At 58.6% G+C, this 225,885-nt stretch carries 213 protein-coding genes, 3 tRNA genes, 2 rRNA genes and 4 pseudogenes (1 of these 222 only partly in view); 109 read left to right on the forward strand and 113 right to left on the reverse strand.

Features of this window, described 5'->3' with window-relative positions:
• A 23S ribosomal RNA gene (locus BMS17_RS26885) occupies nucleotides 1–407 on the forward strand; the annotation flags it as partial.
• 151 nt (nucleotides 408–558) lie between these two features.
• Nucleotides 559–674 (forward strand): 5S ribosomal RNA (rrf, locus tag BMS17_RS26890).
• Nucleotides 675–1,080: 406 nt separating this feature from the next.
• Here the strand turns inward: rrf and BMS17_RS26895 are convergent.
• Nucleotides 1,081–1,157 (reverse strand) — tRNA-Arg (locus BMS17_RS26895).
• 347 nt (nucleotides 1,158–1,504) lie between these two features.
• On the opposite strand from BMS17_RS26895, the gene gabD reads away from it, so the two are divergent.
• From gabD to BMS17_RS26910, 3 genes are all read left to right on the forward strand, one after another.
• Nucleotides 1,505–2,947, forward strand: a complete 1,443-nt coding sequence (gabD, locus tag BMS17_RS26900) for an NADP-dependent succinate-semialdehyde dehydrogenase (RefSeq protein ID WP_046031364.1) — start codon at nucleotides 1,505–1,507, stop codon at nucleotides 2,945–2,947.
• Between the two features lie 183 nt (nucleotides 2,948–3,130).
• Nucleotides 3,131–4,408, forward strand: a complete 1,278-nt coding sequence (gabT, locus tag BMS17_RS26905; RefSeq protein WP_046031363.1) for a 4-aminobutyrate--2-oxoglutarate transaminase — start codon at nucleotides 3,131–3,133, stop codon at nucleotides 4,406–4,408.
• Nucleotides 4,409–4,546: 138 nt separating this feature from the next.
• Nucleotides 4,547–5,761 carry a response regulator gene (locus BMS17_RS26910; protein ID WP_077432228.1) on the forward strand — a complete coding sequence of 405 codons (1,215 nt, stop codon included), beginning with the start codon at nucleotides 4,547–4,549 and terminating at the stop codon, nucleotides 5,759–5,761.
• 32 nt (nucleotides 5,762–5,793) lie between these two features.
• Here BMS17_RS26910 and BMS17_RS26915 read toward each other — a convergent pair whose 3' ends face one another.
• Entirely contained in the window at nucleotides 5,794–6,783 is a 990-nt protein-coding gene (locus tag BMS17_RS26915; RefSeq protein ID WP_077432229.1) for a sensor domain-containing diguanylate cyclase, read from the reverse strand.
• 148 nt (nucleotides 6,784–6,931) lie between these two features.
• Complete coding sequence (gene desA / locus BMS17_RS26920) at nucleotides 6,932–8,116, reverse strand: delta-9 fatty acid desaturase DesA (protein ID WP_046031360.1); 1,185 nt, start codon at nucleotides 8,114–8,116, stop codon at nucleotides 6,932–6,934.
• 147 nt (nucleotides 8,117–8,263) lie between these two features.
• Between desA and dibA the strand changes: the two genes are divergently transcribed.
• From dibA to BMS17_RS26950, 6 genes are all read left to right on the forward strand, one after another.
• On the forward strand, nucleotides 8,264–10,183 hold the full coding sequence (dibA, locus tag BMS17_RS26925; RefSeq protein ID WP_077432230.1) for a phosphodiesterase DibA: 1,920 nt from the start codon (nucleotides 8,264–8,266) through the stop codon (nucleotides 10,181–10,183).
• A gap of 276 nt (nucleotides 10,184–10,459) precedes the next feature.
• Nucleotides 10,460–10,639, forward strand: a complete 180-nt coding sequence (gene oscA / locus BMS17_RS26930) for a sulfur starvation response protein OscA (protein WP_046031358.1) — start codon at nucleotides 10,460–10,462, stop codon at nucleotides 10,637–10,639.
• A 69-nt stretch (nucleotides 10,640–10,708) separates the two neighbouring features.
• Complete coding sequence (locus BMS17_RS26935; RefSeq protein ID WP_077432231.1) at nucleotides 10,709–11,722, forward strand: sulfate ABC transporter substrate-binding protein; 1,014 nt, start codon at nucleotides 10,709–10,711, stop codon at nucleotides 11,720–11,722.
• 69 nt (nucleotides 11,723–11,791) lie between these two features.
• Complete coding sequence (gene cysT, locus BMS17_RS26940; RefSeq protein ID WP_033058556.1) at nucleotides 11,792–12,610, forward strand: sulfate ABC transporter permease subunit CysT; 819 nt, start codon at nucleotides 11,792–11,794, stop codon at nucleotides 12,608–12,610.
• A 13-nt stretch (nucleotides 12,611–12,623) separates the two neighbouring features.
• On the forward strand, nucleotides 12,624–13,496 hold the full coding sequence (gene cysW, locus BMS17_RS26945) for a sulfate ABC transporter permease subunit CysW (RefSeq protein WP_046031356.1): 873 nt from the start codon (nucleotides 12,624–12,626) through the stop codon (nucleotides 13,494–13,496).
• 3 nt (nucleotides 13,497–13,499) lie between these two features.
• Nucleotides 13,500–14,489, forward strand: a complete 990-nt coding sequence (locus BMS17_RS26950) for a sulfate/molybdate ABC transporter ATP-binding protein (RefSeq protein WP_046031355.1) — start codon at nucleotides 13,500–13,502, stop codon at nucleotides 14,487–14,489.
• A 104-nt stretch (nucleotides 14,490–14,593) separates the two neighbouring features.
• Here BMS17_RS26950 and BMS17_RS26955 read toward each other — a convergent pair whose 3' ends face one another.
• Nucleotides 14,594–15,112, reverse strand: a complete 519-nt coding sequence (locus BMS17_RS26955; RefSeq protein ID WP_046031354.1) for a DUF962 domain-containing protein — start codon at nucleotides 15,110–15,112, stop codon at nucleotides 14,594–14,596.
• Between the two features lie 81 nt (nucleotides 15,113–15,193).
• Here BMS17_RS26955 and BMS17_RS26960 point away from each other — a divergent pair, with 81 nt between their 5' ends.
• The 4 genes from BMS17_RS26960 to BMS17_RS26975 all read left to right on the forward strand — a co-directional run bounded on the left by BMS17_RS26960 (nucleotide 15,194) and on the right by BMS17_RS26975 (nucleotide 17,340).
• Nucleotides 15,194–15,880, forward strand: coding sequence for a Crp/Fnr family transcriptional regulator (locus tag BMS17_RS26960; protein WP_046031353.1), 687 nt, complete (start codon nucleotides 15,194–15,196; stop codon nucleotides 15,878–15,880).
• Nucleotides 15,881–15,950: 70 nt separating this feature from the next.
• Nucleotides 15,951–16,316, forward strand: a complete 366-nt coding sequence (locus BMS17_RS26965) for a response regulator (RefSeq protein WP_046031352.1) — start codon at nucleotides 15,951–15,953, stop codon at nucleotides 16,314–16,316.
• Between the two features lie 111 nt (nucleotides 16,317–16,427).
• Nucleotides 16,428–16,676, forward strand: coding sequence for a helix-turn-helix domain-containing protein (locus tag BMS17_RS26970; RefSeq protein ID WP_046031351.1), 249 nt, complete (start codon nucleotides 16,428–16,430; stop codon nucleotides 16,674–16,676).
• Nucleotides 16,669–17,340, forward strand: a complete 672-nt coding sequence (locus BMS17_RS26975; protein WP_046031350.1) for a HipA N-terminal domain-containing protein — start codon at nucleotides 16,669–16,671, stop codon at nucleotides 17,338–17,340. Before BMS17_RS26970 ends, BMS17_RS26975 begins: the two co-directional genes overlap by 8 nt.
• On the opposite strand, the gene BMS17_RS26980 is transcribed toward BMS17_RS26975, so the two are convergent.
• Nucleotides 17,341–18,345: an AraC family transcriptional regulator gene (locus BMS17_RS26980; protein WP_046031349.1), complete on the reverse strand. Its 1,005-nt coding sequence runs from the start codon at nucleotides 18,343–18,345 to the stop codon at nucleotides 17,341–17,343.
• A 100-nt stretch (nucleotides 18,346–18,445) separates the two neighbouring features.
• Here BMS17_RS26980 and BMS17_RS26985 point away from each other — a divergent pair, with 100 nt between their 5' ends.
• The 8 genes from BMS17_RS26985 to BMS17_RS27020 all read left to right on the forward strand — a co-directional run bounded on the left by BMS17_RS26985 (nucleotide 18,446) and on the right by BMS17_RS27020 (nucleotide 25,935).
• Nucleotides 18,446–19,519: a fatty acid desaturase gene (locus BMS17_RS26985; RefSeq protein WP_077432232.1), complete on the forward strand. Its 1,074-nt coding sequence runs from the start codon at nucleotides 18,446–18,448 to the stop codon at nucleotides 19,517–19,519.
• Nucleotides 19,520–19,913: 394 nt separating this feature from the next.
• Nucleotides 19,914–20,495, forward strand: coding sequence for an alpha/beta hydrolase (locus BMS17_RS26990; protein ID WP_046031347.1), 582 nt, complete (start codon nucleotides 19,914–19,916; stop codon nucleotides 20,493–20,495).
• 58 nt (nucleotides 20,496–20,553) lie between these two features.
• Nucleotides 20,554–21,498 carry a sigma 54-interacting transcriptional regulator gene (locus tag BMS17_RS26995; RefSeq protein WP_077432233.1) on the forward strand — a complete coding sequence of 315 codons (945 nt, stop codon included), beginning with the start codon at nucleotides 20,554–20,556 and terminating at the stop codon, nucleotides 21,496–21,498.
• Between the two features lie 147 nt (nucleotides 21,499–21,645).
• Nucleotides 21,646–22,428, forward strand: a complete 783-nt coding sequence (locus BMS17_RS27000) for a MetQ/NlpA family ABC transporter substrate-binding protein (RefSeq protein ID WP_077432234.1) — start codon at nucleotides 21,646–21,648, stop codon at nucleotides 22,426–22,428.
• Between the two features lie 559 nt (nucleotides 22,429–22,987).
• The gene (locus BMS17_RS27005) at nucleotides 22,988–23,653 is read left to right on the forward strand and encodes an amino acid ABC transporter permease (RefSeq protein WP_046031344.1); all 666 of its coding nucleotides are present in this window, start codon (nucleotides 22,988–22,990) and stop codon (nucleotides 23,651–23,653) included.
• Complete coding sequence (locus BMS17_RS27010; RefSeq protein ID WP_046031343.1) at nucleotides 23,634–24,293, forward strand: amino acid ABC transporter permease; 660 nt, start codon at nucleotides 23,634–23,636, stop codon at nucleotides 24,291–24,293. Before BMS17_RS27005 ends, BMS17_RS27010 begins: the two co-directional genes overlap by 20 nt.
• The gene (locus tag BMS17_RS27015; protein ID WP_077432235.1) at nucleotides 24,290–25,072 is read left to right on the forward strand and encodes an amino acid ABC transporter ATP-binding protein; all 783 of its coding nucleotides are present in this window, start codon (nucleotides 24,290–24,292) and stop codon (nucleotides 25,070–25,072) included. The genes BMS17_RS27010 and BMS17_RS27015 overlap by 4 nt, the downstream gene beginning before the upstream one ends.
• A complete protein-coding gene (locus BMS17_RS27020; protein ID WP_046031341.1) occupies nucleotides 25,069–25,935 on the forward strand; it encodes a transporter substrate-binding domain-containing protein in 867 nt (288 codons plus the stop codon). The genes BMS17_RS27015 and BMS17_RS27020 overlap by 4 nt, the downstream gene beginning before the upstream one ends.
• A 97-nt stretch (nucleotides 25,936–26,032) precedes the next feature.
• Here BMS17_RS27020 and BMS17_RS27025 read toward each other — a convergent pair whose 3' ends face one another.
• Nucleotides 26,033–27,229, reverse strand: a complete 1,197-nt coding sequence (locus BMS17_RS27025; RefSeq protein ID WP_077432236.1) for an AAA family ATPase — start codon at nucleotides 27,227–27,229, stop codon at nucleotides 26,033–26,035.
• 178 nt (nucleotides 27,230–27,407) lie between these two features.
• Between BMS17_RS27025 and BMS17_RS27030 the strand changes: the two genes are divergently transcribed.
• The 3 genes from BMS17_RS27030 to BMS17_RS27040 are packed head-to-tail and all read left to right on the forward strand — an operon-like array spanning nucleotide 27,408 to nucleotide 32,631.
• On the forward strand, nucleotides 27,408–28,511 hold the full coding sequence (locus BMS17_RS27030) for an efflux RND transporter periplasmic adaptor subunit (protein WP_077432237.1): 1,104 nt from the start codon (nucleotides 27,408–27,410) through the stop codon (nucleotides 28,509–28,511).
• A complete protein-coding gene (locus BMS17_RS27035; protein ID WP_077432238.1) occupies nucleotides 28,508–29,584 on the forward strand; it encodes an efflux RND transporter periplasmic adaptor subunit in 1,077 nt (358 codons plus the stop codon). Before BMS17_RS27030 ends, BMS17_RS27035 begins: the two co-directional genes overlap by 4 nt.
• Nucleotides 29,581–32,631: an efflux RND transporter permease subunit gene (locus BMS17_RS27040; protein WP_077432239.1), complete on the forward strand. Its 3,051-nt coding sequence runs from the start codon at nucleotides 29,581–29,583 to the stop codon at nucleotides 32,629–32,631. The genes BMS17_RS27035 and BMS17_RS27040 overlap by 4 nt, the downstream gene beginning before the upstream one ends.
• Nucleotides 32,632–32,743: 112 nt before the next feature.
• On the opposite strand, the gene BMS17_RS27045 is transcribed toward BMS17_RS27040, so the two are convergent.
• From BMS17_RS27045 to BMS17_RS27105, 13 genes are all read right to left on the reverse strand, one after another.
• On the reverse strand, nucleotides 32,744–33,373 hold the full coding sequence (locus BMS17_RS27045) for a bifunctional 2-polyprenyl-6-hydroxyphenol methylase/3-demethylubiquinol 3-O-methyltransferase UbiG (protein ID WP_077432240.1): 630 nt from the start codon (nucleotides 33,371–33,373) through the stop codon (nucleotides 32,744–32,746).
• A gap of 168 nt (nucleotides 33,374–33,541) precedes the next feature.
• Entirely contained in the window at nucleotides 33,542–33,898 is a 357-nt protein-coding gene (locus tag BMS17_RS27050; RefSeq protein WP_046031335.1) for a DUF6124 family protein, read from the reverse strand.
• A gap of 520 nt (nucleotides 33,899–34,418) precedes the next feature.
• Nucleotides 34,419–35,063, reverse strand: a complete 645-nt coding sequence (locus tag BMS17_RS27055; RefSeq protein WP_046031334.1) for a methionine ABC transporter permease — start codon at nucleotides 35,061–35,063, stop codon at nucleotides 34,419–34,421.
• Nucleotides 35,053–36,174 (reverse strand): methionine ABC transporter ATP-binding protein, encoded by a 1,122-nt coding sequence (locus BMS17_RS27060; protein WP_077432241.1) that lies wholly within the window; start codon nucleotides 36,172–36,174, stop codon nucleotides 35,053–35,055. The genes BMS17_RS27055 and BMS17_RS27060 overlap by 11 nt, the downstream gene beginning before the upstream one ends.
• Nucleotides 36,175–36,176: 2 nt before the next feature.
• Nucleotides 36,177–36,986: a MetQ/NlpA family ABC transporter substrate-binding protein gene (locus tag BMS17_RS27065; protein WP_077432242.1), complete on the reverse strand. Its 810-nt coding sequence runs from the start codon at nucleotides 36,984–36,986 to the stop codon at nucleotides 36,177–36,179.
• Between the two features lie 127 nt (nucleotides 36,987–37,113).
• A complete protein-coding gene (locus BMS17_RS27070) occupies nucleotides 37,114–38,472 on the reverse strand; it encodes an LLM class flavin-dependent oxidoreductase (RefSeq protein WP_077432243.1) in 1,359 nt (452 codons plus the stop codon).
• Nucleotides 38,472–39,665: an SfnB family sulfur acquisition oxidoreductase gene (locus tag BMS17_RS27075; protein WP_046031330.1), complete on the reverse strand. Its 1,194-nt coding sequence runs from the start codon at nucleotides 39,663–39,665 to the stop codon at nucleotides 38,472–38,474. Before BMS17_RS27075 ends, BMS17_RS27070 begins: the two co-directional genes overlap by 1 nt.
• Before the next feature lie 40 nt (nucleotides 39,666–39,705).
• The gene (locus BMS17_RS27080) at nucleotides 39,706–40,947 is read right to left on the reverse strand and encodes an SfnB family sulfur acquisition oxidoreductase (RefSeq protein ID WP_077432244.1); all 1,242 of its coding nucleotides are present in this window, start codon (nucleotides 40,945–40,947) and stop codon (nucleotides 39,706–39,708) included.
• Nucleotides 40,948–41,372: 425 nt separating this feature from the next.
• A complete protein-coding gene (locus BMS17_RS27085) occupies nucleotides 41,373–42,137 on the reverse strand; it encodes a hypothetical protein (RefSeq protein WP_077432245.1) in 765 nt (254 codons plus the stop codon).
• Nucleotides 42,138–42,617: 480 nt separating this feature from the next.
• Nucleotides 42,618–43,373 carry an L-cystine ABC transporter ATP-binding protein TcyN gene (gene tcyN, locus BMS17_RS27090; protein WP_077432246.1) on the reverse strand — a complete coding sequence of 252 codons (756 nt, stop codon included), beginning with the start codon at nucleotides 43,371–43,373 and terminating at the stop codon, nucleotides 42,618–42,620.
• Nucleotides 43,374–43,377: 4 nt separating this feature from the next.
• Entirely contained in the window at nucleotides 43,378–44,043 is a 666-nt protein-coding gene (gene tcyL, locus BMS17_RS27095) for a cystine ABC transporter permease (protein WP_046031326.1), read from the reverse strand.
• Nucleotides 44,043–44,843, reverse strand: coding sequence for a cystine ABC transporter substrate-binding protein (gene tcyJ / locus BMS17_RS27100; RefSeq protein WP_046031325.1), 801 nt, complete (start codon nucleotides 44,841–44,843; stop codon nucleotides 44,043–44,045). The genes tcyL and tcyJ overlap by 1 nt, the downstream gene beginning before the upstream one ends.
• Nucleotides 44,844–45,158: 315 nt before the next feature.
• Complete coding sequence (locus BMS17_RS27105; RefSeq protein WP_046031324.1) at nucleotides 45,159–46,151, reverse strand: D-cysteine desulfhydrase; 993 nt, start codon at nucleotides 46,149–46,151, stop codon at nucleotides 45,159–45,161.
• Between the two features lie 192 nt (nucleotides 46,152–46,343).
• Between BMS17_RS27105 and epsC the strand changes: the two genes are divergently transcribed.
• Both epsC and betT read left to right on the forward strand, forming a co-directional pair.
• On the forward strand, nucleotides 46,344–47,270 hold the full coding sequence (epsC, locus tag BMS17_RS27110) for a serine O-acetyltransferase EpsC (protein WP_046031323.1): 927 nt from the start codon (nucleotides 46,344–46,346) through the stop codon (nucleotides 47,268–47,270).
• A 316-nt stretch (nucleotides 47,271–47,586) separates the two neighbouring features.
• Complete coding sequence (gene betT / locus BMS17_RS27115) at nucleotides 47,587–49,548, forward strand: choline transporter BetT (protein ID WP_175649050.1); 1,962 nt, start codon at nucleotides 47,587–47,589, stop codon at nucleotides 49,546–49,548.
• Nucleotides 49,549–49,575: 27 nt separating this feature from the next.
• Here the strand turns inward: betT and BMS17_RS27120 are convergent, their stop codons facing one another.
• Nucleotides 49,576–49,836 (reverse strand): hypothetical protein, encoded by a 261-nt coding sequence (locus tag BMS17_RS27120; protein WP_046031321.1) that lies wholly within the window; start codon nucleotides 49,834–49,836, stop codon nucleotides 49,576–49,578.
• Nucleotides 49,837–49,974: 138 nt separating this feature from the next.
• A complete protein-coding gene (locus BMS17_RS27125) occupies nucleotides 49,975–50,709 on the reverse strand; it encodes an SDR family oxidoreductase (protein WP_046031320.1) in 735 nt (244 codons plus the stop codon).
• A 122-nt stretch (nucleotides 50,710–50,831) separates the two neighbouring features.
• Between BMS17_RS27125 and BMS17_RS27130 the strand changes: the two genes are divergently transcribed.
• The 4 genes from BMS17_RS27130 (at nucleotide 50,832) to mgrA (ending at nucleotide 53,667) form a co-directional block, all read left to right on the forward strand.
• Nucleotides 50,832–51,722, forward strand: coding sequence for a LysR family transcriptional regulator (locus BMS17_RS27130; RefSeq protein WP_046031319.1), 891 nt, complete (start codon nucleotides 50,832–50,834; stop codon nucleotides 51,720–51,722).
• Between the two features lie 128 nt (nucleotides 51,723–51,850).
• Nucleotides 51,851–52,033, forward strand: a complete 183-nt coding sequence (locus tag BMS17_RS27135; protein WP_046031318.1) for a type II toxin-antitoxin system HicA family toxin — start codon at nucleotides 51,851–51,853, stop codon at nucleotides 52,031–52,033.
• Nucleotides 52,030–52,494 (forward strand): type II toxin-antitoxin system HicB family antitoxin, encoded by a 465-nt coding sequence (locus BMS17_RS27140; RefSeq protein ID WP_175649047.1) that lies wholly within the window; start codon nucleotides 52,030–52,032, stop codon nucleotides 52,492–52,494. The genes BMS17_RS27135 and BMS17_RS27140 overlap by 4 nt, the downstream gene beginning before the upstream one ends.
• 135 nt (nucleotides 52,495–52,629) lie before the next feature.
• A complete protein-coding gene (gene mgrA, locus BMS17_RS27145; protein WP_046031316.1) occupies nucleotides 52,630–53,667 on the forward strand; it encodes an L-glyceraldehyde 3-phosphate reductase in 1,038 nt (345 codons plus the stop codon).
• A 160-nt stretch (nucleotides 53,668–53,827) separates the two neighbouring features.
• Here the strand turns inward: mgrA and tauD are convergent, their stop codons facing one another.
• From tauD to BMS17_RS27180, 7 genes are all read right to left on the reverse strand, one after another.
• Nucleotides 53,828–54,670 (reverse strand): taurine dioxygenase, encoded by an 843-nt coding sequence (gene tauD, locus BMS17_RS27150; RefSeq protein ID WP_046031315.1) that lies wholly within the window; start codon nucleotides 54,668–54,670, stop codon nucleotides 53,828–53,830.
• 59 nt (nucleotides 54,671–54,729) lie between these two features.
• Nucleotides 54,730–55,563, reverse strand: a complete 834-nt coding sequence (tauC, locus tag BMS17_RS27155) for a taurine ABC transporter permease TauC (protein ID WP_077432247.1) — start codon at nucleotides 55,561–55,563, stop codon at nucleotides 54,730–54,732.
• Nucleotides 55,560–56,354, reverse strand: a complete 795-nt coding sequence (gene tauB, locus BMS17_RS27160) for a taurine ABC transporter ATP-binding subunit (protein WP_046031313.1) — start codon at nucleotides 56,352–56,354, stop codon at nucleotides 55,560–55,562. Before tauB ends, tauC begins: the two co-directional genes overlap by 4 nt.
• A gap of 16 nt (nucleotides 56,355–56,370) precedes the next feature.
• Nucleotides 56,371–57,348: a taurine ABC transporter substrate-binding protein gene (gene tauA, locus BMS17_RS27165; RefSeq protein WP_046031312.1), complete on the reverse strand. Its 978-nt coding sequence runs from the start codon at nucleotides 57,346–57,348 to the stop codon at nucleotides 56,371–56,373.
• A 181-nt stretch (nucleotides 57,349–57,529) separates the two neighbouring features.
• A complete protein-coding gene (gene gshA / locus BMS17_RS27170) occupies nucleotides 57,530–59,113 on the reverse strand; it encodes a glutamate--cysteine ligase (RefSeq protein ID WP_077432248.1) in 1,584 nt (527 codons plus the stop codon).
• Nucleotides 59,114–59,431: 318 nt separating this feature from the next.
• Nucleotides 59,432–59,815 carry a PaaI family thioesterase gene (locus BMS17_RS27175; RefSeq protein ID WP_046031310.1) on the reverse strand — a complete coding sequence of 128 codons (384 nt, stop codon included), beginning with the start codon at nucleotides 59,813–59,815 and terminating at the stop codon, nucleotides 59,432–59,434.
• Nucleotides 59,815–62,139 (reverse strand): Tex family protein, encoded by a 2,325-nt coding sequence (locus BMS17_RS27180; protein WP_077432249.1) that lies wholly within the window; start codon nucleotides 62,137–62,139, stop codon nucleotides 59,815–59,817. The genes BMS17_RS27175 and BMS17_RS27180 overlap by 1 nt, the downstream gene beginning before the upstream one ends.
• A gap of 361 nt (nucleotides 62,140–62,500) precedes the next feature.
• Here BMS17_RS27180 and ompR point away from each other — a divergent pair, with 361 nt between their 5' ends.
• Both ompR and BMS17_RS27190 read left to right on the forward strand, forming a co-directional pair.
• Nucleotides 62,501–63,241, forward strand: coding sequence for a two-component system response regulator OmpR (gene ompR / locus BMS17_RS27185; RefSeq protein ID WP_046031308.1), 741 nt, complete (start codon nucleotides 62,501–62,503; stop codon nucleotides 63,239–63,241).
• A gap of 103 nt (nucleotides 63,242–63,344) precedes the next feature.
• Nucleotides 63,345–64,658 carry an ATP-binding protein gene (locus BMS17_RS27190; RefSeq protein ID WP_046031307.1) on the forward strand — a complete coding sequence of 438 codons (1,314 nt, stop codon included), beginning with the start codon at nucleotides 63,345–63,347 and terminating at the stop codon, nucleotides 64,656–64,658.
• Between the two features lie 133 nt (nucleotides 64,659–64,791).
• Here BMS17_RS27190 and rimK read toward each other — a convergent pair whose 3' ends face one another.
• A complete protein-coding gene (gene rimK / locus BMS17_RS27195) occupies nucleotides 64,792–65,697 on the reverse strand; it encodes a 30S ribosomal protein S6--L-glutamate ligase (RefSeq protein WP_007949201.1) in 906 nt (301 codons plus the stop codon).
• A complete protein-coding gene (locus BMS17_RS27200) occupies nucleotides 65,694–66,155 on the reverse strand; it encodes an ATP-dependent zinc protease (protein ID WP_175649051.1) in 462 nt (153 codons plus the stop codon). Before BMS17_RS27200 ends, rimK begins: the two co-directional genes overlap by 4 nt.
• 234 nt (nucleotides 66,156–66,389) lie before the next feature.
• On the opposite strand from BMS17_RS27200, the gene BMS17_RS27205 reads away from it, so the two are divergent.
• From BMS17_RS27205 to BMS17_RS27215, 3 genes are all read left to right on the forward strand, one after another.
• On the forward strand, nucleotides 66,390–66,797 hold the full coding sequence (locus tag BMS17_RS27205) for an RNA-binding S4 domain-containing protein (protein WP_046031306.1): 408 nt from the start codon (nucleotides 66,390–66,392) through the stop codon (nucleotides 66,795–66,797).
• A gap of 204 nt (nucleotides 66,798–67,001) precedes the next feature.
• A complete protein-coding gene (gene hslO, locus BMS17_RS27210) occupies nucleotides 67,002–67,904 on the forward strand; it encodes an Hsp33 family molecular chaperone HslO (RefSeq protein WP_046031305.1) in 903 nt (300 codons plus the stop codon).
• A 180-nt stretch (nucleotides 67,905–68,084) separates the two neighbouring features.
• Nucleotides 68,085–69,626 carry a phosphoenolpyruvate carboxykinase gene (locus tag BMS17_RS27215; RefSeq protein ID WP_077432250.1) on the forward strand — a complete coding sequence of 514 codons (1,542 nt, stop codon included), beginning with the start codon at nucleotides 68,085–68,087 and terminating at the stop codon, nucleotides 69,624–69,626.
• A gap of 53 nt (nucleotides 69,627–69,679) precedes the next feature.
• Here the strand turns inward: BMS17_RS27215 and BMS17_RS27220 are convergent, their stop codons facing one another.
• The 8 genes and pseudogenes from BMS17_RS27220 to BMS17_RS27255 all read right to left on the reverse strand — a co-directional run bounded on the left by BMS17_RS27220 (nucleotide 69,680) and on the right by BMS17_RS27255 (nucleotide 75,780).
• Complete coding sequence (locus BMS17_RS27220; RefSeq protein ID WP_046031303.1) at nucleotides 69,680–71,488, reverse strand: ATP-binding protein; 1,809 nt, start codon at nucleotides 71,486–71,488, stop codon at nucleotides 69,680–69,682.
• Nucleotides 71,481–72,692: a hypothetical protein gene (locus BMS17_RS27225; protein ID WP_046031302.1), complete on the reverse strand. Its 1,212-nt coding sequence runs from the start codon at nucleotides 72,690–72,692 to the stop codon at nucleotides 71,481–71,483. The genes BMS17_RS27220 and BMS17_RS27225 overlap by 8 nt, the downstream gene beginning before the upstream one ends.
• Before the next feature lie 1,012 nt (nucleotides 72,693–73,704).
• Nucleotides 73,705–73,860, reverse strand: a pseudogene (locus tag BMS17_RS30825) (YhfG family protein); the annotation flags it as partial.
• A gap of 46 nt (nucleotides 73,861–73,906) precedes the next feature.
• A complete protein-coding gene (nadS, locus tag BMS17_RS27235; protein WP_046031301.1) occupies nucleotides 73,907–74,194 on the reverse strand; it encodes a NadS family protein in 288 nt (95 codons plus the stop codon).
• Nucleotides 74,195–74,196: 2 nt separating this feature from the next.
• Nucleotides 74,197–74,511 (reverse strand): type II toxin-antitoxin system RelE/ParE family toxin, encoded by a 315-nt coding sequence (locus BMS17_RS27240; RefSeq protein WP_046031300.1) that lies wholly within the window; start codon nucleotides 74,509–74,511, stop codon nucleotides 74,197–74,199.
• A gap of 129 nt (nucleotides 74,512–74,640) precedes the next feature.
• Nucleotides 74,641–74,940, reverse strand: coding sequence for a hypothetical protein (locus tag BMS17_RS27245; protein WP_046031299.1), 300 nt, complete (start codon nucleotides 74,938–74,940; stop codon nucleotides 74,641–74,643).
• A gap of 331 nt (nucleotides 74,941–75,271) precedes the next feature.
• Nucleotides 75,272–75,463 (reverse strand): hypothetical protein, encoded by a 192-nt coding sequence (locus BMS17_RS27250; protein ID WP_256577279.1) that lies wholly within the window; start codon nucleotides 75,461–75,463, stop codon nucleotides 75,272–75,274.
• 41 nt (nucleotides 75,464–75,504) lie between these two features.
• Nucleotides 75,505–75,780 carry a hypothetical protein gene (locus BMS17_RS27255; RefSeq protein WP_046031297.1) on the reverse strand — a complete coding sequence of 92 codons (276 nt, stop codon included), beginning with the start codon at nucleotides 75,778–75,780 and terminating at the stop codon, nucleotides 75,505–75,507.
• Between the two features lie 779 nt (nucleotides 75,781–76,559).
• Here BMS17_RS27255 and BMS17_RS27260 point away from each other — a divergent pair.
• The 3 genes from BMS17_RS27260 to BMS17_RS27270 all read left to right on the forward strand — a co-directional run bounded on the left by BMS17_RS27260 (nucleotide 76,560) and on the right by BMS17_RS27270 (nucleotide 80,382).
• Nucleotides 76,560–78,494, forward strand: coding sequence for an ATP-dependent DNA helicase RecQ (locus BMS17_RS27260; RefSeq protein ID WP_077432252.1), 1,935 nt, complete (start codon nucleotides 76,560–76,562; stop codon nucleotides 78,492–78,494).
• 103 nt (nucleotides 78,495–78,597) lie between these two features.
• The gene (locus BMS17_RS27265; RefSeq protein WP_077432253.1) at nucleotides 78,598–79,824 is read left to right on the forward strand and encodes a 3-hydroxyacyl-CoA dehydrogenase; all 1,227 of its coding nucleotides are present in this window, start codon (nucleotides 78,598–78,600) and stop codon (nucleotides 79,822–79,824) included.
• Between the two features lie 138 nt (nucleotides 79,825–79,962).
• Complete coding sequence (locus BMS17_RS27270) at nucleotides 79,963–80,382, forward strand: thioesterase family protein (protein ID WP_077432254.1); 420 nt, start codon at nucleotides 79,963–79,965, stop codon at nucleotides 80,380–80,382.
• Between the two features lie 71 nt (nucleotides 80,383–80,453).
• Here BMS17_RS27270 and BMS17_RS27275 read toward each other — a convergent pair whose 3' ends face one another.
• From BMS17_RS27275 to BMS17_RS27295, 4 genes are all read right to left on the reverse strand, one after another.
• Nucleotides 80,454–80,942: a glycine zipper domain-containing protein gene (locus BMS17_RS27275; protein WP_046031293.1), complete on the reverse strand. Its 489-nt coding sequence runs from the start codon at nucleotides 80,940–80,942 to the stop codon at nucleotides 80,454–80,456.
• 329 nt (nucleotides 80,943–81,271) lie between these two features.
• Nucleotides 81,272–83,620, reverse strand: a complete 2,349-nt coding sequence (locus BMS17_RS27285; RefSeq protein WP_077432256.1) for an FdhF/YdeP family oxidoreductase — start codon at nucleotides 83,618–83,620, stop codon at nucleotides 81,272–81,274.
• On the reverse strand, nucleotides 83,617–84,456 hold the full coding sequence (gene fdhD, locus BMS17_RS27290) for a formate dehydrogenase accessory sulfurtransferase FdhD (protein ID WP_046031291.1): 840 nt from the start codon (nucleotides 84,454–84,456) through the stop codon (nucleotides 83,617–83,619). The genes BMS17_RS27285 and fdhD overlap by 4 nt, the downstream gene beginning before the upstream one ends.
• A gap of 94 nt (nucleotides 84,457–84,550) precedes the next feature.
• On the reverse strand, nucleotides 84,551–85,438 hold the full coding sequence (locus BMS17_RS27295; RefSeq protein WP_077432257.1) for a LysR family transcriptional regulator: 888 nt from the start codon (nucleotides 85,436–85,438) through the stop codon (nucleotides 84,551–84,553).
• A gap of 136 nt (nucleotides 85,439–85,574) precedes the next feature.
• Between BMS17_RS27295 and lysM the strand changes: the two genes are divergently transcribed.
• Complete coding sequence (gene lysM / locus BMS17_RS27300) at nucleotides 85,575–86,015, forward strand: peptidoglycan-binding protein LysM (RefSeq protein ID WP_077432258.1); 441 nt, start codon at nucleotides 85,575–85,577, stop codon at nucleotides 86,013–86,015.
• A 127-nt stretch (nucleotides 86,016–86,142) separates the two neighbouring features.
• On the opposite strand, the gene yrfG is transcribed toward lysM, so the two are convergent.
• Entirely contained in the window at nucleotides 86,143–86,805 is a 663-nt protein-coding gene (yrfG, locus tag BMS17_RS27305) for a GMP/IMP nucleotidase (protein WP_046031288.1), read from the reverse strand.
• Between the two features lie 89 nt (nucleotides 86,806–86,894).
• Between yrfG and nudE the strand changes: the two genes are divergently transcribed.
• Together nudE and cysQ are read left to right on the forward strand one after the other, a co-directional pair.
• A complete protein-coding gene (gene nudE, locus BMS17_RS27310; RefSeq protein ID WP_046031287.1) occupies nucleotides 86,895–87,461 on the forward strand; it encodes an ADP compounds hydrolase NudE in 567 nt (188 codons plus the stop codon).
• Nucleotides 87,458–88,285: a 3'(2'),5'-bisphosphate nucleotidase CysQ gene (gene cysQ, locus BMS17_RS27315; protein WP_077432259.1), complete on the forward strand. Its 828-nt coding sequence runs from the start codon at nucleotides 87,458–87,460 to the stop codon at nucleotides 88,283–88,285. The genes nudE and cysQ overlap by 4 nt, the downstream gene beginning before the upstream one ends.
• Before the next feature lie 100 nt (nucleotides 88,286–88,385).
• On the opposite strand, the gene BMS17_RS27320 is transcribed toward cysQ, so the two are convergent.
• Genes BMS17_RS27320 through rfbB form a run of 7 tightly spaced genes read right to left on the reverse strand, consistent with a single transcriptional unit; the run spans nucleotide 88,386 to nucleotide 95,467 of the window.
• The gene (locus tag BMS17_RS27320) at nucleotides 88,386–88,841 is read right to left on the reverse strand and encodes a thioesterase domain-containing protein (RefSeq protein WP_046031285.1); all 456 of its coding nucleotides are present in this window, start codon (nucleotides 88,839–88,841) and stop codon (nucleotides 88,386–88,388) included.
• Between the two features lie 39 nt (nucleotides 88,842–88,880).
• Complete coding sequence (locus BMS17_RS27325; RefSeq protein ID WP_046031284.1) at nucleotides 88,881–90,263, reverse strand: sigma-54 dependent transcriptional regulator; 1,383 nt, start codon at nucleotides 90,261–90,263, stop codon at nucleotides 88,881–88,883.
• Nucleotides 90,260–92,068: an ATP-binding protein gene (locus tag BMS17_RS27330; RefSeq protein ID WP_046031373.1), complete on the reverse strand. Its 1,809-nt coding sequence runs from the start codon at nucleotides 92,066–92,068 to the stop codon at nucleotides 90,260–90,262. The genes BMS17_RS27325 and BMS17_RS27330 overlap by 4 nt, the downstream gene beginning before the upstream one ends.
• A 36-nt stretch (nucleotides 92,069–92,104) precedes the next feature.
• A complete protein-coding gene (gene rfbD, locus BMS17_RS27335; RefSeq protein WP_046031283.1) occupies nucleotides 92,105–92,974 on the reverse strand; it encodes a dTDP-4-dehydrorhamnose reductase in 870 nt (289 codons plus the stop codon).
• Nucleotides 92,971–93,516: a dTDP-4-dehydrorhamnose 3,5-epimerase gene (gene rfbC / locus BMS17_RS27340; RefSeq protein WP_046031282.1), complete on the reverse strand. Its 546-nt coding sequence runs from the start codon at nucleotides 93,514–93,516 to the stop codon at nucleotides 92,971–92,973. Before rfbC ends, rfbD begins: the two co-directional genes overlap by 4 nt.
• Nucleotides 93,513–94,388, reverse strand: a complete 876-nt coding sequence (gene rfbA / locus BMS17_RS27345; protein WP_077432260.1) for a glucose-1-phosphate thymidylyltransferase RfbA — start codon at nucleotides 94,386–94,388, stop codon at nucleotides 93,513–93,515. The genes rfbC and rfbA overlap by 4 nt, the downstream gene beginning before the upstream one ends.
• Nucleotides 94,385–95,467 (reverse strand): dTDP-glucose 4,6-dehydratase, encoded by a 1,083-nt coding sequence (rfbB, locus tag BMS17_RS27350; protein WP_077432261.1) that lies wholly within the window; start codon nucleotides 95,465–95,467, stop codon nucleotides 94,385–94,387. Before rfbB ends, rfbA begins: the two co-directional genes overlap by 4 nt.
• A gap of 175 nt (nucleotides 95,468–95,642) precedes the next feature.
• Between rfbB and BMS17_RS27355 the strand changes: the two genes are divergently transcribed.
• The 4 genes from BMS17_RS27355 (at nucleotide 95,643) to BMS17_RS27370 (ending at nucleotide 101,325) form a co-directional block, all read left to right on the forward strand.
• Entirely contained in the window at nucleotides 95,643–98,555 is a 2,913-nt protein-coding gene (locus tag BMS17_RS27355) for an aminotransferase (RefSeq protein ID WP_077432262.1), read from the forward strand.
• A 321-nt stretch (nucleotides 98,556–98,876) separates the two neighbouring features.
• Nucleotides 98,877–99,755, forward strand: a complete 879-nt coding sequence (gene aguB, locus BMS17_RS27360; protein ID WP_046031278.1) for an N-carbamoylputrescine amidase — start codon at nucleotides 98,877–98,879, stop codon at nucleotides 99,753–99,755.
• 5 nt (nucleotides 99,756–99,760) lie between these two features.
• The gene (aguA, locus tag BMS17_RS27365) at nucleotides 99,761–100,867 is read left to right on the forward strand and encodes an agmatine deiminase (protein WP_077432263.1); all 1,107 of its coding nucleotides are present in this window, start codon (nucleotides 99,761–99,763) and stop codon (nucleotides 100,865–100,867) included.
• 245 nt (nucleotides 100,868–101,112) lie between these two features.
• Nucleotides 101,113–101,325 (forward strand): hypothetical protein, encoded by a 213-nt coding sequence (locus BMS17_RS27370; protein WP_046031276.1) that lies wholly within the window; start codon nucleotides 101,113–101,115, stop codon nucleotides 101,323–101,325.
• A 232-nt stretch (nucleotides 101,326–101,557) separates the two neighbouring features.
• On the opposite strand, the gene BMS17_RS27375 is transcribed toward BMS17_RS27370, so the two are convergent.
• Nucleotides 101,558–103,651, reverse strand: coding sequence for a TonB-dependent siderophore receptor (locus BMS17_RS27375; protein WP_077432440.1), 2,094 nt, complete (start codon nucleotides 103,649–103,651; stop codon nucleotides 101,558–101,560).
• Nucleotides 103,652–103,907: 256 nt separating this feature from the next.
• On the opposite strand from BMS17_RS27375, the gene BMS17_RS27380 reads away from it, so the two are divergent.
• The 6 genes from BMS17_RS27380 (at nucleotide 103,908) to BMS17_RS27405 (ending at nucleotide 108,488) form a co-directional block, all read left to right on the forward strand.
• A complete protein-coding gene (locus tag BMS17_RS27380; protein WP_046031275.1) occupies nucleotides 103,908–104,522 on the forward strand; it encodes a DsbA family protein in 615 nt (204 codons plus the stop codon).
• Between the two features lie 228 nt (nucleotides 104,523–104,750).
• On the forward strand, nucleotides 104,751–106,037 hold the full coding sequence (locus tag BMS17_RS27385) for an OprD family porin (protein ID WP_077432264.1): 1,287 nt from the start codon (nucleotides 104,751–104,753) through the stop codon (nucleotides 106,035–106,037).
• Nucleotides 106,038–106,266: 229 nt separating this feature from the next.
• Nucleotides 106,267–107,016, forward strand: a complete 750-nt coding sequence (locus tag BMS17_RS27390; protein ID WP_046031273.1) for a 2OG-Fe dioxygenase family protein — start codon at nucleotides 106,267–106,269, stop codon at nucleotides 107,014–107,016.
• A 46-nt stretch (nucleotides 107,017–107,062) separates the two neighbouring features.
• Entirely contained in the window at nucleotides 107,063–107,476 is a 414-nt protein-coding gene (locus tag BMS17_RS27395) for a GNAT family N-acetyltransferase (protein WP_175649052.1), read from the forward strand.
• Nucleotides 107,473–108,192, forward strand: a complete 720-nt coding sequence (locus BMS17_RS27400) for an AzlC family ABC transporter permease (RefSeq protein WP_046031272.1) — start codon at nucleotides 107,473–107,475, stop codon at nucleotides 108,190–108,192. The genes BMS17_RS27395 and BMS17_RS27400 overlap by 4 nt, the downstream gene beginning before the upstream one ends.
• Complete coding sequence (locus tag BMS17_RS27405; RefSeq protein WP_077432265.1) at nucleotides 108,171–108,488, forward strand: AzlD domain-containing protein; 318 nt, start codon at nucleotides 108,171–108,173, stop codon at nucleotides 108,486–108,488. The genes BMS17_RS27400 and BMS17_RS27405 overlap by 22 nt, the downstream gene beginning before the upstream one ends.
• On the opposite strand, the gene BMS17_RS27410 is transcribed toward BMS17_RS27405, so the two are convergent.
• Together BMS17_RS27410 and BMS17_RS30225 are read right to left on the reverse strand one after the other, a co-directional pair.
• Complete coding sequence (locus BMS17_RS27410; protein ID WP_046031271.1) at nucleotides 108,405–109,331, reverse strand: LysR family transcriptional regulator; 927 nt, start codon at nucleotides 109,329–109,331, stop codon at nucleotides 108,405–108,407. The genes BMS17_RS27405 and BMS17_RS27410 overlap by 84 nt on opposite strands.
• 443 nt (nucleotides 109,332–109,774) lie before the next feature.
• Nucleotides 109,775–110,143 (reverse strand): hypothetical protein, encoded by a 369-nt coding sequence (locus BMS17_RS30225; protein WP_139348151.1) that lies wholly within the window; start codon nucleotides 110,141–110,143, stop codon nucleotides 109,775–109,777.
• Nucleotides 110,144–110,468: 325 nt separating this feature from the next.
• Between BMS17_RS30225 and BMS17_RS27420 the strand changes: the two genes are divergently transcribed.
• From BMS17_RS27420 to BMS17_RS27435, 4 genes are read left to right on the forward strand one after another with little or no spacing between them, the layout of a single operon-like run.
• Nucleotides 110,469–111,482 carry a 2-keto-3-deoxygluconate permease gene (locus BMS17_RS27420; RefSeq protein ID WP_077432267.1) on the forward strand — a complete coding sequence of 338 codons (1,014 nt, stop codon included), beginning with the start codon at nucleotides 110,469–110,471 and terminating at the stop codon, nucleotides 111,480–111,482.
• Nucleotides 111,479–112,759 carry a four-carbon acid sugar kinase family protein gene (locus BMS17_RS27425; RefSeq protein ID WP_077432268.1) on the forward strand — a complete coding sequence of 427 codons (1,281 nt, stop codon included), beginning with the start codon at nucleotides 111,479–111,481 and terminating at the stop codon, nucleotides 112,757–112,759. The genes BMS17_RS27420 and BMS17_RS27425 overlap by 4 nt, the downstream gene beginning before the upstream one ends.
• Nucleotides 112,760–112,764: 5 nt before the next feature.
• Entirely contained in the window at nucleotides 112,765–113,766 is a 1,002-nt protein-coding gene (gene pdxA / locus BMS17_RS27430; RefSeq protein WP_077432441.1) for a 4-hydroxythreonine-4-phosphate dehydrogenase PdxA, read from the forward strand.
• A 55-nt stretch (nucleotides 113,767–113,821) separates the two neighbouring features.
• A complete protein-coding gene (locus BMS17_RS27435; protein ID WP_046031267.1) occupies nucleotides 113,822–114,595 on the forward strand; it encodes a DeoR/GlpR family DNA-binding transcription regulator in 774 nt (257 codons plus the stop codon).
• 281 nt (nucleotides 114,596–114,876) lie between these two features.
• On the opposite strand, the gene BMS17_RS27440 is transcribed toward BMS17_RS27435, so the two are convergent.
• Complete coding sequence (locus BMS17_RS27440) at nucleotides 114,877–115,170, reverse strand: DUF3077 domain-containing protein (protein WP_046031266.1); 294 nt, start codon at nucleotides 115,168–115,170, stop codon at nucleotides 114,877–114,879.
• A 494-nt stretch (nucleotides 115,171–115,664) separates the two neighbouring features.
• Between BMS17_RS27440 and BMS17_RS30230 the strand changes: the two genes are divergently transcribed.
• Nucleotides 115,665–115,913, forward strand: a complete 249-nt coding sequence (locus BMS17_RS30230; RefSeq protein WP_139348152.1) for a hypothetical protein — start codon at nucleotides 115,665–115,667, stop codon at nucleotides 115,911–115,913.
• A gap of 68 nt (nucleotides 115,914–115,981) precedes the next feature.
• Nucleotides 115,982–116,329 carry a type II toxin-antitoxin system RelE/ParE family toxin gene (locus BMS17_RS27445; protein ID WP_077432269.1) on the forward strand — a complete coding sequence of 116 codons (348 nt, stop codon included), beginning with the start codon at nucleotides 115,982–115,984 and terminating at the stop codon, nucleotides 116,327–116,329.
• On the opposite strand, the gene BMS17_RS27450 is transcribed toward BMS17_RS27445, so the two are convergent.
• The gene (locus BMS17_RS27450; RefSeq protein ID WP_046031264.1) at nucleotides 116,326–116,649 is read right to left on the reverse strand and encodes a helix-turn-helix domain-containing protein; all 324 of its coding nucleotides are present in this window, start codon (nucleotides 116,647–116,649) and stop codon (nucleotides 116,326–116,328) included. The two genes, BMS17_RS27445 and BMS17_RS27450, sit on opposite strands and share 4 nt — an antisense overlap.
• A 225-nt stretch (nucleotides 116,650–116,874) precedes the next feature.
• Between BMS17_RS27450 and BMS17_RS27455 the strand changes: the two genes are divergently transcribed.
• From BMS17_RS27455 to BMS17_RS27465, 3 genes are read left to right on the forward strand one after another with little or no spacing between them, the layout of a single operon-like run.
• Nucleotides 116,875–117,096 (forward strand): 4-oxalocrotonate tautomerase family protein, encoded by a 222-nt coding sequence (locus BMS17_RS27455; RefSeq protein ID WP_046031263.1) that lies wholly within the window; start codon nucleotides 116,875–116,877, stop codon nucleotides 117,094–117,096.
• On the forward strand, nucleotides 117,093–117,749 hold the full coding sequence (locus tag BMS17_RS27460) for a DsbA family oxidoreductase (protein WP_077432270.1): 657 nt from the start codon (nucleotides 117,093–117,095) through the stop codon (nucleotides 117,747–117,749). The genes BMS17_RS27455 and BMS17_RS27460 overlap by 4 nt, the downstream gene beginning before the upstream one ends.
• Before the next feature lie 44 nt (nucleotides 117,750–117,793).
• Nucleotides 117,794–118,504, forward strand: coding sequence for an SDR family NAD(P)-dependent oxidoreductase (locus tag BMS17_RS27465; protein ID WP_046031261.1), 711 nt, complete (start codon nucleotides 117,794–117,796; stop codon nucleotides 118,502–118,504).
• Between the two features lie 72 nt (nucleotides 118,505–118,576).
• Here BMS17_RS27465 and BMS17_RS27470 read toward each other — a convergent pair whose 3' ends face one another.
• From BMS17_RS27470 to BMS17_RS27545, 16 genes and pseudogenes are all read right to left on the reverse strand, one after another.
• The gene (locus BMS17_RS27470) at nucleotides 118,577–119,566 is read right to left on the reverse strand and encodes an Abi family protein (protein WP_077432271.1); all 990 of its coding nucleotides are present in this window, start codon (nucleotides 119,564–119,566) and stop codon (nucleotides 118,577–118,579) included.
• Nucleotides 119,567–119,867: 301 nt separating this feature from the next.
• Entirely contained in the window at nucleotides 119,868–120,080 is a 213-nt protein-coding gene (locus BMS17_RS27475; RefSeq protein ID WP_046031369.1) for a hypothetical protein, read from the reverse strand.
• Between the two features lie 463 nt (nucleotides 120,081–120,543).
• Entirely contained in the window at nucleotides 120,544–121,008 is a 465-nt protein-coding gene (locus tag BMS17_RS27480; protein WP_077432272.1) for a hypothetical protein, read from the reverse strand.
• Nucleotides 121,001–121,627 (reverse strand): hypothetical protein, encoded by a 627-nt coding sequence (locus tag BMS17_RS30235; protein WP_139348153.1) that lies wholly within the window; start codon nucleotides 121,625–121,627, stop codon nucleotides 121,001–121,003. The genes BMS17_RS27480 and BMS17_RS30235 overlap by 8 nt, the downstream gene beginning before the upstream one ends.
• Nucleotides 121,628–121,924: 297 nt before the next feature.
• Nucleotides 121,925–122,587 carry a hypothetical protein gene (locus BMS17_RS27485; RefSeq protein WP_077432273.1) on the reverse strand — a complete coding sequence of 221 codons (663 nt, stop codon included), beginning with the start codon at nucleotides 122,585–122,587 and terminating at the stop codon, nucleotides 121,925–121,927.
• The gene (locus BMS17_RS27490) at nucleotides 122,587–123,462 is read right to left on the reverse strand and encodes a nucleotidyltransferase (RefSeq protein ID WP_077432274.1); all 876 of its coding nucleotides are present in this window, start codon (nucleotides 123,460–123,462) and stop codon (nucleotides 122,587–122,589) included. Before BMS17_RS27490 ends, BMS17_RS27485 begins: the two co-directional genes overlap by 1 nt.
• 176 nt (nucleotides 123,463–123,638) lie before the next feature.
• Complete coding sequence (locus BMS17_RS27495; RefSeq protein WP_077432275.1) at nucleotides 123,639–123,914, reverse strand: hypothetical protein; 276 nt, start codon at nucleotides 123,912–123,914, stop codon at nucleotides 123,639–123,641.
• Nucleotides 123,911–124,166 (reverse strand): annotated as a pseudogene (locus BMS17_RS30830) (integrase); the annotation flags it as partial. The pseudogene BMS17_RS30830 and the gene BMS17_RS27495, both read right to left, overlap by 4 nt.
• Before the next feature lie 877 nt (nucleotides 124,167–125,043).
• The gene (locus tag BMS17_RS27510) at nucleotides 125,044–126,366 is read right to left on the reverse strand and encodes an integrase arm-type DNA-binding domain-containing protein (RefSeq protein WP_077432277.1); all 1,323 of its coding nucleotides are present in this window, start codon (nucleotides 126,364–126,366) and stop codon (nucleotides 125,044–125,046) included.
• 172 nt (nucleotides 126,367–126,538) lie between these two features.
• Nucleotides 126,539–126,614, reverse strand: a tRNA-Thr gene (locus tag BMS17_RS27515).
• Between the two features lie 77 nt (nucleotides 126,615–126,691).
• Nucleotides 126,692–127,516, reverse strand: a complete 825-nt coding sequence (locus BMS17_RS27520) for an FkbM family methyltransferase (RefSeq protein ID WP_046031260.1) — start codon at nucleotides 127,514–127,516, stop codon at nucleotides 126,692–126,694.
• A gap of 345 nt (nucleotides 127,517–127,861) precedes the next feature.
• Nucleotides 127,862–129,094, reverse strand: coding sequence for a methyltransferase (locus BMS17_RS27525; RefSeq protein ID WP_077432278.1), 1,233 nt, complete (start codon nucleotides 129,092–129,094; stop codon nucleotides 127,862–127,864).
• A complete protein-coding gene (locus tag BMS17_RS27530; RefSeq protein ID WP_046031258.1) occupies nucleotides 129,075–129,764 on the reverse strand; it encodes an ABC transporter permease in 690 nt (229 codons plus the stop codon). The genes BMS17_RS27525 and BMS17_RS27530 overlap by 20 nt, the downstream gene beginning before the upstream one ends.
• Nucleotides 129,761–130,456 (reverse strand): ABC transporter permease, encoded by a 696-nt coding sequence (locus BMS17_RS27535; protein ID WP_046031257.1) that lies wholly within the window; start codon nucleotides 130,454–130,456, stop codon nucleotides 129,761–129,763. The genes BMS17_RS27530 and BMS17_RS27535 overlap by 4 nt, the downstream gene beginning before the upstream one ends.
• A gap of 78 nt (nucleotides 130,457–130,534) precedes the next feature.
• A complete protein-coding gene (locus BMS17_RS27540) occupies nucleotides 130,535–131,281 on the reverse strand; it encodes an ABC transporter substrate-binding protein (RefSeq protein WP_077432279.1) in 747 nt (248 codons plus the stop codon).
• A 13-nt stretch (nucleotides 131,282–131,294) separates the two neighbouring features.
• Nucleotides 131,295–132,068 (reverse strand): ABC transporter ATP-binding protein, encoded by a 774-nt coding sequence (locus tag BMS17_RS27545; protein WP_007897462.1) that lies wholly within the window; start codon nucleotides 132,066–132,068, stop codon nucleotides 131,295–131,297.
• Between the two features lie 562 nt (nucleotides 132,069–132,630).
• Between BMS17_RS27545 and gabP the strand changes: the two genes are divergently transcribed.
• Nucleotides 132,631–134,022, forward strand: coding sequence for a GABA permease (gene gabP, locus BMS17_RS27550; RefSeq protein ID WP_046031255.1), 1,392 nt, complete (start codon nucleotides 132,631–132,633; stop codon nucleotides 134,020–134,022).
• Nucleotides 134,023–134,403: 381 nt separating this feature from the next.
• Nucleotides 134,404–134,730 carry a hypothetical protein gene (locus BMS17_RS27555; RefSeq protein ID WP_046031254.1) on the forward strand — a complete coding sequence of 109 codons (327 nt, stop codon included), beginning with the start codon at nucleotides 134,404–134,406 and terminating at the stop codon, nucleotides 134,728–134,730.
• Between the two features lie 76 nt (nucleotides 134,731–134,806).
• On the opposite strand, the gene BMS17_RS27560 is transcribed toward BMS17_RS27555, so the two are convergent.
• The 4 genes from BMS17_RS27560 to BMS17_RS27575 form a co-directional block, all read right to left on the reverse strand.
• Nucleotides 134,807–135,250, reverse strand: a complete 444-nt coding sequence (locus BMS17_RS27560) for a hypothetical protein (protein ID WP_046031253.1) — start codon at nucleotides 135,248–135,250, stop codon at nucleotides 134,807–134,809.
• Nucleotides 135,251–135,256: 6 nt separating this feature from the next.
• Nucleotides 135,257–135,673, reverse strand: coding sequence for a hypothetical protein (locus BMS17_RS27565; protein WP_077432280.1), 417 nt, complete (start codon nucleotides 135,671–135,673; stop codon nucleotides 135,257–135,259).
• A 29-nt stretch (nucleotides 135,674–135,702) separates the two neighbouring features.
• Nucleotides 135,703–136,677 (reverse strand): alpha/beta fold hydrolase, encoded by a 975-nt coding sequence (locus BMS17_RS27570; RefSeq protein WP_077432281.1) that lies wholly within the window; start codon nucleotides 136,675–136,677, stop codon nucleotides 135,703–135,705.
• A gap of 68 nt (nucleotides 136,678–136,745) precedes the next feature.
• Nucleotides 136,746–137,804, reverse strand: coding sequence for a YhcG family protein (locus tag BMS17_RS27575; RefSeq protein WP_077432282.1), 1,059 nt, complete (start codon nucleotides 137,802–137,804; stop codon nucleotides 136,746–136,748).
• 263 nt (nucleotides 137,805–138,067) lie between these two features.
• Between BMS17_RS27575 and BMS17_RS27580 the strand changes: the two genes are divergently transcribed.
• The gene (locus tag BMS17_RS27580; protein WP_046031249.1) at nucleotides 138,068–138,511 is read left to right on the forward strand and encodes a hypothetical protein; all 444 of its coding nucleotides are present in this window, start codon (nucleotides 138,068–138,070) and stop codon (nucleotides 138,509–138,511) included.
• 79 nt (nucleotides 138,512–138,590) lie between these two features.
• Here BMS17_RS27580 and BMS17_RS27585 read toward each other — a convergent pair whose 3' ends face one another.
• From BMS17_RS27585 to BMS17_RS27610, 6 genes are all read right to left on the reverse strand, one after another.
• Nucleotides 138,591–139,052 (reverse strand): DUF4234 domain-containing protein, encoded by a 462-nt coding sequence (locus BMS17_RS27585; protein WP_046031248.1) that lies wholly within the window; start codon nucleotides 139,050–139,052, stop codon nucleotides 138,591–138,593.
• A 331-nt stretch (nucleotides 139,053–139,383) separates the two neighbouring features.
• A tRNA-Phe gene (locus BMS17_RS27590) sits at nucleotides 139,384–139,459 on the reverse strand.
• Between the two features lie 103 nt (nucleotides 139,460–139,562).
• Nucleotides 139,563–139,835 (reverse strand): oxidative damage protection protein, encoded by a 273-nt coding sequence (locus BMS17_RS27595; RefSeq protein WP_046031247.1) that lies wholly within the window; start codon nucleotides 139,833–139,835, stop codon nucleotides 139,563–139,565.
• On the reverse strand, nucleotides 139,832–140,899 hold the full coding sequence (mutY, locus tag BMS17_RS27600) for an A/G-specific adenine glycosylase (protein ID WP_077432283.1): 1,068 nt from the start codon (nucleotides 140,897–140,899) through the stop codon (nucleotides 139,832–139,834). The genes BMS17_RS27595 and mutY overlap by 4 nt, the downstream gene beginning before the upstream one ends.
• A complete protein-coding gene (locus BMS17_RS27605) occupies nucleotides 140,896–143,121 on the reverse strand; it encodes an AsmA family protein (protein WP_077432284.1) in 2,226 nt (741 codons plus the stop codon). Before BMS17_RS27605 ends, mutY begins: the two co-directional genes overlap by 4 nt.
• Nucleotides 143,122–143,200: 79 nt before the next feature.
• Nucleotides 143,201–143,605: an acetyl-CoA sensor PanZ family protein gene (locus BMS17_RS27610; RefSeq protein WP_046031244.1), complete on the reverse strand. Its 405-nt coding sequence runs from the start codon at nucleotides 143,603–143,605 to the stop codon at nucleotides 143,201–143,203.
• Between the two features lie 221 nt (nucleotides 143,606–143,826).
• Between BMS17_RS27610 and BMS17_RS27615 the strand changes: the two genes are divergently transcribed.
• From BMS17_RS27615 to BMS17_RS27645, 7 genes are all read left to right on the forward strand, one after another.
• Complete coding sequence (locus BMS17_RS27615) at nucleotides 143,827–145,491, forward strand: OFA family MFS transporter (RefSeq protein ID WP_077432285.1); 1,665 nt, start codon at nucleotides 143,827–143,829, stop codon at nucleotides 145,489–145,491.
• 269 nt (nucleotides 145,492–145,760) lie between these two features.
• The gene (gene hisB / locus BMS17_RS27620; protein ID WP_003218037.1) at nucleotides 145,761–146,354 is read left to right on the forward strand and encodes an imidazoleglycerol-phosphate dehydratase HisB; all 594 of its coding nucleotides are present in this window, start codon (nucleotides 145,761–145,763) and stop codon (nucleotides 146,352–146,354) included.
• Nucleotides 146,354–146,992 (forward strand): imidazole glycerol phosphate synthase subunit HisH, encoded by a 639-nt coding sequence (gene hisH, locus BMS17_RS27625; protein ID WP_077432286.1) that lies wholly within the window; start codon nucleotides 146,354–146,356, stop codon nucleotides 146,990–146,992. The genes hisB and hisH overlap by 1 nt, the downstream gene beginning before the upstream one ends.
• A complete protein-coding gene (locus tag BMS17_RS27630) occupies nucleotides 146,993–147,250 on the forward strand; it encodes a DUF2164 domain-containing protein (protein ID WP_077432287.1) in 258 nt (85 codons plus the stop codon).
• A 42-nt stretch (nucleotides 147,251–147,292) separates the two neighbouring features.
• The gene (hisA, locus tag BMS17_RS27635; protein ID WP_017336056.1) at nucleotides 147,293–148,030 is read left to right on the forward strand and encodes a 1-(5-phosphoribosyl)-5-[(5-phosphoribosylamino)methylideneamino]imidazole-4-carboxamide isomerase; all 738 of its coding nucleotides are present in this window, start codon (nucleotides 147,293–147,295) and stop codon (nucleotides 148,028–148,030) included.
• A 9-nt stretch (nucleotides 148,031–148,039) separates the two neighbouring features.
• Entirely contained in the window at nucleotides 148,040–148,810 is a 771-nt protein-coding gene (hisF, locus tag BMS17_RS27640; RefSeq protein ID WP_007897430.1) for an imidazole glycerol phosphate synthase subunit HisF, read from the forward strand.
• Nucleotides 148,811–148,978: 168 nt separating this feature from the next.
• Nucleotides 148,979–149,734 (forward strand): ABC transporter substrate-binding protein, encoded by a 756-nt coding sequence (locus BMS17_RS27645; RefSeq protein WP_046031240.1) that lies wholly within the window; start codon nucleotides 148,979–148,981, stop codon nucleotides 149,732–149,734.
• Nucleotides 149,735–149,778: 44 nt separating this feature from the next.
• Here BMS17_RS27645 and BMS17_RS27650 read toward each other — a convergent pair whose 3' ends face one another.
• The 4 genes from BMS17_RS27650 to gpmI form a co-directional block, all read right to left on the reverse strand.
• The gene (locus tag BMS17_RS27650) at nucleotides 149,779–150,555 is read right to left on the reverse strand and encodes a divergent polysaccharide deacetylase family protein (protein WP_046031239.1); all 777 of its coding nucleotides are present in this window, start codon (nucleotides 150,553–150,555) and stop codon (nucleotides 149,779–149,781) included.
• Nucleotide 150,556: 1 nt separating this feature from the next.
• Complete coding sequence (locus BMS17_RS27655; RefSeq protein WP_077432288.1) at nucleotides 150,557–151,876, reverse strand: S41 family peptidase; 1,320 nt, start codon at nucleotides 151,874–151,876, stop codon at nucleotides 150,557–150,559.
• 31 nt (nucleotides 151,877–151,907) lie between these two features.
• Nucleotides 151,908–153,206: a murein hydrolase activator EnvC gene (locus tag BMS17_RS27660; protein WP_077432289.1), complete on the reverse strand. Its 1,299-nt coding sequence runs from the start codon at nucleotides 153,204–153,206 to the stop codon at nucleotides 151,908–151,910.
• A gap of 250 nt (nucleotides 153,207–153,456) precedes the next feature.
• Complete coding sequence (gene gpmI / locus BMS17_RS27665; RefSeq protein WP_077432290.1) at nucleotides 153,457–154,986, reverse strand: 2,3-bisphosphoglycerate-independent phosphoglycerate mutase; 1,530 nt, start codon at nucleotides 154,984–154,986, stop codon at nucleotides 153,457–153,459.
• Between the two features lie 152 nt (nucleotides 154,987–155,138).
• Here gpmI and BMS17_RS27670 point away from each other — a divergent pair, with 152 nt between their 5' ends.
• From BMS17_RS27670 to secB, 3 genes are read left to right on the forward strand one after another with little or no spacing between them, the layout of a single operon-like run.
• Nucleotides 155,139–155,552: a rhodanese-like domain-containing protein gene (locus BMS17_RS27670; protein WP_077432291.1), complete on the forward strand. Its 414-nt coding sequence runs from the start codon at nucleotides 155,139–155,141 to the stop codon at nucleotides 155,550–155,552.
• Between the two features lies 1 nt (nucleotide 155,553).
• The gene (gene grxC / locus BMS17_RS27675; protein WP_008149430.1) at nucleotides 155,554–155,808 is read left to right on the forward strand and encodes a glutaredoxin 3; all 255 of its coding nucleotides are present in this window, start codon (nucleotides 155,554–155,556) and stop codon (nucleotides 155,806–155,808) included.
• 41 nt (nucleotides 155,809–155,849) lie between these two features.
• Nucleotides 155,850–156,341, forward strand: coding sequence for a protein-export chaperone SecB (secB, locus tag BMS17_RS27680; protein WP_077432292.1), 492 nt, complete (start codon nucleotides 155,850–155,852; stop codon nucleotides 156,339–156,341).
• A 108-nt stretch (nucleotides 156,342–156,449) separates the two neighbouring features.
• On the opposite strand, the gene trmL is transcribed toward secB, so the two are convergent.
• On the reverse strand, nucleotides 156,450–156,905 hold the full coding sequence (gene trmL / locus BMS17_RS27685) for a tRNA (uridine(34)/cytosine(34)/5-carboxymethylaminomethyluridine(34)-2'-O)-methyltransferase TrmL (RefSeq protein WP_046031233.1): 456 nt from the start codon (nucleotides 156,903–156,905) through the stop codon (nucleotides 156,450–156,452).
• Here trmL and BMS17_RS27690 point away from each other — a divergent pair.
• The gene (locus BMS17_RS27690; RefSeq protein WP_046031232.1) at nucleotides 156,904–157,344 is read left to right on the forward strand and encodes a hypothetical protein; all 441 of its coding nucleotides are present in this window, start codon (nucleotides 156,904–156,906) and stop codon (nucleotides 157,342–157,344) included. The two genes, trmL and BMS17_RS27690, sit on opposite strands and share 2 nt — an antisense overlap.
• A gap of 543 nt (nucleotides 157,345–157,887) precedes the next feature.
• On the opposite strand, the gene ntrC is transcribed toward BMS17_RS27690, so the two are convergent.
• From ntrC to glnA, 6 genes are all read right to left on the reverse strand, one after another.
• Nucleotides 157,888–159,324 (reverse strand): nitrogen regulation protein NR(I), encoded by a 1,437-nt coding sequence (ntrC, locus tag BMS17_RS27695; RefSeq protein WP_046031231.1) that lies wholly within the window; start codon nucleotides 159,322–159,324, stop codon nucleotides 157,888–157,890.
• The gene (gene glnL / locus BMS17_RS27700; RefSeq protein WP_046031230.1) at nucleotides 159,321–160,406 is read right to left on the reverse strand and encodes a nitrogen regulation protein NR(II); all 1,086 of its coding nucleotides are present in this window, start codon (nucleotides 160,404–160,406) and stop codon (nucleotides 159,321–159,323) included. The genes ntrC and glnL overlap by 4 nt, the downstream gene beginning before the upstream one ends.
• 230 nt (nucleotides 160,407–160,636) lie before the next feature.
• Nucleotides 160,637–161,257, reverse strand: a complete 621-nt coding sequence (locus tag BMS17_RS27705) for a DUF4124 domain-containing protein (RefSeq protein ID WP_046031229.1) — start codon at nucleotides 161,255–161,257, stop codon at nucleotides 160,637–160,639.
• Nucleotides 161,254–161,760 (reverse strand): DUF4124 domain-containing protein, encoded by a 507-nt coding sequence (locus BMS17_RS27710; RefSeq protein ID WP_046031228.1) that lies wholly within the window; start codon nucleotides 161,758–161,760, stop codon nucleotides 161,254–161,256. Before BMS17_RS27710 ends, BMS17_RS27705 begins: the two co-directional genes overlap by 4 nt.
• A 25-nt stretch (nucleotides 161,761–161,785) precedes the next feature.
• Nucleotides 161,786–162,208 carry a cupin domain-containing protein gene (locus BMS17_RS27715; RefSeq protein WP_046031227.1) on the reverse strand — a complete coding sequence of 141 codons (423 nt, stop codon included), beginning with the start codon at nucleotides 162,206–162,208 and terminating at the stop codon, nucleotides 161,786–161,788.
• Nucleotides 162,209–162,386: 178 nt separating this feature from the next.
• Nucleotides 162,387–163,793 carry a glutamate--ammonia ligase gene (gene glnA, locus BMS17_RS27720; protein WP_046031226.1) on the reverse strand — a complete coding sequence of 469 codons (1,407 nt, stop codon included), beginning with the start codon at nucleotides 163,791–163,793 and terminating at the stop codon, nucleotides 162,387–162,389.
• A gap of 330 nt (nucleotides 163,794–164,123) precedes the next feature.
• On the opposite strand from glnA, the gene thiI reads away from it, so the two are divergent.
• Both thiI and typA read left to right on the forward strand, forming a co-directional pair.
• The gene (gene thiI / locus BMS17_RS27730; protein ID WP_077432294.1) at nucleotides 164,124–165,578 is read left to right on the forward strand and encodes a tRNA uracil 4-sulfurtransferase ThiI; all 1,455 of its coding nucleotides are present in this window, start codon (nucleotides 164,124–164,126) and stop codon (nucleotides 165,576–165,578) included.
• A 139-nt stretch (nucleotides 165,579–165,717) separates the two neighbouring features.
• Nucleotides 165,718–167,538, forward strand: coding sequence for a translational GTPase TypA (gene typA, locus BMS17_RS27735; protein ID WP_007949013.1), 1,821 nt, complete (start codon nucleotides 165,718–165,720; stop codon nucleotides 167,536–167,538).
• A gap of 238 nt (nucleotides 167,539–167,776) precedes the next feature.
• Here typA and BMS17_RS27740 read toward each other — a convergent pair whose 3' ends face one another.
• Nucleotides 167,777–168,217, reverse strand: coding sequence for a YkgJ family cysteine cluster protein (locus BMS17_RS27740; RefSeq protein WP_090473876.1), 441 nt, complete (start codon nucleotides 168,215–168,217; stop codon nucleotides 167,777–167,779).
• Nucleotides 168,218–168,475: 258 nt separating this feature from the next.
• On the opposite strand from BMS17_RS27740, the gene BMS17_RS27745 reads away from it, so the two are divergent.
• The 5 genes from BMS17_RS27745 to BMS17_RS27765 all read left to right on the forward strand — a co-directional run bounded on the left by BMS17_RS27745 (nucleotide 168,476) and on the right by BMS17_RS27765 (nucleotide 178,008).
• Nucleotides 168,476–170,926, forward strand: a complete 2,451-nt coding sequence (locus tag BMS17_RS27745) for a glycogen/starch/alpha-glucan phosphorylase (protein ID WP_046031223.1) — start codon at nucleotides 168,476–168,478, stop codon at nucleotides 170,924–170,926.
• 201 nt (nucleotides 170,927–171,127) lie between these two features.
• Nucleotides 171,128–174,730 (forward strand): DUF2339 domain-containing protein, encoded by a 3,603-nt coding sequence (locus BMS17_RS27750; protein ID WP_077432295.1) that lies wholly within the window; start codon nucleotides 171,128–171,130, stop codon nucleotides 174,728–174,730.
• Entirely contained in the window at nucleotides 174,727–176,100 is a 1,374-nt protein-coding gene (locus BMS17_RS27755) for a DUF3999 domain-containing protein (protein WP_077432296.1), read from the forward strand. The genes BMS17_RS27750 and BMS17_RS27755 overlap by 4 nt, the downstream gene beginning before the upstream one ends.
• A 291-nt stretch (nucleotides 176,101–176,391) precedes the next feature.
• Entirely contained in the window at nucleotides 176,392–177,402 is a 1,011-nt protein-coding gene (locus tag BMS17_RS27760) for a class 1 fructose-bisphosphatase (protein ID WP_046031220.1), read from the forward strand.
• Nucleotides 177,403–177,405: 3 nt separating this feature from the next.
• A complete protein-coding gene (locus BMS17_RS27765; RefSeq protein ID WP_077432297.1) occupies nucleotides 177,406–178,008 on the forward strand; it encodes a DUF924 family protein in 603 nt (200 codons plus the stop codon).
• Between the two features lie 98 nt (nucleotides 178,009–178,106).
• Here BMS17_RS27765 and BMS17_RS31125 read toward each other — a convergent pair whose 3' ends face one another.
• The gene (locus BMS17_RS31125) at nucleotides 178,107–178,871 is read right to left on the reverse strand and encodes a methyl-accepting chemotaxis protein (protein ID WP_371916744.1); all 765 of its coding nucleotides are present in this window, start codon (nucleotides 178,869–178,871) and stop codon (nucleotides 178,107–178,109) included.
• Nucleotides 178,872–178,964: 93 nt separating this feature from the next.
• Nucleotides 178,965–180,008, reverse strand: a pseudogene (locus BMS17_RS31130) (cache domain-containing protein); the annotation flags it as partial.
• Nucleotides 180,009–180,282: 274 nt separating this feature from the next.
• Between BMS17_RS31130 and BMS17_RS27775 the strand changes: the two are divergent.
• Nucleotides 180,283–180,537: a lipoprotein gene (locus BMS17_RS27775; RefSeq protein ID WP_046031217.1), complete on the forward strand. Its 255-nt coding sequence runs from the start codon at nucleotides 180,283–180,285 to the stop codon at nucleotides 180,535–180,537.
• A gap of 31 nt (nucleotides 180,538–180,568) precedes the next feature.
• On the forward strand, nucleotides 180,569–181,138 hold the full coding sequence (locus BMS17_RS27780; protein WP_077432298.1) for a lipocalin family protein: 570 nt from the start codon (nucleotides 180,569–180,571) through the stop codon (nucleotides 181,136–181,138).
• Nucleotides 181,139–181,251: 113 nt separating this feature from the next.
• On the opposite strand, the gene BMS17_RS27785 is transcribed toward BMS17_RS27780, so the two are convergent.
• A complete protein-coding gene (locus BMS17_RS27785) occupies nucleotides 181,252–182,616 on the reverse strand; it encodes a formimidoylglutamate deiminase (RefSeq protein ID WP_077432299.1) in 1,365 nt (454 codons plus the stop codon).
• Between the two features lie 146 nt (nucleotides 182,617–182,762).
• Between BMS17_RS27785 and hutC the strand changes: the two genes are divergently transcribed.
• The 12 genes from hutC (at nucleotide 182,763) to hutG (ending at nucleotide 197,533) form a co-directional block, all read left to right on the forward strand.
• Nucleotides 182,763–183,473: a histidine utilization repressor gene (gene hutC, locus BMS17_RS27790; RefSeq protein ID WP_154505298.1), complete on the forward strand. Its 711-nt coding sequence runs from the start codon at nucleotides 182,763–182,765 to the stop codon at nucleotides 183,471–183,473.
• The gene (locus tag BMS17_RS27795) at nucleotides 183,470–184,039 is read left to right on the forward strand and encodes a HutD family protein (protein ID WP_077432300.1); all 570 of its coding nucleotides are present in this window, start codon (nucleotides 183,470–183,472) and stop codon (nucleotides 184,037–184,039) included. Before hutC ends, BMS17_RS27795 begins: the two co-directional genes overlap by 4 nt.
• Nucleotides 184,040–184,555: 516 nt before the next feature.
• Nucleotides 184,556–186,223, forward strand: a complete 1,668-nt coding sequence (gene hutU, locus BMS17_RS27800; RefSeq protein ID WP_046031213.1) for a urocanate hydratase — start codon at nucleotides 184,556–184,558, stop codon at nucleotides 186,221–186,223.
• Nucleotides 186,224–186,378: 155 nt separating this feature from the next.
• Nucleotides 186,379–187,848 (forward strand): cytosine permease, encoded by a 1,470-nt coding sequence (locus tag BMS17_RS27805; RefSeq protein WP_046031212.1) that lies wholly within the window; start codon nucleotides 186,379–186,381, stop codon nucleotides 187,846–187,848.
• Nucleotides 187,849–187,917: 69 nt separating this feature from the next.
• Nucleotides 187,918–188,886: an ABC transporter substrate-binding protein gene (locus BMS17_RS27810; protein ID WP_046031211.1), complete on the forward strand. Its 969-nt coding sequence runs from the start codon at nucleotides 187,918–187,920 to the stop codon at nucleotides 188,884–188,886.
• Between the two features lie 70 nt (nucleotides 188,887–188,956).
• Nucleotides 188,957–189,808 carry a proline/glycine betaine ABC transporter permease gene (locus tag BMS17_RS27815; RefSeq protein WP_046031210.1) on the forward strand — a complete coding sequence of 284 codons (852 nt, stop codon included), beginning with the start codon at nucleotides 188,957–188,959 and terminating at the stop codon, nucleotides 189,806–189,808.
• Entirely contained in the window at nucleotides 189,805–190,635 is an 831-nt protein-coding gene (locus tag BMS17_RS27820) for a glycine betaine/L-proline ABC transporter ATP-binding protein (protein WP_052961897.1), read from the forward strand. Before BMS17_RS27815 ends, BMS17_RS27820 begins: the two co-directional genes overlap by 4 nt.
• A gap of 153 nt (nucleotides 190,636–190,788) precedes the next feature.
• On the forward strand, nucleotides 190,789–192,312 hold the full coding sequence (gene hutH / locus BMS17_RS27825; protein ID WP_046031209.1) for a histidine ammonia-lyase: 1,524 nt from the start codon (nucleotides 190,789–190,791) through the stop codon (nucleotides 192,310–192,312).
• 131 nt (nucleotides 192,313–192,443) lie between these two features.
• Nucleotides 192,444–193,976, forward strand: coding sequence for a histidine ammonia-lyase (gene hutH, locus BMS17_RS27830; protein WP_077432301.1), 1,533 nt, complete (start codon nucleotides 192,444–192,446; stop codon nucleotides 193,974–193,976).
• Between the two features lie 110 nt (nucleotides 193,977–194,086).
• A complete protein-coding gene (locus BMS17_RS27835; protein ID WP_077432302.1) occupies nucleotides 194,087–195,496 on the forward strand; it encodes an amino acid permease in 1,410 nt (469 codons plus the stop codon).
• 17 nt (nucleotides 195,497–195,513) lie between these two features.
• Nucleotides 195,514–196,719, forward strand: coding sequence for an imidazolonepropionase (gene hutI / locus BMS17_RS27840; RefSeq protein WP_046031206.1), 1,206 nt, complete (start codon nucleotides 195,514–195,516; stop codon nucleotides 196,717–196,719).
• 10 nt (nucleotides 196,720–196,729) lie between these two features.
• Nucleotides 196,730–197,533, forward strand: coding sequence for an N-formylglutamate deformylase (gene hutG, locus BMS17_RS27845; RefSeq protein ID WP_046031205.1), 804 nt, complete (start codon nucleotides 196,730–196,732; stop codon nucleotides 197,531–197,533).
• A 109-nt stretch (nucleotides 197,534–197,642) separates the two neighbouring features.
• Here the strand turns inward: hutG and BMS17_RS27850 are convergent, their stop codons facing one another.
• Nucleotides 197,643–198,158: a hypothetical protein gene (locus tag BMS17_RS27850; RefSeq protein WP_046031204.1), complete on the reverse strand. Its 516-nt coding sequence runs from the start codon at nucleotides 198,156–198,158 to the stop codon at nucleotides 197,643–197,645.
• Between the two features lie 291 nt (nucleotides 198,159–198,449).
• On the opposite strand from BMS17_RS27850, the gene BMS17_RS27855 reads away from it, so the two are divergent.
• From BMS17_RS27855 to BMS17_RS27895, 9 genes are all read left to right on the forward strand, one after another.
• Nucleotides 198,450–199,406, forward strand: a complete 957-nt coding sequence (locus BMS17_RS27855; protein ID WP_077432303.1) for a choline ABC transporter substrate-binding protein — start codon at nucleotides 198,450–198,452, stop codon at nucleotides 199,404–199,406.
• 49 nt (nucleotides 199,407–199,455) lie between these two features.
• Nucleotides 199,456–200,373, forward strand: coding sequence for an alpha/beta hydrolase (locus BMS17_RS27860; protein WP_046031202.1), 918 nt, complete (start codon nucleotides 199,456–199,458; stop codon nucleotides 200,371–200,373).
• 105 nt (nucleotides 200,374–200,478) lie between these two features.
• Nucleotides 200,479–201,450 carry a prolyl aminopeptidase gene (gene pip / locus BMS17_RS27865; RefSeq protein WP_046031201.1) on the forward strand — a complete coding sequence of 324 codons (972 nt, stop codon included), beginning with the start codon at nucleotides 200,479–200,481 and terminating at the stop codon, nucleotides 201,448–201,450.
• The gene (gene dtd, locus BMS17_RS27870; RefSeq protein WP_034148582.1) at nucleotides 201,447–201,884 is read left to right on the forward strand and encodes a D-aminoacyl-tRNA deacylase; all 438 of its coding nucleotides are present in this window, start codon (nucleotides 201,447–201,449) and stop codon (nucleotides 201,882–201,884) included. The genes pip and dtd overlap by 4 nt, the downstream gene beginning before the upstream one ends.
• Before the next feature lie 321 nt (nucleotides 201,885–202,205).
• A complete protein-coding gene (locus tag BMS17_RS27875) occupies nucleotides 202,206–204,020 on the forward strand; it encodes a glucan biosynthesis protein G (RefSeq protein ID WP_077432304.1) in 1,815 nt (604 codons plus the stop codon).
• Nucleotides 204,013–206,583, forward strand: coding sequence for a glucans biosynthesis glucosyltransferase MdoH (gene mdoH, locus BMS17_RS27880; RefSeq protein WP_077432305.1), 2,571 nt, complete (start codon nucleotides 204,013–204,015; stop codon nucleotides 206,581–206,583). Before BMS17_RS27875 ends, mdoH begins: the two co-directional genes overlap by 8 nt.
• A 190-nt stretch (nucleotides 206,584–206,773) precedes the next feature.
• Nucleotides 206,774–207,571 (forward strand): transporter substrate-binding domain-containing protein, encoded by a 798-nt coding sequence (locus tag BMS17_RS27885; RefSeq protein ID WP_077432442.1) that lies wholly within the window; start codon nucleotides 206,774–206,776, stop codon nucleotides 207,569–207,571.
• Between the two features lie 139 nt (nucleotides 207,572–207,710).
• A complete protein-coding gene (locus BMS17_RS27890) occupies nucleotides 207,711–208,670 on the forward strand; it encodes an amino acid ABC transporter permease (protein ID WP_046031198.1) in 960 nt (319 codons plus the stop codon).
• A complete protein-coding gene (locus tag BMS17_RS27895) occupies nucleotides 208,663–209,397 on the forward strand; it encodes an amino acid ABC transporter ATP-binding protein (protein ID WP_046031197.1) in 735 nt (244 codons plus the stop codon). The genes BMS17_RS27890 and BMS17_RS27895 overlap by 8 nt, the downstream gene beginning before the upstream one ends.
• Before the next feature lie 157 nt (nucleotides 209,398–209,554).
• Here BMS17_RS27895 and BMS17_RS31135 read toward each other — a convergent pair whose 3' ends face one another.
• From BMS17_RS31135 to ubiE, 11 genes and pseudogenes are all read right to left on the reverse strand, one after another.
• The gene (locus tag BMS17_RS31135; protein ID WP_371916745.1) at nucleotides 209,555–210,427 is read right to left on the reverse strand and encodes a methyl-accepting chemotaxis protein; all 873 of its coding nucleotides are present in this window, start codon (nucleotides 210,425–210,427) and stop codon (nucleotides 209,555–209,557) included.
• Nucleotides 210,413–211,471: pseudogene (locus BMS17_RS31140) on the reverse strand (methyl-accepting chemotaxis protein); the annotation flags it as partial. The gene BMS17_RS31135 and the pseudogene BMS17_RS31140, both read right to left, overlap by 15 nt.
• Nucleotides 211,472–211,718: 247 nt before the next feature.
• The gene (locus tag BMS17_RS27905; protein ID WP_077432306.1) at nucleotides 211,719–212,426 is read right to left on the reverse strand and encodes a 16S rRNA (uracil(1498)-N(3))-methyltransferase; all 708 of its coding nucleotides are present in this window, start codon (nucleotides 212,424–212,426) and stop codon (nucleotides 211,719–211,721) included.
• The gene (tatC, locus tag BMS17_RS27910; protein WP_046031194.1) at nucleotides 212,423–213,223 is read right to left on the reverse strand and encodes a twin-arginine translocase subunit TatC; all 801 of its coding nucleotides are present in this window, start codon (nucleotides 213,221–213,223) and stop codon (nucleotides 212,423–212,425) included. Before tatC ends, BMS17_RS27905 begins: the two co-directional genes overlap by 4 nt.
• 256 nt (nucleotides 213,224–213,479) lie before the next feature.
• Nucleotides 213,480–213,932, reverse strand: coding sequence for a Sec-independent protein translocase protein TatB (gene tatB, locus BMS17_RS27915; RefSeq protein ID WP_046031193.1), 453 nt, complete (start codon nucleotides 213,930–213,932; stop codon nucleotides 213,480–213,482).
• Nucleotides 213,933–213,942: 10 nt separating this feature from the next.
• Nucleotides 213,943–214,215, reverse strand: a complete 273-nt coding sequence (locus BMS17_RS27920) for a twin-arginine translocase TatA/TatE family subunit (RefSeq protein WP_046031192.1) — start codon at nucleotides 214,213–214,215, stop codon at nucleotides 213,943–213,945.
• 25 nt (nucleotides 214,216–214,240) lie between these two features.
• Entirely contained in the window at nucleotides 214,241–214,573 is a 333-nt protein-coding gene (locus BMS17_RS27925; protein ID WP_003220849.1) for a phosphoribosyl-ATP diphosphatase, read from the reverse strand.
• Nucleotides 214,566–214,967, reverse strand: a complete 402-nt coding sequence (gene hisI / locus BMS17_RS27930) for a phosphoribosyl-AMP cyclohydrolase (RefSeq protein ID WP_046031191.1) — start codon at nucleotides 214,965–214,967, stop codon at nucleotides 214,566–214,568. Before hisI ends, BMS17_RS27925 begins: the two co-directional genes overlap by 8 nt.
• Before the next feature lie 81 nt (nucleotides 214,968–215,048).
• Nucleotides 215,049–216,653 (reverse strand): ubiquinone biosynthesis regulatory protein kinase UbiB, encoded by a 1,605-nt coding sequence (ubiB, locus tag BMS17_RS27935; RefSeq protein ID WP_077432307.1) that lies wholly within the window; start codon nucleotides 216,651–216,653, stop codon nucleotides 215,049–215,051.
• On the reverse strand, nucleotides 216,650–217,273 hold the full coding sequence (locus tag BMS17_RS27940) for an SCP2 domain-containing protein (RefSeq protein WP_077432308.1): 624 nt from the start codon (nucleotides 217,271–217,273) through the stop codon (nucleotides 216,650–216,652). The genes ubiB and BMS17_RS27940 overlap by 4 nt, the downstream gene beginning before the upstream one ends.
• On the reverse strand, nucleotides 217,273–218,043 hold the full coding sequence (gene ubiE, locus BMS17_RS27945) for a bifunctional demethylmenaquinone methyltransferase/2-methoxy-6-polyprenyl-1,4-benzoquinol methylase UbiE (protein WP_007948968.1): 771 nt from the start codon (nucleotides 218,041–218,043) through the stop codon (nucleotides 217,273–217,275). Before ubiE ends, BMS17_RS27940 begins: the two co-directional genes overlap by 1 nt.
• Nucleotides 218,044–218,198: 155 nt before the next feature.
• Between ubiE and BMS17_RS27950 the strand changes: the two genes are divergently transcribed.
• The 3 genes from BMS17_RS27950 (at nucleotide 218,199) to BMS17_RS27960 (ending at nucleotide 220,009) form a co-directional block, all read left to right on the forward strand.
• Nucleotides 218,199–218,474 carry a polyhydroxyalkanoic acid system family protein gene (locus BMS17_RS27950; protein WP_077432309.1) on the forward strand — a complete coding sequence of 92 codons (276 nt, stop codon included), beginning with the start codon at nucleotides 218,199–218,201 and terminating at the stop codon, nucleotides 218,472–218,474.
• 244 nt (nucleotides 218,475–218,718) lie between these two features.
• Nucleotides 218,719–219,141 carry a phasin family protein gene (locus BMS17_RS27955; protein ID WP_077432310.1) on the forward strand — a complete coding sequence of 141 codons (423 nt, stop codon included), beginning with the start codon at nucleotides 218,719–218,721 and terminating at the stop codon, nucleotides 219,139–219,141.
• 10 nt (nucleotides 219,142–219,151) lie between these two features.
• On the forward strand, nucleotides 219,152–220,009 hold the full coding sequence (locus BMS17_RS27960) for a phasin family protein (protein ID WP_077432311.1): 858 nt from the start codon (nucleotides 219,152–219,154) through the stop codon (nucleotides 220,007–220,009).
• Between the two features lie 178 nt (nucleotides 220,010–220,187).
• Here the strand turns inward: BMS17_RS27960 and BMS17_RS27965 are convergent, their stop codons facing one another.
• The 5 genes from BMS17_RS27965 to BMS17_RS27985 form a co-directional block, all read right to left on the reverse strand.
• Nucleotides 220,188–220,808 carry a TetR/AcrR family transcriptional regulator gene (locus BMS17_RS27965; protein WP_046031186.1) on the reverse strand — a complete coding sequence of 207 codons (621 nt, stop codon included), beginning with the start codon at nucleotides 220,806–220,808 and terminating at the stop codon, nucleotides 220,188–220,190.
• Nucleotides 220,809–220,867: 59 nt separating this feature from the next.
• Nucleotides 220,868–222,550, reverse strand: coding sequence for a class II poly(R)-hydroxyalkanoic acid synthase (gene phaC, locus BMS17_RS27970; protein WP_077432312.1), 1,683 nt, complete (start codon nucleotides 222,548–222,550; stop codon nucleotides 220,868–220,870).
• Nucleotides 222,551–222,675: 125 nt separating this feature from the next.
• Complete coding sequence (gene phaZ / locus BMS17_RS27975) at nucleotides 222,676–223,530, reverse strand: poly(3-hydroxyalkanoate) depolymerase (protein WP_046031184.1); 855 nt, start codon at nucleotides 223,528–223,530, stop codon at nucleotides 222,676–222,678.
• A 147-nt stretch (nucleotides 223,531–223,677) separates the two neighbouring features.
• A complete protein-coding gene (gene phaC / locus BMS17_RS27980) occupies nucleotides 223,678–225,357 on the reverse strand; it encodes a class II poly(R)-hydroxyalkanoic acid synthase (protein WP_077432313.1) in 1,680 nt (559 codons plus the stop codon).
• Nucleotides 225,358–225,615: 258 nt separating this feature from the next.
• Nucleotides 225,616–225,885, reverse strand: the 3' portion of a protein-coding gene (locus tag BMS17_RS27985) for a gamma-butyrobetaine hydroxylase-like domain-containing protein (RefSeq protein WP_046031182.1). It continues 102 nt past the right edge of the window; 270 of the gene's 372 nt are visible here — the last part of the coding sequence; its start codon lies off the right edge, out of view; it ends in the stop codon at nucleotides 225,616–225,618.

Genomic DNA, 225,885 nt, shown 5'->3' on the forward strand with positions numbered 1-225,885 from the left:
CCTCGATGTCGGCTCATCACATCCTGGGGCTGAAGCCGGTCCCAAGGGTATGGCTGTTCGCCATTTAAAGTGGTACGCGAGCTGGGTTTAGAACGTCGTGAGACAGTTCGGTCCCTATCTGCCGTGGACGTTTGAGATTTGAGAGGGGCTGCTCCTAGTACGAGAGGACCGGAGTGGACGAACCTCTGGTGTTCCGGTTGTCACGCCAGTGGCATTGCCGGGTAGCTATGTTCGGAATAGATAACCGCTGAAAGCATCTAAGCGGGAAACTAGCCTCAAGATGAGATCTCACTGGGACCTTGAGTCCCCTGAAGGGCCGTCGAAGACTACGACGTTGATAGGTTGGGTGTGTAAGCGCTGTGAGGCGTTGAGCTAACCAATACTAATTGCCCGTGAGGCTTGACCATATAACACCCAAGCAATTTGCGTCGAAAGGCCAGATTGCGGTGTGTGAAGACGAAACGAACCGAAAGTTCGAGATACTCACAAAACACCCAACTATCGCATACCCAATTTGCTGAAGCGCGGCCGACTGGCCACGATTCGGTACCCGAATTTCTTGACGACCATAGAGCATTGGAACCACCTGATCCCATCCCGAACTCAGCAGTGAAACGATGCATCGCCGATGGTAGTGTGGGGTTTCCCCATGTGAGAGTAGGTCATCGTCAAGATTAAATTCCGAAACCCCAATTGCGAAAGCAGTTGGGGTTTTGTTTTGTCTGCAGAAAAGTTCGTACCCAGGTGATCTGCTTCAAGCATGAAGACTCAGGCCTCATGCTCGATCAAGGCTTTACGAATAGCTTGCGCTAGTCCAAAACGCCGCTTGAGCGCGCCTTAGCGTGCCGTGTTATTGGGCGACGAACGAAGAGCCTGATTCGCCGAAGACCTGGCCATAACGCTTCTGGGGAGCTTACAGGCCGCCCGGTAGGCCTGGCAGGCTGATTTGCCTGTGCTTCAGGGCATGATCACATGCCTCAGGCATGCGCCGCCCAAGATGCCCAGGGATTAGGAATAGCAGACCATCACCCACAAAAAAGCCCCAGACCCTAAGGACTGAGGCTTTCTCGTTTCAACGTATGGTGCACCAGGCGGGATTCGAACCCACGACCCCTGCCTTCGGAGGGCAGTACTCTATCCAGCTGAGCTACTGGTGCAAGCGGGCGCCATGATACTCATATGTGTAGCGGGCGTCCATGCTGCTGAATCGCTTGCGGTTTTTGAAAGCGTAACGTGCGTTTGCTACGTTGATCCGAAAAATAACGCAAATGCGGCGTTTTCGTTCTTTTTTTCGAACAGGCTATTGTCCTTTACCCCCTTTGATCCTAGGATTCGTTTGAGATTTCAAACGCTCTTGTCTGGGTGCTGAACCGCACGATATCCATCGGTGCGCTATTTATGTGCTTCAGCCCAGTGAATGATTTCCCTGACGGCAGCCTAAGGGCGCCTTTCTACAATCATAATTTGCTCCGCGCCTGCCGCGGTGCTGTTAAGGAAAGCCGACATGCAGCTTAAAGACACCCAGTTGTTCCGCCAGCAAGCCTTTATCGATGGCGCTTGGGTCGACGCAGACAGTGGTCAGACGATCAAAGTGAACAACCCGGCAACGGGCGAAATTCTGGGCACTGTGCCGAAAATGGGTGCTGCCGAGACCCGTCGTGCAATCGAAGCCGCTGATAAAGCGCTGCCGGCCTGGCGTGCTCTGACCGCCAAGGACCGCGCGAACAAGCTGCGCCGCTGGTTCGAGCTGATTATCGAAAACCAGGACGACCTGGCTCGCCTGATGACCCTCGAGCAGGGCAAGCCATTGGCCGAAGCCAAGGGCGAAATCGTTTACGCTGCTTCCTTTATCGAGTGGTTCGCTGAAGAAGCCAAGCGCATCTACGGTGACGTGATTCCTGGCCACCAGCCAGACAAGCGCCTGATCGTGATCAAGCAGCCAATCGGCGTGACCGCTGCCATCACCCCGTGGAACTTCCCGGCCGCGATGATCACCCGTAAAGCCGGCCCAGCACTGGCTGCCGGTTGCACCATGGTGCTCAAGCCTGCTTCGCAAACCCCGTTCTCCGCATTCGCTCTGGCTGAACTGGCTCAGCGTGCCGGCATTCCAGCCGGTGTGTTCAGCGTTGTTTCCGGCAGCGCCGGCGACATCGGTAGCGAGCTGACCAGCAACCCGATCGTACGCAAACTGTCCTTCACCGGCTCGACCGAAATCGGTCGTCAGCTGATGGCTGAATGCGCCAAGGACATCAAGAAAGTGTCCCTGGAACTGGGCGGCAACGCGCCGTTCATCGTGTTTGACGACGCGGACCTGGATAAGGCCGTCGAAGGCGCGATCATTTCCAAATACCGCAACAACGGCCAGACCTGCGTCTGCGCCAACCGTCTGTACATCCAGGACTCGGTCTACGACGCATTCGCCGAGAAGCTGAAAGTGGCCGTGGCCAAACTCAAGATCGGCAACGGTCTGGAAGACGGCACCACCACTGGCCCGCTGATCGATGAAAAAGCCGTGGCCAAGGTACAAGAGCACATTGCTGACGCAATCAGCAAAGGCGCAACCGTTCTGGCGGGTGGCAAGGTCATGGAAGGCAACTTCTTCGAGCCGACCATCCTGACCAACGTGCCGAAAAACGCTGCAGTGGCCAAAGAAGAAACCTTCGGTCCATTGGCACCGCTGTTCCGCTTCAAAGACGAAGCCGAAGTGATCGCGATGTCCAACGACACCGAGTTCGGTCTGGCTTCGTACTTCTATGCTCGCGACCTGGGCCGTGTGTTCCGTGTGGCTGAAGCCCTGGAATACGGCATGGTCGGCGTCAACACCGGGTTGATCTCCAACGAAGTCGCGCCGTTCGGTGGCATCAAGGCCTCGGGCCTGGGCCGTGAAGGCTCCAAGTACGGCATCGAAGATTACCTGGAAATCAAATACCTCTGCCTGGGCATCTAAGCCCGGCAAGGCATTGCTTCAAGCACAAAGGGCACGAGAGCGCTGACCCTTTGTGCGTTTCAAATCGCATTATTCTCGGTGGCCGGGAACGTAGTGACAGTCGATCATCGCATGCTGTTGCCGTTGCTCCCCGCCACTTAATCCTTGAACCACGCCGCCCGATGAGCGGTGAATGAGGACTGTATGAGCAAGACTAACGCTTCTTTGATGGCCCGCCGTACCGCTGCTGTTCCACGTGGTGTAGGCCAGATTCACCCGATCTTCGCCGAGTCCGCGAAGAACGCTACCGTGACCGACGTCGAAGGTCGTGAGTTCATCGACTTCGCCGGCGGTATCGCTGTGTTGAACACCGGTCACGTGCACCCGAAAATCATCGCCGCCGTAACCGAGCAGCTGAACAAGCTGACCCACACTTGCTTCCAGGTTCTGGCCTACGAGCCGTACGTAGAAGTGTGCGAAAAAATCAACGCCAAGGTTCCAGGTGATTTCGACAAGAAAACCCTGCTGGTGACCACGGGTTCCGAAGCCGTAGAAAACGCCGTGAAAATCGCCCGTGCCGCCACTGGCCGTGCCGGCGTGATCGCCTTCACCGGCGCTTACCACGGTCGCACCATGATGACCCTGGGCCTGACCGGTAAAGTCGTGCCTTACTCCGCCGGCATGGGCCTGATGCCAGGCGGCGTGTTCCGCGCCCTGTACCCGAACGAACTGCACGGTGTGAGCATCGACGATTCGATCGCCAGCATCGAACGCATTTTCAAGAACGATGCTGAACCGCGTGACATCGCTGCAATCATCATCGAGCCAGTGCAGGGCGAAGGTGGTTTCTACGTTGCGCCTAAAGAATTCATGAAGCGTCTGCGTGCCCTGTGCGACCAGCACGGCATCCTGCTGATCGCTGACGAAGTACAGACTGGCGCTGGCCGTACCGGCACCTTCTTCGCCATGGAACAGATGGGCGTTGCTGCCGACCTGACCACGTTCGCCAAATCCATCGCAGGCGGCTTCCCGCTGGCGGGTGTATGCGGCAAGGCCGAATACATGGACGCCATCGCTCCAGGCGGCCTGGGTGGCACCTACGCCGGTAGCCCGATCGCTTGCGCTGCGGCCCTGGCCGTGATGGAAGTGTTCGAAGAAGAACACCTGCTGGACCGCTGCAAGGCTGTCGGCGAGCGTCTGGTCACTGGCTTGAAAGCCATCCAGGCCAAGTACCCGGTTATCGGTGAAGTCCGCGCCCTGGGTGCAATGATCGCTGTTGAGCTGTTTGAAAACGGCGACAGCCACAAGCCAAATGCTGCTGCGGTAGCGTCGGTTGTGGCCAAGGCTCGCGACAAGGGCCTGATCCTGCTGTCCTGCGGCACCTACGGCAACGTTCTGCGCGTCCTGGTACCGCTGACTTCGCCGGACGAGCAACTGGACAAAGGTCTGGCGATCATCGAAGAGTGCTTCTCCGAGCTGTAATCACCTTGTGTGACCTGATCGACAAAAAACCCGCTTAGGCGGGTTTTTTTACGCCTCTTGAAACACATTGAGTGCATTTGTTATGTATCGGGCCGTCAGTGTTGACTAAGGTTCATGCATTGCGAGGGAGCGTATTGCATGAGTGCCGTTGATTTGCCCGCCGTACCGAGAGTGTTGATTGCCGAGGCTGACCCTTGGTCTCTCGATTTGCTCAAACAGGTGTTGCTGAATGTGCGCTGCGACGCGCGGCTGGACCTGTGCGCCGATGGTCAGCAGGCGTTGGAACTGCTGGCGGACGTGCCGTATGACCTGGTCATCGTCGACTGGGAGTTACCCGGCGTCGATGGCCTGAATGTGTTGCGCAATGTGCGCCAGCGCAAGCGCAATCCATTGCTGCCCTTCATTCTGATGAGCAGCCGCAATGACAGCGCGAGTGTGCATGAAGCCTTGCCCCTGGCGCCCACCGCTTACTTGACCAAACCCCTGGACATGGAAAACCTGACCCACCGCCTGGAGGAGTTGCTGCTGAATGTCGGTGAGGAAGTGTCCTGCGCGATACCGGTGCTGGCACAAGGCATGACGTTGTCGGTGTACCTGGAGCGTCGTCGGGAGCTGGCGGATGGCGCACCGTTGATGACTGACGTACAAGTGGCGGTCAAGCGCAGCCTCACCCCCCAGCGACTGGACCTGACCCGACTCGAAGCTGAAATCCGTACCGACCCTCAGATCACCGCGGTATTGATCGCCGCCGCCAATAGCGCAGGCCATCATCTGGGGGCAGCGGTTCAAACCCTGTCTCAAGCGTTGCACCGATTGGGGACGGGGCAAAGCATGAACCTCATTCTGGGGCTGACCCTCAAGCGCAGTGCCCGACTGAGCGATCCGTTCCTGGCGGATTATGCCGAGCGCTATTGGGAGCTGTCGCTGCATACCGCCGAATACGCCCGGACGCTGGCGCGCTTGCTGGATCTGGATCAAGAGCGTTGTTATTGCGCAGGTTTGTTGCATCGACTTGGCGACCTGGCATTGCTCAAGTGTTTGCAGGAATGGAAGCAGGCCGGGGGTGAGTTGGATGAGTGGGAAGAGGTGGGTGATGCGCTCGCCGAGTTCGGTGCAGCCTACGGTTCGGCACTGCGCACTCGCTGGCGGCTGCCGCTGGAGTTGCGAGAACTGATTGCGGCGGTCTATCAGCTCGGTGGCGGGGTTTACTCTCGCGAAGCGCTAGTGATGAACATGGCGGCGCAATTGGCGCGTCTGACGGAGCACGAGGGCATTGAGGCGCTAGCCAGGAGCCGCACGGCGCGGTTGCTCAAGATTGGCTTGCCGGAGCTGATGCGTTTGCGCAAAAAGTAAGGCATACACTAAGGGGGTTGGTGATTGGCCTGCTAGCTGGAAACAATCCGGTTTTTGCCTTGTCGCTTGGCTTCATACATCGCCGCATCCGCCCGAGAGAACAGGCTGTCGAGGCTTTCGTCGGCTTCGGTGAGGCTGGTCAAGCCCTGGCTGACGGTGATGCCGAACGTCTGGTCGCCATGACTGAAGCTCAATTGTTGAATCTGCCGTTGCAGACGTTCGGCCACTTGCATGGCCGTGTCGGGCGCGCAGCCGGGGAACACCGCCGCGAATTCTTCGCCACCAATTCGCCCGAACACATCCCCACGGCGCAATGCCCCGCGCCCGCTTTCGGCGATCTGTTGCAGCACCGTGTCACCTTTCGGATGACCGTATGTGTCGTTGACTACTTTGAAATCATCGATGTCCAGCAACAGGAACGCCAGCGGCGTCCCTTGCTTGCGTGCGAGTGCAAACTCTCGTTGCGCGCATTCGAAGAAGTGCCGGCGGTTACTGCTTTGCGTCAGCACGTCGGTGGTGGCCAAACGTTGCAGCTCGGCGTCCATCCGCTTTTTTTCGGTGATGTCTTCGGCAATGCCCACGATGATGACCGGTTGCCCGGGTTCGGCCTGGCGGTTGATGAAGCATTTGTCGCTGAGCCAGCGAACCTGTCCGTCAGCATCGATGATGCGGTATTCGCGATCTTCAACGGCGCCTTTGACCAGTACTTCGGCCAGGCTTTGCTGCGCATAGTCCAGATCGTCGGGGTAAATGCTGTCGCGCCATTCGTTACAGTCGGACAACAATTTCCCGGCGCTGCGGCCGAAAATCCGCTCATAGGCCGGGCTGACATAGAGCACCTGACGGGTTTCCCAATTGAATGCCCAGAGCACCGCATTGACGCTCACCAGCAGCGAGCTGAACAGCTGTTCGCGCTCGCTCAGTCGCGCCACTTCGCTTTGGGCATGCATCAGCGCCATCAGGGTTTGAGCCGTGTCTGGCGATTGCGCAAAGGATGAGTCGTGCGGGTTTTTATGGACCATCGAGACAAATCTCAAAGTACTGCGCCGCTCCAGGTTCGAAAGCGGCTACAGCGAAGCTCGCCGGGGGGCGAAGTGTCTTTGAGATAGGGGATTTAGAGCTAAGTTCCGAAGGGTGCGCCCGCGAGCGGGGGCGCACCGATCAACGGCATCAGGCAGCGGAAGGGCGCAGGGAATAGGTTTTCAACTGGTCGGCAAAGTCGCGCAGCGATTGAATGCCGCTGGCCTCGGCTTCATGCACCCAGTCCTTGATGGCAGCGAGCATGTCATGACCATTTGAGCTGGTCTTGACCCAGATCTGCTGCAAGGCCAGGCGTTTCTCGTAAATTACCTTCAGCGCCTGGCTGTGCTCGAGCATGGTCTGGATGCGAACGTGGTGTTTTTCGTCCAGCAAGCTGGTTTCCCGCGAAAGCAGGCGCTTGGCGCGGTGGAATTGATGGCGGACCGAGTGATCAACCTTTTCCAGCTCTTGCTTGACCAGTGGCGCGATAACCAATTTGCGGTACTGGGCCATGATCTGGAAGCGGTTATTGAGGATCGCCATGGCGGTGTCCATGTCCAGGTTGCCTTTACCTTCAACCCGGTGGGCGATCGGTGCAACACGCTGGACTTTGGCCAGACGAAAGAAACTGAAGACCTGGATCCAGGCCCAACCAAGGTCGAACTCCCACTTCTTCACTGACAATTTTGCCGAGTTAGGGTAGGTGTGATGATTGTTATGCAGTTCTTCGCCGCCGATCAGGATGCCCCAAGGCACCAGGTTGGTCGCCGCATCGCGGCATTCGAAGTTGCGGTAGCCGATGGCATGACCAAGGCCGTTGACCACACCGGCGGCCCACACCGGGATCCACATCATCTGGATGGCCCAGATGGTGATGCCGATGGTGCCGAACAGCAGCAAGTCGATGACGCCCATGATCGCCACACCCAACAGCGGATAACGGCTGTAGAGGTTGCGTTCGATCCAGTCCTCGGGGCAGTTCTTGCCGTAGATGCGCAGGGTCTCGGGGTTTTCCGCTTCGGCGCGGTACAGCTCGGCACCTTTGCGCAGAACGGTGGAAAGCCCCTTGATGACCGGGCTGTGCGGGTCATCGACGGTTTCGCATTTGGCGTGGTGCTTGCGGTGGATGGCCGTCCACTCGCGGGTGTTCTGTGCAGTGGTCAGCCACAACCAGAAGCGGAAGAAATGTTTCAGGCCGGCATTGAGCTCAAGCGAGCGATGGGCTGAATAACGATGCAAATAGACCGTAACGCCAACAATCGTGACGTGGGTCATCAACAGAGTGACTGCGACCAGAGACCAAGGCGACAAGCCGAGAAAACCTTCGTACCACATAGGCTATAGGGCCCTCGATAAAGAAAAAAACAGCCGTTGCATTATCACTAAGCCCACGGATAAAACCAGTCGCCCTTTCAGATAAGAGTGGCTGGATGTGTCTTCAACCTATAATTCCAACCCTACTGTAGGGACATGGACGGCCCAATGTCTGCCACCTATCGCGATGCCCTGCGTACAGCGCTGCTTTATCTGTTGATTTCAGTCGCCTGGATGGCGTTCAGCGGCTATTTATTGAACAGTTTCTTCGATAGCTCTGCTGAGTTATTGCGATGGCAACTGATCAACGGCTATGTCTGGGTGGTGCTCAGCGCAGGGTTGATCTTCGTTGCCCGGGCCCGGCTGTTCCAGTGTCTGGGGATCGGCGCCAAACTGCGCGAGCGGCATGCCGACCGGGAGCGCTTGCGCCAGGCCGCCGCCGTGTTCGATTGCACGCGTGAGGGTGTTCTGGTCACCGATAGAAACGGACGGATTGTCCATGTAAATCGGGCCTTCATGGCGATCACCGGTTATCAGCAGAATGAAGTGCTGGGCCAACAACCCAGTCTGTTCAAATCGGGCCATCATCCACCGTCGTTTTACCGGTCGATGTTTGCAGCCCTCCACAGCACTGGCGAGTGGAGCGGGGAAATCTGGAACCGCCGCAAAAGCGGTGAAATCTACCCGCAATGGCAAACCATCCGCATCATTCATGACGATCAGGGGCGGCACAGTCATTACGTGGCGGTGTTTTCCGATATCAGTGCGATCAAAAACTCCGAGCATGAGCTCAAACACCTGGCTCACCACGACCCGCTGACCGATTTGCCCAATCGGCTGTTGTTCACCGACCGTGTCGAACAGGCACTGGCGTCGGCGCAAATCCACAAACGGAGTTGCGCGTTGCTGATGATCGACCTCGATCACTTCAAGATGATCAACGACAGTCTCGGGCACACCGTGGGTGATCAGTTGCTAAAAGCCGTGGCCGAGCACTTGAAAGCCCTGTTCGGCCCGGGAATCACGCTGGCGCGCCTGGGCGGTGACGAGTTTGCGGTGCTCGCCGAAAACTGTCCGCAAGTGGCGCAGGCGGCGACGTTGGCTCAGCGGGTCATCGATGGTCTGCGCGAGCCCTTCTATATCGACGGGCATCGACTTTTTATCAACACCAGTGTCGGCATCAGTCAGTTTCCCGGTGATGCCTTGGGTGCCGAGCAAATGTTGCGCAACGCCGACTCAGCGCTGTTCAAGGCCAAGAGTGCAGGGCGCGATGGTTACGCGCTTTACACCGAAGAATTGACGGCCCATGCCCAGCAGCGCGTGGAAATAGCGTTTGAATTGCGGCGCGCCCTGCAGCAGCAGGAGTTGCGCGTCCATTACCAACCCGTGCATGACCTCAAGACCAGCCGTCTGATAGGGGTGGAAGCGTTGGTGCGTTGGGAACATCCGCAGCGCGGGCTTGTGTCGCCGGCAGAATTTATCCCCGTCGCCGAGCGTATCGGGCTGATTGCCGAGATCGATGCCTGGGTCTTGAGGCAAGCCTGTGAGCAAATGTGCCAGTGGCAAGCGGCGGGTGTGGCGTTGTCGTTTGTCGCGGTGAATGTTTCATCGCGACTGTTTGCCCGGCGTGAGCTGTATCAGCAGGTGGCTCGGGTGCTTGATGCGACGGGCCTTGACCCGAAGTATCTGGAACTGGAAGTCACTGAAAGCGCAGTGATGGATGATCCGGAGGAGGCGCTGGAGCAGATGCATCGCCTGCGTGAGTTGGGCGTGCGGTTGGCCATCGACGATTTCGGCACTGGCTATTCGTCGCTGCTGCGCCTCAAGCGATTGCCAGTGCAGAAGCTCAAGATCGACCAGGGATTTGTTGCAGGTTTGCCCTGGGATGAGGATGACGTGGCCATTGTGCGGGTGATCATTGCCTTGGCGCAGAGCATGGGAATGCAGGTGCATGCCGAGGGGATCGAGCAGCTTGAGCAGGCCGGTTTCCTGCTGGAGCATGACTGCGATCTGGGGCAAGGCTACTGGTTTGGGCGCCCGGTGCCGGCTGAGCAACTGGATTGGATGTGTGCGCCGGTTATTCGATAAGCCCGCGATCGTTCCTACGCTCTGCGTGGGAATGCCGCCCGGGACGCTCCGCGTTGCCGCAAAACCATGACGCAGAGCGTCATCGAATGCATTCCTGCGCAGAGCATGGAAACGATCAACACGCCGTAACCCCCCGTCCCGCCAAATAATATTTTCTGGTTATATAAACATTCTTAAATAGTCTTTTTAAGAATAACCGCGCCTCTCTACTATTGGTCTCACGCCGCAAGCAGTGCCGCCACTGCCAGGCAACCTCTCAGTTGAAGGAGCAGCACCATGAGCGCATCCCTACGTAGTGTTGATGGCCAAGACGAAGCAACCATTTTGCGTGAGATCCAGAGCGCGTTGCGCGATCTGCGCTTTGGGGCGGTGGAGATCACCGTGCACAACGCCCAGGTCGTCCAGATCGAACGCAAAGAGAAATTCCGTTTGCAGAACCCGAGCAAGCCGAGCTGAGAAATCGGCGACCCGCTTCCAGCACTCCATAAAAAAGCCAACACAATCAGAATTCCAGGAGCTTTCACCATGTCGTCGATTCGTCATTTTGCTTTGGCCGCCCTGGCCAGTGCCCTTTTTGCGGGTTCCGCGGTCGCCAAGGATTACGAACTGCTGAACGTGTCGTACGACCCGACGCGTGAGCTGTACCAGGACTACAACGCCGAGTTCATCAAGTTCTGGCAGCAGGATCACGCAGGCGACAATGTGAAGATCCAGCAATCCCACGGTGGTTCGGGCAAACAGGGGCGCGCTGTCATTGACGGTCTGCGCGCTGACGTCGTGACCCTGGCCTTGGCCGGTGACATCGACGAAATTGCCAAACTCGGCAAGACCCTGCCGGCCGACTGGCAGAAGCGTCTGCCGGAAGCGAGCACGCCGTACACCTCGACCATTGTGTTCCTGGTGCGCAAGGGCAACCCGAAGGGCATCAAGGACTGGGGCGACCTGGTCAAGAATGACGTATCGGTCATCACCCCGAACCCGAAAACCTCCGGCGGTGCACGCTGGAACTTCCTCGCGGCGTGGGCTTATGGCCTGAAAGCCAATGGCGGTGACGAAGGTAAAGCCAAAGATTACATCCAGACCCTGTTCAAGCACGTTCCGGTGCTGGATACCGGTGCTCGTGGCTCGACCATCACCTTCGTCAACAACGGTCAGGGCGACGTGTTGCTGGCCTGGGAAAATGAAGCGTTCCTGGCCCTGAAGGAAGACGGTGGTGCCGACAAGTTCGAGATCGTCGTGCCTTCGCTGTCGATCCTCGCCGAGCCGCCAGTGGCCGTGGTCGACAAGAACGCCGAGAAAAAGGGTAACGAGCAGATCGCCGAGGCGTACCTCAAGCATCTGTACAGCCCGGCAGGCCAGGAAATCGCGGCGAAAAACTTCTATCGTCCTCGTGACAAAGACGTGGCCGCCAAATACGCCAAGCAGTTCCCGACCCTGGAGCTGGTATCCATCGACAAAGACTTCGGCGGCTGGAAAACCGCACAACCGAAGTTCTTCAACGATGGTGGCGTGTTCGACCAGATTTACCAGGCGCAGTAGTCTTAAATAGCCATCAACGAGCCCCGATTTAACCGTTGGGGCTTTGCGCGTTCTCAACCAAGGACTTTTATGTCGCGTCGTATCTCCCCCGTCATACCCGGCTTCGGGCTGACGCTGGGTTACACCTTGGTGTACCTCAGCCTGATTGTGCTCATTCCACTGGCGGCGATGTTCGTCCACGCTGCCCAACTCACCTGGGACCAGTTCTGGGCAATTATCTCTGCACCGCGAGTGCTGGCGGCGTTGAAGCTGAGCTTCGGCACCGCGCTCTATGCGGCGATCATCAACGGCATCATCGGCACGCTGCTCGCCTGGGTACTGGTGCGCTATACCTTCCCGGGGCGCAAAGTCATCGACGCAATGATCGACTTGCCCTTCGCTTTGCCGACTGCGGTGGCCGGTATCGCACTGACTGCGTTGTACACCCCCACCGGTTTGGTGGGTCAGTTTGCGGCGGATCTGGGTTTCAAGATCGCGTACACCCCCCTGGGCATCACCCTTGCCCTCACTTTTGTGACACTTCCATTCGTAGTACGTACCGTACAGCCGGTATTGGCCGATATTCCCCGTGAAGTGGAAGAAGCGGCGGCGTGCCTCGGTGCAAAACCGTTGCAGGTTTTCCGCCATATCCTGGTGCCCGCGTTGTTGCCTGCGTGGCTGACCGGTTTCGCTTTGGCCTTTGCCCGCGGGGTCGGCGAGTACGGCTCGGTGATTTTCATCGCCGGCAACATGCCGATGAAGACCGAGATCCTGCCGCTGCTGATCATGGTCAAGCTCGACCAGTACGATTACACCGGCGCCACGTCCATTGGTGTACTGATGCTGGTGGTTTCTTTCGTCCTGTTGCTGCTGATCAACCTGCTGCAACGTCGCATCGAAACCCCATAAGGAGGCGCGAACCATGTCCCAATCATCCATTGCTGCCGCCTCTTCGGCCAACGCTGCGCGCCGTGGCAGTGCCACCTCGCGAAGAATCCTGATCGGTCTTGGCTGGCTGATTTTTGCGCTGTTTCTGCTGTTACCGCTGTTCATCGTGGTGTCCCAGGGCCTGAAGCTTGGCCTCGGTGCGTTCTTCACCGCGATTTTTGAACCGGACGCGCTGTCGGCGCTGAAACTCACGGTGATCGCCGTGTTGATTTCCGTGCCGCTGAACCTGGTGTTCGGTGTCAGCGCCGCATGGTGCGTGAGCAAGTACTCGTTCCGCGGCAAGAGCATGCTGGTCACGTTGATCGACTTGCCGTTCTCGGTATCGCCGGTGATTGCCGGCCTGGTCTACGTGCTGATGTTCGGCGCCCAGGGCCTGTTCGGGCCGTGGCTGCAGGATCACGATATCCAGATCGTCTTCGCCTTGCCGGGCATCGTGCTGGCGACGATTTTCGTCACCGTGCCGTTCGTGGCGCGTGAGCTGATCCCGCTGATGCAGGAACAGGGCACGCAAGAGGAAGAGGCCGCGCGCCTGCTGGGCGCCAATGGCTGGCAGATGTTCTGGCACGTCACCGTTCCCAATATCAAATGGGGCCTGATCTACGGCGTGGTGCTGTGTACCGCGCGGGCGATGGGTGAGTTCGGTGCGGTGTCGGTGGTTTCCGGGCACATTCGCGGGGTGACCAACACCTTGCCGTTGCACGTCGAGATCCTCTACAACGAATACAACCACGTGGCCGCGTTCGCCGTGGCGAGCCTGTTGCTGATCCTGGCGCTCTTCATCCTGCTGCTCAAGCAGTGGAGCGAAAACCGTATTAACCGCCTGCGCGCCAGCGCCGCGGAGGAATAATTCATGTCGATCGAAGTGCGTAACGTCAGCAAGAATTTCAACGCGTTCAAGGCGCTGGACAACATCAGCCTGGACATTCAGAGCGGCGAACTCGTAGCGCTGCTCGGCCCGTCCGGCTGCGGCAAGACCACGTTGCTGCGGATCATCGCCGGGCTGGAAACCCCGGATCAGGGCAACATCGTGTTCCACGGTGAAGACGTGTCCGGCCATGACGTGCGTGATCGCAACGTCGGTTTTGTGTTCCAGCACTACGCCTTGTTCCGCCACATGACGGTGTTCGACAACGTCGCATTCGGCTTGCGCATGAAGCCGAAAAACCAGCGCCCGAGCGAAAGCCAGATCGCGGTGAAAGTCCACGAATTGCTGAACATGGTGCAACTGGATTGGCTGTCGGATCGTTATCCGGAACAGCTCTCCGGTGGCCAGCGCCAACGCATCGCCCTGGCCCGCGCCCTGGCGGTGGAACCGAAAGTCCTGCTGCTCGACGAACCGTTCGGTGCTCTCGACGCCAAGGTCCGCAAAGAGCTGCGCCGCTGGCTCGCGCGTCTGCACGAGGACATCAACCTGACCTCCGTTTTCGTGACCCACGACCAGGAAGAAGCGATGGAAGTGGCCGACCGCATCGTAGTGATGAACAAAGGGGTGATCGAGCAGATCGGCTCACCGGGCGACGTCTACGAAAACCCGGCCAGCGATTTCGTCTATCACTTCCTCGGCGACTCGAACCGGCTGCATCTGGGGGAGGACCATCACGTGCTGTTCCGTCCTCACGAGGTGTCGCTGTCACGTCATGAGCTGGAAGATCACCACGCGGCTGAAGTGCGCGACATTCGTCCGTTGGGCGCGACGACTCGGGTGACGTTGAAGGTCGAAGGCCAGGTCGAACTGATTGAAGCTGAAGTGGTGAAAGACCATGACAGCCTGACCGGGTTGGCGAAGGGCGAGACGCTGTTCTTCAAGCCCAAGGTCTGGCAAAAACTCGCCAACCTCTAAAGCAAAAGCATCGTCGGAGCGCCGCCCGGAGCAAGCTCGCTCCCACAGGAGTTCTATGTACGCCATAGATCCAATGTGGGAGCGAGCTTGCTCGCGATGGCGCCTTAGGCCGCAGCGCGATTCGGATTGATTCGTACACCCCCGGCCCGCGCCTCGATCTGCTCTTTGAGGTCATGCCGCAGCCCCAGCAAAAACGCCAGTTCCGCCACCACAAACAACGGCCCGACAATCAACCCGGTCACGTCGTCGACAAACGCCGGTTTACGCCCTTCATAGTGATGGCCGACAAACTGAATCGCCCAGCCGATCACAAACATGCCGATGCCGCTCACCAGCCAGACCAGCGTGCTTTGCTGCGCCAGCGTTTGCCCCGCCCAAACGGACAGTGCCAGCAACACAGTCATCAACACCCCGAGGCGCAACTCCAGGCGCAGGTAAAACCACGCCGACGCCAGCGATACCAGCACCGCGGGTGAAAGCCAGCCACCGGCCCATTGCGGCCGCGACAGCAGCACTGCGACTGCCACCACGATCAGCGGAATACCGATAAAGTGGCTGGCAATGTTGCGCGGGTCTCGGTGGTAGGCGGCGTATTGACTGAGGTGGTCGACGAGGCTTTTCATTATTGTTCTCCTGTAAGGTGATCGATCATGCCCCGGGGCCATTTTTCGCTCTGTCAGCCAGGCGACAGTCTAGGAGTTTTCATGGATATGCAGGACTGGCGTTCAACCCTCATGACGGGGCAGTGGTTCAGTCATCTACCCGTTTCTTTCCAGCATAGTCTGCTGGCGGTTGCCCGGGCGCGACGGCTGGGAGCGGGGCAACTGCTGTTCAAGCGTGGCGATCCGCCGTGCGGGCTGTACGCGGTCCTCGAAGGATCGGTGCGCATTGGCGCGGTGAGCGAGCAGGGCAAGGAGGCCTTGCTGAGCCTGGTGGAACCACCGCATTGGTTCGGCGAAATTTGCCTGTTCGACGGCCAGCCGCGCACTCACGATGCGTTCGGCGTGGGCCAGTGCGTGTTGCTGCACATCCCGCAAGCGGTACTGTTGAAGTTGCTCGATGAGCAACCGCAGTATTGGCGGCAACTGGCGTTGCTGATGAGCCAAAAACTGCGCATGACCTTCATCAACCTCGAACAATTGAGCCTGATGCCGGCACCGGCACGGCTGGCGCATCGCTTGCTGATGATCGCTGCCGGTTACGGCGAAATCACCCCGCCTCGCCGAGTGCTGCAACTGCCACAGGAGCAATTGGCGTCGATGTTGTCGCTGTCGCGCCAAACGACCAATCAGATTCTCAAGGAGTTGCAGGGGCAGGGGATTCTGGATCTGAGGTACGGCGAAATCGAGATTCTGGACGCTGAGCGGCTGCGGGCGCTGGCGATTGTTTGAAACCCGACGTTATCGGTGGGCTTTGTCTGCGAAGGCGCCTAGCCTGTGATGACGATTATCGAGGTGTGCCATGCGTGTACTGTTAGTGGAAGACGAACCCGAAACCGCCGCACTTCTGGCCAAAGGCCTGAGTGAGGCGAGTTATTCGGTTGATGTGGCGCTCAACGGAATGGACGGCCGGCGCTTTATCGAGTCTGGTGAGTACGAACTGATCATCCTCGACGTGATGCTGCCGGGACTCAACGGTTGGCAGTTGCTGCAACAGATCCGCAAGCTCGGCGAGACGCCCGTGTTGCTCCTCACCACAAAGGACGGCATCGAGGATCGTCTGCGCGGCCTGGAGTTGCATGAGGATGATTACTTGCTCAAGCCGTTCGCCATGAGTGAGCTGGTAGCGCGCGTGCGCAAGTTGTTGCGGCGCGATCGCGGGCGCTGATGGTTGTCGGTTGGTTAAAATTTGAGCTGAGCTTTGTGCCTGAACTGCACTAAATACAATGTATAAACACAAGTTAGTAGTTTTTGCACTGTATGGAATGCAGGTTGGCGTATGAAAAATCTTGGTGATCTAATCCGTTCGCTACGCAAAGAGCGAAAGCTCTCCCAGCAGGCGCTGGCAGAGCAGTACGGCATGAGCCGTTCTACGATCTCGGGCATAGAGAACAATACCGTCTCTGAAATTGGTTTGCGCAAGGTCGAAGCGATCCTCAACGGCTTAGGTTATGAACTGACCGCCGTGCCGCTGCAGTCGAAGCGCCCCACGCTCGACAGTCTCAAGAAGGTGAACTTCCATGGATGAACCGCAGGAAAGGGACAGGCTGCAAATCAATGTCAGCGATACCGCAGTCGGAAACCTCGGCCGAGGCCAGGTTCGCAGCGACACTGTGTTTGCTTATGCGATAGAGACGCAGGAAGAAAACGCCGTCTCGTTGACGATGCCGGTTCGCCTCGAAAGTTACTCGTGGGAGCGAGGCGTGCCGCCGCTTTTTGAAATGAATTTGCCTGAAGGCGCTTTGCGCGACGAGTTGACTCGTCGTTTCAGTAAGGCAGTTCGAGGATTTGACGATTTTTCTCTGCTGTCAATTGTCGGTCCCCACCCGCTTGGGCGAGTAGGCATTACACCGGAGCAGAATGCGCCCGACCGGCCTCCCGAAACCAGTCTTGCAGACCTGTTGATTCACGATGGCACGCAAGGCTTGTTCGACGACCTCATGGATACCTATGGCCAATATTCCGGTGTTTCCGGCGTGCAGCCCAAAATGCTGATGCGCTTTGGCCGCTCGGCCTGCAACTTGACCGAAGGGCGTTGCAACGAACTGCTGCAACAAGTCGTCCATGGGATGGATTTGGCGATGATCGAGATGCGCAATCACATCAAGGCAAACAGCGCATTTGCCGAGGTTGGCGCCGGGATGTTGGACCAGTGGGAAGTAGGCGTTGCGCGCAGTCTGGTCAAAGGCTGATCAGCGCAACCCATCCCGAAACTGCCCCGGCGTCATTCCAGTCCAACGCTTGAACGCGCGGCTGAAACTGCTGGTATCGGCAAAGCCCAACAGGTAACTGACTTCACTCAACGAACACTGCGGGTCGCGCAGGTGCAACAGCGCCAGGTTTTCGCGACTTTCATTGAGCAGCGTATCGAACCGGCAACCTTCGTCCGCCAGGTGCCGTTGCAGGCTGCGCAAGCTCAGGTGCAGGGCCTTGGCGATGTGTTCGGCGCTGGGTTCGCCTTCCGGTAATTGTTCTTCAATGGCATCGCGCACCTTGCGCTCCCAGGTCAGCGGCTTTAGCTGCGCCAGCGTTCGCTTGAGCACGGTTTCGTTGTGCTCGGCCAGCTCCGGGTTGGCGTCGTCCAGGTGACTGTCGAAGTCGACGAGGGCAAATTCCAGTCGGTCTTCATCGGCGCCGAAGTACACCGGCGAACGGAACACCTTGTGCCATTGATGTGAATCTGCCGGTTCCGGGCGGCGCAGGTACACCGCCAGTGGGGCGTAATCGCGGCCCAGACGATTGCGGCAGGTGCGCACATAAATCGCCGCGAAAGCGTCGATGGCTTCGAATGCGGGTGCGGGGTTGCCGGGCGGAATTTTCAGGCGAAAACGGTAGCAATCTTCGGCACGGGTCAGCTCCAGTTCCAGGGCATCGCTGACCACCTGGTGATAGCGCACGATGCGTTCGAACACCTCGCGCAAACTGCCGCTGGCCACCAGCGCATAACCGAGCGCATGAAACGTGGTGGGGCTGACGAAGCGCGACACGCGCAGGCCAATCGCCGGATCGCCACTGACCTGCACCGCGATTTCCCACAGGCGTGTGGTGCTGGACAACGGGTAACGAGCGTTCGGGTCGTCCATCAATTGCGGGTCGAGCCCCGCCTGGTGGCACAGGGCGGTGCTGTCGAGGCCCAGGGCATCGAGCTGCTTGCGCAGGGCGCGGGTCCAGCTGGCAAGGGAGGTCGGTTCAGTCATGCTGATTGGCGCTTCCGGTCAACAGGTTGGCGTTCACGGCTACCACCTTGTAAACAGTCACAAGGCAGGATGCGAACATCAATAACCAGAGGATGGAAGCATGCACGGTACTTCTGCAAGTCCCCAACGACTGAATGCAGCGCAGCGATCAGCACATATTCGTGAAGTGGTGCTGACCAAGGGCGTCGAATTGCGCCAGCGCTACCCGATACTCAATCACCAGGACGCCCTCGGCGCAGGCATTCTGGCATTCGCCCTGGCCGGGATGATCGGGTCGGCGGCCCTCTACATGACCGGGCACATGGCCTGGTGGGCCTGCCTGTTGCTCAACGCTTTTTTCGCTTCGTTGACCCACGAGCTGGAACACGACCTGATTCACAGCATGTACTTTCGCAAACAGCGGGTGCCGCACAACCTGATGATGGGGCTCGTGTGGCTGGCGCGGCCGAGCACCATCAATCCATGGATCCGTCGTCATCTGCACCTCAATCACCACAAGGTGTCCGGCACTGAAACCGACATGGAAGAACGTGCCATCACCAACGGCGAGCCTTGGGGTGTTGCGCGACTGTTGATGATCGGCGACAACATCATGTCGTCGTTTATCCGCATGCTACGGGCCAAGACCTGGGCGCAAAAATTCAGCATCGTCCAGCGTACTCTCAAGGTCTACGCACCGCTGGCGCTGCTGCATTGGGGCGCGTGGTACGTGTTTCTCGGCTTCCATGCGGCCAACGGAATCGCGTCTTTGATGGGCGCGCCTATCGAGTGGTCAGCGACCACGTTGTCGGTGATGCAGGTGATCGACATCGCAGCCGTGGTGATCATCGGTCCGAACGTGTTGCGCACGTTCTGCCTGCACTTCATCAGCTCGAACATGCACTACTACGGTGACGTGGAACCGGGGAACGTCATTCAGCAAACTCAAGTGCTGAACGCTGCATGGCTGTGGCCCTTGCAGGCGTTCTGCTTCAACTTCGGCAGCAGCCACGGCATCCATCACTTTGTCGTGAAAGAACCGTTTTACATCCGCCAGATGACCGTGCCAGTGGCGCATAAGGTGATGCGCGAGATGGGCGTGCGGTTCAATGATTTCGGCACATTCGCCCGGGCCAACCGGTTTACACGCAAAGAAGCTGTACAGCCGCAGGAGGTGCGTGCCGCTCAGGTGTGATGGCTGTGATCGGAAATTCAAACACGCAACAAGCGATGGCATTGGCGTTCGTCATCAATCTGACCCAAACGAGCGATACGTTAAGACACCAGCAGGGAGGCTGGGTGTTCCACGAATCGCTGAGCGCATATTCTTTATGGGTCTAATAAAGTAATTAAATATTCCTTTGTTAGATAACCGTTTCGAACAATCATCGCTTCACAGGTTTTTGAGTTTCCGGGGCCGTCTCCTTGGCAGGGTGCGGCCCTTTTTTTTGCCCAGGAAAAATGCCGACCCATTCTTGGTAACCTGCATATTCTATAAACGCATTAATAAATAGCTTCTTATTCCTTAACGAATATAACTCTCCTCCCTATACTCGACCACGAACAGACACGCTGCAGGAGAGTTCCCCATGCGCAACGAATCAATTCGCTACCTGATTGTGCCGGGCTGGCAAGGATCGCCGGAAGATCATTGGCAAAGCCACTGGCAGAACAGCCTGCCGAACAGCGCGCGGGTGGAGCAGGCCGACTGGCTGACGCCGCGTCGTGAAGACTGGGTCGCGGCGCTGGCCGAGGCGATAGTCGCCGACAGCACGCCGGTGATCCTGATCGCTCATAGCCTGGGTTGCATCACCGTCGCCCACTGGGCAGCGGCTGCACCCGTGCAATTTCTACGTCAGGTGCGCGGGGCCTTGCTGGTCGCGCCGGCCGATGTCGAACGCCCGGCGTGCGCGCCGGCCTTGCGCAACTTCGCGCCGATTCCCACTGACCTGTTGCCGTTTCCAAGCCAGGTCGTCAGCTCCGACAACGACAACGCCGTCAGTGCGTCGCGAGCCCTTGAGCTGGCGCGCAACTGGGGTGCCGAGGCGGGGATTTTATCGGGTGCCGGACATATCAATGTGAAGTCGGGTCACCAGCGCTGGGAGCAGGGGTTTGCGTACCTCTATCGCCTGCAAAACCGAATGGAACACCACGCCTTGCGCCGCGCTTGAACCTTTTATTTCTTTAAACGCCTACCCGTCTCCCGGCGGTCTTGGGCGGGAGTCTGCCATGAGTATTGAAGCCTTCGGTCAGCCGCTGCTGACCTTCCCCGATGCAGAAAAAAGTCCCCTGAGCATCCGCGCCAAAGCGCTGGTGTTCGTTGATCCGCGTTCGCGGCAATTGCGCCAGGAACTGGAAGCGCTGGCCCCGCGTTCGATCTCGGTATTGATCCGCGGTGAAACCGGCACCGGCAAGGAATTGCTGGCGCGTCATATCCATCGCGCCAGTGATCGCGGCGGCTTGTTCGTGTCGGTCAATTGCGGGGCGATCAGCCCGACTTACGCCGATGCCGAATTGTTCGGCTATGCCGCCGGCAGCTTCAGCGGTTCGGCCAGCAGTCGCGCCGGGTGGTTCGGCTCGGCCAATGGCGGCACGCTCTATCTGGATGAAATCGGCGATTTGCCGCTGCCGATTCAGATCAAATTGTTGTCCGCGCTTGAGAACCACGAAGTCATCCGCGTCGGCGCACATCAACCGAGCCCGGTGGACGTGCGCCTGGTCGCCGCGACCAGCATAGATCTGGCCCAGGCCGTAGCCGCCGGGAAATTCCACGAGCGGCTTTATCACTACCTCAGCGAAGGTCATCTGGAGCTACCGGCATTGCGTGACCGCGTGGGCGATATTCTGCCGCTGGCCGAGTATTTCCTAGGCATCTACAGCCAGCGCCTCGATCTGCCGGTGCCGTTGATCAGTGAAACCGCGCAGCGTGTGCTGGAGCGGCACAGTTGGCCGGGAAATACCCGAGAGCTGGAAAACATCATTCACTTTGCATTGTTGGTGAGCACCGGCGACGAGATTTTGCCGGAGCATTTGAATTTGCCGGAAGCGCCAGAATCGCTGGCGCAGATCGAACAGCAAGCGGCTCAACTGATTGAAAACGGCAGCGCAGCCGAGCGTTCCGGGCTTAAGCGTTTGCTGGAAAGCCTGACGCAGACGCTGCACGGATCTGTATGAGCAAAATGGAATATGAAAGTGAATAAAAGATATTATTCGGGAATAAAAAATCCCGGTATTGTCCGCGTCACGCCAGCGATAGCACTTCACTGGCACTTGTATTTAGCCGTCGTCGATGACGACCGTGATTTTCGATAAGGACACTGCATGAAAAAGGTTCTGTTGTTCACCGCTCTGGCGGCTGCCCTGACTGCGGGCCTGGCCCAGGCTGGCGAGAAACTGGTAGTTGCGGCTACCCCGGTTCCACACGCCGAGATTCTGGAGCTGATCAAGCCAACCCTCGCCAAAGAAGGCGTGGACCTGGAAATCAAAGTCTTCACCGACTACGTTCAGCCGAACGTACAGGTTGACCAGAAGCGTCTGGACGCCAACTACTTCCAGACACTGCCGTACCTGAAAAGCTTCAACGAAGGCAAAGGCACGAACCTTGTGACCGTGATCGGTGTTCACGTGGAACCGTTCGGCGGCTACTCGAAGAAAGTCAAAACCCTGGCTGAACTGAAAGACGGCGCAACCATTGCCATCCCGAACGAAGGCAGCAACAGCGGCCGTGCGCTGATCCTGCTGCAGAAGGCTGGCCTGATCGAGTTGAAAGACCCGAAAAACGCCTTGGCCACTCCGAAAGACATCGCCAAGAACCCGCACAACTTCAAGTTCAAGGAACTGGAATCGGCCATGCTCCCGCGTGTGCTGGATCAAGTCGACCTGGACATGATCAATACCAACTACGCGCTGGAAGCCGGTCTGAATCCGGCTAAAGATGCGCTGGTGATCGAAGGCTCGGATTCGCCTTACGTGAACTTCCTGGTGGCTCGTCCGGACAACAAGGACAGCGTTGCCATCCAGAAGCTGGCCAAGGCCTTGACCAGCCCTGAAGTGAAAGCCTTCATCGAGAAGAAGTACAGCGGCGCCGTTCTGCCAGCGTTCTGATTCGCGACGTAAACCCCTTCAAGGTTTCAAACGCCGACGGCTGATGCAGCGTCGGCGTGATCGTTCCCACGCTCCGCGTGGGAATGCCTCTAGGGACGCTCTGCGTCCAGTGACGCGGAGCGTCACGGGCTACATTCCCACGCAGAGCGTGGGAACGATCAACAACTGCCCACCTCTCGATCGTTCAGGCCACCCCGGCCTTCAACGCCCTGCGCAACGCTACCAACAACTTCACGATGTCCTGCGGATCCAGTCGCTGCGGCACTTTTACGTCAGCCATTTTCTCTTCCTTGTGATGGTTCGGCCGGGGGAGTCTGGCCAAAAGCTGTACGTCCTTGGAGGGGCAATGTGAAAAAAGATCCCTCCTACAGTGCAAAGGAAAATAGTCGTCTTCCGTTGCCACAGCAAATCCGCAGATAGTTTTTTGCGTGATATCAATATGCTTTATCGGTATTTAAATTATGGTTTTTATACCTTTAAAGTCGATATCCGCCGGGCAGTTATCCCCTGCCCATGGAGTGCATCACCGTCGCTTACCGAGCGGCGTACAGGACGTTCAATGACTTTCGATTACGCGTTTATCCTCAGCACCCTGCCGGCGTTTCTCAAGGCCGTGGGCGTGACGCTGCAGGTCGGCTTTATTGCCATCGGTACTTCGCTGTTGGTGGCGTTGGTCAACGCGACCATTCTGGTGTTCCGCACGCCTTACTTGCAGCGCCTCGTCGGCCTGTATGTCGAGCTTGCCCGCAACACGCCGCTGCTGATCCAACTGTTCTTCGTCTACTTTGCCTTGCCGGCGCTGGGCATCAAGGTGTCGGGCTTTGCCGCGGCGATCATCACCATGACCTTCCTTGGCGGTGCGTACCTCACCGAAGTGCTGCGCGCCGGCGTGGATGCCGTGCCCCAGGCGCAACTCGAATCCGGCCGATCCATCGGCCTGTCCCAAGGGCAACTGCTGCGCTATGTGATCCTGCCGCAAGCCGGAATCCTCAGCCTGCCGTCGCTGTTCGCCAATTTCATTTTCCTGCTCAAGGAAACCACCGTGGTCTCGGCGGTGGCCGTGCCAGAGATTCTCTACACCACCAAAAGCTACATCGCGCTGTATTACAAAACCTACGAAATGCTCACCGTGCTGACGCTGATTTGCGTGTTGCTGTTTCTGCCGCTGTCGCTGTTGCTCAGCCGTCTGGAAAGGAGGCTCCAGCATGGCCAGTTCGGGTCTTGAGTTGCTCTGGGTGTCGTTGCCGCAACTGGGCAAGGGCGCGGCGCAAACCTTGTCGATTTCCTTCCTGAGCATCGCCATCAGCACCGTCGGCGGCGTGCTCTATGGCGTGTTGCGTACGCTGAATTCGACATGGCTGAACGCGATCCTGCGGGTGTACCTGGAATTGTTCCGGGCGATCCCGGTGCTGGTCTGGCTGTATTTGCTGTTCTTTGGCTTGCCGATTTTCTTCGGCTTGAGCATTCCGAGCTTCTGGTGCGCGGTGCTGGTGTTGTCGTTGTGGGGCGCCAGTGAAGTCGGCGAAGTGGTGCGCGGCGCGTTGCATTCATTGCCACGCGGGCAGCGTGAAGCCGGGTTGTCGATTGGCTTGAACGGCGTGCAACTCTACGGCTACGTGCTGCTGCCGCAAGCGTTGAAACGCATGACACCGCCGACCATCAACGTCTACACGCGCATCATCAAAACCAGCTCCCTGGCGGTGCTGATCGGTGTGGTGGATGTGATCAAGGTCGGCCAGCAGATCATCGAACGCACTTACGAATCGGTGCTGATCTACGGCGCACTTTTCCTGTTTTTCTTTTTCATCTGCTACCCGCTCTCGGCCGCCTCGCGCGTGCTGGAGCGGCGCTGGACGCAAGCATGAACGCACTGATCGAGTTCAAGGGTTTCAACAAGTTCTTCGGCGCACAGCAGGTGCTCAATGGCATCGACTTGCAGGTGAAACCGGGCGAAGTCATCGTCATCCTGGGCCCCAGCGGTTGTGGCAAAAGCACCCTGCTGCGCTGTCTCAACGGACTGGAGGTCGCGCACAGTGGCAGCCTGCAACTGGCCGGCCGCGAACTGCTGGGCAAGGGCACCGACTGGCGCGAAGTACGCCAACAGATCGGCATGGTGTTCCAGAGCTATCACTTGTTCCCGCACATGAGCGTGCTCGACAACCTGTTGCTCGGCCCGCTGAAAGTGCAGAAGCGCGACCGCCGTGAAGCCCGTGACCAAGCCGAAGCCTTGCTGGCGCGCGTGGGCCTGGCGGACAAGCGCGACGCATTCCCGCGTCAGCTCTCCGGTGGCCAGCAGCAACGCATCGCCATCCTCCGTTCGCTGTGCATGAACCCTCAGGTCATGCTCTTCGACGAAGTCACCGCCGCCCTAGACCCGGAAATGGTCAAGGAGGTTCTGGACGTCATTCAAGGCCTGGCCCGCGAAGGCATGACGCTGTTGATCGTCACCCACGAAATGGCCTTCGCCCGCGCTGTGGCGGACCGCATCGTGTTCATGGATGCCGGGCGAATCCTTGAGCAAAACCCTCCCGAGATTTTCTTTACGAACCCGCAAACCGCACGAGCGCAGCAGTTCCTGGAGAAGTTCTCCTACGTCGCCGCACTACCCAAAACGACTCAAACAAAGGAACTGGAACTGCTATGAAAACTGCCAAGACTTCACGCTTGCTACTGTCATTGCTCGGCCTCGCTTTACTGGCCGGTTGCAACAAATCCGAGGAGCCCGCTAAACCGGTCGCCACCAGTGGCAGTTACCTGGAAAAAATCAAAGCCCGGGACAAACTGATCGTTGGCGTCTTCACCGATAAGCCGCCGTTCGGTTTCGTCAATGAGGCCGGGCGCTACGTGGGTTTCGATACGGACATCGGTCGTCAATTCGCCAAGGATTTGTTGGGCGATGAAAACAAAGTCGAGTTCGTCGCGGTGGAGCCGGCCAGCCGGATTCCGTTTCTGCAAAGTGACAAGGTCGATCTGATCCTGGCCAACATGACCGTCACCCCGGAGCGCAAGGAAGCAGTGGAATTCACCAACCCGAACCTGAAAGTCGCGGTACAGGCTTTGGTGCCACAAGCCAGCACGGTGAAAAACCTCGATGACCTGGCGACGCGCACCACCATCGTCACCACCGGTACGACGGCGGACATCTGGCTGACCAAGAATCACCCGGACTGGAAACTGCTGAAGTTCGAGAAGAACTCCGAATCCCTGCAAGCCCTGGCCAATGGTCGCGGTGATGCCTATGCGCAGGACAATCTGGTGCTGTTCAGCTGGGCCAAGCAAAACCCTGGCTACCGCGTATTGACCCAGACACTGGGCGCTGAGGCACCGATCGCGCCAGCGGTGAAGAAGGGCAATATCGAGCTGCGAGACTGGGTGAATACCGAGTTGGCGAAACTGGGTGAGGAGAAGTATTTGCTCAAGCTGTACGACCAGTACGTGCGCAAGGAACTGAGCGATGACACCAAGCCTGAGAGTGTGATTGTCGAGGGCGGGAAGTGGCAGGGCTGATGATCGTTTCTACGCAGGAGCACTGATCGTTCCCACGCAGAGCATGGGAACGATCAAGCGGGAGCGAGCTCCCACGCCGCAGGGCGGGGGGGCAGCCTCAATCCGGCCAGTTCCACGCCGGCTCATCGAGCATTCGCTGGCCGACAATGCCGGTCTGGCCGAGGTTTTTCTCCAGCACGATGCAATTGCATTCCGGGTCTTCCTGCAACGCTGAAATCAACCGCCGCGCATGAGACACCACCCACACCTGGCACTGCTCCGAGGCCCGGATAATCAAACGTGCCAAGGCCGGCAACAGATCCGGATGCAGACTGGTTTCTGGCTCGTTCAGCACCATCAACGTGGGTGGGCGTGGCGTCAGCAGCGCGGCGACGAGCAGCAAATAACGCAGCGTCCCGTCCGACAATTCGGCGGCCGATAACGGCCGCAACAACCCTTCCTGATAAAACTCGATGGAAAACCGTCCGCCTTGCAACGGCGCGATGTGCAGTCTCGCACCGGGAAAGGCGTCGCTGATCGCGGTTCGCAACGCCTCGGGGTCGCCGATTTCAATGATGGTCTGCAAGGCGGTCGCCAGGTCGCGCCCGTCGTGGTGCAACACGGGCGTGCGGGTGCCGAGTTGCGGCTGGCGCACGGGCGCGTCGGCGTCACTGCGAAAGTGATCGTAGAAGCGCCAGCGACGGATGAACTCGCGTAACTCCAGGACCTCCGGCGAAGCACGCAAGCTGCCGACCTGATCGAACAGGCTGTCGAAATTCGGCGTGTGTTGGGCCAGCACGTCCCAGCTGCGATTGGCTCTGGCGCGGATCATCGGGCCGTTGCGATCCACCAGCAGGCTGGCCGGACGATAGATTGGCCCGGCCCAGACGCATTCACGCTTGATTTGCGGGTCCAGGCTGAATCGCGACGGAATAGGCAGAGGGTGTTCGGGCAGCATGAAGTGGCCGTTGGAATCGGGCAGCCCGAGGCTGATCGAATAGCTGAAATCCTCACCGGCAAACCCCAGCCGCAGTCGTTTGACGCCGTGTCTCACCGTTGCCTCGACCGGGACTTCACCATTGCGCATGCGTCGGGTGATGTTTTCCGGCCCGGCCCAGAAGGTCGAGTCCAGCCCACCCTCACGGGCCAGCGCATTGACCACGCCACCCTGAGCGGTTTCCGCCAGCAGGCGCAGTGCGCGGTATAGATTGGATTTACCGCTGCCATTCGGACCGGTAATCAGGTTCAAGCGGCCCAGTGGGATGACCAATTTATTGATCGAGCGGTAATTGGCCACCGCGAGGGTGTTGAGCATGTGCCGGTTCCTTGGGCGGGTTCAATAGGCGGGCATTGTCGGGTGCGCGCAGGCGTCTATGGCAAGTGTTTTAGGGTCAATCATGACAACTTTTTTCTTCATAAGTCGGGCGTGCAAGGTCACGACATTGTTCTAAGCTCTCTGTCGTGTTGTTCATAAAAAAGGCCAAGGAGTTTGCATGGCGGTTCCCGGATTGAAAGTCATCATGGCCTTGAGTGTCACAATGCTGCTGACGGCATGCGACGAGAAAAAACCGATTCAGGAATACCTGCCAAGGGTATTCGTACAAGTGGTCAAACCGTCGGATTACGCGGCCTCGGTGACGCTGACGGGTGACATTCAGGCCCGTGTCCAGACTGAGCTGTCCTTCCGCGTCGGCGGCAAAATCATCCAGCGTACGGTGGATGTCGGTGATCGGGTGACCGCCAAGCAAGTGCTGGCGCGCCTCGATCCCAAGGACTTGCAGACCAATGTCGATTCGGCCCAGGCCCAAGTGGCCGCCCAACAGGCGCTGGTCAAGCAGAATGCGGCGGCGTTCGTGCGCCAGCAAAAACTCCTGCCCAAGGGCTACACCAGCCAGAGCGAATATGACTCGGCGCAGGCAGCGTTGCGCAGCAGTCAGAGCGCATTGAGCGCGGCCCAGGCGCAGCTGGCCAATGCCCGCGATCAACTGAGCTACACCGCACTGATCGCCGAAGCGCCCGGCATCATCACCGCACGTCAGGCTGAAGTCGGCCAGGTGGTGCAGGCGACAATGCCGGTTTTCAGCCTGGCTCGCGATGGCGATCGAGATGCGGTGTTCAATGTCTATGAATCGCTACTGGCCGAGAAGCCGACGGATCAAACCATTGTCCTCAGTCTGCTCGATAACCCCGAGATCAAAACCACCGGCACCGTGCGCGAAGTGACCCCGGCGGTGTCCGCCCAGTCCGGCACCGTGCAGGTCAAGGTTGGCCTCGACAGCCTGCCCGCCGGGATGCAATTGGGTTCGGTGGTGAGCGCCACGGCCAGAGGTTCGGGCAAGTCTGCGATTGAGTTGCCATGGTCGGCCCTGACCAAAAACATCAGTGAGCCTGCTGTCTGGTTGGTCGACGACAAAGGCCAGGCCCAATTGCACTCGGTCACCGTTTTACGCTACCTGACCGGCAGGGTCATTATCAGCAAAGGCCTCAACGAGGGCGATAAAGTCATCATCGCCGGAGGGCAGTTGTTGCACCCGGGCATGGAAGTCGAGATTGCCGAAAATACCTACAAGGATCTGAGTTGGGGAGCCAAGCCATGAAGCCTTTTTGGGCACTGCCCCTTGGATTGTCCCTTGGGCTGGTGCTGAGCGCCTGTTCCAAAAACGAACCGCCACCGCAGCCGGTACGTCCCGTGCTGTCCGTCAAGGTCAAGGCCTTGAACGAAGAAGATCTGGGCCGGTTTGCCGGTAGCATCCAGGCGCGCTACGAAAGCAATACCGGCTTCCGGGTGGGCGGGCGCATCGCCAGTCGTAACGTCGATGTCGGGGCCGAGGTCGAGAAGGGCACATTGCTCGCGACCCTTGATCCTTCGGATCAACAAAACCAGTTGCGTTCGGCTCAGGGCGACCTGGCGAAAATCTACGCGCAATTGATCAATGCCAAAGCCAGTGCGTCGCGCCAGCAGGCCCTGTTTGATCGCGGAGTGGGCGCGCAAGCGCAGCTGGACGCCGCCCTGACCGATCTGAAAACCACCCAGGCCTCCCTCGAGCAAGCTCAGGCGGCGGTCAGCCAGAGCCAGGATCAACTCGGCTACACCGAGTTGCGCTCCGACCATAAAGCCGTGGTCACCGCGTGGAACGCCGAGGCCGGCCAAGTGGTTTCTGCCGGCCAGCAAGTGGTGACCCTGGCGCAACCGGACATCAAGGAAGCGGTCATCGACCTGCCCGATACCCTGGTCGATCAACTGCCCGAGGATGTGGTGTTTCAGGTCGCCGCCCAACTCGACCCCAACACCAATACCACCGCGATCATCCGCGAAATCGAACCCCAGGCGCAGAGTGCCACGCGCACCCGTCGTGCGCGCCTGACCCTCGCTGAAACGCCGGAAGGCTTTCGCTTGGGCACTGCGATCAGCGTCACCCTGAGTTCGGCGATCAAGCCGCGCATCGAACTGCCTCTCACCTCGTTGCAGGAGGTCGACGGCAAACCCCGCATCTGGGTAATTGATACACAGAAAAAGACCGTGGCACCCAGGGACGTCAAGGTCATCAGCCGTACTGACAGCACCGTGGTGTTGGCCGGCGGCGTCAAGAACGGCGAGCGCGTCATCACGGCCGGCGTAAACAGCCTCAAACCGGGGCAACCAGTGAAATTTGACGAGGACAGTCAATGAAAGGGCCTTTCAACCTCTCCGAATGGGCCCTCAAGCATCAGTCGTTCGTCTGGTATCTGATGTTCGTCGCGTTGCTGATGGGGGTGTTCTCGTATTTCAACCTGGGGCGCGAAGAAGACCCTTCGTTCACCATCAAGACCATGGTGATCCAGAGCAAATGGCCGGGGGCGACCCAGGAGGAAACCCTCAAGCAGATCACTGACCGGATCGAGAAAAAACTCGAAGAACTCGATTCCCTCGACTATGTGAAAAGCTACACGCGCCCCGGCGAGTCCACGGTCTACGTGTACCTGCGCGACACCACCAGTGCCAAGGACATCCCGGAAATCTGGTACCAAGTGCGCAAGAAGATCAACGACATCAAGTACCAGTTCCCGCAAGGCATACAGGGACCGTCGTTCAACGACGAGTTTGGTGACGTCTTCGGATCGATCTATGCCTTTACTGCCGACGGCCTGACCTTGCGTCAGTTGCGCGATTACGTGGAACAGGCCCGCATGGAAATTCGCGGTGTGCCGGGTCTGGGCAAGATTGAAATGGTCGGCCAGCAGGATGAAGTGCTGTACCTGAACTTCTCCACACGCAAACTCGCAGCGCTGGGCATTGATGAGCGTCAGGTGGTGCAGAGCCTGCAAAGCCAGAACGCCGTGACCCCGGCGGGTGTCATCGAGGCCGGGCCGGAGCGGATTTCGGTGCGCACTTCAGGGAAGTTCGCCTCGGAGAAAGACCTGGCCGAGGTCAACCTCAAGCTCAACGACCGCTATTATCGTCTAGCCGACATTGCCGACATCAGCCGTGGCTACGTCGATCCGGCCTCGCCGGAATTTCGCTACAACGGCAAACCGGCCATCGGCCTGGCGATTGCCATGCAGAAGGGTGGCAACGTCCAGGCGTTCGGCAAGGCCTTGCATGAGCGTATCGAACAACTGACCGCCGACCTGCCGGTGGGTGTTGGCATCTACAACGTCTCGGATCAGGCCGTGGTGGTGGAAGAGGCCGTCGGCGGCTTTACCCGTGCGCTGTTCGAAGCGGTGATCATCGTGCTGGTGGTTAGCTTCATCAGCCTCGGTGTGCGTGCCGGGCTGGTGGTGGCGTGCTCGATCCCGTTGGTGCTGGCGTTGGTCTTCGTGTTCATGGAGTACAGCGGCATTACCATGCAGCGGATCTCCCTTGGCGCACTGATCATTTCCCTCGGCCTGATGGTGGACGACGCGATGATCACCGTGGAGATGATGGTCACGCGCCTTGAGTTGGGCGACACCAAGGAGCAAGCCGCCACGTTCGCCTACACCTCCACGGCGTTCCCGATGTTGACCGGTACGCTGGTAACGGTGGCGGGGTTCGTGCCGATCGGCTTGAACGCCAGTTCCGCGGGTGAGTACACCTACACGCTGTTTGCGGTGATTGCCTGCGCAATGCTGGTGTCGTGGGTGGTGGCGGTACTGTTTGCACCGGTGCTCGGCGTGCACATTCTCAGTGCCAACGTGAAACCCCATGAAGGCGAACCCGGGCGCATCGGCAAGGCGTTCAATGGCGGGCTGCTGTGGTGCATGCGCAATCGCTGGTGGGCCATCGGCATCACTGTGCTGTGTTTTGTGCTGGCGTTGTTTTGCATGCGTTTTGTGCAGAACCAGTTCTTCCCGTCTTCGGATCGCCCGGAAATCCTGGTCGACCTGAACCTGCCGCAAAACGCCTCGATCGACGAAACCCGCCGGGCCGTCGATCGTCTCGAAGCCACGCTCAAGGACGATCCGGACATCGTGCGCTGGAGCACCTACATCGGTCAGGGCGCGATCCGTTTCTATCTGCCTCTGGACCAACAACTGCAAAACCCGTTCTATGCGCAGTTGGTGATCGTCAGCAAAGGCAAGACCCGTGAGGCCATGATGCAGAAGCTTCGTGAGCGCTTGCGCAATGACTTCGTCGGCATCGGCGGTTATGTTCAGGCGCTGGAAATGGGCCCGCCGGTAGGGCGTCCGATCCAGTACCGGATCAGCGGCAAAGACATCGACCAGGTTCGCCGGCACGCTATCGACCTGGCCTCCGAACTGGACAAGAACCCGCACATTGGCGAGATCATCTACGACTGGAACGAACCGGGCAAAGTGCTGCGCATCGACATTGCCCAAGACAAGGCGCGGCAGTTGGGGCTGTCTTCCGAAGACGTGGCCAACCTGATGAACGGCATCGTCAGCGGCCAGGCGGTGACCCAGGTCGATGACGACATCTATCTGATCAATGTGGTCGGGCGTGCAGTGGATTCCGAACGTGGTACGCCGGAAACCCTGCAGAACTTGCAGATCGTCTCGCCGAACGGCACGTCGATTCCGCTGTTGGCGTTTGCCACCGTGCGCTACGAGCTGGAGCAGCCGCTGGTGTGGCGTCGCGATCGTCTGCCGACCATCACCATCAAGGCGGCGATACGCGACGAGATCCAGCCGACGGACCTGGTGAAGATCCTCAAGCCGTCCATCGACGCCTTCGCTGCCAAGTTGCCGGCGGGCTACAAAGTCGCCACCGGCGGTACGGTGGAGGAAAGCGGCAAGGCCCAGGGGCCGATTGCCAAGGTTGTGCCGCTGATGCTGTTCTTGATGGCGACCTTCCTGATGATCCAGTTGCACAGCGTGCAGAAGCTGTTCCTGGTGGCCAGCGTCGCGCCGCTGGGCTTGATCGGCGTGGTGATCGCGCTGGTGCCAACCGGTACGCCAATGGGCTTCGTGGCGATCCTCGGGATTCTGGCGCTGATCGGTATCATCATCCGTAACTCGGTGATTCTGGTGACCCAGATCGACGAATACGAGAAGAAGGGCTATGCGCCGTGGGACGCGGTGGTCGAGGCCACCGAGCATCGACGTCGGCCGATTCTGCTGACGGCGGCGGCGGCGAGCCTGGGGATGATTCCGATTGCCCGGGAAGTGTTCTGGGGGCCGATGGCCTACGCGATGATCGGCGGGATTGTCATCGCAACCTTGCTGACGCTGCTGTTTTTGCCGGCGCTTTATGTGGCCTGGTACAAAATTCGCGAGCCGAAGAAAGAGGTGGCTTAAAGGCGAGCGCTTCGCGCTCTAATCGCGGGCAAGTCGAATCGTCGCACCGCCGCCCCCACAGTGACCGCGTACCCTGTGGGAGCGGGCTTGCCCGCGAAGGCGTCCGAACTGACTACACAGGCTTACGCCAAACACTCGCCAACCAAGGCTGCCGCTCCCGCGGCAGCCCCGCTGGCCGGTAGTAATGCTCCATCTCCACAAACCCCGCCTCGGTCAGTAACTGCTGCCAAGCCGCAAGGTCGTGATACGACCCATAGCGCGGCCCGTTCCAGCCCTCCTGATTCTCCCCGCGAGGATTGGAACTGAACAACACCCCACCTGGTTTCAACGCCCCCCGCAGTTGCTTCAACACCCGTGGTAATTCCTGGCGCGGGATGTGAAACAGCACCGCATTGGCAAAAATTCCGTCGAAGCGTTCGGCCGGCAGATCAAGCTTCAGGAAGTCCTGCTGCCAGACCTCACAACCGCTGTCCTCGCGTGCCATCTGCGCCAGTTTTTCTGAGCCGTCGAGGCCGACGGCGCTATGGCCCATGCGTGTGAAGGTTTGCAGGTCACGGCCCGGGCCGCAGCCAAAATCAAGAATGTCGAACGGCGCCTCGCCTTGAATATGCCGCAACAGGGCATCGATGTTCTGGCTGACATCGTGATCGCGAGTGCCCTCGCGAAAGTCCTCGGCCACCGAGTTGTAATGGCCGAGGGTGGTGGCGGTGATCTGCTGGAGGTCGTCGGGGGTCTGTTTCATGAGGGGGCTGCGCAGGCAATTAGGGTTTGCCGAATATACGCCATCAAGACTGGGGCTGCTTCGCAGCCCATCGCGGGCAAGCCCGCTCCCACAGGGGATTTGTGAGCGACATAAATCACTGTGGGAGCGGGCTTGCCCGCGATGGCGGTATGTCTGGCAACCAATAACTCAGCCCTGCTTCATCCCCAGGCAATCAATCGAGCGATCCACCATGGCTTTGGCAATCTCCAGCAAATGCCAGACCGAAAACACCATGGCGCGGTCCGCCCCTTTGAGGTGATCGCCACATTGATACGCCGTCACCGAAGCACAGCGCAGCAGATCGGCAACATAGAGCTGGGTGTCTTCGAAACTCACGTCTTTGCTGACGTTGTAGAAGCGCAGCTCATCGGGCGGTGAAGGTTGGTCGCCAGTGAGGTAGAAATCAATGGCACGGTAGAGCGCTGATCGATCCCTGGGCGGGGCTTCAGTGGCGGTTTCGTGGGTAGAGGTTTCGGGAGGTGGATCGGGTACGGATTTCTTCATTGGTAAAACTCCTAGAGCTAATTGGAGCCAACCGTAATCGCGACTAAACGAGCAGGGGTGGCGGCTGCACGCAGGTTAGTCGACCGGCCTCCAGGCATACCGGCGCACCCGAAGGTGCCCTGCGCACAGCCACCATAGCTTTCAGGAAATGAGAACACCTGAAATGAGGTGGCGCTGTGCGCCTAGAGAGATCCGGGCGACTAAACCCGATCACTGATGAGCAGTGACGGACCGAGACTAGCCACCGAATCTGGCAGGCGCAAGCGAGCGGAATGATCTAGGAAATGTCCTGCAAAGGAAAGGGAACGGACCTTCGGAAGCTCTGATTTTCCTGTACGAAAACTTCCCCGATCAGCCAAGCCGCAATGCAACCTGTAGCAGCTGGCGAAGCCTGCGTTCGGCTGCGCAGCAGTCGTGAAATCAGTGTTCGCGGTGTTTCAGGAAGACTCTGCAAGCAGGGTTTACGACTGCTTCGCAGCCGAACGCAGGCTTCGCCAGCTGCTACAAAGTGTGTCGCGGCTTAACGCTTGTTGAGCCCCCGCGCCAACCGATCCCCGCCCAACTGAATCACCGCCACCAACACCACCAGCAACACAATCACCGTCAGCATGATCTGGCTATCAAAGCGCTGATAACCATAGCGATAGGCAATGTCGCCCAAACCGCCGGCACCAATCGCCCCGGCCATGGCCGACGAGTTGATCATCGTCACCAGCGTAATCGTGAAACCGCCGACAATCCCCGGCAGCGCCTCGGGCAGCAGTACATGCCAGACAATGTGCCAACGCCGGCAGCCCATTGCTTGCGCCGCTTCGATCAAGCCGAAATCGACCTCACGCAAACTGACTTCGGCGATGCGCGCAAAGAATGGCGTCGCGGCAATGGTCAGTGGAACCACCGCCGCCCAGACGCCATACGTCGTGCCGACAATGAGCCGGGTAAACGGAATCAGCGCTACCATCAAAATCAAAAACGGAATCGAGCGGAACAGGTTCACGAATGCGCCCAACGCGCGGTTCAGCGTCGGCGCTTCGTAGATGCCACCCTTGGAACTGGTGACCAGAAACACCGCCAGCGGAATGCCCACCAGCAGCGCGATCAATGACGACACGCCGACCATCAGGAAGGTGTCGATGAAACCTTGCAGCAAGCGATCAAACCACATAACCCAGCACCTCCACCTGTTGCGCCCATTGGCTGGCGCGCTGGCGCAGGTCTTCGGCATCGAACGGCGAACCGCTCACCGCCAACAACAACTGCCCCAGCGCATGGCCCTGAATCCGTTCCACGCCACCCTGCAGCAACTTCACCCGGCCACCGAGGGCGGCGAATAATGCCGCCAGATCCGGCTCATCGCTGGCGCTGCCGGTGAACTGAAAACGCAGCACCACAGCGGCATCCGGGCTCTGCGATTGCGCTCGCAAGCGACTGTGCAATTCCTCCGGCAAGGCGTGTTGCAGCGGCGCCAGCAGCGTTTTGCTGACCTCGTGCTGCGGATTGCCGAACACTTCCCACACCGGTCCCTGCTCGACGATCTTCCCGTGTTCGAGCACCACGACGCGGTCGCAAATATCGCGGATCACCGCCATTTCGTGAGTGATCAAAACGATGGTCAAACCCAGGCGCTGATTGATCTCGCGCAACAGGCCGAGGATCGATTGGGTGGTCTCCGGGTCCAGCGCCGAAGTGGCTTCGTCGCACAGCAAAATCGCCGGGTCATGCACCAGCGCACGGGCGATGCCGACGCGCTGTTTCTGCCCGCCGGACAGCTGCGCCGGGTAGGCGTGGTGCTTGCCTTGCAGGCCCACCAGTTCCAGCAGTTCACGAACCTTCTGCTCGCGTTTGTCCTTGGGCACACCGGCGACTTTCAGCGGCAACTCGACGTTCTGCCACACCGTTTTGGCTGACATCAGGTTGAAGTGCTGGAAGATCATGCCAATGCGCCGACGCAGCGCCACCAGACGGTCTTCATCGAACTCGCCGATGTCCACCTGATCGATCAATACGCGACCGCTGCTCGGTTGTTCCAGACGGTTGATGGTGCGGATCAACGACGATTTGCCGGCGCCGCTGCGGCCGATGATGCCAAACACTTCGCCGCGCTGTATCGCCAGGTCGATGCCGTGCAGTGCCGCCACCGGGCCTTGTTGGCCGTCGTAGGTTTTGCCCAGGCCAATGAAACGCACGTGGGCGCGGTTCAGGTCCGGGTGCAGTTCGGTTTGTATAGCGTTATGGGGCTCTGGAATCTCCAGTCGCCGTTGGGTGGCTGCCGTCATCCTCAGCTTTCCCAGCCAGCTTGGTAGAGCTTGCCGTGAGCCTTGTCCAGTGCGGCACGAACGGCCGGTGAATGCTGATAAATGTCGACGAATTTGATCAGGCGCGGGTCGGTTTTACTCTTGGGCTGGATCACGAACTGGATCACGTATTCCTTGTGGTCGAGGCCGTCGAACAGCAGCGCAGAGCCGGCATCGAACGTCTTCGCCAGACGGATGTAGGCCGGGTAGCCCTGGACCAGATCCGCATCGTCGTAGGCGCGCACCAGTTGCACGGCTTCGACTTGCAGGATTTTGATGTTCTTCGGATTGGCGATGATGTCGTCTTCGGTGGCCTTGTAGCCCGCGCCCGGTTTGAGCGTGATCAGCCCTGCCTTGGCCAGCAGTTGCAGACCGCGACCGCTGTTGATCGGGTCGTTGGCGATGGCGACGCTGGCGCCTTGCGGGAGCTCGTCGAAACTTTTGTATTTCTTCGAGTAGAGGCCGACGTTGTTGATGATCCCCGGTGCGAACGGCACCAGGTCAAAACCCGCGGCGGCCTTGGCGTTTTCCAGGAACGGGACGTGCTGGAAATAGTTCACGTCGATGTCGCCAGCCGCCAGGCTGACGTTGGGGGCGATCCAGTCGCTGAACTCGACGAGCTCGACTTTCAGGCCTTGTTTGGAGGCTTCCTCGACAGCGGCTTCCAGAGGGATGGCGAAGGCGGCGGTGGTGCCGATTTTCAGCGGCGCGTCGGCGGCGAATACCGCCGAACTGAAGAGGCCTAGGGCCAGGGCCAGTGCTTTGACTGGGTGAGTGAGGTAGGTCTTGGTCATGTTGTAGTTTCCAGTCAGTGCATAAATTTGGGGTGTTTGGTCGGGCCTCTTCGCGGGCAAGCCCGCTCCCACAGTGATCTCGGGTGTTCACGCAATCCCTGTGGGAGCGGGCTTGCCCGCGATGCTTTTAGCGGCGAAACGCCGAGCCAGTGTGTTGCTCAGGCAAAAGCGCCTCTGCGTGAAACAGTTTTTCGCGCAAGCTGCCCGCGTCATAAGCGGTCTTGTACGACCCGCGGCGTTGCAGCTCCGGGATCACCCACTCAATGAAATCCACATAGCTTTCCGGCGTGACAATCCGTGTCAGGTTGAAGCCGTCCAGGCCGGTTTCGGCGATCCACGATTCCAGTTCATCCGCCACTTGTTCAGGTGAACCCACCAGCGTGATGTAGCGGCCACCGAGCGCGTGTTGCTCCAGCAATTTGCGCCGGGTCCAATCGTTGTTTTGCAGGTTTTTGGTCGCTGACTGAATCGCGTTGCTCTTCACGTACTGGATCGGTTCGTCGATGGCGTACTCGGAAAAATCGATGCCGGTAGACGCCGAGAAATGCGCCACGCCAGCCTCGGCACTGGCGTAGCTCAGGTACTCGGCGTGCTTGGCCCAGGCGAGTTCCTCGGTGGCGCCGACAATCACGTTCAGCCCCATGAACACCTTGATGTCCTCGGGTTTGCGCCCGGCCTCGACGGCGCTGGCGCGCACCTTGTCCACCTGGATTTTGGTCGACGGTTTGTTCTGGCCACTGATGAACACGCACTCGGCATGCCGACCGGCGAACAGCAAACCGCGATCCGAACTGCCGGCCTGAAACAGTACCGGTGTACGTTGTGGCGACGGCTCGCACAGGTGATAACCCTCGACCTGATAGAACTCGCCCTTGTGCTCGACCTTGTGCACTTTGTCCGGTTGGGCATAGATCCGCTGCTCGCGGTCGTTGAGCACCGCGCCGTTTTCCCAACTGCCTTCCCAGAGTTTGTAGAGCACCTCCAGGTATTCATCGGCCTGGTCATAACGACGGTCGTGTTCCACCTGTTCGCTCAGGCCCATGGCCTTGGCGGCGCTGTCGAGGTAGCCAGTGACGATGTTCCAGCCGACCCGGCCGCGGCTCAGGTGATCGAGCGTCGACAGGCGCCGGGCGAACAGGTACGGCGGTTCGTAAGTGAGGTTGGCGGTCAGGCCGAAGCCGAGGTTTCTGGTTACCGCCGCCATGGCCGACACCAGCAGCAGCGGGTCGTTGACCGGCAGTTGGATCGACTCCTTGAGCGGCACCTCCACCGAGTTCTGGTAGACGTCGTACACGCCGACGATGTCGGCGATGAACAATCCGTCGAACAGCCCGCGCTCCAGCAGTTGCGCCAGTTCCGTCCAGTATTCGATGGTCTTGTACTGCGTGGAATTGTCCCGTGGGTGCGTCCACAGGCCATGGTTGATGTGCCCGATGCAGTTCATGTTGAACGCGTTGAGCAGGATTTTCTTTTTCGCGCTGGCCATCAAATGGTCCCCCGCAGTGGCGGGTTTTCATCGTTGAGGTAGTAGTTGCCCACCGCGTGGTACTTCCAGCGCACCGGGTCGTGCAAGGTGTGCACGCGCGCGTTGCGCCAGTGCCGATCCAGGCCATGTTCGATCAGGGTGGCCTGGCTGCCGGCCAGTTCGAACAACGTGCTGCCGGCGGCGAGGGAGATTTCAGTGCTGAGGGCCCGGGCTTCGGCAACGGCAATCGATGCGGCGGCGACGGTCTCGGCATTGGGTTCGGCTTGAGCGATATCGAGGAATTCACCGGAGCGTTCCAGCAGGGCTTCGGTGGCGTGCAGCCGAATGCTCAAGTGCCCGAAACTCTTGATGGTCAGCGGGTCGTCAGTGGCTTTTTCGTGGGTGGCGTCGATCCATGGCCGGGTTTTGGTGCGCACAAAATGCAGCGCATCTTCATACGCCGCGCGGGCAATACCGGTGTCGATGGCCGCGTGAAGAATCTGTGCCAACGGGCCGACGGTGGTCGGGCGCTCGAACGCGCTTTGAAACGGGATCACGTCTTCGGCCGCCACATGCACGTCTTCGAACACCACCGAGCCGCTGCCGGTGGTGCGTTGGCCAAAGCCGCTCCAGTCGTCGATGACCGTCAGGCCTTGGCTATCGCGTGGGACGAACGCCAGTTGCTGCACGCCGTTTTCATCCACCACCGAAGTGGGGATGCGTTGCGCGTAAATGGCGCCGGTCGCGTAGAACTTGCGACCGCTGATGCGATAACCGTCGCCGTCACGCTTGAGGCTGGTGATGCGCTCGTGCGCGGTTTTTGTGCCGAGCTCGGCGAGCGCATTGCCGAAGCGCTGGCCGGCCAATACCTCGGCGTACAAGCGTTTTTTCTGCGCATGGCTGCCGTTCACGCGCAGCACTTCGAGGGCATAAAAATGATTCTGCGGGATTTGCCCGAGCGAGCCGTCAGCCTGGGCAATCAAGGCGATCACCTTGGCCAGCGTCACGTTGGAAACCCCGGCGCCGCCGTACTCCTTTGGCACGCTGATGCCCCACAGGCCCGAGCGGGAAAACACTTCCAGTTCCGGGTGCGGCAGTCGGCGTTCGCGGTCGCGCAGGGCACTGTCGCGTTTGAAGTCTTCGGCCAGATCGCTGGCGACGACCAGGGCTTGCTCATCGCTGGTGATGACCGCGACGTGGTGAGAATAAGTCATGTGTTTCTCCAGAGATCTGGTCAAAAAAGGGTGCTGGTCGTCAGATCCAGGAATGCCGCGCCGGCAAGGTGCCGTTGAGGTGATAGGTGCCGACGGCGTGATATTTCCAGCGAACCGGGTCGTGCAGCGTGTGCACGCGGGCGTTGCGCCAGTGGCGGTCGAGGTTGAATTCGGCGAGGGTGGCGCGGCTGCCGGCCAGTTCGAAAAGCTTTTCGCTGGCCAGCAGCGAGATCTCGGTGGTCAGCACTTTGGCTTCGGCCACGGCAATCGAAGCGCGGGCGGCAGACTCGGCGGTGAGGGGGGCGGCGTTGACCTGGTCAAGCACTTGCCCGGCCTTGCGCAGCAACGCTTCGGCGGCGTGCAGCTCGATTTTCAACTTGCCGATGTCCGCGATCACATACAGGTCATCGCTGGCCCGTTCGACCTTGGCGTCGATCCACGGACGGGCGCGGGTTTTCACGAAGTCGATGGCATCATCGATGGCGCCCCGGGCAATCCCGGCGTCGATGGCGGCTTGAATCAGTTGCGACACGGCGCCCTGAATATTCGGCTTATCGTTGATCTTCCAGTTATCCACCACCAGCTCGGCATCGACCCGCACGTTGTTGAGCAAAATAGTGCCGCTGGCAGTGGTGCGCTGACCGAAGCCCGACCAGTCATCAACGATGCGCAGCCCCGGGGTGCCGCGACGGACGAAGGCCAGCACTTGTTTGCCGTCATCGTTCAGCGCCTTGACTGCGACCCAGTGGGCGAACAGCGCGCCCGTGGAGTAAAACTTCTGGCCATTGAGGACAAAGCCGTCGCCGTCGGCGGTAATGCGCGCCTTGAGCTCCAGGGTGTTTTTAGTGCCGCGTTCAGGCCCTGCATTGCCGATGCGCCAGCCGTCGAGCACGCTTTTGAACAGCTGCTTTTTCTGCGCTTCAGTGGCGCTGCCGAGCACCAGGTTGAGAATGCCGAACTGGTTTTGCGGGATCTGCCCCAGTGCCGGGTCTGCTGCGGAAATGATCGCGAAGACTTCGGCCAGGGTGACGAACGAAACCTGTGGGCCACCGTACTCACGCGGGATGGCAATGCTGCCCAATCCGCTGCGGGTGAACTGTTCGATTTCCGACCAGGGCAACTTGCGCTGCCGGTCACGTTTGGCCGCGTGCAGACGGGCGACTTGCGCCAGCTCATGGGCGGCTTCGATGGCTTGAGCATCGTTGCGCAGGACCTGTGCGGGCAACAACAACGGGGCGATGTCCAGATCACTCTGAACGTGGGCTTCTGCCAGACTGGACATCAGTGCCGCTCCTTGGCTGCACGCAATGCCCTGGCGATCTGCACTGGGGTGATTGTGTTCCGGACCATACCTACCTCACATCTCATGGGATCGCCGCGTGGTGGCGACGAATAAAAACAAGAATGTCCGGTGGTCCGGTTCATATACCCTAAGCGTGTATAAAAAATTAATAAACTAACTTTTAGGAATATACATAGAAGGGGTGGCATACACCCATTTGATGAGTGTGCGCATACCCCTGTAGCAGCTGGCGAAGCCTGCGTCGGCCGGTCCGCGCTCGGGCGCAGCAGTCGTAAATCTGAGTCCGCGATCAACCAGAATGACCGCATTGTTTGATTTAACGACTGCTACGCCCGAGCGCGGACCGGCCGACGCAGGCTTCGCCAGCTGCTACAGGATCGAGATCGCCCAGTGCCACAGAGAGATCAGCGTTTTCGGGGTTCAGCGGCCATCAACATGTCCTTGGGCGGCACCTTCAGATACGGATTCGCGCAGCCGATCTTCAGCCAGCGCGGTGGCGCCCAGCGTGAGTTATTGCCCACGTGGTCGAGGATGCAATACGTCACTTCCAGCCGCAGGTCTTCACCCGCTTCGAGAATGATCGCCGGTGGCACCCACACCTGAATCGGCTGGCCTACTTCGTCCGCCTTGAGCCGGGGCAGGTCCATGCGCACATCGCCCCAGCGCAGGGTGATTTCGTCGTCGATGGCCATGTTCAGGTAAGGCTCGATGGTCAACGGGACGCCGCGTTTGATCTGATTCGGATTGACTCCTTGGCGGCGGATAGTCTCGGGGATGCCGACGGGTGCAAGGTTTTGGTTTTCGTCGCCGCCCTGGGCGGAGTGCGGGCCGCCAGGGCCATCCAGTTTGATCTGGACGCGGGTGGCCGGTGACAACGCCGGGTCTTGCCCGACCTGCATGACCTTGTAGTGGATGCGTGCGCAGCCGTTGGCGATGAAACTTTGCGGCACTCGCAGGCTGATCACGTTGCCGCTGTCGTCGGCAGTCAGCACCCTGGAGGCGACGTAGCAGTTGTTCCAGAACAGTTCGATAAGGTCGCCTGCGTCCATGCGGGAGTAGGGTGCGATGTCGATCATGAGGTGAGCCGCCGAGATCATGTTGACGCCGGCCTTGTGCGATTGCGCCAGGGTCGGGGCCGCAAGTTCGGGTGTGTTCGAAGTGCTTGTCATGGGGTTTCTCCTTGAAGCCTTGCAGCGAAGTTCCGTTTCTGAAAGATCAAAAGGCGTGCATTACCCAGCAACATAACGGCTCATTATTGGGCCGTTAAATAATGATTGAGTGCGAAAGTTGGCGCCTGTTGGTGACTAGATAAGAGTGCGCTTGAATAGGTGTCAATAGAGCTGGCTAGTTAAGTGCTGGATAACTTGTTATTCAGAATAATCCTACGTGGTGAAGTTAATAAGCGTCAGCGCTTCGTCGAATATGACCACGGTTTGAAGGCGCGTGAGGGCGGGCAACGGTCAAAAGTCGCAGCGTCGATATAAACGAATTCCAGGCGGGAAAGATCTGTTGCAGGACATATATATGTACCGCACAAAGTGTTGGATGAATTATCTAAAGTGTGAGCTGGAAAAGTAGCTTAGAAGGGGGGTGTCGCTGGGGTAGTTGTTACTTCCATCCATGGAAGTTAACAAGTAGTTAAGCGCGACTCAGGAGTGGGCGTTGTTCAGAAACTTGCTGAGGAACTGTTTTGTCCGTTCTTCTTTCGGGTTGGCAAACAACGCTTTTGATTCGCCTTGCTCGACGATCACGCCCTTGTCGAAAAACACCACGCGATTGGCCACGTCCCGGGCAAAGCCCATTTCGTGAGTGACGATGACCATGGTGCGCTTCTCCTCGGCCAGGCCGCGGATGGTCGCCAACACTTCACCGACCAGTTCCGGATCGAGCGCCGAGGTCGGCTCATCGAACAGGATCACTTCCGGTTCCATCGCCAGCGCACGGGCAATCGCCACACGCTGTTGCTGACCCCCGGAAAGGCGTCGCGGGTAAGCATCTTCCTTGCCCGCCAGCCCCACCTTGGCCAAGAGCTTTTTGCCCAGGGCAATGGCTTCGGCCTGCGGGATCTTCTTGACGATGATCGGGCCTTCGATGACGTTTTCCAGCGCAGTGCGATGCGGGAACAGGTTGAAGTTCTGGAACACGAAACCCACGTGTTGACGCAAGCGTCGCACCAGGCCTTGCTGCTGGTTCAGTGGCCGGCTGCCATCGATCTCGATGTCACCGACCTTGATCCGGCCGCTGCTCGGCTCTTCCAGAAAATTCAGGCAACGCAGGAACGTGGTTTTACCCGAGCCACTGGGCCCGATGATCGCCACGACCTCGCCTTCCTTCACTTCCAGATCGATGCCATTGAGCACCACTTGACCCTTGAACTGCTTTGTCAGTTTTTCCACGACAATCATTGGGTCAGGACTCCTGGTCGTGCCGATTGACCCGTGCTTCCAACTGGTTTTGGAGGTGCGACAGCACCGTGGCCAGAACCCAGTAGATCAGCGCGGCGGCAAGATACATGGTGAAAATTTCAAAGGTGCGGGCGGTAATCAGCTGCGCCTGACGGAACAGTTCCGGCACCTGGATGGTAGCGGCCAGCGCCGTGTCCTTGACCAGCGAAATGAAGCTGTTGCCCAACGGCGGCAAGGCCGTGCGCATCGCCTGCGGCAGGATGGCCCGGCGCAGGGTTTGCGCACGGGTCATGCCGATACTCGCGGCGGCTTCCCATTGGCCGCGCTCGATGGAGCTGATCGCGGCACGCAGGATTTCGCAGGCATAGGCGGCCATGTTCAGCGAGAAGCCGATCAGGGCCGCTGGCAGCGGATCAAGTTCGATGCCCAATTGCGGCAAGCCGTAATAGATCACGAACAGTTGCACCAGCAACGGCGTGCCGCGAAAGAACGACACGTAGATGCGGGCAATCCAGCTCACCAGCTTGAAACGCGACAGGCGCATCAGTGCCAGGCCGAAACCCATCAGCAGGCCGAAAAACATTCCGCCCAGGCTGAGGATCACTGTGTAGTACGCGCCCTTGAGTAGAAAGGGCACGGAATCCAGTGCGAGTTGGAAAGCTTCTTCCATTATTGAGTGACGTCAGCGTTGAAGTATTTTTCCGAGAGCTTTTTCAGGGTGCCGTCGGCGCGCAGTTTGTCGATGGCCTTGTTCACAGCGGCCAGCAACTCAGGTTCGCCTTTGCGCAGGGCGATGCCGGCTTCCTGGCGAGAGAACGCGTCGCCGGCGGCGGAGGTGTCCTTGGCTTTCTTGGCGTATTCCAGAGCGGCCAGACGGTCGATCAGAATGACGTCGATGCGCCCGACACGCAGGTCCTGGAACTTGGTTGGGTCATCTTCGTAGGTGCGGATGTCAGCCTTTGGCACATTGGTTTTCACCCACTCTTCGTAGTTGGTGCCCAGGCCTACGCCGACTTTCTTGCCGGCCAGGTCGGCGGCGGACTTGATGTTCAGATCGGCGGCCTTCTTCGTCAGCACCAGCGCCTGAATCCCGGAAACGGTGTACGGCTCGGAGAAGTCGTACTTCTTCTTGCGCTCTTCAGAGATGGTCACCTGGTTGATGACGGCGTCCAGACGCTTGGATTCCAGCGCCGCGAGGATGCCGTCCCATTTGGTGGGTTGCAGCTTGACCTTCACGCCCAGCTCTTTGGCCAGGGCTTCGGAGAATTCGACTTCGAAGCCGGACAGTTTGCCGTCGGCGTCGACGAAGCTGAACGGTGGGTAAGTGCCTTCCAGGCCGACGTTGATAACGCCAGCGTCTTTGATTTTTTGCAGTTGCTCACCGGCAACTGCTTGCCCCAGCAGACCAGCGCTCAGCGCCAGACCCAGTGAACCTACCAGCAGGTTACGACGTAGTGCGGAAAAATTCATGACAAGCCCCTGTGTTTTCTTATGGAAGACGCATTAGGAAAGTTGGCAAATTCGGGAATTGAACGACTGCAATATCCTGCCCTAAAGCAGCATATGCGTCTTGCTACAAATTCGCCTGCGGCGTGACTATATGATGACGCCTATAGAATTGAAAATAATCAATGCTGTATTTTATATTCTTAAATTGCATATAAGATTGGATCGTTCCCACGCTCCGCGTGGGAACGCCTCAAGGGACGCTCCGCGTCCAGTGACGCAGAGCGTCACGGGCTGCACTCCCACGCAGGGCGAGGGAGCGATCAGTCAGCGTCTCGGTTAGAGAAAATCCTTGTAGGCAAACAACGCCGGAGCCCCACCGGTGTGCAAAAAGATAATCGGTCCTTCATCGAATCGCTGGCGACCGATGCCGTCCAGCAACCCGGCCATGGCCTTACCGGTATACACCGGGTCGAGCAGCAAACCTTCCTGACTGGCCAGTAGCTTCACCGCTGCCAGTGTCCCGGCATTCGGCTCGCCATAGCGCGGTGCGAAATACTCGTCCCACAACTCGACCTTGAAGCTCGCCGGCAACTTCACGCCCAACAACTCGGCGGTACGCTCGGCCAGGCCCTGCACCTTCGGGCGCTGGTCTTCATCGCTACGGGAAACCGTGACACCAATCACTGGCAAATCCGGCAGTGCTTCACTCAGCGCCAACGCCAAACCGCTGTGGGTGCCGGCGCTGCCGGAGGCCAGGACCACGGCAGCAAATTGTAGCCCGGTGTCCTTGATCTGCTCGGCCAGTTCCAGGCCGGCGCGCACGTAACCCAATGCGCCCAGCGCATTCGAGCCGCCTATCGGCACCAGATAAGGATTTTTGCCGTTATTGCGCAGTCGTGTGGCCAATGCCTCCAATTGCTCATCGGCGTTGTCGAGGTTTTCGACCAACTCGACCTTGGCATCGAACAGGTCCAGCAACAGACGATTGCCGTTACCGATGTAGTTGGCGTCGTCGGTGCCCAGCGGGTTTTCCAGCAGCGCAACGCAACCCAGGCCCAGTTTGGCGGCAATGGCGGCGGTCTGGCGCACATGGTTGGATTGCAGCGCCCCCGCGGTGATGAGCGTGTCGGCGCCTTGTGCCAGGGCATCGGCGGCGAGGTATTCGAGCTTGCGCAGCTTGTTGCCGCCCATGGCCAGTGGCGTCAGGTCATCGCGTTTGACGTACACATCGCGGCCCAGCCAGGTCGACAAGCGTTCAAGTTTTTCCAGGGCAGTGGGGTGGCCGAGTAAATCGAGACGGTTAAAGCGAGCGAGCTGTTGTTTGATCATGGGTCCGTACTGGCGCAGAAAGATTGTCAGGACTATAGGCACGCCCATTTGCCTGGGCAACCGCCAATCGCTTATAGCCAAAGATTCTGAGCTCTGCACAATTGGTTCTTAATTCGACCTCAAGACCTTGCCGTAAAGTAATCGCCGTTAATGCGGCCAGACTGTCCGGCCGCCTGTGAGGAGTTTTTTACCGTGAGCGAGCGTTCCAGTCATTGGCAACTGCAGACCATCGTCAGCCAACTGCGCGCGGCGCGTGATCAGTGGCGCGCACAAAATGGCCGCGCCAGCACAGAGCAGGGCGGTCGCGAATTGCCTTCGCGGGCGGCCATGGCGGACATTCTTGAGGCGCTGTGCGGGGCGTTGTTCCCGATGCGGTTGGGGCCGGTGGATTTGCGCGAAGAGAGTGAAGACTTCTACGTTGGCCACACCCTAGATGTGGCGTTGAACGCGCTGCTGGCTCAGGCTCGACTCGAATTGCGCTATGCCGCCCGCCACAGTCAGCAGGCCGACTCTGACATCGAAGCCAAGACCATTCAGATCATTCAGGACTTCGCGCTCGCCTTGCCGGGGCTGCGCAGTTTGCTGGATACCGATGTGCTGGCGGCCTATCACGGCGACCCGGCGGCGCGCAGTGTCGATGAAGTGTTGCTGTGCTATCCAGGCATTCTGGCGGTGATTCACCATCGCCTGGCCCACCATTTGTATCGCGCCGGTTTGCCGTTGCTGGCGCGGATCAGCTCGGAAATCGCCCACTCGGCCACCGGTATCGACATTCACCCTGGGGCGCAGATCGGTCGCAGCTTCTTTATCGATCACGGGACCGGCGTGGTGATCGGCGAAACCGCGATTATTGGTGAGCGCGTGCGGATTTATCAGGCAGTCACCCTGGGCGCCAAGCGCTTCCCGTCCGATGAGGACGGTCAATTGCAGAAGGGCCATCCACGGCACCCGATTGTTGAAGATGACGTGGTCATCTATGCCGGGGCGACGATTCTGGGGCGGATCACGATTGGCAAGGGCTCGACCATCGGTGGCAACGTCTGGCTGACCCGCAGCGTGCCGGCGGGCTGCAACCTGACACAGGCCAATCTTCAACACGATGACGGGACGCAGAAATAAACCTACAACGGATCGTTCCCACGCTCTGCGTGGGAATGCCTCAAGGGACGCTCCGCGTTCCAGTTCATCCTCAAAAACCCTCCTCTTACCCCTCCTTGAGCTAGCGTACGAACAGTACCGCCGAGCCTTGCGATTAGTCCTTAGCAGCCTATCCATGTTTAACTTGAACGTTCATTCAAGTTAAACCGGTAGCTCGCTGCCCGCTCACAACAGGAGGCTTGCCTTTGCTGAGTCCGATTTCTACAGCCATGTTCAATCCCTTCGCGGTGCACGTTTCATGAGTGCATCGTCCCTCCCTCCCAGCGGTTTGATCCGCATGAATCCGCCGGTTTTTTACTTCTCGGCGAGCTTCATTCTGTTGTTCGGCATCGTCGTCATCGCCATGCCCGAACAGGCCGGTGCCTGGTTGCTGGCGGCGCAAAACTGGGCGGCCAATACGGTCGGCTGGTACTACATGCTCGCGATGACCCTGTATCTGGTCTTCGTGGTGGTCACCGCCTTGTCCGGCTACGGCAAGATCAAGCTCGGTGCCGACCACGACGAACCCGAATTCAGTTACCTGTCCTGGGCCGGCATGTTGTTCGCCGCCGGGATCAGCATCACGCTGTTTTTCTTTTGCGTGTCCGAGCCGCTAACGCATTTGGCGCAACCGCCTCAAGGCACGGCCGGTACGCCGGAGGCTGCGCGTCAGGCGATGCAAATTCTGTTTCTGCACTGGGGCCTGCACGGCTGGGGTGTGTTTGCTTTCGTCGGCATGGCGCTGGCCTACTTCGCCTACCGGCACAACCTGCCGCTGGCCCTGCGTTCGGCGTTGTATCCGCTGATCGGCAAGCGCATCAACGGCCCCATCGGTTATGCGGTGGACGGCTTCGGCATCATCGCCACAGTGTTCGGTCTTGGCGCCGACATGGGCTTCGGCGTACTGCACCTCAACTCAGGGCTGGACTACCTGTTTGGCATTGCCCACACCCAGTGGATTCAGGTCGGCCTGATCACGCTGATGATGGGCGCCGCGATCATCGTTGCGGTCTCCGGCGTCGATAAAGGCGTGCGGGTGATGTCCGACATCAACATGCTGCTGGCCTGCGCGCTGCTGCTGTTCGTGTTGTTCGCCGGCCCCACGCAGCACTTGCTCAACACGCTGATCCAGAACCTGGGCGACTACCTCGGCGCCTTGCCGATGAAGAGTTTCGACCTGTACGCCTACGACAAACCGAGCGACTGGCTCGGCGGCTGGACGGTGTTCTACTGGGCCTGGTGGATTGCATGGTCGCCGTTCGTGGGCCTGTTCATCGCGCGGATTTCCCGTGGCCGCACCATCCGTGAATTTGTCTTCGGCGTGCTGCTGATTCCGCTTGGTTTCACCCTGGCGTGGATGTCGATCTTCGGCAACAGCGCCATCGATCAAGTGCTCAACCATGGCATGAGCGCGCTCGGCATGTCGGCCATCGACAACCCGTCGATGACCCTCTACTTGCTGCTGGAAACCTATCCGTGGAGCAAAACGGTGATCGCCGTGACGGTATTCATCAGCTTCGTGTTCTTCGTCACCTCGGCTGACTCCGGCACGGTGGTGTTGTCGACGTTGTCCGCCAAGGGCGGCAACCCGGATGAAGACGGGCCGAAATGGCTGCGGGTGTTCTGGGGCGCGATGACGGCATTGGTTACCAGCGCGCTGTTGTTCTCCGGCAGCATCGATGCGTTGAAGTCAGCAGTGGTGCTGACCTCGCTGCCGTTTTCGTTGATCTTGCTATTGATGATGTGGGGGCTGCACAAGGCGTTCTACCTGGAATCCCAGAAGCAGATCGCGCAACTGCATTCGCTGGCACCGGTTTCCGGGTCAAGGCGTGGCAAGGGTGGCTGGCGACAGCGTTTGAGCCAGGCGGTGCACTTCCCGTCGCGCGATGAGGTGTATCGTTTTCTGGATACGACGGTGCGGCCGGCGATCGAGGAAGTGTCGGCGGTGTTTGTCGAAAAGGGTTTGAACGTGATTACGCAACCGGACCCGGTCAACGACAGCGTCAGCCTGGAAATCGGTCACGGTGAACAGCATCCGTTTATCTATCAGGTGCAGATGCGCGGTTATTTCACGCCATCCTTTGCCCGAGGCGGCATGGGCTCCAAGCAAATCAACAACCGGCGTTATTACCGGGCCGAAGTGCATTTGAGCGAGGGCAGCCAGGACTACGATCTGGTGGGTTACACCAAGGACCAGATCATCAACGACATCCTCGATCAGTACGAACGGCACCTGCAATTCCTGCACTTGGTGCGTTGATCCAGACGGACAGGCGCCGGGGCTTTATCAGGCCTCGGCGCTCATCACCATGAACAGCACCAACGCCGCCACCGGCACACTGAACACCACCGTGCCGATCACCAGCTCTGAACTCAAGGGCTGGCCGGCCGTGACCACACCAACGGCACCGTTGATCACCGTCAGCGCCAGCCACAGGATCACAAAGCTGTAGATCAGTGTCTGGCGGCTGAAGCCGATTTTTTCGCCGATGAACAGCATCAGGGCGAGGAGGGCCAGGCCGAAGGTGATGATGATTGCTGTGTGCATGGTGAGCTCACCTGGTCGTTGTGTGTCGCCTGATAAACCGCTATCGCGAGCAGGCTCACTCCTACAAGGATCACCGCGATCCCTGTAGGAGCGAGCCTGCTCGCGATTAGCGTCGCTGCAGTGTCAGTGTGAGCTTAGTTAAACCAACCCACCATTGGCCCGCAAAATCTGCCCGTTGACCCAGCCCGAATCCGGCCCCGCCAGAAACGACACAACACGAGCAATGTCTTCAGGCTGACCCAAGCGCTCCAGCGGCGGCATCTTGGCGAAGTTCTGAATCTGCTCCTCACTCTTGCCCTGCAAAAACAACTCGGTGGCCACCGGCCCAGGTGCCACGGCATTGACGGTGATGCTGCGCCCGCGCATTTCCTTGGCGAACACTTGGGTCAGCGACTCCACCGCCGCTTTGCTGGCGATGTACACCGCATAACCCGGCAAGTTAAGGCCGACGGTGCTGCTGGAAAAATTGATGATCCGTCCGCCACCGTTCAAGCGCGTCGCCGCTTCGCGCAACGTGTTGAACGTGCCGCGCGCGTGGATGTTGAAGGTCTGCTCGAACAGTTCATCCGTGTGCTGCGCCAAGGGCATGACCTTGAGGATGCCAGCGTTGTTGATCAGCACATCGACCTTGCCCAATTGCGCCTCAGTCTCGTCGAACATCCGGCGCACGTCGTCGGCGCTGGCTACATCAGCCTTGATCGCTATGGCTTGATGACCGGCCTGACGCAATTCCACAACCAGCCTTGAGGCTTCAGTGGCGCTGCTGGCGTAATTGATGGCGACGGCAAAACCGTCGCTGGCCAGTTGTTTGGCGATCACTGCGCCGATGCCGCGCGAGGCGCCGGTGACGATGGCAACTTTTTGGTGAGTCATGGCGTTGAATCCTGATGAGGTGGGTTGCTGGGTGTGAGGCCAATTTCACATGTTTACTCAGGCCGATAAATGCACGAGAGTTGCCTTGACTGTTCAATAATCGCCAACAATCGGAGGCTCACGTGGATCAAGTCAAAGCGATGAAGGTGTTCGTGCGGATCTACGAGCGCAGCAGCTTCACCCTGGCGGCCGAAGACTTGAACCTGCCCCGCGCAACGTTGACTCACACCCTGAACCAGTTCGAAGCCTGGCTCGGCACACGGTTGCTGGAGCGCAGTACGCGCAAGGTGCGTGCGACCCTGGACGGCGAGGCGTACTACTTGCGCTGCGTGCAACTGTTGGCGGAGCTGGAAGAGGCCGAGCTGGCGTTTCGCGGTTGCGCGCCGAAAGGCCGATTACGGGTCGACCTGCACGGCACGCTGGCTAAAAATTTTGTGATCCCCGCCTTGCCGCAATTCATGGAGCGCTACCCGGACATCGACCTGTCCATCAGCGAATCCGACCGCTTTGTCGACTTGATCGCCGAAGGCGTCGACTGCGTGCTGCGCGCGGGTACGCTGACGGATTCGGCGCTGGTCGGTAAACGCATCGCCAACCTGCGCCAGATCACCTGCGCCAGCCCCGCGTACTTACGCAAATACGGCGAACCGAAAACCCTCGAAGACCTCAAGCATCACCGTGCGGTGAACTACGTTTCGCGCACCACGGGCAAGCTGTTTCCGTTCGAATTCAGAGTGGACGGCGAGATCAAGGAAGTCGCCATTGACGGCGCGCTTTCAGTGTTCGGCGCGGAAATCTACGCCGCCTCGGCGATTGCCGGACTGGGGTTGATCCAGTGTCCGCACTACCGAATGGAAACGCAGATTGCCCAAGGACTGGTGCAGGAAGTCCTCACCGATATACCGCCACCGCCGATGCCGGTCTCGGTGTTGTATCCGCACAACCGACACATGTCGCCACGGGTTCGGGTGTTTGTGGATTGGTTGGGGGAGGTGTTTGCGGGGGCGGGGTAGCCGGTGGTCTACGGCCACTCTGACCGGCTTGCATTCCGCTAATATTTATCAGAGTGTGTATCGTGTGTATAAGTCTTGCGGTCATCGCGTAATGTGCTCGGCAGATGCTGCCCACAAGGACGAAGGTGATGCGAAGTCGGGAAATGATCAGGATGATCGAGGAGGATGGTTGGTATCTGGTGGCCGTAAAAGGCAGCCACCATCAGTACAAGCATTTGTATAAGTCAGGCAGGGTAACGATCAAGCACCCTGATTCGGATCTTCCAAAAGGGACGATCAACAGCATATTGAAACAGGCGGGTCTGAAATGAGGCCCGACGTCGGAAACGCGAGCCTCGATGAGGCCACATCACAGGAAGGATTTACCGAAATGAAATTCCCGGTCGTTCTGCATAAGGATGCCGACTCAGAATACGGAGTGATTATCCCGGACGTACCGGGCTGCTTCTCCGCAGGCGGTACTGTGGCGCAGGCATTTGAAAACGTAAAAGAAGCGTTGTCTTTGCACTATGAAGGTCTGGTGGCCGATGGTGATCCGCTGCCGCAGGTGCGTGAAATCGATGCTCACCTCGATAACCCGGATTACGCGGGCGGTGTGTGGGGAGTGGTCGAGTTTGATATCACGCCTTATTTCGGCAAATCAGTGCGCTTCAATGCCACGTTGCCTGAACAGTTGCTTGAGCGTATCGACCAGACAGTCAGCCGCGACCGGCGATATAGCTCAAGATCGGGATTTTTGGCGGCTGCTGCGCTGAGAGAATTGTCGGCGTAAACGTTTATGAATCGAAATATGTGAAACGTTTCAGCATTTTCTCGAGTCCGAGGTTTATCGGCGCTTGTCCGGGCGTATGCTTGGCCGCTTGCGAAGCAGTCGATACCACATTCAAGACCGACAAGAGAGGATTCGATGACCTACACCGCTGCCGAAAACCGCTACGACTCCATCCCTTACCGCCGCGTGGGGCGCAGCGGTCTGGTATTGCCGGCGTTGTCGCTGGGCCTGTGGCACAACTTCGGCGACAGCACGCCGATCGACACCCAGCGTTCGTTGTTGCGCACGGCGTTCGATCTGGGCATCAATCACTTTGACCTGGCCAATAACTACGGCCCGCCGTACGGCAGCGCCGAGATCAACTTCGGCCGATTGCTGCGTGAAGACTTCAAGCAGTATCGCGATGAGCTGATCATCTCCAGCAAGGCTGGCTGGGACATGTGGCCCGGTCCTTACGGTCAGGGCGGCGGTTCGCGCAAATACGTGCTGGCCAGCCTGGATCAGAGCCTGCAACGGCTGGGCCTGGACTATGTGGACATTTTCTACTCGCACCGCTTTGACCCGGACACACCACTGGAAGAAACCGCCAGTGCACTGGCGACCGCTGTACAACAAGGCAAGGCGTTGTACATCGGCATCTCGTCCTATTCCGGGGTGAAAACCCGTGAGATGGCGGCGCTGTTGAAAGAGTGGAAAGTGCCGCTGCTGATTCATCAGCCGGCGTACAACCTGCTCAACCGTTGGGTGGAAAAGGACCTGCTTGAAGTCACCGACGAACTCGGCACCGGCGTGATTGCTTTCACCCCATTGGCGCAGGGCCTGTTGACCGACAAATACCTCAACGGCATTCCGAAGGATGCGCGGGTCAATCGTCCGGGGGGTGGTTCGTTGCAGTCGTCGCACCTGTCCGAAGCCAACATCGCCCATGTGCGTGGGCTCAATGAAATCGCCAGGCGTCGTGGGCAAAGTCTGGCGCAATTGGCGTTGGCCTGGACATTGCGCGACCCTCGGGTGACCTCGGCGTTGATCGGTGCTAGCCGGCCGGAGCAGATTATCGAGAACGTCGAGGCGTTGAAGAATTTGAGCTTCAGCGCGGAAGAACTGGCGGAGATTGATCGGTTCGCCCAAGAGGGAGGGATCAATCTTTGGGAAAAGCCTTCTACGGCTGAGTAACAAATTGGCGCCGGCTGATCCGGTGCCTGTTCGAACCCCATCGCGGGCAAGCCCGCTCCCACAGGTTTGACGGTGTTCACAGATTTTGTGTACGACATGGACACTGTGGGAGCGGGCTTGCCCGCGATGGGGCCATCAAAGTCAGTACAAAACTGCCTGATCACCGGAAAAACGGCACATCCCCCAACACCGTCGCCCGCTGCATCACCCGCCGCGCCGGGCGGTAGTCATCCACCGCGTAATGCTGGGTCACGCGGTTATCCCAGAACGCCACATCATCCTTCTGCCAGCGCCAGCGAATGGTAAATTCCGGCCGTGTGGCATGGGCGAACAAGAACTTCAGAACCGCTTCGCTCTCGGTGTCCGACAGTTCGTTGATCTTCGACGTGAATCCTTCATTGACGAACAGCGAGCGCCGCCCGCTCACCGGGTGTGTACGAATGACCGGGTGCGACAAGGGCGGATTCTTGCGTCGTGCCTCTTCCCACTGGGCCAGCGCTTCGGGCGTATTGCCATAACGCTCAAGCGGGAACGAACGGGTGAAATCGTGGGTGGCGGTCAGCCCTTCGAGCAAGGACTTCATCGGCGCGGACAATGCTTCATACGCCGCAATCCCACTGGCCCACAACGTGTCACCGCCAAACTCCGGCAGCAACTTGGCGCTGAGTACTGCGCCCATGGCCGGGGTCGGCAGGAAGGTCACATCGGTGTGCCAGATCGCGTTGTCGCGCACGTCGGTGACGGCAGTGTCGAGGATCAACACTTCCGGTTGTTCCGGTACGTTGGGGTAGATCGGGTGAATGTGCAGGTCGCCGAAATGGGCGGCGAATCGTGCCTGCTGCTGCGGCGTGATCGGCTGGTCGCGGAAGAACAGTACTTGATGCTTGAGCAGCGCTTGCTCGATGGCGTCGCGCTGTTCCAGGTTCAGTGGCTGGCTGATATCGACGCCGCTGATTTGCGCACCGAGGGCAGAACTGAGGGGGACGATGGTCAGGTAGCTCATGGTGGCTCTCTTCAATACGGGGCGCCGAATGTCGGCGTAGTCAGTGCGATCTCAATGCTCTAGTGAGCCTGGCCATGCCACGGCACCAGTTTGCGTTGCAGGGCGCGCAGGCCCATTTCCATGGCGAAGGCGATCAGGGCAATCACCAGAATCCCCAGCACCACCACATCGGTGACCAGGAACTGCGCGGCCGACTGCACCATGAAGCCCAAACCGCTGGTGGCGGCGATCAATTCGGCGGCGACCAGGGTCGACCAACCCACGCCCAGGCCAATGCGCACGCCGGTCAGAATATCCGGCAAGGCACTCGGCAGAATCACATGACGAATCAACTGCGCGCGGGTTGCACCCAGCGACTGCGCTGCACGCAACTTGGCTGGGTCGACAGTGCGCACACCGGTCGCGGTAGCGATGGCAATCGGGGCGAAAATCGCCAGGTAGATCAGCAAGACTTTCGACAACTCACCGATGCCGCACCAGATCACGATCAGCGGCAGATACGCCAACGGTGGAATCGGGCGGTAGAACTCGATCAGCGGATCGAGAATGCCGCGAGCGATGCGGTTGTGGCCGATGGCGATCCCCACTGGCACAGCGGTCAGCACGGCAAAGCCGAGGCCCAGGCCGATACGGCTCAGGCTCGCGCCCAAATGCTGCCATAACGTCGAATCCATGTAGCCGGAAGTCGCCAGCAGCCAGCCTTTTTGCAGTACCGCGGATGGTGGCGGCAGGAACAACGGTTCGATCATCCCCGTGGCCGTGACGGCCCACCAGAGGATCACGAGCGCCACCAGTGTCAGCACGCTGATCCAGCGGGTGCTCAAACTGCGACGAACCGGAATCACCGTCGAACTCGGTTTCACCGTCACGGCCGGAATTTCATAGCTGCTCATGCGCGCTCCTGCCGCTGGGCGGCGCTGCGTTGGGAGAACACTTTGGCGAGCACGTGTTCGCGGGTTTCGATAAAGCGTGGGTCGGATTTGATCGCCCGCGCCGACTCGCCGGCCGCATAACGTTGGCCGAAATCCAGGCTCAGGCGCTCGACGATTTGCCCAGGATTGGGGGCCAGCAGAATCAGGTCTGTCGCGAGGAAGACCGCTTCTTCAATGTCGTGGGTAATCAGGAACACCGGCTTGGCGGTACGTCGCCAGACTTGCAGCAACAGCTCCTGCATCTGTTCGCGGGTGAATGCGTCGAGAGCGCCGAAGGGCTCGTCCATGAGCAAGACGCGAGGGTCGGCGGCTAATGCGCGGGCAAGGCCGACACGCTGCTTCTGGCCGCCCGAGAGCTGCCAGATGCGACGGTTTTCGAAACCGGTAAGGTCGACCAGCGCGAGCATTTCCTTCGCGCGGGTTTCACGTTTGTCCCGAGGAACGCCCGCCAGCTCCAGACCGAAACCGACGTTGGCCAATACGTCCTGCCAAGGCAGTAACGCGTCGTCCTGAAACACCACGCCGCGTTCGGCACTCGGGCCCTTGACCGGCACGCCGTCGAGGGTAATGCGCCCGGCACTGGGCTCGACAAAACCGGCGATCAGGTTCAACAGCGAAGTCTTGCCACTGCCGGACGGGCCGAGGGCAACCAGCAACTGCTGGGGCCCCAGGCTCAGGGAAATATCCGCCAGTACCGGTTCCGGACTACCGGGGTACTGTGCGCTGATGCGCTCCAGCTGTAGCAAGGCCATTGCGGTTAACTCCCGATCAGTTGGTGATGAACTTGGCGTTGACGTACGGTGCGTAGTCCGGCAGCACGGCTTCGACCTTGCCTTGTTCCTTGAGGAACGCGGCGGTGTCGGTGATGGCTTTGGTGGTCGGTGCGCCGAGGGTGATCACCTGGTCAGCCGCCAGCGGGTAGACGTTGCCTTGCAGCAGCAATGGAATGTCGCTGGCCTTGGCGCCGGAGAGCTTCACCAGTTTGTCGACGTTGCTTTGGTTGGCGAGCCAGGCTTTCGGGTCTTTGCGGTAGTCGGCGTAGGCGTCCAGGGTCACTTTGGCGAACGCAGTGACGATTTCCGGGTGCTTCTCGGCGAAGTCTTTGCGCACGATCCAGGCATCGAAGGTTGGTGCGCCGAACTTGGCCAGTTCGCCGGAGGTGATCAATACTTTGCCGTTTTCCTTGGCGACACCCAGGGCTGGATCCCAGACGTAGGTGGCGTCGATGTCACCGCGTTTCCACGCAGCAATGATCGCGGGCGGGGCGAGGTTGAGCACGGTGACTTTCGACGGGTCGATGTTCCAGTGTTTAAGCGCGGCCAACAGGCTGTAGTGGCCGGTGGAAACGAATGGCACGGCGATTTTCTTGCCGATCAGATCCTGCGGTGTCTTGATTCCGGAACCGTCACGCGCGACGAGCGCTTCGGCAGCGCCGATCTGGGTGGCGATGAGGAAGGTTTCCACCGGCACTTTGCGGGTGATCGCCGCCGTCAGGGGGCTGGAACCGAGGTAGCCGATCTGCACGTCGCCCGAGGCGATGGCGGCAATGATGTCGGCACCGTTGTCGAATTTTCGCCAGCTGATATCGGCCTTGGTGGCTTTTTCGTAGGCCCCGTCGGCTTGGGCGACTTTCGCCGGGTCAACGGTGGTCTGGTAGGCAACGGTAACGTCAGCGGCTTGGGCAAACAGACTCGCTGCAGCCAGAGTGGCGGCCGCCAGCAAGCGAAGTGGGAAGGTCAGTTTCATTGCGAAGCTCCTTATCCGGCGACCGAGTGTCGGCGTGATAAAGAGACTAAATGATCTAAGAATTCAAAAATAAATAACTTTTTCGAATTAGCTTATGAGGGGAAAACGTTAAGGGCGTCGCTGCAAATCGCTTGATCGTTCCCACGCTTCCGCGTGGGAACGATCAAGCAGAAGTCAGCGTTTAGTTACTGATTGCCAAAATGCTCGCTTGATACGCGCCGACAAACACGTCGAAATCACCGACTTCGTTCTGTTCCAGCTCAACCTGCTGGGCCAGCGACGAACGCGCCAGTTCTTCAAACTTGGCCTGCTCATCCGCCGGCAATGGCTCGCTGCGGAAGAACTCGGCATGGGCCTGACTCTGACGCAAGGAGAACTGCGCGAAGCTTTCCTTATGCTCAGCCATCGACGCCAACACCTGGGCCGACGGTGTCAGGGACGGATCCTGGACCTTGGCCATTTGCGTATCCAGCGCCTTGCTGTGCGCATCGCCGCCATGGCTCTGATCGAGCAGTGCGGCCAGCGGAGCGATTTTTTCCAACAGCTCGCCCGCCCACTCTTTCAGGTCAACCGGCTGGCCATCCCGTTGCAGTTGCAGGCCCGGACGACGACCTTCCTTGACCACGCTGAGGAAGTTCGACGTCGCGTTGCCGCAACTGGTGTTGGTCAGCAGCGGGCTGTCGTTCAGCGCGCAATACAGCAGGAACGCATCGAGGAAACGCGACTCGGTGAGATCAATGCCCATTGGCAGGAACGGGTTGATGTCCAGGCAGCGCACTTCAACGTACTGAATGCCACGGGCCACCAGCGCCTGAATCGGCCGTTCGCCGGTGTAGGTCACGCGTTTCGGGCGGATGTTGGAGTAGTACTCGTTTTCGATCTGCAGGATGTTGGTGTTGAGCTGAACCCACTCACCGTCCTGATGCGTGCCGATCTCGACATACGGTGCATACGGTGTGGCGACCGCTTTGCGCAGACTATCGGTGTAGCTCGACAGATCGTTGTAGCACGGCGTCAAGCCGGCCTGGGCGTTGCTCTGGTAACCCAGGTCGCTCATGCGCAGGCTGGTGGCGTACGGCAGGTACAAGGTGTCCGGGTCCAGTTGTTCCAACTGGTGCGAGCGACCACGCAGGAAGCCGGCGTCCAGTGCGGGCGAGGCGCCAAACAGGTACATCAGCAGCCAGCTGTAGCGGCGGAAGTTGCGGATCAGGGCGATGTAGGCCGTTGACTGATAGTCGCGATCGTCGCCAACAAAATCTTCAACTTGCTTGAGCAGGGGCCAGAGCTTTTCCGGCAGGGAAAAGTTGTAGTGGATCCCGGCGATGCACTGCATGGTCTTGCCGTAACGCAGGGCCAGGCCCTTGCGATACACGTACTTGAGCTGCCCGATGTTGGACGTGCCGTAGTAGGCAATCGGGATGTCTTCCTCGGCCGGCAACGGGCACGGCATCGAAGGGCTCCACAGGTACTCGTTGCCGAGCTTGCTGTAGGCAAAACGGTGAATCTTGTCCAGGCTCGCCAACGTGTCCGCCGGGTCGGGCAGGGCCGGAGTGATGAACTCCAGCAGCGACTCGGAATAGTCGGTGGTGATCTGTTCGTTGGTCAGCGCGGAACCCAATTCTTCCGGGTGCGGCGTTTGCGCCAGGCGACCTTCGCCGGTCACGCGCAGGCATTCACGTTCGATGCCGTGAAGGCACTGTTCGAGCAGAGAGAGGTTAGCGCGCTCGCCAAGCAGGGCCAGGCGGCGGTTGAGAAGTTCGCTCAAGTTGGATTCCTTCACGCGTCAGTCGCCCCAATATGGGGGTGGGCAGGACGGTCTACAAGGGTGAAGTTAAAACTGGCGTTTTCGCCTGGTTTTTCGGGCTCTCAAAGCCCCTGTGGAGCCACCGGCTTCAATCCTTGAATCTGGCAGATGCACGCGAAGGAAACGCAATCCCTGTGGGAGCGGGCTTGCCCGCGAAGGCGGTGTGTCAGACGACTTGATGTTGACTGACACTCCCTTTTCGCGGGCAAGCCCGCTCCCACAGGAAACTCCGACGCTGCGGTCACAGCGCTGAAATTAACTCAAATTGATGACGACTAGCTACAGGACAGCGAACGTGCCTTGCGCTTTTGCGACCAGTTTGTCGCCCTGCATCACATCGGCTTCGACCACCAATGTGCGTCGGCCCGGGTGAATCACCCGTGCCGTGCACATCACTTCGCCGTCGGATACCGCGCGGATGTAGTTGATCTTGCACTCGATGGTCGCGCTCTGCTGGTCAAAGCCGTGGGCGCTGGAACAGGCCAGCCCCATGGCAATGTCCACCAGACTGAACAAGGCCCCGCCGTGCAGCTTGCCAGCGCGATTGCGCAACTCGGGCTCAAGCACCAGGGCGACATGCGCCACCCCGGTTTCCAGGCTGTGCAAGCGACAGCCCAGCAGCTTGAAAAAGGCACTTTCGGTGTACCCGGCGGGGATGTCCATCAGCGTTTCTTCAACTGCTTGGCGTTGGCGAACAGCGATGCCATGGCGTTGTTGCTCGGCGCGGCGGCTGTGGTTTCCTTACGCGGCGCGCTGTTCTGGGACTGGCGTGGCGCCGACCCCGGACGTGCACCGCGAGCACCGTCGATTTTCTCGCCCGGGGTGTCGCTCATGCGCATCGACAGGCCCACGCGTTTGCGCGGGATGTCGACTTCCATGACCTTCACCTTCACCACGTCACCGGCCTTCACCGCTTCGCGTGGGTCCTTGATGAACTTCTCCGAAAGCGCGGAGATGTGCACCAAGCCGTCCTGATGCACGCCGATGTCGACGAACGCACCGAAGTTGGTCACGTTGGTGACGACGCCTTCGAGGATCATCCCCAGTTGCAGGTCCTTGAGGTCTTCGACGCCTTCCTGGAACTCGGCGGTCTTGAACTCGGGACGCGGGTCGCGACCGGGTTTTTCCAGCTCTTGCAGGATGTCGGTGACCGTTGGCAGACCGAAGGTTTCGTCGGTGTACTTCTTCGGATCGAGACGTTTGAGGAAGCTGGCGTCGCCAATCAGCGAACGGATGTCACGGTCGGTTTCAGCGGCAATGCGCTGCACCAACGGATAGGCTTCCGGGTGAACGGCCGAGGAATCCAGCGGGTTGTCACCGTTCATCACGCGCAAGAAGCCGGCGGCCTGTTCGAAGGTTTTCTCGCCCAGACGCGCGACTTTCTTCAATGCCGCACGGGTTTTGAACGCGCCGTGTTCATCGCGATGGCTGACGATGTTCTGTGCCAGGGTCGCGTTGAGGCCGGAGATGCGGGCCAGCAGCGCCACGGAGGCGGTGTTGACGTCGACGCCCACGGCGTTCACACAGTCTTCGACAACCGCGTCCAGGCCACGCGCCAGTTTCAGTTGCGACACGTCGTGCTGGTACTGGCCGACACCGATGGATTTCGGATCGATCTTCACCAGCTCAGCCAGTGGATCCTGCAAGCGACGGGCAATCGACACCGCACCACGGATCGATACGTCCAGGTCCGGGAATTCTTTGGAAGCCAGTTCCGACGCCGAGTAAACCGATGCACCGGCCTCGGAGACCATGACTTTGGTCATCTTCATCGCTGGGTATTTCTTGATCAGCTCGGCGGCCAGCTTGTCGGTTTCACGGCTGGCGGTGCCGTTGCCGATGGCGATCAGATCGACCGAATGCTTGGCACACAGGGCGGCGAGAATCGCGAGGGTCTGATCCCACTTGTTGTGCGGCACGTGCGGGTAAACGGTGGCGTGGTCCAGCAGCTTACCGGTGGCATCGACCACGGCGACCTTGCAGCCGGTACGCAGGCCCGGGTCGAGGCCCAGTGTCGCGCGCGGGCCGGCCGGAGCCGACAGCAGCAAGTCGTGCAGGTTGTGCGCGAACACGTTGATCGCTTCGGTTTCCGCGCCGTCGCGCAGCTCGCCCAGCAGGTCAGTTTCCAGGTGAGTGTAAAGCTTGACCTTCCAGGTCCAGCGCACCACTTCGCCCAGCCATTTGTCGGCGGCGCGGTTCTGGTTCTGGATACCGAATTGCTGGCCGATCATGCCTTCACACGGGTGCATGGTGCCCGGCAGTTCGTCACCGACTTTCAGGGCCGAACTCAAAATGCCTTCGTTGCGGCCACGGAAAATTGCCAGCGCGCGGTGCGACGGCATGCTTTTCAGCGGTTCGTCGTGTTCGAAGTAGTCGCGGAACTTGGCGCCTTCCTCTTCCTTGCCAGCGATAACGCGGGCACTGAGGGTAGCCTCCTGCTTTAGGTAGCTGCGCAGTTTGTCCAGCAAACCGGCGTCTTCGGCGAAGCGCTCCATGAGGATGTACTTGGCGCCTTCGAGGGCGGCCTTCACATCGGCCACGCCTTTTTCGGCGTTGGTGAAGCGTGCGGCTTCAGTGTCTGGCGTCAGGGATGGATCGTTGAACAGGCCGTCAGCCAGTTCGCCGAGGCCGGCTTCCAGGGCAATCTGGCCCTTGGTGCGGCGCTTTTGCTTGTACGGCAGGTACAAGTCTTCGAGGCGGGTCTTGGTGTCGGCGAGTTTGATATCGCGCTCAAGTGCCGGGGTCAGCTTGCCTTGCTCTTCGATGCTGGCGAGGATGCTGATGCGCCGTTCGTCGAGTTCTCGCAGGTAGCGCAGACGCTCTTCCAGATGACGCAACTGGATGTCATCGAGGCTGCCGGTCACTTCTTTCCGGTAACGGGCGATGAAGGGAACGGTAGAGCCTTCATCGAGTAGCGCGACGGCCGCTTCGACCTGTTGTGGGCGTACACCGAGTTCCTCGGCGATGCGGCTGTTGATGCTGTCCATAAAACCACCTGACAAATTGTGAAAGCAGGCTCGCAGGCGCAGAGATAGAGGCTCTGCGAGTCTGGTTGAGCGGCCTGGCCTGCGCCGCTGCCTGGATCAAAGGGCACCCCATTGACCCGTGAAATCGAACAATTACTGCGGGCGGCAGGGAAATAAATAGCGCCTGCCTGTAGTACCTGTCTGATGTTGCCTGACACAAAACGCCGCGCATTATAACCAGCGTTCGCGCGTTCCGGGGCATCGCTGGCGGGAAGGGGAATGGCCGGTTTACTGGCGGTGGAGGAAAAATCTGCTAACAATGCACACGGTGCGTATAACGGCAGCTACGCCATAATGCGCGCCGAGATCAAAGGAGCATCTAATGAGCAGCACTGCAAACACTGCTGAAGGCGAAAAAATTCTTATTGTTGACGACGATCCGGGCCTCAGCAGCCTGCTGGAGCGTTTTTTCGTCAGCAAGGGCTACCGCGCCCGCGCCGTACCCAACACCGAGCAGATGGATCGTCTGCTGTCGCGTGAAGTGTTCAACCTGGTCGTCCTCGACCTGATGCTGCCCGGCGAAGACGGCTTGACCGCCTGCCGCCGCCTGCGCGCCGCGAACAATCAGATTCCTATCATCATGCTGACCGCCAAGGGCGATGAGCTGAGTCGTATCAAGGGCCTGGAACTGGGCGCCGACGATTACCTGGCCAAGCCGTTCAACCCGGATGAGCTGATGGCCCGCGTCAAAGCGGTTCTGCGTCGTCAGTCGACACCTGTGCCGGGAGCACCGGGCAGCGAAGACGAAAGCGTGACCTTCGGTGATTACGTACTGTCGCTGGCGACCCGCGAACTCAAGCGTGGCGACGAAGTACACATGCTCACCACCGGTGAGTTTGCGGTCCTCAAGGCATTGGTGATGAACGCGCGTCAGCCACTGACCCGCGACAAGTTGATGAACCTGGCCCGTGGCCGCGAGTGGGATGCCCTGGAGCGTTCCATCGACGTGCAGATCTCCCGTCTGCGCCGGATGATCGAACCCGATCCGTCCAAGCCGCGTTACATCCAGACAGTCTGGGGCGTGGGCTACGTGTTCGTTCCGGATGGCGCCGCCACCAAGTGATCGGCGATTTGTAGGAGCGGGTCCTGCGGACGACATTGTCCGCAGACTCGCGATCCGCAATATGCGAGCATCGCTCGCTCCTGCAAGTGTGTAGCGGTTATCCATGAAAACCCCCGTTTGGTTCCCCCAGAGTTTCTTCTCCCGCACCCTTTGGCTGGTGCTGATCGTCGTTCTGTTTTCCAAGGCGCTGACCCTGGTTTATCTGTTGATGAACGAAGACGTGCTGGTGGACCGGCAATACAGCCACGGTGTCGCCCTGACGCTGCGCGCCTATTGGGCCGCCGATGAAGAAAACCGCGCGAAGATCGCCGATGCCGCCACCCTGATTCGGGTGGTGGGTGCCGGTGTGCCTGAGGGTGAGCAGCACTGGCCATACAGCGAGATCTACCAGCGGCAGATGCAGGCTGAACTGGGCGCCGATACCGAAGTCCGGTTACGCATGCACTCGCCGCCGGCGCTGTGGGTCCGGGCGCCGAGCCTGGGTGATGGCTGGCTGAAAGTGCCGCTGTATCCGCATCCGTTGCGGGGGCAGAAAATCTGGAACGTGCTCGGCTGGTTCCTCGCCATTGGCTTGTTGTCCACGGCGTCGGCATGGATCTTCGTCAGTCAGCTCAACCAACCATTGAAACGTCTGGTGTATGCCGCAAGGCAACTCGGCCAGGGGCGCAGCGTGCGATTGCCCATCAGCGACACGCCCAGCGAAATGACCGAGGTGTATCGCGCCTTCAATCAGATGGCGGAGGACGTCGAGCAGGCAGGCCGGGAACGCGAGCTGATGCTGGCCGGTGTGTCCCATGACTTGCGTACGCCGTTGACCCGATTGCGCTTGTCCCTGGAGCTGATGGGTGATCGCACCGATCTGACCGACGACATGGTGCGCGACATCGAAGACATGGACGCAATCCTCGATCAGTTCCTGGCGTTTATCCGCGATGGTCGTGACGAGTCGGTGGAGGAAGTGGACCTCAGCGACCTGGTTCGCGAAGTCGCGGCACCGTACAACCAGAACGAAGAAAGAGTGCGTTTGCGCCTGGAGCCGATCCAGCCGTTTCCATTGCGCCGGGTGTCGATGAAACGCCTGTTGAACAACCTGATCGGCAATGCCTTGCATCACGCCGGCAGCGGCGTTGAGGTGGCGGCCTATGTGTCTGGCGATACTGCCGCGCCGTATGTGGTGCTGAGTGTCATGGACCGTGGGGCAGGGATTGATCCGTCGGAGCTGGAGGCGATCTTCAATCCATTCACTCGGGGGGATCGTGCCCGGGGTGGCAAAGGGACCGGCCTGGGCCTGGCGATCGTGAAGCGGATTGCTTCGATGCACGGTGGGAATGTTGAGTTGCGTAACCGTTCCGGTGGCGGGCTGGAAGCTCGGGTACGGTTGCCGCTGGGGTTGATGTTGCCGCGGGATGCTGTCTAAGCGCCGGTATTTTTACCTGATCGTTCCCACGCTCCGCGTGGGAATGCAGCCTGGGACGCTCCGCGTCCCATTTAAAGCCGAACGCGGAGCGTCCGTTGATGCATTCCCACGCAGAGCGTGGGAACGATCAGCCTCAGCCCTTTCCTTTGGTTCGGGTCATGTTCGGCCCGCCATTCTTTTCCAGATGTTCGATGATGATCCCCGCCACGTTTTTCCCGGTGGTGGTCTCGATCCCTTCCAGTCCCGGCGACGAATTGACTTCCATCACCAGCGGCCCGTGATTGGAGCGCAGGATGTCCACGCCCGCCACCGCCAGGCCCATCACCTTCGCTGCACGCAACGCGGTCATGCGTTCTTCGGGTGTGATCTTGATCAGGCTGGCACTGCCACCTCGATGCAGGTTGGAGCGGAACTCCCCGGGCTTGGCCTGACGCTTCATTGCTGCGATCACCTTGTCGCCGACCACGAAGCAACGAATGTCGGCACCGCCGGCTTCCTTGATGTATTCCTGAACCATGATGTTCTGCTTCAGGCCCATGAACGCTTCAATCACCGACTCCGCCGCCGTTGCCGTTTCACACAACACCACACCAATGCCCTGGGTCCCTTCCAGCACCTTGATCACGAGCGGGGCGCCGTTGACCATGTCGATCAGGTCGGGAATGTCATCCGGCGAGTGAGCGAACCCGGTCACCGGCAGGCCGATGCCGCGACGTGACAGCAATTGCAACGAACGCAGCTTGTCCCGCGAACGGGCAATGGCCACCGATTCATTGAGCGGAAACACGCCCATCATTTCAAACTGGCGCAACACCGCGCAGCCATAAAACGTGACCGACGCACCGATCCGGGGGATCACCGCGTCGAACCCTTCCAGCGGCTTGCCGCGGTAGTGGATCTGCGGCTTGTGGCTGGCAATGTTCATGTAGGCGCGCAGGGTGTCGATCACCACCATTTCATGGCCACGCTCGGTACCGGCTTCAACCAGACGACGAGTGGAATACAGACGCGGGTTCCGCGACAGCACAGCGATCTTCATGCAACACCTGTGGAGGAGGTAGATACCGGGAACACCGGCTTGTCTTGTACGTACTTGATGCCCGGATTGACCACCAGCTGGCCGTGAATCAGGGCTTTGGAACCGAGCAACAGGCGATAACGCATGGATTTGCGGCAGGCGAGCGTGAACTCGACCCGCCAGACCCGATCACCGAGGGCCAGGGTGGTGCTGACCACGTATCGCTTCTGCGCGTGACCGTTGGAGCTTTTAATGGTTTTCATCGTCACCAGCGGCGCTTCGCAGCGTCGATGGCGCAACTGCACCACCGTGCCCAAGTGCGCGGTGAAGCGAACCCACTGCTCGCCATCGCGCTCGAACGGCTCGATGTCGGTGGCATGCAGGCTGGAGGTACTGGCACCGGTGTCGATTTTTGCCCGCAGGCCCGCGACTCCCAAATCCGGGAGCGCCACCCACTCGCGCAGACCGACAACGGTCAAATGGTCAAATGTCTTCAAAGTGCTCAACCGGTAGAAACCGCACGGCCCGGCAAGCGGCCGAATTCGCGGTATTCACGCAGAATAATGGTTAAAAGGCGACAGATATCTACGGCCCGGATTTCCAGCCCCTGCGAGAGGTTCTGGAATGCGTGCATTGTAATCCGAGCCGGTGGAATTCTTGGTACGACTGAAACGGTAGTACAGTTCAGCAATATTTCAGAATGAGGAAATCCCATGGCACAAAAAAACGAAGAGGACGATAAAGTCCGTCTCGATAAATGGTTGTGGGCCGCGCGTTTTTACAAAACCCGTGCCTTGGCCAAGGCTGCCATTGAAAGCGGCAAGGTGCATTGCCGGGGCGAGCGTTGCAAGCCAGGCAAGGAACCGCGGGTCGGCGACGAGTTTGTGATTCGCGCCGGTTTCGACGAGCGCACGGTGGTGGTTCAGGCGCTTTCGATCGTTCGTCGGGGCGCGCCGGAGGCCCAGACGCTGTATGCCGAAACCGAAGCCAGCATCGCCAAGCGCGAAAACGCCGCCGCCCAGCGTAAGGCTGGCGCGCTGGGTGTGAGCACCGATGGCAAACCGAGCAAGAAACAGCGACGGGATTTGTTCAAGTTTCGTGGCAGTAGCAGCGGCGACTAGCCTGAAATCCGGCCCTTTGACCGCGGCGGACTTGCAATTGGCGGGATGAGTAACCATATCGGGTCATTCCCTGACGGTACTACGAGCTGATAAATAGCCACTCGTCGAAAATCACTACCGCATCCGACCCCATGGGCCATAAAGAGGGCCTATGGCGTCAGAGGCGTTGAAACTTCATTTTGATCAATTCAGATACCCAGACTTATGACCGACCTACCGGATAACGACTTCACCCAACGCTTCATCTTCGATGACAGCGACACCCGTGGCGAGCTGGTCTCGTTGGAGCTCAGCTACGCCGAAGTCCTGGCCAAACACGCCTATCCGGAACCGGTCGCACAATTGCTCGGCGAACTGATGGCGGCTGCATCGCTGCTGGTCGGCGCGCTGAAGTTCGATGGCTTGCTGATTCTCCAGGCCCGTTCCGATGGCCCGATCCCGCTGCTGATGATCGAGTGCTCCAGCGAGCGCGATATCCGCGGCCTGGCCCGTTACGAGGCCGATCAGATTGCCCCCGATGCGACACTCGCCGATTTGATGCCAAACGGCGTGTTGGCGCTGACAGTCGACCCGACCCAGGGTCAGCGTTACCAGGGCATCGTCGACCTCGACGGCGAGACCCTGTCCGAGTGCTTCACCAACTATTTCGTCATGTCCCAACAGGTCGGCACCCGTTTCTGGCTGTACGCCGATGGCCGCCGCGCCCGTGGCCTGCTGCTGCAACAACTGCCTGCCGATCGCTTGAAAGACGAAGAAGAACGCGCCGCCAACTGGCAGCACCTCACTGCGCTGGCCACCACCCTGACCGCCGATGAATTGCTGAGCCTGGACAACGAAACCGTGCTCCATCGTCTTTACCACGAAGAGCAAGTGCGCCTCTTCGACGTGCAGAAACTGCGCTTCCGTTGCAGCTGCTCGCGCGAACGTTCGGCCAATGCCCTGGTCAGTCTGGGGATGGACGATGCGCAAAATCTGGTGGTCGAACACGGTGGCAACATCGAAATCGACTGCCAATTCTGCAACCAGCGCTACCTGTTCGATGCCGCTGACGTCACTCAATTGTTCGCGGGCGCAGGGGTCGAGACGCCGTCAGATACCCGTCACTAAAACGGTTCAGCGCAGGTAAATTCACTGGTAAGTGCCGGAATAACGCCGTTACGACAGGAGGGGCCTACTCTTTTTGGGCTTTTCTGGCATAATCCGGCCCACTTTTTTCGCGGTAGTAGTGCACGACTTTCTACTACAAAAACGTTTGGAGCACTCGGCCACTGGCCGACGGGGAACCTCATGACGCAAGCCAATAACGCCGTGTACACCGATCTGAGTGTTGATGATCTGGTTAAAGAAGCCCTGAATCGCGGTGAAGGCGAGCTTGCCGATACCGGCGCGCTGGTTGTTCGCACCGGTCACCGTACCGGCCGCTCGCCAGTCGACCGTTTCATTGTTGAAGAGCCAACCACTCAGGCTGCCATCGCCTGGGGCCCGATCAACCGCAAGTTCCCGGCCGACAAGTTCGATGCCCTGTGGGACCGCGTTGAGGCGTTCAACAATGCACAAGAGCATTTCGTTTCCCACGTTCATGTAGGTGCGGCTGCCGATCACTACCTGGCCGTGAAAATGACCACCCAGACTGCCTGGCAGAACCTGTTCGGTCGTTGCCTGTTCATCAACCCGGCCCAGTACAACCCGGCTGGTCGTGAAGAGTGGCAGGTTCTGAACGTTGCCAACTTCGAATGCGATCCAGAGCGTGACTGCACCAACTCCGATGGTTGCGTGATCCTCAACTTCGCACAGAAAAAAGTGTTGATCGCCGGCATGCGCTACGCCGGTGAAATGAAGAAAGCGATGTTCTCGGTGCAGAACTTCCTGCTGCCGGCCGCCGACGTGCTGCCAATGCACTGTGCTGCCAACATCGGCGAAGAAGGCGACGTGACCCTGTTCTTCGGTTTGTCCGGCACCGGTAAAACCACCCTGTCCGCCGACGAAAGCCGTTACCTGATCGGTGACGACGAACACGGTTGGGGCGAGGGCGTAGTGTTCAACATCGAAGGCGGTTGCTATGCCAAGTGCATCGACCTGTCCGAGAAGAACGAGCCGGTCATCTGGAAAGCCATCAAGCACGGCGCAGTCCTGGAAAACGTCGTTATCGATGACGCGAAGCACGCCGACTATGCCGACGTCAGCCTGACCCAGAACAGCCGCGCGGCCTATCCGCTGGAGCACGTTGCCAAGCGTTCCGAGAAGAACCTCGGTGGCGAGCCAAACGCTGTGATCTTCCTGACCTGCGACCTGACCGGCGTGCTGCCGCCAGTGTCGATCCTCAGCGAAGAACAAGCGGCCTACCACTTCCTGTCCGGCTACACCGCTCTGGTGGGCTCGACTGAAATGGGTTCGGGCAGCGGCATCAAGTCGACCTTCTCCACCTGCTTCGGCGCACCGTTCTTCCCGCGTCCGGCTGGCGAATACGCAGAACTGCTGATCAAGCGCATCCGCGGCTTCGGCTCCAAGGTTTACCTGGTCAACACCGGCTGGACCGGCGGTGGCTACGGCGTCGGCAAACGCTTCAACATCCCGACCACCCGTGCGGTGATCGCAGCGATCCAGAGCGGCGCGTTGATCGGTGCTGAAACCGAACACCTCGACACTATCAACCTCGACGTGCCATTGGCCGTGCCGGGCGTTGAGACTGGCCTGTTGAACCCACGTAACACCTGGGCTGAAAAGGCTGCTTACGATGAAGCTGCCAAAGCACTGGCGGGTCTGTTTGTTGAGAACTTCAAGAAGTTCGAAGTGAGCGATGCGATCAAGGCTGCCGGGCCGAAGTTGTAAGAGTTGGTTTGATGGAATGAAAAAGCCGCCCTTTGGGGCGGCTTTTTTATAATTCACATAGCACTCGTGTCTTGTTTTCGCCATCGTTCTATAACGGTGTCGAAACTGACTTCTTGCCAGTTGGTATTCCACTCTGTAAATACATTCACGCTTGCAGATTTAGGTTCAGGACTCGGCTTCTCTAAACGAACCAGACTGGGCATTAAAACTGCATCACCCACGATTAAAGCCTCACCTTGGGCAAGACTTGGAAGAAGGTCAACTAAACCATTGGCGCTGTCTGGAAGAAGTGCTTTGATGTAGCCTTGATCGATGGTGTTAGTTAGCCTTAAAGAAATAAAATTACTACATTGAGAAAATATTGTATCTGATACTTCTGATGGGCGTTGACTGACTACCATCAAACTTAAGCCGTACTTGCGTCCTTCTTTGGCTATTCGTTCAATAGATTTTTTAGATGCTTTGAATTCTGCGTTATTAGAGCGAGGGATGTAATTATGGGCTTCTTCGCAAACTATCATGAATGGAACATTGTTAGTTTCCTCAAGCTTGTGTTTTAGTTTTGAGTAGTGAAATGCAAAATCGAAAACAAGTCTAGAAATGAGGCTTACCGTTATGCTAAGTACTTCAAACGGTACACCGCTTAGGTCAACAACCGTGACGTTTGATTTATCTAGGTAACCTAGGAATTGTTTAAGAATATCTTCGAAGTCTTTAGTTTCGTATTCACCGCCGGTAGTTTTCGTAGGTTTAAGTAAGAACTCTAGTCTTTTGTCATGAAGTTTGGTTTCCAATCTAGAAACGAATCTATCAAACTCGCCATTAAAACCTCCGTCTTTGGAAACTTTTTCTCCTATTACCGCATGTTTTCCATTTCCTGATGATTGTTCGAATGCAATGCTACCCCATAGACACTCTTCTGAGTATTCCTGTTTTGGCGTAGCAAGAGTTGCTAAGTAAGTATTGCCATCTTTTTCATATGTGGTGAGGTTGTTTTTATTGTTGATGTAGTTAAATACTTCTGTGATGCTGAAATATACAGGGGTGTCGTATGTGATCGATGTCAATGAGGCGTTGTACTTTTCTTTGTTTAATATTACCGCCTTTTTGAACTGCGAAATTTGGTTGTGAGCCCCCTGCTCACTACCTTCAATGAATAATGATTCAAGCTCCTCAGAGTTCATTAGCCAGTATGGGAGTTTAAGGCCATCTACGTTTAGTAAGTTAAGGTTGAATTTTTGAGATTCATGCATTGTGAATGCAGAAGCATACTCCGAATGCATGTCGAATATAATGATGTGTGAGTTTTTTTGGGCTTCTTGGTTTAAATTTTCATTGTTGTTAATTCCTACTGCATTATGAAGAATTCTAGCAACCGTGCATGATTTTCCGGAGCCTGTCGATCCTACAATACCAATATGCTTTCCAAAAAATTTATCGCCATCAACATGGAATTCAATGAGCTTGTTGTTTGATAGGGTGCCAACTTTGTAGTTAAAGTTACCTGTTTTAGAGAAAATTATATCAAGATCAGCGGCTTCAAATATATGAACTTTTTCAGTGGGTACTGGCAGTACTTGAGTGCCTCTGCTAAATGCATAAGTCCCATTATCGTCTTTCATCAGCGCGCCAGCTGGAGCAGACTCGATGACAAACTTCCATTCGAGCTTCCCATCTCTATCGACGTGTTGGCCGCTAATGTTTTTTATTGAGGCTACAGCAAAGTTGTGATTGCCATCTTCTATTTTTAGGAACTTTCCAACTTGAAGTTCGGACTTAAATCTTTCAAAATCTTCTAATCCATTTATTTCAATTATTATGGATGTCGGAGAGCTTGATACAACATAACCTAGACTACTCATAAGTTTCCCTCAGATGCATAATGAATTCGAGTTCGTGAAAGGTGTTCACACCTATTAAATGTACATTTGTATCGCTTATATCAATGCTGGCGGGGATTTCGTTGCAGATGAAGAAAAACTCATCCCCTTTTTTGTGACCCAATCCTTCTGGATAATCAGTAAATGCGAGTAGTCTTATGTGGAACTCTCTATCTTCGATCTTGTTGTTGGTTTTTTTTAAAATTGGTTCTTTATAAAACTCTTCAGGAATAAAGTTGTTTCCGATTAGCCCTGTATTTGACTTTATGCCTTTTGTGTACAGGCGGTACTGGATGTCTTGTAAAATATCTCTGGTGCAATCAATCGCGAATAAAGGAGGTTTTATATGCGCGGGTTTACAATGATAAATTGAAACGAAATTACTTATAAAGGTCACTATATTATTTGAGAAGTCGCTGACGCTGTTCGGTTCGAAATAGAAGTAGCGGTTTTGAGAGTTGGTGTTTAGATTTACTTTTAGTTGTTTGCGCGTTGTCTGAAGTATTTCTTTTTTGTTTTTTAGTGCTAGTGTCCATTTGGTTATTACTGTGTTGGTGATTCCGGATAAGTACTTTTGTAATTCTAGTTTTGTGATCTTTCTATCTGCTTCGACAGACAGACTGGATTTTTTTGCGATATTACTTAGCGCATTCGGGTAAAGTATGCAGGGTGTGTCTGACGATTTTATGTTGAGAAGGTCAAGTTTTGTTTTGACGATTTCTTCGATAGTGTCTAGAGAAGGGCCGAATTCTAAATCTACCATGGTAGCAAAATTTTCTGAAGAAAACGGTTCTACAATTCGCTGTGCAATTTTTATATGATTTACATCCTGAGTTGCTAGAGCGGCATCAATCTCCGCTTTTGTCACTTTTCTGATCGATTCTCCCTCGCTTGGGACGTGTATGAATATTTTGTATCTTATGCTTTTTGGTTCGCTTAGTTTTGAATAGGCCTCCGCCATTTGTAGTAAAGGTTTATATATTAAACTAGTAGTGAAATTTGCAACGGATTCGTGGTATTTACATTGAATGGCAGTTGTTTCTCCAGAGTCGGATCTTATGTCTATATCTTCGATTATCCCCTCTATTGTTATTTCTTTGTCCTGGTCAGCATCTAAAATTTCTATTAGGGTTTTGTTGAATTGATAGAGGAAGCCCTTAATCGTGCTATCGGCGACACGAGTCATTGATAAAATCTCTTGGTTTTTTTGGATGTAAGAGGATTGCAGCTGAAAGGTGTAATTGATGTCTGTTGAAACTGGGGTGAGTATTGTCTATAAGTTGACTGACTATTTGGCTGCGGAAATTTTTGTTTTTAGTGTTTTTTGATTCTGTTTGGATGCGGGTTAGTGCATTTATAGTAATACTGTTTTTTATGGTGGGTATTGCATTTGCGCTATAGCGGCTGCAATTAATTAAATTTATGTTTTTTCTCTCGTTACAAACACTCAGAACAAGGTTTTCCATATCCTTGGTTTTCATCGCATCTACCTTTTGGGGGGTTCTACCGCATCCAGTGGAGAAAATCCTATAGGAGTCATTCTGCCATCATACTTGTATCAGATGCCCTAAGACTTTGGTATGGAGGAATTTGTGACCTGAGTTTTGCAATTGCAAGGGATGCTAGGAAAGATCACTACAGAAACGTAGGCCATTTTTCGAGCATGTCCAGCCGAACCGAAAAAATTGGAAGAACAGAATATGGAAACCTTCCTCGAAATTTCAAAGAACACAGCATCCGCGTCAAATCAAAGAAAGCCAGACAGCTAGTAGCGATTGATGTGGTTTTGGAGCGATAAAGCCTTTCTGGACGCTGTGTACCCGCAGAATCCTGATCACCTTGTAGAGTATGGCCGATAGTCAGCGAAAGCTTGTTGTCGCGTCCCGGCGTTTTAGGCTGACATCGGGAACTTCCGGTTGAAGTAGAGATAGTCGATGACGAATCCTTCTTACAACGGATCTATCACTTGATGTGCATCAGCATCGTCGCGTCTATGTCGAAATTAATCGAATGGTGATGCTGATTGCTTTGTGTGCAGGCAGGCTGAGTTCTCGCGCGTTTGCATTAGCTGGTGACGTGGCCTTCACGAGGAAGTTTGGGGCAAGGTCCATCGCGGAGTGTCGGTTGGGCTTGGATGGATCTTATTGTCCGCCAGACTTGGGGGGAAGAGCGGGAGCAGATAGTGGCGGAAAGTCTTGTCGGTATTTGGCGAGCGCTTCTTCTCGTGTAGGAAGTGGTCTGTCGAGGTCCGCCAGTGAGGTGTCGAATCCTGAAAGATGCAGGCTGGCCAAGTAATTTGAACGACGGTCCTTTTCGTAGTGAGCTTGTTTATGTTTGAACGTTAATTCAGTCATCACAATTGTCTCGGGCTACGAATGCTTGAATGCTGGACGGAGCTGTTCAACCGGCTAGCGCGTTCAACACATGAACAGGGTCATTATGTATGGCTTTCAGCAGCGCTTTGGCGGGCCCTGTCGGCTCGCGACGACCCTGTTCCCAGTTGCGTAGAGTACCGAGTTGGACGTCGATCAACGCTGCGAATTTTGCCTGAGTCAGTCCAGTAGCCTTGCGAATTTCTTTGACTTGCAACGCATCAACATGGAATTCACGGGAAGGCCGACGCTCACCCCGTACGATCTCGTCCATCTGTTGCACGCTTTCCATTAGCTCATCAAAAAACTTGCTCACGGCTATCTCCAGTGTTCGATTACTGATTTCAACGCTTTGCGTTCATCGGAGGTCAGGTCGTGTTGTTCATTTTTAGGGTAGATCATCAACAACGCGATTTGCGACGCGGAGACGAAATGGTAGTAAATCACTCGGGCTCCGCCACGTTTGCCATGGCCCTTGGCCGCGATCCGCATTTTGCGAATTCCGCCTGTCCCTTCGATGATGTCGCCAACCGAGGGGTTCACCACTAATACCTTCTGTAAGGCGCTATAGGCATCGTCATCCATCAGCTCTTTGGCTCGACGGGTGAAGATCTGGGTCTCAACGAAAATCATCGGTAATGTACGCCATTGGCTTACTTTAGGGCAACGCCGATTTGCCTTGAAATGCCTTTCATTTGATCAGCTACGACTAGTGGTTGATCGTTCTCACGTCCAGCGTGAGAACGATCTATTCACGCAGCGTCAGGCAGGTGCTTTCCAGCCCATCATGCGTTGTTGGGCGACTTGCATCAGGTCGAAGCCGTCCTGAGTCAGCAGGTAAAGTGCGTGGGTGATGTGGGGGATGTCTTCGACGTCGCCGTGTTTGAAGCAGATGCAGTGCAGGGTTTTAAGGAGGTCGCTGGAGGCTCGGATGCGCTGCATGGCAGCTTCGAGGATGTCCTGGGGATTGGCCTCTGTGTCGATGATCAGGGGCGGGGAATCGGTGAGGTTGGTTTGCAGCGGGAGGTAGCGATCGGTTTTGGACGGGTTCCATGTATTCATTTTATGTATTCTCAAATGCATTAGATGAAGCCACCACCATCGTGACCAAGCGATGGAGGCGGACTGTGTTCGGGTTGGTCAACCGTTGGAACCCATAAAGGCCGGCACGCCTAAAGGCGTCCCAAACACAGCCACCATATAGCGTGCAGACACTTGAGTGTCGGCAGCATACAACGGACGCGTTTATGTATTCCATCGGGTGACCAAGCCCGAGCCGCTGATGCCAGCGACGGTCATGACTATAGGTGTGAGCCGCCGAGCAGCGAAAGGCGACAAGGGATCTGTAGTTGTAGGACCGGGATGAAGCTTTGATAGGGCGTTGCCTACAGATTTATCTCTTTCGCAATTTGTCTCGTTTGATTGCCATCAGGCGTTTGACTTCTTCATTTGGAATACTGAGGCGAGGGTCGTCGAGGCTGGCTTGTACTTGTGCTTTGAACCATGCGTCGTAGGCTGCCTTGTCGAGCGGTAGTTGAGTGTCGAGTGTTTTGTATTTCATCAGATGCACCGCGTTATCGTTCATCGCGGGCAAGCCCAGCTCCCACAGGGATTTTCATCCGGGCATCAACCAGCGGTAATTTTCGGCAGTCGTTGCCGGGCAATTTCGAGCAGTTCGTTGCCGTCCTGGGTCAGCAGGTACAACGCGTTGACGATGTTTGGGATGTCGCCTGTATCGGCGTGTTTGAAGCACAGGCAATAGAGGGTTTCGAGCAGGCCGCTGGCGGCGCGGATGCGTTGTCGCGCGGCGTCGAGTATTTCGTGAGGATCTGCGTCAGTGTCGATGACCAGCACGGGTGTTTCGCTGTAACTGGTTTTGAGTGGGCGATAGCGGTCTTGCATGGGGTCCGTCCTGTTTTCAGCGGCGCGGCAAACTATAGGGGCGCGCATCCAGGCGTCGCAATACCGCGCAAATGGACGGGGTTTGTAGGGGATTTACCGTCAATGTCGCTCTTTGCCTACATGATCCCCGAGTTTTTTCAGCAATACCCTTTGGGGGGCGAATTTCCTACGGGGTTGTCAGGCGCAACGCTTCCAGCCTCGGTAGGGTGCGCGTCAGAATCTGTAGGACGTTTCGAAAACGACTGTGCAACGCTTAAGGGCAATCAGCCCGGCTCATGCCGCATGGGTGAGCAAGAGCCGGGTGTTTCAGGAGCAGAGGTTGATCGAGCAACTACGGGTGGTCGTGTGAGCCACTTGACCCGCAGTTGTCAGGAAGTTCGACAGGCCTGCTGGGCGGAACATTCCAGGGTGTCGCACGTAGCGAGTATCGGTGGCTCTGCAGGAGGCCCGTCGCAAGCGCTCAGCAGCAGGGATGTCAGGATCAGTGCAATTGCAACAATCGGTTTGTTAAACATGGTCGTTCCTTGTTCAAACGCTGCGCCCATCAGGCGTCCTGCCGTGATGTGAAGTGCGCGGACGGTTGTTTTGCGAGAAAGACCTTACCGTCAGATTGAGCGGCACCGCGAGGAACAAAGTGTTTCGTTTGTTTCATCCTGTGGCAAAGCTCCATAGGGCGACGCGGTATCATCCCGTATCGTTTTGGTCCCCGACCTTTTCTCGACTCGCTGTGTTTGCCGGCTAGGCTTTGGGCTTCGCAGCGGTCAACGGAGTGACAGCTTATGCACAACACCCTGGAACAGGTTTTCGGTTATCCACAGTTTCGTCCTGGTCAGGAGGCGGCGGTCAACGCGGTGCTGGCCGGGCGCTCGGCGGCGGCGATTTTCCCGACCGGTTCGGGCAAATCCCTTTGCTACCAATTACCCGCCGTGCTGCTGCCACACCTGACGCTGGTGGTCTCGCCATTGCTGGCGCTGATGCAGGATCAACTGGCGTTCCTGCAACGCCACGGTATTGCCGCGGGCAGCATCGATTCGGCGCAGAGCCGTGATGACGCCAGTGATGTGATGGCGCGGGCCAAGTCTGGCGAGCTGAAGATCTTGATGATTTCAGTGGAGCGGCTGAAGAACGAGCGCTTCCGTAACTTTTTGCAGCAAGTGCCCATCTCGCTACTGGTGGTGGACGAGGCGCATTGTATTTCCGAGTGGGGCCACAACTTCCGCCCCGACTACCTCAAGCTCCCGGACTACCAGCGCCAGTTCAATATTCCACAGGCGCTGCTGCTGACCGCGACCGCGACGCCCAAGGTCATCGCCGACATGGAGGCCAAGTTTGCCATCGCACCGGAAGACGTAGTGACCACGGGTTTCTATCGACCCAACCTCAACTTATTGGTAGAGCCCGTGCGTGGTCAGGACAAACGCCGACGGCTGGTCGAATGGATGAACGAGCGCCCCAATCAGCCAAGCATCGTCTACGTCACCCTGCAAAAAACCGCTGAGCATATTGCTGAACATTTGAGCCGCAACGGCATTCAGGCCGAGGCGTATCACGCCGGTTTGCCCCACGAACAACGCGAAGCCATTCAAAAACGCTTCATGGGCGGGCAGTCCAATTGCATCGTCGCCACCATCGCGTTTGGCATGGGCATCGACAAGAGTGACATCCGCAATGTGGTGCATTTCGACCTGCCCAAATCCATCGAAAACTACAGCCAGGAAATCGGCCGTGCCGGACGTGACGGGCAGCCGTCCGATTGTCTGGTGCTAGCCAACCGCGACAGCCTCAACGTGCTGGAAAACTTCGTCTACGGCGATACGCCGGAGCTGGACGGCATTCGCTGCGTACTCGACGAGTTGCAAGCGTCCGCCCCCGAAGGTCAATGGGAGTTTTTAATCGGCCCGCTGGCGGACCAGAGCAACATCCGGCAATTACCGCTCAAGACCTTGCTGGTGCAACTGGAACTGCGCGGATTGATTGCCCCGCGTTACGCCTATTACGCCGAATACCGCTTCAAATACTTGCAGGAACCCGAGGCCCTGTTAGCCCGTTTTGAGGGTGAGCGAAGGGACTTTGTCGCGGCAATCATCCAGACCTCCAGTCGCGCACGGACTTGGGCGACGGTGAATTTCGATGCGCTGTACGAGCAGCACCAGGCCGAGCGCAATCGGGTGGTCAAGGCACTGGATTACTTCCAGGAAAAGGGTTGGGTCGAACTCGAAAGCAAGCAGATGACCGAGGTCTACAGCCTGCTGCAATCGGAAGTTGATTCTCAGGCCTTGAGTGTCGAGTTACATGCCTACTTCACTCAACACGAGCGAACCGAGATCGCTCGGATTCACGCCATGCTTGATCTGTTTGCCACTGACCAGTGCCTGGGTTATCGCCTGGCCGAGTATTTCGGTGATGAAAACGCGCCTCGGCAGTGCGGGCATTGTTCGGTCTGTCACGGGCACGTAGCCCGGCTGCCAGCACCGCCGGAGTTGCCGGCACTTGTGGATAAAAGTTTCGAAGCACTGTGCGGTGATTTTATCCACAGGCACGAGCAGCACACCGGCAATGCACCGTCGGCCGAGCGCGCCACGCGGTTTCTGTGCGGCATCAGCGTACCGCTGTTTACCAAGCTCAAGGTGCGGGCAATTGCGGGGTTCGCGGCGCTGGAGAATTATCCCTATGCCGACGTGCGGGAGTGGGCCGAGGCGCATCTCCCGGGGTAGATCCATCCGCTGAATGTTGCTCATCACAGGAATAAATTTCAAAAATGCAGGGCGTCTGACTATGGTGAGGGCTGTCTTTGGATCGCCAACAAGAGAGCAAATCATGAGCCAGACGCCATTCAATATTCAGCGTGCCGCCGTCATCGGTGCAGGCACCATGGGCCGTGGCATTGTCATGTGTCTGGCCAATGCCGGGGTGCCGGTGCAGTGGGTGGATAACAATCCGCAGATGCTTGAACAGGCGCTGGCCACCGTCGCGGACACCTACGCCCATAACGTGCGTCAGGGCCGCATCGATCAGGCGGAGGCGGATGCGCGCCTCGCACGGGTAACGGCGGCTGCCGATTACGCATCGATCCGCGATGTTGATCTGGTGATTGAAGCGGTCTACGAAAACCTGGAACTGAAGCAGAAAATTTTCCGGGAACTGGATGGCCTGCTCAAACCCGAAGCGATCCTGGCCAGCAACACCTCGGCCCTGGACATCGACGCCATTGCCGCCGCCACTCGCCGTCCGCAACAGGTCCTGGGGCTGCACTTCTTCAGCCCGGCGCACATCATGAAACTGCTGGAAATCGTCCGTGGCGCCCAGACTGCGCCGGCGGTACTCGATGCCGCGCTGGTGCTGGGCAAGCGCATGGGCAAGGTCAGCGTGGTGGCGGGCAATTGTGACGGATTCATTGGCAACCGCATGCTCAATACCTACGTGCTCGAAGCGCGCAAGATGCTGCTGGAGGGGGCCTATCCCTACCAGGTGGATGCGGCGCTGCAAGGTTTCGGTTTTGCCATGGGACCGTTCCGCATGTACGACGTGGTCGGGGTCGACCTGGGGTGGCGTGCGCGGGAATTGGCCGGCACCGGGCAGGATGCGCCAGAGGTTCAAGTGGATAACCGGCTGTGTGAACTCGGGCGTTTCGGTCAGAAAAGTGGCAACGGCTATTACCACTACGAACCGGGCAGTCGCCAGGCTGAGCACGATGTCGAGGTTGATGCGCTGGTCTTGAAGGTCAGCGAAGGCTTGGGCTTCCAGCGCCGCGAAATCAGCCCTGAAGAGGTTCTGGAGCGTTGCTTGCTGGCACTGGTCAACGAAGGCGCGAAGATCCTTGAGGAAGGCATTGCCGGGTCGGCACACGACATCGATCTGGTGTACCTCAACGGCTATGGTTTCCCGGCGGACAAGGGCGGGCCGATGGCCTGGGCGGATCAGCAAGGATTGGCGGACATCCACCAACGCTTGATGGCATTGGAAACCCGGCACGGCGATCACTGGCAGCCAGCGCGGCTGATTGGCGAGTTGGCGGCGGTGGGTAAAGGATTCGCGGATCGGTAGACTTCAATACCGGTGATCGTTCCCATGCTTTGCATGGGAACGCCTCCTTGGACGCTCTGCGTCCACTGTGACGCCAAGCGTCACGGGCTGGATTCCCACGCAGAGCGTGGGAACGATCTTTCAAGACGAGAGCCTCCCATGAGCCAACGCACCGACTACCCACACTTCCAGCCCATCACCACCCGCTGGCACGACAATGACGCCTACGGTCATGTCAACAACGTCACCTACTACAGCTTCTTCGACACGGCGGTGAACACTTACCTGATCGAAGTCGGCGGCCTGGATATCCATGACGGCGAGGTGGTGGGTTTTGTCGTAAGTTCGGCTTGCGACTACTTTGCTTCCATCGCGTTTCCGGACCGGATCGAGATCGGCCTGCGAGTCGGCAAGTTGGGCAACAGTTCGGTGCAATATGAATTGGCCGTGTTCAAGCAAGGGGAAGAGGAAGCCTGCGCGGCCGGGCGCTTCGTGCATGTGTTTGTAGATCGCCTGTCGAATCAGCCTGTGTCGATTCCGGCCGGATTGCGTGGGGCGCTGGAGCGTTTGGTGGTTTAGACCGGGCAAAAAAAATCGCAGCCCGAGGGCTGCGATTTTTTGACGTACCGGCTAGCGAGGCGACTGAAGTCTCAATCGCGGTCGCGGTAGTACTTGTGGTGCTTGCGATGACCGTAGTGGTGGCCACGATCGTGGTGACCGTCACGGTAGTAGCCACGATCACCGCGATAGGAGCGATTATCGTTGTCGCCCTCATCATCGTATTTGTTGCCCATGTAGTTACCCAGCGCGCCACCAGCGCCGCCGCCTGCTGCGGAGCCGATCAGGCTGCCGGTGGTGCCGCCCATGCTGCGGCCGACCACGTTACCGCCTGCTGCGCCCAGTGCGCCGCCGATAGCGGCTTCGCCACGGCTGTGTTTGTTTGCGCCAACTGCGCTACCACCCGCGCCGCCCAGGGCCGCGCCGATGGTGGAACCTGTATTGCCGCCTAACGATTGACCGACGACCGAGCCAAGAACCCCGCCCAATGCGCCGCCCACACCTGCTTCGGTGGTGCCGCCAGCAGAAGCAATGCCACTGACCAAGCCAAGGGACAACAAGAGAATCGAGGAGAACTTCATGGGGGAACCTCAAGGGGATGACGGCGCGATCCTGAGGCTGTGTCAGGGGTGTGACAATCGAAATCCGACGAGTAACACGACTTCAGCACATTTTGATAAGTTACTGTTTTATAGACGGAACTTAACGGTTTTTCGCCGGTCTTTAGTTACTTCGGACAGGCCGTTTCTATACAGAAACGGCCTTTTTTGTGGGCGATTGGAAAGTTGTTCGTCGCGAAGAGTGATCGTTCCCACGCTCTGCGTGGGAACGCCTCAATGGACGCATTGGGACGCGGAGCGTCCTGGGCTGCATCCCCACGCAGAGCGTGGGAACGATCAGGGGTGGGACGTCAGGCCGACCTGGCCATGATCAATCCGGTTTCACTCGCTGCTTCCAAACGGATCGCCACAAACTTCGACGTCGGCGTATGGCTGCCATCCCCGGTGCTTTCCAGTGGCACCAGCGGATTCACTTCCGGGTAGTAAGCCGCCGCTTGCCCCGCCGGGATATCAAACGCCAGCAGGGTGAAGCCCTTGACGCGGCGCTCACGTCCGTCATCCCAGATCGAAACGATATCGGCCTTCTGCCCCGGTTTGAAACCCAGGCGAATGATGTCGGCTTCGTTCACAAACAGCACATCGCGCTGACCTTTCACTCCACGGTAACGGTCGTTGAGACCATAAATCGTGGTGTTGTACTGATCATGTGAACGCATCGATTGCATGATCAAGTCAGGCAACACTCCCGTCGCGCGCGTACGTTCGTGCACCAGGTCTTTGGGCAGCGTATTGGGACGGAAATTGGCCCGGCCCGACGGGGTATTCCACTTGCGCGCGCCGGCGCTGTTGCCAAGGTAGAAACCGCCCGGGTTCTTGACCTTCTCATTGAAATCGCGAAAACCCGGAATGGTGTCGGCGATCAGGTCGCGAATGCGCCCGTAATCAGCCACCAGCCAGTTCCAGTCCACCGGTTTGCTGCCCAGGGTCGCGGCGGCGATACCGGCGATAATCGACGGCTCCGAACGCATCTGATCGGACAATCGCTGCAACTGGCCGTTGGAGGCGTGGACCATACTGAACGAGTCTTCCACGGTCACCGCTTGCGGGCCTTCAGTCTGGATGTCGATGTCGGTACGGCCCAGGCACGGCAGGATCAGCGCGTCTTTGCCGTGGGCCAAATGGCTGCGGTTGAGCTTGGTGCTGATTTGCACAGTCAGGTCGCAATTGCTCAGGGCCTTGAAGGTGCGTGGACTGTCCGGGGTGGCTTGGGCGAAATTGCCGCCCAGGCCAATGAATACTTTGGAGCGGCTTTCAGCCATGGCGTGAATCGCTTCGACCACGTTGTGGCCGTTGTGGCGTGGCACTTTGAACTGGAAGCGACGCTCCAGCGAGTCAAGGAACGCCACTGGCGGACGTTCGTTGATGCCCATGGTCCGGTCGCCCTGCACGTTGCTGTGACCACGTACCGGGCACAGGCCGGCGCCCGGTCGGCCGATGTTGCCACGCAGCAGCATCAGGTTGGCGATTTCCTGGATGGTCGCCACCGAATGGCGGTGCTGGGTGATGCCCATCGCCCAGCACATGATCACGTTCTTGCCTTTGGCGTACATGCGCGCCGCTTGCTCGATCTCCACCAGGGTCAGGCCGGACTGCTCGACGATCTGCTCCCATGACGTATCGTCGACGATGCCCAGGTACTCCAGCACGTTGGCGCTGTGTTCATTGAGGAAGTCGTGGTCGAACACGGCCGGCTCACCGGCCTTCTGTGCGTCGCGCTCCCATTGCAGCAGGAACTTCGCCATGCCGCGCATCAGCGCCATGTCGCCGCCAAGCGCTGGGCGCAAGTAGGCGGTGTTGGTGGGCTTGTCGCCGTTGGTGAGCATTTCGATCGGGTGCTGTGGATGCTGGAAGCGTTCCAGGCCACGCTCTTTGAGCGGGTTGATGCACACCACTTGAGCGCCGCGTTTCACCGCTTCACGCAGTGGTTCGAGCATCCGTGGATGGTTGGTGCCGGGGTTCTGGCCCCAGACGAAAATCGCGTCGGCGTGCTCGAAGTCATCGAAGGTCACGGTGCCTTTGCCGACGCCGACACTTTGCGCCAGCGCCACGCCGCTGGCCTCGTGGCACATGTTCGAGCAGTCCGGGAAGTTGTTGGTCCCGTAGGCGCGCACGAACAGCTGATACAAGTAAGCCGCTTCGTTGCTGGCCCGGCCCGAGGTGTAAAACTCGGCCTGATCCGGGCTCGACAGGCCCTTCAAATGTTTGGCGATCAGCGCAAAGGCGCCCTCCCAGCTGATCGGTTTGTAGCGATCGGTCTGGGCGTCATAAACCATAGGCTCAGTCAGACGACCCTGATATTCGAGCCAATAGTCGCTCTGCTCCAGCAAGGACGTAACGCTGTGCTTGGCGAAAAACGCACCGTCCACCCGGCGTTTGGTCGCTTCCCAGTTCACCGCTTTGGCGCCGTTCTCGCAGAACATCACCATGCCCTTTTCCGGAGAATCGCCCCAGGCGCAACCTGGGCAGTCGAAGCCACCGTTCTGGTTGGTCTTGAGCATGATGCGCAGGTTTTTCAGTGCGTTATCGCTGGTCAACCAGGCCTGGGCGACGCTGATCAGTGCGCCCCAGCCACCGGCTGGGCCCTTATAGGGCTTGTAGCGAGGGACGGGTGTCTGATCGGCTTGACGGTGTTGACTCACGCTTGGTTCTCCATCGCAGGGCTGTAAACCCGCGGCGCACTTTTTTGCGGCAGGTGGATGAGATTGAGGTGGTGACGACGGGCCCATTGCACGGCGAGGCCCGTGGGCGACGACAGGCTGACGAGGGTCTGGATACCGGCGCGCAATACTTTCTGGATCAGTTCGAGGCTGCACCGACTAGTGACAATCGCCAGGCCGCCGGTGGTCGGGATCTTCTGGCGGATCAACCCGCCAATCAGTTTGTCGAGGGCGTTGTGCCGACCGATGTCTTCACGGCCCATCAGCAATTCGCCCTGACCGTTCATGAACACCGCCGCGTGCACTGCGCCACAATGCTGGCCCAACGGCTGGAAGGCGCCGATGCGTTGGCGCAGGCCATCGAGCCATTCAGCAGGCGGCAGCGGTGCACCGGGTAACACCTTGAGATCCGGCAACGCCTGTTCCACGGCTTCCACGCCGCAGAGCCCGCAACCGCTGGTGCCGGCCAATTGCCGACGCTGTTGCTTGAGGTTCCAGAAGGCGCGGTTGGCAATGGTCACTTGCGCGTACTGCGCCGAGCCCGAGCCGCTGAGTTGCAGGTCGTAAATGTCGTTGGCGTCTTCGATGATGCCGCTGCCGAGGCTGAAGCCGACAATAAAGTCTTCAAGGTCCGTCGGTGTCACCAGCATTACGGCTTGGCTGATGCCGTTGTAGGCGATCGCCAACGCGACTTCTTCAGCCAGCGCGGTGCTGGCCGATTCGGTGTATTGAAGGTCGCAAAAACTGTACTTCTGGCTAGCGTCTGGCGCGGGCGTGTCGAGGGCAGGCGCCGCGCAAGTAGGGCGCTTGGCGTTCATGAGGTATCACCGACGTTTTAGTCAGCTTTAAGCCTAGGCGTGTCAACTTGTCGCGTCTAATCGCTATTACTGATCTGCCGATAGATGCCGTCGATCAAGAAGCTATTGGTGATTTCTGATAGAGCGCGAAACAGGCTTCCGCCAACGCCGAACGCGGCGCACTTCGACGCATGATCAGCCCCAGCCGGGCGAGGGTCTGCGCGTTTTCGATCGGTTGCAGGCGCAGGTGATCGGTGAGGTTCTCCAGCCCGCCGTCCAGCGGCATTACCGCGCAGCACATGCCACCGTGTACCGCTTGCAGCAATTGATGGACTGCATCGGTTTGCAGCAACGGCTGGGGCGTCAGGCCACGGCTGTGGAAGTTGTGGTCGATGGATTGGCGAAAGTGCATGCCGCTGGTGAGCATGCCCAGAGGCAGTTCGATCAACGATTCCCAGCTCAACGGCGCCTCGCCGAAATTGAAGAAGCGCTGGTCGTAGAGCAGACCCATACGGGTTTCGCTGAAGGCCAGCGAATCGAAGCGCTCGTTGTCCAGACGCTCCAGATAGGACACGCCGAGGTCGAGGCGGTTGTTCGCCAGCTGTTCGAGGATTTGCTCGGAACTCAACGCCGAGAGTTCGAAGCGCAGGTTCGGGTGTTCGGCGTGCAAGCGTTGCATCAAGGGCAACGGATCGAAACTCGACAACGGCACCACGCCCAACCGCAATGTGCCGACCAGGTTGCCACGACAGGCCGCGGCTTCAGCCTGCAAACCGTCGTAAGCCGCCAGCACTGTGCGCGCCCAGGCCAGCACGCGCTCGCCGGGGGCGGTAAACCCTTCGAAACGCTGACCGCGATTGACCAGCGGCAATTCAAGCTCTTCTTCGAGGCTGCGCAGGCGCATGGACAAGGTTGGCTGGGTGATGTGACAACGTGCGGCGGCCTGGCCGAAGTGCCGGGTTTCGTCTAGGGCGATGAGGAATTTCAGCTGCTTGATGTCCATCTTCGCTCCAGGGCGCGGTGAAGGCGCGATTCTAGCGCTTGCGCCGGATCGACGTCATTGGTCGGGTTGGAACCGGGGATGACAGGCTTGGGCTAGTCTTTTGCGTCTGGAACTTTAAACCCAAGGAGAGTGCACCATGAGTCTTTTGAGCTTTGTGAAGGAAGCAGGCGAAAAATTGCTGGATCTGCTGACCCCCGGCAACGCCAATGCCAGTGAGCAGTTGAAGGAGCACATCAGCAAAGTCGGTCTGGGTAACCCGAATGTGCAGGCGACGGTCGACGGCGACAAGGTGACCGTGACGGGTGAAGTTGGCAGTCAGGAAGAGAAGGAAAAGATTCTGCTGGCGGTGGGCAATATTGCCGGTGTCGGTAGTGTGGATGACCAGATCACGGTGACCGGGCCGGTGGTGGCCGCGGCGGTATTTGTCACGGTTGTGAAGGGCGACACCCTCAGCGCGATTTCCAAGCGCGTGTATGGCGACGCCAACAAGTACAACAAAATCTTCGATGCCAACAAACCGATGCTGTCGCACCCGGACAAGATTTATCCGGGGCAGTCGTTGCGGATTCCTGAGTAAGGTTCAAGACCGTGTGATGGCCATCGCAGGCAAGCCATGCTCCTACAGGTTTTGTGTTGTTCGCGTGGAGTGCATACGACGCAAAACCTGTAGGAGCATGGCTTGCCCGCGATGCAGGCGGCGCGGTCTAGAGCCCTGCAATCAAATCCCGATAATCCCCCAGCGCCGCAAACTCCGCCGTGTCCTTGGGCCCTTTTCGACTGTCCGGCTCACTCACCGCCAACAGATGTGCCACGCCAAAATGGCGCGCGCTGCGCAGGATAGGCAGCGTGTCATCGATAAACAGACTGCGCGCCGGATCAAAGCCGATGTCGGCCTGTAACGCCTCCCAGAACTGTGGGTTTTCCTTGGGAAAACCGTAATCGTGAGAACTGATCAAACGCTCGAAGTACGGCGCCAGTTCAATCCTTTCCAGCTTCAATGACAGCGAGTCGCGGTGCGCATTGGTGATCATCACCACGCGCTTGCCGGCCTGTTTGATCGCAGCCAGGAAGGTATCCGCGTCGGGGCGCAGGGCGATCAGGTGGGCGGTTTCCAGTTTCAGTTCGCGCACTGGCAACTTCAGTTCGGCGCTCCAGAAATCCAGGCAATACCACTGCAACTGACCGGCATTGCGCTCGAACAGCGGCTGCAACTCCAACTCGGCCATCGCTCGGCTCACTCCGTGCAATTCGGCGTAGCGCTGGGGCAAGTGCTCCATCCAGAAATGGTTGTCGTAGTGCAGGTCCAGCAGCGTACCGTCCATGTCCAGCAGAACGGTATCGATGTCGAGCCAGGGCAGCAGGGGCATTAAAAAATCTCCAGCGGTAAAAAAGATATCCGAGGTCAACAATCAGGATAGGCCGGGTATAGTAACGCGTTCACGCCAAGGAGCTTTTCATGCGCCAGAAACCCACCGTACTCGCCCGCGAGATCGTTGCCACCAGCCGTTTGTTCTGTGTCGAAGAGCTGAAACTGCGCTTTTCCAATGGCGTGGAGCGCACGTACGAGCGTTTGGTCGGCAAGGGCGCGGGGTATGGCGCGGTCATGATCGTGGCCATGCTCGATGCCGATCATGCGGTACTGGTCGAGGAATACTGCGGCGGTACGGATGAATATGAGCTGTCCTTGCCTAAAGGCCTGATCGAGCCGGGCGAAGACGTGCTGGCGGCGGCCGAGCGGGAACTCAAGGAAGAAGCCGGCTATGGCGCACGGCAGTTGGAGCACCTGACCGAGTTGTCGTTGTCACCCGGTTACATGAGCCAAAAAATTCAGGTGGTGCTGGCCACTGACTTGTACGAGGAAAGCCTTGAGGGCGACGAGCCTGAACCGATGGGCGTGGACAAGATCAATCTGCATGAACTGTCTGCCCTGGCGCAGAACCCGCGCTTCACCGAGGGCCGTGCCTTGGCGGCGCTGTATCTGGCCCGTGATCTGCTGACTCAGCGAGGGGTGTTTCTGCCATGAATTTTCCGCATCCATTGATGGCGCCGGTGGTTGAACTGGCCTTGAAGGCGGGCGAAGCGATTCTGCCGTTCTGGCGCACCGGAACAACCGTGACGGCCAAGGCTGACGATTCGCCAGTGACCGCTGCCGATCTGGCGGCTCATCATTTGATTCTGGCCGGGTTGACTGCGCTGGACCCCAGTATTCCTGTGCTGTCCGAAGAAGACGCCAACATCGCGCAAAGCGTGCGCGCCGGTTGGCAGCGCTGGTGGCTGGTGGACCCGTTGGACGGCACCAAGGAATTCATTTCCGGCAGTGAAGAGTTCACCGTCAACATCGCGCTGATCGAGCACGGGTGTGTGGTGTTTGGCGTGGTGTCGATGCCGACCAACGGACGTTTCTACGTCGGGGGAGCAGGTTTGGGGGCCTGGCGCGGCGACAAGGGCGGTGAGCCATTGCCGATCCAGGTCCGCGAAGTGCCCGCGGCGGGCGAGGCGTTTACCGTAGTCGCCAGCCGTCGGCATTCCAGCCCGGAACAAGAGCGCTTGCTGGCCGGGTTGAGCGAGAGTCTGGGTGAGTTGCAACTGGCCAATATCGGCAGTTCGCTGAAGTTCTGCCTGTTGGCGGAAGGGGCGGCAGATTGTTATCCGCGTCTGGCGCCGACGTCGCAGTGGGACACGGCAGCTGCGCAAGGCGTGTTGGAAGGCGCGGGCGGCGAGGTGCTGGATTTGAGCGGTGCGCCGTTTTGCTATCCGGCGCGCGAGTCGTTGTTGAATGAGTTCTTTTTGGCACTGCCGGCGAAGGCTGCCTGGCGCGAAAAACTGCTGGCGTTGGCGCGGGCATAAAGATCAAAAAACGCAGCCTCGTTTCACTCGACAGCTCCTACAAGGGGCGCGCGGTCTTCTGTAGGAGCTGTCGAGTGAAACGAGGCTGCGAATTTTTGCGTCAACGGTGAAGCACGTACTGCCCGGTAAACGTCACCGCATCGTCATCACTGTCGACATTCACAATCCGCGAATGCAACGTCAACCGCGCTCGCCCATAGCGCTGATACATCACCAAAAACTTCTTCCACACCGCCGCACTCGGTGCCTGACAAATCGCCGTCGCGTCCATGGTCACCGGCAGTGGATAGCTGATCTGCCCTTCGTGAATCACGATGTGCCCGTCTTTTATCCCCTCTTCACGCAAGCGCAAATGCAGCCAGCCCCAACCCGCCAGCACCGCCCCGCAATAGAGACTGCCGCCGAACATGGTGCTTTTGTGGTTGACGTTGGCTTCCAGCGGCAAGTACAGGCGCAATTGCTGGTCGTGCCAGTCGAGCACTTTGATACCCATGGCCTGCGTCAAGGGGATGTCGTGATGGAGAATGGATTCCAGGTGACGACTGTCGCGGTTCATGCATGGGCCTCTTGTCTGAAGGTGTTGATTAACGGTCGCTCAATCGAGATCGTCGGTCGGGCCGCTGGTGAAGATCAGCCCATGTTTGCGCAGCTTGTCGTGCAAGGTTTTACGCGGGATGCCCAGCGCTTCGGCAAGGCTGCGCACGGAGCTGTGTGAGCGCGCCAGTTCGGCGGCGATCAGGCTCTTTTCGAAGTTTTCCACTTGCTCGCTCAAGCCGCCGCTGACCACATCAACCATCGTGTTGGGGCCGCCGCCGGGCGTGTTGTTGTCCAGCGCCAGTTCGAGGCCCAAGGCAAAGCGTTCGGCGGCATTTTGCAGCTCGCGAACGTTGCCGGGCCAGGTGTGGCGCAGCAACAGGGCGCGATGCCCCGGTTGCAATTCATGGGAGGGTAAACCGTGGCGGGCGCTGGCTTCATCGGCGAAATGCTGGAACAACATCAACGCGTCTTCGCCACGTTCGCGCAGCGGCGGAATGCGCAGCGGTGCGACGTTCAGGCGGTAATACAAGTCGGCGCGAAAGCGTCCTTGATCGGCGGATTGGCGCAGGTCTTCCTTGGTCGCGGCGATGATGCGGATGTCCAGCGGGATCAATTGATTGCCACCCAAGCGCTCGACGACGCGCTCCTGTAGCAATCGCAGCAATTTCACCTGCACATCCAGGCTCATGCTTTCGATTTCATCGAGGAACAGCGTGCCGCCGTTGGCGAACTCGAACTTGCCGATGCGACGCTTTTGCGCGCCGGTGAACGCTCCGGGCTCGTGGCCGAACAACTCGCTTTCCACCACCGACTCGGCCAGCGCACCGGCATTGATCGCCACGAACGGGCCATTACGACGGTTCGACAAATCGTGCAGCGCCCGCGCCACGACTTCTTTGCCGGCACCGGTTTCACCCAGAATCAACACATCAGCCTTGGTCGCGGCCAGCGCGCCAATCTGTTCGCGCAGACGCAACATCGGCGCCGATTGCCCGACCAGCCGGGTGCTCAATTCATTGCGATCGCTCAAGGCCAGACGCAGGCTGCGGTTATCCAGCACCAACCGACGCAACGCCAAGGCGCGACGCACACTGTCGAGCAAGGCATCGCTGGCGAAGGGTTTTTCCAGGAAGTCATAAGCCCCGGCGCGCATGGCTTGCACCGCCAGCGGTACATCGCCGTGGCCGGTGATGAGCAGCACGGGCAGCTCCGGGTCCTGGGCATGCAGTTCGGTCAGCAGTTCGAGACCGTCCATGCCCGGCATGCGAATGTCACTGACCACCACGCCCGGCCAGTCGCGCTCCAATTGCACGGCCAGGCCCTTGGCCTCGGCCAGCGGCAGGATCTTCAGGCCGGCGAGGTCCAGGGTCTGGCTCAGGGCCTGACGCAGGTGGGGATCGTCGTCGATCAACACGACCTGGATGCGGTTGTCGATGGTCATGCACTTCGGTCCTCGGACGGTTGCAGGCTCACACCCGGTGCGCCAGCGCGTAGCTTCAAAGTAATCAGGGCGCCGCCTTCCTTGTGGTTGGCGAACGACAGTTCACCCCCGAAGGCACGCATCAGAGTTTCACAAATCGCCAGCCCCAGCCCAAGCCCTTGTGTGCGAGTCTTGGTGGTGTAGAAAGGCTCGCTGGCGCGACCCAGGGCTTCCATGCAAAAGCCGGGGCCGTTGTCGCGAATGTACAGATGGACGCCGTCGGCGGTGGATTGGGCACTCAACCAGAGTTTACGCGGTGGACCTTTTTCGGTCAGCGCGTCCAGAGCGTTGGCCAACAGGTTACCGAGCACCTGGCGCAGACGGGTTTCCCCGGCCTCGACCCACAGCGTGGCGGCCGGCAAATCGCGGATAAGCTCGACTTCCATGCTGCGGCGGCGCTTGGCCAGCAACGCCAGCGCATCATCCAGCGCCGGTTGCAGAGCGACACTTTCCGGCGCGTGACGATCACGCCGGGCAAAGGCGCGCAGGTGAGCGATGATCGAGGCCATGCGCCCGGTCAGTTCGCTGATCAGTTTGAGATTGCCGCGCGCATCGTCGGTGCGTTGATGATCGAGCAGCACTTCGGCGTTTTCCGCGTAGCTGCGAATCGCCGCCAGTGGCTGATTGAGTTCGTGGCTGATGCTCGCCGACATCGTTCCCAATGCCGACAATTTACCGGCCTGGACCAGATCATCCTGCGCGCGCACCAGTTCCTGCTGGGCGTGTTCGCGCTCCAGCACTTCCTGTTTCAAACGCCGGTTGAGACCTTCGAGGTCGCTGGTGCGTTCGGCGACCCGGCCTTCCAGTTCGCGACGGGCCTTGGCTTCGAAGGCGATCCGTTCGAGGTAATGGCGGCGGCGCTGCATCATCAGCCCAAGCAGCAGCATCAACACCAACAGCGTGGCGCCTCCGATGGCGACCACCGTACGCACCGGTCGGTCGATCAAGGTGCGCGGGGCGAGGATGCTGACGTTCCAGCCGGTTTCGGCGATCTGCTGGGTCTGAGTCAGCCAGGCGTTGGGGTTGAGCTTCAGCGGTTTGGGGTCACGGGTCGGGTAGGGCTGGATCGCGGTTATCGCTTTGCTTTCTTCGTCGCTCAACGGACGGGTCGAGCGGAAGCGCCACTCTGGCCGTGACGTGAGAATGACCACGCCGTTATGGTCGGTCAGCAACAGCTGTTCCGGGGTTTTGCCCCAGAGACTTTCGGTGTGGTCCAGATCAACCTTGACCACCAGCACGCCGATGACTTTTTCGCCATCGCGTACTGCGGCGGCGAAGAAGTAGCCGCGTTTGGCGGAGGTCGTGCCCAGGCCGAAAAACCGTCCGAGCCGCCCGGCCATGGCTTCGCTGAAATAGGGCCGAAAGGAAAAATTACGGCCGACAAAGCTGTCGTGTTTGTCCCAATTGGACGCCGCCAGCGTTTTGCCGCGGGTGTCCATCAAGTACATGACTTCGGCACCGGTCTGGGTGCTGATGTTTTTCAGCAAGCGGTTGGCATTGCCTTGGGTGACGCTATCGTCCGGCGCGCCGAGTACCGCGCGCAGGGCCGGCAAGTCGCCGAGGATTTGCGGCAACACTTCATAACGATGCAGCGTGCCCAGCAGGTTGGCGACGTACAGGTCGAGGGTTTGGCGATTTTGCCCGGCCAGTTCGCTGCGGTAATAGCGCTCGGCCAAGTGCTCCAGCGGCCACAGTAACGGCGCCAGGCATAGCGCCACCAGGGCGAGGCTGCGCCAGCGGGGTCTGCGAGGGAGGGTCGGAGTCATGAGCATCGGGCGCCTGGGGGTACAGGCGCATTATGCCTAGGCTTGCCCGGCAAGACACTCGCGCAACGCGGTTTGCCAGTCAGGCTGACTGACACCCCATTCACGCTGCAGTCGGCTGCAATCGAGGCGCGAGTTCAGTGGCCGGGCAGCCGGTGTCGGGTAGTCGCTGGACGGAATCGGCAGCAGGTTTGCGCACGGCTTGCCCTGTTCGCGAAGCGCATCGCCAATGGCCTGGGCGAAGCCGAACCATGACGTTTCACCCTGGGCTGTCAGGTGGTACGTGCCCCAAGCGCCGGCCTGTCCCGCTTTCCAGCGTTCAATCAGCGCGACGGTGCTGCTGGCAATCGTGCCGGCCCAGGTGGGCGCGCCGATCTGGTCAGCGACAATGCGCAATTCCGGTTTTTCTTGCAGCAGGCGTTGCATGGTCAGCAGGAAGTTGCGGCCGTGGGTCGAGTAAACCCAACTGGTGCGCAAAATCAGATGCTGGCCTTGAACAGCCGTGATCGCCTGTTCACCGGCCCGTTTGCTCTTGCCGTAGACGCCGAGCGGGTTGGGTGCATCGTCTTCGTTGTACGGTTCGGTCTTGCAGCCGTCGAACACGTAATCGGTCGAGTAATGAATCAGCGGGACGCCCAGTGCCTGCGCTTCTTCGGCCAACACGCCCGGGCCGATCGCATTGATGGCAAATGCCAGCTCCGGTTCGCTCTCGGCCTGATCGACAGCGGTGTGAGCCGCCGCATTGATAATCAGGTCGGGGCGAACCTGCTGTACGTGCTGGCGAATCTGTTCCGGTTGAGCCAGATCAAGCTGATCGCGCCCCAGCACAATCAATTCGTCGACATCACCCAGGCGCCGCTGCAGCTCACGCGAGACCTGACCGCTCTGACCACTGATGAGAATTCTCATGGAAACAGATCAGCCTCTAGAAAGTACTGACCGTTCTGATCCTTGGCCGACAACTGCGGGGGTTCTTCCAGTTGCCAGTCGATGGCGAGGGTCGGATCGTCCCAGCGGATGCTGCGTTCGGCGGACGGCGTGTAGTAATCCGTGGTCTTGTAGAGAAACTCGGCGAAGTCGCTGAGTACCACAAACCCATGGGCAAAGCCTTCGGGCACCCAGAGTTGCCGATGGTTTGCGGCGGACAATCGCACAGCCACCCACTGACCGAAATGTGTCGAGCTGCGACGGATATCCACCGCGACGTCGAGCACTTCCCCGGCGGTCACCCGCACCAGTTTCCCTTGGGTATTTTCCAGCTGATAGTGCAGACCGCGCAGCACACCTTTCTGCGAGCGTGAGTGGTTGTCCTGAACGAATTGCGTGTTCAGGCCGGTGGCCGCTTCGAACGCCTTGGCATTGAAGCTTTCGTAGAAAAAGCCGCGCTCGTCACCAAAGACTTTGGGTTCAATGATCAATACACCGGGCAAGCGGGTTTCAATCACATTCATTGTTCTTCCCCGGCCAGCATGAAGAGGTATTGGCCGTAACCGGTCTTGCCGAAATAACTGGCGCGCTCCAGCAGAAGCTCGCGGCTGATCCAGCCATTTTCGTAAGCGATTTCTTCCAGGCAGGCGACTTTCAGGCCCTGGCGGTGCTCGATGGTTTGCACGTACTGAGAGGCTTCTAGCAGGCTGTCGTGAGTGCCAGTGTCCAGCCAGGCGAAACCGCGCCCGAAACGCTCGACCTGCAGATCGCCGCGCTGGAGGTAGGCATTGTTGACGTCGGTGATTTCAAGCTCGCCGCGAGGCGAGGGTTTCACGGCCTTGGCGATGTCGATCACGTCGTTGTCGTAGAAATACAGCCCGGTCACCGCGTAGCTGGACTTTGGTTTTTTCGGTTTTTCTTCGATCGACAAGGCGCGGCCTTCACTGTCGAAATCAATCACCCCAAAGCGTTCCGGGTCTTTGACCCAATAGCCGAACACGGTAGCGCCGGAGGGGCGTTTTGCCGCGTTTTTCAATTGATCGCCGAAGTGCTGGCCATGGAAGATGTTGTCGCCCAGGATCAGGCAGACCGGATCATCGCCAATGAATTCTTCACCAATCAGAAATGCCTGCGCCAGACCGTCCGGTGACGGTTGTTCGGCATAACTGAAGTTCACCCCGAACTGACTGCCATCACCCAACAGGTTGCGGTACTGCGGCAAATCCTGAGGCGTGGAAATCAGCAAAATGTCCTTGATGCCGGCCAGCATCAGGACCGAGATCGGGTAGTAGATCATCGGTTTGTCGTAGACCGGCAACAGCTGCTTGGACACGCCCAGCGTGATCGGGTGCAGACGCGTGCCCGAGCCGCCTGCCAAAACAATGCCTTTCATCATGCGAGCAGCTCCTTGGTATTGATGGCGCCCAGGCGTTCACCCTGATAGCTGCCGTCCTGGACACGGTGGCACCACTCCAGGTTATCCAGATACCACTGAACGGTTTTGCGCAGGCCGGTTTCGAAGGTTTCTTCAGGTACCCAGCCCAGTTCGCGTTCGATCTTGCTGGCGTCGATGGCGTAACGCAGGTCGTGGCCGGGACGGTCCTGGACGAAGGTGATCAAATCGGCGAAGTGCGCCATGCCCTCAGGCTTTTGCGGCGCCAGTTCTTCGAGCAGGGCGCAGATGCCACGCACCACGTTGATGTTCTTTTGTTCGTTGTGACCGCCGATGTTGTACGTCTCGCCGACTACCCCTTCGGTGACCACTTTGAGCAGCGCGCGAGCGTGATCCTCAACAAACAACCAGTCACGCACTTGCAGACCGTTGCCGTACACAGGCAGTGGCTTGCCGGCCAGGGCGTTGAGAATCACCAGCGGGATCAGCTTCTCGGGGAAGTGGAATGGCCCGTAATTGTTCGAGCAATTGGTCAGCAATACCGGCAAGCCGTAGGTTCGGTGCCAGGCGCGGACCAAGTGGTCGGACGCGGCTTTACTGGCGGAATACGGCGAACTCGGCGCGTAAGGCGTGGTTTCGGTGAACAGGTCATCGACGCCGTGCAGGTCGCCGTACACCTCATCGGTGGAAATGTGATGGAAACGGAAGGCGGCTTTTTCAGGCTCGGCCAAGGTGTGCCAGTAGGCGCGGGTCGCTTCCAGCAGGCTGTAGGTACCGACAATGTTGGTCTGAATGAAATCCGAGGGGCCGTCGATGGAGCGGTCGACATGGGATTCGGCTGCCAGGTGCATGATTGCGTGCGGCTGGAAGCGCGTCAGCACCGCGCTGACGGTCGCTTGATCAACGATATCGGCTTGCACGAATTCATAGCGGGTGTCGGTGGCAATGCTAGTCAAGGATTCGAGATTGCCGGCGTAGGTCAGCTTGTCCAGGTTGAGCACTTCGTGCCCGGTGTGCCGGATCAGGTGACGAATCAGGGCAGAGCCAATGAAACCGGCACCGCCGGTGATGAGAATACGCATGTTGGCCAGCCTTTTTCCGAAAGACGATAAAGCGAATGAGCATAGCTTGTCGGCAGGAGCAGGGTGGTGCAAGAGGGTTGTTGGTCGTATTTGGGATTTACAGTGTCAACGGGGGTTGATTATCGATCGATGCAGTGGCGATATAAGCGCCTAATAAAATTTCAGAGGTCGTTGTATGCCGCTCGCCACGTTGATTCATCGCGCCAGTTTGCCCAGCCCGCAAGTGTCTGCGCAGCAAGCGCTTGAGCTGCTGGAGGGGCATTATGGGCTGAGCGGGAAGCTACAGGCCCTGGGCAGCCAGCAAGATCTCAATTTCCGCGTCGACAGCGACCAAGGGCGATTCGTCCTGAAAATCTGCCGTGGCGACTATTCAGCGTTGGAACTGCAAGCCCAGCACGCAGGGCTCAAGCATTTGCGCGAGCACAGCGGCGTGAAAGTGCCGCGAGTTATCCCGGCCAAAAACGCTGCGGATTTGCTCACGCTGGACGTCGCAGGCCAATCGGTGCACGTGCGCCTGCTCGACTACATCGAGGGCCAGTCGCTCACCCACCTCGATCATTTGCCAGGCGCCGTGGTCGCCGGTTTCGGTCAACTCTGCGGCGAAATGGACCTGGCCCTGGCCGCTTTCGACCATCCGGGACTTGAACGCACGTTGCAGTGGGACGCTCGTCACGCCAACGCATTGATCGGCCATTTGCTGCCGGTGATCAAGGATGACGCGCAACGCCGGTTGGTCGCCGAGGCCGCCGAACGCGCCGAGCGTCATTTGCAACCGCTGGTAGATAGGTTACCGGTGCAGGCCATTCACATGGACATCACTGACGACAACGTGGTCTGGCAGCGCGATGCGCAGCGCCAGTGGCAATTGCAGGGCGTGATCGATTTCGGCGACCTGGTCCGCACCTGGCGTATCACCGATCTTTCGGTGACCTGCGCGGCGTTGCTGCATCACGCCAATAGCGATCCGTTTTACATCTTGCCGGCGATTCAGGCCTATCACGCGATCAACCCGTTGCAGCGCGAAGAACTGCTGGCGCTCTGGCCGTTGATCGTCGCGCGGGCGGCGGTGCTGGTGCTCAGTGGCGAGCAGCAGGTCAGCATTGATCCGGGCAATCAATACAGCCGCGACAACCTCATTCATGAATGGGAAATTTTCCGCGTCGCCACCTCGGTGCCGCTGGAATTGATGGACGCGGCGATCCTGACGTGCGTTGGCCAAAGCCTGCCGAGCATCGGCAGCGAAGGGTTCGCGCCGTTGCTGCCGAGCCTGGTGGGGCGCGAGTTTGCGCTGATTGATCTGGGTGTGCTCAGCCCGCATTTCGAGGAGGGTAACTGGGAACAGGAAGGCATCGATCAGCGGCTGCTGACTGAAGCCGCTGCAGCTCACGGTCTGGCGGCCAGTCGATATGGGCAATATCGGTTGTCGCGCACGCGACCAGACAGTGCCGACGAGCCGGACACCTGCCCGTTGCACGTCGAGCTGCGAGTGCCACACGGCACGGCCGTCGAGTCGCCGTTTGCCGGGGTGGTTCATCAGCCGGCGACGGGTGTGCTGCAACTCGACGGCCCGCAACTCAGCGTACGGCTATGGGGCGTGACCCCGTCGCTGCACACTGGCGCGGCACTGGTCAAAGGCCAGGTGCTGGGTTCGGTCAGCGGGCCTCTGATCGTGCAGTTGTGCCGAGGCGCTGGCTTCACGGCGCCCCTGTTTTGCACGCCTTCTCGTGCCCTGGCCTGGCAAGCCTTGTGCCCGTCGCCGGCAGCGCTGTTGGGACTGGCCTGTGATGCGGAAGAGGAACTGGATTCGCAGACTCTGCTGGCGCGCCGCGACGCCAGTTTCGCCCGCACCCAGAAGCACTACTACGTCGACCCGCCGCGCATCGAACGCGGCTGGCGCAATCACCTGATCGACATGCAGGGCCGTTCCTACCTCGACATGCTCAACAATGTCGCGGTACTCGGCCATGGCCATCCACGCATGGCCGCGGTCGCCAGTCGACAGTGGTCGCTGCTCAACACCAATTCGCGCTTCAACTACGCCGCGGTCGCCGAGTTCTCCGAGCGCTTGCTGAAATTGTCGCCGGACTCCATGGACCGCGTGTTCCTGGTCAACAGCGGCAGCGAAGCCAACGACCTGGCGATTCGCCTGGCGTGGGCCTACAGCGGAGGTCGCGACATGCTCAGCGTGCTGGAGGCCTACCACGGCTGGACGGTGGGCGCGGACGCCGTCTCGACTTCGATCGCCGATAACCCCAAGGCCTTGAGCAGCCGTCCGGATTGGGTGCATCCGGTCATTGCGCCGAATACGTATCGCGGAGAGTTCCGAGGCCCGGACAGTGCGCCGGACTACGTACGCAGCGTCGAACACAACCTGGCGAAAATCGCCGCGCAAGGTCGCCCATTGGCCGGTTTCATTTGCGAGCCGGTGTACGGCAATGCGGGTGGGATTTCGTTGCCAGCGGGTTATCTGAAACAGGTTTATGGACTGGTTCGAGCCCAGGGTGGCGTGTGCATCGCCGACGAAGTGCAGGTCGGCTACGGGCGTATGGGGCACTTCTTCTGGGGCTTTGAGGAACAGGGCGTGGTGCCGGACATCATCACCATGGCCAAAGGCATGGGCAATGGGCAGCCGTTGGGCGCGGTGATCACGCGTCGGGAAATCGCCGAGGCGCTGGAAGCCGAAGGGTATTTTTTCTCCTCGGCAGGTGGCAGCCCGGTCAGTTGCCAGATCGGCATGGCGGTGCTGGATGTGATGGAAGAAGAAAATCTCTGGGAAAACGCCCAGGTGGTGGGCGGGTACTTCAAAGAGCGACTGGAAGCACTGATCGATATCCATCCGCTGGTGGGCGCGGTGCATGGTTCCGGTTTCTACCTGGGCGTCGAGCTGATCCGCAATCGCGAGACTTTGGAACCGGCAACCGAAGAAACCACGGCGCTGTGTGATCGCCTGCGTGAGCTGGGGATTTTCATGCAGCCGACCGGCGACTTCCTCAACGTGCTCAAAATAAAACCGCCGATGGTGACCTCGCGTCAAAGCGTGGATTTCTTCGTCGACATGCTCTCGAAGGTGCTCGCAGAGGGCCTGTAAATACCTTCTCACTGTGTGCATAAGGACAAATGTGGGAGCGGGCTTGCTCGCGAAGGCGGTGCGTCAGTCGGCAACAATATCGCCTGACACACCGCCTTCGCGAGCAAGCCCGCTCCCACTTTAGAGGTGTATTAATTCGATAGATATCGGCTTTTAGGCAAAAAAATATGACAAATGGTTTGTCGGTGGCTTCTAAAGCCGATATTTATCGGATATAAAGTCACCGCAGCCTCGGTGTGGACGAACCACGCCCGATGCTTCCCATTTCTGTCATGGGTCGAGGCCACACTCGACCCCACGCCTTTGCTCAGGAGCCGATTCATGAGCCGTATCGTTACCGTCGCCGCTACCCAGATGGCCTGTTCCTGGGACCTTGAAGCCAACATCGAAACCGCTGAGAAGCTGGTCCGTGAGGCTGCGGGCAAAGGCGCGCAGATCATCCTGATTCAGGAACTGTTCGAGAGCCCGTACTTCTGCCAGAAGCCGAACCCGGATTACCTGCAACTGGCCACGACCGTTGAAGACAACGTCGCCATCAAGCACTTCCAGAAAGTCGCCAAAGAGCTGCAAGTGGTGCTGCCGATCAGCTTCTACGAATTGGCCGGCCGTGCGCGTTTCAACAGCATCGCGATCATCGATGCCGACGGCTCCAACCTCGGGATTTATCGTAAAAGCCACATCCCGGACGGCCCTGGCTACCACGAGAAGTACTACTTCAATCCGGGCGATACCGGCTTCAAAGTGTGGAACACCCGTTACGCGAAAATCGGCGTGGGCATCTGCTGGGACCAGTGGTTCCCTGAGGCGGCGCGCAGCATGGCGTTGCAGGGCGCGGAAATCCTGTTCTACCCGACCGCCATCGGCAGCGAGCCGCACGACAAGACCATCTCTTCGCGTGATCACTGGCAGCGCGTGCAGCAGGGCCATGCCGGCGCCAACTTGATGCCGCTGATTGCCAGCAACCGTATCGGCAACGAAGAGCAGGACGGCTACGACATCACCTTCTATGGCTCATCGTTCATCGCCAACCAGTTCGGCGAAAAAGTTCAGGAGCTCAACAAAACCGAAGAAGGTATTCTGGTGCACACTTTCGACCTCGACGAGCTGGAACACATTCGCAGCGCGTGGGGTTCGTTCCGTGATCGCCGTCCTAACCTTTACGGCGCACTGAAAACTCTCGACGGTTCCCTGGAGTCCTGATTGTCATGACCACTTTGCACACCACGCCTCGCGCCGACGGTTTCTACATGCCGGCCGAATGGGCGCCACAAACCCAGACCTGGATGATTTGGCCCGAGCGCCCGGACAACTGGCGCCTGGGTGGCAAACCGGCGCAAGCCGCGCACGTGGCGGTGGCGAAAGCCATCGCGCGTTTCGAACCGGTGACCGTGGCGATTTCCGCAGGCCAGTACGAAAACGCTCGCGCCCGTCTCGACGTGCCGAATATTCGTGTGGTGGAAATGTCCAGCGATGACGCATGGGTACGCGACACCGGTCCGACATTTGTCATCAATAACCGTGGCGAAGTCCGTGGTGTGAACTGGGACTTCAACTCGTGGGGTGGTTTCGACGGTGGCCTGTATTCGCCGTGGAGCCGTGATTCGCAGGTGGGCGGCAAGATCCTCGAGATCGAACGTAGCCAGCGCTATCGCACCGAGGGCTTCGTGCTCGAAGGCGGTTCGATTCACGTTGATGGCGAAGGCACTCTGATCACCACCGAAGAGTGCCTGCTCAACCGTAATCGCAATCCGCACCTTGGGCGTGCAGATATCGAAGCGGTGCTCAGCGCCAACCTGGCTGTGGATAAAATCATCTGGCTGCCGGACGGTTTGTTCAACGACGAAACCGACGGCCATGTGGATAACTTCTGCTGCTACGTGCGCCCGGGCGAAGTCTTGCTGGCCTGGACCGATGACCCGCAAGACCCGAACTACCCGCGCTGCCAGGCAGCAATGAACGTGCTGCAAAGCAGCACCGACGCCAAGGGTCGCCCATTCACGGTGCACAAGATGCCGATTCCGGGGCCGCTGTACGCGACCGAAGAAGAGTGCGCGGGTGTCGACCCGGTGGACGGCACTCAGGAACGAAATCCTTCCGTTCGTCTGGCCGGTTCCTACGTGAACTTCCTGATCGTCAACGGCGGCATCATTGCGCCGAGCTTCGATGACCCGATGGACGGCCCGGCAAAAGAAATTTTGCAGACGCTGTTCCCGCAACATGAAGTGGTGATGGTGCCGGGCCGTGAACTGTTACTGGGGGGCGGTAACATCCACTGCCTTACCCAACAACAACCCGCTCCGCACAAGGAGTGAGTGAGGTCGTAACAGCCTGAGTCGATTGCGAAATCGATCAAAAAAAGCAACCCCCTATGCTGCTCGACGAAGAGCCCGCAATCCGTATGGACTGCGGGCTTCTTTGTATCCGCTTGTCGACAGATGCGAAACATTGGCACAGCTCTTGTATCTGTCATGGGTGAAACAGGGAGGGGGAGAACTGCGATGTTCTGTCATAAACCTTGGATAAGTTAGCCGCTCACAAACCAGGAGAGAGCGCTGAAATGAACGCCGAAGTGAACGTAGTGAGCGAGCGGGCGTCGCATCCCCTGGCAATTAATAGCGAATCGCTCCAGGTCCTTGCGCACTGGTTCAAGTCCAATGGAACGCGTCAGATCGGGGAACCTGATCCGCGCCGGATGATGATCGAGCGCTACCCCGCTGGTTTATTCAGCGAAGCGGAACTGGAAGCGTTGTGGGATGTGATGGAAGGATAAGAAGAATAAACAAAGGATTGATAAAGCGCTGCCGGGATGGCGGCGCTTTTTTTTTGCGTGAATTTTATGGGACGTAAACCGAACGTGTAGCAGCTGGCGAAGCCTGCGTCCGGCTGCGCAGCAGTCGTCAAACCGAACAGCGTGTTTTTTCAGAAAAACAGCGGTGTCCGGTTTACGAGGACTTCGTCCTCGAACGCAGCCTTCGGCAGCTGCTACAGGTTTTACTGCCTCCTTAGAAGCTGTAGGTTCCGGTCACCACCACGCTGCGCGGTTCGCCCGGCTGGATCTGCGCGGCACTCGTGGCGGAGGCGTAGTAGGTTTTATCGCTGATGTTGTTCAGCGCCGCGCGCAAGTCCCAGTCCTTGTGGCGGAACCCGGCCAGTGCATCCCAACGGCCATAACCGGGCAGCACAACCGTATTGAGGTTGTCGGCATAACGCTGGCCGACCAGGGTCAGGCCGGTTTCGGCGTACCAACCCATTTCCGGTTTCCACGTCAGGAACAGGCTGCCATTGTGCTTGGCCACATTGCTGATGCGTTTGCCTTCAAAGCCGTTGTTATCCTTCTCGACGGTGGCGTCCTGCACGCCCACACCACCGCGTACATACCAGTTGCCAGTGAGTTTGCCGGTGCCGGTCAGCTCGATTCCGCGCGAGCGTTGCAGGCCGCTCATCAAGGTCACGGTGGGGTCATTCGGGTCGCTGGTGCGACGGTTGTAGAGTTCCAGTTCGTAGATCGCCAGTGTGGTGCTCAGGCGATCATCGAGCCAATCGCTCTTCACCCCGATTTCTTTTTGCTTGGTCAGCTCCGGGCTCAAGTCATTGGCGTTACCGGGCGCACCCGGTGTGATGCCGATCAAACCGCCGCCCACCGGCGAAAAGGTTTTGGTCCAGGACGCGTAGAAGGAATGATTCTGCAGCGGCGTCCAGACCACCCCGACACGCGGGCTGGTGCTGTGGCTGTCACGGTCTTCGGAAATGTCCTTCAGCTTGTTGGTCGACTCAATGTCGAACGTGTCGTAACGCAGACCGGCCAGCAGTTGCCATTGATCGTTCAGGCGCAGTTGATCCTGCACGTACACCGCGCGGCTCTCGACTTCGGTGTGGCTGCTGCTGGACACCTGCATGCGTCCGGTATGGCGCAAATCGCGATTGGGGTTGTACAGGTCCAGGGCCGGCACGGGTGAACTGCCGCGTCCGGAAGTGGCGGCGTTGTACAAGGTCGGATCGCGGCGCTGGCTGCCCGTCTCGAGGCCGGTCAGCAGGCGATGCTCCAGTCCAAACGTGTGGAAACCGCCTTCCAGCTCAACGTTGTTGTACACGTTGCGGGTGGTCAGATCTTGCTGCCAGTGCTGGCGCGTCACCTTGTTGGTTGCCGGGGTGTAACCGGTCAGGTAAGTGTTGTCGAAATCGCTGTCGAGCTTGAACACGCCCAGGGTGTGGCGCAGTTGCCAGTTGTCGCTGAGTTCATAGCTGAGCCTGGAGCGTAGGGATTGCGACTTGTCGTCGATGAAATCGTGCTCGCTGCCGTAGGTCGTATCGCGTCCTACATCCGCCGGACGCCCATTCACACCGGGAACACCCCGATCCGGCGTACGGTTGTAGCGACTGTATTCGTATTGCACCAGCCAGTTCAGGTCCGGCGTCAGTTGCCAACTCATCGACGGCGCGAACAATTGCCGATTACCGCTGACGCCATCGCGAAAGCTGTTCTGATCCATGTTGCCCATGTTCAAACGCAGGCTGATGTTCTCGCTCGGGTCGGTGCTGAGGTCGGCATACAAGCTGCGCAGGTCATCGCTGCCACCCTGGGCTTCGAGGGTCGAGCGGCGACCGAACTCCGGCACCTTGCTGACCCGGTTGACGATGCCGCCCTGGCTGCCACGGCCATACAACACTGCTGCCGGGCCTTTGAGGACGTCGATGCGTTCGATGTTGTGCAAGTCGCGCACGTATTGGCTGTCATCGCGGATGCCGTCGAGGTAGAAGTCGTTGCTCGCGTCGAAGCCACGGATGCGCAGGCTGTCGAAGCGGGTATCGGCGCCACTGCTGATGTTGGGGAGGCCACTGAGCGCTGTGCCCAGGTCGTTGGTGCCGTAATCCATGACGTTCGAGGTTTTGATCGAGTCGATGGCCTGTGGCACGTAACGCACCGGGGTCTCTGTTCGGGTCGCGGTGTTGGTTTCTTTTACGCGAGGGTCATCAGCCTCCACATCGGCGCTGATCGCGGTCTCGGGTAAAACAGTGGTGGAAGCGCAGGCAAAACCGGTGGACAAAAAGGCAGACAGCCCAAGCGTAGCGGGCGTTAGACGGAACGGGGCAGGCATCAAGAAGCGCATCCGAAAGGGGTGGGAAATTTCAGGGTGCGAATGGTAATGCTTGTTATTTACTTTCGTTAATTGTTCTTGAAAATGGTGGCTGTTTGATTGTGTCGAGTTGTGTCGAAGTTGCTACAACGGCCACGCGGCGTCATTCGACCGATTCATGAAACAGACTGAAAGCCATTCCAGCGTTTTTCCGAAACCACCTGAGGATTAGTCTGCCGGCCATTGAATCTTCCTGACGTATTGCCGGAGCCTTGCAATGATCCTTCATTATATTTACGACCCATTGTGCGGCTGGTGTTACGGCGCCAAACCGTTGGTACAGGCTGCCCAAGGCGTGTTGCCCGTGATCGCCCACGGCGGCGGCATGATGACCGACGCCAACCGCCAGGCAGTTTCGCCACAACTGCGCAACTACGTGATGCCACACGACCGGCGCATCGCCGAGTTCACGGGCCAGCCCTTTGGTGAAGCCTATTTTGAAGGACTGCTGCGTGATGAAACGGCGGTGTTCGATTCCGCTCCACCGATCGCTGCGGTGCTGGCCGCTGAGCAGATAGCGGGGCGCGGTGTCGAGTTGTTGGGGCGTTTGCAGACCGCTCACTATGTGGAAGGTCGGCGCATTGCGGACGAATCGGTGCTGCTTGAATTGGCAATAGGCATCGATTTGGAGCCCGTGGCATTTGCGGCCGCCTTGAAAAGTGCCAATACCGATCAGCACATCAAAGACAGTCGCGCCTTACTGGCCCGCGTCGGCGGTCAGGGTTTTCCAACGCTGGCGCTTGAGCAAGATGGCCAATTCTCCCTGGTTGATGTCAGCCCATGGCTCGGCAAGCCGGAGGCATTTGCGACCTGGCTTGCGCAAAGCGCTTAGGCGTTTTTCGTCTATCCATAGTCAATTCGTCAAATTGACAGGCAGTTGTGGGCCCGACTAGGATCGCGCCCAACGCCTGTGGCTAACCGCCACGACTCAAAAATAATAAAAGGTCCGCCACGATTTTTTCGTGTGCGGGCCTTTTTGTTTTGGGGTGAAAAAAGAGTGCGATAGCGCCGTTTCAGCCGTTCGACACAGCGCGTTTCAACCCGAAATAAGGAAAACAAGATGTTGAACAAGCGAATCAGCCTGATCGCTCTGGGGATATTGAGTGCAACACCGGCCATGGCTAACGACCAGGCCCAATCCAAGGGTTTCGTAGAAGACAGCAGCCTCAACGTGCTGCTGCGCAACGCCTACATGAACCGTGACTACAAAGACGGCAACCCGGATAAATCCGAGTGGGGCCAGGCGGCCATCGGCACGTTCTCGTCCGGCTTCACCCAAGGCACCGTGGGTGTGGGTGTGGACGCTTTCGGTCTGTACGCCCTTAATCTGGAGCGCAGCGAAGACCGTAGCGGCGCGCAAGGCATCGACTTCTTCAAGAAGGGCGCCAGCGGCCAGCCTGCTGATGATCTGTCCAAGGGCGGCGCGGCCGTCAAATTCCGTCTGTCCAGCACCACGCTGACTTACGGCGACCAGATGCCGGCCCTGCCGGTGTTGAACTACGACAACTCGCGTCTACTGCCAGAAAGCTACACCGGTACCCTGATCACCTCCAAAGAGATCAAAGGCCTGCAACTGGACGCCGGCCGCTTCACCGCCGAGTCGCGTAAAAGCGCTGAAGGCCGTGACAGCGGTGGCTTGAAGTCGATCAACGTATTGGGCGGCAGCTACCAGTTCACCGAACAATTCAAAGGCGCGCTGTACGCTTCCGATGTCGAAGACGTGCTGAAGAAGCAATACGTGAACGCCAACTACCTGTTCCCGATCGACAAGGATCAGTCCCTGACCTTGGACTTCAACGGTTACCGCACCAAGCTGGACGATGCTTACGTCCGCGAAAACGGGATCACCGGCGACGACAACAAGATCTGGAGCCTGGCCGCAACATTCGTCACCGGCCCGCACTCGTTCACCCTCGCGCACCAACGCAGCACCGGTGACAGCAACCTGGGCTACGCCTACGGTGGTTATCAGAAAGACCAGGGGCGTATCGGCGACGGCGGCAACACCATCTACCTGGCAAACTCCTACTGGTCCGACTTCAACGCTGAAGACGAGCGCAGCTGGCAGTTGGGCTACGGTTTGGACTTCAGCACATTCGGCGTTCCGGGCCTGACCTACAACTTCGCTTATGTGCGCGGTGACAACATCACCACGTCCACCAGCGAAGGCGGTACCGAGCGCGAAATCTTCAACCAGTTCAAGTACGTCGTGCAAAATGGCCCGGCCAAAGACCTGAGTGTGAAGTTGCGCAGTTCGGTTCTGCGTGTGTCGCAAAAATCCAGCGAGTACAACGTCAGCGGTAACGAAGTGCGTGTGTTCGTGGATTACCCGATCAGCATCTTCTGATGATCGACTGAGCGTTAAAACTCGAAAAAAACCCCGATTGATTCGGGGTTTTTTTTGCCTTGTGACTGCAACAACGCACTAAAAACCGCTGTTTTCAGTCTTGAAAAGTGGAATTGAAGCGACTTCATACTCCGTTTCAAGCAGTGCTTGATATGCCTGAAATTCTTTCTCATGGACGCAAATCCTGTGCTCTCTAGATTAGGTAGCTAAATGCACGGAGATTTTGAAAATGCTCGTTTTGAATAAAGAAGTGGGCGAATCGCTACGGCGCGACAAATACGTCAACGTCAAAAGTAGTGACTTCAATCTATTCGGTCACTTCTCCGACTTCGTCAGATTGACCCGAAGTTGGGAAAACATGGAGCCCGACAGTTACTACGGTCAGGCTGACGCGGGCAATCGATACCGTCGCTACAGTGATTTCGAATACAACCCGGTGACCCGTGAACTGACGCAGCTGGAACACCGCGCCTACGTCCAGTCCAAGGCTAACAACGCCTACGTGGGCGGAATGGTTCGGCACTTCCAGGACTTCTCCGATGAAATCATTCATTCGCCGGTGATGCGCAGCCTGATCGACACGGATTTCGAGGTGTACAAAAACGTTCTGCCGCCGGAACTGCACGATGAAATCTGGCAATGCCAGATTCACCAGATCCGCATCGAGATCAAGCCAGGCAAGCAACTGGAGATCACCCCGGAAGGCATTCACTGCGACGGTTACCCGTTCAGCGGCGTGCATTTCTGGGGGCGCAATAACGTGGAGGGGGCGGAAAGCCGCTTGTACAGCGCCCATGAACAAGAACATCTGGCGTCGACGACTTACACCGACATTCTCGACACCACTTACTTCCTGGATCGGGACATGCGCCACTACGTCACGCCGGCGCGCAACACCCATTCCCACGCCATGGCTTATCGGCAAATTCTGGCGATTTCCTTCTCGCGGCCCGGGACCGCTTTCGACATTGTTCGCTGAACAGTACAACGCCGCGATCAGCCTCGCCGAGTGCCCTGCACCGGTAATGCTGAGGCGTACGACAGCCAAGGATGCCCAGCGCCTGGAGCGCTTCTTCCGGCAATTCGAAGAGGTGTCTTTCTGCGAATGGCAGGACGCCAAATGCCTGCGTGGTGTATTGGTGCAAAAGACCACCACCGCATTCATTGCGCTGGACGCCAGTGGCGAAATCGTCGGCGCGGTACTGGGCGGCATGCTCGGCAGTCGCGGCACGATCAACCATTTGGCCGTGAGCCCGATGTATCGCAGCCAGGGTGTCGGTCAACGCTTGGTTGAAGCGGCATCGGCGGACATGAAACGCGTGGGCGTGCTGCGCATGTTCCTGTTTGTCGACGATGCCAACCTCGCCGGCAAACGTTTTTGGAGTGCCCAGGGTTTTTGCGAACCGCGTGGCGAAAGAACATTTGAGAGGGATCTATGAATGAGACGTCCAGCAGCCGTCCGCTGATGGTCGGGCCACAACAACGCTCGCGCACCTTTGCAGAAGCCAGCCCGGTAGTGGCGGGCTATTTCACGGTGTCGTTCGTGTTCGGCCTGATGGCGGTCAATGCCGGGATGCCGGTGTGGTTACCGGTCGCGATGTGCCTGTTTGTCTACGCCGGTGCTTCGCAGTTCGCTGCGCTGGCGCTGATTACCAGCGGCGCGTCACTGACCACCATCGTCCTCACCACGTTTCTGATCAACGCGCGGCACATGCTGATGTCCGTTTACATGGCCAAGGCGTTGCAGGCGATGGGGCTCAGTCGACTTGAGCGTTGGTGTTATGCGGGTGGGTTGACCGATGAGTCGTTCGCCTTCCACAGCGTCAAACTGGGCAAGGGTGCGCCGGTCAATGTGCGCTACCTGATCGGCTTCAATCTGTTTTGCCACACCTCGTGGGTGCTCGGCGGATTGCTCGGGGCGATTTGCGCGCAGTACGCGGCGCACTTGATCAAGTATCAGCTCGACTACGCGCTGACGGCGATGATGCTCTACGTGCTGGTTTCGCTGTGCAATACGCGTAACAAACTCATCGCTGCACTGGCCGCCGTCGCCTGTATGGGCGCACTGAGCCTGGTCGGCAGCTCGCCGTTCAACGTATTCATCGCCACCTTTGTGGGCTGCGGGGTGGGTGTATGCCTGACCAAACGTTCCTGATTCTGGTCGTCGTCCTGATGATGGCTGTGACGTTCTTGCCGCGTGCGCTGCCGCTGCAAGTGAACACCGACCATTGGCCGCCCTTCGTCGCCCGGGCGCTGGAATTCCTGCCGGTGGCGATCGTCGCTGCCATCAGCGTCACACCGCTGTTGATCAAGGATCAACACGTGCAGCTCGATCGCCCGGAATTTTATGCCGCGATTCCGACGTTGTTATGTGCGTACTTCAGCAAAAACCTCTTTCTCTCCGTTGCGGTGGGAACGGCTGCGTACATTGCGCTCGGTTCGTTCATGTAGCGCCAGGTCGACCACATCGTGCAAAGCCTGGCCCGACAACTCTGGGTTATTGACCGCCAACCGAACTTCGAGGGCATCCTCGAAGCCAGGGAAAATGGTCAAGCCGTTACGTTGGGCGGCGTCACGGGACACCATGCCCAGGCCGTCCATTTGCGTGATCAAGGAGAGCGTCAGCGTCTCACTGCAGGAGTAAACCATCCGTTTGTTCGACTCGTAATTGCCAAGGCCGGCGTCGAGAAAGCGCAAGAAACTGTGGGAATACGGACAATCGTCGGCCGGACGCACCTGAAATTTGTTGCCAAGCATCACCAGCGGATCATGTTCCTGACCGCAATGGGCACCGACCACCTGCACCTGAACCTCGGGCAGGATAATGCTGGGCATCCCTGGCTGCTGCGGGCCGATCAACACGGCCAGGTCAAAGTCTTCGTTTTTGAGCTTGCTGAGGTTTTCCATCGACTCGGCGTAGCTGAATTCCAGCTGATAGTCGGGAAACACCTCAATCAGGCGTCCGATCATTCGTCGATTGAAGTCAGCCGAAAGCGTTGTGTTCAGCGCCACTTTGAGCGTGCGCTGCCCAGGCTCTTTCAGCGCAGCAACTTTTTCTTCCAGTTGCCGCGTGGCCACCAACACCTTGTCCATGAAAGGCGTGAGTTCCGAGCCCTGCGTGGTCAGGGTCAACCCCTTGTTGGAGCGACGAAACAACCGAAAACCAAACTGCTCTTCGACTTTGTTCAGCTGTGCAGCCAATGCCTGCACGGTCAAACAGGAATGCTCTGCCGCCGCTGACAATGAGCCAGTCTGCACAATGCGCATCAGGTTGCGTAGGGTTCTGCTATCCATTGGGTAATGCCCTCTGAAGTGGGCTGGCTATTGTTGTGTACCTGGCCGTCGGTTGGGCGATACGTGCTGGCTATAATCCTGCACCTGAACCCGCTTGTCCCGAGTTTAGTAGCGAATTGATGCTGGCGTCCGATGGTTGGAGGGTTGCGCAGGATCGCGGGTTTCTGGGGGAGGGTGGGTGATCGGGGTCAAAGAATGCTCGGACCGGGAGGTTTGGGCATTTTTTTGTCGTTTGTTTTCATATGGGCGCGCCATTTCGTACGTATAAGAAAGCCGCTACCTGCACGGCTATCGGACGTCTCCCAGTCAAAAAGAGGACCCGCCTGATTTCCATCCCTGACTTGTTTCGCTGAAATATCGACTCATCAATTCGAGATTTTTCTCCGAATTTGAGCCCATTGGATATCAAGGCATTTGCCCGCACCAACCAAGTGCAGTCGATCTCAATCACGCCTTGGACCAGGCACTAAACAAGCATCGGCATGGGATGTTGGTTTATCAACGATGTCTTCCCCACAAACAAAAAAAGCATCCTGATTAGGCTGCTTTTCTTGAAGAGGTTGCTTGATATTGTGCTCCCTCAAGCAGGGGAGAAGAGGTCTCACCCGAGCGCTGATCTCCAGGTCATCAACGGGGTTCCTAACGCCGACTATCGCCACCTGATGGCAGTCGGTTTCGCGCTCTTGGACCGATTCTCTGCCACTTGCGACGTCGGTATCAACTTGAAGATCTTGAGTCGACCATCCGGATTCATTTGACGATTTCGAAACGTTTTTATGCAAACAGGCAGTTTTATGATCGTTTTTATGCACGAAAACTCATTTTTATGCAGAGGGCCGAAATTACTAACGATGTCCTCAAGCTTAAAAGCCTCGAGCAATTCGGGGCTTTTAAGCGCGCGGTGGCTCGTCTCGATTAAGGTTTACACCTTGTTACCTCTTTCAACGAGGGCATAAATTCACCTGCCATAGCAAGCTCCTCCACCGCAAATGATCAAAACGATCATTTGAATGATTGATTTGCGCAATTTATGACGAGAGCCTAAGATAAATTTGACTGAATTAATCACTGCGTGATCGATTCAGTCAGTTTCGAGGTGATAAACGTCTTGCCAAACAATTATAAAAGGAGACCCTCGTGGCCCAAATTCCTATCAAGCGCACCATTGAACGCATCCCTGGCGGCATGATGATTGTCCCGCTGCTGATCGGTTCGCTGGTGGCTACCTTTCTTCCCGATACACCGAAGTTTTTCGGCTCTTTCACCAATGCGCTGTTCACCGGGGCTCTACCCATCCTCGCGGTGTTCTACGTTTGCATGGGCGCGAGCATCAACATCAAGGCCACGCCTTACCTGCTGAAGAAGGGCGGCACGCTGCTCATCACCAAAGTCGGCATCGCTGTCCTGATCGGCATTGTGCTGGGGCACTTTCTGGGTGAGCAGCCGGTTTCGTCAGGGCTGTTCGCCGGTATTTCCACGCTGGCGATCGTTGCTGCGATGAACGACACCAACGGCGGGTTGTACATGGCGCTGATGGGGCAATACGGTCGATCCGAAGACGTCGGTGCCTACTCGGTCATGTCCCTGGAGTCCGGGCCTTTTCTGACGATGGTCACCTTGGGTATCGCCGGCCTGTCGGCCTTCCCGTGGCCGACGCTGGTGGGCAGCATTCTGCCGCTGGCCCTGGGCATGTTGTTGGGCAATCTTGACCGTGACATGCGCGATTTTCTGGCCAAAGCCGTTCCGGTGATGATCCCGTTCTTCGCCCTGGCACTCGGCGCCAGCCTGGATTTGCATAACGTCTGGCAGGCCGGTTTGCTCGGTCTGGGAATGGGTGTTGCGGTTGTCGTGTTGACCGGTATCCCGCTGTTCTTCGCTGACCGTTTGACCGGTGGCACTGGCGTCGCCGGCGTCGCTGCGGCCACCACCGCCGGGAACGCCGCCGCCGTGCCAGCACTGATCGCGGCGGCCAATCCGGTGTACGCAGAAGCGGCCAAGAGTGCGACCATATTGGTCGCCGCTTGTGTCGTGGTCACAGCGATTCTCGCGCCGTTGCTCACCGCAGCCGTTGCCAAGCGCGTGCAACAGCGCAATCCCGTCGTTATCCCTGAACCGGAGATAGAGCCTCAAAAGCAGGAGGCCTTGCGATGAGGATTCTGATCATCGCGGACGATTTGTCGGGCGCGGCAGATTGCGCCATCGGTTTTGCGAGCGCGGGGCTACAAACGGTGGTCACGCTCGACCCTTTGAATGACAAGGCTGACGCTCAGGTGATTGCGGCCGATACGGACACTCGACGCCTCTCTCCGGAGCGGGCCGCCGAGCGCACCGTCGCTGCATTTAAAGCGCTGCATCAACCCGGGCAGCGACTGTATAAAAAAATCGATTCAACCTTGCGCGGCAACTGGGCGGCCGAAGTCGCTGCCCTGCAACCGTTGGCAGGCCTGGCCATCGTCGCCCCGGCGTTTCCCGCCACCGGGCGTACGTTGCGCGGCGGTCGGTTGTTCGTGAACGGCCAGCCGCTGGAAACCACCGACACCTGGAAACTCGAAAACGCCGACCGCCCGGCGGACGTCGAAGCGATGCTCATCGCCGCAGGCCTGAGCACCGCGAAGCTGGACCTCGACACCTTGCGCGGCAACGAAAATGCGCTCGCACAGCACATTATCGAAGTCGCCCGCAGCGGCACGCAGGCGTTGATCGTCGACGCACAAACCGAAGATGACCTGCTGACCCTCGCTCGCCTGACCGCGTCGATGGAACAGCCGGTGTTCTGGATCGGTTCGGGTGGTCTCGCTCGGGAAATAGCCGGTCTTCCTGACTTCAGCGAAACAGGTTTCACGACCATCGAACCGGATGCCGTCGAAAAAAGTCAGGCGCCTATCCTGATACTCGTCGGTAGCCTTTCCGGTGTCTGCGACCGGCAATGCGCACTGCTCAAGGAGCGTGGCGGCGTCAGCGAATTGGTCGTACCGCCCGAGGTCCTTCGCCAGGGCACAACGCATGTCGATTGGGCGACCTGGCAGGCGCGCATCGGCGAGCAACTGGACGGCTGGAGTGACCTGCTGCTGCGCATCGGCCGCGATGAGGCGTTCGATCCCCAGGAGGGCGCGCAACTTTCGACCCTGCTGGCCGTGTTGGTAGAGCCACACTTTGCCAAAATCGGCGGCTTGATCGCCACGGGTGGCGAGACGGCGCGGGCCATATTGACCACCGTCGGCATCGACAGCCTGCAACTGCTGACGGAAATCGAAGCCGGCGTCGCCTTCGCCCGCCCGACCGATTCCCGGCAGGGCCATCGTCCCGGCATCGTTACCAAGGCAGGCGCGTTCGGCACCGATCACGCCTTGTATGCGGCATGGCAACACTTGAGCGACAACGCCAATCGCTCCCCGTCCAAACGCACACGAATCCAAGGACTCCAATGAACACTATGAACAACTACCTCCCCATCATCGGCATCACCATGGGCGACGCCACGGGCGTCGGCCCGGAAATCATCGTCAAGAGCCTGACTCATGACATCGTCTACCAGCAATGCCGACCACTGGTGATCGGCGATGCCCGTCGCCTGGAGCAGGCCAACGTCATCGTCGGCGGCAGCGCCAAAGTGCGTCGCATCGAAGACGCCTCCCAAGCGTTGTACGAGGCCGGCACCATTGACTGCATCGACCTCGACCTGATCCCCGACGACCTGCCGTTCGGTGAACTGTCGCCCATCGCCGGTGACGCCGCTTATCAATACATCGCCCGCGCTGTGCAACTCGCCGAGGCCGGCCAGATTGATGCCATTTGCACCGCGCCATTGAATAAGGAAGCGCTGCACGCCGGCGGCCACAAATACCCGGGCCACACCGAAATGCTCGCGCACCTGACCAACGTCGACGAAGTCTCGATGATGCTGGTGGCGCCGCAGCTGCGGGTGATTCACGTCACCACCCACATCGGCATCATCGACGCGATCCGCAAGATCGAACCGGGCCTGGTCCAGCGCACCATCGAGCGCGGCAACGCGACGCTGATCAAGGCCGGCATTGCCAAGCCGCGAATCGGCGTGTGCGGGATCAATCCGCATGCCGGTGAAAACGGTTTGTTCGGTTATGGCGAAGAGGAAGAAAAGATCATCCCTGCGGTGAAGCTGTTGCAGGAACGCGGCCTCGACGTAACCGGCCCGCTGCCCGCCGACACACTGTTCTTCCGCGCCGGACGCGGCGACTTCGACCTGGTGGTGGCGATGTATCACGACCAGGGCCACGGCCCGGTCAAAGTGCTGGGGCTTGAAGCCGGTGTGAACGTGACCGTGGGCCTGGACGTGATCCGCACTTCGGTCGACCACGGCACTGCTTTCGATATCGCCGGCAAGGGCATCGCCGATGAACGCAGCCTGCTCGAAGCGCTGCGCCAGGGTGCGGAGCTTGCCACGCGACGGGGATGAGGCGCATGGGCGCTGTCGTGTAAGATCGACCACCGTCCACACAACGAGACCCGCCATGAAAGCCTCCGAACGCCACCGCGCCATCCTCGATCTCGTACGCATTGGCGATGCCAACGTCGAGCAATTGAGCGCGGCGCTCGGGGTCTCGGAAGCGACCGTGCGACGTGACCTGACCATGCTCGCCAAACAGCGGCACCTGGTGCGCACCTACGGCGGCGCGACTTCGGTGGTTGGCGTTCATGAGCCGGAAGCTTCCCTCGAAGAACGCAAAACCAGCCAGTGGGAACAGAAAGACGCCATCGCCCAAGCGGCGGCGGCTCACGTTCAGGATGGCGATACCGTATTGCTCGATGGCGGCACCACCTGCGCCGCGCTGGCTCACCATTTGTGTTCACGGCAAGACGTGCATGTGGTGACCAATAATCTGCTGGCGGTGATGACCCTGGCCAACGCGCCGGGCGTGCGCCTGACCCTGATCGGCGGCGATCTGCGCGGTTCGAGCATGAGCACATTGGGGCCGTTGGCGGAACTGACGTTGAGCCGGTTGAGCGTCGACAAGGCCTTTCTGGGTGCGGACGGTGTGGTCGCGGAGTTTGGTTTGTGTGAAGCGAGTGCGCAGCAGGCGTATCTCAAGGAATGCATCATCAAGCGTGCGGCGCAGATTGTTGTCCTCGCCGACACCGACAAGTTGGGCCGTGCCCGGCAGCAGCATTGGACGCCGATTGAGCGGGAGTGGCGGTTGATTACCGGCTCGACTGCGGATGAAGCAGCGCTTGCGCCGTTTTATGCGCTGAAGCAGATCACTGTGGAGACTGTAGACGTCGCTTGATTGCTCACCTCTGTGGCGAGGGAGCTTGCTCCCGCTGGGCTGCGAAGCGGCCCCAAAATGCTCACAAGCAACGCTTTTTTTTTGCACTCAAACGGTAGTTGTCTCCCTAGCGACAAAGCTCATGTCGCAAAAATCCAATTTCGGCGACGCGTGTCGCCAACATGTCGTCCGCGGCGACACGTTCCGAAGACGTGTCGCAAAAAGTGAAAAATTGCGACACGTTAATCAGTGCGACTCAAAACGCCCCGATAGGCTCGGGGCTTTTTTATGCGTGCAATTTTTTATGGTGCGACGTCACTGGATCGGTTGTTACACGGTGCGGCGAGCACCTTCACCACATCATCAATGATCGCCTTACTCATATCCTGCAAATAATGCGATGCCCAGGCATGCCGGTCGGTGTCGCGAACCATCGCGGCATCTGATGCGAGAAGTTTGGCGATGTGGAGCAGATCGGAAGCGTGGGAGAGGGCCTGGATCACCGGGACGCCAGCGTTGATGCGGAACAGTGCATCGTTTGCGTGGTAGGAGAAAGGGGTGAGGCCGATGGTTTTGAGGTCTTGAGGGTTGGTCATTGGGCACCTCCGCTTTTTGGGCGGTGGTGGGTGATGGCTGGTGGAGCGGTAGCGCAAATTTTGGACGGATCGATAGCGGGCATTAGCAAAAACTCCTGAATCAAAGTTTGAGCTACCACGTTCGTTCTCAGGCGAATGGGTGGCAGCTATGCGTGGGCTGAGAAACCGGAGATACAGGAACCCGGCAGACCCGAAGGTCTCCCACGCACAGCCGCCATTACACGGAAATGCAGGCACAAAAAAACGCCAACACTCGTGATTATGGGCGCTTGTGCGCCTGTATCTTACTCGGGTTCTCAGGCCCGGTCGCTGAATTGGCAGCGACGACCTGAAGGTAGCTTGAGAGGGGAGGATGCGCAATCGTGGCTAGGTGGTGGCGTGCCGAAATGTTTTGGTGATTTTTATGGCTGGGCAATAAATATTGCCCAGCAATAATTTTGATAATTTGAGAAGGCTTGTTGAGACCTTATCGACTGGCGAAATAGGCATCAGTATTGGATATCGAATTGGATCAGTTTCAAAAGGATTTGCTGGAATCTGTGCGCGAAATGAATGAGCACCGAGCGCTTCCAATCGCTGAGGGCAGGCCGTTAACGAAGGAACGCATCAACTCGCACATGTCGTTATCAGCGACACGTTCCAATAACGTGTCGCAGAAAGTGAAAAAAAGCGACACGTTACAAAGCGGACTACATCAAAAGGGGCTGAGTCCTACGGAAAAAGAAGCCTGCGATAACTACTAAACAGCATCCCTTCAATCGTCTACTGGACGTTGAGAAGGCATCGACTGTTTCAGGTAGGAATCCAGCATTTGAAGAGATTTGGTTTTGTAAGTGAAGCTGCAACACGGGAGTACAAGGCCTTGCCGGACTGGGTTCAGGATGAGTTTGGGAAAGACCTGATGCGTGTGCAGTACGGCGGGGATCCAGAGTTGGCAATAAAGCAGCTGAGTTCAATCGGGGCGGGGACGATTGAGATGATCATCAATGGTAGCCCGGCATACCGATGCATCTACATCACGAAGTATGCGGACACCATTTTCGTCCTTCATTCGTTCGTGAAGACGACGAATCGAACTGATCGTCACGCAATGGCAGTTGCGGAGGATCGGTTGAAGGAGCTCAAACGGGAGCTTCGGAATATGGAGTGGAACGTCTAGCAGGCGTGAGCTTGTGAAATGACTATCTGAGGCAACGCGCCAGCATCGTTGGATGGCAGAGTAAACGTGGTGCGAAAGCCGAGTTTATCCAGCATGTCCATCATTGCATCGATCGTAAACTTCTCGATTTTCCCAGTGGTGAGTTCAGAAACACGTGATTGGGTCACGTTCAACCTGGCTGCGGTCTCACTCTGTTTGAGGCCCAGTTTTTTGATGCACTCAGTGATGAAAATGGACAACTCCATTTTCAGAGCCATTTTGCTGGCGACTTCCTCGTCATGCGTGACATGGAACGGACTGTCGAAGAATTGGATTGCCATGAGCAATCTCCTTTTTTAAATGGTTATCTAAAATTTACGATAAATGGAGGTTAGCGATTGATCATTTTTGATGCAAACATTTTTTCGCCTGCCCCTAGCGCACTAATTACACCAAGTAACTAATGATGTTCCCGTCCCCACCTTTATCCCCTCCAGCTAACTCCCTACATTGAACTCCAACGCCTACCCATTCATTCCGAAGGGCAGGTCACTGGAGATTCCCTCATGCCTTTTGTCAGCGTTCGCATCACCCGCGATGGCGTTACCTCAGAGCAGAAAGCTCAGGTGATCGCCGAAATCACTGAAACCCTGGAGCGCGTCCTCAAAAAGGATCCGCACCTGACCCACATCGTGATCGAAGAAGTCGACACCGATAACTGGGGCTACGCCGGCATCACCACCACCCAATACCGCAAAAAACTGGCAGAGGCGGAGGGCAAGTCATGACCGCGCCCGTCTCCATCGACTTCATCTCCGACGTGGTGTGCCCGTGGTGCGCGTTGGGCGCGACGGCGCTGGAGCAGGCGATCGAGAACGTGGCCGGTGAAGTGTCGGTCGAGCTGACCTACAAGCCCTTCGAGTTGAACCCGGACATGCCGGCGGTCGGTGAAAAAGCGGTTGAACATTTAATGCGCAAGTATGGACGCACCGCCGAAGACGTCGCCGCCGGCAAAGCGATGCAGATCGAACGTGGCGCGGCCATCGGTTTCACGTTCGATCTGGAGAAGCGCACGCACTTCTACAACACGTTTGATGCGCACCGGTTGCTGTTGTGGGCGTTGCAGGAAGGGCGGCAGATCGAGTTGAAGAAGATCCTGTTGCGCGCTTACTTCACCGACGGCCAGAACCCGAGCAACCGCGAAACCCTGGCTCGTCTGGCCGGGGAAGCAGGACTGGATGAGGCAGCTGCGCAAGAGGTGTTGGCATCCGGTGCGTTCGCGAAAGAAGTGCGCGAGCTTGAGGCGTTCTACCGCCAGCACGGCATCAACTCGGTCCCGGCCATGATCCTCAACGGTCGTCACCTGGTGTCCGGATCGCAGTCGGTCGAGTACTACGAACAAATGCTGAGACAAATGGCCAAGGCCCCCGCCGAAGCCTGATTACTTAATTTTTTAAATCATCTTTTAATTAGCAGAGGTTCATCATGAGCAATTCGAAAAAAGTCATCGTCATTACCGGCGCATCCCAAGGCCTCGGCGCAGGCATGGTCAAAGCGTTCCGTGATCTGGATTACAAGGTTGTCGCCACTTCGCGTTCGATCAAGCCGTCTACCGACCCGGACATCCTCACTGTGGCGGGCGACATCGGCGACCCGGCTGTTGCGCAGCAAGTGATCCGTGAAGCGATCGCACGTTTTGGCCGCATCGACACTTTGGTCAACAACGCCGGGATCTTCATTGCCAAGCCTTTCACCGCCTACACCGCTGAAGACTACGCCAATGTGTTGTCGGTGAACCTCAATGGCTTCTTCTACATCACCCAACTCGCGATCAACGAGATGGAAAAACAAGGCAAAGGCCACGTGGTCAACATCACCACCAGTCTGACGGACCACGCGGTTGATGGTGTGCCATCGGTGTTGGCTTCGCTGACCAAAGGTGGTTTGAACGCGGCGACCAAATCCTTGGCGATTGAGTACGCCAAGCGCGGGATTCGGGTGAATGCGGTTTCGCCAGGCATCATCAAGACGCCGATGCATGGTGAGGAAACGCATGAAGCGCTGGGAAATCTGCACCCGGTTGGGCATATGGGCGAGATCAGCGACATTGCTCAGGCGGTTGTTTATCTGGATAGCGCGAACTTTGTTACTGGTGAGATTCTGCATGTGGATGGTGGGCAGAGCGCTGGTCACTAAGACTTGGTCTTTCAAATCCCAGAAACACAAAGCCCTCGTATCTCTACGAGGGCTTTTTTTTACTTCGGGTTTTTATTCCAGGTGCCATTGCGGTTGACGTTTCCAATCGCCAGGAAAGCCCATCAGGCTTAAATTCGTTGATTCCAGATGCTCCATGATTTCTGCGACACGAGGTTTCCACTGGCTGTCGGGACTGATCAAATCGGTTAGATACGCGAGGATCGTCAATACGATATAAAGCCGCTGTTTGGGCTGAGGTCTGCTGGCAGCTGCGTTTGGGATATTCCACTCTTTAGGTAGCGAGGGCCGAATTGAGAGTTCTCTGTTCCATAACCGCGAGTGGTGGGCGCAACAGTTTCGTATGAAGGTCAGGGTGTGGAGCCACGAAGCCAATACATCGAACGGCAGACAGAATCTGGCGGCAATAGCTTTCTTGTCGGCACTTCTGCCTATGGCATTGAATAGGGTGGATACCGTACCGAGACTGAGTTCTTCAAGAATCGCCCATGCGGGCGGCAGTTCGGGAAAGACATAGGTCGCGCCGTAGTATCGAAAATAATTATCACGCATGCGGTTTTCGATTCTCTGCTGCTGAAGGTCGTCGTCCTGTCGCCCTTTCTTGATACGGTCTGTTTCACGTTCGAATTTATTTCGCTCTTTGCTCAACTTGTCTCGAAGGGGGCGTAAGAGTTCGGTGTGCGAATAGGACGAGGAGAACACCGAGGCATTGGCGATCCAGTCAGCCCCATACTTGGGGCACATGTGGCTGCTGATGCTTGCTCGTATGGCGACCTCGACCCTCTCGATGGCGTCCATGGTTATGCGTCGCAACGAGCCATCGAATCGGTAGATGTCGACTACGGCTTTCAGAGTGCTACCGGGTTTGAAGGTATGTTCTGGCCCTTGCTCTTGGAAGGGGCGCATATAGGGGCTCAGGCGAAACAGCGTGACCACTTCGAGGAAACGCATGGCCCGGTCGTTGTTAGCGACTTGCAGGCCTCGTTGCTTTAGCAGTTCCAATTGCTGTTCTACGCTGAGGGCCGGTTTGTCGAAGGACCTCATGTAGCTTTTCTCCAGGCAAAAAAAACCCGCACGATTTGAGCTTGCTGACTGGGTCAACCTAGGCTTGGCGGGTGTGTTGGGGTGCATTATAGGTAGGTGTGAGACCCCGTCAACGTTGCACTGACGCGAATTTGTAACGATTAGGTGTGCGGGCAATGTTTGGTCTGGCGCTGGAGGTAAGGTTTTGTTGGCTTCTATAGAAGCCAATGTGTTGGCGTCCCGGGGACTGTCTCCAAACCCCAGAAACAACAAAGCCCTCGTATTTCTACGAGGGCTTTTTTTATGTTGCCCGCAACATTCGCTACAGACAAGAAAGCTCCACATCTTCGTCGTCGGGGACTTCGTCCGTAACAATCACTCGTGCGTGCGCGCTGTGCTCTTCCTCCATGCGCAACCCGAAGTAGCGGGTATCGTTGGCGTCCCAAAATGCCTCTATCTGCGCCATGGGTGCATGTTCCAGCAGCACCTCGGCGCTGTGCTCCAAGATGATCGAGTAACGTCGTTCGGTGTTCATTACAAAGGGGCTCGCAACGGCGGAGTGAAGTGGCAGATTGTGCATAAGCACTGCTGCCATTATGCCGCCTCACTGATTTTCGACCGTAACCGCTCATCGTTTCGGGGCGGTATGTAGATGCGCGGTACCAGAATGGGATGCGTCGACTCGCGTCTTTGATGAATATGACCATCCTTCAGCGAGACGGGCGAGCGTAAGACCCATAAACGAAAAAGGCCCACCTTTCGGTGAGCCTTTTTCGATATTGCGTATGGTGCGGCACCAGGAGTCGAAAAAAAACATAAATATCTAATTTATATAGTTATTTTTTGCGAAGACAATTCTTTATATCTCTAAAACTATCCCGCGACACCCATCCGATCCCTTAAAAATAGCCAAGGCAGGAACGTCAGGGCTACTTCATAGGCAATGCATGGCTGCTCCCGTTGATCTGGATCGAAAATTAAAATTCTAATCCAATCACTCAATCCTTAATATTATCCAAAGATGCCTGCAATGCGATAGCTCGCGTATCTATTGAGATGTCGAAATGAACCCCTGATCCTGCATGTAGTACATCTATAGTTTCTTGATTAAGAATTTTATAAACAAGGCTTTTTATAAGCATGGACAAAACAGCTGGTCCAAACGGAACGATATATACTTTGTTCCATGCCTCTGATTTCAGCTTGATAGCGACATTTATGAGGGCCTGTCTAAGTTCGCTTTCGGCACTTTCCCTGCTAGAAAAATCCATATTGCCTACGGAAGCAATAAAAACTTCGCCGCGCTTATGAAGCTCTTGGAGTGGATGAACTCCACCGTTTGCGATAATGGTCAAAGTGCGAGGCTTCGGATCTTCTGGCTGCGCTGAAAGTAAATCTATAAGCGCTGATTCGCCATTGCGAGACAAGTACTCGTCAATTTTCAGCTTTAGTTTGTTATTCATTTTTTGGCGCTCTAGAAATGCTGATGTTGCCACGAGAATCCCGTGCTAACTCCGTATAATAACGAGCTCGATACTCAGCATTAAAAGTGCTGCTAGAGCCTTCCAGTGTTAGCTCAGTTACGCCATAGTGAGTTAAAGGCACCGCATGCTCGTTAGCTCGATATGCAGCCAGGTATTCGTAACGTAGCTTAAAACAATCAGGGCTGACCATTACCAAGGATGCCATCTGAGAAACGCTTTCTGACTTTTCGGTGTTTAATCTTATTACTAGTCTGGTATAGCTTTGATGGATTTTAAGTTTTGCAGTTATTGGTGATTTTTCTGAGTTGGCTTGCCCACCGGGGTCTGCAACAACTTCAGCGAGCCAGTCTCCTTCTAAGTTTGGTATTTTTACCAATCCCCAGTCATACAAAAAAGAAGCTTTCCAAAGCCACAGGTCAAAAATCAGAAACACCAAAACAAAAACCGCTGCCCCTGACGGCGCCGCAATCGCTAATCCAGTTAATCCATTAAATGTAGATGCAAGAAAAATCAAAGCGCCACACAGTAGGCCTGAGATTACTGCTGCGATGTAATATATTTTCTTCCTGTCATGGTATGACACTACGTACTCATGCATCAATTATTTCCTTGTCCACTCTAACTCCATTGCCGTTTTTAAGCTGCGTCACATCGAACTTGGCAAGTGGCGTGCTAGGTTGCTCTTTAAGGTGATCAGGGTTGGCTGGATATAAGGCTACATTGAGATAGTAACTGGAAGCAGCTGGTGAGATCAATATGGCATCATGATTTTTTGAGTCCTGCTGCTTTCAGTCCCAGGCGGATGCGCGAGCAGAAAGATTGCTCTTGCTTGTCCGCTGTAATTTCTGGTCAAGTTAGTACTGTGTCTGAAATTGTTTTAACTTTCAGATCTTTGCTAACGTCTATTTTCATTTTCTGTCACGGGATGCTCGCCGAAATCGGCTGGAAGCTCTTCTAGGAGTTCGCTTGAGTGAAACTGAAGAACTATTTCACCTTTTGTTAGTCGTTCTGTCCAATATCTACCTACCAGCTTCTTTTTAGGGTTTTCTATAATTTTGAATACAGCAGCCCCATCATGGGGAATACTCCGCGCGTTTAAACTGAGTCTAGGCTTACTATTAAAAATGTACGAAAGGATCTTGATCTGCCGATCAGGATCAATAAGGAAGCCCTCAGAATATGAGGAGCTTTCCATTTCGCTTGTCCGCATCATGGTGCTAATATGAAAGAACGACTGGTTCACGGTTAGCATAACGGGTATTGGCTTCGGTTTTGCTCCCGTCTCTGGATTTATCCAATCCGAATAAATGAATCCTACCCAACTCCCATTTAAGTTTGGAAATGGAACAAGCCATCCTCTAAATATTTTATGTTTCCATCCCCACTTAACAAATATTGCTATGATCAATAGGTCAAAGCTCACGACTTTTGGTATAAGTCCAAAAAAGTCTTTGATTTTGGAGAGGTCTAACTCGCTAATGTAGGCAATTGCGAACCAGGCAATTGCTGACATTCCTACCAGCATGTATAGAGAGTTCTTAAGGGTTACGTTGCGCATTATTTTATCCCGAGATAGTTCCAAGCCGCCTTCGAAAACTCTCGACCGTCTTTACGGGTCCATTTCTGGTCTGAATGAAATAAGTAAAAGCATTCATTTACTTCTACCCAGCGCGCTGTCTTTGGTTCATCACCTTGAAGATTGGTCCAGATATATACGAGCATGTCTTTTATACACTCTGTCCATCTTGAATGAGCAAAGGCGGTATCGGGACAGTTGTAGGCTAGGCACTCCATAAAGAAAGACGGTAGTTCAGAAAAGTAACCATCTTCTGCCATCGCATTCTCTATTCGCTTTAGAATCCGCGCTCCTTTTTTGTAGGCGTAGCCAGTTCTGTTATTCTTGGCTATTCCATTTGTCATCTGTTGGGCTGGATAGTTTACAATGCTGCTGCCATCCGTTTTGAATATCTTAGTCCCATCTCTCGTTTCATTGATCATATGGTATTGAAAACTAAAACATGGGACGACATCAGCATCTACACGAGCCGAGCCGGAGTTTATCTGTATAGCTGTAGAGCCCGACGTGTCTATTTGGCCGGGGAACGTGGCTCTCATGGCGGAAATGAGCTCGGACCTAAATTTCGCTGGGGTCCAAATTCCTTTATAGGCAGTTCCTGGTGTATAAATACCCGTTTCAGACTCCTCCCAATAGAGGACATCTGTACACTCCACGGCTATGTCGACGTCGCTATCCGATCGAACATTAGTGTTATTGGCGTAAGACCCCTTTGCATAAATATTTAGAGAGCAATTGTTGAAGGGTTCGTGTGAATTTATCGCTTGGCGAATCATTCGCTCAGTCCTGTCCTGCTTTTCCTGCTCGGTGCTACTTGAAGGGCCAGTCCATCCAATCAATTTTTCTTCCAAGCTCATTTCTTATCATCCTTTGAAAGTGCCAGAAATGAAAGCCGACATGGTCTGATTTAAGATTACGAAGGTTTTTGTGATGTGTATATGGCGCCCGTCTTAAAATTTGTTTGTTGGGACAAGCGCCGTGCTTAATCGTCTTCAGCTCGTGCAGATCGACGGCCGATTGCTGCTGGTCGTGATCAAACCTTGAACACCCAAGTTTTTTCTAACCGCCTCGCGAGCAGTTGCACGGTCAGCACATAGTAATATCGCGTAGCTGCCCTGTGCCTGGCTAGGTGTTGATCGAGAAACCAAGCCAAATGCTTTCTCCGCCATTCCCAAGGTGTCTCTAGGTACCAGCGCTCTGCGATTTCAGCCTGAATTGTTTTCGCCTGACGCAAATGGCGTTGCCGAGTCGCGTGCGAGCCGGTCAGTACTCCAGACAGGAACAGCTCCATGTCGAAGCGCTTGCTCATAGCCGTCCTCCAATGTAAGCGGCGACCACGTCGATCCGACCGTGCTCCCAGCTCATAGCTGATTTGCCTGCGGGCCTAACGGTCAAGATTCCTATCTACTTGGCAACATTCGCCGCCGTTGATAGGCGCGCTGTGTTGGGTGATTTGCTTATAACGTTCACACCCGAACGCCGCCCGTAGCTCATGAAAGCCTTTGAGGTTTTGGGCATGCAGGATGGCCCGCGCAGGGCGGGTGATTTCTCGTAGAAAATTCCCCCCACGTCATCCCGCCAAGAATGCTGAGTGTTATCAGGGATCAAGGCCCCTGCGGCCTGTGAGGGTTGTCCACTAACGCGGGACTGGCGGCTCTTTACGACCGGGAGCTTGGGCATCTCATGATCTGGCCTCCTGAACACTTCCGAGGAAGTGGGCGGGTGGGGGCTGCATCGGCTGACGAAACCAACGCCGCGAGATCCTGAGTCAGGTAAAAGCAGTGATGCGATGACCGGGGCATGCCTGACTGTCAGTCAGGTGCAGTCCGTTCCTTGGGCTGCGGCACCATCATCTGCATCGCTGTTGCTGGTGATCTCGGTGTTTGTCACGCCGATTGTCACGAGGGGGAATGCCGCAAAGCCTTGTACGAGTTGGGCTGCAGCAGCGGTAGGAGCGCCCGTCTCTTTCCGGGAGAAAGAGACGGGCGCAGGTTGGCGCAAGGAAATGGCCAAGCGGATAGGTTGCTGCAGAGCAGCGATGAAAGGGAATGAGTTGCCGCAGTGGGCACACTGGTAAAAGTAGGCATCCATCACATCGTTGTGACCGTGCGAGCCGCCGGACGCTAATCGCACTTTGGGAGAACCACCACGGTGTGGCGTAGCCTTAAAGGTTCTGGCTACCTGGGGGTTGCTGTCAACGACAGCGCTTTGCCCGATCTTTTCTACGCCTGTGGATAATTCGGGTCAAGGCTCTAATTTTCGGGAGTTCTGCGGCTGTGGATGAAATTATCCACCGGTGGAAATCCGTGGTTTTCCACAGACAGTTGCGTGGGCTTTAGATTTTTTAAGTAAGGTCCATCCAAACAGGGCGGCTTTGCGGCCCTGTTTGGATGGACCCGCGTGGACAAGCGGATCACTGAGATATGAAGACCGAGCGCTTACTCAGTTGCGCCACGTTTTGCTTTTAAGCGAGTGACGTTCGGTCCGGTCTGGTTCGCGAATTCGTGTGGAGTGACATGCTCCTGCCGGTTGGCCTCCAGGTACCGGCTCCACCAGTTCATGATCAGCCTTCGCTCCTCGATGAACTCGGCCTTGTGGATGTAAGCGGCGCGGACGTTGTTGCGCTCCTTGTGGCTCATCTGCCGTTCAATGGCTGTCTCCGACCACAATCCTGACTCGATCAGTGCGCTACAGGCCATCGAACGAAATCCATGCCCGCAGATATCGGTTTTGGTGTCGTATCCCATCGTCCGAAGCGCGTTGTTTACGGTATTTTCAGACATGGGCTTCCAGGGTTTGGCATCCCCTGCGAAGACCAATGCGAATTTGCCTGTGAGTGCATGGATTTTTTCGAGTAGCGCCACTGCTTGCGGCGATAAGGGTACTAAATGGATATCCCCTGCCATCTTCGTACCCCTTGTGGAAAAGGGTACTCCTTCCAGCGCGGGGCGAGTGTCCGGTATCTCCCAGGTGCCGCGCTTGAGGTCGAACTCGCTCCAGCGTGCGAAACGCAGCTCGCTGGATCGTACAAACACATGCAGCGACAGCATCACCGTCAGACGGGTAAGTGCCCGGCCTTTATAAGTGTCGATCCGCTCCTGCAGTTCCGGCAGTCGCGATAAGGGTAGAGCGGGGCGATGCACCACCCGCGGGGCCTTGATCGAGCCTTCGAGGTCGTAAGCAGGGTTTATGGTGATAAGCCGGAGGCGCTTTGCCTCGCGCATGATGCTCTGCAGGTAGTTTTGTACCCTTAAAGCAACGTCTATCGTTCCGCGCTTCTTGATCGCTTCCAAGGGCTGCATAAGGTCATGGGTGTCGAGATCAACAATGGCGCGTGCGCCGATCAGCGGGAATACGTGGGTTTTGAGGCGGCTCATCACTGTCTTGGAATGGCCTGGTGCCCACTTGGCCGACATTTCCGTATGCCAGTCGAGCGCAACGCTTTCAAAGGTTCTGCCTTTGATTACGGCTTCCGCCTTAGCTTGGTGTTTGGTCTCTATAGGATCAACGCCATCCGCCAGCATTCGCTTGACTTCCAAGCGCTTGCGGCGCGCATCGGCGAGGCCAATGACGGGGTAGTTGCCGAACGAGGTCAGTCCTTCGCGTCCGTCAGGTTTGACGTAACGGAGCCGCCAGCCTTTGCGGCCATTGGGTTGGACTAGGAGATAGAGGCCATCGCCGTCGAAAAGCTTGTAGGCGCGGTCTGTAGGTTTTGCCAAGCGGCAAGCTGCGTCGGAGAGCGGAGCTGTGGTGCGCGACATAAGGGTACTCCCTTTTATCGAAGTGACCTGTATCCCAAACTCTACCCTTAAAACGACTGGAATCCACCAGATTTTGACGTAACCCGACAGAACCCCAAAACGAAAAAACCCGCCAGAAGGCGGGTTTTTCGGGGGTTCCAGAGATTTTGAAAGCCTTCTCTGGAACCTTGTGTGGTGCCGGCACCAGGAGTCGAACCCGGGACCTACTGATTACAAGTCAGTTGCTCTACCAACTGAGCTATACCGGCGTGTTGGGCGACGATTATAGCGATTGGATTGGTTCTGTAAACCCCTGAATTCAGACTATTTTTGCGCAGGTGTCAGGTCAGGCGCGCAGCAGGGTTTTCTTGAGTTTCTGGATGGCTTGCCAGGTGCGGCTGTTTTGCATTGCGCGCAGCTGTGCTTCGGCCTGTTCGGCGCGTTGCAGGGCGGCGGTGAGTTGTTGTTCGGCATCGCTGACGGGGTGGCTGAAGTTGTGGCCTTTGCAGAACTGGAATTCGTCCAGGTTGCAGGGCGGGATGTCGAAGGCGGGTTTGAGGTTCAGGTGTTCTTCGGCGAGGTAGTAGGTGTTGATGCCGTCGAACAGGAGGGACTGGTAGCCGGCGCCGGTGACGAGGCTTTCCCAGGCCTGGTCGCGGTCCCACGGGGTTTCGATGAGGATGACCCACGGCCGCCACTGGGTGAAGTCCATGCCGCGCAGGACGGTTTCTTCGTGGCCTTCGACGTCGATTTTCAGGAAGTGGATCGGGCGGCCCTGGGCGTGTTCTTCGCAGATGGAGGTCAGGGTGCGGGACTGGACGGTTTGGCTGCGCACGTCCATGCCGGCGTCTTTGTGCATTTGCGCCATGGCCGGGGCGGCGGTCGAGAGGCCGGTGCCGGCGATGCCGTAGAAGGTCAGGCTATCGGCGTTTTCGCCGGCCACGCATTGCAGGTTGGTGTCTTTGGGCCGTTGCTGGCACAGGGCTTCGTAGTAGTTGGGCATCGGTTCGACGTTGATGCCGGTCCAGCCATGGTCGTAGAACGCTTTGGTGACCGAGTCATGGGTGGGGTCGTTGGCCCCGACATCGATATAGAAGCCGTTCTCGACAGTCTTGAGGGCGCGCCACAGGCGGATGTCTTCGAAATTCTGTGCGTAAGAAATGAACGTCACTGTCGCATCCTGTCGGTCGAATTTTCTTGTGGGTGGTCGCGCTGTCGGCGTCCTTGCGTCTGTGTATAACAAGAGTCGCGAAGCGGTGCAATTTCCCCGGTCTGGCGTCCTGACTTCGGCGCTTATGTCCTTTGCATTGAATGCTTATGCACATCGGGCCGCACGCCTTGCCCCCTTCATTACTGTTTTTGCGGACCCGTTCTCATTTGTTCGCAAATGCCTGTTTTTCTGGTTTTTTTCGCAGGTGTACGAAAAGTGAACAGACTAGTTTCAGCTCTGAAACAGCCGTGTTTATTGGATCCACGATTATTTCATCAACAGAGTTATCCACAGGTCTGAATTGCTTTAAGGGCGTTCTGCCAGAAGCAGGAAATTACGCGGCGTGAGCGGAGTTTCGCAGAAGGTGCCCAGACGAACGGTATAGCCCTGCTCCCTGAGGAAAAGTGCCCGGTCGAGAACCAGCCATAGCTCCAACGGGCGTCGGAAAAGTCCGCGCAGCAGCTCCAGATTGCGTACATGCGCCAAGCGCTGCCAGCCAGCGGCTTCGAGTGCAGACCAATCTTGCGCGCCAACTGTGGATAACTCTTTCAGCGCGGCCAGATGATGGCAGTACTCGGTGAAGGGTTTGTCCAGCCAGGCGCTGGGCAGGGACGGAGTCGGCAGGTATTCATCAACGCCGCGCAGTTGCCGTTGCAGCAGGTCGAAACCCAGACGCCGGGCCATGGAGGTGTCACGCTGACGGCGCACGCGCGCACCGGCGGTGACGGTTTCGCTCATCGGGAGGGCGAGATCGTCGAGCGACAGCTGTAGGTCGGAGCGCAAAGCCGCAGAGGAAAGTGGCTGATAGGCCGCAAGACTGATCCGGTTATAACAGCACGGCGCGATGGCGAGTTGCTTGCAACCTGCCGCACTGGCGAGCTGGATCAGTCGCACATGCAAGTCACCGCATGCATGCAGCGCGACGGGTGTGTGTCCGTTGTGCAGTAGTGATGCAGCATCCGAGGCCAGTACATCCTGTTCGACGTGCAGTGCGTGCAAGTGATGACGCTGGCTGAGTGCCTGTCCGCTGGCCACCAGTGCCGGGTCGTATTCCAGACAGGTCAGTTGTTGCCCGGTTTGCAGCAAACGCCGGCCCAGGTGGCCCTTGCCCGAGCACCAGTCCAGCCAATGCCTCGGCGGCGCAGCAAACGACAGGCGACTGGCAAACGCCTCAATCTGCTGCCACTTACGCCCCGGCACATCGACGTTCAGGCGATGCCCGGCCGCTTGCAGTGCGTGCGCCGGCAATTCAGCCACCTGGCTCAGCTCAAGCGACAGCGCCGCCAACGAAGCAAATGGCTCCGGCGCACTCAACGAGCAAGGGTGGTTGTGGCTGCTTTCCGCGTCGTCCAGCGAGCGGTTGCGTAGCCACAAGGACAATTCAGGGTAGGACGCTTCCCAGGGAAGTTGCAGATGAGTAAACGGCCGTGGCTTCCACAGCGCTTGATGCTCGATCAGAAAAGCATCCAGCGCCGTGAAGCGGGCGAGCAGGGCCTCGCCCGTCAGTACGCAGGAGGAATCAACGCCCTTGGCAGGCATCGACGCGCAACCAGCGCTCCAGCAGCTTGAAGCCGCGAACCAGCACGTAAGCCATCAACAGATAGAACATGCCCGCGGCGAAGAAGATCTCCACCGGCAGGTAGGTTCGGGCAATGATGGTGCGGGCCATGCCGGTCAGTTCCAGCAGGGTCACGGTACTGGCCAGGGCGCTGGCCTTGAGCATCAGGATCACTTCGTTGCTGTAGGCCGGGAGGCCGATGCGCGCGGCGCGCGGCAGGATGATATAGAACAGCGCTTTGGCGCGAGACATGCCCAACGCGCGCGCCGCTTCGATTTCACCCGGCGGAATCGCCTGGATCGCGCCGCGCAGGATCTCGGCGATGTAGGCAGCGGTGTGCAGGGTCATGGTCGCGGTGGCGCACCAGAACGGATCGCGCAAGTACGGCCACATGGAGCTATTACGGATGACGTCGAACTGCGCCAGGCCGTAATAAACCAGGAACAACTGAACCAGTAACGGTGTGCCGCGGAAAAAGAAGATATAGCCGTAGGGAAATGCCCGTACGTACCAGAGTCGTGACGAACGCGCGATGCCCAGCGGAATCGCCAGCAGCAAACCGGCGATCACGGCGATGGCCACCAGTTCCAGGGTCAGCGTTGCGCCTTGGGCCAGTTTCGGCAGCCACTTGATGATGACTTCCCAGTTCATTGGGTGCTCCTCGCGAAGCCGCGAGCGGCACGTCGTTCCATTAAGTGCATGCCGCTCATGGCGAGCACGGTCAAGCCCAGGTACATGAACGCGGCCACCATATAGAAGGTGAACGGTTGCTTGGAGACGGTCACGCCGATTTGCGCGTGACGCATGATTTCTTCCAGACCGATGACCGATACCAGCGCGGTGTCTTTCATCAGGATCATGAACAGGTTGCCAAGGCCCGGCAGGGCGATGCGCCACATTTGCGGCATGATCAGTTTGGTGAAGATGCGAAACTTCGACAGACCCAATGCCACGCCGGCTTCACGGTGACCTTTGGGAATCGCCAGAATCGCGCCCCGAAACACTTCGGTGGCGTAGGCGCCAAAACACAGCCCCAGGGCAATCACACCGGCAGCGAAGGCATTGAGTTCGAGGTCGGGGTTACCGAAAAACTCGCCCATGGCACGCATCAGGTTGACCGTGCCGAAGTAGATCAACAGCACCCAGAGTAATTCCGGAATACCGCGAACCAGTGTCGAATAAGTGCCGCCAAGCCATTGCAACGGCTTGTACGGCGAAGTCTTGGCCAAGGCGCCGAGCAGACCGAGCACCAGTCCCAGGCACAGGGCCGAGAGCGCCAGTTTCACAGTCATCAGCGCGCCGGCGGCGAGCGCCGGGCCGAATCCGTAGAGATCGATAGTCATGGATTTCTTTTCAAATCGCGGCAGGCAATGCCGAGAACCGGCACCGCTATAAAGCGGCGCCGGTCAGGCAGGTCAGAATCAATAGATGCTGAACGGGAAGTACTTGTCGTTGATTTTCTTGTAGGTGCCGTCAGCGACGATTTCTTTCAGTGCGACGTTCAGCTTCTCGCGGATCGGGTCGTTTTTACGGACAGCGATACCGATCTTGTCGCTTTCTTCTACCGGGTCGCCTTTGAATTCATACGACTTGCCGGCGTCGCTTTTCAGCCACTCGTAGTTGACGTATTTGTCGGCGAGGATGCCGTCCAGACGACCAGAGGTCAGGTCCAGGTAAGCGTTTTCCTGAGTGTCGTAGAGTTTGACTTCGACGCCTTCCATGTTGTCTTCCAGCCAGGTACCGGCGAGGGTCGCACGTTGTGCGCCGATCACTTTGCCTTGCAGGGAAGCCTTGTCGGTTTTGAAATCGACACTTTTCGGAGCGATGAACTGCAGCTTGTTCGAGTAGTAAGGCTCGGTGAAGTCGACCGCTTGCTTGCGCTCGTCGGTGATCGACATCGAGGAGATCAGGAAGTCGAACTTCTTCGCGTTCAGGGCCGGGATGATGCCGTCCCAGTCGGAGGTGACCACGGTGCACTCGACTTTCATCTTGGCGCACAGGGCGTCGCCGATTTCCTTGTCGAAGCCGACCACGTTGCCGCTGGCATCTTTGTTGTTGAACGGCGGGTAGGCCGCTTCGATGCCCATCTTCAGGGTTTCGGCCATGGCACCGGCGCTGAACGCCAGGGTGACGGCGGCAGCCAGGAAGACCTTTTTGTAGTTCTGCATGTGGGGAGCTCCGTTAGCGGTTGCTGGACATGAATTGTTTGCAGCGCGCCGAAAGCGGGTTTTCAAACACCTGCTGTGGCGATCCTTGCTCTTCTACCAGGCCCTGGTGGAGGAACACCACTTCGCTGGAGACCTGACGGGCGAAGCCCATTTCGTGGGTCACGAGCAGCATGGTGCGGCCTTCTTCGGCCAGTGCACGGATGACATTAAGTACTTCCTGGACCATTTCCGGGTCAAGGGCCGAGGTGGGCTCGTCGAACAGGATCACCTTGGGCTGCATCGCCAGGGTTCGGGCGATGGCGGCGCGCTGCTGCTGGCCGCCGGACAGTTGCGCCGGGTAGGCATGGCGCTTGTCGGCGATGCCGACCTTGGCCAGCAGGGCTTCGGCCACTTCGATGGCTTCGGCTTTGCTCTGGCCGAGCACGCGGCGTGGGGCTTCGATGATGTTGTCGAGCACGCTCATGTGCGGCCAAAGATTAAAGTTTTGAAACACAAAACCAATCTCGCTGCGCAAGCGGTTGATCTGCTTGCCGTCGGCAGCGACCAGTTCGCCGTTCTTCGCCGCTTTGAGTTTGAGTTCTTCGCCGGCTACGAGAATCTGGCCCTGGTGCGGGTTTTCCAAGAGGTTGATGCAACGCAGGAACGTGGACTTGCCGGAACCGGAAGAACCCAGGATCGAGATCACGTCGCCGTCGCGGGCGGTCAACGAGATGCCTTTGAGCACCTCAAGCTGTCCGTAGCGTTTGTGCAAATTGCGGATTTCAAGCGCGGGCGTGGCCTCAGCCATGTGCGTTCCTCATAGTGTTTCGCTCCTGCTGTTGGCGGCCTTCCTGGCGAGGCGGCCACGCTAGCATAGCGTTTGAATGGCAGCCAACAGCGCTACGGGCGGTAAACGGAAGTGATGTGGCAAGTTGTCGCATCGGTACAGCAGACTGTCGCGCTGCTATCAACCGAACAGCCGTTTGATCCTGCTTTTAAATACAAAGCAGCCGCGGGTGGCGTAAAAAAGGGCGCGATGTTGCCAGCTTTGGCGGGGTGTTGGAAGCGCTAAGCGGCCAAACGTTCCTGGTCCGCACTTTTATTGTGCGTCGAGCGTTTACCGGATGTGTTTCTGGTGCGCGCGCTCGTTGGAAAAGTGAGTCGCAGGGTAACGTTCTGGCGAAGTGCTATTACTTTCAATGACTTGCGATGACTGTCCGGTCAGGTCGAGATCGCCGTGATAGACGGTTTTGAAACATTTTGGCGCAATTATTGCGTACAGAATCCAGAACGCCCCGTTGGTTTCTTTTTACGAGAAAGAAAACCAGGCGGGATGCATGCATTCGCTTTTCCTTACAAAGGTAGTTTCAATGAGCAGTACCCCAAACTCCAATGGCCTCGAACAGGGGCTTAAACCGCGTCATGTGACCATGCTGTCGATTGCCGGGGTTATCGGCGCCGGCTTGTTCGTAGGCTCGGGTCACGCCATCGCCGCCGCCGGCCCGGCCGTGCTGTTGGCTTACGCTGCCGCCGGTATGCTGGTGGTGTTGGTGATGCGCATGCTCGGTGAAATGGCTGTTGCTTCGCCAGACACCGGCTCCTTCTCGACGTACGCCGATCGCGCGATCGGTCACTGGGCCGGTTTCACCATCGGCTGGCTGTACTGGTGGTTCTGGGTGCTGGTCATCCCGTTGGAAGCCAACGCCGCCGCCACCATCCTGCACGCCTGGTTCCCGAACGTGGCGATCTGGGCGTTCACGCTGATCATCACCCTGCTGTTGACGGTGACCAACCTGTTCAGCGTCAAAAACTACGGTGAGTTCGAATTCTGGTTCGCCTTGATCAAGGTTGTAGCGATCATCGGTTTCATCGTCCTTGGTGTTCTGGCGATCTTCGGCTTCCTGCCAAGCAGCCAGGTCAGCGGCGTTTCGCACCTGTTCGACACCCAGGGCTTCCTGCCAAACGGCATGGGCGCGGTATTGGGCGCGATCCTGACCACCATGTTTTCCTTCATGGGCACCGAGATCGTGACCATCGCGGCCGCGGAATCGAAAAACCCTGGCCAGCAAATCTCCAAGGCGACCAACTCGGTTATCTGGCGGATCGGCTTGTTCTACCTGGTGTCGATCTTCATCGTTGTGGCCCTGGTGCCATGGAACGATCCGATTCTGGCCAGCGTCGGTTCTTACCAGACTGTGCTTGAGCGCATGGGCATCCCGAATGCCAAGCTGATCGTCGACATCGTGGTACTGGTTGCTGTGACCAGCTGCCTCAACTCGGCGCTGTACACCGCCTCGCGCATGATGTTCTCCCTGGGCAAGCGCGGTGACGCACCGGCCGTTTCCCAGCGCACCAATAAGAGCGGCACGCCGTATTGGGCTGTGATGTTGTCGACCGGTGCTGCGTTCCTCGCCGTGTTCGCCAACTACGTCGCCCCGGCTGCGGTGTTCGAGTTCCTGCTGGCCAGCTCCGGCGCCATCGCGTTGCTGGTGTACCTGGTGATCGCCATTTCCCAGCTGCGTATGCGCAAACAGCGTATGGCACGCGGTGAAAAAATCGCCTTCAGCATGTGGTTGTTCCCGGGCTTGACCTACGCGGTGATCATTTTCATCGTGGCGGCCCTGACCATCATGTTGTTCCAGGAAGCGCATCGCGTAGAGATTCTCGCGACCGGCCTGCTGGCGCTGCTGGTAGTCGCGGCAGGCGTGCTGGTAGCTCGTCGTCGTCACAATGAGAAGCTGAGCGCAGCCTTGGCGCGCTGAGATATCTGACTCAAGCCAATTGTTGTTGAGGCACCGAAACGACCGCCATCAGAAATGATCGCGGTCGTTTTTTTGCCTTTCATTCAGGTGCTTTATTGGGTAGTAAGCGGATAGACACGATGATGGCGAGATAGTAGCCTTTGCGCCGAATGTGTATCTCGCTGTTACGGGATACGATGGAGTTTCAGGACACGGATTGTTCGACGCCCTCAGCCTTTGCGGCTAAAAGCCCCCCGACCCTTTCTTGCCTGCTCCTTCATCTGCGGTGTGTTCACAGATGCATTTGCGTGTGCCTGCCGTTCAAGCGGCAGATCAGAGTCAGCGCTGCATGGAGCTAGCCCGGCCACTCAGCCAACCCATTGGGGCATCAAGGAGACAGGCATGGCGTTTACATCGGTTGTGTTCAAAAACCCGAATACCGGTGCCATGAAAGAAGCGCCAATCGGCTTCTCGTGGACCGTATTTTTCTTTGGCTTTTTCCCGGCCTTGTTCCGTGGTGACTTCAAGTGGGCAGCGATCATGTTTGTCGTGGCCTGCTTCACTTTTAGCCTCAGCAACCTCGTGTTCATGTTCATCTACAACAAGCTGTACGTGAAGGATCTGATCGGTGCCGGCTTCAAGGCTCAATCCATTGCCAGCGGTGATCTGAGCTACGCCAGTGCCAAGATCGGCATGGAAATCCCGCGTCTGAATCCTGTGGCTGCCTGAGGCTTGTAGCTTCTGCAGTTAAAAAACGGCCGCTGTCAGTGATGACGAGCGGCCGTTTTTGTTTGAGTCGTAATCCTTACTCGGCTTTTTCTTCCAGCGACTCACGGTAGACATCCAATGCAGCGCCGAAATCGGCGATGAACTGTGGCTCGCTCAGCCACGCCTGGGCGGCGTCGCGGTCCATGCCGTCGGCCCACATGCGGTAGTCGATCAGCATGTCGGCGGCCAGGTGGGTGGCAGCCATGCCTTCGTCGTCGGCGTTTTCCATGTCCAGCAGTTCTGGGTGGTCGATGATGATAAAGGCGAGGTTCGTCAGCAACACCGAGAGCATTTCACTGCGGCTGACGGCTTCCGCGTCGCGCATTTTGCTGAACATCGCCAGGGTGTATTCCGGGATCGGCTCATCGAGATGGCCAAGGTCATCGTCCAGCGCGGCGGGTTTGCGGCCGTGGATATTGATCTGCTTGGCTTTGGCCTTTGCGCGCTTGGCGCGTTTTTGTTGCTTGTTCAGGGATGCCATGGGAACTCAGTTGGATTTCTGTTGGGTTTGGGCGGCGATGATATCGGACGCTGCGACATAGTCGGCCTGGAAGGCCGGTGATTCGATCCACGCCAGGGCGCCAGCCTCGTCGACTTCGGTCGACCATTGGCGGTACTCGATCAGCGCGGCGAGGATGAAGTCCATCGCGCCTTCTTCGCCTTCCTGCTCGTACACCAGCTCCAGCAGCGGGTCTTCCAGGAAGGCCACGCACATCGCTTGCTGGCTGATTTTTTCGGCGTCGATCATTTTCTTGAACAGTTCGGTCAGGTCCACCGATTCGAAGTCGATGCGATCATCGTTCGGGTCCAGCTCGACCGGTGCGGCTGCCCGCTGCGTGCGGTTTTGCTTGGCCTTGGCTTTAGCGCGAGTGGCGCGTTTGTGCTGCTTGTTGGCGGAGGCCATGGGTGTCGTTCCGTAATTCGTTGAGGGGCTCAGTTGCGCGGGACTTGCCGCCCGGGGGTATCGGGGGCCAGTTCGCCGGTCTGCAACCAGGACAATGCAATGGGCCATAGTGTGGCTTGGTATGCGCTGCGAAAAAAGGCGAAATGTCCGACTTTTTTTTCGCCGATGTCTTCGGGGGCGATTCTCAGGTGGGTGTTTGTACTGCCGGTGAAGTAACCGAGCAGGCGTTCAATGGCCGCAACGGTGCCGTAAGGATCGTCGCTGATACTGATGGCCAGGGTTTTTGCGCTGACGTTAGCGAACGGGAGCCCACCGTCCCTGGCGTGGATGACGCGACCGCTGGGCCGTTTTTCGTAACGGGCGGTGGGCGTGCTCCAGTCATGCACGACGCCGGCAGGCGTGTCTTCCAGCCAGCCAAGGCGTTTTCCGGGAAAGTAGCCATAAAGCATCGTCACCAGCGGCATCACTACATGCCATTTGCCAAACATTCGCCAGCGGTGGGCCGGCGCGTAATCGCGCCAGTAAGCAAATTGAGCGCCTACCGTCACCAAGCGCCGAATGACGCGCCCAGAGGCTCCCAAGCCCGCTGCACAGCCTCCAAAGCTATGACCGACGACATCGCAGGGCTGGCCGGGGAATTCTCGCTGAGCGCGCCTGAGCATCGCCTCAAAGTCCAGTGCGCCCCAATCGGACCATGAAGCGTCGAGATCTCTCATTGAGGTGGGGCGGGACTCACCGATGCCTCGGTAGTCGAAGGTGATCACGTCGAAACCGTTGGCGAACAGGTAATCGGCGAAACGCGAATAGTGGCGGCAGCGTACCGAGGTGGCGGCGTTGATGATAACGACCGGGCGGGTTGCATCCTGCGGGGCGTGCCGCCACGTGAAGCCGCCGAGCATGAAGCCATCTGCGGCGGGCTCCTTGAACGGTTCGCCGCAAGCCAGGGTGGGCTGCGACAGCTCAATCTCAGCCGGCGCCAATGGCGGTATGTCCTGCACATTCATAGGTTTCGGGCCTTTGCGCGGAGTCGCTAACGATAGTCTTCACGTTGCTTGGGAGCAATCCACCGGCACTATCGTGATTTCTGATAAAGCAGTCGTTCTTCTAGCGCTGCCTGTTCCCGATCCAGCTCTGCACGAAGCTCCTCTTCGCTCGGCAGCACCAGTTTGTATTTGCTGGCGAACAGTTGCTCATTACCCTCCAGGATTGAAAAGCGCACCACTGATTCATCTTTTTGGGCGCAGAGAATGATGCCGACAGTGGGGCCGTCCTCCGGTCCTCGTCTGAGCTCGTCGTACATGCGCAAATACATGTCCATTTGGCCGACGTCCTGGCAGGTCAATTCGCCGCGCTTTAGGTCGAAGATGACGAAGCACTTGAGCAGATAGTTGTAGAACACCAGATCGATGTAAAAGTCTTTGCTGTCGGTACTGATGCGTTGCTGTCGGGCGATAAAGGCAAATCCTTTGCCCAGTTCGAGCAAAAAGCCCTGAAGTTGGTTGATCAGTGCTTGTTCGAGTTCGGTTTCCAGCACCCGACCTGCGTTGGGCAGGCCAAGAAACTCCAGTACGACGGGGTCACGAATGAAATCCCTGGGGCTGGCGCGCATTTTCTGGATATCGGTATCTGCTTCATCCTTGACGGCATCGCGGTCCCGACTCGCCAGCAGGCGCTCGTAGTAAAGCGTGTTGATCTGGCGCTCCAGCGCACGGCTGGACCAGTTTTGAATGGCTGATTCGTTCATGTACCAGTGGCGAGCATGGTCATTGTCGACTCGTAACAGGCGGCGGTAATGGGTCCAGCTCAATTCGTGACGCAGTGCGTCACACATTGGGAATGCTTGATAGAACAGACGCATGTAACGAAGGTTGGAGGCATCAAAGCCTTTCCCAAACTCGGCTGTCAGAACCTTCGCCAGCGTTGACAGCAACTGCTTGCCATAACCTGCCCGCCGGGCCCCTTCCTGCTCAAACACCACAATATGCCGCCCGATCTGCCAGCAGGTTTGTACTTGGACGGTATCGACCGCACGCAAGACCTTTTGACGTGCCTGGCGGATCAGTTCCCCAAGATTGCCCACCAGTGAGGCGAGTTGTGGGTCATGCAGGTGATCGGATTTGACGAGGCTCATGGAGTCTTCCGCGGCTGAAGGAACAGGCGAAAGAGGATGACAAGGGAGCGCCATTCGGCGATGCAGGATGGCGCTGGTGATTCGCAAGGAAATGCTGGATTCGTTTTGCAGGAGCAAGCCGACGTCAGAGCACGTTTGTGGAATACAACCTGTAGTCCATTTCGCCGTGGGCCAAAGTACCAATCAATCTAAAACCCAGGCCTTCGGCGAGGCGTCTAAAAAGGGGTAACGATAGGGTTCTACAGAGCCCGGGAGTCGCCATCATGAAAAACTTCCATTCATTCATGTTGCCCCTCATCGCTGTCGGTGTGCTGGTTTTTCCAGGGATCGCGCCGGCGGCCAGTCTTGATCCTGTTGATAACGCAGGCGTACAGGTCCAGCGTGAAGCGCAGAACGGCATCACTTACCTGAACGGTGGTATCGGTGAGGATGAATCAAAGGCCATCCAGCAGACGTCGGGTTACAACCTGCACATGACGTTTTCTGTCGGGTCCGGGAATGAATACATACCCGATGTAGAAGTAGTGATTCAGAAAGCAGCGGGGCAAACAGTGTTGACGTTGAGTCAGGCTGGCCCGCTGGTTTATGTCCAGCTGCCTCCTGGCAAATACACCGTTGTTGCGACTCGCAATGGAGAAACGCGGCGGGATACGACAGACATTGGTAGCGGCGCAGCGCGCAACCTGGTTTTTCACTGGAACAGCTGATCGGTTTCTTTAACGACCGGCGTTATACCTTGAGCAAACAGGCGGCAGTCGTGTTGCGACTGCTCGCCCGTCGGTCGCATCAGGCCTGAGTCGTTTGACCGCGCAGGATCTGTTGCTTGCGTTGCTCTTCTGGCAGGTCATTGATGCAATAGTTGATGTAGAAAACGTTCAGGAAGAAGGTGTAGAACGCGTTCATACGCAGATCGATTTTGTGCTCGCTGAGGGCGTATTCCGACAAGGCATTCTTGGCTTTGAACGCCCAGACGATATACAGGGCGTTTGTCGCAATAATCAGAATGCCCGACAACGCTTCGAACAATACCTCGCCTGAATTGGACAACGCGTGGCTCCAGCCAAGGCAGACGGCCAGCCAGATTATGTAGGTGTTATCCACCAGTTTGATCTTGGTGGTTTCGCTGATTTTCTGATTGGTTCTGACAAGCCACAGCAACAGGTACAGCCCGAAAGTTGCGACCGACAGCAAAACCATATTCAAGGTTTTGGTGTTGATCTTGTCTTTGAGTTCATTGATGTCAGACATAACGGTTCCATGTTCAGGATCGAGGGGAGGGCGTGCTTGAAAGGGGGGGCAAATCGTCCTGCAGGGGAGAAGGTGTTCTGCGGGGAGGGGGTGAAAAGCACGCACTCCTTGCGCTGTCTCTAGCCTGTGGCGATTGATCCGAATGCGGGGGGGGGGCGTCGGGATCGATGCTGACCATCTTCCATGTACGCGAAAAATGATAGCACGGAGCTATCACTGGACTGGATCAAAAAAAGGAAATGTTTCAGGCGTCTGTGCTGTGGTTTTCTGCCGTTATCAAATCGCAGGCATAAAAAAACCCTGAATCTTTCGATTCAGGGTTTTCGGTATTTGGTGCCCAGAGACGGAATCGAACCGCCGACACGGGGATTTTCAATCCCCTGCTCTACCGACTGAGCTATCTGGGCAACGGGGCGCATTAAACTGGTTTTTCAGGGGGTCGTCAAGAAAGTTTTCAAAAAAAATTTAATTATTACCGTCGCTTACGATCCGACCCCCGATTTGGCGGGGTTATTCTGCCGGCGGCACGTAGCCTTCGGCCTTGGCGTATTCCTCGCCGGAGAAGTACTTGTCCATCTCGCCCTGAAGATATTTGCGATCTTCGGCGTTCATCATGTTCAGGCGTTTTTCGTTGATCAGCAGCGTCTGATGCTTTTGCCAGTCGGCCCAGGCCTTGGCAGAGACGTGATCAAAAATATCCTGGCCCTTGGTGCCCGGGAACGGAGCGCGCTCCAGGCCAGGCAATTCTTCTTTGTACTTGCGGCACATGATGGTGCGGGTCATGACGATTCTCCTGCGTTCAATACGGCGGCCGCGCGTTCGAGCAAGGTTTTGACCGGGGCGGCAAGGCCCAGGCGCGGCGGGGTGGCGAGGTTATACCAGAGCCAATCGGCCTCGGCCACGTGATGGCCGGCTTCCTGGACCCGGACCAGCCAGGGTTCGATGGACAATTGGAAGTGACTGAAGGTGTGTACCAGGCTCGGCAGCGCCTTTGGGCTGCCCAGCTCCAGTGAGTGTTGCGAAGCCAGATGTTGCAGGTCGTCGAGGTCGTCGAGCTCCGGCAAACTCCAGAGACCGCCCCACAAGCCCGTGGAAGGGCGACGGTAGAGCAGAATCGCGCCGTCACCGTTGGCGAGCATCGGCATCAGCGTGCGCTTCTGTGGCACGCTTTTACGCGGTTTTGGAATGGGGTAGCGGGTTTCCAGCCCAAGCATGTGCGCCTCGCAGCCCTTTTCCAGCGGGCACAGCAGGCAACTTGGTTTGCTGCGCGTACACAGCGTGGCACCCAGGTCCATCATGGCCTGGGTGTAGGCGTTGACACGATCATGCGGCGTAAAGCGCTCAGCGTTGGCCCAGAGCTGTTTGGCGACCTTCGGCTCCCCCGGGTAACCCTCTTGCGCGGTAAAGCGCGCCAGGACGCGTTTGACATTGCCATCGAGGATCGGCGCCCGCAGGCCCATGCTCAGGCTGGCGATGGCACCCGCCGTCGACAGGCCAATGCCGGGCAGATCAACCAGCTTTTCGACATCACGAGGAAACTCGCCGCCATATTCAGCCACGACAATTTTTGCGGTCTTCTGCAGATTGCGGGCGCGGGTGTAGTAACCCAGGCCCGTCCACAGGTGCAGCACTTCGTCTTCCGGCGCAGCGGCCAGGGCTTCGACCGTCGGCAACGAAGCCATGAAGCGGTCGAAGTAATTCAACACGGTGCTGACCTGGGTTTGCTGCAACATGATTTCCGAGACCCACACGCGATACGGCGTAATGCCCTGCTGCCAAGGCAAATCGTGGCGGCCGTGGCGGTCGTACCAAYCCAGCACCGCCGATGAAAACTGCTCGGATCTCATCGCTTGAACAGCCCCTTCAATGCGTTTTTCAGTTCAGGACTGACCTTGTCGCCCAGCTTCTCGTCGATTTTTTCGCTGATCTTGTCGCCGGCCATTTTGCTCGCGACCTGGCCCATGCGTTCGTTATCGAGACGGCAAGCCTTGGCACCGAGTTCCAGCGGCCCACGGCAGCGCAGCGGCCACTCGACACCGACAAATTTGTCGCCGACCTGACAAGCCGGGTCCGGCATGGCGCTTGTATCGCCTTCGACGATGATGCCCACGCGGTAATCCATGCCCAGCACGCGCAGATCAACGTCGCCGTCGCCATTCACGGTCATGCCCGGGATACGCACTTTCAGGTCCGGATTGCTGGCGACGCCGTTACGGAACGTCAGGTTGCCCTTGAGCTCCTGGAAGGGCGTGTCCTTGCCCCGTGGCTCGCCGCTGAGGGTTTTGCGGTTCAGGGTGGCGATGCCCTTGCACAGCTGTTGTTCGAGGTTGGCATTGAGCAACACGCCGTTGTTGATGACGAAGCTGGCGTTGCCGTTGAGGCTGTCGATCAGCGCCTTCTGGCTGTTGCCGCTACCGGTCAGCGCACTGTTGAGCGTCACCAGGCCTTTGACCGGCGGATTTTTCCCTTGGCTTTCGAGGATCTTTTCCGCCGGTACTTTGATGATGTTCGTCTGCAGGCTCAGCGCCGGGACCTGCTGGCGCACGTCGAGAGTGCCTTTGGCTTCGAAGTTGCCGCCATACAGATCGCCGCGCAGGTTCTGCAGGGTCAGCAGGCCGCCCTGGCCCGTGGCCTTGAGTGCCGCGTTCTGGATCGGAAGCTTGTCGAGGGTCAATTGGCCGAAGGTCAGGTCGGCGTCCACGTCGAGTTTGCTCAAGCGCTCAACCGGCAAAAGGCGTTCGGAACTCCACGCGTCTTTGGTCGGTTTCTCCGGCAGCGGCGTGCTGCCCGCACCCGCCATGGCGTCGGCCTCGGTGCTGGCGACTTCAGCCTGGCGCACCTGGGTCGCGCTGTTGGCTTCGGCGGATTTTGCTGGCAGATAGCGGTCGATGTTGAACGTGTCAGCCTTCAGGACTGCGCGTAACGATTGCTTTGCGAAATCCTCAACAGCGATACGGCCGCTGAAACTGCTGTCATCGACTTTCAGATTGATATTGTCGAACGCCACGCTGCTCGGCGTGCCGGCCACGCGGCTGACCAGTTCGACTTTGCTCAGGCTGCCTTCAGCCATGGCCGGAAGTTGCTGGCCAATGCTGTCGACGAATTTCGCCAGGTCGAACTGGGCAATCGAAATGCCGCCGCTGATTTGCGGGGTCTTGTCGAGGTCGTTGACCTTGAGTTCACCCAGTGCGCGCAGTTGATTGGCAGAGATCTTGATACCGGTCCATTCAGCGACGTTCGCCGCTTTATCGAGCAGCAATTGCCCCTGTGCAGAGAACGTCATGGTCTTGCCCTGCAGCGGATCACCCGCGAGTTCGCCGGACATTTTCATGTCTTCAAATTTGTAGCGTTGCAAGGCGCGCTCGAAACGCAGTTCGCCATTGAGCTCGGTGCGTACGCGCAGAACCGGTTGGTTGGTGCCCAGGAATGCCGTGAGCTTGACCGGAATATTGGTCGAGTCGTGGACCGGGCCGGTGCTGAGCTGAATGCTCTCGGCGCTGAACTGCTTGCCCGTCTGCTCGTCGCTGTACTCAACGCGGGCGTTATTGACGGTCAGGCTGTCGATGTCCAGGCGCATGGGCTGGGCCGGTTTTTCCACTGGGGCCGTGGCCGCTGGCGAAGGCTCGCCGGTGGTGGTCGGCGTCGTGCTTGCAGTGGCTGGCGCGGGGACCTTGCCCACGTCCTGCCAGTTCCCGTGGCCATCCTTGTCGCGGGTCAGGCGCAGGTTCAGCCCTTCGACACGGACATCGCTCATCTGCACTTCTCGGCGCAGCAGCGGCAGCACGCGTACCGACAGACCCAGCATCTGCAAGTCGGCGAACGGCTCGGTTGGCTTGACCAGGGTCGCGACACTGGCGTCATGCAACTCCAGGCCAAGCCACGGGAACAGGCTCCAGCCGATGTCGCCATTGAGCGTCAGCTCGATGTGGGCCTTGTCGCGGGCAATCTGGCGAATCTCGTCTTTGTAGTCGTTGGGATCGAAGAGGTGGGTCAGGGCAAAGCCCAGCGCCACAATGATCAGCAACAGCCCGAGAAGCACCAGACCCAGGATTTTGCCGAACGCTTTCATGGGCGAGTCCTTGTAGTTAGTCGAATTCGAAATTTAGCCGGGGAGTATAGCGCTCCGAAGCGGACGACCGGTCAGGCGATCAATCGGGCAACACATCCAGCGGCAGTTTCAGCTTGGCCGCCAGCGCCTGGGCTTCAAGATGCCCGGCGGGGGCCAGCAGACGCAGGGTTGCGCCCGACTCAGAGGCCATTTTTTGCGCTTGGTTCACCAAGCGCTCGGCGACGCCACGCCGACGGGTAATTTTTCGTACACACAATTGAGACAAGTGCCAAACGTCCTGATTCCGCTGTAAACGCGCGGCGCCGAGCAGTCGATCATTGAAGCGTCCTGCGATCAGCGAGCCGTCCCGCAGGCAGCCTTCGATCAACTGCGCTTCCCCTGAAAACGGGGCGAACAGCCAAAGCGGAGCGTCGCGGTAAATTTTCTGCAGGTCTTGCTGATCCTGGTACGTGGCCTCGTTCAGCGGTTCGACAATGATCGGCATGGTGTCTCCTTAAGAGGTACGAGAACAGATGACTTACAAAAGGTGATATCAGTTTGGTTTTTCTGTCACGTGCAAATGGTAACCTTTGCCCGTTCGTCCGTCCCGCTGCGACCAGATGTCGCACAAAAAGGCACTTCACCCAACAAAACGGTCATGCGTGCGCATGAAGGCCGGGGGCGAGGAGTGGCTGGCGAACCCTACTAATAATTGGGGGATACACAATGACCACGAGCATCACGGCGGACGGCCTTAACGCCGGCCAGCCTGCGTTCCTGTCCAAGGAACGCATCATCGCCAAGCCCGGTTTCAACCGTTGGCTGGTACCACCGGCCGCCTTGGCCATCCACCTATGCATCGGCATGGCCTACGGTTTTTCGGTGTTCTGGTTGCCACTGTCCAAAGCCTTGGGCGTCACCAAGCCCATGGCCTGCGCGCCGGACATGAGCTTCATCTCGCAAGTGTTTTCGTCGCAGTGCGACTGGCCGATCTCGATGCTCGGCTGGATCTACACCCTGTTCTTCATCTTCCTTGGCTGCTCGGCAGCGATCTGGGGTGGCTGGCTGGAACACGCCGGGCCGCGCAAGGCTGGCGTGGTATCGGCATTGTGCTGGTGTGGCGGTCTGCTGATTTCAGCGTTGGGGATTTATACCCACCAGATCTGGCTGATGTGGGTCGGTTCCGGGGTCATTGGCGGTATCGGCCTGGGGTTGGGCTATATCTCGCCGGTTTCGACGCTGATCAAATGGTTCCCGGACAAGCGCGGCATGGCGACCGGCATGGCGATCATGGGGTTTGGTGGTGGCGCGATGGTCGGTGCTCCGCTGGCCGCAGCCTTGATGGGCCATTTCGCTTCGCCAGACAGCGTCGGCGTATGGCAGAGCTTCCTGGTGATGGCTGCGATTTACTTCGTGTTCATGATCGGTGGCGCATTGTCGTACCGCGTTCCGCCAACCGGCTGGAAGCCTGAAGGCTGGACGGCCCCGGCGAAAAAAGCGGCGAACGCGATGATCACCCACCGTCACGTCCACGTGAACGTGGCGTGGAAAACTCCACAGTTCCGTCTGGTGTGGCTGGTGCTGTGCCTGAACGTATCCGCCGGTATCGGCATCCTGGGCATGGCTTCGCCACTGCTGCAGGAAGTGTTCGGTGGAAAACTGATCGGTGTAGACCTGCCGTTTGGTCAGCTGGACGCCGGGCAACTGGCTTCGATTGCGGCGATTGCGGCCGGTTTCACCGGTTTGCTGAGTTTGTTCAACATCGGCGGCCGTTTCTTCTGGGCCTCGTTCTCCGATTACCTGGGCCGTAAAAACACCTACTTCGTGTTTTTCGCATTGGGTTTCGCGTTGTACGCGTTGATCCCGAACCTGGGTCATCTGGGCAACGTCGCGCTGTTCGTCGCCGCGTTCTGCATCATTCTGTCCATGTACGGCGGCGGTTTTGCGACCGTCCCGGCTTACCTGGCGGACCTGTTTGGTACGCAAATGGTCGGCGCGATCCACGGTCGTCTGTTGACCGCTTGGGCGGCGGCGGGCGTGTTGGGGCCGGTGTTGGTGAACTACCTGCGTGAGTATCAGTTGAGCATCGGCGTTGAACGCGCTGCCGCTTACGACATCACCTTGTACATCCTCGCAGGCCTGCTGGTGCTGGGTTTCCTGTGCAACCTGCTGGTGCGTCCGGTGGCTGACAAGTACTTCATGACCGACGCTGAACTGGCTGCCGAACAGGCGCTGGGTCATGACAAAGGTGCTGACAGCAGCACTGTGCTGGAATGGAAAGCCGATGCTGGCACCAAGCCGCTGGCCGTCGCTGCATGGCTGGTGGTGGGAGTTCCGTTGGCGTGGGGTGTGTGGGTGACCCTGCAGAAAACGGCGATCCTTTTCCACTAATGCACCTCCCTGTGGGAGCGGGCTTGCCCGCGAAAGCGGACTTACAGTCGACAGGTATGTTGAATGTGATGGCCCCTTCGCGGGCAAGCCCGCTCCCACATTTGTTCTCTACAAGGCAAAAAGTCCGTGTTTGCCGGCTTGTATGGACATGTCTATCCCCGGCAGCGCTGGGTTCAGCCCGTCAGGGATATTACGTATCGTGTTTCTGTTTCCGCCCCGCGCCCCTATAATGGCTGCCTTTTTCGCCCAATGATTTTGCGGAGCTGGTGATGGCCGAACGTAAGGCGTCAGTCGAGCGCGACACTCTGGAAACCCAGATCAAAGCCTCGATCAACCTGGATGGCACCGGAAAGGCCCGATTTGATATCGGTGTTCCTTTTCTTGAGCACATGCTGGACCAGATCGCCCGTCACGGGCTGATCGACCTGGATATTGTCAGCAAGGGCGACCTGCATATCGACGACCACCACACCGTGGAAGACGTTGGTATCACATTGGGTCAGGCCTTTGCCAAAGCCATCGGCGACAAGAAAGGCATCCGTCGCTACGGTCACGCCTACGTGCCGCTCGATGAAGCGCTGTCGCGCGTAGTGATCGATTTCTCCGGTCGTCCTGGTCTGCAGATGCATGTTCCATATACCCGCGCTACCGTCGGCGGTTTCGACGTTGACCTGTTCCAGGAATTCTTCCAGGGCTTCGTCAACCACGCGCTGGTCAGCCTGCACATCGACAACCTGCGTGGCACCAACACCCACCACCAGATCGAAACCGTGTTCAAGGCATTCGGCCGCGCCTTGCGCATGGCCGTCGAGCTCGATGACCGCATGGCCGGTCAGATGCCATCGACCAAAGGCGTTCTGTAATGCAGACGGTCGCGGTTATCGATTACGGCATGGGCAACCTGCACTCGGTGGCCAAGGCCCTCGAGCACGTCGGTGCCGGCAAGGTCTTGATCACCAGTGATGCCGACGTGATTCGCGAAGCTGACCGGGTGGTGTTCCCCGGCGTTGGCGCGATTCGCGATTGCATGGCGGAGATCCGTCGTCTTGGCTTTGATTCGCTGGTGCGTGAAGTCAGCCAGGACCGCCCGTTCCTGGGGATTTGCGTCGGCATGCAAGCCTTGCTCGACACCAGCGAAGAGAACGATGGCGTTGACTGCATCGGCCTGTTCCCGGGGGCGGTGAAGTTCTTCGGCAAAGACCTGCATGAAGACGGCGAACACCTGAAAGTCCCGCACATGGGCTGGAACGAAGTGAAGCAGAAGGTGAGTCACCCGCTGTGGCACGACATTCCGGACATGGCGCGTTTCTACTTCGTGCACAGCTACTACATCGCCGCCGGCAACGCGCGGCAGGTGGTGGGCGGCGGTCATTACGGTGTCGATTTCGCTGCGGCGCTGGCCGAAGGCTCGCGTTTCGCCGTGCAGTTTCACCCGGAAAAGAGCCATACCCATGGCCTGCAATTGCTGCAGAACTTCGCTGCGTGGGATGGTCGCTGGTAAATGGCGGTCAAGAAGAAGCCACCGATCCTGACCCTCACGCCCGAACAGGAGCGCGAGGCCAATCACAAGATCAAGCGCTTCATGGAGGATCGCTTCGAACTGGACCTGGGTTCGTTCGAAGCGGCCGAAATCCTTGAGCTGTTTACCCGTGAAATTGCTCCGCACTATTACAACAGGGCGATTTTCGATGTGCAGACGCACCTCAAAGAGAGGTTCGAAAGCATCGAAAGCGACTTGTGGGCGCTCGAGAAAAACTGATTTCCGAGCGAAGCTGAATACTCGAATTTGAAGGTTTGCCAGATGCTGATTATTCCCGCTATCGATCTCAAAGACGGTGCCTGTGTTCGTCTGCGCCAGGGCCGCATGGAAGATTCCACGGTGTTCTCCGATGACCCGGTGAGCATGGCTGCCAAGTGGGTGGAGGGCGGTTGCCGTCGTCTGCATCTGGTCGACCTGAACGGCGCCTTCGAAGGCCAGCCAGTCAACGGCGAAGTGGTCACCGCTATCGCCAAGCGCTACCCGAACCTGCCGATCCAGATCGGCGGCGGTATCCGCTCGCTGGAAACCATCGAGCACTACGTCAAAGCCGGCGTCAGCTACGTGATCATCGGCACCAAGGCTGTGAAAGATCCGGCTTTCGTCGCTGAAGCCTGCCGTGCATTCCCGGGCAAGGTCATCGTTGGCCTCGATGCCAAAGACGGTTTTGTTGCCACCGACGGCTGGGCAGAAATCAGCACCGTTCAGGTCATCGACCTGGCCAAACAGTTCGAAGCCGACGGCGTGTCCGCGATCGTTTATACCGACATCGCCAAAGACGGCATGATGCAGGGCTGCAACGTACCGTTCACCGCGGCGCTGGCTGCTGCTACGCGCATTCCGGTGATCGCGTCCGGCGGTATTCACAATCTGGGTGACATCAAATCGCTGCTCGACGCGAAGGCGCCAGGCATCATCGGCGCGATCACCGGCCGGGCGATCTACGAAGGCACCCTCGATGTCGCCGAAGCGCAAGCTTTCTGCGATTCGTACAAAGGCTGAGGACTGACCATGGCGCTGGCCAAACGCATCATCCCTTGCCTGGACGTGGACAACGGCCGGGTCGTTAAAGGTGTGAAGTTCGAGAACATTCGCGACGCCGGCGACCCGGTGGAAATCGCCCGTCGTTATGACGAGCAAGGTGCCGACGAGATTACCTTTCTCGACATCACCGCCAGCGTCGACGGTCGCGACACCACACTGCACACCGTCGAGCGCATGGCCAGCCAGGTGTTCATTCCGCTGACCGTGGGCGGTGGCGTGCGTACCGTGCAGGACATTCGCAACCTGCTCAATGCCGGTGCGGACAAGGTTTCGATCAACACCGCGGCGGTGTTCAACCCGGAGTTTGTCGGTGAAGCCGCGCAGCATTTCGGTTCGCAGTGCATTGTCGTCGCCATCGACGCGAAGAAGGTCTCGGGACCTGGCGAAACCCCTCGCTGGGAAATCTTCACCCACGGCGGCCGCAAGCCAACCGGGCTCGACGCCGTTGAATGGGCGAAGAAGATGGAAGGCCTGGGCGCTGGCGAAATCCTGCTGACCAGCATGGATCAGGACGGCATGAAAAACGGTTTTGACCTCGGCGTCACTCGCGCCATCAGCGACGCGCTGGGCATTCCGGTGATCGCATCCGGCGGTGTCGGCAACTTGCAGCACTTGGCAGACGGCATCCTCGAAGGCCACGCCAGCGCGGTATTGGCGGCGAGTATTTTCCACTTCGGCGAATACACCGTGCAGGAAGCCAAGGCCTACATGGCTCATCGCGGCATCGTGATGCGTTAGGCTCCTACGAAAACTGCCTTCGCGACGATCATGCTGTATTGAAAGCGAGTTTGCTTGATCGCCGCTCGACGAGTTTTCGTATAGCGCCTAAACAAACGATACAGGCCAGTGGACATCATGGCGGGCTCAAGGCACTCTTGGGTACGCCATGGATTTCGGTAGCCAGACATGCTCAAACGCCTTCTTCTAGTCCTCGCCAGCGCCTCCCTGTTGTTTATCAATGGAGTGCGTGCCGCAGAAAGTCCCGGCACCGACCTGGTGTTGCTGACAGAAAATTTCCCGCCCTACAACATGGCCAAGAACGGCAAAAACTTTGCTCAGGGCGAGAATATCGATGGCATCGCCGTGGACATCGTCCGCGAGATGTTCAAGCGTGCCGATGTTACCTACAGCCTGACGCTGCGCTTCCCTTGGGAGCGGGTCTACAAACTCGCGCTGGAAAACCCCGGTTACGGTGCATTCGTGATGGCGCGGTTGCCGGACCGCGAGAGACTCTTCAAGTGGGTCGGGCCGATCGGTCCGGACGACTGGATCATGCTGGCCAAGGCTGACAGCACTATCACCCTCGAAACCCTGGATGACGCGCGAAAGTACAAAATCGGCGCTTACAAAGGCGACGCGATTGCCATGACACTGGCCAAGCAAGGCTTGAAACCGGTGGTGGTCCTGCGCGATCAGGACAACGCGAAGAAGCTGGTCAGCGGCCAGATCGATCTGTGGGCCACCGGTGATCCGGCCGGGCGTTATCTGGCGCGTCAGGAAGGTGTGAGCGGGCTCAAGACCGTTCTGCGCTTCAACAGCGCCGAGCTGTATCTGGCACTGAACAAAGAAGTGCCGGACGAAACGGTGGCCAAACTGCAGGCTGCGCTGGATCAGTTGCGTAAAGAAGGCAAGGTGGACGAGATCATGGCGCGGTATCTCTAGGGGGCACTGATCGTTCCCACGCAGAGCGTGGGAACGATCCCGCTTCAACGGTACACGCCGTCCTTGCCATGAGCCGCTGTCGCCCGATTGCCGCGCACGCTGATCATCTGCTTGATATCAATCCACTCGATTCCCTGAGCTTTCAGCTTCGGCAACTCCCGCTCCAGCACCGCCAGCGTCTGCGGGTACGGATGCCCGATCATCACCGCCGATCCCTGCTTTCGCGCCAGATTGATCGCCGTTTGCAGCTGCGTGAAAATCGCCGCCTCGGTTCGCTCATCATCCAGAAACACATCCCGCGATACGCTCGCCAAGCCAATTTTCTGTGCCTGGGCGGCGGCAACGGTTTGCGCGCTGGTACGACTGTCGACGAAGAATTTGTGGCGCTGCTGCAAGTCCGCCATCAACCAGGCCATGGCGGCCGGTTGGGCAGTCATCCGGCTGCCCATGTGGTTGTTGATCCCGGCGGTGTAAGGCACAACCTTGAACGCCGCATTCAGGCGCTTTTCCAGCTCCTCGATGGGCAAGTCAGGATGCCAGGCGAACGGGCCGGTCGCCGGGTCCATGGGCATGTGCAGGATCACGATTTTGCCGGCGCGATGGGCTTCGCGGGCGAACTCGGTGGCATGGGGGGTGTCGGGCATGATCGCCGTGGTCACCGGGCCGGGCAGGGCGAGCACGCGGCGATCCCGGGGCAGGTTCTGCCCCAGGTCGTCGATGATCAGGCTCAGGTAGGCTTTTTGAGAAGGCGTTTCGACGGGCGCTGCGTGAACAGCACCCGCCAGGCAGAGACACAGCCCCAGGATAAACCGCTGGAACATCTCAGCGGCCGGAGGTGATGCTCAACCCTTTGAGCAGGCTCAAGGCCTGGGCCAACTGGTAATCATCATCCTGCGGCATGGCCTTGGGTTTGCCGCTGGAGCTGGTCGGTTTGTCGGCGCCGCCGTTGCCATTACCCAGGTGACCTTGCAGGTCGGCTTCCTTGAAGTATTCGCCGTCCTGCTCGTTAGTGATCTTGGCCTTGCGCACTTCGATGTCTGGAACGATGCCCTGGGCCTGGATCGAGCGGCCATTGGGCGTGAAGTACAGCGCGGTGGTGATCTTCAGTGCGCGATCGTTGTTCAGTGGCAGCACGGTTTGCACCGAGCCTTTGCCGAAACTGGTGGTACCCATCACCACGGCACGCTTCTGGTCCTGCAAGGCGCCAGCAACAATCTCCGAGGCCGAGGCACTGCCGCCGTTGATCAGCACGACCATTGGCACGGCTTCGCTTTCGTCCTTGCCCGTCGCATTGAAGCGCAGTTCGGAGTTGGCGATACGGCCCTTCGTGTAGACGATCAAGCCCTTGGTGATGAAGTGATCGACCACTTCCACCGCGGACTGCAGCACCCCGCCCGGGTTGTTGCGCAGGTCGAGGATGATGCCTTTGAGCTTCTTGCCGTTTTCCTTGCGCAGCTTGGTCAGGGCCTGGGAAACCTCTTCGCCGGTCTTGACCTGGAACTGAGTGATGCGGATGTAGCCATAGCCGGATTCCAGCAACTGCGACTTCACGCTCTTCACTTGAATGATGGCGCGGGCCAGGGTCACGTCGAACGGCGGGCCGCCATCGCGCACCAGGGTCAGGGTGATTTTCTGGCCGATCTTGCCGCGCATCTTGTCCACGGCTTCGGTCATGCTCTGGCCGCGAGTCGGCTGGCCGTTGATTTTGACGATGAAGTCGCCGGCCTGAATACCCGCCTTGGAGGCCGGGGTGTCATCGATCGGCGAAACCACCTTGATGAAACCGTCTTCGGCGCCGACTTCGATGCCCAGACCGCCGAATTCACCGCTGGTGCTTTCCTGCAACTCGGCGAAGTCTTCCGGGCCCAGGTAGGCGGAGTGTGGGTCGAGGTTGCTGAGCATGCCTTTGATCGCGTTTTCAAGCAGGGTCCTGTCGTCCACCGGTTCGACATAGGCAGCCTTGATCCGGTCCATGACCTCGGCAAAGGTGCGCAGTTCTTCTAGCGGCAACGGCGCCTTGGTCGTCGCGGCAGTGCCCGCAGGCGCGACTGCCGGGGCCGGCTGAGCGGCGAACGCCAGAGGCGCGCCGATCACCAGGGCGATCGTCAGGGCCAGCGAGGTAAGGCGGGACAAATGCAGCATGTCTAACGAACTCCTGAATTAGGCGGCACGCTTATCCTTGCGCGCGGCACCATTGCGCCGGATCACTCGGGTGACCCTGCTGACGAATAGCGAAATACAGCGCTGGTGTGTCCTGCCCGCCACTGTTGCCGACAGTGGAGATGGACTCACCGGCTTTTACGACGTCACCCGCAGACTTGAGCAGCGTCTGGTTGTGACCATAAAGACTCAAAAAACCGTTGCCGTGGTCGAGAATCACCAGCAGCCCGGCGCCCCGCAACCAGTCGGCAAACACCACGCGACCGCCGTGCACGGCATGCACCTGGCTGCCGGCGGAGGCGCTGATCATCACGCCGTCCCACTTGGTGCGGGCGTCGTCGCCACGGGTTTCACCGAAACGTGCCAGCAGTCGACCATCAACTGGCCAGGGAAGTTTTCCCCGGGTTGACGCGAAAGGGCCGCCAAAGGTCTCGCCTGAACTTGAAACCAGAGCGCCGGGTGTCGATTTAACCGGTTTGCGTGGGGCGTCGGTATTCTCTGCATCTGCTGCAGCCTGCGCCTCACGTAAACGCTTTTTTTCGGCTTCCTGCTGGGCGATCAGCGCTTTTTGCCGCGCTTCTTCTGCCTCACGGGCCTGGCGAGCCAAGGTTTCTTCAATGGTTTTAAGGACTTTAGACAGGTCTGCCTGATCTTGCTCGCGGGATGCCAGTTTCTGGTCGCGAGCCTTTACGTCGTCGCTGAGCTTGGCCAGGACTTTCTGGCGCTCCTGACGGACTTTATCGAGTTCGTCACGCTGGCTGTCGAGGCTGCTCTTCTGCACCAGCAATTGCGCCTGCTGCGCGGCAATGTCTTTTTCGACATTGGCCAGTTGGCGCAGGGTTTCGTTGAAATTCTTCAACTGCTCCAGGCGCGCCTGGCTCAGGTAATCGTAATAGGTGAGGGTGCGGGCGAATTTTTCCGGGTTTTGCTGGTTCAGCAGTAGCTTCAAATACTCCTGACGGCCATTTTGATAGGCCGCACGGGCCTGGATGGCGATCAGTCGTTGCTGTTCAATGCGCGCGCTCTGGAGTTTTTTTTTCTCCGCATCGAGTCGCTGCAGCTCGGATTCGCTTTTCTTCAGCTCTTTTTGCAGGGCATCGACCTGCTTCTCGAGCTTGCCCATTTCGGTTTCGGTGCCTTTGAGTTCTTTTTGAACACCGGATTTCTCTTCCTGCAACTTGCCCAGCAGTTTTTTCAGCTCGGCAATGTCCTGACGCGTGGCGTCCAACTGTTGTTGGGTTTGCTCGCGCTCGTCAGCAAAAGCCGGTTGGAGCAGGCAAGTCAGTGCGAGGGCTATCAGGACGCGAAGCATAGAGGCGGGCGGCACCAGGGAAAGGGACGGCCTAGTATGCCCGCCAAGCGTGGCAAAAAAAATGCCCAATTGGGACTGTGTGATAACTGGGCTGGGATACATCTGCAAATAATCTTTAAAACCACCACAAACCACTGTGGGAGCGGGCTTGCCCGCGATAGCTTTCGACCATTCAATATGTATGTTGGCGGTCAGATTGCTATCGCGGGCAAGCCCGCTCCTACAGGTTTTTTGGTGTTTGGAGGTTTGATTACACCAGAATCGAAGTCCCGGTCATTTCCGCCGGTTGTTCCAGGCCCAGCAACTTCAGCATGGTCGGCGCTACATCCGCCAGGACGCCGCCTTCGCGAACCTTCAGGTCTCGCTTGCCGAAATAGATGAAAGGTACCGGCTCGGTGGTGTGGGCGGTGTGTGCCTGGCCAGTGGTTTCATCGGACATTTGCTCGACGTTGCCGTGGTCAGCGGTGATCAGCGCTTCGCCGCCGACTTTTTCCAGCGCATCGACGACGCGGCCGACGCACTGGTCCAGGCATTCCACTGCCTTGACCGCTGCTTCGAACACGCCGCTGTGGCCGACCATGTCGCCGTTGGCGTAGTTGACCACGATCACGTCGTAACGCTGGTTTTCGATGGCATCGACGATGCGGTCGGTGACTTCAGGTGCGCTCATTTCCGGCTGCAAGTCATAGGTAGCGACTTTTGGCGACGGGATCAGGATACGTTCTTCGCCCGGGAACGGTTCTTCGCGACCGCCGGAGAAGAAGAAGGTCACGTGGGCGTACTTCTCGGTTTCAGCGATGCGCAATTGAGTCTTGCCGTTTTTCGCCAGGTAGTCGCCCAGCACGTTTTCCAGGCTGCCCGCGGCAAACGCCGACGGCGCAGGGATGCTGGCGGCGTATTGGGTCAGCATGACGAAGCCGGCCAGTTTCGGCTGACGGCTGCGTTCGAACTCGTTGAAACCGTCTTCGACGAACACGCGAGTCAGTTCACGGGCGCGGTCGGCGCGGAAGTTCATGAACACCACGGCGTCGCCGTCTTCTACTTTTACCGGCTCACCGATGGAGGTGGCTTTGACGAATTCGTCGCTCTCGCCACGCTCGTAAGCGGCTTGCAGGCCTTCCTGGGCGGTGGCGGCGTTGAATTCGCCGTTGCCGTCGACAATCAGGTTGTAGGCCTGGGCCACGCGGTCCCAACGATTATCGCGGTCCATGGCGAAGTAACGGCCAATGATGCTGGCGATCCGGCCTTTGCCCAGCGCCTGGAAGCTGGCGTCGAGCAATTCGATGGACGACTGTGCGCTTTTAGGCGGGGTGTCGCGACCGTCGAGGAAGGCGTGCAGGTAGATTTTCTCGGCGCCGCGCTTGAATGCCAGTTCCGCCATGGCGATGAGGTGGTCCTGGTGGCTGTGAACGCCGCCATCGGACAGCAGGCCCATGAAATGCACGGCTTTGCCGGCAGCGACGGCTTTGTCCACGGCGGCGCAGATGGTCGGGTTCTCGAAGAACTCGCCGTCACGGATCGATTTGGTCACGCGCGTGAAGTCCTGATACACCACGCGGCCGGCGCCGAGGTTCATGTGGCCGACTTCGGAGTTGCCCATCTGGCCGTCCGGCAGGCCGACGTCCATGCCACTGCCGGAGATCAGGCCGTTCGGCACGGTGGCCCACAGACGGTCCAGCACGGGCTTCTTGGCCGCAAAGATGGCGTTGGATTCAGGGCTCTCACTGTGACCGAAGCCATCGAGAATAATCAGGACCAAAGGTTTAGGCGTGGTAGTCATGGATTCACTCTGGCTCAAGTTAAAAGAGGGCGATGGAAAAGGGAGTGGCAGTTTAAAGCGAAGTTCCGGCCACGTCACCGCCGGACGGGGTTTGGCCCACCATAGTGGCTGTGTATACTGGCCGACATTTTAACGCCCTGGAACCTCCTTCGATGGTTGCTCACCTGATTGAATTTGCCACTAACCACTACATTCTTGTCGGTATCTTCGTCGTACTGCTGGCGTCGCTGATTGCCTATCAAATGCAAGGCGGCGGCCGTAGCCTGAGCACCGGTGAACTGACCGGGCTGGTCAACAAGGACGCGGGCGTTGTGATCGACATTCGGTCGACCAAGGACTTTGCCGCTGGTCACATCGTTGGCGCGGTGAACATTCCTCACGACAAACTGACCGCTCGCATCGGCGAACTGGAAAAGCACAAGGCCAAGACCATTATCCTGGTCGACGCCATGGGCCAGACCGCCGGTACGCACGCCCGCGAGCTGATGAAATCCGGCTTCACCGCCGCCAAGCTCTCCGGTGGTATTTCCAGCTGGAAGGGCGACAACCTGCCGCTGGTGAAGTGATATGAGCAACGTCGTCGTCTACTCCAGCGATTACTGCCCTTACTGTTCGCGAGCCAAGTACCTGCTCGAGAACAAAGGTGTGGCCTTCGAAGAGATCAAGGTCGATGGCAAGCCGCAGGTGCGCGCCGCCATGGCCCAGAAAGCCGGACGTACGTCCGTGCCGCAGATCTGGATCGGCAGCACCCACGTGGGCGGTTGTGATGATTTGTTTGCCCTTGAGCGCGCCGGTAAGCTCGACGCAATGCTCAAGGCCTGAATGCCTTCCCTATAAGACCCCAAGATCAGAAAGGATCTGAGATGACTGACCAACAGAACACTGCAGCTAGCGAAGAAGAAACCGCACCGCAATTCTCCTTGCAGCGCATCTACGTACGCGACTTGTCCTTCGAAGCCCCGAAAAGCCCGGCAATTTTCCGCCAGCAGTGGGAGCCGAGCGTCGGTCTGGATCTGAACACCCGTCAAAAGCCCCTGGAAAGCGACTTCTACGAAGTTGTGCTGACCTTGTCGGTTACCGTGAAGAACGGTGAAAACGGCGAAGTCGCATTCATCGCTGAAGTGCAACAGGCCGGGATCTTCCTGATCAAGAACCTGGACGACGCTTCGATGAGCCACACCCTCGGCGCGTTCTGCCCGAACATCCTGTTCCCGTACGCTCGTGAAACCCTGGACAGCCTGGTCACCCGTGGCTCGTTCCCGGCCCTGATGCTGGCGCCAGTGAACTTCGACGCGCTGTATGCGCAAGAGCTGCAGCGCATGCAGGCTGCGGGCGAGACGCCGACCGTTCAATAAACGGCGCTGCTGAAAATCGCGGGCAAGCCCGCTCCCACAGGGTTGTGCGAAACCTGTGGGAGCGGGCTTGCCCGCGATTGTTTCTGTCCGGCGAAAATGATCTTGGGGTTACTTGAAGCCGTTCTGGCGCCACGCTTCGTACACGGCGACCGCCACGGTGTTCGACAGGTTCAGGCTGCGACAGCCTTCACGCATCGGTAAGCGCAGGCGCTGTTCCGCAGGCAAGGCGTCGAGCACGTCGGCCGGCAAGCCGCGGCTTTCCGGGCCGAACAGAAAGGCGTCGCCCTCGGCGAAGCTGGCATCGTGGAAGGGCCGCGAGCCCTTGGTGGTGAAGGCGAACAGCCGAGGATGACCGAGGCTCTCCAGGCAACTGGCGAGGTCTGCGTGACGTTGCAGGGTGGCATACTCGTGGTAATCGAGACCGGCCCGGCGCAGGCGCTTGTCGTCCATCTCGAAGCCTAGCGGTTCGATCAAATGCAGGTGGCAGCCACTGTTGGCGCACAGCCTGATAACGTTGCCGGTATTCGGCGGAATTTCTGGTTGAAAAAGGATGACGTGAAACATGCACGGCTCCGAAGGTAAAGATGACGGGCATTCTACGCCGCCAAAGGACCCGCGTTCGAAACTATTCCCGCGAGTGCTTGGTTCGCTGGCGATTGTCGGAATGATGGTGGGGCTGATGATCGGTCGCCTGACCGCGCCCGACCCGACTGTTTTGCAGCAGGTCGAGGTCACAAGCGACGGGCTGGTGGCGTGGTTCAACAACGAACCCAAGAGCCACGGCGAGTTCGTGGACGGTAGTCTCGCGCTGCTGTTCGAGGCTGAGGGCAAGGCGCAGAAAGGTCAGCTCAGGCTCGGCGACAAAAGCGTCAACTGGCGGGTGCGTTTGAGTGATGGGGGGTTGTTGCTGTCGGTAGTGGCCGCCCGGCCGCTGCAAGGCGAATGGGCCGGTAGCGAAGTCGATGACCGCTGGCGGCTGGAGATCCATCTCCGGGAGCAATAAAAGAGGGAATCCCCGGCCTGCCTGTACCAAGGTTCCCAAAACGGCAGGGCTCGCGCATTGCGTCGTGAGCCCGGTGTAAAGAAGGAACCCCTGACCTGCCTGTATCAAGGGCCCCAAAACTGTTTGGGCTCGTCGCTTGTGCGGTGTGAGCCCGATGTTAAAGAGGGGAATCCCCGGCCTGCCTGTACCAAGGTCCCCGAAACCGGGTAGTGAACCGAATCACTGAATGGACTATTGCAGGGGGCGTGCCAGGTTTTAACAATTTGGTACAGAAAGCCGTCCTTGAACGCGCAAAGCCCCGTATTTCGGGGCTTTCGTGTTTTTTCGAGTGGGGTTCAATTGCGAAAAAATGCGAGGTTGTGAATCAGTCTTTGTGCGCGATTGCGGTTCACGGTGCATTGCCACGGTGCACCAGGCCCCTAAAAGCATCGCGGGCAAGCCTTGCTCCTACCGGTCATGCGCAATGTCAAAATTGGCGTATGACCGGTAGGAGCAAGGCTTGCCCGCGATTGGATGTAACAGTCAGTGAAGAACTAAAGCTGCTTAGCCCTCATCCCCCTCGTCATCATCTCCGCCATCAACCTTCATTCCCAATTCCTTGATCTTGCGCGTCAGGGTATTGCGACCCCAGCCCAGCAAAACGGCAGCATCGCGGCGGCGGCCGGCGGTGTGTTTGAGCGCGGTTTCGATCATGATCCGTTCGAAGGCCGGCACGGCGCTGTCGAGCAGGCTTGACTGACCACGCGCCAGCGCCTGATCGGCCCACTGGCGCAGCGCTTGCTCCCAGTTGGTCACCGGCGCCGAATCTTGCGGCAGGCTCAGCAGCTCGGGCGGCAGGTCGCTGATGTGGACTTCGCGACCGGAGGCCATCACCGTAATCCAGCGGCAGGTGTTCTCCAGCTGGCGCACGTTGCCGCCCCACGGCAGATTTTTCAGGTATTCCTCGGTTTCGCTTTTCAGCAGCTTCGGCTCGACTGCCAGTTCTTGCGCGGCGCGGCTGAGGAAGTGCTTGGCCAGCGTCGGGATGTCTTCACGACGGTCCGACAGGCGCGGAATGTGGATGCGGATCACGTTGAGGCGATGGAACAAGTCCTCACGGAATTTCCCGGCATGCACCAGGGTTTCCAGATTCTGGTGAGTCGCGGCGATGATTCGCACATCGACCTTCACCGGCACATGACCGCCCACGCGATAGAACTCGCCGTCGGCCAATACACGCAGCAAGCGCGTCTGAGTGTCGGCCGGCATGTCGCCGATTTCATCAAGGAACAGCGTGCCGCCGTCAGCCTGCTCGAAACGGCCGCGACGCAAGTTGGCCGCGCCGGTGAACGCGCCTTTCTCGTGGCCGAACAGCTCTGATTCCATCAAGTCTTTTGGAATGGCCGCCATGTTCAGCGCGATGAACGGCGAGGCGGCCCGTGGGCTGTGGCGGTGCAGCGCGTGGGCTACCAGTTCTTTACCGGTACCGGATTCGCCATTGATCAACACGGTGATGTTGGAGTGGCTCAAGCGCCCGATGGCGCGAAACACTTCCTGCATGGCCGGCGCTTCACCGATGATTTCCGGGGTACGCGTCAGGGTTGGCGCGACTTCCAGGCCTTGCTGTTCCTGGGCGTGCTGATTGGCGCGCTTGACCAGGGAGACGGCTTCATCGACATCGAATGGCTTGGGCAGGTACTCAAAAGCGCCACCCTGATAGGACGCGACAGCGCTGTCCAGATCAGAGTGAGCCGTCATGATGATCACCGGCAGCCGTGGATGTTGCTCGCGGATCCGTGCCAGCAGGTCCAGGCCACTGGCACCCGGCATGCGGATGTCAGAGATGATCACATCCGGCTGCTGGCGCGCCAGGCGACTCATCACGCCATCGGCACTGTCAAAGCTTTGCGTAGTCATGCCTTCTTGTTGCAAGGCTTTTTCCAGGACCCAACGGATAGAACGGTCGTCATCGACGATCCACACGGTTTCACTACGGCTCATGTCGATGTGGCTCCTTGTTCCAGTGGCAGAAAGATCGAGAAAGTGGTGTGGCCTGGGTGGCTGTCACATTCGATCAAGCCCTGGTGCTGGCTGATGATGTTCTGGGTAATGGCCAGCCCCAGCCCGGTACCGTCCGGACGACCGCTGACCATGGGAAAGAAAATGGTTTCCTGAAGTTCCACAGGAATGCCCGGACCGTTGTCGATGATCTCGATCTTGGTCACCAGGCGATGGCGCACATGGCCGATGGTGAACTGGCGCATGGCGCGGGTGCGCAGGCTGATGCGACCCAGGCGCAGTTCGTTCTGGCTGCTGATGGCTTGCATCGCGTTGCGCACGATGTTCAGGACGGCCTGAATCATTTGTTCGCGGTCGATCAACACGTCGGGAATGCTCGGGTCGTAGTCGCGCACCAAGGTGATGCAACCCTGGCTTTCCGCTTCCACCAGATGACACACGCGCTCCAGCACTTCGTGGACGTTGCACATGGCCAGCGAGGGCAGCTTGTTCGAGCCGAGCATGCGGTCGACGAGGTTTCGCAGGCGATCGGCTTCTTCAATGATGACGTTGGTGTAGTCGCGCAGGCTTTCTTCCGGCAGTTCGCGGGCGAGCAATTGCGCCGCGCCGCGAATCCCGCCCAGCGGGTTCTTGATCTCGTGAGCGAGGCCGCGCACCAGCATCTTGCTGGTTTCCTGCTTCGACAACTGCGCCTCTTCCTTGGTGATGCGCAACAAGCGATCACGCGGGTGGACTTCCAGCAACAGCAGGGTGGCGCCGTTGGCCAGGATCGGCGTTACGGCGTAGTCGACGGTCAATGTCTGGCCGGTGAGGGCGGTGAGCATCGCTTCGCGCTTGGTAAAGGGGTGCGCCTGCTCGACGGCCTGGCGCAGGGAATTCAACGCTTCGGTGGATTCGGTGAACAACTCGCTGATGAACTGCCCATGGCTACGCTGGCCGCTGATGGCCAGCAGCATCTCCGCCGCCGGGTTCATGTACTCAAGGCGCAGTTCGGCGTCGAGCAGGATGGTGGCAGTGGTGAGGTTGTCGAGTAGCAAACGGTGTAGTGCGTCGCTAATGGTCATCGGGACCTCTTCTGGGGCGGAGCGTGCGCACGAAACAAGCGCTGATGCGGGGAAAATGCAAAAACCAAACCAAGGCTCCGAAAAGAAGCGTTTAACCCCTGAAACGGACGTTTGAAGCTCGTTTGCGTGGCGTTCTGCCAGCTTTCGCGGGTACTTTCGAACCAAAATGGGTTGCGATGTGGGAACGGTGCAACCTATTGCACCAATATAGTGCGCAAACCTGAACGACGTTAGAACAAACGCAAGAACGGATTTTTTTCTTCTGCCGGTTTGTCTTTGAGCGGGCATTCCGGTCGTTGGCCGTAGTCGGTGAGGGTGCAGGGTTTGACCTGGCGTTTTTGCGCGAGGGAGGTTCGCTGCATGTGAAATGGCTGGTTAGCCGTGCGTTCGACAGTACGGCCTTGCTCATCGAGGATTTCCACGGACAGGTTGTGCGTGCCGCGATCGATATTGCTCAGTGGGAATACCGGGCTGAAGCCGGGTTCGGCAGTGGGTTGGCCATCAAGCAGCAGCCGGTAGCGATGACCCGGTTGTAGGCCGGGTTCGTTGGTGACGCTGACAATGATTTCGCCGGCACTGCTACGGATCGTCGCGTCCGGTTCGGGCACCAGTATGCGCAGCATGTCGTAGTGAAACAGCGGCTGTTCTTCGGGCGGGTTCGCCGCCAACAACGGCTGTGCAGCGGTAGGGTGGGCGGCCATGCGGTTGCTGGTTGCCAATGGCACACGTTTGGCGTTGCCGTGCGTCGGTTGGTCGGTGAAGGTGCGGTTGCCTTGGGCGTCGATGTAAGTGAACACCTCGGCCGACACAGGAAGGGCGATCAGCCAGGCCACCAGCAGCCACCGACTCATGACTTATGCACCCTTTGTACGGTGAGCGTCACGGTCGGACTTTGCTGAAGCACGGTCTCTCCATTGAGTACCTGCACCGCCAGGCGGTGTTCGCCACGGTCGATGTTCACCAGTTGCAGGATCGGCACGTTGCTGGGTTGACCGTAGGGTTGGCCGTCCAGCAGCAGCCTCAACACATGCGGCGTTTGCAAGCGAGGCTTGATCAGCACCGTGACGGTGAACGTGCCGTTATTGGCGCGCAAGGCTTCGTCGGTGGGCAGGCCGGTCAACTGCAGCACCTCGTAGGCGCTGCGAGGCTGTTCGCTGCTGGTGGCATCAGGCATTGCGGGAGGCGCTTGGCGTTCCACGCTATTGAGCGGTGGCAACTCAACCGGCTGGGCCTTGACGCCATCGGGTGGCTGATTGCTGTAGGCAGTGTTGCCGTCGGCGTCGGTGTACTTGTAGATCTGGGCCATCACGGGAGAAACGAAAGACAGCAGCAGAAGCATAAAAAATGGCCGCATTCAGACTCCCTGTTAAAGCAAGGACTTACTCCGACAATGGAATACCTTCGCTGCCAGCATAGAACACAATAAGTTCTACCGGTTCATCACCGGTGACCCCTCGATGGGTGATATTGACCATTTCTGCGACGGCTTCGCCTTGTTTGACGCGTCTGGTCTGGCCGCTGTCCTTGCTCTCGATAATCAGCTCGCCGGAGAGGATATAGCCCGCATTGGGAATGGCGTGGATGTGCCAGGGCAGTCGGGTGTTGGCCGGTATCTTGAGTTTGAGCACGGTCAGTTCGGGTGCGGCATCCGGGTAACGCATGTAAGGCGAGTTGTCCCACGACTGGCTGCTTTTGAGCAGGATTTCTCGTTCAATTTCTGTCGATGGAGGTTTTGTGGTGCAGCCTAGAAGGGGGAGGGCGGTGAAGGCGGCCAGTAGCATCTTGAGTGGGAAAGTTTTCATCATTCCATCCATTGATTGCAGGTAGTGAACAGGCTACGAGTCATTCAACTGGGTTGATGCCGGACGATGCTGTGTGTGTGGGAGGAGAAATCGATATTCGTTGTCGGAAGCCGCCCACAAAAAAGGCCTCCCGAAGGAGGCCTCTTTTTGTCACGCTGCGTGCCTCAGCGCTACCGGATCAGCAGCTGTAGTACAGCTCGTATTCCAGTGGGTGTACGAAGGTACGTACCTTGATTTCTTCTTCGCTTTTCAGGGCGATGTAAGCGTCGATGAAGTCGTCGCTGAAAACGCCGCCTTTGGTCAGGAACGCACGACCTTTGTCCAGTTCTTCCAGGGCTTCTTTCAGGCTGCCGCAAACTTGTGGGATCTCTTTCGCCTCTTCAGGCGGCAGGTCGTACAGGTTTTTGTCAGCCGCGTCGCCAGGGTGGATCTTGTTCTGGATGCCGTCCAGGCCAGCCATCAGCAGTGCGGCGAAGCACAGGTACGGGTTGGCAGCCGGATCCGGGAAACGTGCTTCGATACGGCGGGCTTTCGGGCTCGACACGTAAGGAATACGGATCGAAGCGGAACGGTTGCGAGCCGAGTAGGCCAGCATCACTGGAGCTTCGAAGCCTGGAACCAGACGCTTGTAGGAGTTGGTAGCCGGGTTGGTGAAGCCGTTCAGGGCCTTACCGTGCTTGATGATACCGCCGATGAAGTACAGGGCGGTGTCGGACAGGCCGGCATAACCTTCGCCAGCGAAGGTGTTCTTGCCATCTTTCCAGATGGACATGTGTACGTGCATACCCGAGCCGTTGTCGCCGTACAGAGGCTTAGGCATGAAGGTCGCGGTGCGGCCGTAGGCATCGGCAACGTTGTGCACGACGTACTTCAGGGTTTGGGTTTCGTCGGCTTTCTTCACCAGGGTGTTGAACTTGACGCCGATTTCGTTCTGGCCGGCAGTCGCCACTTCATGGTGGTGAACTTCGACGGTCAGGCCCATTTCTTCCAGTGCGTTGCACATGGAGGTACGGATTTCGTGGTCGTGGTCGAACGGCGGAACCGGGAAATAGCCGCCTTTGACGCCTGGACGGTGGCCTTTGTTGCCGCCTTCGATGTCCTGGTCGGACATCCACGAACCTTGTTCAGAGTAGATCTTGAACATGGAGCCGGAAATGTCGGACTTGAATTTGACTTGGTCGAAGATGAAGAACTCTGGCTCTGGACCAGCGAACACGGTGTCACCGATACCGGTGGCTTTCAGGTGTTCTTCGGCGCGGCGGGCGATCGCACGTGGGTCGCGGTCGTAGCCTTGCATGCTCGAAGGTTCGATGATGTCGCAGACCAGGATCAGGGTCGGCTCTTCGGTGAACGGGTCGAGAACAGCGGTGGAGTCGTCCGGCATCAGGATCATGTCGGAGGCTTCGATGCCTTTCCAGCCAGCGATGGAGGAGCCATCGAACATTTTGCCGACTTCGAAGAAGTCGTCATCCAGCGCGTCGCGAGCCGGCATGGTCACGTGGTGCTGAGTGCCTTTGGTGTCTGTGAAGCGCAGATCAATCCACTTGACGTCATGATCTTTGATGAGTTGAACCGACTTCGACATAGTGTCCTCCGGGTGGCTTCGGGCTTAGTAGTGGATGCCCTTAGAATGTTGGTGATGCCGGCGCGAATACTCTGCCAAGGCAACCTGCCTCACAAGGGAGCAAATTGCATGCCAGTGCCCCACCATGGGTTTTTTGCCCCAAATACACGCTTATAAAGGCGCAAAGGCCCTTTAGGTGGGAAATCCCGCCCTACAATGTAGCGCTGAAATTCACAAATGACCCGTTTTGGTGCGCGCAAAACCTTCTGCACATTAATTGGTTAAACCTTGAGCAATTTCCGCTATAATCCGCGCCCCCCTTTTTCGGCAGGCCATGCGCGCGCTGTTTCCATGAAATTAATCGTAAAAGTCTTCCCTGAGATCACCATCAAGAGCCGCCCGGTACGGATGCGTTTCATCCGCCAATTGGCCAAGAACATCCGTGCCGTGCTCCGCGATCTGGACCCGGCCGTGGTGGTGAACGGCGTGTGGGACAACCTCGAGCTGGAAACCCGCGTCAGCGACCCCAAGGCCCTGAAGGAGATGGGCGAGCGCCTGAGCTGCATGCCGGGCGTCGCGCACTTCCTGCAGATCGATGAGTACCCGCTGGGGGATTTCGACGACATCGTTGAAAAATGCAAGCAGCACTACGGTGATGCGCTGGCCGGCAAGATTTTTTCGGTGCGTTGCAAACGCGCCGGCAAGCACCCATTTAGCTCGATAGATATTGAGAAGTACGTCGGCAGCCAGTTGCGCCGTCAGTGCGGTGCCGCCGGGATTGACCTGAAAAAGCCTGAAATCGAAGTCCGAATCGAAGTTCGCGACCAACGGTTGTTCGTAATCCACAGTCAGCACAACGGCATCGGCGGTTATCCGCTGGGTGCACTGGAACAGACACTTGTGTTGATGTCCGGCGGCTTCGACTCCACCGTGGCGGCCTACCAGATCATGCGTCGCGGCCTGATGGCTCACTTCTGCTTCTTCAATCTGGGCGGAAGGGCCCACGAGCTGGGCGTGATGGAAGTCGCGCACTTCATCTGGAAGAAGTACGGCAGCTCCCAGCGCGTGTTATTTGTCAGTGTGCCGTTCGAGGAAGTACTGGGAGAAATTCTCGGGAAAGTCGATAACAGTCATATGGGTGTAGTTTTGAAGCGTATGATGTTGCGCGCTGCTTCCCGTATTGCTGATCGACTGCAAATCGAAGCGCTGGTGACCGGCGAGGCGATCTCCCAGGTGTCGAGCCAGACTTTGCCGAACCTGAACGTGATCGACTGCGTGACCGAGAAGCTGGTGCTGCGCCCGCTGATCGCCAGTCACAAGCAGGACATCATCGACCTGGCCAACGAAATCGGGACGGCCGACTTCGCCAAGCACATGCCGGAATACTGCGGGGTCATCTCGGTTAATCCGAAGACGGCTGCCAAGCGCCACCGGGTGGAGCACGAAGAGAAAGAATTCGACATGGCGGTGCTCGAGCGTGCGCTCGAAAACGCCAAACTGGTGCCGATCGATCGCGTAATCGACGAATTGGGCCAGGACTTGCAGATTGAAGAAGTCAGCGAAGCGCTGGCGGGGCAAGTCGTCATCGACATCCGTCACCCGGATGCCGCTGAGGATGACCCGCTGGACCTCGCTGGCATCGAGGTACAAACGATGCCGTTTTATGCATTGAACGCTCGTTTCAAGGAACTGGACCCTACTCGCCAGTACCTGCTGTATTGCGACAAAGGCGTGATGAGTCGCCTGCATGCCCACCATTTGCTCAGTGAGGGGCATGCCAATGTGCGCGTTTATCGACCGAGCTAAGAGCCCGGGGCTGTATGCCTGTGGCCTGCGTCACCGGCCCCCCGACTCTGCCGTCAAGCTGTAACGGCAAGGCCTGACTCTACTGTAAATCGCTGCCAAGACTTGTCAGCACACCGAATCCTCTGATCGAGATACACAAGTGATCGAAAATCTACGCAACATCGCCATCATTGCTCACGTTGACCATGGTAAAACCACCCTGGTAGACAAACTCTTGCGTCAATCCGGCACCCTGGAGCGCAACGAGCTCAACGACGAGCGCGTGATGGACTCCAACGACCAGGAGAAAGAGCGCGGTATTACCATTCTGGCGAAAAACACCGCCATCAACTGGAACGGCTACCACATCAACATCGTGGACACCCCGGGCCACGCCGACTTCGGCGGTGAAGTTGAACGCGTAATGTCGATGGTTGACTCCGTTCTGCTGCTGGTTGACGCTCAAGACGGCCCTATGCCGCAAACCCGTTTCGTGACCAAGAAGGCTTTCGAAGCCGGCCTGCGTCCAATCGTGGTCATCAACAAGGTTGACCGTCCAGGCGCGCGTCCGGACTGGGTTCTGGACCAGATCTTCGACCTGTTCGACAACCTGGGTGCTACCGAAGAACAGCTGGACTTCAAAGTCGTCTACGCCTCGGCCCTGAACGGTATTGCTGGTCTTGACCACACCGCCATGGCTGAAGACATGACCCCGCTGTACCAGTCGATCGTCGACGACGTACCAGCACCGAAAGTCGACCGTGACGGTCCGTTCCAGATGCAGATCTCCGCTCTGGACTACAACAGCTTCCTGGGTGTTATCGGCGTTGGCCGTATCGCTCGTGGTCGCGTCAAGCCGAACACCCCGGTTGTGGCAATCGATGCCGACGGCAAGCGCCGTAACGGTCGTATCCTGAAGCTGATGGGTCACCACGGTCTGCACCGCATCGACGTTGAAGAAGCAGCTGCCGGCGACATCGTCTGCGTTAGCGGCTTCGACCAACTGTTCATCTCCGACACTCTGTGCGACCCACTGAACGTTGAAGCGATGAAGCCGTTGACCGTTGACGAGCCAACCGTTTCGATGACCTTCCAGGTTAACGACTCGCCGTTCTGCGGCCGTGAAGGCAAGTTCGTGACCAGCCGTAACATCAAGGAACGTCTGGACAAAGAGCTGCTGTACAACGTTGCTCTGCGCGTTGAAGAAGGCGACTCGGCTGACAAGTTCAAAGTGTCCGGCCGTGGTGAGCTGCACCTCTCGGTACTGATCGAAACCATGCGTCGCGAAGGCTTCGAAATGGGTGTTGGTCGTCCGGAAGTGATCATCCGTATGGTTGACGGCGTCAAGCACGAACCGTACGAAAACGTGACCATCGACCTGCCGGAAGAATCCCAGGGCGCGATCATGGAGCAAATGGGCCTGCGTAAAGGCGACCTGACCAACATGGTTCCGGATGGCAAGGGCCGTGTGCGCCTTGAGTACAACATCCCGGCTCGTGGCTTGATCGGTTTCCGTAACGAGTTCCTGACCCTGACCTCCGGTGGCGGCATCCTGACCTCGATCTTCGACCGTTACGACGTGATGAAGTCCGGCGACATGTCCGGCCGTCAGAACGGCGTGCTGGTATCGGTTGCTACCGGTAAGGCTCTGACTTACTCGCTGGAAACCCTGCAGGCGCGTGGCAAGTTGTTCGTAGAACACGGCCAGGACATCTATGAAGGTCAAATCGTTGGCTTGAACAGCCGCGACAACGACCTGGGTGTTAACCCGACTAAAGGCAAGAAGCTCGACAACATGCGTGCTTCGGGTAAAGACGAAACCATCGCACTGGTTCCGCCTGTCAAGTTCACTCTGGAGCAAGCTCTGGAGTTCGTACAAGAAGACGAACTGTGTGAAGTCACTCCTAAGTCCATCCGTCTTCGCAAGAAGATCCTGGGCGAAAGCGAGCGTACCCGCGCTGCGAAGAAGTCCGGTAACTAAGTCATTTAGTTAGCTGGCAAAAAAACGCCCCCGACCGCAAGGTCGGGGGCGTTTTTGTTTGTCTGGCTGTAGCAGCTGCCTCGCAAGCTCGACAGCTGCTACGGGGGGATTGATGCGTTTTGATCGTTCCCACGCTCTGCGTGGGAATGCCTCTATGGACGCTCCGCGTCCGCTTTGGGACGCGGAGCGTCTCGGGCTGCATTCCCACGCCGAGCGTGGGAATGCTCATGCAAAGGGGTTAAAACTTCTCGAGGGGACGGCGACTGCTGCTGGTCTCGCGCGCCACTTCCTTGGGCTTGTAAGCGCAGTACCCCGGGCGCGGCCCGATTTTCGGGTGGTTGCGGCACGTGTCAGGGCGCTTTTCATAAATAGTGCACAGACGGCTCTTACGATCCAGGTACAGGCAATCGTTGTTGCTCATGCGCTGGAGGGTAAAGATCTCGGTTTTCTGGCTGTAGCGCTCGACGATCCCTTCCTTCTGCAGGCGCTTGGCGATGTTTTTCGCCGGCTCGCCGCGCTCGAATTCGTCGACGATACCGATGCGGATCAGATCCTTGATCTTGACCTCGACCGGCAGCGTACAGCAGCTGGACACGCAGGAACCGCACATCGGCGCAGAGTACTTGGCCCAGGTATCGAGGCGATCGATCTCAGCGGCGGCGATCAGGTTGGGCTTCATCATCGGTTGTTACCAGCACGTGCATCAGGGCGCGCGATCATACCGGGACTGGTGGATTTTTGAACAACCTTTCGCCAGATTTTTTTGTATTGCCCAATCGGCACCGTTAATCCGGCACGGCCCCTGCATTGATTCAGGCACACGACAATGTAATGCCGACCGATCTCGCACTCTCAGGAAAAACTGCCGAACCAGAGCCCCCGGCGTCTGTCAGACCGTCTAGGCTCAACAACTCCACGCTCGCTCGAGGTCCTATCGATGACTCAAGAACCACTTGTTCGCGATGCAGAGGTGGCCGCATTCCGCGACGCCGTCTTGACCAAACTCACTTACGCGGTGGGTAAAGACCCGGATCACGCCTTCGACCACGACTGGTTCGAAGCCATCGCCCTGGCGGCACGAGATCACATGGTCGAGCACTGGATGGACCACACCCGGCAGATCTACCGCAAAGGGCAGAAACGGGTTTATTACCTTTCCCTGGAATTTCTTATTGGCCGGCTGCTCTACGACAGCCTGAGCAACCTTGGCCTGCTCGACGTCGCTCGCGAAGCCCTGACCGAACTCGGTGTCGACCTTGAACGCATCCGCCTGCTGGAACCCGATGCGGCGCTGGGCAACGGCGGCCTCGGTCGTCTGGCCGCGTGCTTTATGGAAAGCATGTCGACCCTCGGCATCGCCGGTCATGGTTATGGCATTCGTTACGAGCACGGTTTGTTTCGCCAGGCCATCGTCGACGGCTGGCAGCAGGAGCAGACCGAACACTGGCTGGACTTCGGCAACCCGTGGGAGTTTGAACGGCCAGAGGTTGTGTACCCGATTGGCTTTGGTGGCAGCGTCGAAACCTTCACCGATGAAAACGGCAAGACCAAGCAGGTCTGGACCCCGGTGGAAACCGTCCGTGCGATTGCGTATGACACGCCGGTGGTCGGTTGGCGCGGGGCGAGCGTCAACACGCTGCGTTTGTGGCGCGCCCGGGCCATGGAAGATTTGCACCTGGAGCGTTTCAATGCCGGCGACCACTTGGGCGCGGTGGCCGAAGTGGCCCGGGCCGAAAGTATCTCCCGCGTGCTCTACCCGGCGGACAGCACCGAAGCCGGCCAGGAACTGCGTTTGCGTCAGGAATACTTCTTTGTCGCCGCCTCCCTGCAAGACTTGCTGCGTCGCCATCGCAACATGCACACCTCGGTCCTGACCCTGGGCGATCACGCGGCGATCCAACTCAACGACACCCATCCCTCGATTGCCGTGGCCGAATTGATGCGCCAACTGGTGGATGTCTACGACGTCGCCTGGGATGCGGCGTGGCAGGTTACCGTCGACACGCTTTCCTACACCAACCACACGCTGCTGCCGGAAGCGCTGGAAACCTGGCCGGTCGGCTTGATGGAGCGGATGTTGCCGCGACACATGCAGATCATTTACCTGATCAACGCCCATCACATCGATTCGCTACGCGCCAAAGGCGTGCACGATTTCGACGTGCTGCGCGCTGTGTCGCTGATCGAGGAAGACAACGGTCGGCGTGTGCGCATGGGTAACCTGGCGTTTCTCGGCTCCCACAGCGTCAACGGCGTGTCCGGCCTGCATACGCAATTGATGCGTAAAACGGTGTTCTCCGAACTGCACAAGCTCTACCCGAATAGGATCAATAACAAGACCAACGGCATCACCTTCCGCCGCTGGCTGTACCAGGCCAACCCCGAGCTGACGTCGATGATGGTCGATGCCCTCGGCCCTGATTTGCTGGACAACCCCGAAGGGCGCTTGCTTGATCTGGAACCGTTCGCCGAGAAATCCGCGTTCCGCAAGGCGTTCGCGGAGCAGCGGCTGCACAGCAAGAAAGCCCTGGCGCACCTGATTCACGAGCGGCTGGGGGTGGCGGTCAACCCGGCGGCGATGTTCGATGTGCAGGTCAAGCGGATCCACGAATACAAACGCCAGTTGCTCAACCTCATGCACACCGTGGCGTTGTATCAGGCGATTCGGGCGGAACCTGAAATCGACTGGGTACCGCGGGTGAAGATCTTCGCCGGCAAGGCGGCGGCCAGTTATCACCAGGCCAAGCTGATCATCAAACTGACCAATGACATCGCCCGGGTGGTGAACAACGACCCGACGGTGCGCGGCTTGCTCAAAGTGGTGTTCCTGCCCAACTACAACGTCAGCCTGGCGGAGAGCATTATTCCGGCGGCGGATTTGTCGGAGCAGATTTCCACCGCCGGCTTCGAAGCCTCCGGCACCAGCAACATGAAGTTCGGCCTCAACGGTGCATTGACCATCGGCACCCTTGATGGGGCCAACGTGGAAATGTGCGAGCGCATCGGCTCTGAGCACATGTTCATCTTCGGCCTCAGTGCGCAGCAGGTTGAAGCGCGCAAGCAGAACCATGAATTCAATGCGACGCCGGATATCGCCGCGTCTCATCGACTCAATGACGTGTTGCAAGCAATTCGTGGCGGGGTGTTTTCGCCGGATGATCCGTCCCGTTACGCCGGGCTGATCGATTCGCTGGTGGATTACGACCGCTTCCTGGTGTGCGCCGATTTCGATTCTTACTGGAATGCGCAGATGCGCGTCGAAGCCCATTGGCACGACTCCAAGGAATGGTGGCGCTCGGCGGTGCTGAACACGGCGCGGATGGGCTGGTTCTCCTCGGACCGGACCATTCGCGAGTACGCCACGGATATCTGGAAGGCGCTGGAGTAACTTTTAGCAATAATTGCGTGCAAGGCCCGGCGATTGTTGGGCCTGACCGATATACTAAGCGCCAGTTTCAGTGAGCGCTGCGCGCTCAATCGCGGGCAAGCCATGCTCCCACAGGATCACACGGACTGTGGGAGCATGGCTTGCCCGCGATGACGTCAGTGCAGACGCCACAAGGCAATGGGCCGCTTAGGGATATCGACCATGCAATGGATTTTCATGCTGATAGGGCTGGTGCTCGGCTGGATACTCGACGAGTCGTTCAGTGATGCACTCTTGGGCGGCTTGCTCGGGTTGGGGATTGGCCAGGCCATTCGCATCGGCCGTCTGGATTCGCAAGCCACCGCGCAACGCCAATTACTGGCCCAGGCGCAGGTGGCGCTTGAGGCGGTGCAGCAACGTCTGGCGTTGCTGGAGGTGTCTGGCGTCCAGGTGCCTGATACCAGCGAGTCGGTTGCCAATGAATCGATTGCTAGTGAACCGACCCCGACTGCCGGGTTCTCACTCGACGAAATTGCGCTCCATACCCCGGAGCTGATCTGGGACCTGCCTCCCGAGCTCGAACCCATTACGGCGGCGGCCACTGAAACCAGTCGGCCACTGCCTGCCGATGCCTGGAAACCCGAACCGGTCGCCCACGAACCGCAAGAACCCGTCACCCCGCGCGGCCCCAACTTCATCGACCGTGCCATCAGTGGCGCCCGAGCGTGGCTGTTCGGCGGCAACACCGTGCTGCGGGTCGGTGTGGTGTTGCTCTTCCTCGGTCTGGCCTTTCTGCTGCGCTATGCCACCGAAGGCATGGTGGTGCCGATCGAATTGCGTTACGCCGGCGTCGCAGCGGCGGCATTGGGGCTGCTCGGTTTGGGCTGGTGGCTGCGCCATCGCAATACCAATTATGCGCTGATGCTGCAAGGCACCGGGATCGCCGTGCTGTACCTGACGGTGTTCGCGGCGATGCGTTTGCATCCATTGCTGGATCCGACGGCGGCCCTTGGCCTGTTGGTGGCGGTGACGGTGTTCTCGGCCATTCTGGCCATCACCCAGGACTCACTGGCGCTGGCGTGCGCCGCCGCGCTGGGCGGTTTTGCCGCGCCGATCCTCACGTCTACCGGCGCCGGCAACCACGTCGCGCTGTTCAGCTACTTCGCCTTGCTCAATGCCGGCATCCTCGCCATCGCCTGGTTCAAGGCCTGGCGGCTGCTCAACCTGATTGGCTTTGCCGGCACCTTCGGCATCGGTTTCGCCTGGGGGCTGCGTTCCTACGCGCCAGAATTGCTGTGGAGTACCGAGCCGTTTCTGATCCTGTTCTTCCTGATGTACCTGGCCATCGGCCTGCTGTTTGCCCGGCGCAAGTTGCTGGAAATGAGCGACGCCCCTGAGGACGACAGCCGCGAGGCGCTACTGCGCTGGTCGGCGCGCAAGGGTGATTACGTCGACGGCACGATGCTGTTTGGGCCACCGCTGGTGGGCTTCGGCTTGCAGTTCGCGCTGGTCCAGCATCTGGAATTAGCCGCTGCGTTCAGTGCGCTGGCGCTGGGCATGATCTACATGGGCCTTGCCCGTTTGCTGATGGGCGGACGGGCGCTGCTGTTGGCGGAAACCTGCCTGGCACTGGGCGTGATCTTCGCCAGCCTCGCGATTCCTTTGGGGCTCGATGCCCGATGGACCGCCGCTGCCTGGGCCGTCGAAGGTGCCGGAATCTTCTGGCTCGGCCTGCGCCAGCAACGCCCATTGGCCCGAGCCTTTGCCTTGCTGTTGCAATTGGGTTCGGCGCTGGCGTTCCTCAGTGAACTGCGTATCGGTGAAGGCAGCCTGCTCGACGGCTCGCCGCTGGGCGCGATGATGCTCGGCATCGCATTGCTGTTCAGCTTCTATCAATTACGCAAGGCCTTGCCCGAGCTTACCTCGCAGTGGGAACGCCAAGGGCTGCCCGTACTGGCATGTCTCGGCCTGACCTTCCTCTATCTGCTGGCGCCGTTGTTCTTCCTCACCCACGGCACGGCGATCAGTTGGGCGTTGGCGGGGTTGGCGACGTTGTTTGTCGGTCTGCGCCTGCAATCGCGCACGTTCCTGTTCACCGCGTTTGCTGTGCAGTTGCTCGGTGGCGCGTTGTTTCTGCTGCGGCTGCAAGGGGCGAGCGGCGAGTCGGCTGCGGTGTTTAGCGCCGGCTGGAGCGGATTGCTCAGCGCATCGTTGATCGGCCTGGCGTTGATCGCCGGCATGTTGCTGGCGGCGCGCGATGACATGGTGCGCAGCGACGTGAGATTGCTGCGCGGATTGTCGGTGGTGTTGCTGGCCGGTCTGGTGCTGATAAATCTGGCGGTGTTGTTCGTCTTGCCATGGCAAACCGCGAGTGCGGTGTGGGCGGCCAGCGGTCTGTTGATCATCTGGCTGAGCCTTTACCTGAAGCAGCGCGTGAGTTTTGTCTTCGGTCTGTTGTTGCAAGTGATCGGTGGCGCGGCGTTTCTGTTCGCCGGGCCGCAATTGCTCGGCCCGTTGGCCAGCGAAGGGCTGAAGCCGCTGGCGCACAGCGGTTTCTGGACGCCGCTGGTGCTGGGCCTGGCCGCGCTGGTCGGTGCCTGGCGCTTGCAACTGGGTAACCATGGCTCCGCGTTCGATGTCCTGAGTTTGCGGCGTTTGTCTGAAGTGTTGCTGGTGTGGGGCGCGGGGTGGTGGGCGCTGGCGTGGATCAGCGAAGTGCTGCGTTTTGCGCCGCAGAGTCTGCAAGCAACGTTGCTGTTGGCGGTCGCGGCGGTCAGCGTGGTGCTGTGGAGCGTGTTGGCGCTACGTCTGAACTGGTCGGCGCTGGGTTTGCTCTGCACATTGCTGATGCCTGCTGCCGGCGTCGTGCTGCTCGCGGCCTGGCAGTCGCGTTATCACCCGGCGGCCAGTTTCGGCTGGCTGGCCTGGGCCGCGGTGTTTGGGGGGCATTTCGTTTCACTGAAGCGTCTGGCGCCGATGTTGCCCGCCCGCGCCCTGAGCACCGCGCATGTGCTCGGCTGCTGGCTGTTGATCGGAGTGTTGGCGCTGGAACTGCGTTACGGCTTGCTGCTGTTGTCCGAGCAATACAACGCCTGGCGCTGGTTGGGTTGGGCGATTCTGCCGAGCCTGTATCTGGTGCTGATGGCGGCACCGCGCAACGGGCCGTGGCCGGTGTCGGCTTATCCTCGCGAATATCGCCTTTATGCGGCGGCACCGCTGGCGTTGCTGATGCTCGGCTGGTTCTGGCTGGCAAACGTCGTCAGTGACGGCACCGCCGAACCACTGCCGTATGTGCCGTTGATCAATCCACTGGAGATGGGCCTGCTGTTTGCACTGTTCGGCGTCTACCTCTGGTCGCGCAGCGCCGTGACGCAACTGGCGATCCGCAAGGACTACGCCGCACACGCCACGCAACTGATCGCCGGGGTTTCGCTGTTCGTGTTCTTCACCGCGCTGGTCATGCGCACGGCTCATCATTGGGGTGGCGTGCCGTTCGAGTTCGACGCGTTGCTTGAATCGATGCTGGTGCAGGCCGGGCTGTCCATCGTCTGGACCCTGATGGCACTGAGCCTGATGATCGGCGGTCATTTGCGTCATCGCCGCGAAGTCTGGCTGATCGGTGCGGCGCTGATCGGTGTGGTGGTGGCCAAGTTGTTCTTTGTTGAATTGAGTAACCGCGGCGGACTGGCGCGGATCGTCTCGTTTATCGGCGTTGGCGTGTTGCTGTTGGTCGTCGGTTATTTCGCACCGCTGCCGCCCAAGCGCGCCGAGGCTGTGCCGGAATCAGAAAAACCGGCCCCGGAAACCGAAGGAGTGTCGTCTTGAGTCAGAAGCTGAATCTGGGCTGGTTGAGCGTGGTTGCGCTGGGTGTGACGCTGTCGGTTGGCGCACAGGAACAACCCGCGGATTTCACCACTCAAGTGCCGTTGTCCGTGAGCGGCGAAGGCCCGTGGTATCGCCTCGATTTGCCGTTGAGCGTGCAGTTGAATGCGCGCCAAACCGACCTGAGCGATGTACGCGTGTTCAACGCTGCTGGCCAGGTTCAGGCGTATGCCTTGGCCCGAGAATCGGCCCAGACCCGCGAAAGTCGCGCGCTGACCGATGTGAAGTGGTTCCCGTTGTACAGCTCGGCGGATTCCACCGAGCGCGCGCCCAGCGTGCGGGTGCAATCAAGCGCCAACGGCACGTTGGTCGAGGTGCAGCCGTCCAGCCAGTTGGAGGCGGGCGAAGAAGAACTGCGCGGCTGGTTGCTCGATGCCAGTGGCATCAAGGCGCCGTTACAGCAATTGGTCCTCGACTGGACCACCGAGCACGACGGCTTCCAGCGATTCAGCATTGAAGCCAGTGACGACTTGCAGCATTGGCAGTCATGGGGCGACGGGCAGGTGGCGCGATTGGCGTTTGCCGACGAACGGGTCGAGCAGCATGAAGTCGGCTTGCCGGGGCAATCGGCGCGTTATCTGCGCTTGCTGTGGACTTCACCACAATCGGCGCCAGTGCTGACGTCCGCGCAACTGGAAAGCGCGAGCAGCCGCAGCCTGCCACTGCCGTTGGTCTGGTCGCAGGCCTTGGCGGGCAGCAGCTCGAAGGCGGGTGAATACACCTGGCAGTTGCCGATGGGGCTGAATGTCGAACGGGTGCAGATCGATCTGAGCCAACCCAATAGCCTGGCGCCGGTCACCTTGTCGGGTCGCCGGGAGAGCAGCTTGCCGTGGCAGCCAATGGGTAGCGGTTTGCTGTATCGCCTGACCCAGAATGGCCAGGACGTGGTGCAGAACGAATTGCAGTTGCCGGGACAAACCGTGCAGCAGCTGAAGCTGGTGGTGGACGAGCGCGGCGGTGGACTGGGCAGCGCCGCACCGACGCTGAAATTTGCCGTGCGCTCGACGCAACTGGTATTCCTGGCGCGCGGCCCCGGCCCCTACACGCTGGCACTGGGCAATGCGACGGCAAAAGCGGCGAGCTTGCCATTGTCGACGCTGATTCCCGATTACAGCGCGCAGAAGGTGGCGACGTTGGGTAAGGCGACGGTGGACGGCGGAGCGGTGGTAACGCCGGTGTCTACATCGGCGGCCCCGGCGACGGGTGACACGAGCTGGAAGAAGCTCGGCCTGTGGGCCGTGTTGTTGCTCAGTGTGGTGTTCCTGGCGGCGATGGCGTTCAGTTTGCTGCGCAAACCACCGGTCAAACCCTGAGAACGGCTGGCGCTGCGCCAAATCGCGGGCAAGCCCGCTCCCACAGGTGACCGGGTTTCATTAGAGATACGCGGTCGAATGTGGGAGCGGGCTTGCCCGCGAAGGCGGACTGCCTGGCAAAGAAAATCTCGAATCTGCCCCCTGCCACCGGTCCACATTCGGCCCGTTTCGAACTACGCTAATCCCCGCGCATGAACTCTCTTGGGTGTATCACGTCTGATAGGAGGAAATGCGCCTCGACTCGCGCTAAACTGCGCGGGTTTTTAGCCCCCCATTCCACCGGAGCCTTCCATGTCCCGCGTTACCCTGAGTCGCTATTTGATTGAGCAGACCCGTAGCAACAACACTCCTGCCGATCTGCGTTTCCTGATCGAAGTGGTGGCGCGTGCTTGCAAAGAAATCAACCACGCCGTGTCCAAAGGCGCCCTGGGTGGTGTTCTGGGCAGCATGGGCACTGAAAACGTCCAAGGCGAAGTGCAGAAGAAGCTCGACGTGATCTCCAACGAGATCCTGCTCGAAGCCAACGAATGGGGCGGTCACCTGGCCGGCATGGCGTCCGAAGAAATGGACAATGCCTACCAGATCCCGGGCAAATACCCGAAAGGCGCGTACCTGCTGGTATTCGACCCGCTGGACGGTTCGTCGAACATCGACATCAACGCCCCGGTCGGCACCATCTTCTCGGTACTGCGCTGCCCGAACGAATACCTGAGCCAGAACGAGCCCTTGAATGAAAAGGCCTTCCTGCAGCCAGGCACCCAGCAAGTAGCCGCCGGTTACGCGATCTACGGTCCACAGACCATGTTGATCCTGACCCTGGGTGATGGCGTAAAAGGCTTCACCCTGGACCGTGAAATGGGCAGTTTCGTACTGACCCACGAAAACATCACCATTCCTGAGTCCACCCAGGAATTCGCCATCAACGCGTCCAACCAGCGTCACTGGGAAGCACCGGTACAGCGTTACGTCGGCGAATTGCTGGCAGGCGATGAAGGTCCGCTGAAAAAGAACTACAACATGCGCTGGGTCGCCGCGATGGTGGCCGACGTGCACCGTATCCTGACCCGTGGCGGTCTGTTCATGTACCCACGCGACAGCCGCGAGCCGTCCAAGCCGGGCAAACTGCGCCTGATGTACGAAGCCAACCCGATGTCGTTCCTGGTCGAGCAAGCCGGCGGTGCTTCCACCGACGGTCACCAGCGCATTCTCGACATCAAGCCTGATGGCCTGCACCAGCGCGTGGCAGTGTTCCTCGGCTCGAAAGAAGAAGTCGAACGCGTTACGGCTTACCACAAGGCCTGATTCATGACCGCGCCCTGGCAGCCGTTGCTCGATTGGTGGTTTGGTTCTTTCGAATCTGCCAGCGAAATAGCGGCTGACAAGGGCAAGTTGTGGTTCGGCAAGCGCGACAGCCAGGACCTCGAAGCGCGCACGCGTTTCGGGGGCTGGGTCGAGCAGGCACTGACCGGCGGTTTGACTGATTGGGCGCAACGCCCCGAAGGTTGGCTGGCTCTGGTGCTGTTGCTCGATCAACTCCCGCGAATGATCTACCGCGACACCCCCAAATCCTATTCCGGCGATCTCAGGGCTCAGGCACTGGTGGGGCAAGGCATTGCTGCGGATTTCGACCGGCAGTTGCGGCCGATTCAGCGGGTGTTCATCTATCTGGTGCTGGAGCACTGCGAACACCTGGCGGTGCAGAACGAGTGCATCTCGCGTTACATCGATTTGTTGGCGCAACAGCCGGAGGCGGATCGAACACTGTTTACCGACTATCTGGACTATGCCGAGAAGCATCAGAAGGTGATTGCGCAGTTTGGGCGGTTTCCGCATCGCAATGCGGTGTTGGGGCGGGAGTCGACGGCTGAGGAGTTGGCGTTTCTGTCGAAGCCTGGGTCCAGGTTCTAAATCTTCAATGCGGTTGATGACCCCATCGCGGGCAAGCCCGCTCCCACAGTGATCCATGTGGGAGCGGGCTTGCCCGCGATGGGGCCCGAGAGAGCGCTTTAGATCCGGAAGCTGCCGACCAACTGCTTCAACCGCGCCGCCTGCTGTTCCAGGTCAGCGCAGGCGCGCAAGGTTGACTGCAAGTTTTCCACGCCTTCCTGGTTCAACGTGTTGATCTCGGTGATGTCGACGTTGATCGATTCCACCACGGCAGTCTGTTCCTCAGTCGCTGTCGCCACCGACTGATTCATCCCGTCGATTTCGCCAATGCGCTGCGTCACGCTGCCCAGGCGTTCGCCAGCCTGGTTGGCGATGCCGACGCTGCTTTCGCTCTGGCGCTGGCTGTCGGTCATGGTGCTCACCGCTTCGCGGGCGCCGACTTGCAATTCCTCGATCATCTTCTGCACTTGCTGCGCCGAATCCTGCGTGCGGTGCGCCAGGTTGCGCACCTCGTCCGCCACCACGGCAAAACCACGACCGGCTTCACCGGCGCGAGCCGCTTCGATGGCCGCGTTCAGGGCCAGCAAGTTGGTCTGCTGGGAGATGCTGGTGATCACTTCCAGAATCTGCCCGATGTTCACGGTGTTGCTGTTGAGCGTTTCAATGTTGCCGCACGAATCACTGATCTTCGCCGACAGCTGCTGCATCGCCGCGATGGTTTTGTCGACGACTTGCTGGCCATCTTCTGCCATGGCGCGGGCATCGCTCGAATGCTGGGAGGCGAGGGCGGCGTTCTGGGCGATTTCCTGGGCGGCGGCACCCAACTCGTTGATCGCCGCGGCCACGCTGCTGGTACGCGAGGCCTGTTGATCGGAGTTGAACATCGACGAGTTGGAAGCGGCCACCACACGCAGGGCGACTTCGTTGACCTGGCCGGTGGCCGACGACACTTCACGAATCGAGGTGTGAATACGCTCTACAAAGCGGTTGAACGAGGTGCCCAGTGCACCGAATTCGTCCTGGCCATGAATGGTCAGGCGCTTGGTCAGGTCACCTTCACCTTCGGCGATGTCATGCATCGCGCGGCCCATGGTCAGCAGCGGCTGCATCAGGACGCTGATCAACACGCCCAGCAACGCGATGATGATCACCACGGCAATCACCATGGCAATGATCGCCGAGGTGCGGAATTCGCTGAGCATCGAGAACGCGGTGTCCTGATCCAGCACCAGTGCCACGTACCAGTCTGCAGACGGCACACCGTTGACGTGGGTGAAGGACATGAACTGTTTCTTGCCGTCGATCTCGACTTCTTTCATACCCGGGCTGACGTTCGGCGCGCCGTTCGGGTAGGCGTCAGCGAGGCCTTTGAGCACCAGTTTGTTGTCCGGGTGAATCAGGATCTTGCCGTCGGCACTGACGATGAACGCGTGGCCGTGGCCGCCGAAGTTCAGGGAGTTGATGATCGCGCTGACGCTGGACAGGTCAATGTCCGCGCCGGCAACGCCGATCATCTGGCTCTGATACTTCACTGGCGTGGCGACGGTGATCACCAGTTTGCCGGAGGATGCGGCAATGTATGGTTCGGTGACGATGGTCTGTTGTGCGCTGTTGGCCGCCTTGTACCAGCCGCGGGAACGAGGATCGTAGTCGGCGGCGCGATTGCCGGCCGGGACCGAGAACATCACGCCGTCAGTGCCACCGAAATAGCTCAGCTGGAAGTTGCTGGTGTAGGCCGGCAGGTCGATGGCGCGTTTCAGGCTGGCCTGGGCGCTGCCATCCACGGCGATCTGCTGGGACAGCGATTGCAGCAACTGGATGCGACTTTCCAGCCATGTCTGGATGTTGCTGGTGGTCAGGCTGCCGAGTTCCTGCATCGACGATTCGGTACTGCTGCGCAGAGTCTGGCGCTGGCGGTAGTCGTTGAACAGGATAAAGCAGGCGAACGCAACGGCGACCACGAGGGCGGCTGCCAACAGGATCTTGTGGCTGAACTTCATGTTTCTGGTCATTAAATGCATTACCGCGGAGGGGCTGGTCGGCGAGGGGCGTCAAATCGTCACAGTCGAGGGCTTGGCGCTGCCTCTATGTCGACTGGCCAGCGCCAAAGATTAGGCGCGTTTTTGCAAAAACCGACGAAATACTCAATGGCGCGAGAAAGTTGCTGATTTTTCGAAAGAAGGCAGACGAGTGGCCCGATAAATAGCACAACAGTCGGGGAACCAGATGGGGGTTTGCTCTTCTAAGCTTCAGCTTGGCAGCCATGCCATTCCCCTTCGTTCCAGGAGTCTCACCATGTCGCTGCGTTCTATCGCCTTGCTCTCGTTCTGCGTGTTGTTGGCCGCATGCAGCAAGGTCAATCAGGAAAACTACTCGAAACTATCGACCGGCATGCCCAAGGCCGAGGTCGAGACGTTGCTGGGTACACCTGCTGATTGCTCGGGCGCGCTCGGCATGTCCAGTTGCACCTGGGGCGACAAAAACAGCTTTATCAGCGTGCAGTACGCCGGTGACAAAGTATTGATGTTTTCCGGCCAAGGCCTGAAGTAAACCGGGGCGCTGCGCCCGCGGGAGAAAAACAATGAAGCGGTTATTACTCGTACTTTTTGCCGGCCTGGTTTTGGCTGGCTGCGCCACTTCTGGCCAAGATTCGTTGGCGCCAAAAACCGTCAACAGCGTCAACCTCAAGCGCTACCAAGGGACCTGGTACGAGTTGGCTCGCATGCCCATGTATTTCCAGCGTGACTGCGCACAATCCGAAGCCCATTACACGCTCAAGCCGGACGGCAACCTGGCGGTCTTGAACCGCTGCCTGACGCCGCAGTGGCAGTGGGAAGAGGTCAAGGGCACGGCTTATCCACAGGTGCCGGGCAAAACCGACAAATTGTGGGTCAAGTTCGATACCTGGTTCTCTCGGTTGATCCCCGGCACGGCGAAGGGCGAATACTGGGTGTTGTACGTCAGCGACGACTACAAGACAGCCATTGTTGGCGACCCGAGCCGCAAGTATCTGTGGCTGCTGGCCCGCACGCCGACCGTCAATGGCGTCGTGCGCGAGGAACTGCTGAGCAAGGCGCGTCAGCAGGGTTACGACACCTCGCGGCTGATCTGGCGTGCGTCGGAGCAGCAGATGGCCAAGACCTCGGACTAACTGCACATATACCTGTGGGAGCGAGCTCGCTCGCGATGAGGCCATCAGCTTCAACAGAAATGTTGACTGACAGGCCGCCATCGCGAGCAAGCTCGCTCCCACAGGTTTTTTTATCAGCCTAAAAGATCGCGCAGGACCTGGGTGAAAGCGCGGTTGCTTTCTTCCTCATCGGCATGACGCCCGTCACGCACAACCCACTGGCCATTGACCAGCACATCGCGCACCTGGCGATCACCACCGGCAAACAGCCAGCGATTCAAAATCCTGTCGCCACTGGCCGTCGCCAGGTACGGATCATTGCCATCGAGCACCAGCCAATCTGCCCGCTTGCCCACTTCCAGCGCGCCAATCGGCTGCCCCAGTGCCTGTGCGCCGCCGTCCAGTGCGGCGTCGTACAGCGTGCGGCCCACCATTGGCTGATCCGCGCCATACAAGCGGTTACGCCGCTGATCGCGCAGACGCTGGCCATATTCCAGCCAGCGCAATTCCTCCACCACGCTCAACGAGACATGGCTGTCAGAGCCGATGCCCATGCGTCCGCCCTGAGCGAGGAAATCCACCGCCGGGAAGATCCCGTCGCCCAGGTTGGCTTCAGTGGTCAGGCACAAGCCGGCGATGGCGCGACTCTTGGCCATCAGCGTGACCTCTTCGGCGTTGGCGTGGGTGGCGTGAACCAGGCACCAGCGCTGATCGACCTCGGTGTTTTCATACAGCCATTGCAGCGGACGGCGACCACTCCAGGTCAGGCAGTCATCGACTTCTTTCTGCTGCTCGGCGATATGGAGGTGCACCGGGCATTGCTTGTCGCTGGCCGCCAGCACTTCGCTGATTTGCTGCGGCGTGACTGCGCGCAATGAGTGGAAACACAGACCCAGCGACTGCGCTGGTTGCTGCGCCAGGAGTGGTTGCAAGCGCGACTGAAGCTTGAGGTAGTTTTCGGTGCTGTTGATGAAGCGGCGCTGACCTTCGTTCGGGGTCTGGCCACCAAAGCCGGAGTGGCTGTAGAGCACCGGCAGCAGGGTCAGGCCAATACCGGCGGAACTGGCGGCCTGGCTGACGCGCAGCGCCAACTCGGCCGGGTCCGCGTAAGGCTGGCCGTTGGTGTCGTGATGCACGTAATGAAATTCCGCCACCGATGTGTAACCGGCCTTGAGCATTTCGATGTACAACTGACGGGCGATGACGCCGAGTTGGTCCGGGCTGATTTTTCCGACGAGGCGATACATCAAATCGCGCCAGGTCCAGAAACTGTCGTTCGGATTGCCCGCCACTTCTGCCAGTCCGGCCATCGCTCGCTGGAAGGCATGGGAGTGCAGATTCGGCATTCCCGGCAGCAGTGGACCGCTCAGCCGTTCGGCGCCATCTGCATGGGAATCGGCCTGGATATGGGTCAAAACGCCCTCGGCATTGACCTCAAGACGTACATTGTTGGCCCATCCACTAGGCAGCAGCGCGCGTTCGGCAAAGAAGGCGGACATGGTTCGGCACCCCATCGTGTGTTATTTGTATATACATATACAGACGTTTGCCTGCCCGGTAAACTCCGGCAAGCTAGCGATATTCACTAAACGACCAAGGATTAACCGTGCCGACTCCGCCCCCAGTGTCACCGTTGGCCGCGAACATGGGCGACAGTCCGGCGCCCTTGTACGCCCGCGTCAAACAGATGATTACCCAGCAAATCGACAGTGGAAACTGGCCGCCGCACTACCGCGTTCCGTCGGAAAGCGAGCTGGTCAGCCAACTCGGTTTCAGCCGCATGACCATCAACCGTGCGCTGCGGGAGATGACCGCCGACGGTCTGTTGGTGCGCATGCAAGGCGTCGGCACGTTCGTCGCCGAGCCGAAAAGCCAGTCCGCGCTGTTTGAAGTGCACAACATTGCCGACGAAATCGCCTCCCGTGGCCATCGTCACACTTGCAAAGTGATTACCCTCGAAGAAGAAGCCGCCGGCTCCGAACGCGCTTTAGCGTTGGACATGCGCGAAGGGCAGCGGGTTTTCCACTCGCTGATCGTGCATTTCGAAAACGATATCCCGGTGCAAATCGAAGACCGTTTCGTCAACGCGCTGGTGGCCCCCGACTACCTCAAACAGGACTTCACCCTGCAAACGCCTTACGCCTACCTGAACCAGGTCGCGCCGCTGACGGAGGGCGAGCATGTGGTCGAGGCGATTCTGGCCGAAGCCAGCGAATGCAAATTGCTGCAGATTGAAAAGGGCGAGCCGTGCCTGCTGATTCGCCGCCGCACCTGGTCGGGCCGTCAGCCGGTGACCGCCGCCCGTTTGATCCACCCCGGTTCCCGTCATCGTCTGGAAGGACGCTTTCATAAATGAATGCTTTGAAGGTTTTGCGCGCCAAAGATTACCCACGCATGCCGTGGAAAAACGGCGGTGGCAGCACAGAAGAAATCACCCGCGATGCAGGCACGGGCCTTGACGGTTTTGGCTGGCGCCTGTCGATTGCCGACATCGGCGAGTCGGGCGGCTTCTCGACGTTCACCGGGTACGAGCGCGTCATCACCGTGCTGCAAGGTGATGGCATGACCTTGCGGGTGGACGGTCAAGATACGCATCCATTGTTACCGCTGACCCCGTTTGCCTTTAGCGGTGAGAGCGACGTGTCCTGCACATTGCTCGGCGGGCCGATTCGCGATTTCAACCTGATTTATGCGCCGCAGCGTTTTGATGCGCGCTTGCAGTGGCTTTCCGGCGAGCAGCAGTTTTTCGCCTCGGCGCGTACGGTGTTGGTGTTCAGCATCAGCGATGCATTGGACGTGACGGTCGGTAACAGCACGTCGCAACTCGGTCGCCATGATTGCCTGCAACTCGACGGTAACACCGGCCTGCTGGAAGTCTCGAGCAACGGCGCCTGCTGTGTGATCGAACTGACGGCTCACTGAGTCAACACTCACTTTGTAGCAGCTGGCGCAGCCTGCGTTCGGCTGCGCAGCAGTCGTGAAATCAGCCACTGCGGTCTCCAGGGCCATCTCATCTGATAGGCGACTGCTACGCAGACGAACGCAGGCTTCGCCAGCTGCTACAGATCGCAAGTTGCCCGATACTTCATTTCTGTTCCCCTAAGCGCACCAACTTGTTACCGAACGCCCCAGCGCGGCGCAAAACCTCGCTTTAGTAACAGCACCCCAGCGCTACCAAAAATCCCCCCGAAAAATTTCATCTACGCCAGAACCCTTGATTCAGGCGCTCTCCAGCCATGCCAAAAGGTTTTCTTGAACATCCATCCAACAAGTTGGCCGCTTGATTGCATATGCTTGTATGTACAAGTAAAGACGTATGCGTATGAGTCACGAAGACTCAACCGTCGTCCACTGATTCGCCGGTGTGCACTGATGCCCATCGGCTTGCTCGCCCACTGCCTGGGTTGGTTTTGGATTGATTGCTGAGGAGTTTTTTTCGTGACTAAATTTCGTGACGTTGAAATCCGCGCTGCCCGCGGTAACAAGCTGACCGCCAAGAGCTGGCTGACCGAAGCGCCACTGCGCATGCTGATGAACAACCTCGACCCGGAAGTCGCCGAGAACCCTAAAGAACTGGTGGTTTACGGTGGTATCGGTCGTGCGGCACGTAACTGGGAATGCTACGACAAGATCGTTGAAAGCCTGACCAATCTGAACGACGACGAGACCCTGCTGGTGCAATCCGGCAAGCCGGTCGGCGTGTTCAAGACCCACAGCAACGCACCGCGTGTTCTGATCGCCAACTCCAACCTGGTTCCACACTGGGCAAGCTGGGAGCACTTCAACGAACTGGACGCCAAAGGCCTGGCCATGTACGGCCAGATGACCGCCGGCAGCTGGATCTACATCGGTAGCCAGGGCATCGTTCAAGGCACCTACGAAACCTTCGTCGAAGCCGGTCGTCAGCACTACAACGATGACCTGAAAGGTCGTTGGGTCCTGACCGCAGGCCTCGGTGGCATGGGCGGTGCCCAACCGCTGGCCGCGACCCTGGCCGGTGCCTGCTCGCTGAACATCGAATGCCAGCAGGTCAGCATCGATTTTCGCCTGAACAGCCGCTACGTCGACGAGCAAGCCAAAGACCTCGACGACGCGCTGGCCCGCATCGCCAAATACACCAAAGAAGGCAAGGCGATTTCCATCGCGCTGCTGGGTAACGCGGCTGAAATCCTGCCGGAACTGGTTCGTCGTGGCGTACGCCCGGACATGGTCACCGACCAGACCAGCGCCCACGACCCGCTCAACGGTTACCTGCCAGCCGGCTGGACCTGGGAAGAGTACCGCGCTCGCGCCCAGACCGAGCCTGCTGCTGTGGTCAAAGCCGCCAAGCAATCGATGGCCGTGCACGTTAAAGCGATGCTGGATTTCCAGAAAATGGGCATCCCGACTTTCGACTACGGCAACAACATCCGTCAGATGGCGCAGGAAGAAGGCGTGGAAAACGCATTCGACTTCCCAGGCTTCGTACCGGCTTACATCCGTCCACTGTTCTGCCGCGGCATCGGCCCATTCCGTTGGGCTGCACTGTCGGGCAACGCTGAAGACATCTACAAGACCGACGCCAAGGTCAAAGAGCTGATCCCGGACGACGCCCACCTGCACAACTGGCTGGACATGGCCCGCGAGCGCATCAGCTTCCAGGGTCTGCCGGCCCGTATCTGCTGGGTTGGCCTGGGCCTGCGCGCCAAGCTGGGTCTGGCGTTCAACGAAATGGTACGCAGCGGTGAATTGTCCGCGCCTATCGTCATCGGTCGCGACCACCTGGACTCCGGCTCGGTAGCCAGCCCGAACCGCGAAACCGAATCCATGCAGGACGGTTCCGACGCCGTGTCCGACTGGCCACTGCTCAACGCTCTGCTCAACACCGCGAGCGGCGCGACCTGGGTTTCCCTGCACCACGGCGGCGGCGTCGGCATGGGCTTCTCCCAGCACTCGGGCATGGTGATTGTCTGCGACGGTACTGACGAAGCGGCCGAGCGTATCGCTCGCGTCCTGCACAACGACCCGGCTACCGGCGTTATGCGTCACGCCGATGCGGGCTACCAGATCGCCATCGACTGCGCGAAGGAACAAGGGCTGAACCTGCCGATGATCACCGGCAAATAAACAAGCCATGTAGCAGCTGCCGCAGGCTGCGTTAAGGGCCGAAGGACCTTCGTTCCGCGTTGGAATGCCGGGGTCGCTTCGCAACCCGACGCCGCCTTCGGCAGCTGCTACAGAGATTGAGTGAAACCAGAATAACAATCCACAGAGGTTGAACCATGGCTGTTAACAGCGAGCGTGCAGGTAACAAACCGTTGATCGAGAAACGCTCGATCGACTACATCCCGGAAGCGGAAAGACACGGTCGTCTGTTGAGTCAGTTCACCCTGTGGATGGGTGCCAACCTGCAAATCACCGCGATTGTCACCGGCGCATTGGCCGTGGTCCTTGGCGGTGACGTGTTCTGGTCGTTGATCGGTCTGTTGATCGGTCAACTGCTCGGCGGTGGTGTGATGGCGCTGCATGCCGCGCAAGGCCCCAAGCTTGGCCTGCCGCAGATGATCTCCAGTCGTGTGCAGTTCGGTGTTTATGGCGCGGCCATCCCGATCGTATTGGTCTGCTTGATGTATCTCGGTTTCACCGCAACGGGAACCGTACTTTCCGGCCAGGCGCTGGGCCAGTTGTTTGGTGTCAGCGATACCGTCGGTATCCTCATTTTCGCCAGTGTCATCGTGCTGGTCACGGTGCTTGGTTATCGGGTGATCCATTGGATTGGCCGTGTCGCCAGTGTCATTGGCGTGATTGCCTTTGTTTATCTGTTCAGCCGTCTGATGAGCCAGACTGACGTCGGCGCGCTGTTGCAAATCCGCCACTTCAGTTGGAGCAGCTTCTTGCTAGCGGTGTCGCTCGCGGCGTCCTGGCAGATCGCCTTTGGCCCGTACGTGGCTGACTATTCGCGCTACCTGCCGAGCAAGACTTCCTCGGTGAAAACCTTTTTCGCCGCAGGCGCCGGTTCGGTGATTGGTGCACAGGTGGCGATGGTCCTCGGCGTGTTCGCCGCCGCTTCGGCCAACGGACAATTCGCCGGCCACGAAGTGGCCTACATTGTGGGTCTGGGTGGTACCGGTGCCACCGCTGCGCTGCTGTACTTCAGCATTGCGTTCGGCAAAGTCACCATCTCCACGCTGAACTCCTACGGCAGCTTCATGTGCATTGCGACCATCATCAGCGGGTTCCGTGGTGACCTGAAGGTATCGCGCTTGCAGCGTCTGGTGTTCGTGCTGGTCATCGTCGGGGCTGCGACCCTGATGGCGTTGCTCGGCCAGCACTCGTTCCTCGGTGCGTTCAAGTCCTTCATCCTGTTCCTGCTGGCGTTCTTTACGCCATGGAGCGCGATCAACCTGGTGGACTACTACTGCATCACCCGCGAGCGCTATGACGTGCCGGCGCTGGCCGATCCGAACGGTCGCTATGGTCGTTGGAACGTCCTCGGTATCAGCATTTATGTCTTCGGTGTGCTGGTTCAACTGCCGTTCATTTCCACCAAGTTCTATACCGGTCCGCTGGTGGCGGCCCTGGGTGATGTGGATATTTCCTGGATCATCGGTCTGGTGATTCCCGCCGCCCTGTATTACGTGTGCGCAAAAAAATGGCACGGCACAGTGCCTGATCGTTTGATCCTGCCGGTCGAGCAGGACGCGATCACTGAACAAAAGCTGAATGTTGGTCGCGCTTCGGCGCAGGCCTGATTGGACGTGGACAGGGCTGGATGCCTCTTGACTGCCGTAAGCCAATTCATGATTAGGAGCGTCACAACAATGAAATCGAACAAGACCCTGCTGACCACATTGCTTTCCATGGGCCTGCTGGCCAGTGCCGGCGCCACTCAGGCAGCCGGTTGGTGCGAGTCGGGCAAACCGGTGAAATTTGCCGGCCTGAACTGGGAAAGCGCCATGCTGCTGACCGACGTGCTGCAAGTCGTGTTGGAGAAAGGCTACGACTGCAAGACCGACAGCCTGCCGGGCAACTCCATCACCATGGAAAACGCCCTGAGCAGCAACGACATTCAAGTGTTTGCCGAAGAGTGGGTCGGCCGCAGCGAAGTCTGGAACAAGGCCGAGAAGGCCGGCAAAGTCGTCGGTGTCGGCGCTCCGGTTGTTGGCGCGGTTGAAGGCTGGTACGTGCCGCGCTACGTGATCGAAGGCGACGCCAAGCGCAAACTGGAACCTAAAGCCCCGGACCTGAAAAACATTGCTGACCTGGGCAAATACTCGGCGATCTTCAAAGACGCTGAAGAGCCGTCCAAAGGCCGTTTCTACAATTGCCCGGCAGGCTGGACCTGTGAGCTGGACAACAGCGAAATGCTGAAAAGCTACGGTCTGGAAAGCACCTACACCAACTTCCGCCCAGGCACCGGCCCGGCGCTGGATGCCGCCGTGCTGTCGAGCTACAAGCGTGGCGAGCCGATCCTGTTCTACTACTGGTCGCCAACCCCGCTGATGGGCCAGGTCGATGTGGTGAAACTCGAAGAGAAGCCAGGCGTGAACAAGACCGTGGATATCAAGGTCGGCCTGTCCAAGACGTTCCACGAACAAGCCCCGGAACTGGTGGCTGTACTGGAAAAAGTCAATGTGCCGATCGACATCCTCAACCAGAACCTTGGGCGCATGACCAAAGAGCGGATCGAGTCGCCAAAACTGGCCAAGATCTTCTTGAAGGAACATCCTGAAGTCTGGCACGCATGGGTGAGCGAAGACGCAGCCAAGAAAATCGACGCGGCCTTGTAGGTTGGGCCTCTCCGACTGCCGGTAGCGGCAGTCGGACGCTTGATCGCAACCCCTTGATTGAGAGTCTCTTATGTTTCCCGAAAGCTTTACCTTTTCCATCGCCGACTGGGTCAACGGTTGGGTCGACTCGTTGGTCACCAACTACGGCGACGTGTTCCGGCAGATCTCTGACACCCTGCTGTGGGCCATCGTCAATCTTGAAGGGCTGCTGCGCGCGGCGCCCTGGTGGCTGATGTTGGCCATCGTCGCGGGCGTTGCCTGGCACGCGACCCGCAAAGTCGTGACCACGGCCGTGATCGTCGGCTTGTTGTTCCTGGTGGGTGCCGTCGGCCTCTGGGACAAGCTGATGCAAACCCTCGCGTTGATGATGGTGGCGACGATCATTTCGGTGCTGATCGGCATTCCGTTGGGCATTCTCTCGGCGCGCAGCAATCGCCTGCGTTCGGTGCTGATGCCGTTGCTCGACATCATGCAAACCATGCCGAGTTTCGTGTACCTGATCCCGGTGCTGATGCTGTTCGGCCTGGGCAAGGTGCCGGCGATTTTCGCCACCGTGATTTACGCCGCGCCACCGCTGATCCGCTTGACCGATCTGGGCATTCGCCAGGTCGACGGTGAAGTGATGGAGGCGATCAACGCCTTCGGTGCCAACCGCTGGCAGCAACTGTTTGGCGTGCAACTGCCGCTAGCCCTGCCGAGCATCATGGCCGGGATCAACCAGACCACCATGATGGCCCTGTCGATGGTGGTCATTGCTTCGATGATCGGTGCCCGTGGCTTGGGTGAAGACGTGCTGGTGGGGATTCAGACCCTCAACGTCGGACGTGGGCTGGAAGCCGGTCTGGCGATCGTGATTCTGGCTGTGGTGATCGACCGCATTACACAGGCGTACGGTCGGGCCCGGCATGAGGTGAGCAAATGAACAACGCGACCGTAAGCAAGATCGAAGTCAAAAACGTCTTCAAGATTTTTGGCAACCGTTCCAAAGATGCACTGGCGATGATTGGCCAGGGCAAAACCAAGGACCAGGTGCTGGCCGAAACCGGCTGCGTGGTCGGCGTGAACGATCTGTCGCTGAGCATCGGCAGCGGCGAGATCTTCGTGATCATGGGCCTGTCGGGCTCCGGCAAGTCGACTTTGGTACGCCACTTCAATCGCCTGATCGACCCGACCAGCGGCGCGATCCTGGTGGATGGCGTGGACATCCTGCAATACGACATGGAAGCCCTGCGCGAATTTCGTCGACGCAAGATCAGCATGGTGTTCCAGAGCTTCGGCCTGTTGCCGCACAAGAGCGTGCTGGACAACGTCGCCTACGGCTTGAAAATTCGTGGCGAGAGCAAAGCCATGTGCGCCGAGCGTGCGCTGCACTGGATCAACACCGTGGGCCTCAAGGGCTACGAAAACAAATACCCGCATCAGCTTTCCGGCGGTATGCGCCAGCGTGTGGGCCTGGCCCGTGCCCTGGCGGCGGACACCGACATCATCCTGATGGACGAAGCGTTCAGCGCCCTCGACCCGCTGATCCGCGCCGAGATGCAGGACCAGTTGCTGGAGCTGCAAAAGACCCTGCACAAGACCATCGTCTTCATCACCCACGACCTCGACGAGGCTGTGCGCATCGGCAACCGCATCGCGATCCTCAAGGACGGCCGCTTGATCCAGGTCGGCACCCCGAGAGAGATCCTGCATTCGCCGGCGGATGAGTATGTCGACCGGTTTGTGCAACGGCGGGCGGCGGTGGTTTAAGAGGTTTGTGGTGGCTGTGCCGGCCCTATCGCGGGCAAGCCCGCTCGCACAGGGTTTTTGTGAACACCAGAGTTCCACTGTGGGAGCCGGGCTTGCCCGCGATGAGGCCGGTGAAGCTGCATCAATATTCAGGTTGTACGCACGAGGTTGAAGATGTCCCAGGCTGAAAAAATCGTTATCGCCGATGCCCCCGTGCGTTGGCAGGATGTGGTGGCCGTCGCCCGTGATGGCGCGCAGCTTGAGCTGTCGGCGCAGGTCTGGGCACGGATTGAAAACGCGCAAGGCATCGTCCAGCGTATCGTCACCAGCGGTGAGCGCGCTTACGGCATCAACACCGGGCTGGGGGCGTTGTGCAACGTCTCGCTGGCGGATGAACAACTCAGCCAGTTGTCGCGCAATACCTTGCTCAGCCACGCCTGTGGCGTGGGTGCGCCGCTGTCCAACGAACAGACTCGCGCCATCATGTGCGCCGCAGTCGTCAACTACAGCCACGGCAAATCCGGCCTGCACCGCCAGGTGGTCGAAGCCCTGCTGGCGCTGCTCAACCGTGGCATCACCCCGCAGGTGCCGTCCCAAGGGTCCGTCGGCTACCTGACCCACATGGCGCACATCGGCATTGCGCTGCTGGGTGTCGGCAATGTCAGCTATCGCGGGCAGGTCGTTTCCGCTCAGCAAGCCCTGGCCGAAGAAGGCCTGCAACCGGTCAAGCTCGGCGCCAAGGACGGTTTGTGCCTGGTCAACGGCACGCCGTGCATGACCGGCCTGAGCTGCCTGGCCATTGCCGATGCCACGCGCCTGCTGCAATGGGCCGACGTGATCGGTGCCATGAGTTTCGAGGCCCTGCGCGGTCAGATCGATGCGTTCGATGCCGAGATCATTGCACTCAAGCCGCACCCGGGCATGCAGCAAGTGGGGATCAATCTGCGTGCGGTGCTCGACGGTAGCGAAGTGATCGCCAGCAGCAAGGGCATTCGCACCCAGGATGCCTTGAGCATTCGTTCGATCCCGCAGGTTCACGGCGCGGCGCGCGATCAACTGGTTCACGCGACCCGACAGATCGAAACCGAACTCAACAGCGCCACCGACAACCCGCTGGTGCTGGGCACGCCGGACAACTACCGCGTGGTGTCCCAGGCCAACCCGCACGGTCAGTCCGTGGCATTGGCAGCAGACCTGCTGGCCATCGCCATGGCCGAAATCGGCTCCATCGCCGAGCGTCGCCTGGACCGCTTGATCAACCCTCACGTCAGTGGTCTGCCGGCATTTCTGGTGGCCAACCCGGGGGTGAACTCCGGGATGATGATCGTCCAGTACGTCGCCGCGTCCCTGTGCGCGGAAAACCGCCAATTGGCGCAACCGGCGGTGCTCGACAACTACGTCACGTCGGGCCTGCAGGAAGATCACCTGAGCCTGGGCACCAACGCCGCGCTGAAGCTGCACCGCGCACTGGAAAACTGCACGCAGATCCTCGCCATCGAGTACTTGCTCGCCGCTCAGGCGTTCGAGTTCCTGAAAGAACAGCGCTTTGGCGCCGGCACCGATGCGGCGTGGCGCCTGCTGCGTGAGCGCGTTCCTGCCTACGATCAGGATCGCTGGCTGGCACCGGATATTGCCGCCGCTGCCGGTGTGCTCAAAGACCCGACTTCGCTGCAAAAGGCTTTACCGAATCTGAACTGATTTCCCAATAAAACCAGCGTGCCAAGGCGCGTCTCCCCAAGAGGCAGACGCGACGGACAACGGACATTTCCGGAGCGTCTGGTCTGCCTCTCTAAATAGAGAGCATTTACAACTCTCAAAAGGAGCACAAAATGACTGCGCTAAACCTGATTCCCGGCCAACTGAGCCTCGCCCAACTGCGTGATGTCTATCAGCAGCCGGTGAAATTGACCCTCGACAACAGCGCCTCGGCACAAATTGAAGCCAGCGTTGCCTGCGTGGAACAGATCCTCGCCGAGAACCGCACCGCCTATGGCATCAACACCGGTTTCGGCCTGCTGGCCTCGACCCGCATCGCCAGCGAAGACCTGGAAAACCTTCAGCGCTCGCTGGTGCTGTCTCACGCCGCCGGTGTCGGCGAGCCGATCAGCGACGCCTTGGTGCGACTGGTCATGGTGCTCAAGGTCAACAGCCTGAGCCGTGGTTTCTCCGGTATCCGTCGCGTGGTCATCGACGCGCTGATCGCCCTGATCAACGCTGAGGTTTACCCGCACATTCCATTGAAAGGCTCGGTCGGTGCTTCCGGCGATTTGGCGCCGTTGGCCCATATGTCGCTGGTGCTGCTGGGTGAAGGCAAGGCGCGCTACAAGGGCGAGTGGATGGAGGCGACCGAAGCGCTGAAAGTCGCCGGCCTGACGCCGCTGACCCTGGCCGCGAAAGAAGGCCTGGCGCTGCTCAACGGCACTCAGGTGTCGACCGCTTATGCACTGCGCGGTTTGTTCGAAGGCGAAGACCTGTTCGCTGGCGCTGTCGCGCTGGGCGCGCTGACCGTTGAAGCGGTGTTGGGCTCGCGCTCGCCGTTCGACGCGCGCATCCATGCCGCCCGTGGCCAGAAAGGCCAGATCGACGCCGCTGCCGCTTACCGTGACCTGCTGGGCGAGCGCAGTGAAGTGTCCGACTCGCACGAAAACTGCGAAAAGGTCCAGGACCCGTACTCCCTGCGCTGCCAGCCACAAGTCATGGGCGCCTGCCTGACTCAGTTCCGTCAAGCCGCTGAAGTGCTCGCTATCGAGGCCAACGCCGTCTCCGATAACCCGCTGGTATTCGCCGCTGAAGGCGATGTGATTTCCGGCGGTAACTTCCACGCCGAACCCGTGGCCATGGCCGCTGACAACATGGCGCTGGCCATCGCTGAAATCGGTTCTCTGAGCGAGCGCCGTATCTCGCTGATGATGGACAAGCACATGTCGCAACTGCCGCCATTCCTGGTGGCAAACGGCGGCGTGAACTCTGGCTTCATGATCGCCCAAGTGACCGCTGCCGCATTGGCCAGCGAGAACAAGGCCCTGTCACATCCGCATTCGGTAGACAGCCTGCCGACGTCGGCGAACCAGGAAGACCACGTGTCCATGGCCCCGGCTGCAGGCAAGCGCCTGTGGGAAATGGCGGAAAACACCCGCGGTGTTCTGGCCGTGGAATGGTTGGCGGCGGCTCAAGGCCTGGACTTGCGCGAAGGCCTGAAGAGCTCGGCAAAACTGGAAAAGGCCCGTGCCATCCTGCGTAAGGAAGTGCCGTTCTATGAGAAGGACCGTTTCTTTGCGCCGGACATCAATGCGGCGACTGAGTTGTTGGCCTCGCGTTGCCTGAACGAGCTGGTAATGGCGAAGTTGCTGCCGAGCCTGTAATGGCCTATTCGCGAGCAGGCTCGCTCCCACAGTGGATTGTGTAAACCCTGTGGGAGCGAGCCTGCTCGCGATTCGATTTTGCGTCGAATAAGAATAATTAAGGACGAGAAATGCAACAGCCAGCAAAAGGTTTGAAACGCGGGCTTTCTGCCCGACATATTCGCTTCATGGCGCTGGGGTCGGCGATCGGCACCGGGCTGTTTTACGGTTCTGCCTCGGCCATTCAAATGGCCGGCCCCGCGGTATTGCTCGCCTACCTGATCGGTGGCGCAGCTGTGTTCATGGTCATGCGCGCCCTCGGTGAGATGGCAGTGCACAACCCGGTGGCCGGCTCTTTCGGTCAGTACGCCAGCACCTATCTGGGGCCGATGGCGGGCTTCATCCTCGGTTGGACTTACGCGTTCGAAATGGTCATCGTCGGCATGGCCGACGTCACCGCGTTCGGTATTTACATGGGCTTCTGGTTCCCGGAAGTCTCCCGCTGGATCTGGGTGCTGGGCATCGTTTCGGTGGTCGGCGGCTTGAACCTGTGTAACGTCAAGGTCTTCGGTGAAATGGAGTTCTGGCTGTCACTGCTCAAGGTCGCAGCCATCGTCGCGATGATTCTGGGTGGCTTCGGCATCATGCTGTTCGGCATCAGCACGGCGCCCGGCGCCCAAGCGACCGATATCAGCAACCTCTGGAGCCATGGCGGTTTCATGCCCAATGGCGTGGGTGGCCTGATCGCTTCGTTCGCGGTGGTGATGTTCGCATTCGGCGGGATTGAAATCATCGGCGTGACCGCCGGTGAGGCCAAAGATCCGCAGCATGTGCTGCCTAGAGCGATCAATGCCGTACCGTTGCGTATTTTGCTGTTCTATGTGCTGACCATGTTCGTACTGATGTCGATCTTTCCATGGCAGCAGATCGGCAGCCAGGGCAGTCCGTTCGTGCAGATTTTCGACAATTTGGGCATCAGCTCGGCGGCGACCATCCTCAATATTGTGGTGATCTCGGCAGCGATCTCGGCCATCAACAGCGACATCTTCGGCGCTGGCCGCATGATGTACGGTCTGGCCCAGCAAGGGCACGCACCTAAGGGCTTCGCCCGTTTGTCGCGTAATGGCGTGCCATGGATGACCGTGGTGGTGATGAGTGCCGCGCTGCTGCTGGGTGTGCTGTTGAACTACCTGATTCCGGAAAACGTGTTTCTGTTGATCGCCTCCATCGCGACCTTTGCCACGGTATGGGTCTGGCTGATGATTCTGTGTACCCAGGTGGCCATGCGTCGTTCCATGAGTGCCGAGCAGGTCGCACAACTGAAGTTCCCTGTACCGTTCTGGCCCTATGCGCCGATGGCGGCGATTGCCTTCATGCTGTTCATTTTCGGCGTGCTGGGTTATTTCCCGGACACCCAGGCGGCGCTGATCGTCGGTGTGGTCTGGATCGTGCTGCTGGTGCTGGCCTACCTGACGTGGGTGAAACCGGCGGCGGGCCAGGCGGCACTGGTAGAGCAGGAACCTTCTTTTTCACATCAATAACCTAACGGAGGCCACGGATGAAAACTCTCTGGCAACACTGCCACGTCGCAACCATGGCACAAGGCGTCTACTCGATTATCGAGGACGCGGCCATCGTGACGTCAGGTGCGCTCATTGAGTGGATCGGCCCGCGCGCTGACCTGCCGGCGGGCGAGTACCCGGCCGTCAACGATTTGCAAGGGGCCTGGGTAACGCCGGGTCTGATCGACTGCCACACCCACACGGTGTTTGGCGGTAATCGTAGCGGCGAATTCGAACAGCGCCTGCAAGGCGTCAGCTACGCAGAAATCGCAGCGGCCGGTGGTGGCATCGCCAGCACCGTACGCGCGACCCGCGCAGCCTCTGAAGACGAGCTGTTCGCCAGCGCCGCCAAGCGTCTTAAAAGCCTGATGCGTGATGGCGTGACCACGGTCGAAATGAAATCCGGCTACGGCCTCGACCTGGCCAGCGAGCGCAAGATCCTTCGAGTCATTCGCCGCCTCGGCACCGAATTGCCGATCAGCGTGCGCAGCACGTGCCTGGCCGCTCACGCGTTGCCGCCGGAATACGCCGACCGCGCCGACGACTACATCGATCACATCTGCGCCGAAATGCTCCCGGCCCTGGCCGCCGAAGGGTTGGTGGATGCGGTGGACGCATTCTGCGAATACCTGGCGTTCTCGCCGGCGCAGGTCGAGCGAGTGTTCATCACCGCACAGGAACTCGGTTTGCCGGTGAAGCTGCACGCCGAGCAACTGTCGTCGCTGCACGGTTCGAGCCTGGCGGCGCGTTATCACGCACTGTCGGCCGATCATCTGGAATTCATGACCGAGGACGATGCCATCGCCATGGCCAAGTCCGGAACCGTCGCGGTGCTGCTGCCGGGCGCATTCTACTTCCTGCGGGAAACCCAGTTGCCGCCGATGGACGCGCTGCGCAAGCACGGTGTGAAAATAGCCATCGCCAGCGACCTCAACCCGGGCACCTCGCCTGCGCTGTCGTTGCGCTTGATGCTGAACATGGCCTGCACCTGTTTCCGCATGACCCCGGAAGAGGCGCTGGCGGGCGCGACGATTCATGCCGCCACCGCGCTGGGCATGGCCGATACCCACGGCTCGCTGGAAGCCGGAAAAGTCGCGGACTTTGTCGCCTGGCAAATCGATCGTCCGGCCGATCTGTCGTACTGGCTGGGCGGTGACCTGGAAAAACGCGTCGTGCGTCACGGCGTCGAGACAAGTGTTTAGGAGAACAGTTGTGGATAAAGTTCTGAACTTCAAACAAGGCCGTGTGCCGCTGCTGATCAGCATGCCTCACGCGGGCGTGCGCCTGACCCCGGCGGTCGAAGCCGGGTTGATTCCCGACGCCCGCAGTCTGCCGGATACCGACTGGCACATCCCGAAGCTTTATGAATTTGCCACGGAACTGGGCGCCAGCACCCTGGCCGCCGAGTACTCGCGGTTTGTCATCGACCTGAACCGTCCCTCCGACGACAAGCCTTTGTATGTCGGCGCGACCACGGGCCTGTACCCGGCGACGCTGTTCGATGGCATTCCCTTGTTCCGCGAAGGCCTGGAACCGTCGAAAGAAGAGCGCACGACCTGGCTGGAACAGATCTGGACGCCGTATCACACGACATTGCAAAACGAGCTGGCACGGCTGAAAGCCGAGTTCGGTTATGCGTTGCTGTTCGACGCGCACTCGATCCGCTCGATCATCCCGCACTTGTTCGACGGCAAGCTGCCGGACTTCAACCTCGGCACCTTCAATGGCGCCAGTTGCGATCCTGAGTTGGCCACTCAACTGGAAGCCATTTGCGCGCGCCACGGCGATTACAGCCATGTGCTGAACGGCCGCTTCAAGGGCGGCCACATCACCCGGCATTACGGCAATCCGGCCGAGAATATCCATGCCGTGCAACTGGAGTTGGGCCAGTGCACGTACATGGAAGAGTTCGAGCCGTTCCGCTACCGGCCGGACTTGGCGGAGCCAACGCAAGTGGTGCTCAAAGAGTTGCTGCAAGGATTGCTGGATTGGGGCCAGCATACCTTTGGTAAATAAAAGTTTTAAGTTTGATTAAAGAGGATCTCGCTCTCCTTAACCCTGGCGGCTTCTTTGTTTTGGTCTCCATTTCACCCGGATTAAAAGCGGAGAGGAGATTGTGTGGGGTTTAAAGGGTTCTTACATCTACTAGAGCTTCAAGGTTGTAGACGTCAAAACCGCCTTTGATGTCGAATTTTTCACCGTTGGGGGCCTCAACGGTGAAATTAAAAGTTGCGGATGCATGATCGTGTGCAGGACTGTTCGCATAGTCAATTTTTCCTATTATGCAAGGGAACGCATAGGCTGTATCAACTTCATCGTCGTCGTCATCAGGGCTGTCCTCCAATTTGTAATAGCCGGCGCTATTGATGCTTATCTGTGGCAGCGTCAATGGGCGGGACAGTTCGAGCAAGCCCTGGTTGATTTTTATGTCCAAGAAGAACTGAATAGAGTTGATCTCTTTGGTTTTTGTCGTTTTATTTATGGTGTCCTGAAAACCCTTGATTGCCAGATATTTACTCCCTGAATCTGAAATGATTTCGTGCATTCTTACACGGTTGGCTTGAAAGACCTCTGTACTGTTCTTGAATATAAGTGTGGCCTTGAAAGTACCTTCCGAGGATTTAATTGAGTCAGTCGTCATGATCGAACTCCTTGTCTTTACTTTTCGTATCCAGTCTGGATGGGTAACTACATCTGTCATTCAATAGCAGTGAGTAGTTGAGGGCTACTGGGATAATTGACAGTTTTTTATTCGTTTTGGCTATGACGTATAGACTTGCCGGTGCTGCAATAGCGGGCTTAGGGTCGCCACCGTGCAAATCTCGGTCGCCACAGTTCACTTTTACCTTCTCGACGCTGCGTAATGTTTCGGGCACGGTGCATAAAGACACCGGCCTTCACAATAATCCGCTGCCGCACGAGAATGCTCTCTATGACAAGCCCCAAAGGTCTGTTCACCCGCTGTCTCTCAATCCTCTGCGGCACGGCGCTTCTGAGCACCGGCGTCCTGGCCAGTGACGATGCTTCCTGCAAAGCCGTGCGCATGGGCGTGGTCAACTGGACCGATGTGATCGCCACCAGTGGCATGGCCGATGTATTGCTCAATGGCCTGGGCTACGAAAGCAAGCAAACCAGCGCCGTGCAGCAAATCATCTTCGCCGGCATCCGCGACAAGCGCCTGGACATTTTCCTGGGTTACTGGAAACCGGCGATGGACAAAAACATCGCGCCGTTCGTGGCCGCCAACCAAGTAAAAGTCATGGAAAAACCGAGCCTGGCCGATGCTCAGGCCACCCTCGCGGTCCCGGACTACGTGGCCGCCGCCGGTTTGAAAACCTTTGCCGACATCGCCCGATTCAAAGACCAGCTCGGCGGCAAGATCTACGGCATCGAGCCCGGCAGCGGCGCCAACACCACGATCAAAACCATGATCGAGACCAATCACTTTGGCTTGAAGGATTTCAAACTGATTGAATCCGGCGAGGCCGGCATGCTCGCCGCCGTACAGCGCGCAGTGAATCGCAAGGAGTTCGTGGTGTTCGTCGGCTGGACCCCGCACCCGATGAACATCAACATGAAGATCGATTACCTGACCGGCAGTGAAGACGTCTACGGACCGAACGAAGGTGCGGCGACGGTCTCTACGGTCACTTCGCCGGATTACGCTGAACGTTGCCCGAATGTAAATCGCCTGCTGGAGAACCTGACTTTCACCGCCTCGCAGGAAAGTCAGTTGATGGTGCCGATCATGGAGCGCAAGACGCCGCAGGATGTCGCCAGGCAGTGGTTGCGTGATCACCCGGAAGATATGCAGCGTTGGTTGGCGGGTGTCAGCAGTTTTGATGGTAAGGATGGCGTTGTCACCGTTCAGGCCAGTTTGAAAAACTGAATTCAAATGTTGCTCTCCTTAAACCGCTGAACGGACTGGCACCAGGCTCATGGCTCCTTACCCGCTTTCCGAACAGATGACGGCATTCGTCGAGAAAACCGTCAGCTTCAACAGCACCGACAGCAGCCTCGAGGGTTTGCGTCGGGCCTACAGCGAGATGTGCCGGGCGTTTACTCCGCCACGTCCTGAAGGGCTTTATGTGCTTGATGTCGAGCTGGCGGGCGTGGCTATCAGGTCCTACCAGCCGCACGCCTCATCGTCGTCCGAGGCTTGCCCGTGCATTGTGTATCTGCACGGTGGCGGGTGGGTGGTGGGGGATCTGGATTCCCACGACTTCATCTGCGCCGAGCTCGCATCAACCCTCGGTGTATTGGTCATCGCGGTTGATTACCGCCTGGCGCCGGAGCATCCGTTTCCGGCGGCGTTCGATGATTGCATCAAGGTCTGGCGGGCGTTGCGTACGGGGCCGTTCCGGCTTGATCCTGCGCGGACGCTGGTGATGGGGGACAGCGCGGGCGGCAACCTGGCCGCTGCATTATGTCTGGCGCTGCGGGATGCCCGCGAGCCATTGCCTGCTGCGCAGATTCTGGTCTATCCGGGACTGGGTGGCGGTGATCAGTTGCCATCGCGCGGCGAATGCATCGATGCGCCGTTGCTCAGCAGCAGCGATGTGGATTGTTATCACGCGCTGTACCTGCATGGCACCCGACATCCGGGGGCCTATGCCATGCCACTGCTCGCCGGACACTTCGGCGGTCTACCGCCGGCATTGATCGCCGTTGCGCAGTTCGATCCGCTGCGCGATGACGGCGTGCTCTACGCCGAGCAACTGGAAGCCGCCGGTGTGGACACCACGCTGTACTACGGCGAGGGGCTGGTTCATGGTTGTTTGCGCGCGCGCGCTCAAGTCGCCGAGGTCGATGCGCTCTATGAAACACTGCTCGGGTTTTTGGCTGACAGGTTGTGACGCTGCACGGGGCATGCTCATTGACGTAATTCGGGTTTATGATGCCGGACGGCAGAATAATAGAAGTCCCCCCAGGGATGACCTCGACCCCTTACGGAGCGCGCAATGCAGACTTTGTACCCGCAGATCAAACCCCACGCCCGGCACGATCTGGCCGTCGATGACACCCACACCCTCTACGTCGACGAAAGCGGTTCACCGGAAGGTTTACCGGTGGTGTTTATCCACGGCGGCCCCGGTGCCGGGTGTGATGCTCAAAGCCGTCGGTATTTCGATCCAAACCTGTATCGCATCGTTACCTTTGACCAGCGCGGCTGCGGTCGCTCCACCCCCCACGCCAGCCTCGAAAACAACACCACCTGGGATCTGGTCGCCGACCTTGAGCGAATTCGCCAGCATCTGGGCATCGACAAGTGGGTGCTGTTTGGCGGCTCCTGGGGGTCGACCCTGGCGTTGGCCTACGCGCAAACCCACCCAGAGCGTGTACACGGTCTGATCCTGCGCGGGATTTTTCTCTGCCGCCCACAGGAAATCGAGTGGTTCTACCAGGCGGGCGCCAGCCGTCTGTTCCCGGACTACTGGCAGGACTACGTTGCGCCGATCCCGATGGACGAGCGCGATGATTTGCTCAGCGCTTTCCACAAGCGCCTGACCGGCAATGACCAGATTGCCCAGATGCACGCGGCCAAGGCCTGGTCCCTCTGGGAAGGCCGGACCGCCACCCTGCGTCCGAACCCGCTGGTGGTCGATCGCTTCTCGGAGCCGCAGCGTGCATTGTCGATTGCTCGCATCGAATGTCATTACTTCACCAACAATGCGTTCCTTGAGCCTAACCAGTTGATTCGTGACATGGGCAAGATTGCCCATTTGCCCGGCGTGATCGTTCACGGTCGCTACGATGTGATCTGTCCGTTGGATAACGCTTGGGAATTGCACCAGAACTGGCCGAACAGTGAATTGCAGGTCATCCGGGACGCCGGCCATGCTGCCTCCGAACCGGGTATCACTGATGCGCTGGTGCGAGCCGCCAACCAGATGGCGCGCCGCTTGCTCGACCTGCCGCCTGAAGAAGCATGAAGGGTTTGCTCCAGCGCGTACGGGGTGCGCGAGTCGAGGTCGCGGGCGAGGTGGTGGGAGCGGTCGACCAGGGGTTGCTGGTGCTGGTCGCGGTTGAGCCCGAGGACACTCGGGCCAGCGCCGACAAACTTCTTAATAAGCTGCTTAACTATCGGGTGTTCAGCGACGCCGAGGGCAAGATGAATCTGTCCCTGGCGGATGTCGGCGGCGGGTTGCTGCTGGTCTCACAGTTCACCTTGGCTGCCGACACCAAAAGCGGGTTGCGCCCGAGTTTTTCGACCGCGGCGCCTCCGGCCTTGGGCGAGGAGCTTTTCGACTATCTATTAGGCAAAGCGAAACAGGTGCATGGCACAGTGGCATCAGGTAGATTCGGCGCGGATATGCAGGTGCACCTGGTCAACGATGGCCCGGTCACCTTCCTGTTACAGACCTGAAAGCGCTTGAAACAACTTTTTAAGGGCTTTTCGACTGAAAACAGGCGTTTTACGCGAGAAATACTTTGTTGCGCCTGATGCGTTGTAACGCGGCCTACTAGATAATCGCGCGCTACGGGGATCGGCGTTCGTTGGTCCATTTTGACTTAGGTAGAGACTTGTCCTGGACCGTTTGGGGAATCATTTAGCCCCATCGGAGTCGGAACAATGCTCGCCAACTTGGCAAGAGTGGTTTGCAAGATCGGTTTTTTCAGGCCGTTGATCGTGCAAATCCTTTAACTGGCCGTTGGTTTTTTGATCTGTTTTCGGCGAGGGTTGCTCGTGATTGTTAGTCCCTGTAATGCACCAAAATTGACTGCCAAACGGTTCCGAAGCGCTCTGGTAGCGGGCTCTGCACTGCTCTGCCTGTTCAGCGCCGGCCAGCTTTGGGCATTCAATCTGGATGACGTGTCGGTCAAGGCAAAAGAGCTGGCCGCGCAAAAATACGAAGCTCCGCGCAGTAACCTGCCGAACGAGTTCCGCGATATGAAATTCGCGGACTATCAGAAAATTCGTTTCCTGACCGAAAAAGCCGAATGGGCGGATCAGAAAACCCCGTTCAAGCTGTCGTTCTATCACCAGGGTATGCATTTCGATACGCCGGTGAAAATCAACGAAATCACAGCTAACTCCGTCGAAGAGATCAAGTACGACCCGACTCGTTTCGATTTTGGCGACGTGAAATTCGATCCTAAAGCCACCGAACAACTGGGTTATGCCGGTTTCCGGGTGCTGTACCCGATCAACAAGGCTGACAAGCAAGACGAAATCATGACCATGCTCGGCGCGAGCTACTTCCGCGTCGTCGGCAAGGGTCACGTCTATGGCTTGTCCGCGCGCGGCATGGCGATTGATACCGCATTGCCATCGGGCGAAGAGTTCCCGCGTTTCACCGAGTTCTGGATTCAACAGCCGAAGCCGGGCGACAAGCACCTGGTGATTTTCGCCCTGCTGGATTCGCCGCGTGCCACCGGCGCCTATCGCCTGACCCTGCGTCCGGGCAGCGACACCATTGTCGACGTCAAGGCGCAGATGTTCCTGCGTGACAAGGTCGGCAAGCTGGGTATCGCTCCATTGACCAGCATGTATCTGTTCGGCGCCAACCAGCCATCGAAAGTGCTGAACTATCGTCGCGAATTGCACGATTCCAGCGGCCTGGCGATTCATGCCGGCAACGGCGAATGGATCTGGCGTCCATTGAACAACCCCAAACACCTGTCGGTGAGCAACTTCTCGGTCGAGAATCCGCGTGGTTTTGGTCTGCTGCAACGTGGCCGCGACTTCAGCCACTACGAAGACCTCGACGACCGCTACGACAAGCGCCCAAGCGCCTGGATCGAGCCGAAGGGTGACTGGGGCAAGGGTACCGTGGATCTGGTAGAGATTCCGACTGCCGACGAAACCAACGACAATATCGTTGCTTTCTGGAACCCGGAAAAACTGCCAGAACCTGGCCAGCCGCTCGATGTTGCCTATCGCCTGCACTGGACCATGGATGAATCCGCAATCCACGCCCCCGACAGCGCCTGGGTCAGCCAGACCCTGCGCTCCACCGGTGACGTTAAACAGTCCAACCTGATTCGTCAGCCGGACGGTAGCGTGGCTTATCTGGTGGACTTCGAAGGCCCGTCCCTGGCGGCATTGCCACCGGAAGCGGACGTTCGCAGCCAGGTCAGCGTTGGCGACAATGCCGAACTGGTCGAGAACAGCGTGCGCTACAACCCTGAAACCAAGGGCTGGCGCCTGACGCTGCGCATGAAGATCAAAGACCCGGGCAAAGCCACCGAAATGCGAGCGGCCCTGGTCCAGAACATCGTGCCGGCTGACCTGGCCAAGACGTCGCTTCCTGCGTCGAATTCGTCCGTCGCCAAAGCCGACAAGGTTGCCGCCAAGCAACAAGAGAAAGCGGACAAGGAAGCCAAGCAAGCAGAAGCCAAGCAGGCCGATGCCAAGCCAGTTGCAGATGCCAAGGACAAGGCCAACAAAGACGCCAAGCAGCCTGTTGCTGCCGACGCGGCCCCAGCCACACCGGAATCGGCGCCGACTGAAGAAGTCCTGACCGAGACCTGGAGCTACCAGTTGCCTGCCGATGAGTAATTCTCAAGTACAGCCAGAGTCGCTTTCCGAGTATCTGGCGCATTTACCGATGACCGACGAGCAGCGCGCGGAACTTGCGGGCTGCCAGTCCTTCAGCGAGTTGCACCAGCGTCTGTCGTCCTCCACGTTCGACGCACCGACCGAAGCAGCTCAAGCTTCGGTAGGCCGCCGCTTGACTCTGAACACCGCTGAAGAGCTGGAAGAAGCGGAAATGCTGGCGGTCGACGCCAGTGGCCGGGTATGCCTCAAGGCCACCCCGCCGATCCGCCGGACCAAAGTTGTGCCGGAGCCTTGGCGCACCAACATTCTGGTGCGTGGCTGGCGGCGTCTGACCGGTCGCACCAATCCGCCGGCTCCGCCGAAAGATGAACGCGTGTTGCCGGCTGCCCGCTGGCGGACCGTTGGTTCGATCCGTCGCTACATTCTGCTGGTGCTGATGCTCGGCCAGACCATCGTTGCCGGCTGGTACATGAAAGGCATCATGCCGTACCAGGGCTGGTCGTTCGTCGACCTCAACGAAGTGTTGCATCAACCGCTGCTGCAAACGGCCACGCAAGTGCTGCCGTATGCACTGCAAACCAGCATCCTGATTCTGTTCGGGATTCTGTTCTGCTGGGTATCGGCCGGTTTCTGGACCGCGCTGATGGGTTTCCTCGAGCTGCTCACCGGTCACGACAAATACCGCATTTCTGGCGCCAGCGCCGGCAATGAACCGATTCCGAAGGATGCGCGCACCGCACTGGTGATGCCGATCTGCAACGAAGACGTGCCACGGGTGTTTGCCGGTTTGCGCGCGACGTTCGAGTCGGTTGCGGCCACGGGTGACCTGGATCGCTTCGACTTCTTCGTCCTCAGCGACAGTAACGACGCCGACATTTGCGTCGCCGAACAGCAAGCCTGGCTGGACGTTTGTCGCGAAGCCAAAGGCTTCGGCAAGATCTTCTATCGTCGCCGTCGCCGTCGCGTCAAACGCAAGAGTGGCAACCTCGACGACTTCTGCCGTCGCTGGGGCGGTGACTACAAGTACATGGTCGTGCTCGACGCTGACTCCGTCATGAGCGGCGAGTGCCTGACCAGTCTGGTGCGCTTGATGGAAGCCACGCCGGACGCCGGGATCATCCAGACCGCGCCGCGTGCGTCGGGCATGGACACCCTGTATGCGCGCATGCAGCAGTTTGCGACTCGCGTGTATGGCCCGTTGTTCACGGCTGGCCTGCACTTCTGGCAGTTGGGCGAATCCCACTACTGGGGTCACAACGCGATCATCCGCATGAAGCCGTTCATCGAGCACTGCGCCTTGGCGCCGTTGCCTGGTAAAGGGGCTTTCGCCGGTGCAATTCTGTCCCACGACTTCGTTGAAGCCGCGCTGATGCGCCGTGCTGGCTGGGGCGTGTGGATTGCCTACGATTTGCCGGGCAGTTACGAAGAGTTGCCACCGAACCTGCTGGACGAACTCAAGCGTGACCGTCGCTGGTGCCACGGTAACCTGATGAACTTCCGTCTGTTCCTGGTCAAAGGCATGCACCCGGTTCACCGGGCGGTATTCCTGACCGGTGTGATGTCTTATCTGTCGGCGCCGTTGTGGTTCTTCTTCCTCGTGCTGTCGACAGCGCTGCTGGCGGTCAACACGTTGATGGAGCCGCAGTACTTCATGGAGCCGCGACAGCTGTATCCGCTGTGGCCGCAATGGCATCCGGACAAGGCCGTGGCGCTGTTCTCCACGACCGTCGTGTTGCTGTTCCTGCCGAAGCTGCTGAGCATCATCCTGATCTGGGCCAAAGGCGCGAAAGAGTTCGGCGGCAAGTTCAAGGTGACCCTGTCGATGTTGCTGGAGATGTTGTTCTCCATGCTGCTGGCGCCGGTGCGGATGATTTTCCACACCCGTTTCGTCCTCGCCGCGTTCCTCGGCTGGGCGGCGACCTGGAACTCGCCACAACGTGACGACGACTCCACGCCGTGGAGCGAAGCGGTCAAGCGCCATGGTCCGCAAACCTTGCTGGGCTTCTTCTGGGCCTTGCTGGTGATCTGGCTGAACCCGAGCTTCCTGTGGTGGCTGGTGCCAATCGTGGGTTCGTTGATGCTGTCGATCCCGGTGTCCGTGATCTCCAGCCGTGTTGGCCTGGGCCTGAAGTCCCGTGACGAGAGCCTGTTCCTGATCCCTGAGGAATACAATCCGCCACAGGCGCTGCTGGCCACAGACCAGTACACCCACGAAAACCGTTACCACGCACTCAAAGACGGCTTCATCCGGTCAGTGGTCGACCCGCAGCAGAACGCCCTGGCGTGCTCGCTGGCGACGTCGCGTCACGGTCAGGCCGAGCCGATCGAGTGGCTGCGGATCGAGCGGGTGCGCCATGCATTGAAAGTCGGGCCTGACGGCCTGAACAACAATGAGCGCGTGCAACTGCTGAGCGACCCGGTGGCATTGGCTCGTCTGCATGAGCAGATCTGGAGTGAAGGTCACGCAGAGTGGTTGCAAGCCTGGCGTACATCGGTGAAATCCGATCCCCATGCGCCGCTGCTGCCGCTCAAGCCGCTGAGCGCACAGCCTCAGTTGGCATAACAAAAAACCCCGCTCATCAAGCGGGGTTTTTTTTGCCTGATCGTTTGCAAGCCCTTGTGCAAACGGACGAGTACGTTAGGATCCGTCCCCGAATTGGTGCGCCCGGATAATTTTTGTCCACATGGCTACGTTTCCTGAGGGAGACGGCCGTTTGCGCGCCTCACACCGCAATGGTTTTGGGGACATGATGATGAAGAAGTATCTCTCGATGCTGCTGGTCGGCGTCACGGCATTGGTTGCAGTCGGCACGGCGCAGGCCGGCGCCATCGATGACGCGGTCAAGCGCGGCACGCTGAAAGTCGGCATGGACCCGACCTACATGCCGTTCGAGATGACCAACAAGCGCGGCGAGATCATCGGTTTCGAAGTCGACATCCTCAAAGCCATGACCAAGGCCATGGGCGTGAAACTGGAGCTGGTGTCCACCGGCTACGACGGCATCATCCCGGCCCTGATGACCGACAAGTTCGACATGATCGGCAGCGGCATGACGCTGACCCAGGAGCGCAACCTGCGCCTGAACTTCAGCGAACCGTTCATCGTGGTCGGTCAGACACTGCTGATCCGCAAAGAGCTGGAAGGTACTATCAAGTCCTATAAAGACTTGAACACCGACGAGTACCGCATCACCTCCAAGCTCGGCACCACCGGCGAAATGGTCGCGAAAAAACTGATCTCCAAAGCCAAATACCACGGCTACGACAACGAGCAGGAAGCGGTGCTCGACGTGGTCAACGGCAAGGCGGATGCCTTCATCTACGACGCGCCTTACAACGTGGTGGCGGTGAGCAAGGTCGGCGCCGGCAAGCTGGTGTTCCTTGATAAGCCGTTCACCTACGAACCGCTTGCCTTCGGTCTGAAGAAGGGTGACTACGACAGCATCAACTTCATCAACAACTTCCTGCACCAGATCCACGAAGACGGCACCTACGATCGCATCCATGACAAGTGGTTCAAAGACACCGCTTGGCAGAAAGACATGGAATAAGGCTTACCGCTGATCGTTCCCTCGCTCTGCGTGGGAACGCATCCTGTGACGCTCTGCGTCACGCTTGAGAAGGGACGCGGAGCGTCCCGGGCGGCATTCCCACGCAGAGCGTGGGAACGATCAAATTCCGGAACCCGTAATGAAACAAAAAAAATCCCAATGGCCCTGGCACGTATTAACCGTGCTGGTGCTGATCGGCCTGGCTGGTGCGTTGTACTACGCCACCTCGCTGATGTCCTACGAATGGCGCTGGAATCGCGTGCCGCAATACTTCGCCTACCACGCCGAAGAATCCCAGCGCGCCACTGATATCTCCACTGTCAGCGAACTGGTGCGCAAAGGCGATAAAGCTGAAGTCACGCTGCGCAACGACGCAGGCGATGAGCAACGCGTGACCGTCGACGACAACAGCCTGCAAGTCGCCCAAGGCGATGATGTGGCCGAAGGCGATGTGATTGGCGTGACCCGTCATTGGGCCGCCGGGCCGCTGCTTTGGGGGCTGTGGACAACTTTGTGGTTGTCGGTAGTGTCCGGTGTGCTCGGGCTGTTGATTGGTCTCGCCACGGGCCTGTGCCGGCTCTCGAACAACCCGACGCTGCGCGATCTCTCGACGATCTATGTCGAGCTGGTCCGTGGTACGCCGCTGCTGGTGCAGATCTTCATTTTCTACTTCTTCATCGGCACCGTGATGAACCTGTCCCGTGAATTCGCCGGGATCGCTGCACTGTCGTTGTTTACCGGGGCCTACGTCGCGGAAATCATCCGTTCCGGCGTGCAGTCCATCGCCCGGGGGCAAAACGAAGCGGCGCGCTCGTTGGGGCTGAGTGCTGGCCAGTCGATGCGCCACGTGGTGATGCCGCAAGCCTTGAAGCGCGTACTGCCGCCCTTGGCCGGGCAGTTCATCAGCCTGGTCAAGGACACGTCGCTGGTCTCGGTGATTGCGATTACCGAACTGCTCAAAAGTGGTCGTGAAGTTATTACCACCTCGTTTTCGCCGTTCGAAATCCTGTTCTGCGTGGCCGGGTTGTACCTGTTGATCAACCTGCCACTGTCGAAAATCGCCAGTCGGCTTGAACGGAGGCTCGCGCAAAGTGATTGAAGTCCGCGATCTGGTAAAAGTCTTCGACACCCGTGGCCAAGTGGTTCGCGCGGTGGATAACGTCACCACGCAAGTGGCCAAGGGCGAAGTGCTGGTGGTGATCGGTCCGTCCGGTTCCGGCAAGTCGACCTTCTTGCGCTGCCTCAACGGCCTGGAAGAATTCGATTCGGGTTCGGTGAGCATCGATGGCCTGCAACTGGCCGACCCGAAAACCGACGTGAATGCCTACCGCCGCGAAGTCGGCATGGTGTTCCAGCATTTCAACCTGTTCCCGCACATGACCGTGCTGGAAAACCTCTGCCTGGCGCAAAAAGTCGTGCGCAAGCGCGGCAAGAAGGAGCGCGAGGCCAAGGCCTTGGCGCTGCTGGAAAAAGTCGGGATCGCGCAGAAGGCCCACGAGTTTCCATCGCGCTTGTCCGGTGGCCAGCAGCAGCGTGTGGCGATCGCCCGCGCATTGGCCATGGAACCCAAGGTCATGCTGTTCGATGAACCGACGTCGGCCCTGGACCCGGAAATGGTCGGCGAAGTGCTGGATGTGATGAAGACCCTGGCCTTGGAGGGCATGACCATGGTTTGTGTCACCCACGAAATGGGTTTTGCGCGGGAAGTGGCGGATCGGGTGTTGTTCTTCGATCACGGCAAATTGCTGGAAGATGCTTCGCCGGCCGAATTCTTCGATGCGCCGAAGGATCCACGGGCGCAGGCGTTTTTGCGTCAGGTCCTCTGACGGCGGCGACCTTGCGATCGCCTTCGCGGGCAAGCCCGCTCCCACAATGGATTGCGCTGTTCATGCTATTTGCGTAACACCGCTTATCCCTGTGGGAGCGGGCTTGCCCGCGATTGCATCACCTCGGTCCTGAGTGAACCGAGGTCAAAACACCCCCTCAAACCTTGAACTTGCCCACCAGCATCTGCAGATGCGTCCCCAACCGTGCCAGCTCAATGCTGGAGGCCGCGGTCTCTTCGCTGGCGGCCGAGGTTTGTTCGGACACGTCGCGCACGTTAAGCACGCTGCGGTTGATCTCCTCGGCCACGGCGGTTTGCTGCTCGGCAGCGGCGGCAATCTGCTGGTTCATCGTCTGAATGGCCGACACGGTGCGGGTGATGCTTTCCAGTGAGCCGCCGGCGCGGCGGGTCAGTTCGACGCTGCTGTCGGTCAGCGTGCGGCTGTTGTCCATGATGGTCGCGACTTGCTGGGTGCCGGCTTGCAGGCCGACGATCAGCTCTTCGATTTCTTCGGTGGACTTCTGGGTGCGCTGGGCCAGGCTGCGGACCTCATCGGCGACCACCGCAAAACCCCGTCCGGCCTCACCGGCACGGGCGGCTTCGATGGCGGCGTTGAGGGCCAGCAGGTTGGTTTGCTGGGCCACGGATTTGATCACGTCGAGCACGCTGCCGATCTTGTCACTTTCGCGCTTGAGGTCGCCCATCGCGGCAGTGGAGTTGCCGACTTCGAGGGCCAGGCGTTCGATCTGGGCGATGGCTTCGCCGACCACTTTGTCACCTTCGCGGGCTTGCTGATCGGCGGCGACAGCGGCTTCGCTGGCTTCCTCGGCGTTGCGTGCCACTTCTTGCACGGTCGCGGTCATTTCGTTCATGGCAGTGGCCACCTGGTCGGTTTCGACCTTCTGGCTGTTGACCCCGGCACTGGTCTGCTCGGTGACGGCCGACAACTCTTCGGCGGCGCTGGCGATTTGCGTGACACCGTCGCTGATGCCGCCGATCAGTTCGCGCAGGCCCAGAATCATGCTCTGCATGGCGCGCTGGAGCTGGCCGAGTTCGTCGCGACGTTTGGAGGTCAGGTTGTGAGTCAGGTCGCCTGCTGCGACGCGCTCAGCGACTTTCAGGGTCTGGCTCAGCGGGATAACGATCTGACGGGTGATCGCCCAAGCGGCAATCATGCCAAAGACCAGGGCCAGAGCCGTAGCCAACAGCAGCATGTTCTTGGCGTGTGCGGCATCGGTATCGCGAACAATGGTTTGCGACACGGTGAGTTTTTTGCTGACGTCGAGCAGGATGTCACCTTGCGCAGCCATGGTTTTGAGCGCGGCAGCGCTGGCGACCTGAGAGTCGCGGTACTGGCTGACGGCGGCGCGGTAGGCCTTGAGCGAGTCGGTGGCCTGTTGCAGGTTGGCGATGTGTTGCTCCGGCAATTTGGACGGCAGGCTTTCGAGGTTTTTCAGGGCGTTGTCGATGGCATCCAGTGCTGGCTGTTCAGCTTCGGCCTTGCCGCTATAGGTGTAGCCGCGGACCTGGAAGCGCGCTTGCTGGATCAGTTTGCTCAGATCAATCACGCTATTGAAGTCGGCAACACTATCGCCCTGTAACAGGGACTTCTCGACTTCAGCGACGCGGGCCACGGCATTATCGGCCGTGGCACCGAGTTTGCTGCGGGCGTCTTCGCGGTTGGCGCCTGCCTGAGTCATGGCGGCGAACGCTTGTTTGTACTGGCTGACGGCGGCCAGTTGCTGGTCGACCATCGCTGCATCAGCCGGCTGTTCGATCATTTTGCGGGCGCTTTGCAGGCCGGTATCGAGTTGCGCAAGTGTGTCGTTAACCGCCCCCGGGCCCTGTTCACCCCGGCGCATTTCATAGTCCAGGCGGGCGTTGCGCAGGTCTTTGGTCAGGTCATTGAGGCTGGCAATGAACCCAAGCTTATCGCCGCGGCTCGTCACATCACTCAGGCCGGTCCAGCCGGTGACGGTGATCGATAGGGTGAGCAGCAGCACCAGGCCGAAACCGATTCCCAGTTTGCGATTGACGCTGACGTTTCCCAGATTCTCGGCTAGCCATTGGTACATGCTGCAACTCCCTGGACCACTGATTTTGGTTTTGTGGGAACTGTATCGGCAGGCGAAAGAGAATCTGTAGGGCGGAAAAGGACTTGCGACGATCACAGTCCCTGTAGCAGCTGGCGAAGCCTGCGTCCGGCTGCGAAGCAGTCGTGAAATCAGACACCGCGGTGTTTCAGGTAGTCCGAGTTGTCCGGATTGACGACTGCTTCGCAGCCGAACGCAGGCTTCGCCAGCTGCTACAAGGTAGTCGGGGTTAGAAGAGGCGGGCGAGCAGCGCGGTGACGGCGGTTTCGACACGCAGGATGCGCTCGCCGAGTTGCACCGGTTGCAGGCCGGCCTTGCCCAGCAGGTCGATCTCGTAGGGGATCCAGCCACCTTCGGGGCCGATGGCCAGCGTCACCGGTTCGTCCAGGTCGCGGGGGCAGGGCGGGTAATTGCCGGGGTGGCCAACGAGACCAAGGGTGCCCTCGGTGATTGCCGGCAAACGGTCTTCAACGAACGGCTTGAAGCGCTTTTCGATGACGATTTCCGGCAGCACACTGTCCCGGGCCTGTTCGAGGCCGAGGATCAGTTGCTCGCGAATCGCTTCGGGCTCCAGAAACGGGGTTTGCCAGAAGCTCTTCTCGACGCGATAGCTGTTCACCAGGACGATGCGTGGCACACCCATGGCGGCCACAGTCTGAAACACCCTGCGCAGCATTTTCGGGCGTGGCAGGGCCAATACCAGGGTCAGCGGCAGCTTGGTCGGGGGCGATTGGTCCAGCGTGACTCGCAACTCGGCTTCATTGGCGTCCAGGCGCAGCACTTCGGCTGCCCCCATCAAACCGCCGATCCGCCCGACGCGCATGTTGTCACCGACTTCACAGCGGTGGACTTCCTGCATGTGCGTCAACCGGCGATCACGCAGGATCACCCGGTCGGCCGCAATGAAATCGGCTTCTTCGAGCAGCAGCAGGTTCACGGTTGGGTCGCTGGCGGCTGGTCGTTGTGATCGTCAACCGGTTGATCGTCCGGGTGCTCACCGCGTTTGCTGATCAGGCTGCCAAACAGGATGCCGATCTCGAACAGTAGCCACATCGGAACTGCCAACAGCGTCTGCGAGAAGATGTCCGGCGGCGTCAGGATCATGCCGACCACGAAGCAGCCGATGACCACGTACGGGCGGATTTTCTTCAGGTATTTGACGTCGACGACGCCGATCCACACCAGCAGCACCACGGCCACCGGGATTTCGAACGCCACGCCAAAGGCGAAGAACAGCGTCATGACGAAATCGAGGTAACTGGTGATGTCGGTCATCATTTCCACGCCGGCCGGGGTGGCGGCAGCGAAGAACTTGAAGATCAGCGGGAAGACCAGGTAATAGGCGAACGCCATGCCGGTGTAGAACAGTAGGATGCTGGACACCAGCAATGGCACGGCAATGCGCTTTTCATGCTTGTACAGACCCGGTGCGATGAAGCCCCAGATCTGATGCAGGATCACCGGGATCGCCAGGAACAGCGAGACCATCATGGTCAGCTTCAGCGGCGTCAGGAACGGCGACGATACGTCGGTGGCAATCATCGTCGCGCCAGCAGGCAGGTACGCGCGCAGCGGCGTGGAGACGAAGGTGTAGATCTGCTGGGTGAAGGCAAACAACCCGGCAAAAATGATGAAAATCGCCGCTACGCAACGCAGCAGGCGGGTACGCAACTCGGTGAGGTGCGAAACCAGCGGCATGTGCTGGTCGTTTTCGGGGAGAGTAGGGCCTGTCATCGGTCATTTCCTGTGTCGCGCCGAGCCTGTATTTGCGCAGGGCAAGGCGCGAGAAGCGTAGTTTGGCGTTTCAAATAAGCGACGAGTAACGCAGCCCTGCGCAAATACAGGCCGGCCCTCCGGGTTGTGCCTGAAAGCGGGCCAGGCTGCGTTGTAGGCCTTGGAAAGGGAACAACCATTCCCTGCGGCCTACGCCTTGCCTGGCCCGCTTTCAGGCGACAACGCGACACAGGAAATGACCGATGACAGACCCTTGTCATGGGGCTCGCGGCGGCAGTGTGGGGTCATGAGGGGCCGGCGCTGTCGGTGCGGCGGCAAGAGCAACCGGCTCAACCGGCGTCACGGGTACAGCTGGCGCAGGTTGTGCAGCCGCTACAACAGGTGCAGGCGTGGGTTCGGGGGCAGCGGCAGGGGCATGAATCGTCTGCTCTCCCACGTGCTCCACCGGCGTCGGCTCCTGCTGGGTCGGCGTGAAGATCTTCCGCGCCTCTTGTTCCAGCGACAGAATGTGCTCGTTGTGCAGTTGCCGACGAATTTCGTCGGCACCGATTTCACGTTCAACTTCCTGTTTGATTGCATTGAAACTGCGCTTCAAGCGCCCAACCCACAGGCCGGCGGTGCGCGCAGCACCCGGCAGGCGCTCGGGGCCCAGCACGAGCAGGGCAACGAGGCCGACGAGCAGCAGTTCAGAGAAGCTGATACCAAACATTAGTCTGTGCTCACACGTCTTTGCGGATCGGCTCTTCGACTTTTTGCGCCTGCACATCGATGGTGTGCGGCTGGTTTACCGAGGCCTGTGGCTGCACCGGCGGTGCTGGTTGAGACGGCGTGGCGGTCGGATCGGCCGGTTTTTCGTCGTCGTTCATGGCTTTCTTGAAGCCCTTGATCGACTCGCCGACGTCCGTGCCGAGGTTCTTCAGTTTCTTGGTGCCGAATACCAACACGACAACAACCAGGATGACGATCCAGTGTTTCCAGTCAAAAATGCCCATGTTGCTGCTCCTCTCTAATAGTTATTCAGGCGGACGGACGCGAGGCTTTCTCGACATGTCCGGAGAGACCGAAACGACGGTCCAGTTCATCGAGTACAGCCTGTGGATGCTGCCCCAGTTGGGCGAGCATGACCATGCTGTGGAACCACAAATCGGCGGTCTCGTAGATCACATCGCTGCAGTCACCGCTGATGGCGGCATCCTTGGCGGCAATGATGGTCTCGACCGACTCTTCGCCGACTTTTTCCAGAATCTTGTTCAAGCCCTTGTGGTACAGGCTGGCGACATACGAGCTGTCGGCGGCGGCGCCTTTGCGCTCTTCCAGCACTTGGGCCAGACGGGTCAGAGTGTCACTCATGTGCGTGTCCTGCGGAATAGATGGCGTGCGGATCTTTCAGAACCGGGTCGACGGTTGTCCAGTCGCCGTTTTCGTATACGCGGTAGAAGCAGCTCTGGCGACCGGTGTGGCACGCGATGTCGCCGATCTGCTCGACCATCAGGATGATCACGTCGGCGTCACAGTCCAGACGCATCTCGTGCAGGGTTTGTACGTGGCCGGACTCTTCGCCCTTACGCCACAGCTTGCCACGCGAGCGCGACCAGTAGATGGCGCGGTTCTCGGCAGCGGTCAGTTCCAGCGCTTCGCGGTTCATCCAGGCCATCATCAGGACGCGCCCGGTTTTGTGATCCTGGGCAATCGCGGGCACCAGGCCGTCGGTGTCCCACTTGATCTCGTCCAGCCAGTTTTTCATCTTCGACTCCGACAGCGGGCTCCACACTTCAATAGTCAAGCCCAGGCGTTGAAACAGTGTGCCAGTGCGTAACACAACTGGCTATCGGCGAACGACCAGATACAAACCGACGGCCATCATGATTCCCGCCGGCCAGTAGGCCAACTGGTTCAGTGGCCCGCCAGCGGCGAGTATCGCGCCACCGGCCAGATGGGCCGTACCGAGCAACCGCAGGAACCAGTCGTCGCGGCGTCGATGCCACGGTGGCGGCGTGTCGTACGCGTGGGGTTGAGACATGCGCTCCAGCAGGTCGCGGGCCATATTGGCCAGGTGCGGCAGCTGTTCAAACTGGCTCTGCACGTTGCCGAGCAAGGCTTTGGGGCTGACGCGCTCGCGCATCCAGCGCTCGAGGAACGGCTGCGCGGTGTTCCACAGATCGAGGTCCGGGTACAACTGGCGGCCCAGGCCTTCGATGTTCAACAGGGTCTTTTGCAGCAGAACCAGTTGCGGCTGCACTTCCATGTTGAAGCGTCGGGCGGTCTGGAACAGGCGCATCAACACCTGACCGAAGGAAATATCCTTTAACGGTTTTTCGAAAATCGGCTCGCACACCGTACGGATCGCCGCTTCGAATTCGTTGAGTTTGGTTTCCGCCGGCACCCAGCCCGAATCGATGTGCAACTGCGCCACGCGCCGGTAATCACGCTTGAAGAAGGCGAACAGGTTGCGCGCCAGGTAATCCTGGTCTTCCGGGGTCAGGCTGCCGACGATGCCGCAGTCGATCGCAATGTATTGCGGGCTCCACGGGTTCACGGTGCTGACGAAGATGTTGCCGGGGTGCATGTCGGCATGGAAGAAACTGTCGCGGAACACTTGCGTGAAGAAGATCTCCACACCGCGTTCGGCGAGCATTTTCATGTCGGTACGCTGGTCGGCCAGGGTCGTCAGGTCGGTGACCTGGATGCCGTAGATGCGCTCCATCACCAACACTTTCGGCCGGCACCAGTCCCAATAGACTTGCGGCACGTACAGCAGCGGCGAGCCTTCGAAGTTGCGCTTGAGCTGGCTCGCGTTGGCCGCTTCGCGCAGCAGGTCGAGTTCGTCGTAGATGGTTTTTTCGTAGTCGCTGACCACGTCCACCGGGTGCAGCAGACGCGCGTCGGCCGAGAGCTTTTCAGCGGCGCGGGCGAGAATGAACAGCCACGCCAGATCCTGGGCGATAACCGGTTTGAGGCCCGGGCGAATCACCTTGACCACCACTTCTTCGCCGGTTTTCAACTGCGCGGCATGCACCTGCGCCACCGACGCGGAAGCCAGCGGCTCGACGTCGAAGCGGCTGAACACTTCACTGATCTTTTTGCCGAGCTGTTCTTCGATCAGTTTGACCGACACTTGCGAGTCGAACGGCGGCACGCGGTCCTGCAGCTTCATCAGCTCATCGGCGATGTCTTCCGGCAACAGGTCACGGCGGGTGGACAGAATCTGCCCGAACTTGATGAAAATCGGCCCAAGGTCCTGCAACGCCAGGCGCAATCGCGCACCACGGCTCAGGTCCAGCGTCTTGCGCGGGAACCAGCGCCACGGCAAGGCGTAACGCAGCGCCAGCAGAAACCAGGGCAGCGGCAGGGCAAACAGCAGGTCATCGAGGCGGTAACGAATCACAACGCGCTGGATGCGCAACAAACGGCGGACGGCAAGCAGCTTCATGCGTTATCGCTTGGGTCGAGGGATCGGGAAAGGCGCTCGAAACGCGCCTCGAGACGTTCCAGATCGAGTTTGATCTGGTCCAGTTCACTGAAACGGGCTTCGGCCTCGCGCTGACCGACGAGGGTGCGCGATTCTTCGGCCAGGTATTCGCCGAGGTTCTGCCCCAGGCTGACGAACCCTTGCTGATACCAGCGAGCGCGACTTCGCAGGTGACCGCCAACCAGTTGCGTGGCCACCGGTCCCAGCCAGCGCGAGAGTTCGTACTCCCAGTCCAGTTCGAGGTCCTGAAGGATCGCCGCCAGTTCCAGCAGCACGCCGCTGTCACCGTCGAGTTCGACTTCAGGGCCATGCAGGACCGAGGTCTTGTCCTTGCTCATCGCCAGTTTCAACAGGCTAGAGGCCGGTGCACGCAGGGTGCAGTCGGCGCCGGTTTCCCAGTGGGAAGCGAGCATCAGGCCTTCGTCGCTGGGCAGGATGAACAGCTGCAATGCCGGGCTGCGGCAGTCGACGGCAATCACCCGACCGCTCAAATGCGCCAGTCGCGGCAGCGCGGTGCTGTCGAGACGCAGCACCCGGTTCAGGCCGAGTTCAACGCTGGCGAGCAGGCCGGCCAGCAACATCAGGGTTTGATGCCGCGGTGCAGGGCGACGATGCCTGCGGTCATGTTGTGGTAGGTCACGCGGTCGAAACCGGCCTCGACCATCATCGACTTCAGGGTTTCCTGATTCGGGTGCATGCGGATCGATTCGGCCAGGTAGCGATAGCTTTCCGAGTCGTTGGTGATCAGCTTGCCCATCAGCGGCATGAAGGCGAACGAGTAGGCGTCGTAGGCTTTGGACATCAGCGCATTGGTCGGCTTGGAGAACTCCAGTACCAGCAAACGGCCGCCCGGTTTCAGCACGCGCAGCATCGAACGCAGGGCGTCTTCTTTATGGGTAACGTTGCGCAGGCCGAAAGCGATGGTCACGCAGTCGAAATGGTTGTCCGGGAACGGCAGCTTTTCAGCGTCGGCCTGAACGAATTCGACGTTGCCGGCGACACCGAGGTCCAGCAGGCGGTCACGACCGACCTTGAGCATGGATTCGTTGATGTCGGCCAATACCACCTGGCCGGTCGGGCCGACGAGGTGCGAGAATTTCTTGGTCAGGTCGCCCGTGCCGCCGGCGATGTCGAGTACGCGATTACCAGTGCGCACGCCCGAAAGCTCGATTGCGAAACGCTTCCACAAACGGTGCATGCCGCCCGACAGGAGGTCGTTCATCAAGTCGTACTTGGCGGCTACCGAATGGAAAACCTCAGCGACTTTTTCCGCTTTTTGGCTTTCCGGAACGTTTTTGAAACCGAAGTGCGTGGTGGGTTCGGCATCGCTGCCTTTGCGCTGATCAGTCATATCGCTGTCACCAGAAGAGAATGCGGGACATTCTAATCCCCAAGGCATGCTTTGTCTTGGCAAGGCTGAAGGTAAGATGGGCAACCACCGGGACGTTTTGACGCAGTAATGGTCAAGATGCTTCAGGAAAGTATCCATAACGCAGGAGTCATTCGATGGCCCGTATTAGTGTTGAGCGTGCCCACGGCCTGGGCAAGGAAGCGGCCCGCGAGAAGGCTGACAAGCTGGCGCAGAAACTGTCCGAGCAATATGGCCTGGAGCCGCAGTGGTCCGGCGACACGCTGAATCTCAAGCGCTCGGGAGTGAAAGGCGCGGTGCATGTCAGCGACGATTCGATCCGCGTCGATGTGGAATTGGGCCTGATGATGTCGGCCATGAGCGGCATGATCAAATCGGAAATCGAGAAGGCGCTGGATAAAGCCCTCGTCTGATCTCCGGTTGGAATGAAAATCAAATGTGGGAGCGAGCCTGCTCGCGAAGACGGTGTGTCATTCAGCATTGATGTTGGTGACCTGACGCTTTCGCGAGCAGGCTCGCTCCCACATTTTTATTGCGGTGCCTCCGAAGGTTTATGTCAGTTGTTAGGGTGCCGTTTCTAATTTTTCTCCCTACTTTGTGCCTGAGCCCGACACTTGTCCGGGCAGTTCCTCAAACCTTCTGCGCGTGAGGTGCACCATGGCCAAAGTTATTTTGAAGAAAAAAATCGACGCTTCGACTACAGCTCTGGGCGACGTCAAATCCTATGCCCGCAAGATCTGGCTGGCAGGCCTGGGTGCCTACGCCAAGGTCGGGCAAGAGGGTAGCGAATACTTTCAAGAGTTGATCAAGGCTGGTCAAACTGTTGAAAAGAAAGGCAAAAAAGTAGTGGCTGAAAAGCTTGAAGCCGCTAACGCCGAGATCGTTGAAGCCAAGAGTGAAGTGAGTACTTTCAAAGGCAAGGTCGAAGTTCAACTCGACAAGGTCGAGAAGGCTTTTGACTCGCGTGTCGCAAGTGCCTTGAATCGTATCGGCATTCCGTCTAAACATGACGTTGAGACACTCTCTGCTAAGCTCGATGAGCTGACGGCATTGCTCGAAAACGTCGCGCGTAAATCTTAAGGAGAACGGGATGGCTGTTAAAAAGAACACCGAAAAAGAAGGCAGCTCGTGGATCGGGAAAGTCGAAGACTACTCCCGCAAAATCTGGCTGGCTGGTTTAGGCGTGTACTCGAAGATCGACACTGACGGCAGCAAGCTCTTCGATACATTGGTCAAAGACGGCGAGAAAGCCGAGAAGCTCACCAAGAGCGCTGTTGGCAAGAAAGTCGACGCCGCCAAGGATTCTGCTTCGTCGGCCAAGTCGCGCATCAGCGGCGTGAAAGATCGTGCGCTGGGCAAGTGGGATGAACTGGAAGGGGCTTTCGACAAGCGTCTGAACAGCGCCATTTCGCGCCTCGGTGTCCCGAGCCGCAACGAAGTCAAAGCACTGCACAGCAAGGTCGACACCCTGACCAAGCAAATCGAAAAACTCACCGGTGCCAAGGTTGCGCCTGTTGCGGCGAAAACCGCGGCGGCCAAACCGGCTGCTAAATCGGCTGCCAAGCCACTGGCCAAAGCTGCCGCTAAACCGGCTGCCAAACCAGCCGCGAAAGCAGCGGCCAAGCCAGCTGCCAAGACTGCCGCCGCCAAACCTGCAGCAGCCAAGCCAGCGGCCAAGCCGGTCGCCGCCAAAGCGGCCGCTAAGCCAGCGGCTAAACCGGCTGTCAAAACCGCAGCCGCCAAACCGGCAGCAAAACCTGCTGCAGCGAAGAAGCCGGCAGTGAAAAAACCGGCCGCACCGAAAGCCGTTGCAAAACCAACCGTTGCGGCTGCCAAACCGGCAACCCCGACAGCACCGGTCAGCGCATCGAACTCCGCGACTGCGCCAACCCCAGCTGTTACCCCGACTGTCGCGCCAGCTCCATCGACGCCAACCAGTCAGTCCTGATAACCCGGGGCTCAAAAAAACGCCCGACCTGCCAAGGTCGGGCGTTTTTGTTTGTGCACGGTTCAATGAACGACGCAGCCCTTGGTAGGAGCCGAGCTTGCTCGCGATGGCGGTGTGTCAGCCCAATTTAATATCGACTGACACGACGCCATCGCGAGCACGCTCGGCTCCTACAAGGTTAGTCGTGGACTTCGAGATATTGCAGGGCCATCTGCTCCGTCGCGACCTTGATCGGCGGCAGCAAGTGCGGCGCCACCAGCATCATGATCTGGTACACCACCAGCCGCACTTCACCTTCACCCTCCAGAATCCGTTGGTAATCCAGCGAGAACAGCAGCGTCATGGTGATCTGTTCCACCAACTGCCCTAACGCCTGGGTGTCACTGACCAACTGCCCTTGAGCCTTCAACCGCGCCAGTAATGAAGCCAGTGTGCGCTTCAGCGCATTGAGCAAATTGCGTATGCCCTTGGCCAGTTTCGGCAGGCGCCCGGCGAGGTTCGACAGGTCCTGGAACAGAAACCGGTAGTGCGCCAGCCGTTCGACGATCAAGTGCAGGAACAGCCAGTAATCGTCTGGTCCCAGTTCCACATCGGCGGGTGGGTCGAGCAGCGGCGCCAGCTCGGTCTGGAAACGCTCGAACAACCCGAGAATCAGCGGTTCCTTGCCGTGAAAGTGGTAGTAGAGATTGCCGGGGCTGATGCCCATCTCGTTGGCAACTTCCATGGTGGAGACGTTCGGTTCGCCTTTGTGATTGAACAACTGCAAGGCACATTCGAGAATCCGGTCGCGGGTTTTCATCCAGTCTTCTTAATGGTCGAGTCAGGCCACGGCCGGCGTCGGCCGTGGTGGGTTGAACGTCAGCGCACACGCACGTAGGTACCGGGTGCTGCCTCCTGCGGGGGGTAGTTCTGATTGCCGAGGGGCATGTGAGTTTCTTTTTGTGCCCCGGAACGATGCTGAATCCACTCCAGCCACTGCGACCACCAACTGCCGTCGACTTGCTTGGCGTCGTAGTACCAGGCCCGCGGATCGCTGCTCAGTTTTGCGCTCTCGACGTAGTTGGCTTTCGGATTGCTTGGCGGGTTGAGAATGCTTTGTACGTGACCGCTGTTGGACAAGACGAAGCGTCGTTCGCCACCCAGCAGCAGGGTCGAGCGATACACCGCATCCCACGGCGTGATGTGGTCGTTGATGCCTGCGACGCTGAAGCTGTCGACGGTGACTTTCTGCAAGTCGATGGGGGTGCCGCACACTTCAAGGCCGCCCGGATGACTCAGCGGGTTGTGCTTGAAGAAGTCCAGCAGATCACCATGAAAGGCTGCCGGCAGCCGAGTGTTGTCGTTGTTCCAGTAGAGGATGTCGAACGCTGGCGGTTCTTTGCCGAGCAGGTAGTTATTGACGAAGTAGCTCCAGATCAAATCGTTGGGACGCATCCAGGCGAACACCTTCGCCATGTCGCGACCTTCCAGCACGCCTTTTTGATACGACTTGCGCTTGGCCGCCTCAAGGGTCTGTTCGTCGGCAAAAAGCGTTGCCGGGGAGTCCATTTGACTGTCGAGCAAGCTCACCAGATAGGTCGCGCTGGACACTCGCCGCAGCTGTCGCTTGGCCTGCAAGTGGCCTTGCAGCGCGGCGATGGTCAGCCCGCCGGCGCAGGCACCCATCAGGTTCACCTCGCGGGCGCCGGTGATCGCCCGGCAGACATTCATCGCTTCTTCCACGGCTTCAACGTACGTCGACAGCCCCCATTCGCGATGACGCACATCCGGATTGCGCCAACTGATCATGAAGGTTTGCAAGCCATTCTTCAGGGCGTACTGGACGAAACTGTTATGCGGGCTGAGGTCGAAAATGTAGTACTTGTTGATCTGCGGCGGCACCACCAGCAGTGGTTTGGAATACTGTTTTTCACTCATCGGCTTGTACTGGATCAGTTCCAGCAGCTCGTTGCGAAACACCACGGCGCCAGTCGTGGTGGCCACGGTTTTACCCACTTCGAACGCTTGCTTGGTGACTTGCCGAGGCAGGCCGTCATTGTGCAAGAGGTCGTCGACCAGATGGCTGATACCGCGCACCAGGCTGTTGCCGCCGGAATTGAAGATCTCCTTGATCGCCAATGGATTGAGCAACGTGTTGGTTGGCGACACCGCGTCATTGAGCAAGGCAAACGCAAAGTGCGCGCGGGCACGATCGTCGGCCGACATCGCGCTGTCGTCGATCCAGCTTTTCACCTGTTTCTGCCAGCTCAGGTAGGCCTGCAGGCTGCGTCGGTAAAAAGGGTTGAGGCTCCACGCAGGGTCGTTGAAACGACTGTCCTGCGGGTTGGTCGGGTGCAAGGTTTCACCCAGCAATACGCGACCTAGCTGGCCGCCCAGCTTCAAGGCGTGGCGGGCGCTGTGCACCGGGTTGCGCAAGCCATGGGCCGCGACACTGCGCAGGGTCGAAATCAGATCCCGGCCGCGCAGGCCGGTAATCGCACTCTGTGCGTTGATGAACGCGGCGGGAGTGGGCAAAGCGTCTCTCGCTGGTTTTTCGCGCATGTCTCAACACTCCTTCGTCTTCAAGCCAAAAACAAACAAACAGAACCAGATCACCATAGTCGCTGTTGTGGGTTGTTGCGCGGCGTGGCGTCCTGCCTGCCTGTTTGGGTAAACAAATTCCCGAATTAACCGCTCAATGGCGACGGATGTGGGTGCATGACGGCGCGCTGACGTTCCTCTTCGAGGAATTTCATGATGATCGGTGCCACCGCCTCGGCGCGCGTAATCAGGAACAAATGCCCGTCATCGATGATGTGCAACTGGGCGTTGGGAATACGCCAGGCGAGCATGCGCATGTTGATCAACGGGATCAGTGGGTCGTCGTCGCCGGCCAGTACCAGGGTCGGCTGATTGATCTTGTGCAGCCAGTGAATGCTGGTCCAGCCAAGACCGGCAAACAGCTGCCAGTAATACCCGAGCTTGCCTGCCGAACGGACTTTCGCCGCGTGGCTGGCCGCCAGGGTGGGATCGCGACGGAACGAGCCGCCATAGATCATCGGAGCAATGCGGATGACATGAGACGGCTGGATGTAGCGCCGTGGGCTGGCCATCATCCACAGTACTTTCGGTTTGCCCGGCACCATCACCGCGCCGGCCGCCGTGGCCGCCAACACGAGTTTCTTGCAGCGCTCGGGGTAGTCATACGCGAACTGTTGGGCGAGGGCGCCACCCCAGGACACACCGATGACGTTGACTTGTCCGTAGTCAAGATAGTCGAGCATCCGTGCCGTGAGTTTCGCCAGGCCCGGGAAACGATAAGGCCGGTTCGGCGTGGATGAACCGCCGACACCGGGTACGTCGAAAGCAATGACTTCCAGGTCTGGGTCCAGTGCCGCGACGAACGGAAACACCAGCTCCAGGTTGGCGCCGATGCCGTTGAAAATCAGCAAGGGCGTCAAGTGAGGCTTGCCGGGGCGTACTGCTGTGCGGAGGGTCTGGCCATCCAGGTCGACAGTACGAAAGATGAACGGTTGCGGCATGCTTCAAGCCCTGTGGGTTAATTCATCCCCGATCCTCTGTAGGCGTTGAGCTTGCTCACGATAGCGGTGGGGCAGGCTCAGCAATATTGACTGTGCTGCCGCCTTCGCGAGCAAGCTCGGCTCCTACAGGGGCGCGAGGTGTGTCAGTTACCGCTCATGCACATAAGTGCCCGGTGCCGCTTCCGCCGCGACATAGGTTTTGTTGCCCAGAACCGTCGGGGATTTTTTCAGCTTGCCCGAACGTTCGGCTTGCCATGCCTGCCAGTGCAGCCACCAGGAATCGGTGTGTTTGGTGGAGTTTTCTTGCCAGTCTTCGGCCTTGACCGGCATTTCGGTGCTGGTCATGTAGCGCGATTTCGGGTTGCCCGGCGGGTTCAGAATGCTCTGGATATGCCCGCTGCTCGACAGCACGAACTCGACCTTGCCACCGAACAGTTGCGCTGACTTGTAGCAGGACTTCCACGGGGTGATGTGGTCGCTGGTGCCAGCCAGGCAATAGATGTCGGCGGTGACTTGCTTGAGGTCAATCGGCGTACCGCACACTTCCAGTGCATTGGAGCGGATCAGTGGATTACTTTTGAACATCTCGATCAGGTCGCCGTGGAACGCGGCTGGCAATCGTGTGGTGTCGTTGTTCCAGAACAGGATGTCGAACACCGGCGGCTCGTTGCCCAGCAGGTAGTTGTTGACCCAGTAGTTCCAGATCAAATCGTTGGGGCGCATCCAGGCGAAGACTTTCGCCATGTCGCGGCCTTCCAGAACCCCGGCCTGATAGGACTGGCGCTTGGCGGATTCCAGGGTTTGCTCGTCGACGAACAGGGCGACGTCGCTGTCCAGGGTGGTGTCCAGCACGCTGACCAGCAGCGTCAGGGCGTTGACCTTTTTCTCGCCGATTGCCGCGTAATGGCCCAGCAGCGCGGTGCAGGTAATGCCACCGGAGCAGGCGCCGAGCATGTTGATGTCTTTGCTGCCGGTGATGGCGCTGACCACATCAACTGCTTCTTTGAGCGCTTCGATGTAGGTCGACAGACCCCACTCGCGCTGTTCCTTGGTCGGGTTGCGCCAGCTGACGATAAAGGTCTGCACATTGCTGCGCAGGCAGTAGCGCGCCAGGCTCTTCTCCGGGCTCAAGTCGAACACGTAGAACTTGTTGATCTGGGGTGGCACCACCAGCAACGGGCGTTCGTACACTTGCTCGGTGGTGGGCTTGTACTGGATCAGTTCCAGCACGTCATTGCGGAACACCACTGCGCCTTCGGTCACTCCCAGGGTCTTGCCGACTTCGAATGCGCCCATGTTGACCTGGCTCGGCATGCCGCCGTTGTTCACCATGTCCTTGGCCAGGTGCGAGAGGCCGTCGAGCAGGCTCTTGCCACCGGTTTCGAAGAAGCGTTTGACCGCCGCCGGGTTGGCCGCCGTATTGGTCGGGGCCATGGCTTCGGTCATGAGGTTGATCACGAAATGCCCGCGAGCGACATCTTTGGGTGGCAGATTACTGTCGTCGATCCAGTCGTGGAGCTCCTTGCGCCACGCCAGGTAAGTTTGCAAATAACGTTTGTAGAGCGGGTTTTGGCTCCAGGCCGGATCGGCAAAACGACGGTCATCGGTGGACGGTTGAAGTTCGGATTTGCCGAACAACACGTTCTTCAGTTCAAGGCCGAAATGGGCGACATGCCTGGCACTGTGAATCGGTTGTTTGATGGCCTGCCTGAGCACCATGCGAGCAGAAGCCAATAGATCTTTTCCACGCAGCCCAATGACAGGATTCAGCCCCAAGGTGTTTTCCGAGGCTTGAGTCTTCAAGTCATCGTTATTTTTGTTACTCATCTACGACGCTCCATTGTCCTGAGACGAGTACCTGATACCAGCGGTGTAGTCACACAGCCAATGCCAGGTACTACTGCTCGGGTGACCGTTAATTCTGCATCGCTGCTTTTTAGTTCAGAGAGCACTGCAGGGAACTTGCCAGATCCATTGGTTACCCGAGTTTAATTTTTTTCGCAAGCGGGCCAATCATTGGCCCTGAGGCGGAGCATTCAAACAGATGAAATTAGAAAATGCCCTCTAAAGAGCAAGAGGCCTGACTTAGAGCATCAGCTTGACGACGGATTCATTCGGGTCGCGGGTTTTTCCGGCCGCTTTGAGCTCGGCAAGATAATCCGCCCAAAGTGCGTCATAACGTCGCGCCAATTCATAGAGGTATTCCCAGGTGAACAGGCCGCTGTCGTGGCCGTCATCGAAGGTCAATTTCAGTGCGTACTGACCGGCCGGTTCTACCTTGCTCAGGCCTACGTTGATCTTGCCAAATTGCAGGACAGGTTTGCCGTGGCCCTGGACCTCGGCGGAGGGAGAGTG

Origin of the sequence: Pseudomonas sp. C9, assembly GCF_002000165.1 — a bacterium.
GTDB lineage: Bacteria > Pseudomonadota > Gammaproteobacteria > Pseudomonadales > Pseudomonadaceae > Aquipseudomonas.

Coding starts and splice junctions, on each gene's coding strand:
- BMS17_RS27045 (WP_077432240.1), bottom strand. CDS start 33,373: ATGAAACAGACCCCCGACGACCTCCAGCAGATCACCGCCACCACCCTC.
- gpmI (WP_077432290.1), bottom strand. CDS start 154,986: ATGACTACCACGCCTAAACCTTTGGTCCTGATTATTCTCGATGGCTTC.
- BMS17_RS27775 (WP_046031217.1), top strand. CDS start 180,283: ATGTCGCTGCGTTCTATCGCCTTGCTCTCGTTCTGCGTGTTGTTGGCC.
- aguB (WP_046031278.1), top strand. CDS start 98,877: ATGAGCCGTATCGTTACCGTCGCCGCTACCCAGATGGCCTGTTCCTGG.
- thiI (WP_077432294.1), top strand. CDS start 164,124: ATGAAATTAATCGTAAAAGTCTTCCCTGAGATCACCATCAAGAGCCGC.
- BMS17_RS27265 (WP_077432253.1), top strand. CDS start 78,598: ATGAGCCAGACGCCATTCAATATTCAGCGTGCCGCCGTCATCGGTGCA.
- BMS17_RS27410 (WP_046031271.1), bottom strand. CDS start 109,331: ATGGATAGCAGAACCCTACGCAACCTGATGCGCATTGTGCAGACTGGC.
- BMS17_RS27885 (WP_077432442.1), top strand. CDS start 206,774: ATGAAGAAGTATCTCTCGATGCTGCTGGTCGGCGTCACGGCATTGGTT.
- BMS17_RS27320 (WP_046031285.1), bottom strand. CDS start 88,841: ATGAACCGCGACAGTCGTCACCTGGAATCCATTCTCCATCACGACATC.
- BMS17_RS27955 (WP_077432310.1), top strand. CDS start 218,719: ATGGCCAAAGTTATTTTGAAGAAAAAAATCGACGCTTCGACTACAGCT.
- cysQ (WP_077432259.1), top strand. CDS start 87,458: ATGAATTTTCCGCATCCATTGATGGCGCCGGTGGTTGAACTGGCCTTG.
- phaC (WP_077432313.1), bottom strand. CDS start 225,357: ATGAGTAACAAAAATAACGATGACTTGAAGACTCAAGCCTCGGAAAAC.
- BMS17_RS27920 (WP_046031192.1), bottom strand. CDS start 214,215: ATGGGCATTTTTGACTGGAAACACTGGATCGTCATCCTGGTTGTTGTC.
- BMS17_RS27380 (WP_046031275.1), top strand. CDS start 103,908: ATGATCCTTCATTATATTTACGACCCATTGTGCGGCTGGTGTTACGGC.
- hutH (WP_077432301.1), top strand. CDS start 192,444: ATGACTGCGCTAAACCTGATTCCCGGCCAACTGAGCCTCGCCCAACTG.
- BMS17_RS27055 (WP_046031334.1), bottom strand. CDS start 35,063: ATGTGGTTTGATCGCTTGCTGCAAGGTTTCATCGACACCTTCCTGATG.
- BMS17_RS27215 (WP_077432250.1), top strand. CDS start 68,085: ATGACGCAAGCCAATAACGCCGTGTACACCGATCTGAGTGTTGATGAT.
- BMS17_RS27705 (WP_046031229.1), bottom strand. CDS start 161,257: ATGAGTCGGTGGCTGCTGGTGGCCTGGCTGATCGCCCTTCCTGTGTCG.
- BMS17_RS27020 (WP_046031341.1), top strand. CDS start 25,069: ATGAAAACTGCCAAGACTTCACGCTTGCTACTGTCATTGCTCGGCCTC.
- tauC (WP_077432247.1), bottom strand. CDS start 55,563: ATGAGCAGCTATGAAATTCCGGCCGTGACGGTGAAACCGAGTTCGACG.
- rfbD (WP_046031283.1), bottom strand. CDS start 92,974: ATGAGAATTCTCATCAGTGGTCAGAGCGGTCAGGTCTCGCGTGAGCTG.
- mgrA (WP_046031316.1), top strand. CDS start 52,630: ATGACCTACACCGCTGCCGAAAACCGCTACGACTCCATCCCTTACCGC.
- BMS17_RS27050 (WP_046031335.1), bottom strand. CDS start 33,898: ATGAAGAAATCCGTACCCGATCCACCTCCCGAAACCTCTACCCACGAA.
- BMS17_RS26915 (WP_077432229.1), bottom strand. CDS start 6,783: ATGGTCCATAAAAACCCGCACGACTCATCCTTTGCGCAATCGCCAGAC.
- BMS17_RS27890 (WP_046031198.1), top strand. CDS start 207,711: ATGAAACAAAAAAAATCCCAATGGCCCTGGCACGTATTAACCGTGCTG.
- pdxA (WP_077432441.1), top strand. CDS start 112,765: ATGAACAACTACCTCCCCATCATCGGCATCACCATGGGCGACGCCACG.
- BMS17_RS27950 (WP_077432309.1), top strand. CDS start 218,199: ATGGCCCGTATTAGTGTTGAGCGTGCCCACGGCCTGGGCAAGGAAGCG.
- BMS17_RS27025 (WP_077432236.1), bottom strand. CDS start 27,229: ATGCTCAACACCCTCGCGGTGGCCAATTACCGCTCGATCAATAAATTG.
- BMS17_RS27435 (WP_046031267.1), top strand. CDS start 113,822: ATGAAAGCCTCCGAACGCCACCGCGCCATCCTCGATCTCGTACGCATT.
- BMS17_RS27740 (WP_090473876.1), bottom strand. CDS start 168,217: ATGAAGCCCAACCTGATCGCCGCCGCTGAGATCGATCGCCTCGATACC.
- BMS17_RS27565 (WP_077432280.1), bottom strand. CDS start 135,673: ATGGCCTCCGCCAACAAGCAGCACAAACGCGCCACTCGCGCTAAAGCC.
- ntrC (WP_046031231.1), bottom strand. CDS start 159,324: ATGAGCCGTAGTGAAACCGTGTGGATCGTCGATGACGACCGTTCTATC.
- BMS17_RS27765 (WP_077432297.1), top strand. CDS start 177,406: ATGACCGCGCCCTGGCAGCCGTTGCTCGATTGGTGGTTTGGTTCTTTC.
- BMS17_RS27760 (WP_046031220.1), top strand. CDS start 176,392: ATGTCCCGCGTTACCCTGAGTCGCTATTTGATTGAGCAGACCCGTAGC.
- BMS17_RS27035 (WP_077432238.1), top strand. CDS start 28,508: ATGAAGCCTTTTTGGGCACTGCCCCTTGGATTGTCCCTTGGGCTGGTG.
- BMS17_RS27375 (WP_077432440.1), bottom strand. CDS start 103,651: ATGCCTGCCCCGTTCCGTCTAACGCCCGCTACGCTTGGGCTGTCTGCC.
- BMS17_RS27140 (WP_175649047.1), top strand. CDS start 52,030: ATGAGGCCCGACGTCGGAAACGCGAGCCTCGATGAGGCCACATCACAG.
- BMS17_RS26950 (WP_046031355.1), top strand. CDS start 13,500: ATGTCGATCGAAGTGCGTAACGTCAGCAAGAATTTCAACGCGTTCAAG.
- tatB (WP_046031193.1), bottom strand. CDS start 213,932: ATGTTTGGTATCAGCTTCTCTGAACTGCTGCTCGTCGGCCTCGTTGCC.
- BMS17_RS27105 (WP_046031324.1), bottom strand. CDS start 46,151: ATGATCAAACAACAGCTCGCTCGCTTTAACCGTCTCGATTTACTCGGC.
- BMS17_RS27205 (WP_046031306.1), top strand. CDS start 66,390: ATGGCACAAAAAAACGAAGAGGACGATAAAGTCCGTCTCGATAAATGG.
- BMS17_RS27085 (WP_077432245.1), bottom strand. CDS start 42,137: ATGACAAGCACTTCGAACACACCCGAACTTGCGGCCCCGACCCTGGCG.
- hisB (WP_003218037.1), top strand. CDS start 145,761: ATGGCCGAACGTAAGGCGTCAGTCGAGCGCGACACTCTGGAAACCCAG.
- BMS17_RS27610 (WP_046031244.1), bottom strand. CDS start 143,605: ATGCCGATCATTGTCGAACCGCTGAACGAGGCCACGTACCAGGATCAG.
- tatC (WP_046031194.1), bottom strand. CDS start 213,223: ATGACAGGCCCTACTCTCCCCGAAAACGACCAGCACATGCCGCTGGTT.
- BMS17_RS27810 (WP_046031211.1), top strand. CDS start 187,918: ATGAAATCGAACAAGACCCTGCTGACCACATTGCTTTCCATGGGCCTG.
- BMS17_RS26955 (WP_046031354.1), bottom strand. CDS start 15,112: ATGAAAAGCCTCGTCGACCACCTCAGTCAATACGCCGCCTACCACCGA.
- BMS17_RS27530 (WP_046031258.1), bottom strand. CDS start 129,764: ATGAACTGGGAAGTCATCATCAAGTGGCTGCCGAAACTGGCCCAAGGC.
- BMS17_RS27745 (WP_046031223.1), top strand. CDS start 168,476: ATGACTCAAGAACCACTTGTTCGCGATGCAGAGGTGGCCGCATTCCGC.
- BMS17_RS27615 (WP_077432285.1), top strand. CDS start 143,827: ATGACCACGAGCATCACGGCGGACGGCCTTAACGCCGGCCAGCCTGCG.
- BMS17_RS27540 (WP_077432279.1), bottom strand. CDS start 131,281: ATGCAGAACTACAAAAAGGTCTTCCTGGCTGCCGCCGTCACCCTGGCG.
- BMS17_RS27490 (WP_077432274.1), bottom strand. CDS start 123,462: ATGAGCTTGGAAGAAAAATTGATTGGATGGACTGGCCCTTCAAGTAGC.
- tcyJ (WP_046031325.1), bottom strand. CDS start 44,843: ATGAATTTTTCCGCACTACGTCGTAACCTGCTGGTAGGTTCACTGGGT.
- BMS17_RS26980 (WP_046031349.1), bottom strand. CDS start 18,345: ATGACTGAACCGACCTCCCTTGCCAGCTGGACCCGCGCCCTGCGCAAG.
- BMS17_RS27255 (WP_046031297.1), bottom strand. CDS start 75,780: ATGCAAGACCGCTATCGCCCACTCAAAACCAGTTACAGCGAAACACCC.
- BMS17_RS27655 (WP_077432288.1), bottom strand. CDS start 151,876: ATGCTGCATTTGTCCCGCCTTACCTCGCTGGCCCTGACGATCGCCCTG.
- glnA (WP_046031226.1), bottom strand. CDS start 163,793: ATGTCGAAGTCGGTTCAACTCATCAAAGATCATGACGTCAAGTGGATT.
- BMS17_RS27000 (WP_077432234.1), top strand. CDS start 21,646: ATGAAAAAGGTTCTGTTGTTCACCGCTCTGGCGGCTGCCCTGACTGCG.
- BMS17_RS27570 (WP_077432281.1), bottom strand. CDS start 136,677: ATGAATGTGCAGGACATACCGCCATTGGCGCCGGCTGAGATTGAGCTG.
- BMS17_RS27785 (WP_077432299.1), bottom strand. CDS start 182,616: ATGTCCGCCTTCTTTGCCGAACGCGCGCTGCTGCCTAGTGGATGGGCC.
- BMS17_RS27425 (WP_077432268.1), top strand. CDS start 111,479: ATGAGGATTCTGATCATCGCGGACGATTTGTCGGGCGCGGCAGATTGC.
- BMS17_RS27925 (WP_003220849.1), bottom strand. CDS start 214,573: ATGAGTGACACTCTGACCCGTCTGGCCCAAGTGCTGGAAGAGCGCAAA.
- BMS17_RS27780 (WP_077432298.1), top strand. CDS start 180,569: ATGAAGCGGTTATTACTCGTACTTTTTGCCGGCCTGGTTTTGGCTGGC.
- BMS17_RS27495 (WP_077432275.1), bottom strand. CDS start 123,914: ATGAGCAAGCGCTTCGACATGGAGCTGTTCCTGTCTGGAGTACTGACC.
- cysT (WP_033058556.1), top strand. CDS start 11,792: ATGTCGCGTCGTATCTCCCCCGTCATACCCGGCTTCGGGCTGACGCTG.
- tcyL (WP_046031326.1), bottom strand. CDS start 44,043: ATGGAAGAAGCTTTCCAACTCGCACTGGATTCCGTGCCCTTTCTACTC.
- BMS17_RS26985 (WP_077432232.1), top strand. CDS start 18,446: ATGCACGGTACTTCTGCAAGTCCCCAACGACTGAATGCAGCGCAGCGA.
- BMS17_RS27630 (WP_077432287.1), top strand. CDS start 146,993: ATGGCGGTCAAGAAGAAGCCACCGATCCTGACCCTCACGCCCGAACAG.
- BMS17_RS27475 (WP_046031369.1), bottom strand. CDS start 120,080: ATGAACACCGAACGACGTTACTCGATCATCTTGGAGCACAGCGCCGAG.
- BMS17_RS27960 (WP_077432311.1), top strand. CDS start 219,152: ATGGCTGTTAAAAAGAACACCGAAAAAGAAGGCAGCTCGTGGATCGGG.
- phaZ (WP_046031184.1), bottom strand. CDS start 223,530: ATGCCGCAACCGTTCATCTTTCGTACTGTCGACCTGGATGGCCAGACC.
- BMS17_RS27270 (WP_077432254.1), top strand. CDS start 79,963: ATGAGCCAACGCACCGACTACCCACACTTCCAGCCCATCACCACCCGC.
- BMS17_RS27605 (WP_077432284.1), bottom strand. CDS start 143,121: ATGAAAGCGTTCGGCAAAATCCTGGGTCTGGTGCTTCTCGGGCTGTTG.
- yrfG (WP_046031288.1), bottom strand. CDS start 86,805: ATGCCCCTGCTGCCCTGGCTCGACATCGATACCGTTCTGCTGGACATG.
- tauD (WP_046031315.1), bottom strand. CDS start 54,670: ATGAGCTACCTGACCATCGTCCCCCTCAGTTCTGCCCTCGGTGCGCAA.
- BMS17_RS27060 (WP_077432241.1), bottom strand. CDS start 36,174: ATGACGGCAGCCACCCAACGGCGACTGGAGATTCCAGAGCCCCATAAC.
- BMS17_RS27125 (WP_046031320.1), bottom strand. CDS start 50,709: ATGACTCACCAAAAAGTTGCCATCGTCACCGGCGCCTCGCGCGGCATC.
- BMS17_RS27805 (WP_046031212.1), top strand. CDS start 186,379: ATGGCTGTTAACAGCGAGCGTGCAGGTAACAAACCGTTGATCGAGAAA.
- hutI (WP_046031206.1), top strand. CDS start 195,514: ATGAAAACTCTCTGGCAACACTGCCACGTCGCAACCATGGCACAAGGC.
- BMS17_RS27440 (WP_046031266.1), bottom strand. CDS start 115,170: ATGACCAACCCTCAAGACCTCAAAACCATCGGCCTCACCCCTTTCTCC.
- BMS17_RS26995 (WP_077432233.1), top strand. CDS start 20,554: ATGAGTATTGAAGCCTTCGGTCAGCCGCTGCTGACCTTCCCCGATGCA.
- desA (WP_046031360.1), bottom strand. CDS start 8,116: ATGTGGTACGAAGGTTTTCTCGGCTTGTCGCCTTGGTCTCTGGTCGCA.
- BMS17_RS27120 (WP_046031321.1), bottom strand. CDS start 49,836: ATGCACACAGCAATCATCATCACCTTCGGCCTGGCCCTCCTCGCCCTG.
- BMS17_RS26935 (WP_077432231.1), top strand. CDS start 10,709: ATGTCGTCGATTCGTCATTTTGCTTTGGCCGCCCTGGCCAGTGCCCTT.
- tauA (WP_046031312.1), bottom strand. CDS start 57,348: ATGAAACTGACCTTCCCACTTCGCTTGCTGGCGGCCGCCACTCTGGCT.
- gabP (WP_046031255.1), top strand. CDS start 132,631: ATGAGCAGTACCCCAAACTCCAATGGCCTCGAACAGGGGCTTAAACCG.
- BMS17_RS27715 (WP_046031227.1), bottom strand. CDS start 162,208: ATGAAAACTTTCCCACTCAAGATGCTACTGGCCGCCTTCACCGCCCTC.
- BMS17_RS27275 (WP_046031293.1), bottom strand. CDS start 80,942: ATGAAGTTCTCCTCGATTCTCTTGTTGTCCCTTGGCTTGGTCAGTGGC.
- BMS17_RS27525 (WP_077432278.1), bottom strand. CDS start 129,094: ATGCCTGCCAAGGGCGTTGATTCCTCCTGCGTACTGACGGGCGAGGCC.
- ubiE (WP_007948968.1), bottom strand. CDS start 218,043: ATGACTGATCAGCGCAAAGGCAGCGATGCCGAACCCACCACGCACTTC.
- BMS17_RS27400 (WP_046031272.1), top strand. CDS start 107,473: ATGAATGAGACGTCCAGCAGCCGTCCGCTGATGGTCGGGCCACAACAA.
- BMS17_RS26965 (WP_046031352.1), top strand. CDS start 15,951: ATGCGTGTACTGTTAGTGGAAGACGAACCCGAAACCGCCGCACTTCTG.
- BMS17_RS26990 (WP_046031347.1), top strand. CDS start 19,914: ATGCGCAACGAATCAATTCGCTACCTGATTGTGCCGGGCTGGCAAGGA.
- BMS17_RS27250 (WP_256577279.1), bottom strand. CDS start 75,463: ATGAACGATAACGCGGTGCATCTGATGAAATACAAAACACTCGACACT.
- betT (WP_175649050.1), top strand. CDS start 47,587: ATGAATCCGCCGGTTTTTTACTTCTCGGCGAGCTTCATTCTGTTGTTC.
- oscA (WP_046031358.1), top strand. CDS start 10,460: ATGAGCGCATCCCTACGTAGTGTTGATGGCCAAGACGAAGCAACCATT.
- mdoH (WP_077432305.1), top strand. CDS start 204,013: ATGAGTAATTCTCAAGTACAGCCAGAGTCGCTTTCCGAGTATCTGGCG.
- BMS17_RS27080 (WP_077432244.1), bottom strand. CDS start 40,947: ATGTCCAGTCTGGCAGAAGCCCACGTTCAGAGTGATCTGGACATCGCC.
- BMS17_RS27820 (WP_052961897.1), top strand. CDS start 189,805: ATGAACAACGCGACCGTAAGCAAGATCGAAGTCAAAAACGTCTTCAAG.
- BMS17_RS27385 (WP_077432264.1), top strand. CDS start 104,751: ATGTTGAACAAGCGAATCAGCCTGATCGCTCTGGGGATATTGAGTGCA.
- BMS17_RS27370 (WP_046031276.1), top strand. CDS start 101,113: ATGAACGCCGAAGTGAACGTAGTGAGCGAGCGGGCGTCGCATCCCCTG.
- BMS17_RS27005 (WP_046031344.1), top strand. CDS start 22,988: ATGACTTTCGATTACGCGTTTATCCTCAGCACCCTGCCGGCGTTTCTC.
- BMS17_RS27180 (WP_077432249.1), bottom strand. CDS start 62,139: ATGGACAGCATCAACAGCCGCATCGCCGAGGAACTCGGTGTACGCCCA.
- BMS17_RS27815 (WP_046031210.1), top strand. CDS start 188,957: ATGTTTCCCGAAAGCTTTACCTTTTCCATCGCCGACTGGGTCAACGGT.
- BMS17_RS27135 (WP_046031318.1), top strand. CDS start 51,851: ATGCGAAGTCGGGAAATGATCAGGATGATCGAGGAGGATGGTTGGTAT.
- BMS17_RS26960 (WP_046031353.1), top strand. CDS start 15,194: ATGGATATGCAGGACTGGCGTTCAACCCTCATGACGGGGCAGTGGTTC.
- trmL (WP_046031233.1), bottom strand. CDS start 156,905: ATGTTTCACGTCATCCTTTTTCAACCAGAAATTCCGCCGAATACCGGC.
- BMS17_RS27015 (WP_077432235.1), top strand. CDS start 24,290: ATGAACGCACTGATCGAGTTCAAGGGTTTCAACAAGTTCTTCGGCGCA.
- BMS17_RS30235 (WP_139348153.1), bottom strand. CDS start 121,627: ATGCATGAGTACGTAGTGTCATACCATGACAGGAAGAAAATATATTAC.
- BMS17_RS27850 (WP_046031204.1), bottom strand. CDS start 198,158: ATGACGACTGACTCAATTAAATCCTCGGAAGGTACTTTCAAGGCCACA.
- pip (WP_046031201.1), top strand. CDS start 200,479: ATGCAGACTTTGTACCCGCAGATCAAACCCCACGCCCGGCACGATCTG.
- lysM (WP_077432258.1), top strand. CDS start 85,575: ATGAGTCTTTTGAGCTTTGTGAAGGAAGCAGGCGAAAAATTGCTGGAT.
- cysW (WP_046031356.1), top strand. CDS start 12,624: ATGTCCCAATCATCCATTGCTGCCGCCTCTTCGGCCAACGCTGCGCGC.
- glnL (WP_046031230.1), bottom strand. CDS start 160,406: ATGACCATTAGCGACGCACTACACCGTTTGCTACTCGACAACCTCACC.
- secB (WP_077432292.1), top strand. CDS start 155,850: ATGACTGACCAACAGAACACTGCAGCTAGCGAAGAAGAAACCGCACCG.
- BMS17_RS27260 (WP_077432252.1), top strand. CDS start 76,560: ATGCACAACACCCTGGAACAGGTTTTCGGTTATCCACAGTTTCGTCCT.
- BMS17_RS27455 (WP_046031263.1), top strand. CDS start 116,875: ATGCCTTTTGTCAGCGTTCGCATCACCCGCGATGGCGTTACCTCAGAG.
- rimK (WP_007949201.1), bottom strand. CDS start 65,697: ATGAAGATCGCTGTGCTGTCGCGGAACCCGCGTCTGTATTCCACTCGT.
- fdhD (WP_046031291.1), bottom strand. CDS start 84,456: ATGAACGCCAAGCGCCCTACTTGCGCGGCGCCTGCCCTCGACACGCCC.
- BMS17_RS27545 (WP_007897462.1), bottom strand. CDS start 132,068: ATGGCTGAGGCCACGCCCGCGCTTGAAATCCGCAATTTGCACAAACGC.
- BMS17_RS27325 (WP_046031284.1), bottom strand. CDS start 90,263: ATGACCATCGACAACCGCATCCAGGTCGTGTTGATCGACGACGATCCC.
- hutH (WP_046031209.1), top strand. CDS start 190,789: ATGTCCCAGGCTGAAAAAATCGTTATCGCCGATGCCCCCGTGCGTTGG.
- BMS17_RS27245 (WP_046031299.1), bottom strand. CDS start 74,940: ATGAATACATGGAACCCGTCCAAAACCGATCGCTACCTCCCGCTGCAA.
- BMS17_RS27225 (WP_046031302.1), bottom strand. CDS start 72,692: ATGACTCGTGTCGCCGATAGCACGATTAAGGGCTTCCTCTATCAATTC.
- hisH (WP_077432286.1), top strand. CDS start 146,354: ATGCAGACGGTCGCGGTTATCGATTACGGCATGGGCAACCTGCACTCG.
- BMS17_RS27580 (WP_046031249.1), top strand. CDS start 138,068: ATGAAAAACTTCCATTCATTCATGTTGCCCCTCATCGCTGTCGGTGTG.
- BMS17_RS27940 (WP_077432308.1), bottom strand. CDS start 217,273: ATGTTGCTGGCCGGCCTGCTCGCCAGCGTTGAACTCGGCCTGAACCGG.
- hslO (WP_046031305.1), top strand. CDS start 67,002: ATGACCGACCTACCGGATAACGACTTCACCCAACGCTTCATCTTCGAT.
- BMS17_RS27585 (WP_046031248.1), bottom strand. CDS start 139,052: ATGTCTGACATCAATGAACTCAAAGACAAGATCAACACCAAAACCTTG.
- BMS17_RS27190 (WP_046031307.1), top strand. CDS start 63,345: ATGAAAACCCCCGTTTGGTTCCCCCAGAGTTTCTTCTCCCGCACCCTT.
- BMS17_RS27710 (WP_046031228.1), bottom strand. CDS start 161,760: ATGCGGCCATTTTTTATGCTTCTGCTGCTGTCTTTCGTTTCTCCCGTG.
- hutC (WP_154505298.1), top strand. CDS start 182,763: ATGGGCGACAGTCCGGCGCCCTTGTACGCCCGCGTCAAACAGATGATT.
- BMS17_RS27450 (WP_046031264.1), bottom strand. CDS start 116,649: ATGGCAATCCAATTCTTCGACAGTCCGTTCCATGTCACGCATGACGAG.
- rfbA (WP_077432260.1), bottom strand. CDS start 94,388: ATGATGAAAGGCATTGTTTTGGCAGGCGGCTCGGGCACGCGTCTGCAC.
- hisA (WP_017336056.1), top strand. CDS start 147,293: ATGCTGATTATTCCCGCTATCGATCTCAAAGACGGTGCCTGTGTTCGT.
- dibA (WP_077432230.1), top strand. CDS start 8,264: ATGTCTGCCACCTATCGCGATGCCCTGCGTACAGCGCTGCTTTATCTG.
- BMS17_RS27645 (WP_046031240.1), top strand. CDS start 148,979: ATGCTCAAACGCCTTCTTCTAGTCCTCGCCAGCGCCTCCCTGTTGTTT.
- BMS17_RS27070 (WP_077432243.1), bottom strand. CDS start 38,472: ATGGCCAGCGCGAAAAAGAAAATCCTGCTCAACGCGTTCAACATGAAC.
- nudE (WP_046031287.1), top strand. CDS start 86,895: ATGCGCCAGAAACCCACCGTACTCGCCCGCGAGATCGTTGCCACCAGC.
- BMS17_RS27390 (WP_046031273.1), top strand. CDS start 106,267: ATGCTCGTTTTGAATAAAGAAGTGGGCGAATCGCTACGGCGCGACAAA.
- BMS17_RS27965 (WP_046031186.1), bottom strand. CDS start 220,808: ATGAAAACCCGCGACCGGATTCTCGAATGTGCCTTGCAGTTGTTCAAT.
- BMS17_RS26975 (WP_046031350.1), top strand. CDS start 16,669: ATGGATGAACCGCAGGAAAGGGACAGGCTGCAAATCAATGTCAGCGAT.
- BMS17_RS27175 (WP_046031310.1), bottom strand. CDS start 59,815: ATGGACATCCCCGCCGGGTACACCGAAAGTGCCTTTTTCAAGCTGCTG.
- BMS17_RS26910 (WP_077432228.1), top strand. CDS start 4,547: ATGAGTGCCGTTGATTTGCCCGCCGTACCGAGAGTGTTGATTGCCGAG.
- BMS17_RS31125 (WP_371916744.1), bottom strand. CDS start 178,871: ATGTTCAACTCCGATCAACAGGCCTCGCGTACCAGCAGCGTGGCCGCG.
- BMS17_RS27065 (WP_077432242.1), bottom strand. CDS start 36,986: ATGACCAAGACCTACCTCACTCACCCAGTCAAAGCACTGGCCCTGGCC.
- BMS17_RS27395 (WP_175649052.1), top strand. CDS start 107,063: ATGCTGAGGCGTACGACAGCCAAGGATGCCCAGCGCCTGGAGCGCTTC.
- gabD (WP_046031364.1), top strand. CDS start 1,505: ATGCAGCTTAAAGACACCCAGTTGTTCCGCCAGCAAGCCTTTATCGAT.
- BMS17_RS27795 (WP_077432300.1), top strand. CDS start 183,470: ATGAATGCTTTGAAGGTTTTGCGCGCCAAAGATTACCCACGCATGCCG.
- BMS17_RS27295 (WP_077432257.1), bottom strand. CDS start 85,438: ATGGACATCAAGCAGCTGAAATTCCTCATCGCCCTAGACGAAACCCGG.
- grxC (WP_008149430.1), top strand. CDS start 155,554: ATGAGCAACGTCGTCGTCTACTCCAGCGATTACTGCCCTTACTGTTCG.
- BMS17_RS27575 (WP_077432282.1), bottom strand. CDS start 137,804: ATGAGCCTCGTCAAATCCGATCACCTGCATGACCCACAACTCGCCTCA.
- BMS17_RS27075 (WP_046031330.1), bottom strand. CDS start 39,665: ATGACTTATTCTCACCACGTCGCGGTCATCACCAGCGATGAGCAAGCC.
- gabT (WP_046031363.1), top strand. CDS start 3,131: ATGAGCAAGACTAACGCTTCTTTGATGGCCCGCCGTACCGCTGCTGTT.
- BMS17_RS27595 (WP_046031247.1), bottom strand. CDS start 139,835: ATGACCCGCACCATCATGTGCCGCAAGTACAAAGAAGAATTGCCTGGC.
- dtd (WP_034148582.1), top strand. CDS start 201,447: ATGAAGGGTTTGCTCCAGCGCGTACGGGGTGCGCGAGTCGAGGTCGCG.
- BMS17_RS27460 (WP_077432270.1), top strand. CDS start 117,093: ATGACCGCGCCCGTCTCCATCGACTTCATCTCCGACGTGGTGTGCCCG.
- BMS17_RS27750 (WP_077432295.1), top strand. CDS start 171,128: ATGCAATGGATTTTCATGCTGATAGGGCTGGTGCTCGGCTGGATACTC.
- BMS17_RS27855 (WP_077432303.1), top strand. CDS start 198,450: ATGACAAGCCCCAAAGGTCTGTTCACCCGCTGTCTCTCAATCCTCTGC.
- BMS17_RS27355 (WP_077432262.1), top strand. CDS start 95,643: ATGCCGCTCGCCACGTTGATTCATCGCGCCAGTTTGCCCAGCCCGCAA.
- tauB (WP_046031313.1), bottom strand. CDS start 56,354: ATGGCCTTGCTACAGCTGGAGCGCATCAGCGCACAGTACCCCGGTAGT.
- BMS17_RS27010 (WP_046031343.1), top strand. CDS start 23,634: ATGGCCAGTTCGGGTCTTGAGTTGCTCTGGGTGTCGTTGCCGCAACTG.
- BMS17_RS27690 (WP_046031232.1), top strand. CDS start 156,904: ATGCACGGCTCCGAAGGTAAAGATGACGGGCATTCTACGCCGCCAAAG.
- BMS17_RS27485 (WP_077432273.1), bottom strand. CDS start 122,587: ATGCGCAACGTAACCCTTAAGAACTCTCTATACATGCTGGTAGGAATG.
- BMS17_RS27405 (WP_077432265.1), top strand. CDS start 108,171: ATGCCTGACCAAACGTTCCTGATTCTGGTCGTCGTCCTGATGATGGCT.
- BMS17_RS27670 (WP_077432291.1), top strand. CDS start 155,139: ATGGTTGCTCACCTGATTGAATTTGCCACTAACCACTACATTCTTGTC.
- BMS17_RS27555 (WP_046031254.1), top strand. CDS start 134,404: ATGGCGTTTACATCGGTTGTGTTCAAAAACCCGAATACCGGTGCCATG.
- rfbC (WP_046031282.1), bottom strand. CDS start 93,516: ATGAATGTGATTGAAACCCGCTTGCCCGGTGTATTGATCATTGAACCC.
- aguA (WP_077432263.1), top strand. CDS start 99,761: ATGACCACTTTGCACACCACGCCTCGCGCCGACGGTTTCTACATGCCG.
- BMS17_RS27040 (WP_077432239.1), top strand. CDS start 29,581: ATGAAAGGGCCTTTCAACCTCTCCGAATGGGCCCTCAAGCATCAGTCG.
- BMS17_RS27470 (WP_077432271.1), bottom strand. CDS start 119,566: ATGAGGTCCTTCGACAAACCGGCCCTCAGCGTAGAACAGCAATTGGAA.
- phaC (WP_077432312.1), bottom strand. CDS start 222,550: ATGCGCGAAAAACCAGCGAGAGACGCTTTGCCCACTCCCGCCGCGTTC.
- BMS17_RS27510 (WP_077432277.1), bottom strand. CDS start 126,366: ATGTCGCGCACCACAGCTCCGCTCTCCGACGCAGCTTGCCGCTTGGCA.
- BMS17_RS27835 (WP_077432302.1), top strand. CDS start 194,087: ATGCAACAGCCAGCAAAAGGTTTGAAACGCGGGCTTTCTGCCCGACAT.
- hisF (WP_007897430.1), top strand. CDS start 148,040: ATGGCGCTGGCCAAACGCATCATCCCTTGCCTGGACGTGGACAACGGC.
- tcyN (WP_077432246.1), bottom strand. CDS start 43,373: ATGATTGTCGTGGAAAAACTGACAAAGCAGTTCAAGGGTCAAGTGGTG.
- BMS17_RS27650 (WP_046031239.1), bottom strand. CDS start 150,555: ATGTTCCAGCGGTTTATCCTGGGGCTGTGTCTCTGCCTGGCGGGTGCT.
- BMS17_RS31135 (WP_371916745.1), bottom strand. CDS start 210,427: ATGCAGAGCATGATTCTGGGCCTGCGCGAACTGATCGGCGGCATCAGC.
- ubiB (WP_077432307.1), bottom strand. CDS start 216,653: ATGAAGCTGCTTGCCGTCCGCCGTTTGTTGCGCATCCAGCGCGTTGTG.
- BMS17_RS27220 (WP_046031303.1), bottom strand. CDS start 71,488: ATGAGTAGTCTAGGTTATGTTGTATCAAGCTCTCCGACATCCATAATA.
- hisI (WP_046031191.1), bottom strand. CDS start 214,967: ATGAAAAACTGGCTGGACGAGATCAAGTGGGACACCGACGGCCTGGTG.
- BMS17_RS27465 (WP_046031261.1), top strand. CDS start 117,794: ATGAGCAATTCGAAAAAAGTCATCGTCATTACCGGCGCATCCCAAGGC.
- BMS17_RS27535 (WP_046031257.1), bottom strand. CDS start 130,456: ATGACTATCGATCTCTACGGATTCGGCCCGGCGCTCGCCGCCGGCGCG.
- BMS17_RS27030 (WP_077432237.1), top strand. CDS start 27,408: ATGGCGGTTCCCGGATTGAAAGTCATCATGGCCTTGAGTGTCACAATG.
- BMS17_RS27560 (WP_046031253.1), bottom strand. CDS start 135,250: ATGGCATCCCTGAACAAGCAACAAAAACGCGCCAAGCGCGCAAAGGCC.
- BMS17_RS27240 (WP_046031300.1), bottom strand. CDS start 74,511: ATGATTTTCGTTGAGACCCAGATCTTCACCCGTCGAGCCAAAGAGCTG.
- BMS17_RS27860 (WP_046031202.1), top strand. CDS start 199,456: ATGGCTCCTTACCCGCTTTCCGAACAGATGACGGCATTCGTCGAGAAA.
- BMS17_RS27480 (WP_077432272.1), bottom strand. CDS start 121,008: ATGAATAACAAACTAAAGCTGAAAATTGACGAGTACTTGTCTCGCAAT.
- ompR (WP_046031308.1), top strand. CDS start 62,501: ATGAGCAGCACTGCAAACACTGCTGAAGGCGAAAAAATTCTTATTGTT.
- BMS17_RS27660 (WP_077432289.1), bottom strand. CDS start 153,206: ATGCTTCGCGTCCTGATAGCCCTCGCACTGACTTGCCTGCTCCAACCG.
- rfbB (WP_077432261.1), bottom strand. CDS start 95,467: ATGCGTATTCTCATCACCGGCGGTGCCGGTTTCATTGGCTCTGCCCTG.
- BMS17_RS26970 (WP_046031351.1), top strand. CDS start 16,428: ATGAAAAATCTTGGTGATCTAATCCGTTCGCTACGCAAAGAGCGAAAG.
- BMS17_RS27330 (WP_046031373.1), bottom strand. CDS start 92,068: ATGACTCCGACCCTCCCTCGCAGACCCCGCTGGCGCAGCCTCGCCCTG.